At 65.9% G+C, this 188,935-nt stretch carries 167 protein-coding genes, 6 tRNA genes, 1 other RNA gene, 4 pseudogenes and 1 riboswitch; of the genes and pseudogenes, 62 read left to right on the forward strand and 116 right to left on the reverse strand.

The genetic code is table 11. The features are described 5' to 3' along the window. Positions 1-175 precede the first annotated feature (175 nt). Together WS68_RS16355 and WS68_RS16360 are read right to left on the reverse strand one after the other, a co-directional pair. On the reverse strand, positions 176-1,510 hold the full coding sequence (locus tag WS68_RS16355; protein WP_059571799.1) for a glutamine synthetase family protein: 1,335 nt from the start codon (positions 1,508-1,510) through the stop codon (positions 176-178). Positions 1,511-1,541: 31 nt separating this feature from the next. Then, the gene (locus WS68_RS16360) at positions 1,542-2,342 is read right to left on the reverse strand and encodes a gamma-glutamyl-gamma-aminobutyrate hydrolase family protein (protein ID WP_059571800.1); all 801 of its coding nucleotides are present in this window, start codon (positions 2,340-2,342) and stop codon (positions 1,542-1,544) included. A 163-nt stretch (positions 2,343-2,505) separates the two neighbouring features. Between WS68_RS16360 and WS68_RS28445 the strand changes: the two genes are divergently transcribed. Next, positions 2,506-2,646, forward strand: coding sequence for a hypothetical protein (locus WS68_RS28445; protein ID WP_197419628.1), 141 nt, complete (start codon positions 2,506-2,508; stop codon positions 2,644-2,646). On the opposite strand, the gene WS68_RS29005 is transcribed toward WS68_RS28445, so the two are convergent. The 9 genes from WS68_RS29005 to WS68_RS16405 form a co-directional block, all read right to left on the reverse strand. Further along, complete coding sequence (locus WS68_RS29005) at positions 2,643-2,846, reverse strand: hypothetical protein (RefSeq protein WP_231753047.1); 204 nt, start codon at positions 2,844-2,846, stop codon at positions 2,643-2,645. The genes WS68_RS28445 and WS68_RS29005 overlap by 4 nt on opposite strands. Positions 2,847-3,153: 307 nt before the next feature. Beyond that, a complete protein-coding gene (gene hutG / locus WS68_RS16370; protein ID WP_059571802.1) occupies positions 3,154-3,957 on the reverse strand; it encodes an N-formylglutamate deformylase in 804 nt (267 codons plus the stop codon). 42 nt (positions 3,958-3,999) lie between these two features. Continuing rightward, positions 4,000-5,382, reverse strand: coding sequence for a formimidoylglutamate deiminase (locus WS68_RS16375; protein ID WP_059571803.1), 1,383 nt, complete (start codon positions 5,380-5,382; stop codon positions 4,000-4,002). A gap of 13 nt (positions 5,383-5,395) precedes the next feature. Further along, complete coding sequence (hutI, locus tag WS68_RS16380) at positions 5,396-6,622, reverse strand: imidazolonepropionase (RefSeq protein WP_059571804.1); 1,227 nt, start codon at positions 6,620-6,622, stop codon at positions 5,396-5,398. 4 nt (positions 6,623-6,626) lie between these two features. Further along, on the reverse strand, positions 6,627-7,274 hold the full coding sequence (locus WS68_RS16385) for a HutD/Ves family protein (protein ID WP_059571805.1): 648 nt from the start codon (positions 7,272-7,274) through the stop codon (positions 6,627-6,629). Further along, positions 7,275-8,963, reverse strand: coding sequence for a urocanate hydratase (gene hutU / locus WS68_RS16390; protein ID WP_059571806.1), 1,689 nt, complete (start codon positions 8,961-8,963; stop codon positions 7,275-7,277). Positions 8,964-9,003: 40 nt separating this feature from the next. Beyond that, positions 9,004-9,699, reverse strand: coding sequence for a histidine utilization repressor (gene hutC, locus WS68_RS16395; protein ID WP_059571807.1), 696 nt, complete (start codon positions 9,697-9,699; stop codon positions 9,004-9,006). Positions 9,700-9,703: 4 nt separating this feature from the next. Further along, positions 9,704-11,227, reverse strand: a complete 1,524-nt coding sequence (gene hutH / locus WS68_RS16400) for a histidine ammonia-lyase (protein ID WP_059571808.1) — start codon at positions 11,225-11,227, stop codon at positions 9,704-9,706. A 465-nt stretch (positions 11,228-11,692) separates the two neighbouring features. Then, positions 11,693-12,595, reverse strand: coding sequence for a 4'-phosphopantetheinyl transferase family protein (locus WS68_RS16405; protein WP_059571809.1), 903 nt, complete (start codon positions 12,593-12,595; stop codon positions 11,693-11,695). A gap of 455 nt (positions 12,596-13,050) precedes the next feature. Between WS68_RS16405 and WS68_RS16410 the strand changes: the two are divergent. Next, positions 13,051-13,903: pseudogene (locus tag WS68_RS16410) on the forward strand (alkane 1-monooxygenase); the annotation flags it as partial. A gap of 106 nt (positions 13,904-14,009) precedes the next feature. Here the strand turns inward: WS68_RS16410 and WS68_RS16415 are convergent. The 16 genes from WS68_RS16415 to hpnI all read right to left on the reverse strand — a co-directional run bounded on the left by WS68_RS16415 (position 14,010) and on the right by hpnI (position 31,753). Continuing rightward, complete coding sequence (locus tag WS68_RS16415) at positions 14,010-14,804, reverse strand: ABC transporter substrate-binding protein (protein ID WP_059571810.1); 795 nt, start codon at positions 14,802-14,804, stop codon at positions 14,010-14,012. A gap of 328 nt (positions 14,805-15,132) precedes the next feature. Beyond that, positions 15,133-16,206 (reverse strand): succinylglutamate desuccinylase, encoded by a 1,074-nt coding sequence (astE, locus tag WS68_RS16420; protein ID WP_059571811.1) that lies wholly within the window; start codon positions 16,204-16,206, stop codon positions 15,133-15,135. Beyond that, complete coding sequence (astB, locus tag WS68_RS16425) at positions 16,190-17,530, reverse strand: N-succinylarginine dihydrolase (protein WP_059571812.1); 1,341 nt, start codon at positions 17,528-17,530, stop codon at positions 16,190-16,192. Before astB ends, astE begins: the two co-directional genes overlap by 17 nt. A gap of 13 nt (positions 17,531-17,543) precedes the next feature. Further along, positions 17,544-19,007, reverse strand: a complete 1,464-nt coding sequence (gene astD, locus WS68_RS16430; protein ID WP_059571813.1) for a succinylglutamate-semialdehyde dehydrogenase — start codon at positions 19,005-19,007, stop codon at positions 17,544-17,546. Positions 19,008-19,010: 3 nt separating this feature from the next. Further along, the gene (gene astA / locus WS68_RS16435; RefSeq protein ID WP_059571814.1) at positions 19,011-20,042 is read right to left on the reverse strand and encodes an arginine N-succinyltransferase; all 1,032 of its coding nucleotides are present in this window, start codon (positions 20,040-20,042) and stop codon (positions 19,011-19,013) included. After that, entirely contained in the window at positions 20,039-21,124 is a 1,086-nt protein-coding gene (gene aruF / locus WS68_RS16440) for an arginine/ornithine succinyltransferase subunit alpha (protein WP_059571815.1), read from the reverse strand. The genes astA and aruF overlap by 4 nt, the downstream gene beginning before the upstream one ends. A gap of 54 nt (positions 21,125-21,178) precedes the next feature. Continuing rightward, positions 21,179-22,417 (reverse strand): aspartate aminotransferase family protein, encoded by a 1,239-nt coding sequence (locus WS68_RS16445; RefSeq protein ID WP_059571816.1) that lies wholly within the window; start codon positions 22,415-22,417, stop codon positions 21,179-21,181. Positions 22,418-22,579: 162 nt separating this feature from the next. Next, positions 22,580-23,641 (reverse strand): GlxA family transcriptional regulator, encoded by a 1,062-nt coding sequence (locus tag WS68_RS16450; protein WP_059571817.1) that lies wholly within the window; start codon positions 23,639-23,641, stop codon positions 22,580-22,582. A 30-nt stretch (positions 23,642-23,671) separates the two neighbouring features. After that, entirely contained in the window at positions 23,672-24,457 is a 786-nt protein-coding gene (locus WS68_RS16455) for an ABC transporter ATP-binding protein (protein ID WP_059571818.1), read from the reverse strand. A gap of 34 nt (positions 24,458-24,491) precedes the next feature. Further along, positions 24,492-25,205 (reverse strand): ABC transporter permease, encoded by a 714-nt coding sequence (locus WS68_RS16460; RefSeq protein WP_059571819.1) that lies wholly within the window; start codon positions 25,203-25,205, stop codon positions 24,492-24,494. Further along, a complete protein-coding gene (locus WS68_RS16465; protein ID WP_059519343.1) occupies positions 25,202-25,891 on the reverse strand; it encodes an ABC transporter permease in 690 nt (229 codons plus the stop codon). The genes WS68_RS16460 and WS68_RS16465 overlap by 4 nt, the downstream gene beginning before the upstream one ends. 317 nt (positions 25,892-26,208) lie before the next feature. Next, complete coding sequence (gene bamE / locus WS68_RS16475) at positions 26,209-26,769, reverse strand: outer membrane protein assembly factor BamE domain-containing protein (protein WP_082710106.1); 561 nt, start codon at positions 26,767-26,769, stop codon at positions 26,209-26,211. A gap of 258 nt (positions 26,770-27,027) precedes the next feature. Further along, positions 27,028-28,074, reverse strand: a complete 1,047-nt coding sequence (locus WS68_RS16480; RefSeq protein WP_059571821.1) for a lysylphosphatidylglycerol synthase domain-containing protein — start codon at positions 28,072-28,074, stop codon at positions 27,028-27,030. Beyond that, on the reverse strand, positions 28,071-28,958 hold the full coding sequence (gene hpnK / locus WS68_RS16485; RefSeq protein ID WP_442857173.1) for a hopanoid biosynthesis-associated protein HpnK: 888 nt from the start codon (positions 28,956-28,958) through the stop codon (positions 28,071-28,073). The genes WS68_RS16480 and hpnK overlap by 4 nt, the downstream gene beginning before the upstream one ends. A 9-nt stretch (positions 28,959-28,967) precedes the next feature. After that, a complete protein-coding gene (gene hpnJ / locus WS68_RS16490; RefSeq protein WP_059571823.1) occupies positions 28,968-30,389 on the reverse strand; it encodes a hopanoid biosynthesis associated radical SAM protein HpnJ in 1,422 nt (473 codons plus the stop codon). 188 nt (positions 30,390-30,577) lie between these two features. After that, positions 30,578-31,753 carry a bacteriohopanetetrol glucosamine biosynthesis glycosyltransferase HpnI gene (gene hpnI, locus WS68_RS16495; RefSeq protein ID WP_059571824.1) on the reverse strand — a complete coding sequence of 392 codons (1,176 nt, stop codon included), beginning with the start codon at positions 31,751-31,753 and terminating at the stop codon, positions 30,578-30,580. 657 nt (positions 31,754-32,410) lie between these two features. Here hpnI and WS68_RS16500 point away from each other — a divergent pair. After that, positions 32,411-33,412, forward strand: coding sequence for an LLM class flavin-dependent oxidoreductase (locus WS68_RS16500; RefSeq protein WP_059571825.1), 1,002 nt, complete (start codon positions 32,411-32,413; stop codon positions 33,410-33,412). A 208-nt stretch (positions 33,413-33,620) separates the two neighbouring features. On the opposite strand, the gene WS68_RS16505 is transcribed toward WS68_RS16500, so the two are convergent. Further along, positions 33,621-34,838, reverse strand: a complete 1,218-nt coding sequence (locus tag WS68_RS16505) for an alpha/beta fold hydrolase (RefSeq protein ID WP_059571826.1) — start codon at positions 34,836-34,838, stop codon at positions 33,621-33,623. Positions 34,839-35,047: 209 nt separating this feature from the next. Between WS68_RS16505 and pdxY the strand changes: the two genes are divergently transcribed. The 4 genes from pdxY (at position 35,048) to WS68_RS16525 (ending at position 41,495) form a co-directional block, all read left to right on the forward strand. Continuing rightward, positions 35,048-35,911, forward strand: a complete 864-nt coding sequence (gene pdxY / locus WS68_RS16510) for a pyridoxal kinase PdxY (protein WP_059571827.1) — start codon at positions 35,048-35,050, stop codon at positions 35,909-35,911. Between the two features lie 277 nt (positions 35,912-36,188). After that, positions 36,189-38,285, forward strand: coding sequence for a phosphocholine-specific phospholipase C (locus WS68_RS16515; protein WP_059571828.1), 2,097 nt, complete (start codon positions 36,189-36,191; stop codon positions 38,283-38,285). Positions 38,286-39,105: 820 nt separating this feature from the next. Beyond that, positions 39,106-40,263, forward strand: a complete 1,158-nt coding sequence (locus tag WS68_RS16520; protein ID WP_059571937.1) for a branched-chain amino acid ABC transporter substrate-binding protein — start codon at positions 39,106-39,108, stop codon at positions 40,261-40,263. A gap of 59 nt (positions 40,264-40,322) precedes the next feature. Continuing rightward, entirely contained in the window at positions 40,323-41,495 is a 1,173-nt protein-coding gene (locus WS68_RS16525; RefSeq protein WP_059571829.1) for an NAD(P)/FAD-dependent oxidoreductase, read from the forward strand. 115 nt (positions 41,496-41,610) lie between these two features. Here WS68_RS16525 and WS68_RS16530 read toward each other — a convergent pair whose 3' ends face one another. The 3 genes from WS68_RS16530 to WS68_RS16545 form a co-directional block, all read right to left on the reverse strand. After that, entirely contained in the window at positions 41,611-42,072 is a 462-nt protein-coding gene (locus tag WS68_RS16530) for a DUF2214 family protein (RefSeq protein WP_082710097.1), read from the reverse strand. Between the two features lie 50 nt (positions 42,073-42,122). Next, the gene (locus WS68_RS16535; protein ID WP_059571830.1) at positions 42,123-43,232 is read right to left on the reverse strand and encodes a hypothetical protein; all 1,110 of its coding nucleotides are present in this window, start codon (positions 43,230-43,232) and stop codon (positions 42,123-42,125) included. Between the two features lie 404 nt (positions 43,233-43,636). Continuing rightward, positions 43,637-44,701 (reverse strand): glycosyltransferase family 4 protein, encoded by a 1,065-nt coding sequence (locus tag WS68_RS16545; RefSeq protein WP_059571832.1) that lies wholly within the window; start codon positions 44,699-44,701, stop codon positions 43,637-43,639. Positions 44,702-45,165: 464 nt separating this feature from the next. Between WS68_RS16545 and WS68_RS16550 the strand changes: the two genes are divergently transcribed. Further along, the gene (locus tag WS68_RS16550; protein WP_059571833.1) at positions 45,166-47,007 is read left to right on the forward strand and encodes an ABC transporter ATP-binding protein; all 1,842 of its coding nucleotides are present in this window, start codon (positions 45,166-45,168) and stop codon (positions 47,005-47,007) included. 120 nt (positions 47,008-47,127) lie between these two features. Here the strand turns inward: WS68_RS16550 and otsA are convergent, their stop codons facing one another. After that, the gene (gene otsA / locus WS68_RS16555; protein ID WP_059571834.1) at positions 47,128-48,528 is read right to left on the reverse strand and encodes an alpha,alpha-trehalose-phosphate synthase (UDP-forming); all 1,401 of its coding nucleotides are present in this window, start codon (positions 48,526-48,528) and stop codon (positions 47,128-47,130) included. Further along, positions 48,525-49,334 carry a trehalose-phosphatase gene (gene otsB, locus WS68_RS16560; RefSeq protein ID WP_082710099.1) on the reverse strand — a complete coding sequence of 270 codons (810 nt, stop codon included), beginning with the start codon at positions 49,332-49,334 and terminating at the stop codon, positions 48,525-48,527. Before otsB ends, otsA begins: the two co-directional genes overlap by 4 nt. 410 nt (positions 49,335-49,744) lie before the next feature. Between otsB and WS68_RS16570 the strand changes: the two genes are divergently transcribed. Genes WS68_RS16570 through WS68_RS16580 form a run of 3 tightly spaced genes read left to right on the forward strand, consistent with a single transcriptional unit; the run spans position 49,745 to position 51,779 of the window. After that, positions 49,745-50,410 carry an SCO family protein gene (locus WS68_RS16570; protein WP_059571940.1) on the forward strand — a complete coding sequence of 222 codons (666 nt, stop codon included), beginning with the start codon at positions 49,745-49,747 and terminating at the stop codon, positions 50,408-50,410. Between the two features lie 26 nt (positions 50,411-50,436). Then, positions 50,437-50,883 (forward strand): copper chaperone PCu(A)C, encoded by a 447-nt coding sequence (locus WS68_RS16575; RefSeq protein ID WP_059571836.1) that lies wholly within the window; start codon positions 50,437-50,439, stop codon positions 50,881-50,883. 17 nt (positions 50,884-50,900) lie between these two features. Then, on the forward strand, positions 50,901-51,779 hold the full coding sequence (locus WS68_RS16580) for a cytochrome c oxidase assembly protein (RefSeq protein ID WP_059571837.1): 879 nt from the start codon (positions 50,901-50,903) through the stop codon (positions 51,777-51,779). Positions 51,780-51,973: 194 nt separating this feature from the next. Here WS68_RS16580 and WS68_RS16585 read toward each other — a convergent pair whose 3' ends face one another. Beyond that, the gene (locus tag WS68_RS16585) at positions 51,974-52,480 is read right to left on the reverse strand and encodes a GNAT family N-acetyltransferase (protein WP_059571838.1); all 507 of its coding nucleotides are present in this window, start codon (positions 52,478-52,480) and stop codon (positions 51,974-51,976) included. Between the two features lie 130 nt (positions 52,481-52,610). Between WS68_RS16585 and WS68_RS16590 the strand changes: the two genes are divergently transcribed. Next, positions 52,611-53,120, forward strand: a complete 510-nt coding sequence (locus tag WS68_RS16590) for a GAF domain-containing protein (RefSeq protein ID WP_059571839.1) — start codon at positions 52,611-52,613, stop codon at positions 53,118-53,120. Between the two features lie 122 nt (positions 53,121-53,242). Here the strand turns inward: WS68_RS16590 and WS68_RS16595 are convergent, their stop codons facing one another. The 7 genes from WS68_RS16595 to uvrC form a co-directional block, all read right to left on the reverse strand. Then, the gene (locus tag WS68_RS16595) at positions 53,243-54,151 is read right to left on the reverse strand and encodes a CPBP family intramembrane glutamic endopeptidase (RefSeq protein ID WP_231753042.1); all 909 of its coding nucleotides are present in this window, start codon (positions 54,149-54,151) and stop codon (positions 53,243-53,245) included. Positions 54,152-54,450: 299 nt separating this feature from the next. Then, positions 54,451-54,849 carry a VOC family protein gene (locus tag WS68_RS16605; RefSeq protein ID WP_059571842.1) on the reverse strand — a complete coding sequence of 133 codons (399 nt, stop codon included), beginning with the start codon at positions 54,847-54,849 and terminating at the stop codon, positions 54,451-54,453. Positions 54,850-55,475: 626 nt separating this feature from the next. Beyond that, positions 55,476-55,549: transfer RNA gene (locus WS68_RS16610), tRNA-Cys, on the reverse strand. Between the two features lie 115 nt (positions 55,550-55,664). Continuing rightward, positions 55,665-55,740 (reverse strand) — tRNA-Gly (locus tag WS68_RS16615). Between the two features lie 60 nt (positions 55,741-55,800). After that, positions 55,801-55,876: transfer RNA gene (locus WS68_RS16620), tRNA-Gly, on the reverse strand. A gap of 132 nt (positions 55,877-56,008) precedes the next feature. After that, on the reverse strand, positions 56,009-56,602 hold the full coding sequence (gene pgsA / locus WS68_RS16625; protein WP_059571843.1) for a CDP-diacylglycerol--glycerol-3-phosphate 3-phosphatidyltransferase: 594 nt from the start codon (positions 56,600-56,602) through the stop codon (positions 56,009-56,011). A 306-nt stretch (positions 56,603-56,908) separates the two neighbouring features. After that, the gene (uvrC, locus tag WS68_RS16635) at positions 56,909-59,122 is read right to left on the reverse strand and encodes an excinuclease ABC subunit UvrC (protein ID WP_059571845.1); all 2,214 of its coding nucleotides are present in this window, start codon (positions 59,120-59,122) and stop codon (positions 56,909-56,911) included. 201 nt (positions 59,123-59,323) lie between these two features. Between uvrC and earP the strand changes: the two genes are divergently transcribed. The 3 genes from earP (at position 59,324) to WS68_RS16650 (ending at position 62,979) form a co-directional block, all read left to right on the forward strand. Continuing rightward, positions 59,324-60,556, forward strand: a complete 1,233-nt coding sequence (gene earP / locus WS68_RS16640) for an elongation factor P maturation arginine rhamnosyltransferase EarP (RefSeq protein WP_059571846.1) — start codon at positions 59,324-59,326, stop codon at positions 60,554-60,556. 198 nt (positions 60,557-60,754) lie between these two features. Beyond that, positions 60,755-61,312, forward strand: coding sequence for an elongation factor P (efp, locus tag WS68_RS16645; RefSeq protein ID WP_059571847.1), 558 nt, complete (start codon positions 60,755-60,757; stop codon positions 61,310-61,312). A gap of 269 nt (positions 61,313-61,581) precedes the next feature. Further along, a complete protein-coding gene (locus tag WS68_RS16650; protein ID WP_059571941.1) occupies positions 61,582-62,979 on the forward strand; it encodes a sigma-54-dependent transcriptional regulator in 1,398 nt (465 codons plus the stop codon). 215 nt (positions 62,980-63,194) lie between these two features. Here WS68_RS16650 and nagZ read toward each other — a convergent pair whose 3' ends face one another. The 22 genes from nagZ to WS68_RS16760 form a co-directional block, all read right to left on the reverse strand. Beyond that, positions 63,195-64,223, reverse strand: coding sequence for a beta-N-acetylhexosaminidase (gene nagZ, locus WS68_RS16655; protein WP_059571848.1), 1,029 nt, complete (start codon positions 64,221-64,223; stop codon positions 63,195-63,197). Positions 64,224-64,247: 24 nt separating this feature from the next. Continuing rightward, positions 64,248-64,679 carry a holo-ACP synthase gene (gene acpS / locus WS68_RS16660; protein WP_059571849.1) on the reverse strand — a complete coding sequence of 144 codons (432 nt, stop codon included), beginning with the start codon at positions 64,677-64,679 and terminating at the stop codon, positions 64,248-64,250. Positions 64,680-64,933: 254 nt separating this feature from the next. Continuing rightward, positions 64,934-65,707: a pyridoxine 5'-phosphate synthase gene (gene pdxJ / locus WS68_RS16665; protein ID WP_059571850.1), complete on the reverse strand. Its 774-nt coding sequence runs from the start codon at positions 65,705-65,707 to the stop codon at positions 64,934-64,936. Continuing rightward, entirely contained in the window at positions 65,704-66,585 is an 882-nt protein-coding gene (recO, locus tag WS68_RS16670; RefSeq protein WP_059571851.1) for a DNA repair protein RecO, read from the reverse strand. The genes pdxJ and recO overlap by 4 nt, the downstream gene beginning before the upstream one ends. After that, complete coding sequence (era, locus tag WS68_RS16675) at positions 66,572-67,471, reverse strand: GTPase Era (protein ID WP_059571852.1); 900 nt, start codon at positions 67,469-67,471, stop codon at positions 66,572-66,574. Before era ends, recO begins: the two co-directional genes overlap by 14 nt. Before the next feature lie 65 nt (positions 67,472-67,536). Next, positions 67,537-68,958, reverse strand: coding sequence for a ribonuclease III (rnc, locus tag WS68_RS16680; protein WP_059571853.1), 1,422 nt, complete (start codon positions 68,956-68,958; stop codon positions 67,537-67,539). Between the two features lie 452 nt (positions 68,959-69,410). Further along, complete coding sequence (lepB, locus tag WS68_RS16685) at positions 69,411-70,304, reverse strand: signal peptidase I (protein ID WP_059571854.1); 894 nt, start codon at positions 70,302-70,304, stop codon at positions 69,411-69,413. A gap of 15 nt (positions 70,305-70,319) precedes the next feature. After that, a complete protein-coding gene (gene lepA / locus WS68_RS16690) occupies positions 70,320-72,113 on the reverse strand; it encodes a translation elongation factor 4 (protein WP_059571855.1) in 1,794 nt (597 codons plus the stop codon). A 269-nt stretch (positions 72,114-72,382) separates the two neighbouring features. Continuing rightward, positions 72,383-72,676, reverse strand: a complete 294-nt coding sequence (locus WS68_RS16695; protein WP_059571856.1) for a glutaredoxin family protein — start codon at positions 72,674-72,676, stop codon at positions 72,383-72,385. After that, complete coding sequence (locus WS68_RS16700; RefSeq protein WP_059571857.1) at positions 72,673-74,178, reverse strand: DegQ family serine endoprotease; 1,506 nt, start codon at positions 74,176-74,178, stop codon at positions 72,673-72,675. Before WS68_RS16700 ends, WS68_RS16695 begins: the two co-directional genes overlap by 4 nt. Positions 74,179-74,194: 16 nt before the next feature. Then, complete coding sequence (locus tag WS68_RS16705; RefSeq protein WP_059571858.1) at positions 74,195-75,256, reverse strand: MucB/RseB C-terminal domain-containing protein; 1,062 nt, start codon at positions 75,254-75,256, stop codon at positions 74,195-74,197. A gap of 5 nt (positions 75,257-75,261) precedes the next feature. Further along, the gene (locus tag WS68_RS16710; protein ID WP_059571942.1) at positions 75,262-75,864 is read right to left on the reverse strand and encodes a sigma-E factor negative regulatory protein; all 603 of its coding nucleotides are present in this window, start codon (positions 75,862-75,864) and stop codon (positions 75,262-75,264) included. A 78-nt stretch (positions 75,865-75,942) separates the two neighbouring features. Next, a complete protein-coding gene (gene rpoE, locus WS68_RS16715) occupies positions 75,943-76,542 on the reverse strand; it encodes an RNA polymerase sigma factor RpoE (RefSeq protein WP_059519185.1) in 600 nt (199 codons plus the stop codon). Between the two features lie 103 nt (positions 76,543-76,645). Continuing rightward, entirely contained in the window at positions 76,646-77,104 is a 459-nt protein-coding gene (locus WS68_RS16720; protein WP_059571859.1) for a hypothetical protein, read from the reverse strand. Between the two features lie 11 nt (positions 77,105-77,115). Beyond that, on the reverse strand, positions 77,116-78,354 hold the full coding sequence (fabF, locus tag WS68_RS16725; RefSeq protein WP_059571860.1) for a beta-ketoacyl-ACP synthase II: 1,239 nt from the start codon (positions 78,352-78,354) through the stop codon (positions 77,116-77,118). Between the two features lie 188 nt (positions 78,355-78,542). Beyond that, a complete protein-coding gene (gene acpP, locus WS68_RS16730; protein ID WP_012735022.1) occupies positions 78,543-78,782 on the reverse strand; it encodes an acyl carrier protein in 240 nt (79 codons plus the stop codon). Between the two features lie 144 nt (positions 78,783-78,926). Beyond that, positions 78,927-79,676: a 3-oxoacyl-ACP reductase FabG gene (fabG, locus tag WS68_RS16735; protein WP_059571861.1), complete on the reverse strand. Its 750-nt coding sequence runs from the start codon at positions 79,674-79,676 to the stop codon at positions 78,927-78,929. A 54-nt stretch (positions 79,677-79,730) separates the two neighbouring features. Then, positions 79,731-80,663, reverse strand: coding sequence for an ACP S-malonyltransferase (gene fabD / locus WS68_RS16740; RefSeq protein ID WP_059571862.1), 933 nt, complete (start codon positions 80,661-80,663; stop codon positions 79,731-79,733). Positions 80,664-80,729: 66 nt separating this feature from the next. Next, entirely contained in the window at positions 80,730-81,719 is a 990-nt protein-coding gene (locus WS68_RS16745) for a beta-ketoacyl-ACP synthase III (RefSeq protein WP_059571863.1), read from the reverse strand. Continuing rightward, positions 81,719-82,825 carry a phosphate acyltransferase PlsX gene (gene plsX / locus WS68_RS16750; protein WP_059571864.1) on the reverse strand — a complete coding sequence of 369 codons (1,107 nt, stop codon included), beginning with the start codon at positions 82,823-82,825 and terminating at the stop codon, positions 81,719-81,721. The genes WS68_RS16745 and plsX overlap by 1 nt, the downstream gene beginning before the upstream one ends. A 139-nt stretch (positions 82,826-82,964) precedes the next feature. Further along, complete coding sequence (gene rpmF / locus WS68_RS16755; protein WP_006401275.1) at positions 82,965-83,144, reverse strand: 50S ribosomal protein L32; 180 nt, start codon at positions 83,142-83,144, stop codon at positions 82,965-82,967. A 93-nt stretch (positions 83,145-83,237) separates the two neighbouring features. After that, positions 83,238-83,873, reverse strand: coding sequence for a DUF177 domain-containing protein (locus WS68_RS16760; protein ID WP_059571865.1), 636 nt, complete (start codon positions 83,871-83,873; stop codon positions 83,238-83,240). Positions 83,874-84,192: 319 nt separating this feature from the next. Here WS68_RS16760 and WS68_RS16765 point away from each other — a divergent pair, with 319 nt between their 5' ends. Next, a complete protein-coding gene (locus tag WS68_RS16765; protein WP_059571866.1) occupies positions 84,193-84,873 on the forward strand; it encodes a Maf-like protein in 681 nt (226 codons plus the stop codon). Beyond that, positions 84,870-85,592, forward strand: a complete 723-nt coding sequence (locus tag WS68_RS16770; RefSeq protein WP_059571867.1) for an SAM-dependent methyltransferase — start codon at positions 84,870-84,872, stop codon at positions 85,590-85,592. Before WS68_RS16765 ends, WS68_RS16770 begins: the two co-directional genes overlap by 4 nt. Positions 85,593-85,646: 54 nt before the next feature. On the opposite strand, the gene WS68_RS16775 is transcribed toward WS68_RS16770, so the two are convergent. Genes WS68_RS16775 through WS68_RS16790 form a run of 4 tightly spaced genes read right to left on the reverse strand, consistent with a single transcriptional unit; the run spans position 85,647 to position 88,722 of the window. Further along, positions 85,647-86,648 carry a S49 family peptidase gene (locus WS68_RS16775; protein WP_059571868.1) on the reverse strand — a complete coding sequence of 334 codons (1,002 nt, stop codon included), beginning with the start codon at positions 86,646-86,648 and terminating at the stop codon, positions 85,647-85,649. A 16-nt stretch (positions 86,649-86,664) separates the two neighbouring features. Beyond that, on the reverse strand, positions 86,665-87,063 hold the full coding sequence (locus WS68_RS16780; RefSeq protein WP_059571869.1) for a Rieske (2Fe-2S) protein: 399 nt from the start codon (positions 87,061-87,063) through the stop codon (positions 86,665-86,667). Further along, on the reverse strand, positions 87,060-87,719 hold the full coding sequence (locus WS68_RS16785) for an HAD-IA family hydrolase (RefSeq protein ID WP_059571870.1): 660 nt from the start codon (positions 87,717-87,719) through the stop codon (positions 87,060-87,062). The genes WS68_RS16780 and WS68_RS16785 overlap by 4 nt, the downstream gene beginning before the upstream one ends. After that, a complete protein-coding gene (locus tag WS68_RS16790; RefSeq protein ID WP_059571871.1) occupies positions 87,700-88,722 on the reverse strand; it encodes an RluA family pseudouridine synthase in 1,023 nt (340 codons plus the stop codon). The genes WS68_RS16785 and WS68_RS16790 overlap by 20 nt, the downstream gene beginning before the upstream one ends. A gap of 721 nt (positions 88,723-89,443) precedes the next feature. Here WS68_RS16790 and WS68_RS16795 point away from each other — a divergent pair. The 6 genes and pseudogenes from WS68_RS16795 (at position 89,444) to WS68_RS16820 (ending at position 96,882) form a co-directional block, all read left to right on the forward strand. Continuing rightward, positions 89,444-92,785: an Rne/Rng family ribonuclease gene (locus WS68_RS16795; RefSeq protein ID WP_059571872.1), complete on the forward strand. Its 3,342-nt coding sequence runs from the start codon at positions 89,444-89,446 to the stop codon at positions 92,783-92,785. Between the two features lie 306 nt (positions 92,786-93,091). Beyond that, a complete protein-coding gene (gene moaA, locus WS68_RS16800; RefSeq protein WP_059571873.1) occupies positions 93,092-94,204 on the forward strand; it encodes a GTP 3',8-cyclase MoaA in 1,113 nt (370 codons plus the stop codon). Positions 94,205-94,285: 81 nt separating this feature from the next. After that, positions 94,286-94,459, forward strand: a pseudogene (locus tag WS68_RS16805) (NTP transferase domain-containing protein); the annotation flags it as partial. Between the two features lie 321 nt (positions 94,460-94,780). Further along, positions 94,781-95,158, forward strand: a pseudogene (locus WS68_RS16810) (NTP transferase domain-containing protein); the annotation flags it as partial. A 114-nt stretch (positions 95,159-95,272) separates the two neighbouring features. Further along, the gene (gene moeA, locus WS68_RS16815) at positions 95,273-96,571 is read left to right on the forward strand and encodes a molybdopterin molybdotransferase MoeA (protein ID WP_059571874.1); all 1,299 of its coding nucleotides are present in this window, start codon (positions 95,273-95,275) and stop codon (positions 96,569-96,571) included. Between the two features lie 35 nt (positions 96,572-96,606). After that, positions 96,607-96,882 (forward strand): hypothetical protein, encoded by a 276-nt coding sequence (locus tag WS68_RS16820; protein WP_059519152.1) that lies wholly within the window; start codon positions 96,607-96,609, stop codon positions 96,880-96,882. Between the two features lie 322 nt (positions 96,883-97,204). Here the strand turns inward: WS68_RS16820 and rmuC are convergent, their stop codons facing one another. From rmuC to pncB, 3 genes are all read right to left on the reverse strand, one after another. Continuing rightward, entirely contained in the window at positions 97,205-98,689 is a 1,485-nt protein-coding gene (gene rmuC, locus WS68_RS16830) for a DNA recombination protein RmuC (RefSeq protein ID WP_059571876.1), read from the reverse strand. Next, entirely contained in the window at positions 98,686-100,113 is a 1,428-nt protein-coding gene (locus WS68_RS16835) for a sodium:proton antiporter (RefSeq protein WP_059571877.1), read from the reverse strand. Before WS68_RS16835 ends, rmuC begins: the two co-directional genes overlap by 4 nt. A 542-nt stretch (positions 100,114-100,655) precedes the next feature. After that, positions 100,656-101,855, reverse strand: a complete 1,200-nt coding sequence (gene pncB, locus WS68_RS16845) for a nicotinate phosphoribosyltransferase (protein WP_059571879.1) — start codon at positions 101,853-101,855, stop codon at positions 100,656-100,658. Positions 101,856-102,108: 253 nt separating this feature from the next. Between pncB and fdxA the strand changes: the two genes are divergently transcribed. The 7 genes from fdxA to WS68_RS16875 all read left to right on the forward strand — a co-directional run bounded on the left by fdxA (position 102,109) and on the right by WS68_RS16875 (position 105,762). After that, positions 102,109-102,432 carry a ferredoxin FdxA gene (gene fdxA / locus WS68_RS16850; RefSeq protein ID WP_059519138.1) on the forward strand — a complete coding sequence of 108 codons (324 nt, stop codon included), beginning with the start codon at positions 102,109-102,111 and terminating at the stop codon, positions 102,430-102,432. 112 nt (positions 102,433-102,544) lie between these two features. Continuing rightward, a tRNA-Asn gene (locus WS68_RS16855) sits at positions 102,545-102,620 on the forward strand. Positions 102,621-102,715: 95 nt separating this feature from the next. Continuing rightward, a tRNA-Asn gene (locus WS68_RS16860) sits at positions 102,716-102,791 on the forward strand. Between the two features lie 130 nt (positions 102,792-102,921). Next, positions 102,922-103,404 (forward strand): CreA family protein, encoded by a 483-nt coding sequence (locus WS68_RS16865; protein WP_059571880.1) that lies wholly within the window; start codon positions 102,922-102,924, stop codon positions 103,402-103,404. A gap of 55 nt (positions 103,405-103,459) precedes the next feature. Next, positions 103,460-104,260 carry an AraC family ligand binding domain-containing protein gene (locus tag WS68_RS16870; RefSeq protein WP_231753043.1) on the forward strand — a complete coding sequence of 267 codons (801 nt, stop codon included), beginning with the start codon at positions 103,460-103,462 and terminating at the stop codon, positions 104,258-104,260. Then, a complete protein-coding gene (locus WS68_RS29010; RefSeq protein ID WP_231753044.1) occupies positions 104,221-104,715 on the forward strand; it encodes a helix-turn-helix transcriptional regulator in 495 nt (164 codons plus the stop codon). The genes WS68_RS16870 and WS68_RS29010 overlap by 40 nt, the downstream gene beginning before the upstream one ends. Positions 104,716-104,970: 255 nt before the next feature. Continuing rightward, entirely contained in the window at positions 104,971-105,762 is a 792-nt protein-coding gene (locus WS68_RS16875) for a DUF4088 domain-containing protein (protein ID WP_059571881.1), read from the forward strand. 259 nt (positions 105,763-106,021) lie between these two features. On the opposite strand, the gene WS68_RS16880 is transcribed toward WS68_RS16875, so the two are convergent. Continuing rightward, a complete protein-coding gene (locus tag WS68_RS16880) occupies positions 106,022-106,552 on the reverse strand; it encodes a hypothetical protein (protein ID WP_059571943.1) in 531 nt (176 codons plus the stop codon). A 300-nt stretch (positions 106,553-106,852) separates the two neighbouring features. Between WS68_RS16880 and WS68_RS16885 the strand changes: the two genes are divergently transcribed. The 3 genes from WS68_RS16885 to fumC all read left to right on the forward strand — a co-directional run bounded on the left by WS68_RS16885 (position 106,853) and on the right by fumC (position 110,523). After that, positions 106,853-107,074, forward strand: coding sequence for an RNA-binding S4 domain-containing protein (locus tag WS68_RS16885; protein ID WP_059519328.1), 222 nt, complete (start codon positions 106,853-106,855; stop codon positions 107,072-107,074). A gap of 127 nt (positions 107,075-107,201) precedes the next feature. Beyond that, entirely contained in the window at positions 107,202-108,587 is a 1,386-nt protein-coding gene (locus tag WS68_RS16890) for an MATE family efflux transporter (protein WP_059571882.1), read from the forward strand. A 544-nt stretch (positions 108,588-109,131) separates the two neighbouring features. Continuing rightward, positions 109,132-110,523, forward strand: a complete 1,392-nt coding sequence (gene fumC / locus WS68_RS16895) for a class II fumarate hydratase (RefSeq protein WP_059571883.1) — start codon at positions 109,132-109,134, stop codon at positions 110,521-110,523. A 386-nt stretch (positions 110,524-110,909) separates the two neighbouring features. On the opposite strand, the gene WS68_RS16900 is transcribed toward fumC, so the two are convergent. Beyond that, positions 110,910-111,416, reverse strand: a complete 507-nt coding sequence (locus WS68_RS16900) for an acyl-CoA thioesterase (protein WP_059571944.1) — start codon at positions 111,414-111,416, stop codon at positions 110,910-110,912. Between the two features lie 519 nt (positions 111,417-111,935). On the opposite strand from WS68_RS16900, the gene WS68_RS16905 reads away from it, so the two are divergent. Further along, the gene (locus WS68_RS16905) at positions 111,936-112,646 is read left to right on the forward strand and encodes an ArsR/SmtB family transcription factor (RefSeq protein ID WP_059571884.1); all 711 of its coding nucleotides are present in this window, start codon (positions 111,936-111,938) and stop codon (positions 112,644-112,646) included. Positions 112,647-112,805: 159 nt separating this feature from the next. Beyond that, positions 112,806-115,094: a DUF6600 domain-containing protein gene (locus WS68_RS16910; protein WP_442857172.1), complete on the forward strand. Its 2,289-nt coding sequence runs from the start codon at positions 112,806-112,808 to the stop codon at positions 115,092-115,094. A 298-nt stretch (positions 115,095-115,392) separates the two neighbouring features. Here the strand turns inward: WS68_RS16910 and WS68_RS16915 are convergent, their stop codons facing one another. After that, positions 115,393-116,364: a thymidylate synthase gene (locus WS68_RS16915; RefSeq protein WP_059571945.1), complete on the reverse strand. Its 972-nt coding sequence runs from the start codon at positions 116,362-116,364 to the stop codon at positions 115,393-115,395. A gap of 147 nt (positions 116,365-116,511) precedes the next feature. Here WS68_RS16915 and WS68_RS16920 point away from each other — a divergent pair, with 147 nt between their 5' ends. Next, a complete protein-coding gene (locus WS68_RS16920) occupies positions 116,512-117,015 on the forward strand; it encodes a dihydrofolate reductase (RefSeq protein ID WP_059571885.1) in 504 nt (167 codons plus the stop codon). 183 nt (positions 117,016-117,198) lie between these two features. Here WS68_RS16920 and pmbA read toward each other — a convergent pair whose 3' ends face one another. Beyond that, complete coding sequence (gene pmbA, locus WS68_RS16925) at positions 117,199-118,572, reverse strand: metalloprotease PmbA (protein WP_059571946.1); 1,374 nt, start codon at positions 118,570-118,572, stop codon at positions 117,199-117,201. A gap of 126 nt (positions 118,573-118,698) precedes the next feature. On the opposite strand from pmbA, the gene yjgA reads away from it, so the two are divergent. Both yjgA and mog read left to right on the forward strand, forming a co-directional pair. After that, a complete protein-coding gene (gene yjgA / locus WS68_RS16930) occupies positions 118,699-119,301 on the forward strand; it encodes a ribosome biogenesis factor YjgA (protein ID WP_059571886.1) in 603 nt (200 codons plus the stop codon). Continuing rightward, positions 119,285-119,914 carry a molybdopterin adenylyltransferase gene (gene mog, locus WS68_RS16935; protein ID WP_059571887.1) on the forward strand — a complete coding sequence of 210 codons (630 nt, stop codon included), beginning with the start codon at positions 119,285-119,287 and terminating at the stop codon, positions 119,912-119,914. Before yjgA ends, mog begins: the two co-directional genes overlap by 17 nt. A 76-nt stretch (positions 119,915-119,990) precedes the next feature. Here the strand turns inward: mog and orn are convergent, their stop codons facing one another. Next, on the reverse strand, positions 119,991-120,596 hold the full coding sequence (gene orn, locus WS68_RS16940) for an oligoribonuclease (protein ID WP_059571947.1): 606 nt from the start codon (positions 120,594-120,596) through the stop codon (positions 119,991-119,993). 142 nt (positions 120,597-120,738) lie between these two features. On the opposite strand from orn, the gene WS68_RS16945 reads away from it, so the two are divergent. From WS68_RS16945 to WS68_RS16955, 3 genes are all read left to right on the forward strand, one after another. Next, a complete protein-coding gene (locus tag WS68_RS16945) occupies positions 120,739-121,998 on the forward strand; it encodes a M48 family metallopeptidase (protein WP_059571888.1) in 1,260 nt (419 codons plus the stop codon). Next, the gene (gene rsgA / locus WS68_RS16950) at positions 121,995-122,939 is read left to right on the forward strand and encodes a ribosome small subunit-dependent GTPase A (RefSeq protein WP_059571889.1); all 945 of its coding nucleotides are present in this window, start codon (positions 121,995-121,997) and stop codon (positions 122,937-122,939) included. The genes WS68_RS16945 and rsgA overlap by 4 nt, the downstream gene beginning before the upstream one ends. A gap of 118 nt (positions 122,940-123,057) precedes the next feature. Next, complete coding sequence (locus WS68_RS16955; RefSeq protein WP_059571948.1) at positions 123,058-123,375, forward strand: putative signal transducing protein; 318 nt, start codon at positions 123,058-123,060, stop codon at positions 123,373-123,375. A 245-nt stretch (positions 123,376-123,620) separates the two neighbouring features. Here the strand turns inward: WS68_RS16955 and WS68_RS16960 are convergent, their stop codons facing one another. The 6 genes from WS68_RS16960 to rpsP form a co-directional block, all read right to left on the reverse strand. Continuing rightward, positions 123,621-124,559 (reverse strand): CobD/CbiB family protein, encoded by a 939-nt coding sequence (locus tag WS68_RS16960; protein ID WP_059571890.1) that lies wholly within the window; start codon positions 124,557-124,559, stop codon positions 123,621-123,623. A 123-nt stretch (positions 124,560-124,682) separates the two neighbouring features. After that, positions 124,683-125,363 carry a CoA pyrophosphatase gene (locus tag WS68_RS16965; RefSeq protein WP_059571949.1) on the reverse strand — a complete coding sequence of 227 codons (681 nt, stop codon included), beginning with the start codon at positions 125,361-125,363 and terminating at the stop codon, positions 124,683-124,685. A gap of 86 nt (positions 125,364-125,449) precedes the next feature. Continuing rightward, positions 125,450-125,842 (reverse strand): 50S ribosomal protein L19, encoded by a 393-nt coding sequence (gene rplS / locus WS68_RS16970; RefSeq protein WP_059519105.1) that lies wholly within the window; start codon positions 125,840-125,842, stop codon positions 125,450-125,452. A 136-nt stretch (positions 125,843-125,978) separates the two neighbouring features. After that, positions 125,979-126,770 (reverse strand): tRNA (guanosine(37)-N1)-methyltransferase TrmD, encoded by a 792-nt coding sequence (trmD, locus tag WS68_RS16975; RefSeq protein WP_059571891.1) that lies wholly within the window; start codon positions 126,768-126,770, stop codon positions 125,979-125,981. Next, positions 126,771-127,460 carry a ribosome maturation factor RimM gene (gene rimM, locus WS68_RS16980; RefSeq protein ID WP_059571892.1) on the reverse strand — a complete coding sequence of 230 codons (690 nt, stop codon included), beginning with the start codon at positions 127,458-127,460 and terminating at the stop codon, positions 126,771-126,773. It lies immediately after the preceding gene. Between the two features lie 42 nt (positions 127,461-127,502). After that, positions 127,503-127,757 (reverse strand): 30S ribosomal protein S16, encoded by a 255-nt coding sequence (gene rpsP / locus WS68_RS16985; RefSeq protein ID WP_004189402.1) that lies wholly within the window; start codon positions 127,755-127,757, stop codon positions 127,503-127,505. A 528-nt stretch (positions 127,758-128,285) separates the two neighbouring features. On the opposite strand from rpsP, the gene WS68_RS16995 reads away from it, so the two are divergent. Then, positions 128,286-128,753, forward strand: a complete 468-nt coding sequence (locus tag WS68_RS16995) for an NINE protein (RefSeq protein WP_059571894.1) — start codon at positions 128,286-128,288, stop codon at positions 128,751-128,753. Between the two features lie 55 nt (positions 128,754-128,808). Here WS68_RS16995 and WS68_RS17000 read toward each other — a convergent pair whose 3' ends face one another. Both WS68_RS17000 and WS68_RS17005 read right to left on the reverse strand, forming a co-directional pair. Then, positions 128,809-129,960, reverse strand: a complete 1,152-nt coding sequence (locus WS68_RS17000) for a PA0069 family radical SAM protein (RefSeq protein ID WP_059571895.1) — start codon at positions 129,958-129,960, stop codon at positions 128,809-128,811. 124 nt (positions 129,961-130,084) lie between these two features. Further along, complete coding sequence (locus tag WS68_RS17005; protein WP_059571896.1) at positions 130,085-130,573, reverse strand: Lrp/AsnC ligand binding domain-containing protein; 489 nt, start codon at positions 130,571-130,573, stop codon at positions 130,085-130,087. A gap of 144 nt (positions 130,574-130,717) precedes the next feature. On the opposite strand from WS68_RS17005, the gene WS68_RS17010 reads away from it, so the two are divergent. After that, positions 130,718-132,019: a D-amino acid dehydrogenase gene (locus WS68_RS17010; RefSeq protein ID WP_059571897.1), complete on the forward strand. Its 1,302-nt coding sequence runs from the start codon at positions 130,718-130,720 to the stop codon at positions 132,017-132,019. A gap of 215 nt (positions 132,020-132,234) precedes the next feature. On the opposite strand, the gene WS68_RS17015 is transcribed toward WS68_RS17010, so the two are convergent. The 6 genes from WS68_RS17015 to WS68_RS17040 all read right to left on the reverse strand — a co-directional run bounded on the left by WS68_RS17015 (position 132,235) and on the right by WS68_RS17040 (position 138,633). Next, entirely contained in the window at positions 132,235-134,025 is a 1,791-nt protein-coding gene (locus WS68_RS17015) for an acyl-CoA dehydrogenase (protein ID WP_059571898.1), read from the reverse strand. Between the two features lie 113 nt (positions 134,026-134,138). Further along, positions 134,139-135,074, reverse strand: coding sequence for an electron transfer flavoprotein subunit alpha/FixB family protein (locus WS68_RS17020; RefSeq protein WP_059571899.1), 936 nt, complete (start codon positions 135,072-135,074; stop codon positions 134,139-134,141). A 15-nt stretch (positions 135,075-135,089) separates the two neighbouring features. After that, positions 135,090-135,839: an electron transfer flavoprotein subunit beta/FixA family protein gene (locus WS68_RS17025; protein ID WP_059571900.1), complete on the reverse strand. Its 750-nt coding sequence runs from the start codon at positions 135,837-135,839 to the stop codon at positions 135,090-135,092. 240 nt (positions 135,840-136,079) lie between these two features. Next, a complete protein-coding gene (locus WS68_RS17030; protein WP_082710111.1) occupies positions 136,080-136,877 on the reverse strand; it encodes a MetQ/NlpA family ABC transporter substrate-binding protein in 798 nt (265 codons plus the stop codon). A gap of 78 nt (positions 136,878-136,955) precedes the next feature. Further along, complete coding sequence (locus tag WS68_RS17035; RefSeq protein WP_059571901.1) at positions 136,956-137,609, reverse strand: methionine ABC transporter permease; 654 nt, start codon at positions 137,607-137,609, stop codon at positions 136,956-136,958. Then, complete coding sequence (locus tag WS68_RS17040; protein WP_059571902.1) at positions 137,599-138,633, reverse strand: methionine ABC transporter ATP-binding protein; 1,035 nt, start codon at positions 138,631-138,633, stop codon at positions 137,599-137,601. Before WS68_RS17040 ends, WS68_RS17035 begins: the two co-directional genes overlap by 11 nt. A gap of 323 nt (positions 138,634-138,956) precedes the next feature. On the opposite strand from WS68_RS17040, the gene WS68_RS17045 reads away from it, so the two are divergent. Beyond that, entirely contained in the window at positions 138,957-139,799 is an 843-nt protein-coding gene (locus WS68_RS17045) for an alpha/beta hydrolase (RefSeq protein WP_231753048.1), read from the forward strand. Positions 139,800-139,937: 138 nt separating this feature from the next. Here WS68_RS17045 and WS68_RS17050 read toward each other — a convergent pair whose 3' ends face one another. Continuing rightward, a complete protein-coding gene (locus WS68_RS17050) occupies positions 139,938-140,861 on the reverse strand; it encodes a histone deacetylase family protein (protein WP_059571904.1) in 924 nt (307 codons plus the stop codon). Positions 140,862-141,064: 203 nt separating this feature from the next. On the opposite strand from WS68_RS17050, the gene mltB reads away from it, so the two are divergent. Then, positions 141,065-142,294, forward strand: a complete 1,230-nt coding sequence (gene mltB / locus WS68_RS17055; RefSeq protein WP_059571905.1) for a lytic murein transglycosylase B — start codon at positions 141,065-141,067, stop codon at positions 142,292-142,294. A gap of 118 nt (positions 142,295-142,412) precedes the next feature. Here mltB and cysM read toward each other — a convergent pair whose 3' ends face one another. The 16 genes and pseudogenes from cysM to gyrA all read right to left on the reverse strand — a co-directional run bounded on the left by cysM (position 142,413) and on the right by gyrA (position 160,087). Beyond that, a complete protein-coding gene (cysM, locus tag WS68_RS17060; RefSeq protein ID WP_059571906.1) occupies positions 142,413-143,315 on the reverse strand; it encodes a cysteine synthase CysM in 903 nt (300 codons plus the stop codon). A gap of 157 nt (positions 143,316-143,472) precedes the next feature. Beyond that, entirely contained in the window at positions 143,473-143,811 is a 339-nt protein-coding gene (locus WS68_RS17065) for a ComEA family DNA-binding protein (protein WP_059571907.1), read from the reverse strand. An 85-nt stretch (positions 143,812-143,896) separates the two neighbouring features. Then, positions 143,897-144,889 carry an ADP-glyceromanno-heptose 6-epimerase gene (rfaD, locus tag WS68_RS17070; RefSeq protein ID WP_059571951.1) on the reverse strand — a complete coding sequence of 331 codons (993 nt, stop codon included), beginning with the start codon at positions 144,887-144,889 and terminating at the stop codon, positions 143,897-143,899. Positions 144,890-144,957: 68 nt separating this feature from the next. Continuing rightward, positions 144,958-145,962, reverse strand: coding sequence for a D-glycero-beta-D-manno-heptose-7-phosphate kinase (gene rfaE1, locus WS68_RS17075; protein ID WP_059571908.1), 1,005 nt, complete (start codon positions 145,960-145,962; stop codon positions 144,958-144,960). Then, complete coding sequence (locus tag WS68_RS17080; RefSeq protein WP_059571909.1) at positions 145,931-147,331, reverse strand: UDP-glucose dehydrogenase family protein; 1,401 nt, start codon at positions 147,329-147,331, stop codon at positions 145,931-145,933. The genes rfaE1 and WS68_RS17080 overlap by 32 nt, the downstream gene beginning before the upstream one ends. Before the next feature lie 67 nt (positions 147,332-147,398). Continuing rightward, on the reverse strand, positions 147,399-148,568 hold the full coding sequence (gene lapB, locus WS68_RS17085) for a lipopolysaccharide assembly protein LapB (protein ID WP_059571910.1): 1,170 nt from the start codon (positions 148,566-148,568) through the stop codon (positions 147,399-147,401). Between the two features lie 50 nt (positions 148,569-148,618). Further along, positions 148,619-148,912 (reverse strand): LapA family protein, encoded by a 294-nt coding sequence (locus WS68_RS17090; protein ID WP_059519064.1) that lies wholly within the window; start codon positions 148,910-148,912, stop codon positions 148,619-148,621. 217 nt (positions 148,913-149,129) lie between these two features. Next, positions 149,130-149,453 (reverse strand): integration host factor subunit beta, encoded by a 324-nt coding sequence (locus tag WS68_RS17095; RefSeq protein WP_059571911.1) that lies wholly within the window; start codon positions 149,451-149,453, stop codon positions 149,130-149,132. A gap of 22 nt (positions 149,454-149,475) precedes the next feature. Further along, a complete protein-coding gene (rpsA, locus tag WS68_RS17100) occupies positions 149,476-151,188 on the reverse strand; it encodes a 30S ribosomal protein S1 (RefSeq protein WP_059519059.1) in 1,713 nt (570 codons plus the stop codon). Between the two features lie 134 nt (positions 151,189-151,322). Next, a complete protein-coding gene (cmk, locus tag WS68_RS17105) occupies positions 151,323-152,027 on the reverse strand; it encodes a (d)CMP kinase (protein WP_059571912.1) in 705 nt (234 codons plus the stop codon). A gap of 17 nt (positions 152,028-152,044) precedes the next feature. Next, positions 152,045-153,349 (reverse strand): 3-phosphoshikimate 1-carboxyvinyltransferase, encoded by a 1,305-nt coding sequence (aroA, locus tag WS68_RS29390; protein WP_059571952.1) that lies wholly within the window; start codon positions 153,347-153,349, stop codon positions 152,045-152,047. 132 nt (positions 153,350-153,481) lie between these two features. Then, positions 153,482-154,321: pseudogene (locus WS68_RS29395) on the reverse strand (prephenate dehydrogenase); the annotation flags it as partial. Between the two features lie 64 nt (positions 154,322-154,385). Beyond that, the gene (gene pheA / locus WS68_RS17115) at positions 154,386-155,468 is read right to left on the reverse strand and encodes a prephenate dehydratase (protein ID WP_059571913.1); all 1,083 of its coding nucleotides are present in this window, start codon (positions 155,466-155,468) and stop codon (positions 154,386-154,388) included. 37 nt (positions 155,469-155,505) lie between these two features. Continuing rightward, positions 155,506-156,588: a 3-phosphoserine/phosphohydroxythreonine transaminase gene (gene serC / locus WS68_RS17120; RefSeq protein ID WP_059571914.1), complete on the reverse strand. Its 1,083-nt coding sequence runs from the start codon at positions 156,586-156,588 to the stop codon at positions 155,506-155,508. A 180-nt stretch (positions 156,589-156,768) separates the two neighbouring features. Continuing rightward, positions 156,769-157,365: a DUF2059 domain-containing protein gene (locus tag WS68_RS17125; RefSeq protein ID WP_059571953.1), complete on the reverse strand. Its 597-nt coding sequence runs from the start codon at positions 157,363-157,365 to the stop codon at positions 156,769-156,771. 109 nt (positions 157,366-157,474) lie between these two features. Further along, positions 157,475-160,087 carry a DNA gyrase subunit A gene (gene gyrA, locus WS68_RS17130; protein ID WP_059571915.1) on the reverse strand — a complete coding sequence of 871 codons (2,613 nt, stop codon included), beginning with the start codon at positions 160,085-160,087 and terminating at the stop codon, positions 157,475-157,477. A 496-nt stretch (positions 160,088-160,583) separates the two neighbouring features. Between gyrA and ompA the strand changes: the two genes are divergently transcribed. The 4 genes from ompA (at position 160,584) to ssrA (ending at position 163,260) form a co-directional block, all read left to right on the forward strand. Continuing rightward, positions 160,584-161,255: an outer membrane protein OmpA gene (ompA, locus tag WS68_RS17135; RefSeq protein WP_059571916.1), complete on the forward strand. Its 672-nt coding sequence runs from the start codon at positions 160,584-160,586 to the stop codon at positions 161,253-161,255. A gap of 158 nt (positions 161,256-161,413) precedes the next feature. Further along, the gene (ubiG, locus tag WS68_RS17140; protein ID WP_059571954.1) at positions 161,414-162,112 is read left to right on the forward strand and encodes a bifunctional 2-polyprenyl-6-hydroxyphenol methylase/3-demethylubiquinol 3-O-methyltransferase UbiG; all 699 of its coding nucleotides are present in this window, start codon (positions 161,414-161,416) and stop codon (positions 162,110-162,112) included. A gap of 45 nt (positions 162,113-162,157) precedes the next feature. Next, positions 162,158-162,883 carry a phosphoglycolate phosphatase gene (gene gph, locus WS68_RS17145; protein ID WP_059571917.1) on the forward strand — a complete coding sequence of 242 codons (726 nt, stop codon included), beginning with the start codon at positions 162,158-162,160 and terminating at the stop codon, positions 162,881-162,883. Positions 162,884-162,890: 7 nt separating this feature from the next. After that, positions 162,891-163,260, forward strand: a transfer-messenger RNA (tmRNA) gene (ssrA, locus tag WS68_RS17150). Between the two features lie 335 nt (positions 163,261-163,595). On the opposite strand, the gene WS68_RS17155 is transcribed toward ssrA, so the two are convergent. Beyond that, on the reverse strand, positions 163,596-163,859 hold the full coding sequence (locus tag WS68_RS17155) for a hypothetical protein (RefSeq protein WP_059571918.1): 264 nt from the start codon (positions 163,857-163,859) through the stop codon (positions 163,596-163,598). A gap of 182 nt (positions 163,860-164,041) precedes the next feature. Then, on the reverse strand, positions 164,042-165,685 hold the full coding sequence (locus WS68_RS17160) for an FAD-dependent monooxygenase (RefSeq protein WP_059571919.1): 1,644 nt from the start codon (positions 165,683-165,685) through the stop codon (positions 164,042-164,044). Positions 165,686-165,823: 138 nt separating this feature from the next. On the opposite strand from WS68_RS17160, the gene WS68_RS17165 reads away from it, so the two are divergent. Continuing rightward, positions 165,824-167,743 (forward strand): tetratricopeptide repeat protein, encoded by a 1,920-nt coding sequence (locus tag WS68_RS17165; RefSeq protein ID WP_197419631.1) that lies wholly within the window; start codon positions 165,824-165,826, stop codon positions 167,741-167,743. A gap of 265 nt (positions 167,744-168,008) precedes the next feature. On the opposite strand, the gene WS68_RS17175 is transcribed toward WS68_RS17165, so the two are convergent. The 3 genes from WS68_RS17175 to WS68_RS17180 form a co-directional block, all read right to left on the reverse strand. Beyond that, positions 168,009-169,307, reverse strand: a complete 1,299-nt coding sequence (locus WS68_RS17175; protein WP_059571921.1) for an MFS transporter — start codon at positions 169,305-169,307, stop codon at positions 168,009-168,011. A gap of 261 nt (positions 169,308-169,568) precedes the next feature. Continuing rightward, positions 169,569-169,703: a hypothetical protein gene (locus WS68_RS29290; RefSeq protein WP_269434552.1), complete on the reverse strand. Its 135-nt coding sequence runs from the start codon at positions 169,701-169,703 to the stop codon at positions 169,569-169,571. A 73-nt stretch (positions 169,704-169,776) separates the two neighbouring features. Beyond that, positions 169,777-171,285 (reverse strand): gamma-glutamyl-gamma-aminobutyrate hydrolase family protein, encoded by a 1,509-nt coding sequence (locus tag WS68_RS17180; protein WP_059571922.1) that lies wholly within the window; start codon positions 171,283-171,285, stop codon positions 169,777-169,779. Between the two features lie 293 nt (positions 171,286-171,578). Here WS68_RS17180 and WS68_RS17185 point away from each other — a divergent pair, with 293 nt between their 5' ends. From WS68_RS17185 to WS68_RS17215, 7 genes are all read left to right on the forward strand, one after another. Then, the gene (locus tag WS68_RS17185) at positions 171,579-172,955 is read left to right on the forward strand and encodes an amidase (protein WP_059571923.1); all 1,377 of its coding nucleotides are present in this window, start codon (positions 171,579-171,581) and stop codon (positions 172,953-172,955) included. A 198-nt stretch (positions 172,956-173,153) separates the two neighbouring features. Continuing rightward, positions 173,154-173,663 carry a disulfide bond formation protein B gene (locus WS68_RS17190; protein WP_059571924.1) on the forward strand — a complete coding sequence of 170 codons (510 nt, stop codon included), beginning with the start codon at positions 173,154-173,156 and terminating at the stop codon, positions 173,661-173,663. Positions 173,664-174,313: 650 nt separating this feature from the next. Then, positions 174,314-175,390, forward strand: a complete 1,077-nt coding sequence (gene xdhC, locus WS68_RS17195; RefSeq protein ID WP_059571925.1) for a xanthine dehydrogenase accessory protein XdhC — start codon at positions 174,314-174,316, stop codon at positions 175,388-175,390. A gap of 49 nt (positions 175,391-175,439) precedes the next feature. Next, positions 175,440-176,465, forward strand: a complete 1,026-nt coding sequence (locus tag WS68_RS17200) for an adenosine deaminase (protein ID WP_059571926.1) — start codon at positions 175,440-175,442, stop codon at positions 176,463-176,465. Between the two features lie 140 nt (positions 176,466-176,605). Continuing rightward, on the forward strand, positions 176,606-177,982 hold the full coding sequence (locus WS68_RS17205; RefSeq protein ID WP_059571955.1) for an NCS2 family permease: 1,377 nt from the start codon (positions 176,606-176,608) through the stop codon (positions 177,980-177,982). Between the two features lie 26 nt (positions 177,983-178,008). Further along, the gene (guaD, locus tag WS68_RS17210) at positions 178,009-179,322 is read left to right on the forward strand and encodes a guanine deaminase (RefSeq protein ID WP_059571927.1); all 1,314 of its coding nucleotides are present in this window, start codon (positions 178,009-178,011) and stop codon (positions 179,320-179,322) included. 117 nt (positions 179,323-179,439) lie between these two features. Next, positions 179,440-179,604, forward strand: a riboswitch (yybP-ykoY riboswitch). A gap of 54 nt (positions 179,605-179,658) precedes the next feature. Beyond that, a complete protein-coding gene (locus WS68_RS17215) occupies positions 179,659-180,231 on the forward strand; it encodes a TMEM165/GDT1 family protein (RefSeq protein WP_059571928.1) in 573 nt (190 codons plus the stop codon). A gap of 214 nt (positions 180,232-180,445) precedes the next feature. On the opposite strand, the gene WS68_RS17220 is transcribed toward WS68_RS17215, so the two are convergent. Then, positions 180,446-181,147, reverse strand: coding sequence for a DUF4136 domain-containing protein (locus tag WS68_RS17220; RefSeq protein ID WP_059571929.1), 702 nt, complete (start codon positions 181,145-181,147; stop codon positions 180,446-180,448). A 232-nt stretch (positions 181,148-181,379) separates the two neighbouring features. Between WS68_RS17220 and pepN the strand changes: the two genes are divergently transcribed. From pepN to WS68_RS17240, 3 genes are all read left to right on the forward strand, one after another. Further along, on the forward strand, positions 181,380-184,082 hold the full coding sequence (pepN, locus tag WS68_RS17225) for an aminopeptidase N (RefSeq protein ID WP_059571930.1): 2,703 nt from the start codon (positions 181,380-181,382) through the stop codon (positions 184,080-184,082). A 584-nt stretch (positions 184,083-184,666) separates the two neighbouring features. After that, the gene (locus WS68_RS17235; RefSeq protein WP_059571932.1) at positions 184,667-185,680 is read left to right on the forward strand and encodes a class 1 fructose-bisphosphatase; all 1,014 of its coding nucleotides are present in this window, start codon (positions 184,667-184,669) and stop codon (positions 185,678-185,680) included. A 183-nt stretch (positions 185,681-185,863) separates the two neighbouring features. Further along, positions 185,864-185,939: transfer RNA gene (locus tag WS68_RS17240), tRNA-Thr, on the forward strand. A 99-nt stretch (positions 185,940-186,038) separates the two neighbouring features. Here the strand turns inward: WS68_RS17240 and WS68_RS17245 are convergent. Genes WS68_RS17245 through WS68_RS29295 form a run of 4 tightly spaced genes read right to left on the reverse strand, consistent with a single transcriptional unit; the run spans position 186,039 to position 187,819 of the window. Next, positions 186,039-186,791 carry a hypothetical protein gene (locus tag WS68_RS17245; protein ID WP_231753045.1) on the reverse strand — a complete coding sequence of 251 codons (753 nt, stop codon included), beginning with the start codon at positions 186,789-186,791 and terminating at the stop codon, positions 186,039-186,041. After that, positions 186,724-187,422: a tyrosine-type recombinase/integrase gene (locus tag WS68_RS17250; protein ID WP_231753046.1), complete on the reverse strand. Its 699-nt coding sequence runs from the start codon at positions 187,420-187,422 to the stop codon at positions 186,724-186,726. The genes WS68_RS17245 and WS68_RS17250 overlap by 68 nt, the downstream gene beginning before the upstream one ends. After that, positions 187,419-187,697, reverse strand: a complete 279-nt coding sequence (locus WS68_RS17255) for a DUF2523 domain-containing protein (RefSeq protein ID WP_059571934.1) — start codon at positions 187,695-187,697, stop codon at positions 187,419-187,421. Before WS68_RS17255 ends, WS68_RS17250 begins: the two co-directional genes overlap by 4 nt. Further along, the gene (locus WS68_RS29295) at positions 187,694-187,819 is read right to left on the reverse strand and encodes a hypothetical protein (protein ID WP_257785991.1); all 126 of its coding nucleotides are present in this window, start codon (positions 187,817-187,819) and stop codon (positions 187,694-187,696) included. The genes WS68_RS17255 and WS68_RS29295 overlap by 4 nt, the downstream gene beginning before the upstream one ends. A 73-nt stretch (positions 187,820-187,892) precedes the next feature. Here WS68_RS29295 and WS68_RS17265 point away from each other — a divergent pair, with 73 nt between their 5' ends. Next, a complete protein-coding gene (locus tag WS68_RS17265) occupies positions 187,893-188,219 on the forward strand; it encodes a hypothetical protein (RefSeq protein ID WP_059571936.1) in 327 nt (108 codons plus the stop codon). A gap of 478 nt (positions 188,220-188,697) precedes the next feature. Next, the coding region (locus tag WS68_RS17270; protein WP_156429362.1) for a transposase at positions 188,698-188,935 on the forward strand (238 nt) is incomplete at its 3' end.

Consider the following 188,935-nt stretch of genomic DNA (forward strand, 5'->3'; position numbering starts at 1 on the left):
CGGTTGAGCGCGCCCATGTCCGAGAACGGGTGCAGGTGGTGTGCGGCGTCCAGCGCGCGGTATTCGGCGCTCGTGCGCGGCTGCGCGGCGCTCGCGTGCAGCACTTGGAGATCGTCGATGTCGTCACTTCGATAGGTCATTTTGCCCTCCTTGGTATGGCGTGCAAGCCGCACGCTCAAACGTGCAGCAACAGGTGCTTGCGCTCCCATGAGCTGATCACGCGGAAAAATGCTTCGTATTCCGTTTCCTTCAACGCGAGATACGCCTTCACGAACTTCTCGCCGAGCATCTCGGCGAGCGGCGTACAGGCGGCCATCAGCGTAAGCCCCTCCTCGAGATTGCGCGGCAGCTGGTATGGCAGGCTGTAGCCGTCGCTCGCGAGCGGCTCGGTCGGCTCAAGCGCTTGGGTGACGCCGAGATAGCCAGCCGCGAGCGTGCCCGCGATCGCTAGATACGGATTGCAGTCGACGCCCGGAATCCGGTTCTCGATTCGTCTTGCGGAAGGCGCCGCGTGCGGAATCCGGAAACCGACGGTGCGGTTGTCGTAGCCCCACTGCACGTTGATCGGCGCGGCCATGAAACGCGACAGCCGCCGGTACGAATTGATGTACGGCGCGAAGATCGGCATCAGCGCGGGCGTGTACTTCTGCAGGCCGGCCAGATAACCGCGGAACATCGGCGTCATGTCGCCGTTCGCATCGATGAAGAGGTTGCGGCCCGTTTCGACGTCGATGATGCTCTGATGAATATGCATCGCCGAGCCCGGCTCGCCTTCCATCGGCTTGGCCATGAACGTCGCATACATGTTGTGGCGCAGCGCCGCCTCGCGCACCGTGCGCTTGAACAGGAACACCTGGTCGGCGAGCGACAGCGCATCGCCGTGCAGGAAGTTGATCTCCATCTGCGCGGCGCCGACTTCGTGAATCAGCGTATCGATATCGAGGCCTTGCAGCTCGCAGTATTCGTAGATGTCCTCGAAAAGCGGATCGAACTCGTTGACCGCCTCGATCGAATAGGATTGCCGCCCCGTCTCCGCACGCCCGGTGCGGCCAATGGGCGGCCGCAACGGCAAGTCCGGATCCTTGTTCATGTCGACCAGATAGAACTCAAGCTCCGGCGCAACCACGGGCTTCCACCCTTTCTCCCGATACAAATCGAGCACGCGCCGCAATACGTAGCGCGGAGAGATCTGTACCGGCGAGCCGTCGAAATGCACGCAATCGTGAATCACCTGCGCGGTCGGATCGACCGCCCACGGAATCAGGCAGATCGTCGATGCGTCGGGCACGCATACCATGTCGGGATCGGTCACGCCGGTCAGCGTGCCGTCCTCCGGATAGTCGCCGGTGACGGTCTGCACCATCACGGCCTGCGGCAAGCGCATCGATTCGCCGGTTTCGAATTTGTTGCGCGGAATGATCTTGCCGCGCGCGATCCCCGCCATGTCGGGAATGATCGCTTCCACTTCGGTGATTCGGTGTTGCCTCAAAAAATCGTCGATGTCTTGCATATCAGCCTCTCTTCGATAAGCTTCGACGGCGTTACGCGCCCATTGCACGCCCGGCGCGCTCGGCCGTCCTGCGCATTCGGGCGTGGCATGCCGCGCCGAACGCCGCAAAAATTTCCCTCGACAGCGCATGGTGCTCGAACCGCCACTCCGGATGCCACTGCACGCCCAACGCGAACGCGCGCGCATCGCGCACGCCGATCGCCTCGATCAGCCCATCGGGCGCGCGGGCTTCGACGGTCAAGCCATCGCCGAGCCGCTCGATTCCTTGCGCATGCAACGAGTTGACTTCGACGCTGTCGGCGCCGCGCATCAATCGTTGCAGCAATCCGCCCGGCGCAAGCTGCACGGCATGCGCGGGACCGTACTGAACGTCGAGCGCCGCGTCCGCGTCCTCGCGGTGATCGGCATGCCCATCGATTCCATGCACCTGCTGATGCAGCGTTCCGCCGAACGCGACGTTCAACTCCTGCATGCCGCGGCAGATCGCGAGCACCGGCACGCCTGCGTCGATCGCCGCGCGCACGAGCGGCAGCGCCGTCGCGTCGCGCGCCGCATCATGCAGCGTGCCGGGCGCGCTCGCGGGCCCGCCATAACGCGCGGGCTCGACATTCGAATAGCTGCCGGTCAACAACAAGCCGTCGACGAGCGCGAGCAGATCGTCGATGCGCTGCCGCTCGCCGAGCGCGGGCAGTACGATCGCGAGCGCGCGCGCACCGTCGACGAGCGCGGTCAGATACTTCTCTCCCACGACATGCGCGGGATGCACCCCCACCATCTTGCGGTCCGCGCAAATGCCCACCACCGGCCGTGCACGGCCAATCGATTCGTTCATTGCATTTCCTCCGATTCGGGTTGGCGGCGAAATAGGTGTGCGTGCGACGCGCGCAACCGGGGCGGTGCGCGTCGCACGCGGTGGAAAACGCAAACGGTGCCGCAAGCCGGCGGATGCATGCGCCGGCTTGTTCGATGCTGGCAGCCGGGACTACGCAGCATTGATGCCACTGGCTCGCCGGCGGCCGCGCGGCATTCACGCGTCGCGCGAGGCAAAACGCACGCAGTTGCGCCGCATGCGCGACGGCACATCGCCCGCGCCGAACGGCAACGACGAATCGATGACCGGCAACAAGAGGCGCTAAGGCAACAACGACGCAATACCGTCGTCGTGAACAGCCATGTAGGCGCGCGCGGCAACCGCGTTATGACGGCGCACCGAGCGCCGGGACAAGGGGGCGAGACTAGGCAGGCTTGGGCTGGCGAGATGCTTGCCGCAGCCGTTGTCGGCGGAATCGACGGCATGCGGCCAACCCGCGCGCCAACTTCGACCCCGTCCGGCCAAGGAGCGTTGGACTCTCACGATCACACTCGACTGACTGTTTAAAGTATTGAACGTGGCAAAACGATGCGCAAAACGATGCACGCCGCCGCCCGGCTTGCCGGCACATCGCCGCGAACGTCGCAGTAGAGGGTTTTCGCAGTGCGGCAGCGTGAAAATACTGCCGAAGTTGATATGACGGCTGGCTGACAATCAGCTTATCGTATCTAAAGGCGCCGTCAATTCTGTTTAATCCGATTTAACATAGGGTTTACCCTTATAAACGGCTTATCGCCGGTATCCGATCACGGCCCCGCGATGCCGCGGCCGCTCAGCGATGTTCGAGCGCGGCCGTCACCAGCGCGCGCAGCAGCGGCGCGATGCGCTGCGCCTTCGCGTCGTCGTAAGCATAGGGCCGCGTCTCTTCCATGTAAGTCGCCTGCACGAGTTCAAGCTGCACGGCCTGCACACCGCTCTCAGGCGAGCCGTACTGGCGTGTGATGTAGCCGCCCTTGAAACGGCCATTCGCAACCGCCGTGTAGCCGCCGTGCCGTTCGACCAGCCCGGCGAGCGTATCCGCGAGCCCCGGCGCCGCGCTCGCACCGCCCGCCGTGCCGAAGTTGAAGTCCGGCAAGCGGCCGTCGAAAAAGCGTGGCACGCGCCCGCGGATCGAATGCGCCTCCCACAGCAGCGCGCGGCCATGTTCGCGTTTGATTCGCTGCAACTCGCCGGCGAGCGCCTCGTGATATGGCACCCAGTACTGCTCGCGACGCCGCGCGATCTCGGCGGCATCCGGCTCGGCGCCATCCCGATAGAGGGGCGCCTTGTCGAACGTGTCAATGGGCACGAGGCCCGTCGTGTCCTGGCCCGGATAGAGATTCGCGTCGTCGGGCGGACGATTCAGATCGACGACATAGCGCGCGTGCGACGGCACGAGCACCGATGCGCCGAGCGTCTTCGCAAAGCCATACAGGCGTTCGAGATGCCAGTCGCAATCGTCGACGTATTGGGCGACGGGCGTCATCGTCACGGCGATGTCGCGCGGGATATGGGTGCCGGCGTGCGGGATCGACACCAGCAGCGGCAACGTGCCGCGATGCAGCGTGAAGATCGGCGGATGCGATGCAATGCTCATGATGGTTGGTCTCGTGATTCGTTCCAGTGCGCAGCCACCTGCTCAGCGCAGCAATTGCGCGAGCGCCGCGCGATAACCGGCGTAGGCGACCGCTTCGTCGCGATGCCGGCGCTCGCGCACGAGCGCGTGGCCGCCGACATAGACATCGCGCACCGGCGTCTGGCCATGCTCGGCGAACACCACGCCCGACAGCCACGCATCGCTGCCGCGCTCGATCAGCGCCGGATGCTCGGGATCGAGCACGATCCAATCGGCGCGGCAACCGGCCGCGAGCGCACCGAGCGGCCGCCCGCTCGCGCGCGCGCCGCCCGCGAGCGAGGCCGCATACAAACGGTCCGCCACGTGAGTATGCGCCGAATCCGCGAGCACGTTGCGCTCGCGCCGCACGAGACGCTGCCCGTATTCGAGAAGCCGCAGCTCGGCGCGCCAGTCGACCGTGACATGGCTGTCCGAGCCGATGCCGATCGCGCCTCGCGCGGCGAGATAGTCAGCGCCTGGAAACACGCCGTCGCCGAGATTGGCCTCGGTCGTCGGGCAAAGCCCGGCAACCGCGCCGCTCGCGGCGAGCGCTACCGTCTCCGATGCGTCGACGTGCGTCGCATGGACGAGACACCAGCGTGCGTTCACATCGAAGCGCTCAAGCAGCCATTGCACCGGCCGCGCGCCGTATGCGCCAAGGCAATCGTCGACCTCGGCCGTCTGCTCGGCGATATGGATGTGGACCGGCGCATCGGGCGCGATCCCGTCGAGCAACGCGCGCAGCCCGCGCTCGGACACCGCGCGCAGCGAATGCGGCGCGATCCCGTAACGCAGTGCGCCGTGCTCCGGCTGCTCGGCGCGCAATGCGCCGACGAGTTCGAGCAGCGCCTCGGGCGTGTTGATGAAACGGCGCTGATCGTCGCGCGGCGCACGTTCGCCGAAACCGCTGTACTGATACGCGACGGGCAGCATGGTGATGCCGATGCCGGCCTCGCGCGCCGCGCCGATCACGCGGGACGCCAGCTCGGCTGGCCGCGGATAGCACGAGCCGTCGGGCGCGTGATGAACGTAATGAAATTCGCACACCGACGTATAGCCGCTCTTCAACATCTCGACATACAGCCAGCGCGCAATGGCCGCGAGCATGTCAGGCGTGATTTTCAGGGCGAAACGGTACATCAGGTCGCGCCAGCTCCAGAACGTGTCGGACGCATTCGCACGATATTCGGCAAGGCCGGCCATCGCGCGCTGGAACGCGTGCGAATGCAGGTTCGGCATCCCCGGCAACACGGGCCCCGCCGCGCGCTCGACGAGCGCCGGCGCATCCACGTCCGCTCGCACGTCAAGCAGCGCGCCCGCCGCGTCCCAGCGCAGCAGCACGTTACGCCGCCAGCCGCCGGGCAGATATGCATGCTCGGCAAACAGCATTGAATCGGTCATCGTCATGCCTGCTGTGTCTTTATCGAATGCAGGGCGCTTCGAACACTGTCGAGCCGCCCTTCACGACCCGCGCGCATAGCGGCCGGCCGAACCAATAGGCAAGCTCCGCGAGCGTGCCGACCGACCACACCGCAAAATCGGCCTGCCGCCCCGGTGCAAGCGCGCCGTGCCGGCCGCTCGCGCCGAGCGCCGCGGCCGCATGGCGCGTGACGCCGAGCAGCACTTCCGGCACCGTCAGCTTGAAAAGCGTGCAGCCCATGTTCATTGTCAGCAGCAGCGAAGTCAGCGGCGACGTGCCCGGATTGTGATCGGTCGCCAGCGCGATCGGCACGCGATAGCGGCGCAGCAAATCGATCGGCGGCAATTGAGTCTCGCGAATGAAGTAATACGCGCCCGGCAGCAGCACGGCGACGGTGCCGGCCTCGCGCATCGCGGCCACGCCGGCTTCGTCCAGATATTCGAGATGATCGGCGGACAACGCGCGATGGCGTGCGGCAAGCACCGCGCCGCCGCCGTTCGACAATTGCTCCGCATGCATCTTGACGGGCAGCCCGCGATGCGCGGCTGCATCGAACACGCGCTCGCTCTGCGCGAGCGTGAAGCCGATCCGCTCGCAGAATACGTCGACCGCATCGACGAGCCCTTCGTCGGCAAGCGCGGGCAACATCCGTTCGCATACCTCATCGATATACGCATCCGCGCGGCCCGCGTATTCGGGCGGCAGCGCGTGCGCGCCGAGAAACGTCGTGTGGACGCTCACCGGAAAACGTTCGCCGAGCCGCCGCGCGACGCGCAGCGTCCGGCGCTCGGCGTCGAGTGCGAGCCCGTAGCCCGATTTGATCTCGATGGCCGTCACCCCCTGCGCGAGCATCGGCTGCAGGCGCCCGGCCGCCTGCTCGAACAGTTCGGCCTCGGTCGCCTCGCGCGTCGCGCGCACCGTCGACACGATTCCGCCGCCCTGCCGCGCGATCTCCTCATAGCTCACGCCGGCAAGGCGCTGCGCGAATTCGTCCGCGCGCTGGCCGCCGTAGACGAGATGCGTATGGCAATCGACGAGGCCCGGCGTCACCCATGCGCCGCGCAAGTCCTCGCGCGGCCAGCCAGTGTAGTCGCGCGGCAAGCGCTCGAGCGGCCCGAGCCACGCGATCGCGCCGTCGTCGTCCACCGCGATCGCGGCACCGGCAAGCGTGTCGTCGGGATCGCCGTGCGCGCACAGATTCAAGTTATGCCAAACAGTCCGTTTCATCCGCTCATGCCTCGTCATCCAGAAGCGTCACGCCGGCCGCGAGCAGCACGCCGTCGCCGCCTATCGCGCAGCGCAGCTCGCCGCCCGGCGGATCGTCGATGCGCAGCGTATCGAAAGGGCTCAGCACGGCAGGGGCCGCCTCGCCAACAGCGATGCTCGGCGCGCCCAGCACGCAGAACAGCAGCACCACGTCCGCGCGCAACGCATACGACGCACCGCTGCGCCAGACCTCGACGCTGCCGCGCGCGGCGTCACGGCGCGTCATCAGATTGAAATCGCGCGTCGGGCCGCCGTGCAGTTCGGCCGCAATCGCGAGTTCGCCCGCGAAATCGGCGCGCTCGAGCGGCGAGCGCAGCACATGCCGCACACCGCCGGCGCCCACGAGCGTCATGCCCGCGCCGCTCAGCAGCACGAGCGTGCGATCGACGCCGTCGAAACGCGAGAACGGCCCCGGCCGGCCGACATCGGCAACGCTCACGCGCCAGACAAATGCATCGGGCACTCCGTTCGCCGGGCGCACCTGCGAAGCAGTGCGCCGCGTCAAGCCCGCCGCGATCTCGCGCGTCACGCCGCCGCCGTTCCTCCACGCAGACGCGACAAGCGTATCCGCGCCAATCAGCGCCGTTTTCATCGTTGCCGACGGCATGGCCATTCAGCGCCCGAGCATCGGCAGCTTGAGCCTGGCTTCCTTCGCGGTGCGCTGCGCCAGCTCGTAGCCGGCATCCGCGTGACGCATCACGCCCGTTGCCGGATCGTTGAACAGCACACGCTCGATGCGGCGGGCCGCCGCGTCGGTGCCGTCGCAGACGATCACGACGCCCGCATGCTGAGAGAATCCCATCCCGACGCCGCCGCCATGATGCAGCGACACCCACGTCGCGCCGCCCGCGGTGTTCAGCAGCGCATTCAGCAGCGGCCAGTCGCTGACGGCATCCGAGCCGTCCTTCATCGCTTCGGTTTCCCGGTTCGGGCTCGCAACCGAGCCGGTATCAAGATGATCGCGGCCGATCACGACAGGCGCCTTCAGCTCGCCCGACTTCACCATCTCGTTGAACGCGAGGCCGATCCGGTAACGATCCTTTACCCCGATCCAGCATATCCGCGCGGGCAGCCCCTGGAACGCGATCCGCTCGCGCGCCATGTCGAGCCAGTTGTGCAGGTGCGCATCGTCGGGGATCAACTCCTTGACCTTCGCATCGGTCTTGTAGATATCCTCGGGATCGCCCGACAGCGCGACCCAACGGAAAGGCCCCTTGCCCTCGCAAAAGAGCGGCCGGATATACGCAGGCACGAAGCCGGGGAAATCGAACGCGTTCTCGACGCCCATCTCCAGGGCCATTTGACGGATGTTGTTGCCATAATCGAGCGTCGCCGCGCCGCGCTGCTGCAACGTCAGCATCGCGCGCACCTGCGCCGCCATCGAATGCTTGGCCGGCGTGACGATGCTCTTCGGATCGACCTTCTGCGCATCGCGCCATTGCTCGACACTCCAGCCTTGCGGCAAATAGCCGTTGACCGGATCGTGCGCGCTCGTCTGGTCCGTCACGCAATCGGGCGTGATGCCGCGCGCGACGCATTCGGCAAACACATCGGCCGCGTTGCCCACGAGTCCCACCGACACCGGCTTGCCCGCGCGCTTGGCCTCGTCGACAAGCGCGAGCGCCTCGTCGAGCGTCTTCGCCTTCTTGTCGACATAGCGGGTCTTCAAACGGAAATCGATCCGCGATTCGTCGCATTCGACCGCGATCATCGAGAAGCCCGCCATCGTCGCCGCGAGCGGCTGCGCGCCGCCCATCCCGCCGAGACCGCCCGTCAAAATCCAGCGGCCGGACGGATCGCCGTTGAAATGCTGGTTCGCGACCGCGAAGAACGTCTCATACGTGCCTTGCACGATCCCCTGGCTGCCGATGTAGATCCAGCTTCCCGCCGTCATCTGGCCATACATCATCAGGCCCTTGCGGTCGAGTTCGTTGAAGTGGTCCCAGTTCGCCCAGTGCGGCACGAGATTCGAGTTGGCGATCAGCACGCGCGGCGCGTCCGCGTGCGTGCGGAACACGCCGACCGGCTTGCCCGACTGCACGAGCAGCGTCTCGTCGTCGCCCAAATCCTTCAGCGACGCGAGAATCTGATCGAAGCAATCCCAGTTGCGCGCGGCGCGGCCGATACCGCCGTACACCACGAGCGCATGCGGATGCTCGGCGACTTGCGCGTCGAGATTGTTCTGAATCATCCGGTACGCGGCTTCGGTCAGCCAGCTCTTGCAGGTTTTCTCGGCACCGCGCGGTGCGCGGATGACGCGGGTCGGATCGAGACGCGGATCGATGTGTTTCGGATGGTTCATGACGACGGCTCCGACAGAGGAAACGGGTAATCGTTAGGATTTAGAAATGACCGGTGAAGCGATAGCGGCTGCCCGGATGCCACAGATTCACGATCGACGCGACGACGCCTTGCGACCAAGTGCGCCGGTGCAGCACGAGACAGGGCTCGGCCTCGCCCATCGCAAGCAGATCGCGCATCGCACACTCGGGCGCCGCGGCCTCGATCCGGTATTCGACGCGCTGCAGCGGCGCGACGCGCATCAGGTATTGATTCGGCGTGATCGTCGAGAAATCCTGCGCGACGTAATCGGCGGCGACCACGGGATTGACCCAGCGCTCCTCGAACTGCACCGGCTCGTCGTTCTCGTAATGCAGCATCGTCGAGCGGAAGATCGTCGCGTGCAACAGCACCTGCATCTCCTCGGCGAGCGCGTCGTCGGCTCTCATCGTGACGAGATCGAGCACGCGCGCATGATGCCGGTGACCGCGCGCGGCGATCTCATCGGAGATGCTGCGGATCGCCACGAGCGTCGATTCATACTTGGGCCGCGCAACGAACGTGCCCGCGCCTTGCACGCGCGTGAGCACCTGCTCGGCCGTCAGTTCGCGCAGCGCGCGGTTGACCGTCATCCGGGCAACCTTGAATTCGCGCGCAAGCTCATTCTCGGACGGCACTTGATCGCCTTCCGCCCATTGACCGGCGTGAATGCGCTCGAGGATGAAGTCCTTGATCTCCTGATACGCGGGCGTGCTCATCGCGTCACTGCTCCGATTCGAACGACAGCGGCGCGAGCGCCGCGAACACGCGCTCGCGCACGCGCCGCGCGATCACCGCGATGTCCGGCGCGAAGTAATGATCGAGGTCGTAGTGCGCGACGTCGGCGCGCACCGCCTTCATCGCTTGCAGCAGCGCCGGGCTCGTTTGGTGCGGCGCGCGCAGATCGACGCCCTGCGCGGCCGCGAGCAGCTCGATCGCGAGGATGTGCGCGGTGTTGTCCGCGATGTCCGCGAGCCGGCGCGCGGCGAACGTCGCCATCGACACGTGGTCCTCCTGGTTCGCCGATGTCGGCAGCGAATCGACCGAGGCCGGGTGCGCAAGCGTCTTGTTTTCCGACGCGAGCGCGGCGGCCGTCACGTGCGCGATCATGAAGCCCGAGTTCACGCCGCCGTCCTTCACGAGGAACGGCGGCAGGCCCGACAGCGTCGCGTCGATCAGGAGCGCGATCCGGCGCTCGGCGAGCGCGCCGATCTCGGCCGCGGCGAGCGCGAGATTATCGGCCGCGAACGCAACGGGCTCCGCGTGGAAATTGCCGCCGGACAACACCTCGCCGGTGTCGGGAAAGATCAGCGGATTGTCCGACACCGCGTTGGCCTCGATGAGCAGCACGTTCGCCGCGTGGCGCATCTGGTCGAGGCATGCGCCCATCACCTGCGGCTGGCAGCGCAGGCTGTACGGGTCCTGCACCTTGCCGCAGTCGCGGTGCGACACGTTGATCGCCGAGCCTTCGAGCAGCGTCCGGTAAGCGGCCGCCGCATCGATCTGGCCGCGATGGCCGCGCAGCTCGTGGATGCGCGCATCGAACGGCTTCACCGAGCCGGCCGCCGCATCAACCGACAGCGCGCCCGATACGAGCGCGGTGCGGTACAGATCCTCGATCACGAACAGATTGTCGAGTGCGAGCGCGGTGGACGCCTGTGTGCCGTTCAGCAGCGCCAGCCCTTCTTTCGCGTCGAGCGCGAGCGGCGCAAGGCCCGCGACGCGCAGGCCCTCCATCGCGCTGGCACGCTCGCCGCGGATGAACACCTCGCCGATACCGAGCAGCACGGCCGACATATGCGCGAGCGGCGCCAGATCGCCCGATGCGCCGACCGAGCCCTTGACCGGAATCAGCGGCAGCACGTCGGCATTGAACAGCGTGACGAGCGCGTCCATCACGACGCGCCGGATGCCCGAGTGACCGCGCCCGAGGCTCGAAAGCTTCAGCGCGATCAGCAGACGCACGACCGGCAGCGCCATCGGTTCGCCCACGCCGACCGCATGCGACAGCACCAGGTTCCGTTGCAGCAGCTCGAGCTGATCGTGCGGAATATGCGTGCTCGCGAGCCGGCCGAAACCCGTGTTGATGCCGTAGGCCGGCTCGCCCTTCGCGGCGATCGCGGCGACGGCTTGCGCGCCCGCGTCGATGGCCGCGTAGCTCGCGGGATCGAGCGCGATGCGCACGTTCTCGCGTGCGATCCGGCGTAGTTGCGCAAGGCTCAGGCGGCCTGGGGTCAGTGTGATCATCGGCGAGTCCTGTCTATACAAGTTTTCGATGCGTCGAGTTTAGTGACCCAAGCTTGTATAGACAACTCGTTTTTCAAAAATACGGCCTGGGGTTTGCCCTAGGCTTGGTCTATACGTGGTCCCTGCCGATATCCGGCTCGCGCTTGCCGGGCGCGCATCGGAGCGCCGCGGCGCGGGATGCCGGACACAAGCCGAGCGCGGGAAACCAGCCGGGCCCGGATCCAGCGCATCCGCGCGGGACATTTCAGGCAATCTGCCTGCGCAGGCGAATTCTCGGCCGCCGGAATGCACGCTGCGCCGGCTGAGCGGCGGCATAACATGCGTTATCCGTCGATTGATTGGTATCGCTCAATAGCGCTCGTGCGATTCGCGCCGGCTACAGAAAAGCAGACGCCATGAAGGAAACGGCCGGCAGCACATGCCGCCGGAGCGTGCCGCCATGCGTGAAAACAGACACTGGATGCACTACGCACGCTGCCAGGCGACGCAGGCCGCGTAGCCGGCCGGTGCGTCGAGCCAGATCGCATCGAACGCGGCCACGCCGCAGGCGGCTGACGCCGGATCGACGATGCGCACGATCGGCGTGACCGGAAAATGCAGTGCCGGCCCGGCAGCGGCCAACGCTGCGCCACCCTGCTCGCGCGCGGCTGCCATCGACGTGCGGTGCGCGGGACCGCGCGAAACGGCGCAGCCGGGATCGCACGCCGGCAACGCCGAGGCAGCCGGCTGCCCTTCGCCGCCGAGCACTGAGAACGCGGTGAGCCCCGCGCCGATTCCCGTGCCGAGCGCTTTCAGCAGCGCCTCCTTCGCCGCCCACACCCGATAGAACGCCGCTTCGCGCTCGGCTTCGGGCAACGCGGCAAGCGCCGCCTCGTCGGCGGGGGCGAACACCGCGCGGCTGAGCGACCACCAATCGATGCCCTCGCGCTGTGCCTCGATATCGACGCCGACGCGCGCCGCGCGGCTCCAACCGATCAGCGCATGCCCGCCGGAATGCGACACGTTGAAATCCAGCGTGGGCGCGAGCCGCGCATGCTCGGGCGCAAGCGTTGGCCGGCCGTGTGCGTCGGCGACGAAACGCAGCGCCGCGGCCGGAATCTCCAAGGCGGCGCCGAGCAGCATGCGCAGCACCGCGCGGGTCGCAGCGTAGCGCAGCGCGTCTTCCGTTCGCACAAAGCGGTGCGCACGCTCCTGCTCGTCGTCGCTCAAACATTCGAACGCGCGCGTTTCGCCTGCCGCGCCGAAATTGAAATCGAGCCGCACGAGCCGTACACCAGCGGTGCGCACCGCATCGGGCGCCGTCAATTCGACGGCGCGATAAGCGGCATCGTGAGCGGACGGCAAAAATGCATCAGAAGGTTGGCTCATGGAGGCAAGGAAAGCGCGTGTCAGACGAAAGCGTTCGATAGTAACGGATGCCGGTCATGCCCGCCGCGCAACAGACGCGAATACGCACGGAATCAATCTCTCGGTTCTCCTTCAATAACCCCGAACCATGCGATGACCATACTCCGGCGCGCTCACCAGCCGCTCATCTCGACAGCCCGCAATGGTTGAATCAGGCTGCTGCACAAGACGCGGCGCGGCCCGCCTGTCGTTGCGGCGTTTGGAGGTTCATGCCTAATCCGAAGATTTGGCCGAACGATGATAGAACACATGTAACTGAGCGCAGCGAACATGAACTGGCGGCACGGACGGCAAACGCCGGTGCACGCAACCAGCCAGCCGGCCCAAAAAACGGCGCACCCACACCGACAGGGAAGAGCAATGGCAACTCAGCAACCGGCACGCTCGCCGTGAACCGATACAAAACGCTATTGGTGATCGTCAGCACGCAATCGCTCAGCTGGTACGACTACATCGGCTGCGCCATGTCGCTCGGCACCGCGACCGGCATCTCGATCAACACCGCGCACGAACTCGGCCATAAAAACAACCGGTTCGAGCGCTGGCTCGCAAAAATCACGCTCGCCCCCGTCGCATATGGCCATTTCTTCGTCGAGCACAATCGCGGCCATCATGTGCGCGTCGCCACGCTGGACGATCCGGCCAGCGCCCGCTACGGCGAATCGTTCTGGGCGTTCCTGCCGAGAACCGTAACGGGCAGCGTCAGATCCGCGTGGCGGCTCGAAAAGGCGCGGCTGGCACGCACCGGCCACTCGTGCTGGTCGTGGCGCAACGAAGTGCTGCATGCGTGGGCGACGACTGCCGCGTGATGGGGCGCCGCGATCGCGTTGTACGGCGCGAAAGTGCTGCCGCTGCTGCTGATCCAGGCGGTATATGGCAGCGTCGCTGCTCGAAGTCGTCAACTACACCGAGCACTACGGGCTCGGCCGCAATCAGTTGCCGAGCGGGCGCTACGAGCGCTGCACGAGCGCGCACTCGTGGAACAGCAGCCACGTCGTGACGAACCTGTTCCTGTATCGACTCCAGCGCCACGCCGATCATCATGCCAACCCGGCGCGCGCTTATCAGGCCCTGCGGCATTTCGACGATTCGCCGCAATTGCCCGCCGGTTATGCGACGATGATCCCGCTCGCCTATGTGCCGCCGCTGTGGTTCAAGGTGATGAATCCGCGCGTCGTCGGGCACTACCGCGCGAACATCGGGCAATCGAACATCAAGCCGTCGATCCGGCAACGGGTGCTTGCTGAACTGGGCGCGGCACGCGCATGACGCGGCGGCATACGCGGCCTGAGCCACGTCAAAGCAAAACCGGCCGCATAAGCGGCCGGTCGTCGACAAGACAGCGCTTTCGAAATTCGGCACGCCGCCGAATGCGTTACTTGAGCGTCACGGGTACGCTGAAGTACTTCTTCGCAAGGCCATCGATCGTGCCGTCGGCCTTCAGTTCCTTCAGCGCCTGATTGACCGCGGTTTTCAACGACTCATCGCCCTTACGCAGCCCGAAGCCCACGCCCGAGCCGAGAATCTCCGCATCGCTCACATGATCGCCCGCGAACGCGAAGCCCGCGCCCTGCGGCTTCGACAGAAAGCCCTTCGCGCCCGCCTCCGAATCCTGGAACGTTGCGTCCAGACGCCCCGACTTCAGGTCTTCGTAGGCCAGATCCTGCGTCTGATACGGCACGACTTCGACGCCCGCCGGCGCCCAGCGCTTCTTCGCGTAGGCTTCCTGAATCGTTCCTTGCAGCACGCCAATGCGCTTGCCCTTGAGCGAGGCCGTCGTCGGCAGCAGCCCGCTGCCCTTCTTCGCGATCAACTGATTCGGGATCGTGTAGATCGGATCGGTGAAATCGATGGCGCGGCGGCGCTGATCGGTGATCGTCATGTCGGAGTTGATCGCATCGAATTTGCGAGCCTGCAGCGCCGGGATCAGGCCGTCGAACGCGTTTTCGACCCACACGCACTTCACCTTCAGCTTCGCGCATACGGCATTGCCGATATCGATATCGAAACCGGCCAGCTTGCCGTCGGGCGTCTTGTATTCGAACGGCGCATACGATGCCTCGACGCCGAAGCGAATTTCCTTCAGATCGGCCGCGACCGCGCTGCCTGCTGCCAGCATCGCTGCCGTCGCGACCGCGTGCGCGGCCATCTTTCGCCAGTTCAATTTCATCAGTGTTCTCCTCGATACGAACGAACATTGTCAGTCAGCGACCGGAACGCCGCATGATTGCAGCGCAGCCGTTTGCGGACAAACACGCGGCCCGGTCATGATGCGGCGCAACAGCCGCAAGGTCGCGATTGTACCGTCTCGGGCGCCCCGGCTGGTCGGGCGCGCGCGCCAGGGCGGGCGCGGCGGCGATTACGTCGCGGCATGCGGAATGCGCAATTAGGCGTCGCAATCGCGCAAGCGGCGCGCTGCGCAAGCCGGCGGGCGGCATGCACGCGGGGGAGCGGAAACCGGCTCTGGAGCTCGGACGGGCGCGGCGCGCGCCTGCCGCTCAGACGAGCGCAGCGTATATGTCGGCCGTCGTCTCGACGACCAGCAGCCCCGCTCGCAAGCCAGGCTTGACCGACGGATTTGGAAACACGATGCGCTCCTCGTCGCGCGTCACCGTATAGCGGTAATCGCCGTCGCGCGCGAGCAGCGTGCCTCGCGCGAACGGCGTGAAGTTCGGCACGTCCTTGTCGACGAACAGTTCGAGCGCGTCGCTTTGCTTGGTGATCTGATCGACGACCGTGAATACGCGCGGCAACGGCGCATGCGCGCGCGGCGCGGCGCCCGGCACGCCGCCGCGATCGGACACGAGATGGCGCACCGCCTGATCGGCGTGCGCGAACCGCGCGAGATCGTTCTCGCCGAACGGCATCACCTTGCCCAGCTCCAGCGTGCATGCGAGCGCGCCGCACTGCTGCGCGGTGAAATGCGAAAACGTATTTCCTTTCGCCGTATGCAGCAGCACCGCCGCGATCCGCGCGAAGCCGAGCCATTCGAACATCGTCCGCGCCGGCGGCATGCCGGTATGCGGCAGCAGGGCGAACTGCTCGAACATCGATGCGCGAATCGCGGTATGCATGTCGATGTGCCAGCGCTCACCGCCCGTGGGTGCCGCCGCGAAAAAGCGCGCCGCGGCCGCCTCGAGCTGCTCGGCGCGAAGCGCCTCGCGGCTCGGCGCCAGCTGCTGAACCTGCTGGTAGCGGCCGCCGAACAAGCGATTCAGATCGTCGTCCAGATAACGCCGCCCCGCACGCATCGCGGCCGGATTGCCGAGCGCGACGAGCAGCCTGCACGCCAGCGGCAGCGTGCCACGCGCGATGTCGCGAACGAGCCGCGACGCCAACTCGATCGGCGCCGTTTCGTCGCCGTGCACGCCAGCCGATACGAGCACGCTACGCATGCGCGGCGCGGCGTCGGCCGGCTCGAGCAGCAACAGCCCGTCGCCGAGCCAACGCCAGTGCACCACGCGTTGCGCGCATTCGCCGGTGGCCGAAGATGCAGCGCCGCCCGCCAGCGTCAACGCGAGAAAATCGTCGAGCCAGCCCGCGCCGCCGCCGCGTTCAGCGCTGAAAATCATAGAGCGAGCCCAGGCCGAGGATCTGCGTCAGCTCATCGAGCGCCGTGCGCGATTCGTCGAGCAGCGCCGGATCGGCGAGATCCGCGGGCGACAACCGGTCGCGATAATGTCTGTCGATCCATCCATCGAGCGACGTGAACAGCGCATCGTCGATCCAGACATTCGACTTCACCGCGTCGCGTTCCGCATCGGTGAGCACGACGCGCAGCCGCAAGCACGCCGGGCCGCCGCCGTTCTTCATGCTTTCGCGCAGATCGAACACCAGCACGTCGCGAATCGGCCCATTGCCGGCGACAAGTTCGTCCAGGTAGGCGGACACATTCGGATTCTCTCTGCATTCCTGCGGAACGATCAGCAGCTGCGCGCCGTCCGCGCGCGTGAGCAACTGGCTGTTGAACAGATACGAGCCCACCGCGTCCGCGACGCTCACCGCGTGCTGCGGCACCTCGATGATCTTGAGCTGCGCGCCCAACGCGCCGAGCGCGGCGCTCAGCGTGTCGTAGGTCACCTGCTTGTCGACGAACGCGCGCTCGTGGCAAAACAGCGTATCGCGGTTGCCCACCGCGATCACGTCGTTGTGGAACACGCCGGCGTCGATCACGTCCGGGTCCTGCTGCGCATAGACGGTCGCCTCCTCGCGCAGGCCGTGGCGCTGCGCGACCGCGCGGCTCGCCTCGAACGTCTGGCGCGCGGGAAAGCGTTTCGGCTCGGGCCCGCGCCGGTATTCGGCGCGGCCATACACGAAGAACTCGATGCCGCGTGCGCCGTATTCGGCGCAAAAGCGCGTGTGGTTCGCCGCGCCTTCGTCGCCGAGCGCGGGCGTGCCGGGCAGCGCGTCGTGCACCGCGAAGCGCGCGTCGTCCGAGAAGATCGCGGCAAGCGTGCGGCGCGTCGCCTCGTGCTCGATCGCCCGGTGCAGCTTGCTGCACAGATTGGCCGGCGTGAAATGGACGCGGCCGTCGGCCGTATCCGCCGACGGGCTCACCGTCGCCGCGTTCGCGGTCCACATCGCGGACGCGGAACTTGCCGCGGCGAGCAGCTCGGGCGCCTGCTTCGCGGCTTTCGCGATCACGTCGGCATCCTTGCCGGAGAAACCGAGTTCGCGCAACAGGCGCAGCGACGGCCGCTCCTGTGGCGGCAGCACGCCTTGCGCAAAGCCCAGGTCCGCGAGCCGCTTCATCTTGCGCAGCCCCTGCTTGGCGGCCGCCTTCGGGTTCGCGTCGCTCTTTTCGTTGGACAGCGATGCGACATTGCCGAACGACAGCCCCGCATAGTTATGGGTCGGGCCGACGAGCCCGTCGAAATTGGCTTCTTTTGCGTTCATCGTCGCATCCTGCTCAGAAATGAAGGCCCGGCGACAGGCTCGCGGGCATTTGCAATTGCGCGCTCTCGACCGATGCCATCGGGTACGCACAGTAATCGGCCGCGTAATAGGCGCTCGGCCGGTGGTTGCCGGAGCGGCCCGTGCCGCCGAACGGCGCGGCCGACGACGCGCCGTTGGTCGGCCGGTTCCAGTTCACGATGCCGGCGCGGATCGAGCGGCAAAACGTGTCCCACATGCGTTCGTCGTCCGCAAGCAGCCCCGCCGACAAGCCGAATGCGGTGTCGTTCGCGCGCGCGATCGCGTCGTCGAAATCCGCGTAGCGGATGATTTGCGCGAGCGGGCCGAAATGCTCTTCGTCGGGCAGCGCGTGCACGTCGGTCACATCCAGAATCGACGCGTTCACGAAGCCGAGTTCGCCGTCGCGCTGTTTCATCTCGATGACCGGCTTCGCGCCGAGCGCGACGAGCCGCGCCTGCGCCTGGACGAGCCGCGCGGCCGCGCGCGCGGAGATCACCGCGCCCATGAACGGCTGCGGATCGGCATCGTAGACGTCCGCGCGGATCTTCGCCGTCACGTCGGCAAAACGCGCGATGAAACGATCGCCGAATGCGCCGCGCGGCACGAGGATGCGGCGCGCGCACGTGCAGCGCTGCCCCGCCGACAGGAACGCCGACTGGATCGCATGATGCACCGCCGCGTCGATATCGGCGGCCTCGGCGACAACGAGCGGATTGTTGCCGCCCATCTCGAGCGCGAGCACGATCTCCGGTCTGCCGCCGAACTGCTTGTGCAGCAGCGTGCCGGTGTCGGAGCTGCCGGTGAAGAACAGGCCGTCGATCTGACGATGGTTCGCCAGCGCGATGCCCGTTTCCTTTTCGCCCTGCACGAGATTCAGCACGCCCGCGGGCAGCCCCGCGTCGCGCCAGACCTCGACAGTCGCGCGCGCGACGCCCGGCGCAAGCTCGGACGGTTTGAACACGACCGTGTTGCCCGCGATCAACGCGGGCACGATATGCCCGTTGGGCAAATGGCCGGGAAAATTGTACGGTCCGAACACCGCGACGACGCCGTGCGGACGATGCCGCAATACCGCGACGCCGTCGGCCAGCGGCGCGCGCTTCTCGCCGGTACGTTCGTGATACGCGGTGATCGAGATGTCAACCTTCGCCGCCATCGCGGCGACTTCGGTGCGCGCTTCCCACAGCGGCTTGCCGGTCTCGCGGCCGATCGCAGCCGCGATCGCCTCCTTGCGCTCGTTGAGCAATGCGGCAAAGCGCTTGACGATCGCGCAGCGCGCGTCGAATTCGAGCGCCGACCACGCGGCGAACGCGCGGCGCGCGCTCGCCACCGCAAGTTCGACGTCGTGCGCCGACGCGCTCGCGCCTTCCCACACGCGCTCGGTCGTGCCGGGATTGCGCGACGAAAAGACGTGGCCCGTGCCTGCCACCCAGGCGCCGTCGATGAAGAGTTCGGTCATGGTCTATCCCTGTTTCTGTTTGAGCGGCAGCACGCGCACGTGATCGCCGGCCTTGACGCGCAGCGCGGCGGCATCGTCCGCCGACAGCGTGAACGCGCCGTCCTCGACGAGCCCCGGCGCGACGCCGACGCGAAAATCCGCAAGCGACGTGTTCGACACGAGCGAGCGCGGCGCATCGCCGCTCGCGGCGGCGTTGCCGATCGCAACCGGCACGACGGCGCTCTCGCGCACCGTGCGCAGATCCGACACGTGGCATTCGAGCACGGGGCCGGCATCGAAAATATCGACGTGGTTCTGATAGCGCAGCCCTTCCGCCTCGAGCATCTTGCGCGCGGGCAGCGTATCGCGATGCGTGAGCCCGATCACGTCCTGCGCGTCCTGCGGCAGCAGGTCGACGTAGACCGGAAAGCGCGGCATCAGCTCGGCGAGAAACGATTTGCGGCCGTGCGAACTCAGGTAATCCGCGGCGTTGAAATCGATCTGATAGAAGTGCGAGCCGACCGCGCGCCAGAACGGCGACGTGCCGTCGTCGTCGAAATGGCCGCGCAGCTCCGCGCAGATGCGCTCCGGGAACCGTTCGCGGAACTGCGCGATGAACATGAAACGCGAGCGCGACAACAAGCCGCCGACGCCGCCCGTCCGGTAGCGCGGGCTCAAAAACAGCGAGCACACTTCCGCATAGCCCGTCAGGTCGTGCGAGATGTTCAACAGCGACATCCGCGTCCACACGCCGAGATCCTGGCTCGCATGCACCACCGTGCTCACGCGGTAGTTGTAGAACGGCTGCGTCAGGCCCACCTCGGTCTCGATGCCGCACACGCCGGCGATATCGCCCGTGTGCGTGTCCTCCATCACGAAGAAGTAGCCGGCATCGGCCGGGCTTGCTTGGCCGTCGAGCGTGCGGCGGGTGCGCTCGATACGCGCGGCGAGCGCGTCGCGGTCCGGCTTGAACGTGGTGAGGCCCGGCCCGGTTTCCCGCGCGAGCGCGACGAGCGCGTCGACGTCGCCCGTCTGTACGACTCGAACGACGATCATGCTGCATCTCCCTGTGAGTTGGCCGGCAGGCTGCCGCGCGCATCGCGGCCGCCTTCGGCGTCGCGCTGGTGCAGCGGTACGCAGCGCACCGTATCGCCATCGGCGACGTTGAGCGCCGCGCGCGCGTCGGCGGCAAGCGGCGCGTCGGCGCCGCTTGCGGGCAGATCCGCGAGTACGCAGCGAAACGCGTCGCCACGGCCGCTCGACAGCAGGCACGCGATCTCGCCGTGCTCCCGCGCGGATTCGCGCACCATGCGCGCGACGTTGCGCGTCACGCACGCGGTACGGTCGACTTGCGCGGTCAGCACCGGGCCGGCATCGAAAATATCGACGTAACGATCCGGCTCGAAGCCTTCTTCCAGATGAATGTCGTAGGCCAGCAGCGCATGCTCGTTCGGCTCGCCCAGCACGCGCTGCGCGGCCTCGGGCAACAGCGGCACGTAAAGCGGATAGGTCGGCATCACCTCGGCGATGAACGTGCGGCTTCTGCCGCCCGACTCGATCTCGATCGCCGCGAAATCGCGGCCGAAAAACTTGCGGCCGACCGCTTCCCAGAACGGCGAGACGCCCGAGCCGTCGGTGACGCCGAGCAGCAGCGAGAATACTTCCGGCGTGAAGCGGTTGCGGTTCGCGGCGATATACATCATCCTCGCGCGCGACAGCAAATGCGCGGCCGCATCGCCGCGCAGCGAAGGATCGACGTAGAAGCCCGCCAGGCGGCTCTTGCCGGTCAGTTCATGCGACATCGTGAGCGCATGGATCTTGCGATTCACATGCAGCTCGCGCGACGCATGGATCAGTGCATCGTTGCGAAACGCGTAGAACGGCTCCGAGTAGCCGGCCGCGGCGACGATGCTCGACGTGCCGAGCAGCTTGCCCGTCGCGCCGTCCTCGAGCACGAACAAATAGAACTCCTCGCCGGGAAAATCGACTTCCGCGCGAAACGAATCCTCGGAAAGCGCGACGCGCGCCTCGAGCGCCGCGCGGTCGTGCGGCAACGAATGCAGCACCGGTTGCGCGGTGCGCGCCATCTGCGCGAGCGCGTCGAGATCGGCGAGTCTGCCTGGGCGTACAAAGAGCATCGTCGTTCCTGTCTGCTGGTCTGTCTGCTGCGATAGGCCGGGATACGGGCCGCTTCAGCGGGCGGCGGCGCCGGTTTGCGCTGCGGCGAGCACCTGCTCGACTGCCTTTTCGAAGCGCGCCAGGCCCTCGTCGAGCACGTCGAGTTCGATCACGAGCGACGGCGCGAAGCGCAGCACATCCGGCCCCGCGATCAGCATGATGACGCCGTGCTCGGCCGCGGCCGACACGAAATCCTTCGCACGGCCGCCGAACGCGGCGACAAGCTCCGCGCCGATCAGCAAGCCCTTGCCGCGAATATCGTTGAAGAGATTGAAGCGCGCGTTGATCTTCGCGAGCGTGGCCGTCAGCCGCTCGCTGCGCTCGCGCACGCCCGCGAGCAGCGCCGGATCGCTGACGAGCTCGACGACTTTCTCGGCAATTGCCGACGCCAGCGGATTGCCGCCGTATGTCGTGCCGTGCACGCCGACCTTGAAATGCGCGGCAAGCTCGGCCGTCGTCAGCATCGCGCCGATCGGAAAGCCGTTGCCGAGCGCCTTCGCGGTCGTCAGGATATCGGGCGTGACGCCCGTGTCCATGTAAGCGTAGAAGTGGCCCGTGCGGCCCACGCCCGTCTGCACTTCGTCAAAGATCAGCAGGGCGTCGTGGGCATCGCACGCTTCGCGCAGCGCCTTCAGGAACGCCGGATCGGCGGGAATCACGCCGCCTTCGCCCTGGATCGGCTCGACGATCACCGCGCAGGTTTGCGGACCGATCGCGGCCTTGGCCGCGGCGATATCGTTGAACGGCAGATGCTTGATGCCGGCGGGCACCGGGCCGAAGCCGTCCGAATACTTCGGCTGGCCGCCGACGCTGACCGTGAAGAACGTGCGGCCGTGAAACGACTGGGCGAACGATACGATCTCGTATTTGTCCGCGCCGTGCCGCTCGAACGCGACGCGGCGCGCGAGCTTCAGCGCGGCCTCGTTCGCCTCCGCGCCGGAATTCGCGAAGAACGCGCGGTCGGCGAAAGTCAGCGCTTCCAGACGCTTGGCCAGACGCAGCACCGGCTCGTTCGTATAGCCGTTGCCGATGTGCCAGAGCTTGCGGCTCTGCTCGTCGAGCACCTTCAGCAGTTCCGGATGGCCGTGGCCGAGCGCCGTAACGGCGATGCCGCCCGCGAAATCGACGTAATCGCGCCCGGCCGTATCCCACACGCGCGAGCCTTCGCCGCGATCCGGCACGAACGGCGCGGGGGAGAACACCGGCACCATGACTTCATCGAAAGTCTGGCGGGACACGGTCGGGGTTTTCATGGGCGCTCCTTCCAATTTGTCAGAGATAACAGGTTCAAGTTTAGGAAATCGTTCGCGCGGCGTCTTGCGTGATTGCGACGGGAAATTTTGCAGAGAATGGGCGTGGCTGAAGAGCGTCGGCAATGGCCTGCCGCGCGAGCGGCCAATCAGTCACTCAGCCATTCACGGCACGCCCGAGCCGCCGCTTTTACCCCTGCCCGCCCTTTCGACCAGCGCGCCCGGCTGCGGGGCTTCGAGCCCGCCTCCTTCGATCCAGGCCCGCCGGTCCTCCCGGGGCGTCACGCCGAACCGCTCGCGGTACGCATTCGAAAAATGCGCGGCCGACGCAAACCCGCAAGCAAGGCTCACCTGCACCACCGACTTGCTGGTGCGCTGCAACTGCGTGCGCGCCTTGAGCAACCGCAGATTCAGGTAATACCGCGACGGCATCGCGCCCAGATACTGCTTGAACAGCCGCTCGAGCTGCCGCCTCGACACCCCGACGAGCCCGGCGATCTCGTCGGTTGTCAGCGGGTCCTCGATATTCGCCTCCATCAGCAGCAGCGCATCGTTCAACCGCGGATGCCGCTCGCCCGGCGCGGTCACGAACGGAATCCGCTGCCGCTCGTCGCCGCTTCTGAGCGTACCCGTGCCAAGCGCGTCGGCGATCCGCTCGGCGAGTTCGCGGCCGTGATCGCGGCCAATCATCGCCAGCATGAAATCGACGCTCGCCTGCCCGCCCGCGCAGGTTGCGCGATCGCGGTCGATCTCGAAAATCTGCTGCGTGACGATCGAGCGCTCGAACTGCTCGGCGAACTGCTGATACGTCTCCCAATTCACGCTGACCCGGTAGCCGGACAACTGCCCGGCCATCGCGAGCCACCACACGCCATGATGGATGCCCGTCACGAGCGGCGTGCGCTGCCCGACCCGCGCGAGGCTCGCGAGAAACAGCCGGTAATCGGCAAACTGCTGAAACCGCTCGCTGACGACGATCAGCCAATCGCAAACGATCGCATCGTTGAACGCGGCATGCGCGTGCCATTGCGCGCCGCCCGCGAGCGGCACCGGCCGCCCGTCCCACGAACAGACCTGCCAGCGGTACAAAAGGCGTCCGTCGATCTCGTTGGCGAGATTCAGCGCATCGACGATCGGCCCGACGCCCGACATCGACACCGGCGGCAACGCGACGATCGCCACCTGTATCGTGCGAGCCGGACTCGCCGGCCGGTTCACGGACACCACCGCCTGCTGCGTCGCATATCGGCCGGCCCGTTACTTGAGGCTGCCGGACAGGAACTGCTTCAAACGCCCGCTTTGCGGACGCGCGAGCACGTCGGCGGGGTTGCCCTCCTCCTCGGTGCGCCCCTGATGCAAGAACATCACGTGATTCGACACGTTGCGCGCGAAGCCCATCTCGTGCGTGACCACGATCATCGTGCGCCCTTCGTCCGCGAGCTTTTGCATCACCTTCAGCACTTCGCCCACCAACTCCGGGTCCAGCGCCGAGGTCGGCTCGTCGAACAGCATCACGTCCGGATGCATCGCCAACGCGCGCGCGATCGCCACGCGCTGCTGTTGGCCGCCCGACAGATGCGACGGATACTGCTTCTCCACCCGCGGCGCGAGCCCAACCTTCTCCAGATATTCGCGCGCGCGCTCCTGCGCTTCTTTCTTCGGAATCCCGAGCACATGCACCGGCGCTTCCATCACGTTTTCCAGCACGTTCATGTGCGCCCACAGATTGAAGTGCTGGAACACCATCGCGAGCTTCGTGCGGATTCGCTGAAGCTGCTTGTGATCGGCGACTTCGAGATTGCCCGCGCGATCGGTCTTGGTGCGCACTTGCTCGCCGTCGACGACGATCTGCCCCGCGTTCGGCCGCTCGAGAAAATTAATGCAGCGCAAAAACGTGCTCTTGCCCGAGCCGCTCGCGCCGATGATGCTGATCACATCCCCCGCCTTCGCATTCAGCGACACGCCCTTGAGCACTTCGTTGTCGCCGTAGCGCTTGTGGATGTCCCGCGCCTCGAGCTTGCAGGCGGCGGCGTTCGTGTTCATGGTCTCTGCCAACTGGCTCTCCCCGGAAATGAAATCAATGGCGGCCGGCCGCGAGATACGCGAGCCAGTGGCGCTCGGCCCGACGAAAGGCCGCGACGAGTGCGAAAGATACCGCAAGATAGATCAGCGCGGCGATTCCGAACGACTGAAACGCCATGTACGTCGCCGAATTCGCGTCACGCGCGACTTTGAGGACGTCGGGCACGGTTGCCGTGAACGCGACGGTCGTCGCGTGCAGCATCAGGATCACCTCGTTGCTGTACAGCGGCAGCGCACGGCGCAGTGACGAAGGCAGAATCACCCGGCGGTACATCGTGAACGCGCCCATCCCGTATGCGCGCGCCGCCTCGACCTCGCCGTGCGGAATCGCGCGGATCGCGCCCGCGAAAATTTCGGTCGTGTATGCGCAAGTGTTGAGCGCGAACGCCAGGATCGTGCAATTGAAGCCGCTGCGGAAAAACGCGTCGAGCATCGCGTGCTCGCGCACGAACGCGAGGCTGTACATCCCCGTATAGATGAGCAGCAGCTGCACGTACAGCGGCGTGCCGCGAAACACATACGTGTAAAACGACACGGGCGCCGACACCCAGCGGTTCTTCGACACGCGCGCCACCGCGAGCGGCACCGAGCATACGAAGCCGAGCGCGAGCGACGCGACGAGAAGCCAGAGTGTGACCGCAAGCCCCGACATGCGCTGACCGTCCCAATAGAAGAACGCGCGCCCGAATTCCTGGAGGATCTCGATCATAGTTCAGCGTGCCTCACACCGATGGAATAGCGCTTCTCGAGCTGCCGGAGCACGAGGTTCGAGAACGTCGTGATCGCAAGATAGATCAGCGCCGCGACGACGATGAAAAAGAACATGTTGAACGTGCTCTTGCCCGCATCCTGGGCGGCTTTCACGATATCGGCCAGGCCGATGATCGACACGAGCGCCGTCGCCTTCACGAGCACCTGCCAGTTGTTGCCGATGCCGGGCAGCGCGAAGCGCATCATCTGCGGAAACAGGATGCGCGCGAACACGCGCATCCCGCTCATCCCATACGCGCTGCCGGCCTCGAGCTGCCCGCGCGGCACCGATAGAAACGCGCCGCGAAACGTCTCGGTGAAATAAGCGCCGTAGATGAAGCCGAGCACGAGCACGCCTGCCGCGAACGGATCGATGTCGATCTGCCGCCAGTTCATCAGGTCGGTCAGTTCGTTCAGCCAGATCTGAAGACTGTAGAACAACAGCAGCATCAGCACGAGATCGGGCACCGAGCGGATCAGCGTCGTATAGCCAGTCGCGACGGCGCGCAGCGCCCGATTGCGCGAAAGCTTCGCGACCGCGCCGATCAGGCCGAGCGCGATCGCGGCAGCAAGCGAGAGCACCGACAGCTCGACCGTCTGCACGGTGCCGGCCCAGATGACCGGGCCAAAGCCGTATAGAAACACGCTTGAGTCTCCGTGATCGTTTTGGAAGAGGCGCACGAGCGGCTGCGCCGGTTTGACGCGGATAGTCGCAAGCGAAAAAAATCCGCTCAAATGCGCCGGGCGTGCGATGCTGCGTCGCAATATACGCTTGGCGCGGACTCGCGGCGCCCGTGCGGCGCGGGTCCGGCGGAATCCGCACGCGCGGCAAACGCGTTCGGGCGCGCGCCGCATGCCGCAATTTCGCAAGTTTCGGGTCGCTTTTTCGATAGAGCCGGAATGCGCGGCGGCCCTGCGGCGCGCAGCGGCAGGCCGCCCGCACCGGCCCAAGCGCGCGGCGCTCAGCGCCCTTTCAGGATATCGGAGCGCGACGTCGTATAGACGAGCCCGTCAGGGCCGAAATGGACGTTGAAGAATGCGTCCTGGTTGACGCCGTCTTCGAGCCAGCGCCAGCTCCAGACCGTCTCGGGCTTGAGCGGATAGCGCGCGATCTCGGTCGGCTTGCCGAGCAGGCGCCGCACCTCGTCCTCGGTCATGCCGGGCCGGATCTTCGCGAAATTCGCCGCCGTCAGCACCTGCGTCGCGGCGATAAAGCGGCCGTTCGCGTCGATGTCGACCATATAGGTTTCGTTGCCCATCGGGCCGCGCGGATATTCGAGCCGCTTCGAGCCGTCGGTGTAGACGCGCTCGGTCTCTGGCTTGCCCATCTGGCTGCGAATCTCGGCCTCGGTCGTCACGCCCGGCGTGAGGCCCTTCAAAAATAGGGGCGCGGGCTTGACCGCGTTGAAAAAATCCTTGAGTCGCTGCACGTTCTGCTCGCTCTGGCGCTCGTCGCAACCGGCAAGCGCAAGCGCCGCGCCAAGCATCACGACAGGGAAAATGCGGAATCGGAACATCGTCATCGGGGAAACGGCGCGGCCTGCGCACGGCATGGAACACGCGCAAAAGCATACCGTACCGCGGCCATCGCGCGCGAAAATCCGGGGCACGCCAAAGCATGCAAAATCGAGAGGAATCGGACGGGCCAATGGCAAGCCGTCACAGGCCGGCATGGCGCGCTTGCGATTCGAATTCAAGCGTTGCGCGCGAACTCGAATTTTGGGCTCGGGCGCCGCGCCTTTGGCGCTTTGATTGTGCGTTGTGTCGTGAGCCCCGAGCCGTCAGAGCATAGTCCCGGCCCGCTGCTCGCGCCGCGCGGCCGCCGCCGCAGTGCGCGCCGCGCGGCGCGCATGGCTGCGAATCCGGCGGCGCGTGCGCGCCAATTCGACAAGCTGCCACGACCCGAGCGCGAGCGCGCCGAACACGAGTTCGCGCACGCGCTTGACCAGCGCAAGCGACAGCGCCGTCTCGCGATCGACGCCAAACATCTGCGCGAGCAGCACGACCGTCGCTTCCTGAACGCCCAGCCCGCCCGGAACCATGAACGCCGCATGGCGAACCGCCTGCGTCATTGCCTCGATCGCGACCGCGCCGCCGAGCGACACCGGATGACCGAGCAGCGCGAGCGCCCAATAAATTTCGAGCGCGCCCACCACATAGCCGGCGAGTTGCCAGAAGAACGCACGAAACAGCAGGCCCGCGCGCGACATCAGCGCATCGATGTCGACGTCGAGACGCTTGCCGTCGACACCTTGCAGCAGGCGGTGCGAATCGCCGAGCAGCCGGCCCGCGAAACGCTCGATCGCATGAAAAACGCCGCCGCGGCGCATCAACACGAACGCCAGCACCGGCACCGGCAGCGACAGCACGAGCGCGACGCCGATCGTATGCGCGCCGACGCCGCGCTGCGTGCCGGCGAGCAGCATCACAAGACCAAGCGCGGCAAACGCGTACTGAACGGCAACCGTCACGAGCACCTCGACGATCACCGAAGCCGTCACCCGGCTCGCATCGGGCACGCGCCAGCGCGCCAGCCGGATGCCGACGATCTCGCCACCGACGCCGACAACCGGCAGCAACCGGTTCACCGCCTCGCGCACGGTCGCGATCCACCAGAGGAACGGCAGCGGCGCGCGCTTGTCGAGCAGCAGTCGCCACGCATGCGCATCGAGCAGCAGCGGCAAGCCGTGGAACGGCACCAGCCACAGCAGCGCAAAGCCCGCGCGGCCGATCACGTGCACGACGTCCGCCGCGCCGTCGTGCAGCAGCAGCGCGATCAGGATCGCGATCCCGAGCGGCCAGCCCAGCCATTTGAGCCAACGGGTCATGATGCCCGCGCCCCGGTTCCAGCGAGGCGGCGGCCGCCGCCCGCGCGCGCGCCGCGCGCCAGCCCGAACACGTCGGCAAAGCCGCCGCGCGCGACGCCCGCCGCCCGCAACGCGGCCGACACGCGCGGCGACAGCAGCGCGGCAAGCTCGTCGGCCGGCCGGTATTCGCGCATCGACGGCGTGATCGGGCCGTCGCCCGCTTCCGCCGGATGGCAATAGATCTCGCCGACGCCGGGCGGCAGCTTCGCGAGCGCGTCGAGCAGCACGGCCTCGTCCATCCCGCCCGTCTGCGCGATGCCGACCACGTAATCGTTGTGCGCGATCCCCGCGCGAACAAGCCGGGCGCGCACGAGCGCGATCCACGGCTTGAGCCAGAACGGCATCGACGGCTCGTAAGGCAACCGCATGGCGGCCAGCCCGAATTCGCGGCCGATATCGATGATCATCGACAGCACGCTCGGGTGCAGATGGAAATGCTTGTGCGTGTTCACATGATCGAGCGTCAGCCCGGTGGCCGCGAATGCCTCGAACTGCGCGCGAATCTCGCGGCGCAACTGCGCGCGCACGTGCGGCAGGAAGAAGAACCGGCAGCCGTCCCTCGCCATCGCGTCACCGAACCGGCCGTCAGGGCCGACAAGCGCCGGGATCTCATCCACGGGCAGCGTCGCGGGGCCGTCGGCAAGCACGATATGCAGGCCGACCGCGAGCGAAGGCAGCCGCTTCGCGCGCTCGACCGCATCGCGCGCGGCGGCAGCGCCCACCATCAAGCTCGCGGCCGCCAGCACGCCATCGCGATGCGCGCGCTCGACGGCCGCGTTGACCCGCTCATGCAGGCCGAAATCGTCCGCCGTGAAAATCAACGCGCGCGGCACCGCTTCCTGCACGCTCACGAATCACGCCTCGTGCGCGCGCAGAAAGCGGAAAAACTCCACGCCTTCACGCAGCCGGCGCTTCATCATGTCCCAGCTGGTCAGCATCTCGCGAACGATTTCCCAGATCTTCGACGGCCGGAAATAGAACGCGCGATAGAAATGTTCGAGTTCGTGGTAAATCTCTTCCTTCGGCAGGTGCGGATAGCCGATCGCGGCAAGTTGCACGCCTTCCTTGCTGACAAGATTGATCGTCTTGTTCTCTTCCATCCAGCCGTTCTCGACCGCCTGAGCATACAGGCGCGTGCCCGGATACGGCGCGGCGAGCGACACCTGGATCGTGTGCGGATTGATTTCCTTCGCGTATTCGATCGTCTTCTTGATCGTCTCCTTCGTCTCGCCCGGCAGGCCGAGGATGAAGGTGCCGTGGATCTTGATGCCGAGCTTCTTGCAGTCCTCGTTGAAGCGGCGCGCGATATCGGTGCGCAGGCCCTTCTTGATGTTCAGGAGAATCTGGTCGTCGCCGGACTCGTAGCCGACGAGCAGCAGGCGCAGGCCGTTCTCCTTCATGATCTTCAGCGTCGAATACGGCACGTTCGCCTTCGCGTTGCACGACCACGTGACGCCGAGCTTGCCGAGCCCGCGGGCGATTTCCTCGACGCGCGGCTTGAAGTCGGTGAACGTGTCGTCGTCGAACATGATCTCCTTGACTTCCGGCATGTTGTCGCGAATCCACTTCACCTCGGCCAGCACGCTTTCGACCGAGCGCACGCGATAGCGATGGCCGCCAACCGTCTGCGGCCACAGGCAGAACGTGCACTTCGAGCGGCAGCCGCGGCCCGTGTAGATCGACACATACGGATAGTTCAGATAGCCGATGAAGTAATTCTCGATCTTCAGGTCGCGCTTGTAGACGGGCGCGACGAACGGCAGTTCGTCCATGTTCTCGATCATCGGACGCGGGCCGTTGTGCTCGATCGAGCCGTCCTTCGCGCGGTAGCTCATGCCGAGAATCTCGGCAAACGGCAGGCCCGCCGCGATATCGCGGCACGTATAGTCGAATTCCTCGCGGCAGACGAAATCGATCGCGTCAGTCGCCGTCAGCGAGTTGTGCGGATCGACCGCGACCTTCGCGCCGACCATGCCGACCAGGATCGACGGCTTCATCTTCTTCAAGTCTTCCGCGAACAGCGCATCGGTCGGAAACGACGGCGTGCTCGTATGGATGATCACGAGATCGTAGTCGCTCGCGATTTTCAGCGTCGCGTCGACCGACAGGCCGTCCGCGGGCGCGTCGAGCACGCGGCTGCCCGGCACGAGCGCGGCCGGCTGCGCGAGCCAGGTCGGATACCAGAAGGAGCGGATCTCGCGCTTTGCCTGATAGCGGGAACCCGCGCCGCCGTCAAAGCCGTCATACGACGGGGCCTGCAAGAACAGCGTTTTCATGAATGCTCCGGTAGCCTGCTGCATAGATATCAATTCGTCTGAGTGCAATGTTCGAAAATCGCGGGCCGCCTGCCGCCGCCCGCGCATCCTTGGATATTCGCTTGCGCCGCGCGCTTGCGTTCGGCCGTCGCGTCGTGCGTTTGCGCTTCGTCTGCTTTGTGTTTCGCGTATTCGCTCACGCCGCGCGCCTAGCGCCCATCTCCCGCCTCGACGACAGTCGCGCGCGCGCCGCCGCCGACGACCTTCATCCGCTCGCCGCGCCACACCACCTGCGTGCCGAACACGGCGGCGAGCCACTCGAGCGCCAGCAGCGCATCGCGCACCGGCACCAGCGGCAAATCGCGCCAGAATGCGCGCACACCGGCGCTGCCGCGCGCGTGCAGCGCAAGCCGCGCGAACGTGCCGAGCGCCACCGCCGCGGCCGCCGCGATGCCCGCGGCCGAACCGTTGAGCCGCACCGCGAGCCACGCGCCCGTGGCAAGCCACGGCGCGGTAAACGTGATGAACAGGAATGCGAAGCCGGCCGGATTCAGCGAGCGGATCGTGCGCAGCCAGCGCGTTTCGCGCAGCCACAGCGGCACGACCTTCGCCTCGGTCACGTCGGTTGCGACGTTCACCTCGGATAGCACCGTGCGCAGGCCAAACCGGCGCGGCAGCTCGGCAAGCCAGTAATCGTCCGCCAATTCGTCCTTCAGCGCATGAAAACCGCCGATCTTATCGAGCGTCGCGCGCGTGAGCGCGAGCGTCGCGCCGAATCCGAACCGGCTCGATCCGCCGAAATGCGTGATCCGCACCGACGGCGCGAACCACGCATCGACGAATTGCGCGCCGATCCGCGTCCAGAAGCCGCCGACGCTGCGCGCATGATACAGGCAAGTAACCACGCCGACCGACGGGTCCGCGAGCGGCGCGCTCACGCGCGTCAGGTAATCGGGCTCGACCGCGATGTCGCTATCTGCGATCACGATGCGCTCGTAGCGCGCGCGCTCGGCGAGATTGACGAGATTGCTGACCTTCAGGTTCTTGCCGTACACACGTGCGTCGATCACCAGCTCGATGTCGGTTTCCGGATAGGCGGCGATCAGGCGGCGCACCACAGCCACGGCAGGATCGGCCGCCGACGCGACGCCGAACAGCAATTGATAGCGCGGATGACGCTGTTCGCAGAAGGTCGTGAGATTTTCGTACAGATGCGGCTCGAACCCGCACAACGGCTTGAGCACGCTGACAGGCTCGAAGCCGTCGCGCGCGGCCGTGCGCGGCACGCGCGGTGCGGGCGCGAACGCGGCGAACGCCGCGTAAGCGCAGGCCGCGCAAATCAGCGCGAGCAGCACCCATTCGACGAAAGAAACCGGCTCCGTCATGCCGCGCGCCTCCGAACAGGCGCACGCGGGGCAAAACGGAGCGGCGATGCTTCAGCAGGGACGATTTCAGGCACGATCCCAACTCCTCTTCTTGCACTTTCAACGGCACGCAACGCACCGGAACAGGCCGTGCGGCCAATATCCCGAGGCTCCCGTGCGGCTTTGCGACGAAGCGCAGGGGGAATGGAACGGAATCCGTGAGCGCGATGGATACAGGCGGCGAATTTTAGCAGTGCCGAGCCCGCCGCGCTCGCGACTTGCGTGGAAAGACTGTTGCTCTGCGCGAAAAATCGGTGCAGATAAGCGCTATTTCCACGCAATAGCCGTGCGTTCGCGTAAGCATTTTGCAGGACACTGGCGCTGCAAACGTAAGCATATTGCGTGTTTTTTAAGATAGCGCGAAATATTCGCATCGAATCGCCCGAAATTTCATGGCATTCCGTTCGATTACAGTGCATTGCAAGAACAATCTCCGGCGTCCGGTTGCGGCACATCGTCGCGCCGGTCCACCCCTTATCGTGGCAGGGGTATGTTCCCGCCGTCAGCGAAACGCGAATCGCTTTGGCACAATCTGTTGCGCTTGTTGCGCGCATGCCTCATCCGCGGCGCTCATCGGCCCGAGCCCCATCCATTCACGCCATCCGCCCCGTTTTCGCCATGATTCCGTTTTCCGTACTCGATCTCGCGCCGATCCCCGCCGGCGCCGACGCTGCGCAGGCGTTGCGCCACAGTGCCGATCTCGCCCGGCATGCCGAACGCTGGGGCTATCGCCGCTACTGGCTGGCCGAACACCACAACATGCCCGGCATCGCGAGCGCGGCGACCGCGGTCGTGATCGGCCATGTCGCGGGCGCGACGCAGACGATCCGCGTCGGCTCGGGCGGCGTGATGCTGCCCAACCATGCGCCGCTCGTGATCGCCGAGCAATTCGGCACGCTGGCCTCGCTCTATCCGGGGCGCATCGATCTCGGCCTCGGGCGCGCACCCGGCACCGACCAGACCACCGCCCGCGCGCTCAGGCGCGACCTGCTCGCGAGCGCCGACGCGTTCCCGGACGACGTCGTCGAGTTGCAACGCTACTTCGCCGCGCCGGTGGCCGGCCAGCAGGTGCGCGCGGTGCCCGGCGCGGGCCTCGACGTGCCGATCTGGCTGCTCGGTTCGAGCCTCTTCAGCGCCCAGCTCGCCGCGATGCTCGGGCTGCCATTCGCCTTCGCGTCGCACTTCGCACCGGATTACCTGATGCGCGCGCTCGACGTCTATCGCACGCAGTTCCGGCCGTCCGCGGCACTCGACCAACCCTATGCGATGGTCGGCGTCAACGTGTTCGCCGCCGATACCGACGATCAGGCGCGGCGCCTGTTCACGTCGGTGCAACAGCAATTCCTGAATTTGCGGCGCGGTACGCCGCAGCAGTTGCCGCCGCCCGTCGAATCGATCGACGCGCTCGGCGCGACCGAGCTGGAACGCGCGAGCATCGAGCGCGCGCTGTCATTTGCGGCGGTCGGCTCGCCCGTCACGGTGCGCGAACGGCTCGGCCAGTTGATTGCGCAAACGGGCGCGGACGAGTTGATCGTCGCCGCGCAGATCTACGATCACGGCGCGCGGCTGCGCTCGTATGAACTCACCGCGCAGGTGCGCGACGCGTTGAGCGCGGCCTGATGATCCGGCCGGCGCCGGGCAGTTGCCCGCCGCGCGCCGCCCGGCAACCCGATGGGCGAACGGACCAACACGAACGGGCGGCGGCGAGCGTTGCATCGAGCACCTTACCGCCGCTGTCCGGCGCGCTGGCGCTCTGCTGCGCCCCTTCCGTCGCCCCGCGTTCTTCCGGCAGCGCCCTGGCGCCGATGCGCGCCGCGCGAACCCCTGCCTACTCTGCGGCCCCGCGCGCGGCATGCGCCGGACCCAACGGCTTGACGTGCGCGAGCCCATCGAGCAGCGCCTCATGAAACGCAGCCGGGTCCTGAATCTGCGGCGCATGGCCGAGCAGCGGAAACTCGCGCAGCACCGCGCCCGGAATCGCTGCCTGCGCGCGCTTGGCGAGCGCCGGATAGCGGCCGAGCTTCGCGTACACGTCGGGCGGCGCGGCGTCCTTGCCGATCGCGGTCGTGTCCTTGTCGCCGATCAACAGCAGCGTCGGCGCCTTGATCGCACCGAACTCGTAAACCACCGGCTGCGTGAAGATCATGTCGTAGACACGCGCCGAATTCCACGCAACCGCATCCCGCCCCGGTCCGCGATACATACCGGCGAGCATCTGCACCCAGCGCTCGTAAGCCGGCGACCACTCGCCCGCGTAGTACGTATGCTGCTCGTAGCGGCGGATCTCGTCGGCCGTCGTCTTCAGTTCGCGCGCGTACCAGTAATCGACCGATAGCGGCGGCACGCCCAGCGCTTTCCAATCCTCCAGGCCGATCGGATTGACGAGCACGAGCTGCTGCGTGTCTTTCGGGTACATCAACGCATAGCGCACCGCGAGCATGCCGCCGGTGGAGTGGCCGACGATCGTCGCCGCCTTCACGCCGATCGATTCGAGCAGCGCGTGTGTGTTGTGGGCAAGCTGCTGAAAGCTGTACTGATAGCGCTCGGGCTTGGTCGACTTGCAAAAGCCGATCTGATCGGGCGCGACGACCCGGTAACCGGCCTTCGTCAACACGCCGACGGTCTGCTCCCAGGTGCCCGCGCAGAAATTCTTCCCATGCAGCAACACGACGGTACGGCCGTTCGGATGCTCCGGATACACGTCGAGATAGGCCATTTGCAGCGTTTCCCGCTGCGACGTGAACGCGTAATGCCGCACGGGATACGCATACGCGAAACCTTCGAGCTGCTCGCCGTACACCGGCGTGTCGGCTGCCGCCCGGCCCGCGGCCTCGGCGGGCGGCAAGCCCGCCGGCCGGCCGCCGGCTGACGCCGCCGCGGACGGCGAAGCCGCCGTCCGCGGCCCGGACGCCGGCACCGCGGCCTCACTCGCCGAAGACGCGCCGTGCGCCGGTGCCGCGGCGGCCACCTGCAACGCCGCTGCTGCGGCGGCACAAGACCACGCGGCGAGCCACGCGAACCACCCTATTTTGCGAACCAGAGCCATCATCGAAGCCGAACGAAGCCAATAAAGGAGGTCGAAGGAAACCGGATCGCGGCGAGCCCGGCATGCGCGTCCGGCCGCGAACCGCGAGCCATTGTACGTTCACCGGGCCCGCGCGGACGAAACACGGCGCACCGGATGTTTCCGCGAATCGGGGAAAGTCATGTATCTTGCGACATAGTCCGACGAGCCTGCCGCATGCCCCACCCATCATGAAAAACGTCCTCAGCATCCAGTCGCACGTCATTTATGGCCATGCGGGCAATAGCGCCGCAGTGTTTCCGATGCAGCGGCTCGGCGTCAACGTTTGGCCGCTCAACACCGTGCAGCTTTCGAATCACATGCAGTACGGCCACTGGGCAGGCAGCGCGATCGATGCGGCGAAGATGGAGCAACTCGTCGACGGCATCGCCGCGATCGGCGCGCTCAAGCGCTGCGACGCGGTGCTGTCTGGCTTTCTCGGCTCGCCCGCGCAAGCGCGAGCGGCTATCGACATCGTGCGTACCGTGAAGGCAACCAACCCGAATGCGTGGTATTTCTGCGACCCGGCGATGGGCCAGACAGGCGGCATCCGGCCCGAGCCCGGCGTGGAGGAGTTGATCGTCGCCGAGTTGCCCGAGCTTGCGGACGGCATGGCGCCCAATCACAGCGAGTTGCAAAAGCTTGCCGGACGGCGCATCGAGACGGTGCCCGAAGCAATCGAAGCATGCCGCGCAATCATCCGCCGCGGGCCGAAGCTGATCCTGGTCAAGCACTTGCATGACCGCAACAGTCCTGCCGACCGTTTCAATATGCTCGTCGTCACCGAAACCGAAGCGTGGATCGGCCAGCGGCCGCTGTACGCGTTTCCGCGGCATCCGGTCGGCGTCGGCGATCTGACGAGCGCCGTGTTCGTCGCGCGCCGCCTGCGCGGCGACAGCGTGCGCGCCGCATTCGAACATACGCTTGCCGCCGTGCACGCGGTCGTCAAGGCGACCTACGACGCGCGCCGCTACGAGCTTGAACTCGTCGCCGCACAAGACGAGATCGCGCGGCCAAGCGAGTGGTTCGGCGCGTGGCTCACCGGCGCGGACTGACGCGCCGCCCGCCTGGCGGCGCGTCAGCGAGCGGCCGACGGCGAACGGCCAATGCCCGCCGTCGCGCGGCAGCGAGCCGCCGCCTTATCCGCGCATGCGCTCGTCGAGCAATGGAGCGGCAGCACCTCCCGACGACGCCTTCATATCGGTGTCACCGTTTTCTCACACCATTCGTCACGCTGTCCAGGACGGCGCGCCACCCGACGCAGGGCATGCGCGGCCGACCACCATCACGCAGACCATCGAAGCTGCCCATCCCCATCCAGGAAGCCACGACATGACCACCCAGAATCGCCGCGATTTTCTGCGGCTCGCCGCCGGTACGGCCGGCGCGGCCGCGCTGCAGCTTTTTCCGCCCGTGATCCGCGAGGCGCTCGCGATCCCCGCCAATCATCGCACCGGCACGATCCGCGACATCGAGCACGTCGTCATCCTGATGCAGGAGAACCGCTCGTTCGACCATTACTTCGGCAAGCTGCGCGGCGTGCGAGGCTTCGGCGATCCGCGTGCGCTGATGCTGCAAAATGGCAAATCGGTATTCCATCAGCCGGTGCCCAATCAATTGCTTGCGCTCGCGGAACTGCTGCCGTTCCATCCGGATGCGCAGAATCTCGGCATGCAGTTCATCCAGGATCTGCCGCACGGCTGGCAGGACACGCACGGCGCGCTGAACAAGGGCCGTTGCGACCAGTGGGTCCTGAACAAAGGGACGACCACGATGGCCTACCTCGAGCGCAACGACATCCCGTTCCACTATCAACTCGCCGACGCCTTCACGATCTGCGACGCGTATCACTGCTCGATTCCCAGCTCGACCGACCCGAACCGCTACTACATGTGGACGGGCTACGTCGGCAACGATGGCACGGGCGGCGGCCCGGTGCTCGGCAACGAGGAAGCCGGCTACGGCTGGAGCACGTATCCGGAGGCGCTCGAACAAGCGGGCGTATCGTGGAAGATCTATCAGGACGTCGGCAACGGCCTGAACGCAGCCGGTGCGTGGGGTTGGACGAACAACCCGTACATCGGCAACTATGGCGACAATTCGCTGCTTTACTTCAAGCAATACCAGAACGCGCAGCCGGGCAGCCCCCTGTACGAGAAGGCGCGCACCGGCACCAACATCAGTGCGGGCGGCACGCTGTTCGACGTGCTCAAGGCCGACGTGGCCAACGGCACACTGCCGCAGGTGTCGTGGATCTGCGCGCCGGAAGCTTATTCCGAGCATCCGAACTGGCCCGCGAACTATGGCGCGTGGTACATCGAGCAGGTGCTCAAGGCGCTGACGTCGAATCCGGAACTGTGGAGCAAGACCGCGCTGTTCATCACCTACGACGAAAACGACGGCTTCTTTGATCACGTCGCGCCGCCGTTCGCGCCGCAATCGCGCGAAAACGGCCTGTCGAGCGTCGCGACCACCAACGAGATCTATCCGGGCGACGCCACCCACATGGCCGGCGCATACGGCCTCGGGCCGCGCGTGCCGATGCTCGTCGTGTCGCCGTGGACGAAGGGCGGCTGGGTCTGCTCGCAAACGTTCGATCACACGTCGCTGCTGCAATTCCTCGAACAGCGCTTCGGCGTGACGGCCGGCAATGTGTCGCCGTGGCGGCGCGCAGTGTGCGGCGATCTGACATCGGCGTTCAACTTCGCATCGCCCGACGCGAGCTGGCCGACGCTGCCCGACACGAGCGGCTATGCGCCGCCCGATCACAACCGCCATTCGAGCTACGTGCCGGTGCCGCCCGTCGCGCAATCGCTGCCGAAACAGGAAGCGGGCCTGCGCGCCGCGCGCGCGCTGCCCTACGAACTGTTCGTATTCGGCCGCACCCATACCTCGGCCGGCAAGTTCAAGCTGACCTTCGCGAATCGCGGCCGCGCCGGTGCGGCGTTCCAGGTAACGGCCGGTAATCGCCTCGACGGCCCGTGGGCGTACACGGTCGAAGCGGGCAAACGGCTGTCGGACGAATGGAGCACGGCGCGCACGCTGAGCGTCTACGATCTGTCGGTGTACGGCCCGAACGGCTTCCTGTGCCAGTTCCGCGGCTCGACCGCGGCCGTGCTCGGCCTCACCGCGAACCCGGAAGTGATCTACGGCTACGACGTCGCGAACGGCAATATCACGCTGCGCCTGACGAACCGCGGACGCAAGACGGTATACCTGACGGTGACCAATGCCTACGGCGGCCGCGCGCGCGTGCACGAACTCAGGCCGGGCCAGCAGATCGACGATTATTGGGATCTGCGCGGCAGCCATCACTGGTACGACCTGTCGATCACCGACGGCGTCCCGAACGGCTTCCTGCGCCGCTTCGCGGGCCACGTCGAGACGGGCCGGCCGAGCACCAGCGATCCGCTGATCGCGACGGCGTAAGCGCCTGCGCACGCGGCGCTTCGGCGGCGCGTTGACAGCGCTTTGACGACGGCTTGCGCGGATCGCGCCGGGCGCGGGTGCGGGTGCGAGTGCGAGTGCGAGTGCGATCCCGCGCCCGGCGCGTCCGTGCGATCCGCGCGCTCGATTTCTCGTCCTTGATCGCGCTGGCTGATCGTCACGCTCGCGGGAGCGCAGCGCCGGCCCTTCCACCGCCATCTGCCTGGCCCAGTCCGGTCAATCGCGGCGACGCACACTGCCGTATGCGTCGCCGCATTGCGTTTCGGGAGCGCAACCCGCACGTACCGTCGGCGCGGAACTGCTCGGCCGGGTTTTGCCGCATCGCTCTGCCGGCATCCTGCCGTTGCTCGCGGCCTTTGCTTGCTATCGTTGCTCGCGGCCTTTGCGCGCTATCGTTGCTCGCGGCCTTTGCCCGCTGTTGATGCACGCGCCATTGCCCGCTGCCGTCGCACGGTGTCGTCGCGGCCGATCGCCAAGGTCCGCCATTCGATTCCGCTGCCACCCCCAGCGCATCGTCCCTCGCGTTGCAGCCCACGTCGCGCCGTCGCACGTCGATCGCGGTTGCGTCACCCTGCGATCCTCCCTTCCCGGCCGCCACCTCGCTCGCCGCACGCCGCCTCCCGTCCACAGCCCAGCCTGTGCGCAAATCCGCATCCGGCGCGTTCCAAACCGACAAGACTCGCTCAATTTGACTCCCTATAAAGAGATCGCGAGCGCCGCTCTCGCCAACGGCAAGCGGCCCGCAAGCATCGCGCCTGCGTACACGCCGCGCCTCGTTCATGATCGCCATCAAGGAAGCCACATGAAACTCCGCTCGTCACCACCTTGGGCCGCCTGGCGCGTCGCGCTCGTCTGCGGCGTGCTCGGCGCATCCGCCGCCACGCGCGCCGCCGACGAAACGCCAGTGCGAATCGGCTTCGCCGCGCCGCTTACAGGCGTCAATGCCGGCTACGGCAAGGACCTGCAAAACGGCGTGCAGCTCGCACTCGACGATGCCCGCGCGCAACAGATCAAGATCGCGGGCAAGCCCGCGCGCTTCGAACTCGTCGTCGAGGACGATCAGGCCGATCCGCGCATCGGCGTGCAGGCCGCGCAAAGCCTCGTCGACAAACAAGTGTCGACGGTGATCGGTCACTTCAATTCCGGCACGACGATCCCGGCGTCGGTCATCTACGACAAGGCGGGCATCCCCGTCATCGATCCGGCCGCGACCAATCCCGTCATCGCGTCGCGCAGGCTCGCGAACGTATTCATGGTAATCGCGACCGACGGCCAGAACGCGGGCAACGCGGGCCGCTACGCGGTCGAGGTCACGAAGGCCAAGCGCATCGCGATCGTCGACGACCGCACGGCGTTCGGCCAGGGCGAAGCCGACGAATTCGAGCGCGCGGTGAAAGCCGCGGGCGGCTCGATCGTCGCGCGCGAATACACGAACAATCAGGCGGTCGATTTCCGTGCGCAGATCACGAGCCTGAAGAGCAAGAACGTCGACCTGCTGTTCTTCGGCGGCCTCGATTCGCTCGCCGCGAACTTCATCAAGCAGATGCGCCAGTTGGGGCTGAGCGCGCAGTTCGTTGGCGGCGGCGGCGTGCGCGACGCTGAATTCATCAAGATCGCCGGCCCCGCGGCGGATGGCGCGATGGCGTGGGAATACGGCCGGCCGCTCGATCAGCTGCCGCAAGGCAAGGATTTCGAACGCCGCTACAAGCAGCGCTTCGGTGTCGACGTGCTGTCATACGCGCAGTTCGGCTACGACGCGGCGTGGGCCGCGATCAAGGCGATGCAGGCCGCGGGCTCGACCGAGCCCGCGCGCTGGCGGCCCGTGCTCGCCAAGATCGACTTCGACGGCATCACGGGCCGCATCGCGTTCGGCGGCGACGGCTCGCTGAAAAGCGGCATGTCGACGCTGTACCGCGTGAAAAACGGCGTTTGGCGAACTATCGTCACGAAGGGCGGCTGACAGGCGCGCCACGCTCCCGTCGCAGTGCGCCGTTCGTGTTTTCTTTTAATGGAGATCCGATGCATTCAAAAGTTGTCATCGTCGGCGGCGGCGTGATCGGCAGCGCAGCCGCCTACCATCTGCGCGTGATGGACCCCAGCGTTGCCGTCACCGTCATCGAACGTGACCCGACCTACGCGCGCGCGTCGTCCGCGTTGTCAGCGGCGTCGATCCGGCAGCAGTTCTCGACGCCGCTGTCAGTGCAAATGTCGCTATTCGGCATCGAGTTCCTGCGCTCGATCGGCGAACGGCTCGAGGTGGACGGCGAGCGGCCGTCGATCGGCCTGCACGAAGGCGGCTACCTGTTCGTCGCGACGCCCGACGGCGATGCGACGCTGCGCGCCAACCATGCGCTGCAGACCTCGCTCGGCGCGCAAATCCGCTACCTGCCGCGCGACGCGCTGGCCGCCGCGTTCCCGTGGCTTCATACCAGCGATCTCGCGTCGGGCTGCCTCGGCGAACGCGGCGAAGGCTGGTTCGACGGCTACGGGCTCGTGCAGGCACTGCGCAAGAAGGCGCAGGCGCTTGGCGCGCAATATGTGCGCGCGGAAGTGGCGCACGCGCACCTCGACGGGCGGCGCGTGCGGCAATTGGTTACCAGCGACGGCCGCGCCTACGATTGCGACGTGATGGTCAACGCGGCCGGGCCGTGGGCGCGCGCGCTCGCCGCGCTCGTCGGCATCGAGCTGCCGGTACATGCACGCCGCCGCAGCATCTTCAACGTCACGTCGCCGGCGAAGCTGCCGCGCTGCCCGCTCGTCGTCGATCCGAGCGGCGTCTACTTCCGGCCCGAGGGCGCGTCGTTCCTCTGCGGCGCGGCGCCGCCCGCCGAACGCGATCTCGACGATCTGCCGCTAGACGACGTCGATCACGCGCTGTTCGACGAGCTGATCTGGCCGACCCTCGCGCATCGCGTGCCGCAGTTCGAGGCGCTCAGGGTCGTGCGAAGCTGGTCTGGCTACTACGAATACAACGTGCTCGATCAAAACGCGATCATCGGCCCGCATCCGGACCTCGACAATTGCCTCTTCGCGAACGGCTTCTCCGGACATGGGTTGCAGCAAGGGCCGGCGGCGGGACGCGGCGTCGCGGAATGGATTCTGCACGGGCGGTATGCATCGCTCGACCTGTCGCCGTTCGGCTTCGAGCGCGTGCTCGCGGGGCGGCCGATCGTCGAGCGCAACGTCGTCTGACGCGCCGGGGCGGCGGTGCGCTGGAGCGCGGGACGCTGCTGCGCCGGTGCGGCGGAATGCGCCCCCGCCCGCAACGAAGTGCAAATCGAAGCGCAAACCGGGATGGCGCGCGGCGTCAGAATCCAACGCCGCGCGCCATCCTGACTGCGGCAAACACCATCACGATCATCAGCACCGCCTGCACGTGGCCGATCTGCGCATAGGCGCGCGCGCGGCCCAGACCGGGCATCAGCCCGCGCCGCAACGTCAAACGCCAACGGATCAGCCCCATCATCGGAATGAGTTCGAGCACGAGAATCAGCGCGAGCGCGCCCATCTTCAGATGAAAGAGCGGCGCGTGCAGGTAGTAATCGCCGCCCTTCTCGAAGCCGCCGAACGCGCGGACGGCGCCGGTCGTGATCAGCACGAGCACGCAAATGCCCCAAATCGCATCCGCGCTGAACACGCCAGGCAGATCGGCCCGCTGCGCGGACGCCACGACACGCCGTAACGCGCGGTTGCGCGCGGCGATCGACATCAGCGCAAAACCGAACGCAATCAGATGCACGGCAGCCAGCAACCATCGAACGGTCAGCATCGGTCCTCCTTATGCCGGAAGCGGACAGCGCGCGAGCGGCGGCGAGCGCGTCACGCGATCTGCTTGAGCGACGCGTCGAGCGCGCGCGCCGCGATACGATCGCCTTCGGTCGTGAGCGGCGTGCGCAGCACGAACTGGCGATTGTGGCCGACCGCGGCCGGCGAATCCCAAACGAGTTCGATCTTCGGCCGCGCGAATCCGCGTCTGGCCGGCCGTGCGGCCGAGGCCGGCGCCGGCTCCGGCGAAACGGGCCGCGACGCGCCGGCCGGAGGCGGCGCTTCGTTTGGCGCGGGCGTATCGCTCGGCGCGGCTGGCCCGATCGGCGCAGCGCCGGAAACCGAAGTCTCAACCAAAACCCGCGCATCGCTCGAAGCCTGCGTCCCGGCCAGTCCCGATGCGCCGTCCGACGCCGCGCGCTGCTGCGACTCCGGCGCATCGCCAGGCGCCGCGCGCTCGATCGCAACCGATTCCGCCGTCGCAACCGGCATCGCCCCCGCAGCGTGCGACGAAACCCTTTCGGCACCGCCCCGCCGCTCGTCGGCGCCGGCCGCGGCCGCATCCGGCCCGGCGACGCCCGCCGGCCAGCGAACCGACAGTTCACGCGCGTCGTACTGGCCGACCTTGCGGCTTTCCATCCAGACGACGACGGTGCGCGTCACCCCATCGAGCGCGATCGCATAGCGGCCGATCGCAAACCGGCGTGCGGCGACATTCGTGCGCCACAGCGCACGCGGCCGGCACATCCAGATGACGGCCGCGTAGAGCGCCGGCGCGGCGAGCAGCCAGCCGTTGCTGACCGCCAACGCATGCAGCGCGCGCCGCCAGCCGGCCGCCCACGCGAACACGCCCACCGACCATGCGGCGAACACGAAGCCGAGCAGCGCGAACAGGCGCAGCGCCTGGCGCAGCCACTGCGGCAGCGGATGGAACGGACGCTCGGCGCGCGCTTGCGCGCCGGGAAGAACGAGCAGCAGGAAGATCAGGACGACGTTGATGCACGCCCACGGCGACGACGCCATCGCCGACAGCGATGCGCGATATCCCATCAGCGACATCGAGAAGAGCCAACGGGCGAGAAACACGAGACCGATGGCTCGCAACGCGAAAATAACCCCCGAGCCGGGAGCCGGTGTCGCGCGCGTGGTTTTCGTTCTCGCCAAAACTTTCTCCTCATGACAGCCCTGCCGGGGCGGGATTTTACGGCACGGCCATTATAGGGACATTGCTTGGCAGGCTGACGCCGGCAGGCGGCAAATCGCCGGTTTGCGGCTGTTCCCGCCGTGGCGGCGCGGCGTGGATACAACAGATCGGCGGCAACGAGCGCCAATGCCGGCAGCCCGGCAACGCGGCGGGCAGCGGCGCGCAATCGGCACCGCTCGCCTGCGCACGCGGCCCTCGCCGCGCCGCATCGGGACGCGCCGCCGCATCTTGGATGCCGGTCAACGCGCCGAATGGCGGAAAAACCGCCCGCCGAAATGCACGATGCCCCGCCGGGCCAAGCCCGGCGGGACATCCATCAATGTACGGCGCCGCGGCGCATGCAAGCGCCGCGATGAGGTGCGCGTCAGCCCGCGTTGACTTCGCGCAGCACTGTACGGCGTTTCTGGCGCAACAGTTCTTCGTAACCCTTCACATAGTTACGCGCCATCACCTTCGACGTGAAGCGCGCGTCGAACGCTGCGCGCACGCGCTCGCGCGGCAGCGTTGACAAGCGCTTGACCGCGGCGACCGCCGACAGCTCGTCCTCGACGACAAAGCCGGATACGCCGTTTTCGATCACCTCGGGCACCGAGCCGCGCTTGAACGCGATCACGGGCGTGCCGCACGCCATCGCCTCGATCATCACCAGGCCGAACGGCTCCGGCCAATCGATCGGGAACAGCAGCGCATGCGCATTGCCGAGGAATTCGGCCTTCTCGGCTTCGCTGATCTCACCGATATACTCGACGTGCGGCAGCGAGAACAGCGGCTTGATCTTCTCTTCATAGTACGCACGGTCCGCCTTGTCGAGCTTCGCCGCGATCTTGATCGGCATGCCCGCCTGCTCGGCGATCCGGATCGCCGTATCGACGCGTTTTTCCGGCGAGATGCGGCCGAGGAACGCGAGGTAGCTCGGCTTCACGCCGGGCAGCGGCTTCAACAGGTTCTCGGGCAGGCCGTGGTGGACGGTCGACAGCCAGTTCGCCTGTTGCAGCGGCATGCGCTGGTTGTCGGAGATCGACACCACCGGCACGTTGTTGAACGTATTGAAGATCGGCTGCAACTCCGGCAGGTCCAGGCGGCCGTGCAGCGTCGTCAGATGCGGCACCGGCTGGCGCGAGAACAGCGAGAACGGGTAATAGTCGATATGGAAGTGCAGCACGTCGAATTCGTCCGCGCGGCGGCGCACTTCCTCGAGCAGCAGCATGTGCGGCGCCATCACGTCGCGAATCGTCGGATCGAGGCGCAGCGCCTGCGGCCACACCGCCTCGAGCTTCGCGGAGGTCTGCGAATCGCCGCTCGCGAACAGCGTGACGTCATGCCCCATCTCGACGAGCGCTTCGGTCAGATAGGACACCACCCGTTCAGTACCGCCGTACAGTTTCGGGGGAACCGCTTCGTGCAACGGAGCGATTTGAGCGATTCGCATGCGTACCTCCTAAAAAAAATCGGCAAGAAACAAAGCAAAGCTGCCGCGGATCGATTACACCGCGCGTATAACGGTTCAGCGGTCAATCGGTTGACAGGTTGCCGTAAAACAGTGCCGGATAAGGGCAAACCCGGATGGGATTATCGGCGATCATGCGCAGGCCAACGCACGGCATTTCAAACTCTTTACGTTGTTACAAAGATGCAACACTTTGTCGATCTTCAAATCAACAGACCACTTTAGAGTAATTGTGTCCGGTTCCGCCGCCAAACCCGAGATTTTATCCTAAAACGCGTTGCATCCCCACGCGTGCCACCGGCCAGGCGCAACGCACCAGCCGGCTTGTTTACAATGCTGACTTTCGCCCGCTCGTTCATGCCCGCTTTTTGGACGAATTCTGAACCATTTGCGGCGCAGCGGCCAACACGCGACACTCAACCCTCGTTTCTCCACACGCATTGATTTTGGAAGCTCTCACTCCCGCTCAACGCAATGCCCACAACGCGAAGCTCGCGAGCTACGCGCAGCGGCCGCTCGCGTTCCTGCTGCGCTATATCCGGATGCATCCGGTCGCGCATATCGTCGTGCTCGCGAGCGTGCTCACGGCGGTCGGCTGCGCGCTCGGCTCGCAGTATGCGATCAAACACCTGATCGACGTGCTCGCGGCCGGGCGCAATCATCCGGGCCCGCTATGGAGCGCGTTCGCGCTCCTCGTCGGCCTGATCGCCGCGGATAACCTGATGTGGCGCGTCGGCGGCTGGGTCGCCGCGCACACGTTCGTCGCGGTCACGGGCGATCTGCGCCGCGATCTGTTCCAATATCTGAGCGGCCACTCGCAGACCTACTACGCGGAGAAGCAGCCCGGCACGCTCGCGAGCCGGATCACCGCAACGTCGAACGCGATCTATACGGCCGAGAACACGATGGCGTGGAACGTGCTGCCGCCGTGCATCGCCGTGCTTGGCGCGATCCTGATGATCATCGTCGTCAATCCGCAGATGGCGCTCGGCCTGCTGTCATGCTCGGCCGTGCTCGCCATCGTGCTGTTCAAGCTCGCCAAGCGCGGCTCGGTTCGCCATCACCGGTTCGCGTCGAAGGCGGCGGCCGTCGACGGCGAACTCGTCGACGTGATCGGCAACATGGGGCTCGTGCGCGCGTTCGGCATGACGCTGCGCGAGCAAAAGCGCTTTGCCGCCACCGTCAAGGCCGAAATGGATGCGCGCCAGCAAAGCCTGCTCTATCTCGAGAAGCTGCGGCTCCTGCATGCGGTGATCACCGCGATGCTGTCGGCGGGCCTGCTCGGCTGGGCGCTGTGGCTGTGGAACCAGGGGCGCGCGACGTCCGGCGATATCGTGCTCGTCAGCTCGCTCGGCTTTACGATCCTGCACGGCACGCGCGATCTCGCCGTCGCGCTCGTCGACGTCACGCAGCATGTCGCACGCCTGGCCGAAGCCGTGCAGACCCTGCTCGAGCCGCACGGCATGCCCGACCGTTCCGATGCGGTCGCGCTCGCGCCGAAGGGCGGGCGCGTCGATTTCGAGCGCGTGACGTTCGCGTACCCGCACCGCCGGCCGATTCTCGACCACTTCGACCTGCATATCGAGGCCGGCCAGCGCGTCGGCCTGATCGGCAAATCGGGCGCGGGCAAATCCACCGTGCTCGCGCTGCTGCAACGCTTTTACGACGTGCAGAAAGGAACGATCAAGATCGACGGCCAGGATCTCGCGTTGATCACGCAGGACAGCCTGCGTCAGTCGATCGCGCTCGTGCCGCAGGATATCTCGCTGTTTCACCGCTCGATTTACGACAACATCGCATACGGCCGTCCCGACGCGACGCACGAGGAAGTGCTGGCCGCCGCGCGCGACGCGCGCTGCACCGAGTTCATCGAGGCGCTGCCGGAAGGCTTCGAGACGATCGTCGGCGATCGCGGCGTGAAACTCTCCGGCGGCCAGCGGCAACGGATCGCGATCGCGCGCGCGATCTTGAAGGACGCGCCGATCCTGTTGCTCGACGAGGCGACGTCGGCGCTCGACAGCGCGTCCGAAGAGGCGATCCAGGCGGCGCTCGACCGGCTGATGACGGGCCGCACGGTCATCGCGATCGCGCACCGGTTGTCGACGCTGCGCAATTTCGACCGGATCATCGTGATGAGTTCGGGCAAGGTGATCGACGACGGCAGCCCCGACGTGCTGCGCAACCGCCCGGGCCTCTATCGCGATCTGCTCGCCAAGCAGCATGGGCGGCATGCGCCCATCACCGAGAGCGGCAACGCGCCTTCGGCGGACGGCGAACGCGTCGCGTAAAAGCCGCGCGCCGCGCTAAGTTTCACGCATCGCGCGGCTGCCGTGCCGCACGGGGCTGCAACGCCCGCACCGCACCTGCCGGGCCGCCGGCACGGCTGCGTCAGCGCCATGCGGGCGCCGTCAGGCAACGCCGCCCGCGCCCGTGCGCGACAGATCGCGCAGAAAATTGTCCCGCCAGACCGACACGTTGTTCTCGCGCAGCCGCGCGAGCATATCCGCATGGCGCGCGCGCCGCTCGGCGAGCGGCATCGACAGCGCGCGCGCGAGCGCATCGGCCATCCCAGCGATATCGATCGGATTGACGACGAGCGCGCCGTCGAGTTCGCACGCCGCGCCGGCAAAACGCGACAGCACGAGCACGCCCGGATCGTCCGGATTCTGCGCGGACACATACTCCTTCGCGACGAGGTTCATCCCGTCGCGCAACGGCGTCACGTAGCCGACACGCGCAAGCCGGTATAGCGCGGCGAGCACCGGCCGCTCGTACTGCCGGTGGATGTACAGAATCGGCGCCCAGTCGAGTTCCGCGAAGCGGCCGTTGATCCGCCCGGACTCGCCCTCCAGCTGCCGGCGCATGTCTTGATACGCGCGCAAATCGGCGCGCGTCGACGGCGCGATCTGCAGAAACGACACCCGATTGCGAAACGACGCCTCATGCTCAAGCAGCTTCTCGAACGCGCGAAAGCGTTCGACGAGCCCTTTCGAATAGTCGAGCCGGTCGACGCTCATCACGAGCTGGCGGCCGCGCAGCGACGCGGCGAGCGAACGCACCGCGCGGCCGTTCTCGCCCGCCTTCGCAAGCGCGGCGATCTCGTCCGGGTAGACGCCGATCGGATAGGCGTTCGCGCGCAGCGTGCGCCCGAACGCGCGCACGACCGCCGGGCCCGTCGCGGAGCGCTCGACCTCGCCGCCCGCCTCGGATTCGACGTAGTCGCAAAACGCCCGCAGGTCGGTCCGGGTCTGAAAGCCGAGCAGATCGAACGAGCACAGCGCCTCGACCAGCTCACGGTGCGGCGGCACGTTGACGAGCACCTGCGCGGCCGGAAACGGAATATGCAGAAAAAACCCGATCCGGTTCGCGACGCCCGCCGCGCGCAGCGCCTGCGCGAACGGAATCAGGTGATAGTCGTGGACCCAGATCACGTCGTCGCCGCGCAGCAGCGGAACGAGTTGCCGCGCGAGCCACACGTTCACGCGCGCGTAGCCGTCGAATTCGTGGCGGTCGTACTGGATCAGATCGGTGCGGTAATGGAACGCGGGCCAGAGCGTCGCGTTCGAGAATCCCCGGTAGTACTGATCGTAATCGCGCCGTGCGAGGCCGATCGTCGCGAACGTCACGGGCCCGTGCTCGTCGATGCGGATCTGCGGCGCGCCCGACGCGACAACCTCGCCGCTCCAGCCGAACCACATACCGCCCGTTTCCTTCAGCGCGTCGTAGACGCCGATCGCAAGCCCCCCCGCCGCGGGCTCCCCTTCCGAGATCGGCGCGACGCGATTCGACACGATGATCAGGCGACTCATGCCGGCGCGCGCTCCGCGTCGATCCAGCGCTTGAGCTGCGCGCGCAGCGCGGCGACCGAGTCGATCCGCGCGCGCGCCATCGTATCGCCGGCGCCGACCTTGATCGACAGCCCGCCGCACGCGTTGACGACCGCGAAGCCCTGTTCGTCGGTCAGATCGTCGCCCGCGAACACCGGCATGCGGCCGGCGAACGGCGGCTCGTTCAAGAACGCCGCCACCGCGCGCCCTTTGTCGACACCCTTGGGTTTGATCTCGAACACCATCTTGCCCGGCTGCAGCACGTAAGCGTCCGGATAGTCGTCGACGAACCGTTCGAGCGCCGCGCGCGCGACGCCTTCGCGCTCCGGCGCGTTCCGGAAATGCAGCGCGAGCGCCGCGCCCTTGATTTCGAGCAGCATCCCCGGATGGCGATCGACCAGCGCCGCGAGTTCGCGCTCGATGCGCAGCAGGCGCGGATCGTCGAAGCCGATGCGCTGAGTATCGCCGTTCGCGTCGCGCCGCTCCGCGCCGTGCAGTCCGGCGACGGGCAGATCGGGCAGGTTCAGGAACGCGTCGATACTGTCGATTCCGCGTCCCGATACGATCGCGACCGCGCCGTGCGACAGGCGCCGCAGCGTGTCGACAAGCGCGGGCAGATCGGGCGGCACGTGGATCGAGTCGGGCGTGGGCGCAAGCTCGACGAGCGTGCCGTCGAAATCGAAGAAGAACGCGGTGCGGGTAAGAGAAACGGAAGCCGGAACGGATTGCATCGATTCGCTGATCAGAATGGCCGCCGGCGGGCGCGCCCGCCGTGCGAATGTGCGCATCTTACCGCGCCTGACCTGCGCGATGAAAAAAGCGCGTCGGCAACCGCCGGCCGCCGATGCTCCGGCACACGCGCGGCGCTGCGACATTTTGCCCCGCTTCGGCGCGCGGCCCGCATTTCGAAAAGACGATCCCGATCAAATTGCGCTACAGTCGCAACCGCCGAGCGCGCTCGGTGCGGGCTTCGCCGGCCGGCCTACCGCGGCAGGCGGCGCTACATTCGCCGCGATTGTTTTCGAGATGGCGGCCCGATACGGCAAAAGCCATGGATAAGCGCCGCCGCCGCGCGCTCGTGACAGCGCACGGCGCGCCGCAGCGGCCGTGCAACCGGCCGCGCCGCCGCCGGCCGGCGTCTGAGGAGCTGCCCGCACGCCGCCGTCGCACACGAGATCGATTCGAACCGGATTTACCGATGCCGTTTCCGCCGCCGTTTGCCTTTTTCACGCCGCGCTGTCGCGTCGCGACGCCCGCCACGACATGCCGCCCGCGTATCGCGGGCATTGCCGGCGCATGCGTGGCGGCGCTCGCGCTCGCCGCCTGTTCGCCGCGCGGCGAGCCATGGCGCCTGACGAACGTCACCGGCCACCTGCCCGATCTGACGTTCTCGCTGACGGGCGAGGACGGCAAGCCTATCGACGCAGCCGCATTCCGCGGCCGCGCCGCCCTCGTCTACTTCGGCTACACGCATTGCCCGGATGTCTGCCCGGCCACGATGGCGCGGCTGATGCAGGTGCTCGCGCTGCTCGGCCCCGGCGCGCGCGGCGTGCGCATCCTGTTCGTGTCGGTCGATCCGGCGCGCGACACGCCCGCCGCGATGCGCGACTATGTCGGCGCGTTCGACGCCGAGCACGCCTATGGCCTCACCGGCAGCGAGCGGCAGATCGAGCAGCTCGCCAAGCGTTATCGTGTCGCGTACCAAATGGAAAAGCGCGACCCGCGCGGCGGCTACGAAGTCACGCACAGCTCCGCCGTCTATGTATTCGATGCGCAAGGCCGCGCGCGCCTGCTCGCGACCGATCAGGATTCCCCCGACGCGATCGCCGCCGATCTGCGCCGGATCATCGACCCTCGTTCCTGAACCGGAACTCACTCACCGCCCCGCCCATGAACTCGAAACTGAAATCCGTCGTCACACTCGCCGCGCTCTCGCTCAGTTTGCACGCAGCAGCAGCCGGCCCCGCGCCGATCACCGCGCAGAACGCGTGGATGCGCTGGCTGCCGAACAAGCTGCCGGCAGCGGGTTACGTGACGCTCGTCAACACCAGCGACAAGCCGGTCGATCTGGTCAACGTCGACAGCCCCGACTACGGGATGGTGATGCTGCACCGGACCGTGTCGAACGGCTCGACGCAAAAGATGGAAATGGTCGACAAGCTGACGATTCCCGCGCACGGCAAGGTCGATATCGCACCGGGCGGCTATCACCTGATGCTCGAGGAGCCCAAGCACGCGATCAAGCCGGGCGATACCGTGCACCTGCGCCTCGAATTCTCGGACGGCGAGAAACTCGACGCACCGTTCGCCGTGAAGGCGCCCGCCACGGCTCAATAATCCCCGGGCGGCGCGCGATGAACCTGCTGTACTGGCTGGAACCGTGGGAGCCTTCGCCGACGGTCGTGATCGCCATGCTTACCGCCGCCGTGCTGTTCGCGCGCGGCGCGCGCAAGGCCCGCGTATCGATATCGCGGCGCGTGTCGTTCTGGTTCGGGCTCGCCGCGCTCTACGTCGCGCTGCACACGCGGCTCGACTACTTCTTCGAGCATGAGTTCTTCATGCATCGTGCGCAGCATTTGGTGCTGCATCATCTCGGGCCGTTCTTCATCGCGCTGTCGTATCCGGGCGCGGCAATCCGCGCCGGCATTCCGTTCGCGTGGCGCCGCCGCTTCGTGCGCCCCGCGCTTGCGCAGCCGTTCGTGCGCGCGACGCTCGACGTCGTGTTCCATCCGGTCGTCGCGGTCGTGCTGTTCGTCGGGCTGATCTATTTCTGGCTGCTGTCGCCGATCCACTTCGTCGCGATGCTCGACTGGCGGCTTTATCGCGTGATGAACTGGAGCATGGTGATCGACGGGCTGCTGTTCTGGTGGCTCGTCGTCGATCCCCGCCCCGCGCCGCCCGCGCGGCTCGCGCCCGGCAAGCGGATCTTGATCGTGGTCGCCGCGATTCCGCCGCAGATCGCGCTCGGCGCGCTGATTTTTTTCACGCCGCACGAGCTGTATCCAATCTATTCGATCTGCGGACGTGCATTCACCTGGTTGAGCCCGCTGCGCGATCAGCAGATCGGCGGGCTGCTGCTGTGGATTCCCGGCTCGATGATGAGCGTGATCGGCGCGCTGATCGCGCTGCGTCACTGGCTGCGTCTATCCGCGCGCGGCCGGTTGCGTAACGAACGGCTCGCCCGCGCCGACATGCCGCCGCGGCGCTCGCGCACCGCCCGCCCGGCGCCGTGACGCGGCAAGCCAAGCGCGGCCGCATCGGAACGAACGGCACGTTACGCGCTGCGCAGCCGGCAGACCTTACGGGCGATCGGCAAGCAGCAAACGAGGCACAAGCAGCCCGCCGGCGCGGCCGGCCGCCGAAGAAGCTTCGGCAAGGATAAGGCCGCCAGTCGCTCCAGCGCGCGCGGCCCGTGTGCCGCCGCTCGTCATGCAGGCAATCGCATCCACACGTGCGCGATGCCGTCCTCGTCGTGCACGTCCGAACTCAGCGCGAAACCGAACGCGCGATAGAACGCCTGCAAACGCGCCTGTGCATGCAGGCTGACCGGCCGATTCGGCCATTGCTCGCGAATGCGCTCGAGCACGGTCCCGAGCATCGCGTTGCCAACGCCCATGCCGCGAAACGGCTGCGTCGTCAGCACGCGGCCGATCAGCACGTCCGGCTCAGGCGCATCGGACAGCCACACCCGCACATAGCATGCGAGACGGCCGGCATCATCGTATCCGGCGAGATGCCATGCTTTCTGGTCCACGCCGTCGACGTCGCCGTACACGCAATGCTGCTCGACGATGAACACCGCGTTGCGCGCGGCGAGAATCGCGTAGATCTCATGCGGCGTGAGCGCGTCGAACGGCTTCCAGCGCCATTCGAGCGGCGCACACGGCTGGGGGGCGGCGGTCGACGAGGAACCGGCGGACGGAGATAAGGGCATGATCTGACTTCCGAATGTCCGAATGAATCGATGCGTGGATTCGGATTATGCCCCGGCTCGACGCCGGATTTCCCGTAAACTAGATAAATCGCCGCTTTGTCCGGCCCGTTCACGCTGATCCCGATTGACCATGTTCCAACTTTCCGAAGCGCTTCCCACGTCGAAACCCGCGCTCTACGCCGCACTCGCCGCCCAAGCGCGCGCGCTGATCGAAGCGGAAACCGATATCGTTGCCAACGCGGCAAATTTCTCCTCGCTCGTCTACCACTCGCTCGACGGGCTCAACTGGGCCGGTTTCTATTTTTACGATGGCCGCGAGCTGGTCGTCGGGCCATTTCAGGGCAAACCGGCATGCGTGCGCATTGCGCTCGGCAAAGGCGTGTGCGGCACCGCCGCGCAGGCCCGCCGCACGCAAGTCGTGCGCGACGTACATGCGTTTGCCGGCCATATCGCCTGCGATTCGGCGTCCCAGTCGGAAATCGTCGTGCCGCTCGTCGCACGCGACGGCACGCTGATCGGGGTATGGGATGTCGATAGCCCGCATGTTGCGCGCTTCGATGACGACGATGCGAACGGCATGGAAGCGCTGTGCAAGGTGTTCGTCGAAGTCGCGTGGGGGCGGCACGCCGAGCGCCGCTGAACGGGCACGCCGACGAGCGCGCCGATGCATGCTTCGCGCGCGGTAGACATGGGCCGAACATGGCGTGAGCGCGGTGCGTAACCGCCCGAGCGCAGCGGGTACGACGCAACCGCGCCCGCTGCTCAACGCCTATCCGGCGCGAGCCCCCGCCTGTCTGCGAACGGCGAACGCACATCGCGGCGCCCCCACCACGCGCGCATCGCAACGACCATCACCGCGAGCACCACGAACACGAACATGCTGCCTTCGGGGCCTGCGGCCCCGCCGCTCAACCACGCGTTGCCGAGCGGATGCGCGGCAAACAGCACGCCCTCGACGAGCCGGCCGCTGTCCGCCGCGCCGTAAAAATACGATTCGCCCCAATCCCACGCCGCATGGAAGCCAATCGCCCACCATAGCGAGCCCGTATACCAGAGCGACAAACAAAAGACGACGCCGAACAACGCCGCCGACACGAGCCCGACCGCCGTTTCGGCCGAACTCAGCGCATGCATCGCGCCAAACAACGCGGACAACAATACGGCGCCCCACCAGAATCCGATCCAGCGCGTCAGCGTGTACTGCAAATAACCGCGCAACAGCGTTTCCTCGAAGAGGCCGGTCATCATGAACGACGCACCCCAGACCACCGCATAGATCCAAGCACGGCCGCCATGCAACGACGGCGCATCGAGCCTCAGATAACCTGCATACGACAGCGCGAGAACAAGACACGAAATCGCTACAAAGCCCCAGCCTACGCCGAACAACAGGCGGCGCCCACAAGCGCTGCCCCGCAGGCCGAACGAGAACGGGGAGCGCCGCTCGCATTTCGCGAGCACGGCCGTCGCAATGGCAACGGCCGCCAATTGCATGCACTCCATCCCGAAACCGGCGGCAACAGACAACGAGCCATCGTCGTGCGGCATCGGCATCAGCCGGCGCGCGACGAACGCCATCGCGCCGATGCACAGCGCAAAGATCGCCACGAACAGCAACACGCCCCACCCGGCGCGAATGCCATGCGGGCCAAAAACGATCCGACGGAGCATGCGACGCATCGCACACGGCGGCGGTACGGACTGCCGTGATTCGTTGACGGATTGGTCCATGTGGGATTTTCCGGGCGATGAGATGATGGGCATGCATGGACACGCGCGCGCGATCGATGCCGCATCGTTCGAACCGCCAATACGGCCCCAAGACGCGCTCGCGCATTCTGCCACGCCGTCGGCATGTGTCAGAACGGAAAGTCGCTCGCTGCGCCACGCGCATCGGAGCATACGAGGAAGCGACAGATTCGAGAAAATTAATTCTTCGCGCTGACGGCGCGAACCGATGCGCACCTACATCAGTCCTGCTCGCCAAGCATTTGCACCAGTTGGATCAGGTTACCGCACGTATCGTCGAAGACGGCGATGCGCACCGGGCCTGCATCCATCGGCGCCTGCGTGAACTTGACGCCCAGACGCTCCAGTCGTTTGAACTCGGCGTCAATATCATCGACCTGGAACGAAGTCGCCGGGATTCCGTCCTCGAACAGCGCACGCTTGTATGGCGCCACGGCGCGGTGAACGCTTGGCTCGAGCAGCAGTTCCGTTCCGTCGCGCTGCGCTTTCGACACCACGGTCAGCCAGCGATACGCGCCGGCCGGGACATCGCGCTTCAGCTCGAACCCGAGCTTGCCGGTATAGAAAGCCAACGCGTTGGCCTGATCATCGACGAAGATGCTCGTCACGTAGATGCGCATAGTGTTTCTTTCCGGGAGGCGGTGATTGATCAAAAACGCTCTGCGGGCGAAGTGGATCGGAACTGACGCGCCGGTCATTCATACGGCGGGCGAACGCGTCGTTCATGAAACCATCTATGCCCCGGAGGCCCCCTTGGGAGGCAGCCCTGCCATGTCGAGGCGTAGGTGCAATCCTACACCCGGAAAGAATTGGGTCGATCGGCCTTGCATTGCCGGAGGCCCAGCATCGGCAACCCGGCGGGGCACTCCGCAGGATCTTGCAGACCGCTCGCCCCGACGGTGAAACGTACCGCAATTTGGAATGACGCTGCCGAGAGCGTTGGTAACAACGATCGCGAACGACTGATTTGCCGAACCGTCGCCGGCGTAACGCGCTGCCCAAACGATCATCGCAGCGCCGGGATAAAAGTGACTTTAGGAAAAGCTTCGAGCGTCGGATGACGTGTTCCCACCTCCCGAAGGATCGTGCGAGGTGCGTTGAGGTCAACTCACTGCACAGGCGGTTACACGTGTTTCTCGAGTGGTTAGACGCGATTTCGCAGCATCCTGAGCGCTTTTCGTATGAGGACGAGAGTGCAGCGGAAAAAGAAAAGCCCTGATTTCTCAGGGCTTTTTCTCTTCTTACTTGGAGGCGCGAGCCGGAGTCGAACCGGCCTAAACGGCTTTGCAGGCCGCTGCATAACCGCTTTGCTATCGCGCCGTAAGCGGACTGTCGAATCGTCACGGCGCCAGCGGCGCTTGAACGATCCGCAGATTGGATTCAAAAGCTCAGCGAGCCTATCAAACAAAAAGGGAAGCCCGGCTTCCCCTTGTTCTGGAGCGGGAGACGAGTCTCGAACTCGCGACCTCAACCTTGGCAAGGTTGCGCTCTACCAACTGAGCTACTCCCGCATCATCCTGCATTTGCAGACTTTGCCAAACCACATACCAGCAAAATGCCGCACTGAAACCTGGAGCGGGAGACGAGTCTCGAACTCGCGACCTCAACCTTGGCAAGGTTGCGCTCTACCAACTGAGCTACTCCCGCATTTTGCTTCTCTCCGCCGCGCCGTTCAGAGCACCTCGCAGTGGAGAAACGAGATTATGCGGAAACTAGATTTGTGTGTCAAGCGTTTTTCGCGCCCTTTTTCTTTGGCCGCTGCGTCCGGCTTCGAAGCGCTCATGCCGCCCCGCCGCGCTCGCGTATCTGTGGCCACGCGAGCTTCATGTAATACAGCATCGACCAGATCGTCAGCACCGCCGCGAGATAGATGAGCCACAAGCCCAATGTGCGCGTGTCGAGCACGATGCCGCCGCCGAGCGTCAACTGGCCGTAGTACAGCAGCATCGGAATCGCGGTCATCTGGCAAGCGGTCTTGAACTTGCCGAGCGAATTCACGGCCACGCTCTTGGATGCGCCGATCTGCGCCATCCACTCCCGCAGCGCCGAAATCGCGATCTCGCGGCCGATGATCACGAGCGCGATCGCCGCGTCGATCCGCGAAAGCTGCACGAGCATCAGCAACGCCGCCGTCACCATCAGCTTGTCGGCAACGGGGTCCAGAAACGCGCCGAACGCCGACGTCTGGTTCCATTTGCGCGCGAAGAAGCCGTCGAACCAATCGGTCAGCGCGGCGAGAATGAAAATCACCGCCGCCGCTAGATTGCGGTGCTCAGCGCTCAGCATCACGTCCGGCAAATAAAACACACCGACGACGAGCGGAATCAGCACGATTCGCACCCACGTCAGAAAGATCGGGAAATTAAACGGCATGGCATGCGATACGGTTGGAGGATGTGCAATTGTGCCGCGCCGGGCGCGCTGCCACAAGCAACGCGCCCGGCCTGGCATCCGGCTTGCCGCCCGGCGCGCGGGACGAGCGTGAGCGGCGGCCATCGCGGCAACGCGCATGCCGACCGGGGAAAATCGCGGCGGCCCGCAGTGGCGGGCCGAATCGGCGCGAATCGCCGCCGCCAAGCGGCTCGACGCGCGCCTGATCGGTGCAAGCGCGAACGAACCGTCGGCTCCGGCACGCCGGCGCCCTCAACGCCCCGGCACGCAATCGTTCAAATCGTTCAATCAATGCAGTTGCCGATAGATCTGCTCGGCGAGCGCGCGCGAAATGCCATCGACGCTCGCCAATTCGTCGACACTCGCCGCAACAACACCGCGCAATCCGCCGAAGCGCGCAAGCAATCGCTGCCTGCGCTTCGCGCCGATGCCCTCGAGTTCCTCGAGCCTTGAGGTCTGACGCGCCTTCGCACGCTTGGCGCGCATGCCGGTGATCGCAAAGCGGTGCGCCTCGTCGCGGATCTGCGCCACGAGCATCAGCGCCGCGCTATCCTTGCCGAGTTCGAGCGGCGCGCGGCCATCGGCGAACACGAGCGTTTCGAGACCGACCTTGCGCCCCTCGCCCTTCGCAACGCCAACCAGCATCGAGCAGTCGAGCCCAAGCTCGGAGAACACCTGGCGCGCGATCTCCACCTGGCCGCGCCCCCCGTCGATCAGCACGATGTTCGGCAGCCGCGCGACCGACGCGGCAGCCTGCGCCGCATCCGCGTCGATGCCGACCGCCGCGTCGCTCACGGTCTCGGCCTCCACTTCCTCGACCATCTTCTCGTAGCGACGCGTGAGCACCTGACGCATTGCCGCGTAGTCGTCGCCGGGCGTGATCCCGGCGATGTTGTAGCGCCGATATTCGGACGACTGCATTTTGTGATGGTGATAGACGACGCACGAAGCCTGCGTCGCCTCGCCCATCGTATGGCTGATATCGAAGCACTCGATGCGCAGATGCGCGAGATCGTCGCTCTCGAAGCCGAGCACGTCGGCGAGCGCACGGGTGCGCGCTTGCTGCGAGCCCTGTTCGGACAGCAGCCGCGCGAGCGCGAGCCGCGCGTTCTGCTCGGCCATCGTGAGCCATGCGCGCCGTTGGCCCTGCGGCTGCCGGACCAACGATACCTTGTGCCCGGCCTGCTCGGTCAGCAGATCGAACAATTCGCGATTCGCCGGCGCATGGCTCACGACGAGCACCGGCGGCACGCGATTGCCCAAGTAGTGCTGCGCGATGAACGCTTCGAGCACTTCGGTTTCGAGCGGCGCGGCTTCGGCTTCGGCGCTATCCGCGGCCTCTTCGGCTTCGGCGGCCTCGGCCGCGCCAGCGGCGCCCGCCGCCTCGGCCTGCACCGATTCAGCGTCGCGCGCGCGGCCGTCCTGCAGCCCGCGCTGCGCCGCCTGGTCGGTCGCCGCGCTGACCCGGGCGGCAGCCGCTTCGGCATCCTGCGGATCAGCGCCACCCGCGCCCGTATCCGCCGGCACGCCGCCGACGTCGCGCGCCGCGCTCCCTGCCGGCGCGCCATCCCGCTGCGCGTGCTCCGCGCCGGCCGCCACCTCCGAGAGCGACAGCGCGCTGTCGACATGCGCCGGAAAATACGCCTTGTCGCCGAGATGCCGGCCGCCGCGCACCATCGCGAGATTCACGCACACGCGGCCCCCCTGCGCGACGACGGCGAGAATATCAACGTCGCTGTCGCTGCCAACCTCGATCGCCTGCTGATGGAGCACCTTCGCAAGCGAACTCATCTGGTTGCGCACGGCGGCCGCCTGCTCGAACTTCAGCTCGGCCGCGAACGCATGCATCTTCTGCTCGAGTTCGCCCATCACCTCGCTCTGGCGGCCGAGCAGGAAGCGTGACGCGTTGCCGACGTCGCGCGCATAGTCGTCCTCGCCGATCGCGCCGACGCACGGCGCCGAGCATCGCCCGATTTGATGCAGCAGACAAGGGCGCGTGCGGTTGTTGAACACTGAGTCCTCGCAGGTACGAAGCTGAAACACGCGCTGCAGGATCTGAATGCTCTCGCGCACCGCCCATGCGCTCGGAAACGGTCCGAAATACTGGTTTTTCTTGTCGACCGAGCCGCGGTAATACGCCATTCGCGGAAAACGGTGGCCGGTCAGCTTCAGGTACGGGTACGACTTGTCGTCGCGAAACAGGATGTTGTAGCGCGGCGCGAGCGCCTTGATCAGGTTGTTCTCGAGCAGCAGCGCCTCGGCCTCCGAGCGCGTGACGGTGGTCTCGATGCGCGCGATGCGCGTCACCATCATCGCGATACGCGGCGACAACTGAGTCTTCGTGAAGTAGCTCGACACGCGCTTTTTCAGGTCGCGCGCCTTGCCGACGTAGAGCACCGCGCCTTGCGCGTCGTAATATCGATAAACGCCCGGCAGGTGCGGCAATTGGGCAAGGATCTGCTTGGGTTCGAAAGAGGAATCGGGTGCGTCGGGGGTTGTCATGCGCAATCGGCGCGAGCGGCGCGCGCGAACGAGGTCATTTAAAATTGCCAGTTTAGAGCATTCGCCGCGCGGATTTCGCGGCCCGCGCGCGGTAAAGCGCCGGATTCATCCGGCCGCCCCGCGCACGGCCCGTCCGGATCGCCGCACGCCGTTCGTTCGCCCGCTGCCTGCCTTCGCTTCTGCATTTTCATTGCCCCAAAAATGAAGTCGTCCGCCCCGCTCACGCCCCCCGCCGCCAGCACCGTCCGCTCCGCGCCCCACACGCCAGAGCCGATCGCCGCCGATATTTTCTGCGCGGTCGTCGACAACTTCGGCGACATCGGCGTGTGCTGGCGCCTCGCGCGCCAATTGGCCGCCGAGCATCGCTGGCAGGTACGGCTTTTCATCGACGATCTGTCGACGTTCGCGCGGCTCGAGCCCGCCGCGCGCATTGACGCCACGCGGCAGATGCTAGACGGCGTCGCCGTCGAGCATTGGCGCGAGCCTGCGCATGCGGGCGACACGCTCGAGATCGCCGACGTCGTGATCGAAGCGTTCGCCTGCGAGCTGCCCGGCGCGTATGTCGCCGCCATGGCGCGCCGCGCCCGGGCACCCGTGTGGATCAATCTCGAATACCTGAGTGCCGAGGACTGGGTGCGCGATTTTCATCTGAGGCCGTCGCCGCACCCCCGCTACCCGCTGACCAAGACGTTCTTCTTCCCGGGCCTCGGCCCCGGCACGGGCGGCGTGCTCAAGGAGCGCGACCTCGACGCGCGGCGGCGCGCGTTCGACGCCGTGGGCGGCGCAAACACCGCGCACGCCGCACGCGACGCTTGGTGGCGCGACGTCGCGGGCCGCCCCGCGCCCGCGAACGGCACGACAGCCGTCTCACTGTTCGCCTACGAGAATCCGGCCGTCGACGCACTGCTCGAACAATGGCGCGACGGCGCCGAGCCGGTCGTACTGCTCGTGCCCGAAGGCCGGATCTCGGCGCGCGTCGCACGCTTTTTCGGAGCCTCCGGATTCGGCGCAGGCGCGCGCGCGGCGCGCGGCAACCTGAGCGCGCACGGGCTCGCCTTCGTCGCTCAGCCCGATTACGACAAGCTACTGTGGGCATCCGACATCAATTTCGTGCGCGGCGAGGATTCGTTCGTGCGCGCTCAATGGGCGCGCCGGCCGTTCGTCTGGCAGATCTACCCGCAAACCGACGACGCCCATCTGCCCAAGCTCGACGCCGCGCTCGCCCACTATACGGCGGGACTCGCGCCGGCCGCGCGAGCGGCGGCCGAACGCTTCTGGCATGCATGGAACGGCGCGGGCGCGCCCGATTGGGCCGATTTTCAGCGCCATCACGCCGCGCTGCGCGCGCGCGCGGCCGTTTGGGCCGACGAACTCGCCGCTATCGGCGATCTTGCCGGAAATCTGGCGAATTTCACAAAAACTCAGTTAAAATAAACGGTTATCCAACGGCTCACTACGACTACGCAAGTCCGTCCGAAGCCGCGCATGCAACACATGCAGCTCACGTGACAGATATCGCGAACGTGTCGCCCGCACGCTCCATACACGTGCGGCCAGGTCATTCGGACTGTTTGCGCCGTTAGCCGTTGAGCGACGCTCAAGCAATTTCTCCCATTCAGGATAGTTTTAGTCATGAAAACCGCACAGGAACTCCGCGTAGGCAACGTCGTGATGGTCGGCAACGACGCATGGGTCGTCTCGAAAACGGAATACAACAAGTCGGGCCGCAACGCCGCCGTCGTCAAGATGAAGCTGAAGAATCTGCTGACGGGCGCCGGCCAGGAATCGGTCTACAAGGCCGACGACAAGTTCGAAGTCGTGGTGCTCGACCGCAAGGAAGTGACGTATTCGTACTTCGCCGACCCGATGTACGTGTTCATGGACGCCGACTACAACCAATACGAAGTCGAAGCCGAGATGATGGGCGACGCGCTCAACTATCTCGAAGACGGGATGGCATGCGAAGTGGTGTTTTACAACGAAAAAGCGATCTCGGTCGAACTGCCGACGGTCCTCGTGCGCGAGATCACGTACACGGAGCCAGCGGTGAAAGGCGATACGTCGTCGGGCAAGGTGCTGAAGAACGCGAAGATCGCGACCGGTTTCGAACTGCAAGTGCCGCTTTTCTGCAATATCGGCGACAAGATCGAAATCGATACGCGCACGAACGAATACCGCAGCCGCGCCTAAAGCGAACGGTTTCGCGCCCCGCCGCACGAAGCGCCCTTTGGGGCGCTTTTTGTTTATATGACGCAGCTTGTTGCATAAAGGCGCCACATCATAAACAATGCATTGAGAACGCTCTTGCGGTATTCGATGCGTCTCACCGGTAACTATTTTGTAATCGATGGCGAATACCGTCCACCGAGCGTGCGACGGGCATAAAATGCGTTCCTTATCCCGAAATGGGGCTGTATGACGGCTCGCCGACCCGGCCGGTTCTTGAACTCGCGCACACCATGCCACACGCCCTGATTGTCGAAGACGATCCCAATAGCTTGTCTGGTCTGACCGCACTGCTCGCCGCGGACGGTTTTTCCGTCGACACCGCAACCTCGCTCGCCGAAGCGCGGGGAGCGCTCGCACGTTCAATCCCCGACGTCGTGCTCGTCGATCTGAACCTGCCCGACGGCAGCGGCTTCGATCTGCTGCAAAATCTGCCGCAACAGCAGCCAAACGGCTCGCTGCCGGTGATCGTGCTGACCGGCAACGCCACGGTCGAAAGTGCGATTGAAGGACTGCGGCACGGGGTATGGGATTATCTGCTGAAGCCCGTCAACATCCCGCGGCTGCGCAGCCTGCTCGCGCGCATCCCACGCCCTTACGAACTGATCGAGGAAGTGCAGTCGCTGCGTACCGCGCTTCGTCAACTTGGCCGGTTCGGCGCGCTCGTCGGGCGCAGCGACGCGATCCAGCACGTCTACGACATGATCGAGCACAGCGCGCGGACCGAAACCGCGGTACTGCTGTGGGGCGAGCCGGGCACCGGCAAGGAAACGGCCGCGCGCACGCTGCACCAGTTGAGCCGTCGCCGCAAAGGCCCGTTCGTTGCATTCGACTGCCGCGCCGCCGCGCAATCGCCGCGCAACATCGAAACCAATGGCCTCGCGATCGAAAGCATGTTGCTCGGCCGCGAGCGCACCGGCTATGCGGGCGTCGAGCGCCGCGATCCGGGCCTCTTCGAGCAAGCAAGCGGCGGCACGCTGTTCCTCGACGAAATCACCGCGCTGCCGTTGTCGTTGCAGGATGCGCTGCTGCGCACGCTCGATTCGCAAAATTTCATGCGCGTCGGCGGCACGACTGAAATCGCAAGCGACTTCCGGCTGATCGCGACGACACGCCGTCCGGCCCGCGAGGCGGTCGCGAACGGCACATTGCGCGAGGACCTGTGGCTGCGTCTCGACGCCGCGTCGATCAGCCTGCCGCCGCTTCGCGAGCGTGACGACGACGTGATCCGGATCGCCGACGCGTTCGTCGACGAGTTGAACCACGATGCGCGCGCGGCGGGCCTGAGCATCACCGACAAGCGCCTGGCGCCCGGCTTTATCCGCGAATGCCTCGCATACGAGTGGCCCGGCAACGTGCGCGAACTGCGCGAGCGCGTGCGGCTCGCATACGATGCGTCGGGCGACTTCATCGAAACGCTGCGCAAGGCTGATGCGTATCTACAGCCGGGCGCGACGTTGAACGGCAGCAGCGTTCAGGTGCGCGTCGGCACGCCGCTCGCGGACGTCGAGGACCTGCTGATCCGCGCGACGCTCGACGCGGTCGGCGGCACCCGCCATCGCGCGGCAACGCTGCTCGGCATCAGCCCGAAAACGCTCTACAACAAGCTGCAACGGATGAAACTGGGTTGAGCGCGGCCGCCGCTGCCGGGGCGGCCGCGCGCCGCCCTTGCCGCCCTTGCCGCCCTTGCCGCCCGCGGCTGCCGCTGCCCCGCTTGACCAATCCGCCTGCCCCCCGCTCGGCGGGGCCGCTCACCCGCCCTTCGTTCAGGCCATCGTCAATCCGCATGGCTCGCACCGTTCGCAGGGTGTCGATGCCGAACCGGGCGAACGCGGGCCGTCCGCATTCAGGCGAACGCCTCACGCAGCAGCACCTGCGCGCGCAGATACTCCGGACGGCGTATCAGTTTGTCCCAGCTCGGCGCCCTGCCCCGAGGCCGCATCCGCTTGATCCGCTGTCGCGACTCCCGCGACGGCGCCGCGCGCAGCTCGTTCAACACCCGCTCCGCCGCCTCCGGCTGATTGCAGATCAGCACCATATCGCACCCCGCCGCAAGCGCGGCCTGCGCCGCCTGCGTGAGCGTGCCGCCCTCGCGCGCCGCCTCCATCGACAGATCGTCACTGAACACCGCGCCCGTAAAGCGCAACCGGCCGCGCAGCACGTCCTGCAACCAGATGCGCGAAAAACCCGCGGGTTTGCTGTCGACCTGCGTATAGATCACGTGCGCCGGAATCACCGCGGCCAGCGACAGCCCAAGCCAATCGTAAGGCGCGGCGTCGTTGGCGAGAATCTCGTCGAGCGGACGATCGTCGGTCGGCAGCGCGACATGCGAATCGGCCTCGGCAAAGCCGTGACCGGGAAAATGCTTACCGCAGTTCGCCATCCCGGCGAGCGCGAGCCCATGATTGACGCTCTTCGCGAGCAACGCGACGACGCGCGGATCGCGATGGAACGCGCGATCGCCGATCACCTGCGAGCGGCCATAGTCCAGATCGAGCACCGGCGTGAAGCTCATGTCGATCCCGCACGCGCGCAGTTCGGACGCCAGCACGTAGCCGAGCGCCGTCGCCACCTTCGTCGCGACGAGCACGTCCCGGTCCCACAGTTCGCCCAGGCGACGCATCGCCGGCAGCACGGTAAAGCCGTCGGTGCGAAAGCGTTGTACGCGCCCGCCTTCGTGGTCGACGGCGATCAGGATGTCGTCGCGCACCGCGCGGATCGAATCGGTCAGCGCGACGAGTTGCTTGCGGCTCTCGAAATGCCGCGCGAACAGAATCACGCCCCCCGTCAGCGGATGTGCGAGACGGCGCACGTCGGCGCGCGTGAGCGTCTTGCCGGCGACGTCGAGCATCACCGGGCCGAGAGTCGGTTTCATTGAATTGCGTTCCTCCGGGGAAAATCAGAAAGCGGCATCGGCGCGCGGCGCGGCGGTGCCATCGGGCGCCTCGGCGATCACGAACGACACCGCGTAGTCACGCTCATCGCTCACGCTCACGCGCGCGGTGATGCCGCGCTGCGCGAGCCACGTGGCCAGTTCGCCCGACGCGACGATATACGGCTCGCCGCTCGGCCGGTTGAGCGTCTGCAACGCGCGCCACGTCATCGGCCAGTGCATGCCGAGGCCGATCGCCTTGGAGAATGCTTCCTTCGCGGAAAAGCGCGTCGCGAGAAACGCAATGCCGCGCGCTTCCGAACGCGCGCGCCGTGCGTGAAACACGCGCAGCTCGTCAGGGCCGAGCACCTTGTCCGCGAAGCGTCCGCTCGTGCGCTCGAGCACCGCGGCGATGCGGCTCACCTGAACGATATCGGTGCCGATGCCGTAGATCGCCATGTCAATGCCCGCCGGGCCATCCCGCACGATGCGCACGCGGGAAATCTTGACGGGGAAAAGAGGCCGATGGCCCCGCCGCGAGCCGCAGGCATTCCCTTCCGCACTTATTCGGGACGCAATCGCGCAGGCAAACACCACGAAGCAGGCAATGCCTTCGGCGAACGCCCCGCAGCGAGCGCTCGCGGGAAGTGCCCCGAAGGCCCCCTTCTCGACGGCAGGCGCCGCGAACGGAACCAGCACGCTCGCACATCATTTCAGCGGCCGCCGTGCAGCGCGGCGACGCGCGCGGCGACTATGATCGCCTTCATCTCGCGCACCGCGTTGTTCCAGCCGGCGAAAACCGCATGCGCGACGATCGCGTGGCCGATATTCAGTTCGCTGATGCCGGGCAGCGCGGCAATCGCCTGCACGTTTTCATAGTGCAGCCCATGGCCCGCGTTCACCTTCAATCCGAGCGCAAGCCCGCAATCGACGCCCGATGCGACCCGCTCGAACTCGCGCCGCTGCTCGGCTGCATCGTGCGCATCCGCATAGCGGCCGGTGTGCAGTTCAATCACGGGCGCGCCCGCCTCGTGCGCGGCACGGATCTGCTCGTCGTGCGGATCGATAAAAAGCGACACGCGCACGCCAACGTCAGCGAGTTGCTTGCATGCCGCGCGCACCGCGTCGAAATGGCCGGCGACGTCGAGCCCGCCTTCGGTCGTCAATTCCGAGCGTTTTTCCGGCACGAGGCAGGCGTCGTGCGGCAGGATCTCGCACGCGATGTCGAGCATTTCGGACGTCACCGCGCATTCGAGATTCATCCGCGTCTTCAAAAGCGGACGCAGCGTGCGCACGTCCGCATCGACGATATGGCGGCGATCCTCGCGCAGATGCAGCGTGATCGCATCCGCCCCCGCCTCCTCGGCTTCGAGCGCGGCGCGCACGGGGTCCGGATAACGTGTGCCGCGCGCGTTGCGCAAAGTCGCGACGTGGTCGATATTGACGCCCAGGTCAATGGCGGTCGGCGAGGTCAGGAAAAAGCTCATAGATTTTGCAGGTCAATTAGGATCTGACGCGTGGCGAGCGGCGTGCCGCCCAAATAAGTGTTGAGCAAAAAGCGCATCAGCGTCTTGCTTTGCGCGACGGTCTGCGCCCGATGGTAATCGTCCTGTTCCATATCGAGCAACGTCTGGCCGGAAATCACCGGCCAGTGCGACGGCGCATCGCCGAGCGCGTCGCGCACGCCGCGCTCGGGATCGAACACATAGAGCCGCCCCGGCTCGACCGCGCGCCGCGCGACGGTGCGCGCGAGCGACATCGCATAGCCCGTCTCGCGCAACAGCACGCGCTCGAACGAGCGCAGCACCTGCACCGGCGGCTCGGCGTGCGCGAGCCGTGTCAGCGTCACGAGATAATGCTTGAAGAGCGCCGGATAAGGATCCTCGCGCGCGCAAAACTTGACGAGCAGCTCGTTGGCATAGAACCCGCACAGCAACGCGTCGCCCGCGAGCGGTAGCATGCCGCCCACCCATTCGGCGCCCGTCAGCGTGCGCAACTCGGCCTTGCCGGACCATGACAGCGCAAGCGGCTGAAACGTCTGCAACACGCCGCGCAGCGCCGAGTGCGGACGCTTCGCCCCCTTCGCGACGAGCGCGAGACGCCCGTGATCGCGCGTCAGCACGTCGATCACCAGGCTGGTTTCACGGTACGGGTAGCTGTGCAGCACGAACGCCGGCTGCTCGGCGACCCGGAATTCGGACGTGCGCGCAGCGGCGCGGCGCGGCTTGCGCGGCGGTTTGCCCGCATCGGGCACGGCCGGCGGCGGACTCACTGCCGCGGCATCCGACGTGGCGGATGCGGGACGCCGCGCGAAGCCGGCCTCGTCGGTCATCGCGTCATCGGAGACGCCGTCATTCGTACCCATAGGCACGCAACCCCGCCTCGTTGTCGGCCCAGCCGCTTCTCACCTTGACGAACGTTTCAAGGTAGACCGGGCCGTCAAACAACTTCTCCATGTCGAGCCGCGCCTCGGTGCTGATCTGCTTGAGCTTCTCGCCCTTTCTGCCGATCACCATCGCCTTGTGCGCATCGCGCTCGACGAGGATCGTCGCGAACACGCGCGTCAGCCGCCCTTCCTCCTCGAACTTGTCGATGACGACGGTGCTCGTATAAGGCAACTCGTCGCCCGTCCAGCGGAACACTTTCTCACGCAGAATTTCAGCCGCCAGGAACCGCGAGCTGCGATCGGTCAGGTCGTCCTCGCCGTAAATCGGCTCGCCTTCCGGCAAGTACGGCTTGAGCGTATCCATCAGACGCCGGATGTCGTCCGGATGCTTCGCGGACAGCGGCACGACCTCGGCGAACTCGCGCAAACCGCCCATCTTCTGGAAAAACGGAAACAACGTGCCCTTGTCGGACACGCGGTCGAGTTTGTTCGCGATCAGCAGCGTCGGTGTGCCGGGTGGAATCAGATCGAGTACTTTCTGGTCGTCGGGGCCAAAACGGCCGGCCTCGATCACGAACAGAATCGCGTCGACCGACGTCAGCGTGGACGTCACCGCCCGATTCAGCGAGCGGTTGAGCGCCGTGCTATGCCGCGTCTGGAAGCCGGGCGTGTCGACGAATACAAACTGCGCATCGTCGAGCGTGCGGATGCCGGTGATCCGGTGGCGGGTCGTCTGCGCTTTGCGCGACGTGATGCTGATTTTCTGGCCGACGAGCGCATTCATCAGCGTCGACTTGCCGACGTTCGGACGACCGACGATCGCGATCATGCCGCAACGAAAACCGGAGGAAGCGGGAGCGTTCATATCAGGAGCTGCTGAGTTCGGAGCGGCCGCGCTCGCACGCGGCCGCGATATCGATGGGAACGGCGTCAATGATCGGCATCGGCAACGCGCACCGGTGCGGCCGGATCGTCAATCGCCTGAGGCGCGTGCGCCGGATCGCGAACACGCGCTGGCCGGTCTGCCGGACGTGCGGCTGCGTCGTTCTTTTCCGCGGCTCGCTCGGATGCCTTATCGGTGGCTTTATCGAATGCCTTGTCAGCCCCTTTATCAGCCGGCAACACCTTTTCAGCCACTTTTGCCGCGCGCGGCTCAGCCTTGTCCTGACCATGCTCGACGTGGGCCGCGCGAATCACCGCGAGAGGCGACCGATACGCGGCGCCGTCCGCACCACCACCGGGCATATCGGCCGGCGCCGCCGCACTACCGGCATGCGAGCCGGATTGCATCTCGGCCGCTTTCGCGTCGGCCACACCTTTCGCGTCGGCCAACAGCTTCGATTCATCCCGCTTCGGCTCGCCGGATCGGGCATCCGCAGCCTTGGGGTCAGCCAGTTTCGTATCGGCCGCCTTCGCATCAGCCAGTTTCGCTTCGACGGCGGGCCTCGCTTCGGCCACGTTCGATTCGAGGGCTTTGGTTTCGGCCGCGGGTTTCGTCTCCGCGGCCTTCCTCCCTTCCGCCCCTTTCGCGTCATCGGCCAAGACGCGCCGCTCCTTGCGCTCTGGCGAGCGCAAATCGAGCGCCTCCTGCACGCCTTTCACGCCCGGCACGATCTCCGGTTCCACGTGCTTGGCGCCGCGCGCGCTCTTCGAACGCTTCGGTTTCGCGGCCAGCATCGGCGCAAGCGCCATGACTTCGTCGAGCGCTTTCTTCGCGGCGGCCTGCTCGGCCGCCCGGCGGCTCGCGCCGGAGCCGGACACCTTGACGTCGAGCTTGGGCACCGCGCATTCGACTTCGAACTGCTGATTGTGCGCCGCACCATGCGTTGCGACGACGGTGTAAGCCGGCAGCGCGATCTTGTGTCCTTGCAGATATTCCTGCAACAGCGTCTTTGCGTCCTTGCCAAGCGTGCGCGGGTCGATGTGATCGAGAATCGGCACGTACAGACGCTTGATCACCCCTTGGGCGGCTTCGAAGCCGCCATCGAGAAATACGGCCCCGATGATGGCTTCGAATGCGTCCGCGAGGATCGACGGCCGGCGAAATCCGCCGCTACGCAACTCGCCTTCGCCGAGCCGCAGGCTGTCGGAAATATTGAGGGCCTGAGCGATCTCATATAGCGACTGCTGTTTGACGAGGTTCGCGCGCACGCGCGACAAGTCTCCCTCGTCGAGCTTGCCGAAGCGCTGAAACAAAAGGGCGGCCACCGCGCAATTCAGAACGGAATCGCCGAGAAACTCGAGCCGTTCGTTATGCGTGGCGCTATGACTGCGATGGGTCAAAGCCTGGCGCAGTAATTCCGCATTGCGAAATTCGTAGCGCAGCCGGCTTTCCAACTGGGATGGAGGCATGGACAGGAGTATAACGCGGGCGCCGCGCCGCCCGGAAAGCGGCGCTCGACGCGAAAAAGCGCGATTTGGCGGCGTTGCCGCCGGTTCTCAGGATCGGTTTATGTGTCGAACGTGCATATGGATGGCGGAATCGCTCACTTAAACGGAACGTACCGCGCCGGCGGCGAACCCGGCAAGGAAAAAGGAGCGCCATCTGCCGGACCAAACGTTCTCGAAATATTCGCTACGGAACAAGCAACGACCTGCGCCACCGCGTGAACGATTCCCCCGCTGCGCTGCCCGTGCATGTTTGAATCGCGACTGCCACGAGAATGGCCGCGCGCCGCATTCGCCGGTGGCGGGCGGCCATTCTCGTGGCAACGCCATACGCGTTCCATACGTGAATAGGCCCTCGATGATAGACGCCGCGCCGCACGGCCCTCGCGCGCAGCGCGGCGCAAAATCCGGCGCGCTCAGTTGAACGAACCGATGCGCTTCAGGTTGCTGAAGTTCATCCAAATGAAGAACGCACGGCCAACGATGTTCTTGTCCGGCACGAAACCCCAGTAACGGCTGTCGGCGCTGTTGTCGCGGTTGTCGCCCATCATGAAGTAATGCCCGGGCGGCACCTTGCAGATCACGCCGCGGTTGTCATACGTGCAATTGTCTCGATACGGATAGTCGTCCGCGCCCATCACGAACGGCGGCACCGCCGGATTGTTCAGGATCGCGTTCTTGCGCGTGCCGATCGTTTCCTCGAACTGTTTCGCGTAATTCATCCGCTCGTCGTCGAAGTAGTCAGGCAGCGGCGTCTCCGGCACCGGCTGACCATTGATCGTCAATTGCTTGTCCTGGTAGGCAACCGTATCGCCTGGCAGCCCGATCACGCGCTTGATGTAATCGACCGACTCGTCCTTCGGATAACGGAACACGACGACGTCGCCGCGCTCGAGCGGCCGCCCTTCGGTGATCTTCTTGTTCGTGATCGGCAGGCGCAAGCCGTAGTCGAACTTGTTGACGAGGATGAAATCGCCGACGAGCAGCGTCGGCACCATCGAGCCCGACGGAATCTTGAACGGCTCGACGATGAACGAACGCACGACGAACACGACGAGAATCACCGGAAAGAAACTCGCCGTGTACTCGAGCCACCACGGCTGGCGCAGTTTCTCGTCGCGCAGCTTCGCGCGCGTTTGCTGCGCGTTCTCGTCAGCGAAGCGCTCGCCGATGCGCGCCTGCTGGCGGTCGAACTCCTCGACCGCCACCTGCGCCGCCTGCCTGCGCCGCGGCAAAAACACCAGTTTGTCCAGCACCCACGCGACGCCCGTGACGACCACGAGCACAAAAAGAATCAACGCAAAATTCATAAAGGATCAGCCCTGTTATTTGTCTTCGACTCGCAAGATCGCCAGGAACGCCTCCTGCGGGATCTCGACCGAACCCACCTGCTTCATCCGCTTTTTGCCTTCTTTTTGCTTTTCGAGCAGCTTCTTCTTGCGCGTGATATCGCCGCCGTAGCACTTTGCAAGCACGTTTTTACGCAACGCCTTGATGTTTTCACGCGCGATGATATGCGCGCCGATCGCCGCCTGAATCGCGACGTCGTACATCTGGCGCGGAATGATCTCGCGCATCTTCGCCGCCACCTCGCGGCCGCGGTACTGCGATTGCGACCGGTGCACGATGATCGAGAGGGCATCGACCTTGTCGCCGTTGATCAGCATGTCGACCTTCACGACGTCGGAAGTTCGATATTCCTTGAACTCGTAGTCCATCGACGCATAGCCGCGCGACACCGACTTCAGCCGGTCGAAGAAATCGAGCACGATCTCGGCCATCGGAATTTCATACGTGAGCTGCACCTGGCGGCCGTGATACTGCATGTTGATCTGCGAGCCACGCTTTTGCTCGCACAGCGTGATCACCGAGCCAACATAATCCTGCGGCATATACAGATTGACCGTCACGATCGGCTCGCGAATCTCGGCGATGCGCGCGGGCTCCGGCATCTTTGCCGGATTTTCGACCATGATCGTCGTGCCGTCGCTCTGCACGACCTCGTAGACCACGGTAGGCGCGGTCGTGATGAGATCCATGTCGAATTCGCGCTCGAGCCGCTCCTGCACGATCTCCATGTGCAGCAAGCCGAGGAAGCCGCAGCGAAAACCGAAGCCGAGCGCCTGCGACACCTCCGGCTCGTATTGCAGCGACGCATCGTTGAGCTTGAGCTTCTCGAGCGACTCGCGCAACGCGTCGTATTGGTTCGCCTCGACGGGATACAGCCCCGCGAACACCTGCGGCTTCACTTCCTTGAAACCCGGCAGCGGTTCGGGCGCCGCCTTGTTCGCGAGCGTGACGGTATCGCCGACCTTCGCGGCCGTCAGCTCCTTGATGCCGGAGATGATGAAGCCCACCTGCCCGGCCGACAGCGATTCGAGATCGCGCGACTTCGGCGTGAATACGCCGACGTGCTCGACCGGATACTGCGCGCCCGTCGCCATCAGCTTGATCTTGTCCTTGGGACGCAGCGTGCCGTTGACGATCCGCACGAGCATCACGACGCCGACATAGTTGTCGAACCAAGAATCGATGATGAGCGCCTGCAGCGGGCCGTCCGGATCGCCCTTGGGCGGCGGCACCTTCGCGATCAGCGCCTCGAGCACGTCCTCGACACCTAGGCCCGTCTTCGCGCTGCAATGCGTCGCGTCGGACGCGTCGATGCCGATCACGTCCTCGATTTCGGCAATCGCGTTCTCCGGGTTCGCGGCCGGCAAATCGATCTTGTTGAGCACCGGCACCACCTCGACGCCCAGCTCGATCGCGGTATAGCAGTTTGCGACCGTCTGCGCCTCGACGCCCTGGCTCGCGTCGACGACAAGGAGCGCGCCCTCGCACGCGGACAGCGAGCGGCTCACTTCGTATGAAAAGTCGACGTGCCCAGGCGTGTCGATCAGGTTCAGGTTGTAGACCTTCCCGTCGCGGGCGCGATAGGTGAGCGCAGCCGTCTGCGCCTTGATCGTGATGCCGCGCTCGCGCTCGAGATCCATCGAGTCGAGCACCTGCGCTTCCATTTCGCGATCGGACAACCCGCCGCAAAGCTGGATGATGCGATCCGCGAGCGTCGACTTGCCGTGGTCGATGTGCGCGATGATCGAGAAATTGCGAATATGATCCATTCAGTGCCGATCAAGCGAAAAAGGCGCGCTCGACGACCGCGGAGCGCGCCTTGTAAGTCGGTGAAAAAACGGCCTATTTTAGCCGAAAAGCCTTGCTCGGGGCGGCATTTTGGGTGAGCCGCCAGCGGCATGCCCTGGCCGCATGACGGCTGCGGGGAGTCACGCTCCGCGAAGCGGGGCGGTAGCAGCACCGCGTGGCAGCGCAACGTGCGTCAACCGCGCCTGAATCGCATATCAACCACGCGCCGCCGGCGAACGCTCGTGCTGCCTCAAGCCCGCCCCGCTCCCCGAGTGCATCGCGCAAGCGCCGCCTGCGCCTGCGCGGCGTCGAACCGGTGGCGGCATATCTGCACACCGTCGAGCAGCAGCACCGGCACGTCTTCGTCATAGCGTGCGACGAGCGCCGGATCGGCATCGATGTCGACGTAATCGACGCTCGCGTCGATCATATTCCCCCGCTCGGCAATGAAGCCCGCGAGGGCGTCGCGCATGTCGTCGCACAAATGGCACCATCCGCGGCCGTACAGCGTGAAACGCACGGCAGCACGCGTCGCCGGCTTCATTTCTGACGCGGACGAATCGGGATGAACTGCGTGTTGTCGCCGCGCCGCACGAGCAGCGCAATCGTGCGCTGCGCATCGAGCTTCGACGTCACATCGATGAATTGCTTCGCACTCGTGATGTCGATATCGCCGACGCGCAACACGATGTCGCCGCGCTGCAGGCCCGCGCGCGTGGCCGGGCCGTCGGCCGCGTCGATCTGCACGCCGTTCCTCAGCTTCAACGCTTTCAACTGCTCGGGCGACAGATCGCTGACCGTCAATCCGAGCGCATTGCTGCGCGGCTTTGCCTGCGGGCTCTGGCGGCCGCCCATCTTCGCGACCTTGTCGCCCGGCGTCTCGGCGATCGTGATCGGCAGATCACGCGACTGCCCCTTGCGCCAGACCGTCACCGTCGCCTTCGCGCCGGGCTTCGTGTCGCCCACCATTCGCGGCAGATCGGATGCGGTATCGACCGGACGGCCGTTGAACTTCAGGATGATGTCGCCCGGTTGCAGGCCGGCCTTGTCGGCCGGGCCGCCCGGCTCGACGCTGCTGACGAGCGCGCCTTCCGCCTTCGGCAAACCGATCGAATCGGCGACATCCTTCGTCACCTCCCCGATCGCGATCGCGATCCGGCCGCGCGTCACCTTGCCCGTCGCCTTCAGCTGCTCGGCAACGCGCATCGCCTCATCGATCGGAATCGCGAACGAAATGCCCATGAAGCCGCCCGTTCGGCTGTAGATCTGCGAGTTGATGCCGATCACCTCGCCGCTCATATTGATGAGCGGGCCGCCCGAGTTGCCGGGATTCACGGCGACGTCGGTCTGGATGAACGGCAGATAATCGCCGGTGTTACGCCCCTTCGCGCTGACGATGCCCGCCGTGACCGTGTTGTCGAGGCCGAACGGCGAGCCGATCGCGACCACCCATTCGCCGACGCGAACCCGATTCGAATCGCCGATCGCAACAGTCGGCAGATTCGTTGCATTGATTTTTACGATCGCGACATCGGTTCGCTCATCGACGCCAATCAGTTTCGCCTTGAATTCGCGCTTGTCGGTAAGCGTCACGTAGATCGTGTCCGCATCGTCGACAACGTGCGCGTTCGTCATCACATAGCCGTCTGACGACAGCACAAAGCCCGAACCGACGCCGCGATTCTGTTCGGTATCCGGCGGCGCATCGGGCTGCGACGGCGCATTTTTCGGTCCGCCCGGCTGCGGCAGCGGAATTCCGAAGAAGCGGCGGAAGAATTCCGACATATCACCGTTGTCGAATCCGGGCGGCAGCCCGCCGCGCGTATCGGTCGGCACGTTCGCCGTGGTCCGGATGTTGACGACCGCCGGACCGACTTTCTCGACGAGGTCGGCGAAATCGGGCAGGCCCGCGCGGGTCGCGGGCGCGGCGCCCGCCACAGGCGCTGCCGTGACATTCGGAGCAGCGGCCGCGAGCGGCGCGGCGAACGGCACGGCAGCGGCCACCGCCGCCGCGACGAGCGAAGTGCGCAGCGAAAAATTCTTCATGTCGAAAGCCGAACGGTTATTTGTAAGCCTTGTATTCTATGGCAGACGCGAACTGCTGCAACGTTGCCAACGGCACTTCGCCGAGCACGGTGATCCAGAAATCGCCGCGGCGCTTGACGAGCACATGCGTCGCGCCGGTGCTGCCCGCCCCTTCCTTGCGGCTATTCTTTTCGGTGGGTTCGATGAAAACCGACACAGTCGACAGACCGTCAGTGAAAACGGCCTGATCGACGGGAATCGGCGGATCGCCCGCATCACGCGCGGCCATCGGGCGGCGCACCTCGCGAATCTTGCGGAAACCGGCGACGCTCGGCGCGATCTGCCAGCCCTGCGCCTCGATGTCGATCGACGACACCGGGGGCCGCACGAGCGTCCAACCGCCGAGATTGCGCATCCCCGAGGCGATCGCGCCTCTGTCTTTTTCGCTCGCCGCCGCGCCGCTCAGTTGCAATTGCGAGAACGCGACCTGTTCGAGAACATGAGCGTCGGCGTCTAGCGTCTGCGAGCGCAGCAACAGGCCCGTCTTCGCGTCGATCCACAGCTTGTACGCGAACCGGTACGAATCTTTCGGCACCAGTTCGACGACCTGCGCATCGAGGCCCGCGACGCGGTCGCGCCCGAGCGGCTTCGAATCGTAGACGGACAGCACCTGCTCGCCGCTCGCGCCCAGCAGCGCCGGGAACGAATCCTTGTTCTGCCGGCGCTCGACCACGCAGAGCTTGCGCTCCGGCACGAACGTGTAGAGATCGTCATTATGGCGCAGCAGCTTGCGCGGCTTGCCGTCGAGGCTTTCGATCCGTTCGTACTCGCCGTCGCCCTTCGTTGCAATATGAACGATCCTCGACGACTGCACGTACGCACCGCGTTGATAGACGAACGTTCCTGCGTAACTCTGTTGCTGCGCCGCTTGCTGAATGCGGTCGAGCAACTCGGCGGCCGAGCGGCGGGCGGCGACGGAATCGTCGGATTGCTGCGCGAGCGCGGTAGACTCGGTCGACAAAAGCGCGGCTGCACACAGCAAAAACGCAGCCAGCCGCCTCCAACCGAGGATGGACTGATTCAACTGCAACGTCCGCATCGGAATTATCGGCTCTGCGTAGTGGCAACGGCTGTGCGAATGACCGGCATCGCACCAGTGACGACGGGCTGCTGCGCAAATTGCTGGTGCGCTTCGAGATATTGGTCGAGGCTTGCGTCACGGATGATGTTCACGTCCTGCAGCGCCGGCTGATCGGCCGACACGCGCTGCAACACCGCTTGCGGTGCTGCGCCGGCCGATGCCAGCTGAGCGCCGCCCGGCGCGCCGACGCGCTGCATCTGCGGCACGACGATCCAGGTGAGCGTCGCGGCCGCGGCCGCGATCGCAAACGCCGGCGCCACTCGGCGGCGCCAGCCGAACAGCCCGCGAGCTACGCCGCGAGCGGGCGCGAGCAGATGCGGCTGCGTCGCGAGGCTCGCCGACAAGCGTGCCATGAACGCGCTGCTCTCAGCGGGCTTGAGCGTGAGTTCGTCGGAACGCAGCGCGTCGCCGATCACGTGATAATGCGCCCACGCGCTGCGTCCGGCGTCGTCCAGCCCCGCCAGAATCTGCGTCAGCGACAGCCCGTCAAGCGCCTCGCCGTCGACCAAAGCGGACACGCGCTCGCGTTGCGAGCTGGCCTGCGACTGCGTAGAGACCGACCCCATGATGCTCCCCATCTTCCATATACCCCGTCGTGACACACGACTTCGAACTAGACCCCAAGCCGCCCCGATTCGCCGTGCTTACCAGCGCTTGCCTTCCGGCGTATCGAGCAGCGGCCGCAATTTTGCCGCGATCGCCTCGCGGGCCCGAAAGATTCGCGACCGGACAGTGCCGATCGGGCACCCCATCATCTCCGCGATCTCTTCATAACTCAAACCTTCGATCTCGCGCAGCGTAATGGCCGTTCTCAACTCTTCCGGCAACATCGCCATCGCAGCATTCACCGTCTGGGCGATCTGCTTGCTCATCAGCATCGACTCAGGCGTGTTGATATCCCTTAGTTGGTCCGCGTCCGAGAAAGTTTCAGCCTCTTCCGCGTCCGCCTCGGTGGAAGTCGGCGCGCGGCGACCTTGAGTCGCAAGGTAGTTCTTCGCTGTATTGACGGCAATCCGGTACAACCACGTGTAGAACGCCGACTCGCCGCGGAACTGCGGCAGCGCACGATAAGCCTTGATAAACGCGTCCTGTGCCACGTCTTCGACCTCCGCCGGATCCCGCACGAGGCGCGAGATCAGCCGGATGATCTTGCGGTGGTATTTGGAGACCAGGAGTTCGAACGCCGCCTTGTCGCCATTCTGTACGCGTTCGACCAGAACCTGATCGATTTCTTTTTCACTCACCTGACAAATCCGTAAACGAGGGATGCAAAGCGGAGCGCTATTGTAGCGTTCCCGCTCATGCGCAATCGCAGCCTGAAAAGCTCCGCGGTGGTCGCGCCACGGCTCAGCCGCGCGCAGCACGCCGGCCCAGCACGCAAAGCGCGCGGAATACCGGTGCGGCGAGCGCATCCGCGGGAATCACGAGCCGCGCCGCGCGCCGGCCGCGGCCTTGCACCGTCAGCACGACGAGCAGATCGCTCCATTGCGTGAAGCCGGCAACCCGGCCTTGCGCGAGCAGCCGCCCGTTGCGATCGAACGCCGCCAGCAAGCCCGCGCCGGCATCGATCCGCAATGCGGCCGGCTGGCGCCTCCCGCATAGGGCCCGTGCACGCAACGCAACCAGCACCGCAAGCACGACCGAGAGCATCGCCGCAGCGCGTGAACCGATCAGCGGTGCCACGCTCGCATGAACTGCCGCCGCGGCGGTCAGCACGAAAATTGCCATTGCCGCGCAAAGCCCAGCCGACGCGCGCAGCACAACGTGCTGCGCGCGCGGCGAAGCGGGATCGAACAGCTCCGTCAAGCGCCCCCGCGTCAGATACGCTTGAAGACCAGCGTGCCGTTAGTCCCGCCGAAGCCGAACGAGTTCTTCAGCGCGACGTCGATCTTCATCTCCCGCGCTTCGTTCGCGCAGTAGTCGAGATCGCACTCGGGGTCCTGGTTGAAGATATTGATCGTCGGCGGCGACACCTGGTTGTGAACGGCGAGCACCGTAAACACCGATTCCAGCCCGCCGGAGCCGCCGAGCAGGTGGCCCGTCATCGACTTCGTCGAATTGACGACGATCTTCTTCGCATGATCGCCGAACGCACGCTTGATACCGATGGTTTCCGCGAGATCGCCGAGCGGCGTCGACGTACCATGCGCGTTCAGGTAGCTCACCTGATCGACGTTGATGCCCGCATTGCGCATCGCGGCCAGCATGCAGCGGCGCGCGCCGTCGCCGTCCTCGAGCGGCGCCGTCATGTGATATGCGTCGCTGCTCATTCCGTAGCCGCTGATTTCCGCGTAGATCCGCGCGCCGCGCGCCTTCGCGTGCTCGTACTCCTCGAGCACCATCACGCCGGCGCCCTCGCCGAGCACGAAGCCGTCGCGATCCCGATCCCACGGACGGCTCGCCGTCGCCGGATCGTCGTTGCGCTGAGACAGCGCGCGCGCGGCCGCGAAGCCGCCGATGCCGAGCGGCGACACGGTCGCCTCCGCACCGCCGGCGAGCATCACGTCGGCATCGCCGTACTCGATGAGGCGCGCGGCCTCGCCAATGCAATGCAAACCGGTCGTGCAGGCGGTGACGATCGCGAGGTTCGGCCCCTTGATGCCGAACTTCATCGACAGATGGCCGGAAATCATGTTGATGATCGACGCCGGCACGAAGAACGGCGAGATCCGGCGCGGACCGCGGTTCAGGAGTTCGGTCTGCGTGACTTCGATCAGCGGCAGCCCGCCGATGCCCGAGCCGACGATGACGCCCACGCGCTCCGCGTTCTCGTCGCTTACCTCGAAGCCGCTGTCGCCCATTGCCTGCATGCCGGCGGCGATTCCGTAATGGATGAACGTATCCATGTGACGCGCTTCCTTCGCCGAGATGTACTCATCGACGTTAAAGCCCTTCACCTCGCCTGCGAAGCGCGTCGAGAAGTTCGTCGCATCGAACTTCGTGATATTGACGATGCCGGACTTGCCGGCGACGAGATTGGCCCAGCCGTCGGCAACATTGTTGCCAACGGGAGAAATCAACCCGAGGCCAGTAACGACAACACGACGACGGCTCACGGTAACCTCTTTTCCATTAGATGACAAAAACAAAAGCCACAGTGGCCACAGGAACCACCCCTGCGAACCCTGTGGCTGTTATTCGGCCGGCGGCACCACCGACGCGATTCGCGCATTGCAATGCGTAGCGAGCGTGCAGCGTGTGCGAATAATCGGCAGACGGTGCGTACCCTACCCGGTACGAACCGTTACGCCTTGACGTTTGCGCGAGCGTAGTCGATCGCTTGCTGAACGGTCGTGATCTTCTCGGCTTCTTCGTCCGGAATTTCCATGCCGAACTCATCTTCGAGCGCCATCACGAGTTCGACCGTGTCGAGCGAGTCCGCGCCGAGATCGTTCACGAACGATGCTTCGTTCTTGATTTCGCCTTCGGCGACGCCAAGCTGCTCGGCGACGATCTTCTTGACGCGTTGTTCGATGTTGTCCATTACCCCTCCGAGGGAAAGTTCAAATTTACAAGTGCGCGCATTTTAACAGGTTTGATGCCCGCCAAAACGCATGCTGGCCTTGCGGTCAAACAAGCGCCGGATGCACTTTGACGCATGCACGGCGCGGATGGTAAACGAATTCGGTTACGACATGAACATGCCGCCGTTCACATGCAGCGTCGTACCCGTGATGTAGCCCGCCTGCGGCGACGCGAGGAACGCGACCGCGTGCGCGATGTCCTCCGGGCTGCCTAGGCGGCCGAGCGGAATCTGCGTCTTCAACGCGGCCTGCTGTTCTGGCGGCAACACCTTCGTCATGTCGGTGTCGATGAAACCCGGCGCGACGCAGTTCACGGTAATCCCGCGGCTGCCGATTTCGCGCGCGAGCGCGCGAGTCATCCCCGCGACGCCGGCCTTCGCCGCCGCATAATTGATCTGCCCGGGATTGCCCGCCGAGCCGACCACCGACGTGATATTGACGATTCGTCCGCCGCGCGCCTTCATCATCGGACGCAGCACCGCGCGCGACAAACGGAACACCGCCTTCAGGTTGGTGTCGATCACGGCGTCCCAATCCTCGTCCTTCATGCGCATCGCGAGTTGATCCTGCGTAATGCCGGCATTGTTGACGAGTATGTTCAGCGCGCCGAATTCGGCAAGCGTCGCGTCGATCAGCCCGTCGACCACCGCCGGGTCATTGACGTCCAGCACGGCGCCCCGGCCCGTGAACCCGGCCTCGCCGAACGCGGCGGAAATACCCGCGGCGCCCGCCTCGGTGGTCGCGGTGCCGATCACCGTCGCGCCGCGGCGTGCAAGCTCAAGCGCGATCGCGCGGCCGATCCCGCGCGACGCGCCGGTAACGATCGCGACTTGTTTGTCGAGAATCTTGTCCATGCAGAAATTCCGTGTTTCAGGTGAATTCAGCAAACTTGCGAGCGTGACCAGCGATCAAGCGACGACAAGCTTGAGCGCTTCGTCGAGCGACGCCGGATCAAACACCGACGCGCCGACGAGATTGCCGTCGATGCGCTTCGTCAAGCCAGCGAGCACCTTGCCCGGGCCGCATTCGATCACATGGCTCACGCCCGCGCCCGCGATGTGCCGCATGCACTCGACCCAGCGAACCGGGCCCGCGGCCTGGCGCACCAGCGCATCCTTGATCGCCACGGGATCCGACACCACGGCGACATCGATATTGTTGACGACGGGAATCTGCGGCGCCTTCACATCGACATCCGCGAGGTAATCGCGCAACTGGTCCGACGCAGGCTTGAGCAGTGAAGAATGGAACGGCGCCGATACGGCAAGCGGCAGCGCGCGCTTTGCGCCCTTTGCCTTCGCGATCTCGCACGCCTTTTCGATGGCGGCCGCCTCGCCCGCGATCACCACCTGCGCGGGCGCATTGAAGTTCACCGCCTCGACGACGCCCGCCGCCGACGCTTCGCCGCACACCGCGCGCACCGCGTCATCGTCGAGCCCGAGAATCGCGGCCATCGCGCCGGCGCCAACCGGCACGGCCGTCTGCATGGCCTGAGCGCGAAAGCGCACGAGCGGCAGCGCGTCGCGAAACGAAATCGCGCCCGCGGCGACGAGCGCCGTATATTCGCCCAGGCTGTGCCCCGCGACGATCGACGGCGCCGGGCCGCCCGCCTGCCGCCATGCACGGTAGCACGCATACGCGGCCGTCAGCATCACGGGCTGCGTATTGGCCGTCAGGTTGAGTTCGTCAGCCGGGCCCTCGGCAATCAGCTTGCCGATATCCTGCGAGAGCGCGTCGGACGCTTCGTCGAGCGTCTCGCGCACGACGGCGACATCGGCAAATGCATTGAGCATGCCGACCGATTGCGAGCCCTGCCCCGGAAAAACGAATGCAAATTTCATAACGCCCCTAATTGAATCGATTCGAGCGGCACGAGAAACGCGCCGGATGGGAGCAGACGGAGCCGGTCAATAACGGAAGACCGACGCGCCCCACGTAAAGCCACCGCCGACGCCTTCGATCAGCACGTGTTGGCCGCGCTGAATGCGGCCGTCGCGAATCGCGACGTCGAGCGCGAGCGGAATCGACGCAGCCGACGTATTGCCATGGTCGCCGACGGTCACGATCATCCGCTCCTGCGGCAGGCCGAGCTTACGGCAGGTACTCGTCATGATACGGATATTGGCCTGATGCGGAATCAGCCAATCGATCTGCTCGGCCGCAAGCCCCGCCTTCGACAGCGCTTCGAGCGCCACCTTCTCGAGCACGTTCACCGCGAGCTTGAACACGGCTTGGCCGTCCATGTGCAGGAACGCGCTGCCCTCAATGACGCCGCCATTCACGTTGCCCGGCGTGCAAAGAATACTGGAGTAGCTGCCGTCCGCATGCAGCGCGCTGCCCAGCATGCCCGGCTCGTCGGACGCGGACATCACGACGGCGCCCGCGCCGTCGCCGAACAGCACGCAGGTCGTGCGGTCCTTGAAATCGAGAATGCGCGAGAACGTTTCCGCGCCGACGACGAGCGCCGTGCGGTGCTGGCCCGAGCGGATGAAATTATCGGCCGTTGCGATCGCGTATGCGAAGCCCGAGCATACGGCCTGAATGTCGAACGCTGCGCCGTTGTTCTTGATGCCGAGCTTGTGCTGCAGCAGACACGCGGTGCTCGGGAAAACGAAATCGGGGGTCGACGTCGCGACGACAATGAGGTCGATCGACTGCGGATCGATATCGGCCGCCTCGATCGCGCGGCGCGCGGCGACGAGCGCAAGATCGCTCGTCGTCACGTTGGAATCGGCGAAATGCCGCGCGTGAATGCCCGTGCGCGCGACAATCCACTCATCGCTCGTTTCAATGCCGTCTTTCGCGAGCCGATCGGCGAGATCCTGGTTCGTGACCCGGTTGGGCGGCAGGTAGCTGCCCGTGCCGAGCACGCGGGAATAGAGTGTCGATTGGGCCATCATGTCTTCGAGGAAAGCGCGGCGGAAGGCTCGGCTGACTGGCCAGCGGACGGGCCCGCCGGCCCGGCCCCGTTCGCTTCGCGTTCACTTTCGCCCAATGGCTCGGCATTCTCCGCCATTGCTCGCGAAAGGCGCTCCAGCACGCCATTTTTGACGGCATCATACCCGCGTTTGATCGCCCACTCAAACGCGTGCGCATCAGCGGAACCGTGACTCTTGATGACGAGACTGCGCAATCCGAGCAGCGCGGCTCCATTGTACTGTCGATGATCGACGCGCCGCTTGAAGCGCATCAGTACCGGCAGCGCGAGAATCGCCATCAGCTTGGTCAGCCACGAGCGGCTGAACTCTTCCTTGATGAAATCGGCAAGCATCTGCGCCAGGCCCTCAGAGGTCTTCAACGCGACGTTGCCGACAAAACCGTCGCAAACGATCACGTCGACCGTGCCCTTGAAGATGTCATTGCCTTCGACGTTGCCGCGGAAATTCAACGTGCTCGCACGCAGCAGTTCGCCCGCGCGCTTGATCGTTTCGTTCCCCTTGATGACTTCCTCGCCGATGTTGAGTAGACCGATCGTCGGCCGGTCCTTGCCTTCGAGCGCCGCGACGAGCGCGTGCCCCATTTCGGCGAATTGCAGCAGATGCTGCGGCTCGCAATCGACGTTCGCGCCGAGATCGAGCATCATCGTGTAGCCCGTGGGATTGGGCAGCGCAAACGCGATCGCGGGCCGCTCGATGCCTGGCAGCGTCTTCAGCACGTAGCGGGACACGGCCATCAGCGCGCCCGTGTTGCCCGCGGACACGCAAGCCTGCGCGGCGCCATCCTTCACGTGATTGAGCGCAACGCGCATAGAAGAATCCTTCTTCTTGCGCAACGCCACTTCGACGGGATCGTCCATCGCGACCACCTCGGTAGCTGGCACGACGGACAGCGCCGGCTCGTTGCGCGCCTTATGTTTCTTCAGTTGCGCCCGGATCGCGCTTTCAACTCCGACGAGCAGCAATTGCGCGTCGGGATGCGAACGGACGAATTTGATTGCAGCGGGAACGGTCACGGACGGGCCGTGGTCGCCTCCCATGCAATCGATTGTGAGCTTTACAGTCATGGAATGCGACGAATTTCAGGCACAAAAAAGCGGCAGTTGAATGCCGCCTTTTTGTTGAGCCAGGAAAGTGTCAAGCGAACCGGGTGTCGCGCGAAAGGCCCGAATCATCATCAGGCGCGCGCCACGGAGACGGAAACGCTTAGTCGTTCTTCGTCTTGACGACTTTCTTGCCGCGATAGTAGCCGTTCGGGCTGATGTGGTGACGCAGATGCACTTCACCCGTGCTCGGCTCGACGGCAAGCGGCGCAGCCGTCAGGAAATCGTGCGAACGGTGCATGCCGCGCTTGGACGGCGACTTCTTGTTTTGCTGAACTGCCATGACTAACTCCTAAAAATTTTCCGGATTCTAACACAGCCCGATCCGGCGCTTCACTACCCCGGCCCTGCGGCCTCACGCCTTCCCGCGCCCCAACTAATGCGTATTGCCGCCATCCTTTTTCAGCGCCCCGAGCGCCGCAAAAGGGTTCGGCCGGCCACTTTCACCCGCCGCGGTTTCGTCGGGCGCATCGTCGCCTGCATCGGCCGCGGGACCGCTCGCGCCCGATGCGAGGCTTTCGTGTACCGCCGGACAGACTTCGTGCTTCGGCACGATCGGCAGTGAAAGCAGCAACTCCTCTTCGATCAAGTCGACAAGATCGAACTGGCGCGAGCCGACGATCACATCCACTTCATCGTCATCAAGCGGAAACTCGTCCGCCTCTTCTTCCGTCTCGACGATCCGGTACACGACGTCGATATCGAATGCCTGCCGGTACGGCGTCAGGCAGCGCTGACACTCGAGCCACGCGGCGCCGTGCAGCGCGAGCCGCAAATAAGGCTGCGGTCCTTCGCTGCCGTCGTCCTGCAGTTCGGGCTGCGTCGAACCTTCCGCCTGCCAGGTGAATGCGGCGTCGCGCTCTGGCGCGTCCGCCGGCACTTCGTTTAACATGCGCGGCAACTGCGAGAGCTGCACCGCACCCGCGGCCTGCCGAGCGCTACGCGCGAATTCAAACAGATCGATCGCATGCGGATCGAGCGAAACCGCAGGCTTGCCTGAAGATGGATTCATGAGCGCTCCCCTGCCGTATCTATCCGTATCATCGGTATCGGCCCGTTAGCGGACCGCAGCCAGTAAGCTGAGCGGCCGGCGCGACGGCTTGGCTTTCTCCCGGCAACCGCGCCGTGTCCGCCGCCGGATTTCCGCACGGCGCCCGGAACAGCACGACCGGATATTCTCACGAGACCGCTGCCAATGAAAAGCGCAAGAGCATACCCGTTTTACCTTTTCGAGTCAAATACTTAAGACCTCGCCACACATACTGTCGCATCTCGCCCACGGCGGCGCCCTACGCCACCCGATCCCTAGAATCGATACCCAAGTCACCATCATGCCGGATAACGCTTGCCGCCCGCCGCGGCTGATTCTCGCCTCCAGCTCCCGCTACCGGCGAGCGCTCCTTGAACGCCTGCGCGTGCCGTTCGACGTCGTCACGCCCGACGTCGACGAAACGCCGCGCCCGCACGAGACGCCATCCGCGACCGCCTTGCGGCTCGCCGCCGACAAGGCGCGCGCCGCCGCTGAACGCATCGCCGCCGACAGCCGCCTCGGCCCTGCCGACCAAACCGGCTTCGACGGCGTGCTCGTCATCGGCTCCGACCAGGTCGCGACCTTCGACGGACTGCAAATCGGCAAACCCGGCTCGCATGCACACGCGCTCGCGCAACTGCAGGCGATGCGCGGCCGCGAAGTCGAATTCCATAGCGCGCTCTGCCTGTACGACAGCCGCTGCGGCACGCTGCAAACCGACGACATCGTGACGCGCGTGCGCTTCCGGGCGCTATCCGACATGGAACTCGACGCCTATTTGCACGCCGAGACGCCTTACGACGTGGCAGGCAGCGCGAAATCGGAAGGTCTCGGCATCGCGCTGCTCGACGCGATCGACTCCGACGACCCGACCGCGCTTGTCGGCCTGCCGCTCATCGCGCTCACGCGAATGCTGCGCACGGCCGGCTACCCGCTTTTCGGCACGCAGGCTCAGGCCACAACGGGAGACGCCACGCAATGACGGCCGGCACGCTTTACCTGATTCCGAACACGCTCGGCGAGAGCGACGCCGCACTGCTCGCGGCCGTGCTGCCCGCCGCGGTGCAAACACGGGCGGCATCGCTTCGCTACTACATCGGCGAAAACGCGAAAACGACCCGCGCTTTCCTGAAGAAAATCGGCACCGAACAGCCGATCCAGGAAATCGAGATTCGCGAGTTGAACGTGAAGACGCCCGCCGGCGCGATCGACGGATTGCTTGCGCCGATCATCGCCGGAGCCGATGCAGGACTCGTGTCGGAAGCCGGCTGCCCAGCGGTCGCGGACCCCGGCGCGCTGCTCGTGCGGCGCGCGCACGAGCGCGGCGTGAAAGTCGTACCGATGGTCGGACCAAGCTCGATTCTGCTCGCGCTGATGGCATCCGGGCTGAACGGGCAAAGTTTCGCGTTTCACGGCTATCTGCCAGTCGATGCCGCCGCGCGCACGAAGCGGCTGCGCGAACTCGAACAGCAGTCGCGCAAGGCAAACCAGACGCAGATTTTCATCGAAACGCCATATCGCAATCAGCCGATGCTCGATGCGCTCGTCGAAACTTGCGCGCCGTCGACGCTCGTGTGCGTCGCGGCCGATCTGACGCTGCCGACCGAAACGATCGTGAGCCGCCCGGCCGGCGGATGGAAAAAGGCGCCTGTGCCGGATCTGCACAAGCGCCCTGCGATTTTTCTGCTGCTGGCGAATTGAGCGGCCGAGCCGGAGGGCGCGGCGCGCCGGCAGACGCCGGCACGCCGCCATGCCTCAGCGCAGCTTCAACTCGCTGCCGATGGCCGCCGCCTTCATCGCCGCCGAGCCGAGCGCCGCGCCGAACCGACGCGCGACGCGATCGCTCAGGCTTTCCTTGACCGTATAGTCGACGAGATCGGGCGCCTTCAGCAGATCGCGCGCGACGCTGTCGGTCGTGCCAAAGCCGTCGGCAAGGCCGAGCTCGATGCTCTTCGCGCCCGTCCAGAAAAGCCCAGAGAAGAGATCGGGCGTCTCGTGCAGACGCGCGCCGCGGCCGTCCTTCACCGCCTTGATGAACTGCGCATGGATTTCGTCGAGCATCTGCTGCGCATGTGCGTTCATCTTCGGCGTTTCGGGCGAGAACGGATCGAAGAAGCCCTTGTTCTCTCCCGACGTATGCATCCGCCGCTCGACGCCGAGCTTGTCCATCAGCCCGGTAAAGCCGAAGCCCTCCATCAGCACGCCGATCGAGCCGACGACGCTCGCTTTGTCGACGAAGATCTTGTCGGCCGCCGACGCGATGTAATATCCGCCGGACGCGCAAATATCCGTGACGACGACATAAAGGGGCTTATCGGGATACTTCTTGCGCAGCCGGCGGATCTCGTCATAGACGATGCCCGCCTGCACCGGGCTGCCGCCCGGGCTGTTGATGCGCAGCACGACGCCCGCAGTGCCGCTGTCCTCGAACGCCTGATCGAGCGCCGTGTTGATGTCCTCCGCATTCGCATTCGTGCCGGCCGCGATTTCGCCATCGATCGTCACGAGCGCAGTATGGCGGCCGCTCGCGAGCTTCGCGCCCTCGCCGGCGAATTTGACGAGCCCGACGACGAACGCGACGAGCAGGAACAAGAACAGGAACCGGAAGAAAATCTTCCAACGGCGTGCGGCGCGCTGCTCGTGGATGGCCGCGAGCGCAATGCGCTCGAGCGCCGCGCGCTCCCAGCCCGGCTCCCGGGCAGCGGCATTCGACGCGGACGGCGTGGGTGAATCGGGTGGAGTAATGTGATCGGCCATGTATCGTTATCTGAAATCAGGAAGAAGCCGGACGCAGGTCGCCGTCGGGCTGCCAGAACACCGCGCGGCCGTCGGGCGTATCCCGCTCGTCGACTTTGACGGAGCGCAGCCGCGCGCCGCGGCACGGGCCACCGACGCACTGCCCCGTGTCCGGTGCATAAATCGCGCCATGCGTCGCGCACATCAAGTATAAGCCGGACGACTCGAAGAACTGCCCTTCGACCCAGTCGAGCTCCATCGGAACGTGCGCACAGCGGTTTAGATAACCATACGCGTGGCCGCCGTAGCGAACGAAGAACACGACGGCGGGCTCGCCGCGCAACGTGGCGTCGATCCGCACGCCGCGGCCGCCGTCGACGAGCGCGTCGGACGCGCATACGCGCAGCGCAAGCGCGCCGTCAGCGTCATCGCTCATGCGTGCTCCCGCAACCAGCCCGCGAGTGCGCCGACGTCAGGCGCGATGAAGCGCGGCGACAACGCTGCAAGCGCGTCGGCCGAATGCGCGCCGTATGCGACGCCGACTCCCGCCGCCCCCGCGCTCGCAGCCATTTGCAGATCGTGCGTCGTGTCGCCGATCATCAGTGTACGCGCCAAATCCTGCCCTAATTCACGCGTCAGTTCGTGCAGCATCGCCGGATGCGGCTTCGAGAACGTCTCGTCCGCGCAGCGCGTGCCGTCGAACAGGCTCATGAGCTTGGCGTCGGCGAGCGCGCGGTTCAGACCGACGCGCCCCTTGCCCGTGGCCACCGCCAACAAATAGCCGGCTTCGCGCAACTCGTCGAGTAACTCCCGCACGCCCGCGAACAGTTCGGTGCGCTGGTCCTGCAGCAAATAGTGAAAGCGGTAGCGCTCCGCGAGACGCGGATAGTCCGCGGGATCGAGGCTCGGCGCGGTCACGGCGAGCGCGTCGCGCAAGCCGAGCCCGATCACGTAGCGGGAGGACTCGTCGGACGGCGCAGGCAAGCCGAGATCGCGGCAGGCCGCCTGGATACAGCGCGCAATGTGCGCGGTCGAATCCATCAGCGTGCCGTCCCAGTCGAAGACGATCAGGTCAAATTGCTGTCGAGCCATGCATGTCGCGCGTATCGCGCAGGTCAGTGAGTTGGCCGAGAAAGCGTCGGCAATCGGCGGGCAGTGGCGCGTCGAACTGCAGCGGCTCGCCCGTCAGCGGATGCGTGAGGCACAACCGGTGCGCATGCAGGAACATCCGCTTGAGCGAGGGCACCGCGCTCGCACGCGCCAGCGCCTTGTTCAGCGCGAAATCGCCATACTTCGCATCGCCGACGATCGGCAAGCCCAGATGAGCGAGATGCACACGAATCTGATGGGTCCGGCCCGTTTTGAGTTCCGCCTCCAGCAATACGTAGCCTGGCCAGCGCTCGACAAGATTGAACACCGTGTGCGACGGCAGCCCGTCATCCTGGACGCGCACACGCCGCTCGCCGTCCGGCGTCGAATATTTGAACAGCGGCGCCTTCACCGCGCGGCGGCGCCCCCAGTCGGGCACCCATTGGCCGTGCGCGCACGCGAAATAGCGCTTGTCCATCCGGTTGTCGCGAATCTGCTCGTGCAGCCCGACGAGCGCCGAGCGTTTTTTCGCAAGCATCAGAATGCCCGACGTTTCGCGATCGAGCCGGTGCGCGAGTTCGAGAAACTTCGCGTGCGGCCGCGCGCGGCGCATCTGCTCGATCACGCCGAACGCGACGCCGCTGCCGCCGTGCACGGCGACGCCCGCCGGTTTGTTCAGCGCGATGATCGCATCGTCCTCGAACAGAATGTCGAATTCGGCGGCGGGCACCTCCGCCGCGCGCGCGGGATCGGCCGCCGCGACGCGCACGGGCGGCACGCGCACGACGTCGCCGTAAGCGAGCCGGTACTGCGCGTCGACCCGGCCCTTATTCACGCGCACTTCGCCGCTGCGCAAGATCCGGTAGATATGACTCTTCGGCACGCCCTTGCATACGCGCAGCAGAAAATTGTCGATCCGCTGACCGGCCGTGTTTTCGTCGATTTCGACAAGCGAAACCTGGCCGCTTGCTACCGGATTTTGGGAAATTTTGCCTAGCTCATTCATACTGAATATAATTTTGCACAGCTTTCCGCAGCGAAACGACCTGATCGGCTGTTTCGGGCGGGCTGCACGAGGCGCAAGCGCAAACTGCTATTTTACTTGCGCCCGGGGCGCGCTGCTCGCCCTCATGAGTGAAACAAGCAGCAAGTTGCACGCACGGCACCCCGCTCAGGCAGGGATCGCGCCCACAGGCGGATTCGGTCCGAGCCGTGCCGCGGTAACGGAATGTTGGACAAAAAGAATTTGATTGGAAGCTGCGGCGCGGCGCATCTCAGGCACGGCACGGCTTCCTGTTGCGAATAGAACGGCGTGCGCCCGATGTGGTCCCGCAAGAAGCGCGGGACTTGGCGACGTCAAACCAAGGAAGAACACCCCAGACGGGAAAGTCGGGCTGGATTCGATACTCCCCGCTGCGGCCGAACCGCCGCACCTGCCGCCCTCCAGCGCCGCGCGCACCTTGCGCCGCGCCCGCGGCAGTGCCCGGTCGGAGCTCGGCGCGCCGTCAAGGCGTGCGGAGTGTCGACGCCGTGTGCTTTGAAGCCGTGTTCGCAGGTGCCCATTGGCCGAAGCCCGTCGTTCGGGCTCGCGCCTATCCAGGCCATTTTCCCGCCCTCATTCCCGCTCCAGCGTGCTTGTGACAACACAATAATGCGCGGCTTGCCGTCGCCTGCGTCGCTTGGCTCAAGGCCCTGGACGTCGGCGGTCGAGCCGCTGGAGTCGTTCAATGAAACGCATGCTGTTCAACGCAACGCAGCAGGAAGAACTGCGCGTCGCCATCGTCGATGGGCAAAAGCTCATCGACATCGACATCGAAACCGCCGGACGCGAACAGCGTAAAGGCAATATCTACAAAGGCGTCGTCACCCGCATCGAGCCGTCGCTCGAAGCGTGCTTCGTCAACTACGGCGAAGACCGCCACGGCTTCCTGCCGTTCAAGGAAGTCGCCCGTCAGTACTTCAAGGACGGCGTCGACATGCGCTCGGCGCGCATCCAGGACGCGCTGCGCGAGGGCCAGGAGCTGATCGTCCAGGTCGAGAAGGAGGAGCGCGGCAACAAGGGCGCGGCGCTCACCACGTTCATCTCGCTCGCCGGCCGCTATCTCGTGCTGATGCCGAACAACCCGCGCGGCGGCGGCGTATCGCGCCGGATCGAGGGCGACGAGCGCCAGGAACTGCGCGAAACGATGGCGCAGCTCGAAATCCCCGACGGCATGAGCATGATCGCCCGCACCGCGGGAATCGGCCGCAGCGCCGAGGAACTGCAATGGGATTTGAACTACCTGCTGCAGCTCTGGCGCGCGATCGAGGCCGCGTCGCAAAGCGGCCGCGCCGGCGAGCCGATGCTGATCTATCTTGAATCGAGCCTCGTGATCCGCGCGATCCGGGACTATTTCCAGCCGGATATCGGCGAGATCCTGATCGACACGACCGACATCTACGATCAAGCCCGCGCGTTCATGGACATCGTGATGCCCGACAATGTCGGCAAAGTGAAGCGCTATCACGATGACGTCCCCCTCTTCTCCCGCTTCCAGATCGAGCACCAGATCGAGACCGCGTACTCGCGCACGGTACCGCTGCCGTCGGGCGGCGCGATCGTGATCGACCACACCGAGGCGCTCGTCGCGATCGACGTGAACTCGGCGCGCGCGACCAAAGGCGCGGACATCGAGGAAACCGCAACCCGCACGAACCTCGAGGCGGCCGACGAAGTCGCGCGCCAGCTACGGCTGCGCGACCTGGGCGGCCTGATCGTGATCGATTTCATCGACATGGAATCGGCCAAGAGCCAGCGCGAGGTCGAGCAGCGCCTGAAGGACGCGCTGAAGCACGACCGCGCGCGCGTGCAGATGGGCAAGATCTCGCGTTTCGGCCTGATGGAGCTTTCGCGGCAGCGGCTGCGCCCGGCGCTGTCCGAGGGCAGTCATGTCACCTGCCCGCGCTGTAACGGCACGGGCCATATCCGCGATACCGAATCGTCCGCGCTGCAAGTGCTGCGGATCATTCAGGAAGAAGCGATGAAGGAAAACACCGCGGCGATCCACTGCCAGGTGCCCGTCGAGGTGACCGCGTTCCTGCTCAACGAAAAGCGTCAGGAAATCAACAAGATCGAGTCGCGCTTCAAGGTCGGCGTCGTGTTGATTCCGAACAAGCATCTCGATACGCCGCACTACAAGCTCGAGCGCCTGCGCCACGATGATGCGCGCCTGGACGATCCGCGCGCGTCGTGGAAGATGGCCGAGGAAGCGGCCCGCGAACTCGAGGCGGAAACCGGCTACAGCAAGCGCGCCGAAGAAGTGAAACCGCGCCAGGAAGCCGCCGTCAAGGGCATTACGCCGGAGCGGCCGGCGCCCAGCCCGGCGCCGCAGCGTCAGCAGCAGCCCGTGCAGCAACCCGCGCCCGTGGCCACCGCGCCGGCGGGCGGCGGCTTCGTCAAATGGCTGAAGAGCCTGTTCGGCGTCCAGCCGCAACCGGCCGCAGCCCCCGCTGCCGCACCGGCCGCCCAGGAACCGGCGGCGCGTCCGGCGCGCGAGCGTGGCGAACGCGGCGAGAAGGCGGAGCGCGGCGGCGAGCGTAACCGCAACCGCCGCGGCAACGGCAACGGCGCGCAACAGACGAGCGGCCGCGAGCAGACTTCCGCGGGCGCGCGTGGCCAGTCGCCACGCGCCGAGCGCGAGGGTAAGGACAACCGCGAGCCGCGGGAAAACCGTGAGGGTCGTGAAAATCGCGATGCACGCGAGCGCGACACGCGCGAAGGCCGTGAAGCACGCGAAAGCCGTGAGAGCCGCGGCAGCCGTGACCAGCGCGAAGGCCGCGAGCCGCGCGAAACTCGCGAGCCGCGTGAACAACGCGAGCCGCGCGAGCGAGTCGAAGCGCTCGACGGCGAGCCGGCTGCGCGCGGCGAGCGTCGCGAACGGGGCGAACGCCGTAAGCCAGTCCAGCACGTCGCCACGCTCGAAACAGTCAATCGCGGCGAAAGCACGCATGCGGAGCCGGCCGAAAAAGCCGAGCCGTTGCCCGGCGCGGACATCGGCATCGACGCCGATACGCTCGCGCGTGACGGCGACGAGCGCCGCCGCCGCCGCCGCGGCCGCCGTGGCGGCCGCCGCGAGCGCGACGACGAAACCGCAATCGGCGCGGCACAACCGGCCCAAGCCGACGAACACGTGACGGCCCAAGCACCGGCCCCGGTCGCGCAAACGCCGCAGCAGGCGGCGCCGGATACCGGCCGCGAAGCGCATCACGTTACGCAAGCGGAAGTCGTGGCGAGTGTCACGGCAGTAGCAGCGGCAACGGCCACCGTCGCGCACGCCGCTCACGACGTCGGCAATGCGAAGGCAGAACCGCTCGCGGCAACCGCAGACGTGCCTGCCGCTCATGACGTGCAGCCGGCGGCGCTCCCGCCGGCGCGAGCCGTCGAAACCGCAGTCGATGCCACGCCTGCTGCGCCTGTCGCCCCCGTTGTGCCTGCCGCGCCCGTTGCATCTGTCGCGCCCGCGGCGCCGGCCGAGGCTGTCGCAGCGCCTGCTGACGCGGGCGTCACGCCGGCTCCGGCCGGCAGCGCGGCCGCAGAAACCGTATCGGCTCCGAGCGAAAGCGTCCGGACGGAAGACGCCGCACCGGCCGTCGCCGCGCAAGCGCACACGCCTGCCGCGCACGCGGCAGAGGCCGCGATTGAACCGGCGTGCGCCGTGGCCGAGGAGCCGACTTCGGCCGTCGCGGAACTGCCGCCTGCGAGCGTCGCCGCCGCGCCGATCGATGCGAACGTCGCTCACGTCCCGCAGGACGCTCCGGCACCCGCCGCCGTGGTGGCCGACATGCCGGCAGCACCTGCTGCTGCCGCCGCCGCGCAGCCAGTCAATGCGCAAGCCGCGAGCGCGTCGGATCTCGGCTCGGTACTGGCGGCCGCCGGGCTCGTCTGGGTCAACACCGACACGGACAAGCTGCGCGCCGCGCAAGCCGCTGCCGCGCATGTCGCGCAGCCGATCCGTGTGCCGCGCGAGCGCAAGTCGTTGCCGCCGGTCGACACGACGCCGATGCAGCAAATCGAGACGACGCACCGCTGATCCAGCCGCGTCCGCCATCCGGACCGCCTTTCGAGACGGCCCGGATGGCCAGCGAACCCCAGCAAACCCCACGTTCCGAAAAACGTGGGGTTTTGTTTTTTTCATCCCCAGCCACAAGAACGGCCAAGGCTCAAACAGCCGGATGAGCCACGCACGAAGGCAAGCGATGCTGCGCTGCGGCATGCCGACCGTGCGCCGGATGCGCCACCCTTGCTTGCGTCTGTGCTGCGTTTTCGCGGATTCCCCTGTCCGGTTCCGCCCGCCACTTCCGGCTAAAATGGAAGCCCGGCCCTTCCCGCGACGCCCATGCCCCGACGCTTCATTCCCGTGACCCCGATCAGCGCGCCGCCCGCCCCATTCGACGCGCCGCTCGCGCCGACCGGCATGCTGCGCGATGCGCTCGCGCGGCCGCTGCGCGACTTGCGCATCTCCGTCACGGATCGCTGCAATTTCCGGTGCGTGTACTGCATGCCGCGCGCCGTGTTCGGCAGCGACTATCCGTTCCTGCCGCACGACGCGCTGCTCAGGTTCGAGGAGATCGAACGTCTCGCACGGATTTTCGTCGCGCATGGCGTCGAAAAAATCCGCATCACCGGCGGCGAACCGTTGTTGCGCAAGAACATCGAATTCCTGATCGAGCGGCTCGCGCGGCTCGAAACCGTGAGCGCCCGCCCGCTCGATCTGACGCTGACGACCAACGGCTCGCTCCTCACCCGCAAGGCGCAAAGCCTGAAGGATGCGGGGCTCACGCGCGTGAGCGTGAGTCTCGACGCGCTCGACGAATCGCTTTTCAAACGCATGAACGACGCCGACTTCGCAAGCGCCGACGTCCTCGACGGCATCTTCGCCGCGCAAGCCGCCGGACTGGAGCCGGTCAAGGTCAACATGGTCGTCAAGCGCGGCACGAACGACGCGGAAATCGTGCCGATGGCGCGCCGCTTCAAAGGCACGGGCGTCGTGCTGCGTTTCATCGAATATATGGACGTCGGCATGTCGAACGGCTGGAACCTGACCGAAGTGCTGCCGTCCGCCGACGTGGTCGCGCGCATCGCCGAGCACTTCCCGGTCGTGCCGCTCGAACGGCACACGCCGTCCGAAACCGCGCAACGCTGGAGCTATACGGACGGCGGCGGCGAGATCGGCGTGATCTCGAGCGTCACGCGGGCATTCTGCGACGATTGCACGCGTGCGCGCCTGTCGACGGAGGGCAAGCTGTATCTGTGCTTGTTCGCGTCGTCCGGTCACGATCTGCGCAGCCTCATGCGCGGCGGCGCGAGCGACGGTCAACTCGCCGCCGCGGTCTCCCGCATCTGGCGCGCGCGCACCGACCGCTACTCGCAATTGCGCGGCAGTGCGCCGGCGAGCGGCCACGACAACGCTGACGCAAAACGCGTCGAAATGTCCTATATCGGCGGCTAGGCCGGCCGCTCACCGCCAACCATGACCGGCCCGCATCCGTCCACCGCCGTCACCGGCCTGCTGCTCGCGGGCGGCCGGGGCATGAGAATGGGCGGCCTCGACAAAGGGCTGCAGCCGCTGCACGGCGAGCCGCTCGCGCTGCACGTGCTGCGCCGGCTCGCGCCGCAGGTCGATTCGCTCGTCATCAGCGCAAATCGTCATCTCGGCGCCTATGCGGCGCTCGGCGCGCCATTTCATGCGCGCATCGTCGCGGATATGCCCATCGCAAGCGAGCTTGGCGCGCCACCCTGCCGCGCGAACGGGCAGACAACGGATGCGCGGAGGGTCCATCCTTGCGCGGCGCAACCGGATACCGGCAACGCCTTTGCGGAACACGCCACCATCGCCACCGCAGCCGGACATGCGGATGCCGGCGCCGCCGATGCGCGCGCGGCCGGCGCGGCACGCTCGCCCGCCTCGAACCCGCGCCGCGTGACACGCCCGACGCCTGCGAATACGCATCGCGCGGACGCCGGTGCCGCCCGCATCCACGCGACGCCCAGCGACGCTGATCCCCCCGCCGCCGGCAGCAGCGGCGAATTCGCCGGTCCGCTCGCCGGCCTCCTCGCCGGGATGCGGATGGCCAGCACGCCGCGCGTGCTGTGCGTGCCGTGCGATTCGCCGCTGCTGCCCGCCGACCTTGCCGCCCGGCTTACGGCCGCGCTCGACGCACAGCACGCGGACATCGCATTCGCGACGACCCTCGACGCAAGCGGCGGCACCGCGCCTCACCCCGTGTTCGCGCTCATGAACACCGCGCTCGCCGACGATCTGCACGCATGCCTTGCCGCGGGCCAACGCCGGGTGCGCGCGTGGTACGCACGCCACAAGACGATCGAAGTGCCATTTGACGACGAGCGAGCGTTTTACAATGCAAATTCTTTGCGGGACCTGGCCGACCTCGAGCGCGCTTGACGGACAGCGCATCGTTTCCGCCCGCCGCATCCGTCCCGCATGCATCGAAAAAGCGGTGCCCGGCGCCCCGGATACGAACCCAATAATTCGCCGCCTGACGGCGCCACGTCACTCATGACCACGCAGACCATACCGCCCTCCACCGCATCGCCGAAGCTCGCCGCCGCGCTGAGCGTCGACGATGCGCGCGCGCTGGCGCTGCGTTTCGTTTCGCCGGTCATGCAAGCCGAGCCTGTCGCGCTGCGCGATGCGCTGGGCCGCGTACTCGCGGAAGACGTCGTGTCGCCGTTCAACATTCCCGCATACGACAACGCCGCGATGGACGGCTACGCATTCGACGGTGCGGCGCTCGACGCGCCGGCTGCCGGCGGCGTGCTCGCGCTCACGGTCGCCGGCCACGCGCTCGCCGGCCATCCGTTCGATGGCGCGCGTATCGCGCCCGGCGCGTGCGTGCGAATCATGACCGGCGCGCCGATGCCAGACGGCTGTGACACCGTGATTACGCAGGAAAAAGCCGAAACGGCTGGCGACGTGGTGCGCTTTGCCGCATCAGCCGTCGTGCGCGGCGCCAATTGCCGGCGCGCGGGCGAGGATCTGGCGCGCGGCGCCAGCGCGCTCGCCGCGGGCCGCATCGTGCGCGCGACCGATCTCGGCCTGCTCGCATCGCTCGGCCTCACCGAAGTCGTGGTACGCCGCCGGGTGCGCGTGGCGTTCTTTTCAACCGGCGACGAACTCCATCCGCCCGGCGAGCCGCTGCCCGCCGGCGGCCTCTACGACAGCAATCGCGCAACGCTGTTCGGCATGCTGACGCGCATCGGCGCCGATACGCTCGATCTCGGCATCGTCCGCGATGATCCCGGCGCGCTCGAAGACACGCTGCGCCGTGGCGCCGCGCATGCCGACGCGGTGATCACATCGGGCGGCGTGTCGGTCGGCGACGCGGACTTCACCCGCGCGCTGCTCGGCAAGCTCGGCGACGTCACGTTCGCCCACGTCGCGATGCGCCCCGGCCGCCCGCTTGCATGCGGGCGCATCTGGCCGGCCGAGCGCGGCGCACGCTCTGCGCTGTTCTTCGGGCTTCCCGGCAATCCGGTCGCGGTCGTCGCGACGTTTCACGCGATCGTGCGCGATGCGCTGCTCGCGATGATGGGCGCCGAGCCGCACCCCGAACACCGCTATCCGGCTGTCTGCACGGCGCCACTCGCGAAGCGCGCGGGCCGCACCGAATATCTGCGCGGCCACGCGGTGCGCGACGCGAGCGGCGTCTGGCGCGTCGCGCCCGCTGGCTCGCAAAGTTCAGCATCGCTCAAGAGCCTGAGCGACGCAAACTGCTTCATCGTGCTCGCGGCCGATGCCGCCGATGTCGACGCCGGTGCAACGGTCGACATCCTGCCGTTCGACGGCACCCTCTGAATTCGTTCTCAGCATTTCCACGGGGCAACTCGCATATGAAAAAACAAATCTCATCGATCGCGCCGGGGCAGACCGCGAAAGCACTGATCCTCGTCTATCTGACGTTCAGCGTGCCGATCGTGCTGCTCGGCATTCTCGTCGCATTCGTTCGCTATGGCGCGGTCGAATTGAGCACGATCTTCAGCGCGCTGCTGCTGAATGCGATTCTCGGCTTCGTGTTGCTGTGGATCGCGTGTCACGCATACAACTGGGTTGCGTCGCGTTTCGGCGGCATCGAGATCGTGCTGTCGGACGCGCCGGAAGAAGCGTAAGCACCGTGCGCGGGCCAGCCGACATTCGCACGCCGGCACGCGCCGACGCGCCGGCGATACGCCTACCGCTGCGCGAATTCGCGGCACGCCGAAAGCGTGCCGCACGACTGCGTGCCGACCGAAGCCGGTCTCGCGAGGCGCTGTTTGGCGCACGGCCGTCTGCCGAAGCGCTCGCGGCGCGCGAGCGCATACCGCACGCCGCCAAGCCGGCCACCGGCGCTAAACCGGCCCGGCCAGCGAAAAGAAAGCGGGGCGCACGCAGCGCCCCGTTTTTCATTCGGCCACGCCGGGGCGACGTATCTTGCCCCGCGCATCACCCGCATCAGCTCTCGTCCGCTTCCACGCCGTCGCTGCCCAGCAAACCGTTCGAAACATCGCCCGGCAACGCCTCGACCTGCTTGAGCTTGCGGTTCATCACACGCGTGCGCTGCTCGGCCGCCTCGATCGAGCGCGTGACCGACTCGAGCTGTGACTTGGTCCGCGCGAGCACGTCGCCGAACTTGCCGAACTCGGTCTTCACCGCGCCGAGCACCTGCCAGACTTCGCTCGAACGCTTCTCGATCGCCAGCGTGCGGAAGCCCATCTGCAGGCTGTTGAGCAGCGCGGTCAACGTCGTCGGCCCGGCGACGGTCACCCGGTAATCGCGTTGCAGCAGATCGGTGAGCCCGGGGCGGCGCAGAATTTCCGCACAGAGCCCTTCGGTCGGCAGGAACAGCAGCGCGAAATCGGTCGTGTGCGGCGGCGCGACGTATTTCTCCGCAATCGTGCGCGCTTCGGCGCGCACCCGTGCTTCGAGCGCGCGCGCGGCTTCGTCGACGGCCGCCGTATCCGCGCGTTCCTGCGCGTCGATCAGGCGCTCGTAATCCTCGCGCGGAAATTTCGCGTCGATCGGCAGCCATACCGGCTGCGCGTCGCTGCCCGCGCCCGCATCGGAGCGCCCAGGCAGCCGGATCGCGAACTCGACGCGCTCGTTGCTCTTCGGCACCGTCGCGACGTTCTTCGCGTACTGGTCGGGCGTCAGCATCTGCTCGAGCAATGCCTCGAGCTGCACTTCGCCCCAGGTGCCGCGCGTCTTCACGTTCGTCAGCACCTTCTTCAGATCGCCGACGCCCGCGGCAAGCGTTTGCATCTCGCCGAGCCCGCGATGCACCTGTTCGAGCCGGTCGGACACGAGCTTGAACGATTCGCCGAGGCGTTGCTCGAGCGTCGCATGCAGTTTCTCGTCGACCGTGCGGCGCATCTCGTCGAGCTTCGCGGCGTTGTTTGCTTCGATTTCCTTCAAGCGCGTCTCGAGCGTTGCTCGCACCTCGCCGAGACGGCGATCGTTCGCGTCGCTCAGATGCTTCAGTTGCTGATTGAGCGTGTCGCCGAACGCCTTGAGCGCGACGCCTTGCTCTTCGCGCGCGAGCTGAGACTGGCGCGCGAGCGCATCGCGCATCGCGTCGAACTGCTGCGCATTGCCAGCGACGAGCTTCGCGAGCTGCTGTGCGAATCCGTCGATCTGATTGTTCTGCACGGTCGCAACGCTCGTGAGCTGCGCGGCAAGCGTCTGCTGCAATTGCGAAAAACTGCCGGACAGCTCGGTGCGCGAGCCGCGCGCGCTGTCGGCGATCTGCGCGCGCAGTTCGCGCTCGACACGCTCGAACGCGTGCGCATGCTGGTCGTTCGCATCGTCGATCTGCTCGACGAGCCGGGCAAGATCGTCGCCGCGGGCCGCGCCGCGCGACGACGCGAACAGCACGACGAGCGAGACCACGAGCGCCGCCGCCAACACAACGACGACGGCAAGCCACAATGTATCGGTCATAGAAAAAACACCCAGGTCGTCAGCAGGAAGATCGGCACGAGAATCGCGCACGACCAGCCGAGATAGGCGAAGAAGCTCGGCATCCGAATCCCGCGCGATTCCGCGATCGCCTTCACCATGAAGTTCGGCGCGTTGCCGATATAGCTGTTCGCGCCCATGAACACCGCGCCCGCGGAGATCGCCGCGAGCGTCGTCGCGCCCGCCGTCATCAGCGTCTGCGCGTCGCCGCCGGCGAGATTGAAGAACACGAGATAAGTCGGCGCGTTATCGAGAAACGACGACAACAGGCCCGTCGCCCAGAAGTACATCGCGTCGACCGGTTTGCCGTCGGTGCCCGTCACGAGATGGACGATCGGCGCGAACACGCCGTCGGCGCCCGCGCGCAGGATCAGGATCACCGGCGCGATCGTCACGAAGATACCCGCGAACAGCTTCGCAACCTCCTCGATCGGCGCCCAATTGAACGCGTTGCCTTCGCGCGCCGAGCGCGGCGTGGCGGCGAGCGACACGAGCGCGACGGCGGCGAGCGCGACGTCGCGCACCGCGTTTTGCAGCGCGACGTGCGCGCCGAACACGTCGAACGTGACCCCCGGTTTCCAAAGGCCGCTCATCAACACAAGCGCGATCACCGCGCCAAGCAGCACGAAATTCAGCTTGCCTTCGATCGAGATGCCGTGCGAATCCGGCGTCGGATCGAGAAACGGATTGTTTTCCTCGCCGCCCTTGCGGTAGTAGTACGTATCGAGCACGTAGAAAAGCGCGAGCAGGATGCCGCAGATGAACAGCATCGGCAGCGCGAGATGCGCGGTCGTCCAGAAGAAATCGACACCGTTCAGGAAGCCGAGGAAAAGCGGCGGATCGCCGAGCGGCGACAGCGAGCCGCCCGCGTTCGCGACGAGAAAGATAAAGAACACCACCACATGCACGACGTGCTTGCGGTTGTCGTTCGCGCGCAGAAGCGGCCGGATCAGCAGCATCGCGGCGCCCGTCGTCCCCATCACGCTCGCGAGCACGGTGCCGAGCGCGAGAATGCCGGTATTGAGCTTCGGCGTGCCGTGCAAATTACCGCGCACGCAGATGCCGCCCGCGACCGTGTAGAGCGAGCCCAGCAGCACGATGAACGGAATGTATTCGTCGAACAGCGCGTGCACCAGCGTGCCGAGCGCGGCGCCCGCGCCGAATGTCGCGGCGAACGGGATCAGAAACGCAATCGCCCACGCCGCGGCGATCTTGCCGAAATGGTGATGCCAGAACACGGGCGCGATCAGCGGAAACAGCGCGATCGACAACAGGATGCCGGCGAACGGAATCGCCCAGAACGCGGAAAGCGTGGCTGCGTCGAGCGTGGCGGCCGATGCGGGCGCGGCGGTCGCGCCGAGCATGCCTGCCAGCGTCATGCCCGCCCAGGCGGCATGTCGTTTCATGTCAAGTCCTCTTGAAGTGCGAATGGATAACGCAGCCGCCGCGATACATCGTGCGGCGATCGCGAGTCACGCGCCGCGCCCGGCGCTCGCGTAAGCGAGCGACAGCCTAAGCGCGCCGGACCCGATCGGCCGCCCGATACCGCTGGAGCGAGACGACGGCTGCCTCTGAAGTTCGCCGCACACGCGCCGCGGCAAACGAACGCAATGGACGGGCCGCGGCACGCATGCCGCGCACCGCCGCGACGGCGTAGGCAACCGCATCGAGCCGCGACGCTCGATCGACGAGATGGTCGACCGGATCACCGCCGGGGACGGCGCGTGGCGTAGCGGGCCGCACATGCGCAGGCCGCGCGGCACACTGCGCGACGAAGCGTGCACGGATGAGGCAACGGGCAGCCGATGTGCGGTGCGACGCGCCGCATGACGATGACCTTCGATACCCGCCCGATTATAACGGCCGATCCCGCGCGAACAGGCTCGCGCCCGCGCGCGAAACCAACCGGAATGCGTTCGTGCGGCACGCCTTCGTGCGCCGCGTCACGCTAATTTCCCCCGCCTTCGTCACTCGGCGGTGCGATCCCGAACACTTGGCGCAGATAGGCAAGATACGCTTTGTCGTCGCACATGTTCTTGCCCGGCGAGTCGGACAGTTTCGCGACCGGCTGGCCATTGCAGCGCACCATCTTGATGACGATCTGCAGCGGGTTGTAGCCGAGATCGTTCGTCAGGTTCGTGCCGACGCCGAATGCGAGCTTGCAGCGGCCGCGGAACCGTTCGTACAGCTGCATGACTTTCGGAATATCGAGCGCGTCGGAAAACACCAGCACCTTCGTGCGCGGATCGCAGCGGTTCGCCTCGTAATGCCGGATGAGCCGCTCTCCCCAATCGAACGGGTCGCCCGAATCGTGGCGCGCGCCGTCGAAGAGCTTGCAAAAGTACATATCGAAGTCGCGCAGAAACGCGTCCATCCCGTAGACGTCCGACAGCGCGATCCCCAGATCGCCGCGATACTCCTTCGCCCACATCTCGAAGCCGTAGATCTGCGAATCGCGCAGCCGCGGGCCCAGCGCCTGGCACGCCTGTAGATACTCGTGCGCCATCGTGCCGAGCGGCGTGAGCCCGTGCTTCATCGCGTAATAGACGTTGCTCGTGCCGGCGAACTGCGGACCGAGCCCGTTGCGCAACGTGAGCGCGACCTCCTCGTGCCAGACCTTCGAGAAGCGCCGGCGCGTGCCGTAGTCGGCGATCTTGCAGTCGGCAAACTCAGGCTTCGCGCCGAGCCGCTTGATCTTCTCGCGCAGCCGCTCGCGCCCTTCGCGGTAATCCGGCTCGCGCTGCGTGTTGCGAAAGTAGACTTCGTTGACGATCGCGAGCACCGGAATCTCGAACAGGATCGTATGCAGCCAGGGCCCGCGAATCTCGATGTCGATTTCGCCATTGCCCTTCGGCGAGGGCGACACGTCGATGTACTTCTCGTTCAAATGGAAAAGCTCGAGAAAATCGACGAAATCGCTCTTCACGAAACGCAGCCGGCGCAGATAGTCAAGTTCGGGCTGCGTGAAGCGCAATCGGCACAGCGCGCGGATCTCGTCGCGAATCTCGTCGGCATAGGGCACGAGGTCCGCGCCCGGCGTGCGGCATTTGAACCGGTATTCGACAATCGCCGCTGGGAAATGATGCAGGACGACCTGCATCATCGTGAACTTGTACAGATCGGTATCGAGCAGCGAAGTGATGATCATGTGTCGAGGCGGCCAAAATCGGGACAAGATTCGCACGCGGGCGCGCAGCGCGCCCGCCTTCCCGTTCAATGTTACCCGAATGCGCGCCGCAGCCTCTGCGGCGCGCGCCGATCCGCCATAAACTAATCACGAAACGGTATAAGCCGGAACGGACGGTGCGCGATGCGGGTTTGACGCATCAGTTACAATGCCGGTTTTGGCGCGCCGCGCCTTCCCCCGTACATATAGATACCCCGCCGCAGGAGCGTTTTGAATGACCCACGTTGTGACCGAAGCGTGCATCAAGTGCAAATACACGGATTGCGTCGATGTGTGCCCCGTGGACTGTTTCCGTGAAGGTCCGAATTTTCTCGCGATCGATCCGGACGAGTGCATCGACTGCGCGGTGTGCGTCGCCGAATGCCCGACCAATGCGATCTATGCGGAAGAGGACGTGCCCGGCGACCAGCAAAAGTTCACTCAGTTGAACGCCGAACTCGCGAAGCTCTGGCCGTCGATCACGAAAACGAAGCCTGCCCCCGCCGACGCCGACGAGTGGAAAGACGTCCAGGATAAGCTGCACCTGCTCGAACGCTGATCGCACGCGTGCCGATCCGGTACCGGTTTGCGGCGCCGATGTGTAAAAACGATCGTCAAAGTATTGACACAGGTGTAGTTAGCCAATAGAATCTCGTCTCTCTGCTGTTTGTTCCCCGATAGCTCAGTCGGTAGAGCGCCGGACTGTTAATCCGTAGGTCCCTGGTTCGAGCCCAGGTCGGGGAGCCAAGAATTGCAAAGGCCCGTGCAAGCGGGCTTTTTCATGGTCGCCTCGTCTTCCTGCTGTTGCAGGCGTGAGCGTCAAACATGCCGAACCGTTTTATTCCCCGATAGCTCAGTCGGTAGAGCGCCGGACTGTTAATCCGTAGGTCCCTGGTTCGAGCCCAGGTCGGGGAGCCAAACATAGAAGGCCCGTCGTGCGCGACGGGCCTTTTGCTTTTCCGCGCTTTTGTCCCGCCGCACACCTTCGCGCCGGCGGCAGCATGCTAGAGTCGTGCTCTCTTCTCGTCACGTCCCTGGTTCGCCGCCGATGAAAAACCGCTATTTCGCCGTTATCTGCACCTGCGCCGCCCTCTTCTCGCTCAACGCTCCGGCCGCGCGCGGCGAGGAAGTCGCAAGCGTCAACACTAACTTCCGCCTGACCGGCTCCGATCGCGTCGTGGTCGAAGCATACGACGATCCGCTCGTCGCAGGCGTCACGTGCTACGTGTCGCGCGCGCGCACGGGCGGCATCAAGGGCAGCCTCGGCCTTGCCGAAGATCCGACCGAAACGTCGATCGCATGCCGGCAAGTCGGCCCGATCAAGTTCAGCGAGCCGCTCAGGCAGCAAACCGACGTGTTCAGCGAGCGGATGTCGCTGATCTTCAAGACGCTGCACGTCGTGCGTGTCGTCGACAAGAAGCGCAACACGCTTGTCTATCTGACCTACAGCGACCGGATCGCCACCGGCAGCCCGAAAAACAGCGTGACCGCCGTGCCGGTGCCCGCCGACACGCCGATCCCTGCCAGGTAAGCGCGCGATTCGCGAAAGCCTGGCCGTGACGCACGCCGGGCGCCCGCATGAACAAGTGCGCTATTGGCGTACACCGCTGCTGCCGGACGCGGATTTCGTCACGGCCGCTTACCGCGATCACGCGTTCGCGCCGCATTGGCACGATGCCTACACGGTTCCCGTCATCGAGGCGGGCGCCGAGCGTTACCTGTATCGCGGCATGGCCTACGTTGCCGAAACCGGCTCGATTCCGATCGTCAATCCCGGCGAAGTCCATACCGACTCGCGCGCGACAGACGACGGCTGGCGCTACCGCGTCGGTTACGTGCCCGTCGGGTTCCTTCTCGCGCTCGCCGAGGAAATTGCCGGCAAGCCGCAGCCTGCGCCGTGGTTCAAGCTCGACATCATCCGCGATCCGGATCTCGCCGCGCGGCTCGTCGCCGCTTACCGGCTGATGGAAGCAGACAGCGCGGCGGCGCACGCCATGCCGCCGCGCAACACGCTTGCGCTCGGCCCCGGCGATGGCGGCGATGGCGGCGATGGCGGCGATGGCGGTCGTGGCGGTCGTGGCGGCATTGACGGCATTGACGGCAGGCAATTTTGCGCACGTAACGGCGTAAGAAACGGCATAGGAAACGACGCCGGAGACGAAACCGGCGCCGCGCCGGCTTCCCGCATCGCGAAGAGCCGTATGGCCGAGCATGGCCTCCCGCCGCCCTTCGATCCGCTCGCTGCCCATACCGCGATGCTCGACGCATTCTCGACGCTGATCGCGCGCCACGCCGGCAACCGCGGCGCGCCGCGCACCGTCACGGCAGACACGCGCGCGTCGAAGCGATGCGCGCGTGTCTGGCTGCCGACCTATCCGAAACCGTGACGCTCGACGACGTTGCGCAAGCCGCCGGACTCTCGCCATTCCATGCGGCGCGGCTCTTCGCACGCGTAACCGGCATGCCGCCCCACGCATGGCGCACCCAATTGCGCCTGCAGCGCGCGCTCGCCCCGCTGCGCGCCGGCGCGAGCGTTGCCGATGTCGCCGCTGCGTGCGGCTTCTTCGATCAAAGCCATTTCACCCGCCATTTCAAGCGCATGTTCGGCTGCCGCCCGGGCACTGGCAACCTTCGTCATCACGCCAAGCCGCCGGGCGCGCCGGCTGAGCAAGAACGTACAGGCGCGCGTGCGCTGCGCTGTCTATCCTCCCGTGCAGGAGGAGATCGCCCGTTGCCACAATTCGGCCTACCCCAAGCCCATCCAGCTCATCGGCCACGCGCCGGCCGCTCGTGGCGATCGTGCTCGGGCTCGCGGTGTTCTTCTGCTGGCAGGCAATCGTGACGCCGCACGGATGAATGCCCGGCCGCGGCGCACACGCCCATCGAACGGAACCTGGCCGGCCTCAAGTTCCCGCGCACACCGCCGTTAAAAGATGCACACCCGCGCCGGGCGCTGCCCCGCCAACGCAGCCCGCGAGGCGCGACGGCCGCCCCATCGCCCGGCCCGTTTCCGCCAAGCCTGAGCGGCCCGTGCGCCGTGGCCGCACACAAGCACAAGCGCCGTCCAGATCGACGGCATCGAGCATCGAGACCACCTATGGGCCAAATCACCCTGTCGCTGAAAGAAGACACCATCGCGTCGCTGCGCAAGGACTACGATGCGTTCGTGCGCGTGTCGCTCAAGCTCGATCCGCATTTCGCGACGCCATCGTTCGAGGATTTTCTGCGCGCAAAGCTGCTCGACAGCATGGTGCCGCTCACCGAGCATGCCGTACAGCGGCTGCTGCAAGGCGGTCAATACGCGTGGGCAAAGCGCACGCTCGACAAAGAATTTCCGGATGTCGTCGCCATCCTGATCCGGCAAGCGGGCGAATTCGGTTTCGGTTTCGCGTCGCGCTCGGAATGGACCCCCGACGAACTCGCCCAAGCGTGCCGCAACTGGGCGGCGGCGCTCGTCTCCGGCGCGCAGGGCGATGCTGCACTCGTCGATCCGCTCGCCGCGCAGATCAAGGCAGCCGTCACCGACATTCAGATACTCGAGGAGCGGATGCAAACACCCGCGTGGCGGCTTGCCGAATCGCTGCGGCAACGCGTATACGAGGCCAAGCTCGCCTGCGAGATGAGCATCGGCAGCGCGGCGCGCGAAAAGCTCGGCGAATTGCGCGCGCTGCTGCGGCTCGGCATTTCGCACGGTTCGTTCCAGAAGCAGGAGGCGCAGCAGATGATGGAGTATCTGCGGCTTTTGAAACCTGAAATCTTCATGGAAGAACCCCATGACGTCTTTGCGCGGCTCGCCGCGTGGCTGCGCGGCGTATTCACGACCACGCCGGCAACGGCGCGCGGCGCGCAGAACCCGTCGCAGCCGCATGGGTCGCGGCGTCAGTCATAAAGAGAACACGGAAAGCGGCAAGCGCGAACGCAGTCGAACTGACATCGTCCAGGCGGGTTCGAACGCCCGAATGCCGATCATCCTGACGACGATAGCCCGCCCGACGCCTGCGCGGCTGGCATGCGCCACGCAGGAATCGGGCGGGCCATCGGCTGGCGGTCCGGCTCGCCTCGAGCAAATCCGGGCGCACGGCTGCCAATCGGCGTGCGGCGATCAAGCGGCTCCGGGGCAAGCCGCCCGCACCGCACCGGAACGCAGATTACTCGCCCGCGCCGGCCTTCGCGCTGCCGTTGACGGACAGCGAGCCGTTCGCCGCCCCTGCGGCGCCGTGAGCAACACCGCTGGTTGCGCCGCCGAGCGTGGCCGACGTGCCGCCGACGGCATTGCCGGTCGCATTCGCCGCACCATTGACAACACCGCCCGCCGCGCCCGTTGCCGCCTTCACGGTGTCGCCGGTCGCATTCGTCGCGCCTTCGACCGCGCCGCGCGCCGTCGACTTCGCATCGGCGCCGAGTTCCGCCGCCTCGTCGGCCTTTGCCTTCGCGTGGCTCTTCGCATGCGCCGCATGCTTCTTCGCGGAATGCTTCGCGGCATTCGCCGCGGCTTGCGGCGAAGCCGCCGACAGATCGCCGCTCGCGCCGAGCTGCGCGTTCACGCCGGCCTTCTGGCCGAGCACCTCGGCCGACGCGCCTGTCGAGTCCTGCGTGGACACGCCTGCCGTCTGTGCAAAAGCGGACGTCGCCAACGCTGCCGCAGCAGCACCGATCAGCATCATACGAAACTTGGACATTGCCATTCTCCTCAAGATAAGTCGTCGAAGCGACGGACGCGGACGGCCCGTCACAACCGGCTCGCCGCAACATGCGCGGCAAGTGGATGTACAGACCGGACGGTTTCGAGCGCAGTTCGCCGTTCTCGCCAACTGTTACCCACCGTTTCATTTGCTGACGACTTCGATACACTCCTTTACACGCGCGCTCCTGCAACTGCCGCGCGCCGCCGGCATACGGCCGCTCATCCCGCGCTTCGCTTATGATGCGCAGCCGCGCCGCGCCGCGCTGTGCGCATGCGTTCCTTTCGTCTCATTGCCATGCCTAATCTCGATTTCACGTTGACCGGCGAATTCGTCGAACTCCACAATCTGCTCAAACTCACCGGACTCGCGGACAGCGGCGGCTCGGCGAAGATGCTCGTCGCGTCGGGCGCCGTCAAAGTCGACGGCGCCATCGAGCTGCGCAAGACCTGCAAGATCCGCGCGGGCCAGGCGGTGCTCGTCGGCGATACGCGCATTGCCGTGCATGGCGCGCCGTAGCCACGCTTGCCCACGCCGGCCGCATGGCCATCGGCAGCCGTAATCGACAGCGCATGCCGAAACCCGTAAGCTGATCGTTTCCCAAAAATAAGCATTGCGCAGGCAAAGCGCTTGCGCAAACGCGTCCATGCCCTCTTCCGGTTTCACACGAGCGGCCGCCGCGCCGCCTACGCTATCGCGCCATGCCGCGGACACCGCGCGCCTCGCCGCGCCGCTCGCGATCGCCCAGCTTGCGCAGATGGCGATGAGCGTCACCGACACCGTGCTGCTCGGCTCGCTCGGCCCTGACGCGCTCGCCGCCGGCGGCCTGGGCGCGAACTTCTTTTTTGTCGTCGTCACGCTGCTGCAAGGCGTGCTGACGTCGGTCAGCGTGAGCGTCGCGCACGCGCGCGGCGCGAAGGCCGAGCATCGCGTGCCGCATATCTACTGGACGGGCTTCGCGCTGTCGCTCGTGCTCACGGTGCCGGCGTTTGCGTTGCTATCGTTCGCCGAGCCGTTGCTGCGCGTGTTCGGCGAGCCGCCCGCGCTCGCGCACAACGTCGGCGAATATGCAGCCGTGCTGCGCTTCGCCGCGCCCGGCAGCCTGATCGGCATCGGGCTGATGCGCTCGTTCCTGCCGGCGATCGGCGCCGCGCGGCGGTTGCTGTGGGTATCGGTCGCCAGCGTCGGCGTCAACGCGTTCCTCAACTACGGCCTGATCCACGGCGCGTTTGGATTGCCGAGGCTCGGCTTTCTCGGCTCCGCGGCCGCGACGACCATCACGATCTGGCTTAGCGCAATCGCACTCATCACGCTGCTGCACGGACAGCCGACATTCAAGCATTTCGTCGCCGTGTCGCGGCCGCGGCTGCCGCTGATGGGCGAGCTGTTCGGCATCGGCTGGCCGGTCGCGATCACCTACGGCGTCGAATCGACGCTATTTCTTGCCACCGGCCTGAGCGTCGGCGTACTCGGCGAGGCATCGCTCGCCGCGCATCAGATCGCGCTCAACGTCGCATCGGTGGCGTTCATGGTGCCGCTCGCCATCGGGCAGGCGGCGAACGTTCGCGTCGGCTACTGGGCGGGCGCAGGCGCGGCCGTCGCCGCGCGGCACGCGGGCTTCGTCGCGCTCGGGCTCGGCATTGCGTTCATGTCGCTATCGGGGCTCGTGCTCATCGCCGCACCGCATGCGATCGTCGGCCTTTACTTGAAACTCGACGATCCAGCCAACGCGCACACGGTCGCGCTTGCGACATCGCTGCTCGGCATCGCCGCCGTGTTCCAGATCGTCGATGGAATGCAGACGGTCGGCTCGGGCTGTCTGCGCGGCCTGAAAGACACGCGCGTGCCGATGCTCGCCGCAGCGCTCGGCTACTGGGGCATCGGTTTTCCGACCGGCTACTGGTTCGCGTTCCATGCGGGGCTCGGCGCGCGCGGGCTGTGGTGGGGGCTTGCGGCCGGCCTGGCGAGCGTCGCCGTGCTGATGACCTGGCGTTTCCACCGCAAGAGCGTGGCACTGGGCGCGCACGGGTAAGCGTGTCGAGCGCCCGGGAAACCGCCCTTGATGAAGGCCGCCCCGGCGCGCGCGGGTTTGCAAGCGCGCTGATGCCGGGCCGTCTCATGCCGCTTGATCGGCTCGCTGGCCGCTGGCCGCAGCGATGCGTTTGGCCAGGCCGCGCGCATGGCGAATCGCGACGCCGGTTGCGGAATGTCGTGCCGAAGCGGCGCGGCACCGCTTCGAATGCGCCAGCCAATCGTTCCTTCGCAGACAACGCGGCTTGGCGGATTTCCCGCCGTTTCTCCGCCCCGCGCTCCCGATTTCCGGCTCCCTGGCTCTACGGCTCCCCAGCCCCCGGCCGCTCATCTATCCGGCGGCTGCCGCCTCCTTTCCACCGTTCGTTCCGCGCATCGCGCCCGCGCCACCTCTCGCTGGGCGATCCCATCCGCTTCGCATCGCGGCACAAAACCACGCGCGGCGCTATGCTTGCCGATTGAACCCGCCGTCGCGAGAACGGTGCCCGTCCCCGCAAACCTGTGCCGCGTGCGGCGCGGCGTTCCCGTGACCTAAAGGAACCATCATGACCGAAGCAGTACGGATCGAACGCGATACGTTCGGAGAAATCGCAGTGCCGGCCGCCCGTCTATGGGGGGCGCAAACGCAGCGCTCGCTGCAAAACTTCAAGATCTCGACCGAAAAGCAATCGCCCGAGCTAATTCACGCGCTCGCGCTGATCAAGCGCGCGGCGGCCGCCGTCAACCTCGAACTTGGCGTGCTGCCCGGCGACAAGGCGCGCGCGATCATCGCCGCCGCCGACGAGATCATCGCGGGCCAACACCCCGACGAGTTCCCGCTCGCGGTCTGGCAAACGGGCTCGGGCACGCAGACCAACATGAACCTGAACGAAGTGATCGCGAACCGCGCGAGCGAGCTGCTCGGCGCAGAGCGCGGCGAAAATCGCAACGTGCATCCGAACGACGACGTCAATCGCGGCCAATCGTCGAACGACGTGTTCCCGACCGCGATGCACGTCGCCGCGGCGCGCGCGATCGTCGCGCATCTGCTGCCCGCGCTGCGCACGCTGCGCGCGACGCTCGACGCGAAGGCGCACGCGTTCGCCGGCATCGTGAAGATCGGCCGCACGCACTTGCAGGATGCCACGCCGCTCACGCTCGGCCAGGAATTCTCGGGCTATGTCGCGCAGCTCGATCAGGGCATTCGCCATGTCGAATCGGCGCTGCCGCACTTGTACCAACTCGCGCAGGGCGGCACCGCGGTCGGCACCGGATTGAACGCGCATCCGCAGTTCGCCGCGCGCGTCGCGGCCGAGATCGGCCGGCTGACCGGGCTGCCGTTCGAGAGCGCGCCGAACAAATTCGAGGTGATGGCGGCGGCCGACGCGCTCGTGTTCGCGCATGGCGCGCTGAAAACCGTTGCGGCGAGCCTGATGAAGATCGCAAACGATGTGCGCTGGCTCGCGAGCGGGCCGCGCTGCGGGTTCGGCGAACTTTTGATCCCGGAAAACGAGCCGGGCAGCTCGATCATGCCGGGCAAGGTCAATCCGACCCAGTCCGAAGCCGTGACGATGCTGTGCTGCCAGGTATTCGGCAACGACGTCGCGGTAAATTTCGGCGGCGCAAGCGGCAACTTCGAGCTGAACGTGTTCCGGCCGATGATCGCGCACAACGTGCTGCAATCGGTGCGGCTGCTCGCGGATGGCGCGCAGAGCTTCAACGATCATTGCGCGATCGGCATCGAGCCGAACCTCGCGCGCATCGGCACGCTGCTGAACGAATCGCTGATGCTCGTGACGGCGCTCAATCCGCATATCGGCTATGACAAGGCCGCGCAGATCGCGAAGAAGGCGCACAAGGACGGCACGACGCTCAAGGCCGCGGCGCTCGCGCTCGGCTTCGTCACCGAAACGCAGTTCGACGAATGGGTGCGTCCGGAGCAGATGGTCGGCAATTAACGCGCGCGAACGGCTCGAGAAGGCGCGATACGGCGGCACCGGCGGCAGGCCGTGCCACGGGATAGGCCTGAGCGGATCGAACGAGGCGGTAGCCGCCCCAACCACATGGCACCGCTCGAAGCTCGAAGCTCGAAGCCCGAGCCCCACGTCACCCGGCTGCGCATGCCGCCCTGGCCGGGCGACGCGCGCCGCATCGCGTGCTTAGCCGCGCCGCGCGCGTCGGAGTGCGGGGTGCGGAGTGCGGGGTGCGGGGTGCGGGGTGCGGGGTGCGGGGTGCGGGGTGCGGGGTGCGGGGTGCGGGGTGCGGGGTGCGGGGTGCGGAGTGCGCGCGCATGATCGATCCACGCGGGCAACGCCGTCGCGCCGCACCCGCGGGCATCCGCCCGTCACACCACCCCTTTCGCGACTTCCTCTGGCTTGAGTTCGACGATCTTGTCGAGCGCGTCCTTCACGTCCATCGCGTACTGCGCGAGGCGCTTTTGCTCGTCGGTCGCGGGCACGAACGGCGGCACCGGCACCGGGTTGCCGTTCTCGTCGACCGCGACGAACACGACGAGGCAATCGGTGGTCTGGCGCAGCACGCCGCCCTTCGGGTCGCCGGCGTGCACCGATACGTGAATGTGCATGCTGGTGCGCCCCGTCGCCACGACGCGCGCCTTCAATTCCACCAGATTGCCGACGAGAATCGGCCGCTGAAACCGGATGTTGCCGACGCTCACCGTCACGCAATAACGGCTCGACCAGATCGCCGCGCACGCATAGGCAGTTTCGTCGATCCATTTCATCAGCGCGCCGCCATGCACCTTGCCGCCGAAATTGACAGACGTCGGCTCGGCGAGAAAGCGGAAAACGGTTTCGGTACGATCAACGGGCGCGGTGGGGGTGGCTGGCATCTCGGCGGGCTCCAGTATTGCGGCAATGCAAAAAGACGCGTCGATTATACTGCGCCGCGACATAAAGCCGCAGCCGGCGATCCGCTCCGCCACCGGTCTACATGACGCCCACCGGGCAGCGCGCGGCAGCCGGTTGCGCCGCCGCCGCCGGTCATGCCGCCAAAATCGCGCGGCCGAGCCACCTCACCGCACCGGCCGCCTCAATTGCGAATCGTCACGCCACGGTCGATCGTGCCGTACATTTCGATGCTACCGGTTCCGGCGCCCGTATTGGCGCCCCGTTGCGCGCAGCCCGCACAAACGGCTGCGGTTAGCAGGATCAACGCAAGAATCTTGATTGGACGAAGCATGGTCGAGCGTTCGGCGCGCGAGGGCCGCGCGCCGCCTAGTCAGCGGTTTGTTGCATTTTACGCAGGCCCCGCCCGCGCCGCGTATTCGATATTTCATCCGATCCGGAAACATCGGGGCCGCCCACCGTCTACACTCGCAATCGCCCTCCTTCGCCCATCAGGATCGTCCATGCCCGCCTCCGACCGCCACGCCGCCCTCCCCAGCCTGAACCGTATCGGCGCACTGCTCGCCGACCCTGGGCGCACCGCGATGCTATGGGCGCTGATGGACGGCAGCGCACGCCCGGCGGGCGAGTTGACGTTGATCGCCGGGCTCTCGCCTTCCGCGGCGAGCGCGCACCTCGCGCGGCTCACCGACAGCGGCCTGCTGGCGCTCGACGTGCGCGGCCGGCACCGCTACTACCGGATCGCGTCACCCGAGGTCGCCGCCACCATCGAGGCGCTGGCGAACGTCGCGCAGGCGGCGGCGCAGCAGCGTCCGGCGCTGCGCGCCGCGCGCACCGTGCCACTCGACATGCGCTACGCCCGCACCTGCTACGACCACATGGCGGGCGAGCTCGCGGTGCAGGTATTCGACGCATTGAGCACGCGCAGTTGGCTGACTGCCGAGAACGGCATGATCGACGTGACGGCAGCGGGCAGCGCTCAATTTGCGCAATGGGGCATCGACGTCGTCAGCGAGCGCGCGAAGCGCCGCCGCTTCGCATGCACGTGCGCCGACTGGAGCGAGCGGCGCCCTCACCTCGGCGGCGCGCTCGGCGCGGCGCTGCTCGGCTGCTTTCACCGGCACGGCTGGATCGAGCAGGCGGGCAAGCCGCGCGTGCTGCGCGTGACACCGCCCGGCCAGCGCGCATTCGACGCATGGCTCACCTGCCGATGACACGGGCTTTCATCGCCCTGACGAAACGGACTGCGCGGACAACTCTTGTTACATGCGCATCAACTTGCATAACAAAAGACCGGCATTGAAACATGCTCAGCGGATAGAGTGGACTCATACGGCGCGTGCCACGCCGGACATAACAGAGACCGCACGACCATGTCAGCCGCCTGCGCTTTGCCCAATCTGCCACGCATCGCACGCTACACGATTGCCGCGGCGGCCGCGCTCGCCGCGTGGCAACCGGCTTTCGCACAAACCTTCGATGCGCGTGCCGCGGCGGTAGCCGCCGCGCGGCAGCCGGACAGCGATCCGCCCAGCCGCGTCGCGCGGCTCAATTATTTGTCGGGTGCCGTCACGACAGAGCCCGCAGGCGCGAGCGACTGGTCATACGCGGCCGTCAACCGTCCGCTGACAACAGGCGACCAGTTGTGGAACGATGCGGGCGCCCGCTCGGAGTTGCACATCGGCTCGAGCGCGGTGCGCCTGGGGCAGTCGACGAGCCTGTCGATCCTCAATCTCGACGATACGAACGCGCAGCTCAAGGTGCCGCTCGGCACGCTGTCGATACACGTGCGCGACTTGGCGCCCGGCATGTCGTATGAGATCGACACGCCGAATCTCGCGCTTGCCGTCGGCTCGCCCGGCGACTATCGCATCGATGTCGCGCCCGACGGCACGAGCACGGCCGTCACCGTGCGGCGCGGCAGCGTGACCGTCTATGGCGACAATACGCAGATGCCGGTGTCGGCGGGCCAGCACGTCGTCTTCACCGGCATCGCGTTGCAGGTTGCGGACACCGGCGCCGCACCGCCGCCCGACAGTCTCGACGAATGGGCGGCGGGCCGCGATGCAGCCGAGGAACGCTCGGTGTCGGCGCGTTACGTGTCGCGCGACATCCCCGGCTATCAAGATCTGGACGCGAATGGCACGTGGCGCGACACCCCCGACTACGGCGAAGTCTGGGTGCCGAGCGCGGTGCCCGCCGATTGGGCGCCGTACCGGACCGGCCATTGGATCTGGCAGGCGCCGTGGGGCTGGACCTGGGTCGACGATCAGCCATGGGGCTTCGCGCCTTACCACTATGGCCGCTGGGCATATGTCGGCGACTCGTGGGCATGGGTGCCGGGGCCGCTCGTCGTCAGCGCGCCGCCGCCGTGCTACGCGCCGGCGCTCGTTGCCTTCGTCGGCGGCGCGGGCGGCGGGTTCGACTGGAGCGTGAGCCTCGCGATCGGCGGCATCGCCGCGGCGGGCGTCGCGTGGTTCCCGCTCGGCCCGCACGACCCGTGGCGGCCGAGTTGGGGCGGCTGGAGCCCGCACTACTATCAGCGCGTAAATCAAACCGTGATCGTCAACAACGGCACGATCAACACGGTCAACGTCAACAAGACGGTGACCGTGACGAATATCACGAACATCCATAACACATACGTCAACTTCCGCGCGCCGAACGCGGTGACGGCCGTGCCCGCGACGGCGTTCGTTCACGGCCAGCCAGTCGCGCATTTCGCGCAAAAGGTCGATCCGCAGCAATGGCGCAACGCGCGCATCGGCTCCGGCGCGCCCGGCCTCGCGCCCGTGCGGCAGAGCTTGGCGGGCGAATTGCGCAACGCGGCATACCGGCCGCCCGCGGCCGTCGAGCAACGCTCGATCGTCGCGACGCGCAATCCGGCCGTGCCCGCCGCCTATCGCGACCGGCTCGCCGCGCACCTGGTGCGAAGCGGCGCGCTGGTGCCGGGCGCGGGCGTCCCCGTCGTGAAGGCCGCTGCGCCGCCGAACTACGCGATGCGGCAAATGCACGCGATCGGCCATACCGGCGAGCCAAGCCACTGGGCGATGCGCAACGTACAGCTCGTCGGCACGCACACGCCGCTCGCGCAACCGCTGCGCGGCCCGCAACCCGGCATCGGCAATCCGGCGGCAGCCGCGCGCGCCGCCGAGCGTGCGCACGCTGGCGCACCGCCCGCGAACGCGGCACAACCGGGGATGCCGCGGAGCAACGCCGCGCGCGAGGCTTTCGTCCCGCCGAACGCAATGCGGCCGGTGAATCCCGAACCATCGGCCAACAACGGCGTGCCGCAGCCGCCCGCGTTCAGCGATCCTTCCGTGCGCAACCATGACGGCGCGCCGCGCGTGCAGCCGCCATGGTCCGTCCCGCATCCGCCGATCGCGCAGCAGCGCGCAAGCGGCGCGAACGAGCGGCAAGCGCCTGCGTCGCCCGCTCAGCCGCGCCCGGACGGCGTGCCGAATCCGTTGCCGGATTACCGGGCACCGGCGCCAAACGCGCCGCCGCCGATCCGGGCAGCGCGCTCCGCGCCCACACCGCCAATACCGTCACCGGTACGCCCGCAGCCGGCATGGCAAGCACAGCGCGACGATTTCGACGTCCGGCCAGATGCCGCGCGGCGCCCAGCGCGATACGCCGCCGCCGAACGCGCCGCCGCATAACGGCTATCGCCCGCCCGCGTCCCAGTCGCCAATGGAAGCGCCACGCGCGCCGCGGCCAGGAATGGAAGCGCCCCGGATCGAGCCTCGCCCCGCACCGTCACCGCAACCCGCGCCGCACGCGCCTTCTGCACCGTTGCGCCAGGAACCGGCCCATCCGATGCGCGCGGATCAGCCGCACGCGTTCGACACACATCGCGACGCGCACCGGCACACATGACGCACCCAGAAAAAACCCGCGAAAGTCGCGGGTTTTTTGCTCTGCAGACACGAGCCGAAGCCCGCAATGCCAACGCGTCGCTCAAACCGCCATCGGCGCGGTCAATGGCTCATGATGCCGATAGTCGACAAGCGAAAAATCCGACGGTTCGATGCGCTCGAGCCACTCCGGCTCATACTTGCCCGTCTTCGCGAACTCGGGCACCCGCTCGGCGATCTCCAGCCGCGGGCTCGCGAACGGCTCGCGCTGCAACTGCTGGTTCAGCATGTCGAGCTGATTTTCGTAGATGTGCGCATCGCCGATGAAATACGTGAACCAGCGCGGCGCATAGCCCGTCAAGCGGCCGACGAGCGACAAAAGCGCCGCGCCCTCGGCGAGATTGAAGGGCGTGCCGAGCCCGACGTCGTTGCTGCGAATGTACAGACACAGCGAGATCTCCCGCCGCTCGACGTTCGGCAGGAACTGGTACAGCAGATGACACGCGGGCAGCGCGATTTCGTCGAGCACCGCCGGATTCCAGCCGTGGAACAGAATGCGGCGGCTCGACGGATCGCGGATAATCGTATCGAGGCAATCGCGCAACTGATCGATCGCCTTGTGCATCAGCACTTTGCGCGCATCACCGTGCTCGAACTGCGCGACCACGCGATAGCCGCGCGACAACGCGTCGGTGATTTGCGCATCGGCCCGCGCATCGAGCACCTTGTAGCCCGGCCAGCGGCGCCATTGCACGCCGTATACGTCGCCGAGATCGTCGGCGCCGAGCCGATACGGATTCGCGAGCCACTGCGCGTTGTCGTTCGCGTTCGCATCCCACACCTTGCAGCCGAGCGCTCGAAAATCGGCCGCGCTGCGCTTCGCGCGCAAAAAGCCGACCAACTCCCCGATCGCCGCCTTGAACGCGAGCTTCTTCGTCGTCACGGCGGGAAAGCCCTGCTGCAGATCGAAGCGCAGCATCGCGCCGGGAATGCTGATCGTGCGAATGCCGGTGCGATTGGTCTGCCAGGTGCCGGTGTCGAGAATGGTGCGAACGAGGTCGAGATACTGTTTCATGCGAATTCCTTTGGCCGCGGCAAGCGGCCGCGTCGCGCCCATTTTAGCAAGCCAGCCGAATCGCGGCCCGGCCGCGCGAGCGCCGGCATCGCGCTCGGCGCAATCCGGTAGAATCGGGCCTTTGCGTTTTTCCGCCCCCTTCCCGTCATGACGACGCTGACCCTGATCGTCGCGCGCGCCCGCAATGGCGTCATCGGCCGCGACAACCAGCTCCCGTGGAAACTCCCCGAGGATCTCGCGTATTTCAAGCGAACGACGATGGGCGCGCCCGTCATCATGGGCCGCAAGACACACGAATCAATCGGCCGGCCGCTGCCCGGCCGCCGCAATATCGTCGTCACGCGCGACGGCACGCGGCGCTTCGACGGCTGCGACACCGCGACGTCGCTCGACGCGGCGCTCGCGCTCGCCGCGCGCGACGGCGCGGCCGAAGCGTTCCTGATCGGCGGTGCGCAATTGTACGCACAAGGCATCCGGCAAGCTGACAAGCTGCTCGTCACCGAGATCGATCAGGATTTCGACGGAGATGCGTCGTTTCCCGCGCCCGATGCGGCGCAGTGGGAAGAAGTATCGCGCGATACGCATCGCGCGGCGATGCCGAATGATTTCGCCTACGCATTCGTCGCTTACCGGCGCAGACACGCGGGCTGAACAACACCGGCACGCCTTCACTCATCACCCGTTCGGCGGACCGGCGCCCCGCATTCGCCGGCGCATGCGCAACGGGCACGCGTTGCCGATATCGGCAAAATCCGCCGCTTGAGCGCAAACAAAAAGCGCCGCAACAAGCGGCGCTTTTTATCGACTGCGGCGCGGCCATGCTGCCGCTCGCGCTTACTGCCCGGCGATCGTCATCTGCTCGATCAGCACCGAGCCGGTTTCCTTCGTTCCGCGCACGATCGTATCCGCGCCGATCGCGACGATATGGCGGAACATCTCCTGCAACGTGCTCGCGACGGTGATTTCCTCGACCGGATACTGAATCACGCCGTTCTCGACCCAGAAGCCCGCCGCGCCGCGCGAATAATCGCCCGTCACATAATTGACGCCCTGCCCCATCAATTCGGTCAGCAACAGGCCCGTGCCGAGCTTTTTCAGCATCGCGTCGAAATCGTCGCCGGGCTGCGTCTGCGCGCTCCTGAGCGCCAGGTTATGCGAGCCGCCCGCGTTGCCGGTCGTCTGCGTGCCGAGCTTGCGCGCGGAATACGTCGACAGGAAATAGCCCTCGACGACGCCGTCGTTCACGACGCTGCGCGCGCGGGTACGCACGCCTTCCTCGTCGAACGGCGCGCTGCCCATCGCGCGCGGCACGTGCGGGTCCTCGACCACCTGCACGTGCGGCGCGAATACTTGCTTGCCCAGGCTGTCGACCAGAAATGACGTCTTGCGATACAGCGCACCGCCGCTTACCGCCTGCACGAACGCGCCGAGCAGGCCCGCCGCGAGCGGCGCCTCGAACAGCACCGGCACCTTGCGCGTATCGAGACGGCGCGCGCCGATCCGTGCGAGCGCGCGCTCGGCCGCGTAACGGCCGACCGATTCGGGCGACGCGAGATCGTCCGCGCGGCGCTTGGACGTGTACCAGTCGTCGCGCTGCATCAGCCGCCCGCTGCCCGCGATCGGCGCGCACGCGACGTAGTGCCGCGAGTACGGATAGCCGCCGACGAAGCCGCGCGACGTCGCGAGCACGAATTGCGAATGCTGGGCGGACACGCTCGCGCCTTCCGAATTGCGGATTTGCGGGCTGACCGCGAACGCGGCGTCCTCCGCGCGACGCGCGATTTCGACCGCGTCGTCGGCCGACACGTGCCAAGGGTGATACAAATCGAGATCGCGCGGCTCGGTCTCGAGCAACTCGGCCTCGGCGAGCCCGGCCGCATCGTCCTCGGCGGTGAAGCGCGCGATGTTGTATGCCGCCGCGACCGTATCCTTCAGCGCCGCCGGCGAGAAATCCGACGTGCTCGCGTTGCCGCGCTTCTTGCCGATGAAAACCGTCACGCCGACGGTCTTGTCGCGGTTGTGCTCGATCGTCTCGATCGCGCCGCGTCGCACCGATACCGACAGCCCGTCGCCCTCGGAAATCTCGGTCGCGGCGTCGGTCGCGCCGAGCGCCTTCGCGTGCCGGAGGATGTCGGCCGCGATGTTTTTCAGTTCGTCCTGCGTATGCGGAAAATGACGCGCGGGGGCGTCGGCGAGGTTTGCAGCCATCGTCGTGGTATCCGGTGGCGGGCGGATCGCCCGCATGTTTCGAAATGTGCGTATCCCGCGATCATAGCAAGGTCCAGCGCCGCTGACGCGGTTCGGCGAACGCTGCGCCGCGATACAATGCCGCCCATGACACGCAAAACCCGCATCCAACCGATCGAGCCCGCCGCCGATGACACTGGCCACGGCTACGATCGCCCCAGCAAATCACAATTGAAGCGCGACATGCACGCGCTGCAGGAACTGGGCGCCGCCCTCGTCGAGCTGCCGAAGGACGCGCTCAAGCGCATGCCGATGCCGGAGGATCTCGCCGACGCCGTCGCCGAGGCGCGCCGGATCACCGATCACGAAGGCAAACGCCGTCAAGTCCAATATGTCGGCCGCGTGATGCGCTCGCTGTCCGATGACGAGACAGCGGCGCTGCGCGCCGCGCTCGACGCGCAGCGCGGCGTCAACAAGGCCGAGACCGCGCGCCTGCATTGGATCGAGCGCACCCGCGAGCAACTGCTCGCGAACGACGACGCGCTCACCGCGTTCATCCGCGAATATCCGTCGGCCGACGTGCAGGAAGGCCGCACGCTGATTCGCAATGCGCGCAAGGAAGCGCAGCAGGGCAAGCCGCCGCGCTACTTCCGCGAACTGTTCCAATGGATCAAGACGGCGAGCGCCGCGGCAGACGCGCACGATGAAGACTCCCCCGCCGCCGAGGACGATCATGACGACCCAGCGTAATCATCCCGACGAACTCGTGGTCGGCATCGTGTCGATCAGCGACCGCGCATCGAGCGGCGTCTACGAGGACAAAGGCATTCCGGCGTTGACCGACTGGCTCGCGGACGCGCTCGCGTCGCCGTGGCGCGCCGAAACCCGGCTCATTCGCGACGACGCGCAGACGATCTCGGCCACGCTGATCGAGCTGGTCGACATCACACGCTGCGATCTGGTGCTGACCACGGGCGGCACCGGCCCCGCGCGCCGCGACGTGACGCCCGAGGCGACGCTCGCGGTCGCGACGAAGGAAATGCCCGGCTTCGGCGAGCAGATGCGGCAGATCAGCCTGAATTTCGTACCAACCGCGATCCTGTCGCGGCAGGTCGCGGTCATCCGCGAAACGCCGGACCACGCCGCGCTGATCGTGAACCTGCCCGGCCAGCCGAAATCGATCAAGGAAACGCTGGAAGGGCTGCGCGACGACGACGGCAAGATTCAGGTGCCCGGCATCTTCGCCGCGGTGCCGTACTGCATCGATCTGATCGGCGGACCTTACGTCGACACGCATGCGCATGTCTGCGCGGCATTCCGGCCCAAGAGCGCGGTGCGCGCCCCGAAGTCATGCGGCGCGTGACGTTCGTCGAATGACGCACCGCAGCAAGCCGGCAGCGCGCGGCGCGGCGTGCCGCACGCGCCCGCGGACAGGCGCGTTACGCCGCCCCGCCAGCCGCGGCCGGCTGAATCAGAAAATGCTCGCGGTAATACTTGAGCTCGTCGATCGATTCGTGAATGTCGGCAAGCGCCGTATGCATCGCACGCTTCTGGAAGCCCTTGTAGACCGCCGGTTGCCAGCGCCGGCACAGTTCCTTGAGGGTGCTGACGTCGAGGTTGCGGTAATGAAAAAAACGCTCGAGTTCCGGCATCCAGCGCGCCATGAACCGCCGGTCCTGGCAAATCGAATTGCCGCACATCGGCGATTTGCCTGGCGGCACGTATTGGCCGAGAAACGCTTCGATCTGCGCGGCGGCGGCGGCCTCGGTGACGCTCGACGCGCGCACGCGGTCGATCAGGCCCGAGCGGCCGTGGGTGTTCTTGTTCCAATCATCCATTTTCGCGAGCGTTTCGTCGCTTTGATGAATCGCAAGCACCGGCCCTTCCACCGCGATATCGAGCGTCGAATTCGTCACGACCACGGCAATTTCGATGATACGGTCGCTGTCCGGATTCAGGCCCGTCATTTCCATATCGAGCCAGACGAGGTTCAGTTCGTTGCGAACGAGCGCGGGCTGGCCGGCCGCGGCGGAAATATCGGTCATGTCGATCCTGCGAAATTGGCAAATGCGAAAACACACTGCGGAACGCGCCGCGCGCCGCTCCGGCGGCTGGCCGGCAAACCCGCCAACGGGCGGTGTGCACAAGAACATATAATTCTCGCATAGATACCTACTCACGCCCTCGATGTCCGCCTATACCTTCACCCTGCTCTTCGCCGCCGCGCTCGTCGCGATGACGGGCACCAAGCTGTGGCTTGCGTCCCGGCAGATCCGCTTCGTCGCCGCACATCGCAACCGCGTGCCCGCGCAATTCAGCACCACCATCCCGCTCGCCGCGCATCAGCGCGCGGCCGACTACACGATCGAGCGCACCCGCTTCGCGATGATCGAGATCGTCGCGGGCGCCGCGGTGCTCGTCGGGCTGACGTTGCTCGGCGGCGTCGGCGCGCTCGATACGCTGCTCACGCGCTGGCTCGGCCACGGCTACGGCCAGCAGGTCGCGCTCGTCGCCGCCGTGCTCGCGATTTCAGGCGCGATCGACTTGCCGTTCGATTACTACCGCCAGTTCGGCATCGAGGAGCGCTTCGGCTTCAACCGGATGACAAAGCGGCTCTTCTTCACCGATCTCGCAAAGAACACGCTGCTCGGCGCCGCGCTCGGCTTGCCGCTTCTGTTCGTCGTGCTATGGCTGATGAATCAGGCGGGTACGTTCTGGTGGCTTTGGACGTGGGCCGTATGGAGCGGCTTCCAAATGCTCGTGCTGGTGCTCTACCCGACCTTCATCGCGCCGCTGTTCAATAAATTCGAGCCGCTGTCCGACGACGCGCTGCGCACGCGGATCGAAGGCTTGATGAAACGCTGCGGCTTCGCGGCAAAAGGGCTGTTCGTGATGGACGGCAGCCGCCGGTCCGCGCACGGCAACGCGTATTTCACGGGCTTCGGCGCGGCCAAGCGGATCGTGTTCTTCGATACGCTGCTCGCGCGCCTGTCCGGCAACGAGATCGAGGCCGTGCTCGCGCACGAACTCGGCCATTTCAAACGCCGGCACGTGCTCAAGCGCATGGTCTGGTCGTTCGTGCTGAGCCTCGCGCTGCTCGCGCTCCTCGGCTGGCTTGCGCAGCGCGCGTGGTTTTACGCGGGCCTTGGCGTGATGCCGTCGATGTCGGGCAGCAACGCGGGCGTCGCATTGATCCTGTTCTTCCTTGCGATGCCGGTGTTCCTATTCTTCATCACGCCGCTGGGCAGCCTGAGTTCGCGCAAGCACGAATTCGAGGCCGACGCGTTCGCCGCGAGCCAAACCGACCCGCGCGATCTCGTCAACGCACTCGTCAAACTCTACGAGGACAACGCGTCGACGCTCACGCCCGACCCTGTCTACACCGCGTTCTACTATTCGCACCCGCCCGCGTCGCAGCGCATCGACCGGTTGCTCAAGCATTCATGAAGCGCGCGTCGACCAAGCAGGCGGCAAAGGCCGCCGCGCGCGGCGGCGAGCGCGCCGAAGGCCGCGTGATCGCCGCGCACGGCCGCCACTACATCGTCGCGCCGGCCACGGGTGGTCCGCTGTTGCAGTGCTTTCCGCGCGGCAAGAAAAGCGAGATCGCGGTCGGCGACAACGTGCGCTATGAGCAGACGTCGGCCGATCAAGGCGTGATCGTCGCAATCGACGAGCGCCGCAATCTGCTGTACCGCTCCGATCAGTTCAAATCGAAGCTTTTCGCCGCGAATCTCGATCAGTTGCTGATCGTGCTCGCGACCGAGCCGCATTTCAGCGAGGATCTGCTCGGCCGCGCGCTGATCGCCGCGGAGGCGAACGAACTCAAGCCGATCGTCGTGCTGAACAAGATCGACGTCGACGCCGCGTTGCCGGCCGCGCGCACGCGGCTCGCGCCATACCGCGCGCTCGGCTACGATGTGCTCGAACTGTCGGTCAAGGGCGCGCCCGACAACGCGCGCGCGCAGCTCGCGCCGCGCCTGGCCGGCCATGCGACGATCCTGCTCGGCCAATCCGGGATGGGCAAATCGACCCTCGTCAATTTGCTCGTGCCCAATGCCGAAGCGGCAACGCGGGAGATTTCGGCGGCGCTCAACAGCGGCCGCCATACGACGACATTCACCCGCCTCTATCCGCTGCCGGAGGGTGGCTCGCTGATCGACTCGCCGGGATTTCAGGAATTCGGCCTTTATCATCTGACGGAAGGGCGCCTCGAACGCGCATTTCCCGAGTTCCGGCCGCTGTTGCCGCACTGCCGTTTCTATAATTGCCACCATCTGCACGAGCCGGGATGCGCGATTCTCGACGCGCTCGCCGACGGCCGGATCGCGCCGGCCCGTCATGCGCTGTATGCGCAGCTCGTGCATGAGGCGAGTCAAGTCGTCCGTTGATTGAAAGCCGGGAGCGCGGGCCAGCGCGGCCACGCGCCAAACCCGTTCGACGCCTCCGTTGACGAGCCGCTGGCTTCGCTGCTTTTCGAGTTTCGGCCGCACGCAGGAGGACTCCGCCATGCGCTTCAAGGCCCCCGATCTCGCCACTGCTCAGCACTGGGCCAATGTACTCGATGCCGCCGGCGTCGGCTGCGAGTTGCACAATTGCTACGCGAGCGGCGCACTCGGCGGCCTGCCGCTCGATGCGTGCCTGCCCGAGCTATGGCTCGACGATGAGCGCGACGAGGCGCTGGCGCGGCGGCTGATCGCGGCGGCCTCGCTCGAACCGGCGCCCGGCGCGCTGCCGTGGCGCTGCGCGCACTGCGGCGAGATGCTCGATCCGCAATTCACCGCCTGCTGGCACTGCGGCACGGGCCGCGATCCGCGCGACGGCTGACATGCGATAGATGCGATATCGTCCAGAAAACGCCGCCGCCGTCATTGCCATCGCCATTGCCGCGAGATGGGGCCGTAATCGGCGAAGATGCCCCAAGCGGCAAAAATGCCGCGCACCAAGCCGGCTCATGAAAAACACCCCAAAAATCGGATGGATGTCCAATTTTTGGGGTGCAATTCAAGCAAAGCGCGAAGCCGTTTTTTCCGCTTATCCGGCCAACCAGCCAGGTTTGCCTTCTCCCGCCGTCACGATACCCAAACGGCGATCGTCAGCATCAATAGCAACAGCATCCACAAAATCACCGCGCGCCAAACCAGACCGACGGCCGATTGCAGCGTGCGCGGCGTGCAGTCGTCGCCGACCGTCAGCGGATCGGTATCGCCCGATGCAAGCGCGTCGACGCTCGACGGTTCGGCGAGCGGCCCGGCGAGCCGCGCGCCGAGCGCACCGCTGCCGGCCGCCAGCAACACGCCGTCGTTCGAATCGGGCCACTGCCGCGTATGATTGCGCCAAGCGTAGATCGCATCCTCGAAGTTGCCGACGATCGCAAAACCGAGCGCGGTCAGACGCGCCGGCACCCAATCGATCACGAAGAACGCGCGCTGCGCGAACGTCGAGAATGCCGCCGTACGCTCATCCGCCGGCGCGTGCCAGCTACGCGACAGATATTCCGCGATCCGGTACAGCACCGCGCCTGCGGGACCGACCGGCAGCACGAACCAAAAAAACACGCCGAATACGTGCCGATGCGAGGCGACCACGGCATGAATCAACGTGTGACGGACAATTTCGCCGACCGGCATATCGACCGTATCGATACCCGTCCATTCGCGCAAAATGTCGCGCGCGCGCGGCACATCGTCGTTATTGAGCGCGAGATGGATATCGGTGAAGTAATGGCTGAATTGACGGAAGCCGAGCGTGAAATACACGACGGCGACGTTCCACATGAACGCGAGCACGAAGCTCACTTTGTACAGCAGGAAATAGATCAGGGCGACGGCAAACACCCACGGCAGCACGACGACGAGCCACGCGAGCACTCCATGCCGCTCCTTGCCGGCGTCAAAGCCGTGCGCGGCGGTTTCCGCATGAGACTGAAACAGCGCAAAGGCCGGATTGTTCGGCGACAGCGCGCGGATCTGTTCGATGATGAGCGCAAGAAGAACCGAGAAGAAAGTCATGCGAAAGGCCGTGTTTACGGATAATTGATTTTTCGCATAACGATAGCACAGCGCGCGTGGTCAATGGCTCGTCGCATGCATCCGCCGCGGCGGCGGCGCGCGAAATAGGCGCGCGACCGAGCACTAGGCTGCGAGAAAACGATACAGATTGCGGAGCATCCCAGCCGTGACGCCCCAGATAAAATACCGGCCGCCGCCCGCATCGCGCGGATAAGGCATCGCAAAAAACCGGCGCTCGCCACCCTGCCAATGAAATGTGCGCTCCTCGTGATGCGCCGGATTCATCAGAAAGTCGAGCGGCACTTCGAAGATCTCGGCCACTTCAAACGGGTCCGCCTGAACCGTAAACGGCGGATGCACGAGCGCGACGACGGGCGACACGCAAAAGCCGGTATTCGTCACATAGTCGGGCAGCACACCCAGCACCTCGACGTGCTCGGACGCAAGCGCGATCTCCTCGCGCGCCTCGCGCAGCGCAGTGGCAATCGCATCGCGGTCGCCCGGCTCGCGGCGCCCGCCCGGAAAGCTGATCTGGCCCGCATGGTCGTTCAAATGATCGGTGCGCTGCGTCAGCAACATCGTGAGGCTGCGGTTGCGCACGATAATCGGCACCAGCACGGACGCGCTGCGCAATTCGATGTCGACCGAATGCGCCTCGTGCAGCTCCTGCCGCCACTCGGGCGGCCGCGCGAACCGCTCGCGCAGGCTCGCCGGCGTCAAGCGCTCGGCCGGCACGGGGGGCAAATCCGCGCCAGTCGCGACAATCGGCAACGCTTCGGGGTCAATGATGGGGCGACGGATCAAGGGCAAGCTCTTATTCGATGAATATGGCCACATTGTCGCGCCGAAATAAAAAAAGCACCCTGACGGGTGCTTTTTCCTTACAGCTCTTACTCTTGCGCAGCAGCAGCGGTGCGATCCTTCGACACCAGCTTCTCCTTGATTCGAGCCGATTTGCCCGAACGCTCGCGCAGGTAGTACAGCTTCGCACGGCGCACGTCGCCGCGGCGCTTGACGACGATGCTGGCCAACAGCGGCGAGTAGGTCTGGAACGTGCGCTCGACGCCTTCGCCCGACGAAATCTTGCGGACGATGAACGACGAATTCAGACCACGGTTGCGCTTCGCGATCACGACGCCTTCGTAAGCCTGAACGCGCTTGCGGTTACCTTCCACCACGTTCACGTTCACGATCACCGTGTCGCCCGGGGCGAATTCGGGGATCGTCTTGCCTGCGAGCGCGCGCTCGATCTCTTCCTGCTCAAGTTTTGCAATCAGATTCATGACTGACTCCTATAGCCATCTTGTCGGCGTTCGCACCTGCCGGTCTCCCGGCTCGGCCCCGATAGAGGATGGATTTACATCAGGCGCCGCCCACGCATGGACGGCGCCGCCTTTTCGCGAACGGCACGAGCGGCGCTCAAGACGCCTTCGCTTCCTTCGCGAGACTCGCGAGCCATGCCTCGTCGGCGCGGCTCAACAGCTTGTCGCGACGCGCCCGCTCGATCAGATCGGGACGTTTCGCGAACGTATTCTTCAGCGCTTGCTGCCGGCGCCAACGCTCGATTTCGGCATGATGGCCGCCTAGCAGCACGTCCGGCACCCGAGCACCCTCGTACTCCTCCGGGCGCGTGTAATGCGGACAATCGAGCAACCCATCGGCAAAACTGTCCTGCACCGCCGATTGCGCGTCGTTCAACACGCCCGGCAGCTGGCGCACAACGGCATCCATCAGCGCCATCGCCGGCAGTTCGCCACCCGACAGCACGAAATCGCCGAGGCTCAGTTCCTCGTCGACGCAGCGGTCAATGAGCCGCTGGTCGATCGCTTCATAGCGGCCACACAGCAGCACGACGCCCTGCTCGTTCGCCATGCGCATCACTCGCGGGTGCGTGAGCGGCGCGCCTTGCGGCGACATCATCACGACACGCGGCGCCGCGATCCCCTGCGCCGACAACGCTGCCTTCGCCGCGCTGATCGCCGCCTCCAGCGGCTTCGCAAGCATGACCATGCCTGGGCCGCCGCCGTATGGGCGATCGTCGACGGTACGGTAATTATCGGTCGTGAAATCGCGCGGATTCCATGTGCGCAAACCGAACCGCCCCTGCTTCGCCGCGCGGCTCGTGATGCCCCAGTCGGTCAACGCGCGAAACATCTCGGGAAACAGCGTCACGACATCGAACTGGATCGCGCTTTGCGTGGCTTCGTCCATTCAGTAATCGGCTTCCCAGTCGACGACAATGCGCCCCGCCGCTTGCTCTACCGCCTTGACATATACGCCGACGAACGGAATCAGCCGCTCACCGGTTTTCGGCTGGCCATCGTTGCCGGTTGCCGGATATTCGACGCGCATGATCGAATGCGCACCGTTGTCGATCATGTCGGCGACCTTGCCAAGCGTGATACCCGCCTCGTTGACCACATCAAGGCCGATCAGATCGACCCAGTAAAACTCACCGTCGGACAACGCCGGAAAATCGCCGCGGCGCACGAACACGCGAAAGCCACGCAGCGCGAGCGCGGCGTCGCGATCGGCCAAACCCGCAGGATGCGCGACGATCGCGTCCCCATGCGGCTTCGCCTGGACGATGCGCGCGGATTTGCGCTCCCCGCCTTTCTGCAACCACCAGTGGCCGGCCTTCAACAGCGCGTCGCCGCCGCGCCCTGCGCCGGCATGGGCCGCGATTTTGATCCAGCCCTTGAGACCGTATGCATCGACCACCGCGCCGACTTCGACCGCATCATCCGGCCAAGATTGCGCCGACTCGATGCGAACTGCCTCTGAATCCGCCGGGCCGCCGCCCGCTCCGTCCGACGGAGCGCGCTCGGCCGGCTTGCGGACAAATACGCCAAACGGCGCCGGCTGTCCGCGCTTCGCACCGCCGGAATCGTGACCGGACATCAGACCACCTCGCAGCCAGCACTTCCGGCAGACCGAGCCATATTAGGCAGCCGGCTGCGCCTTCTGCGCTTGCTTCACGAGACGCTCGACGGTCGGCGACAGCTGTGCGCCCACGCCTTGCCAGTACGTCAGACGGTCTTGAGCGATACGCAGCGCTTCGCCCTTCGTCGCGACCGGGTTGTAGAAACCGACGCGCTCAATGAAACGGCCGTCACGACGGTTGCGCGAATCGGTAGCGACGATGTTGTAGAACGGGCGCTTCTTCGAGCCGCCGCGAGCCAGACGGATGATGACCATATGAATTCCTTCGGGAAACCGGGTTCGAAAACGAAAACTACTGAAACGTGAGATTATAGCCCGAAATTGATGGCGCAACAAACACTTACCAGCCCAAAAACGTTGACGCCATACGCTGGGCCCTTGCCGTTTTCTTATTGCCGATGGCTCGCGCGCTTTTTGTGGCGGCGCGCCTGGCAAAAAATGTCTCGTTCTCGCCACAGCTTTCGTGACCGCCGCCGGTTTCGCGCGCCGCGATCAGCCGTTTTCGGCACCGTTTGCGTGGGCGGCTGTGAACTGGATGCCATGGCCGCGCCGAATATTGGATGCCGTCGAACGATGGCGGTGGCGGCAAGTCGCCCGCGAACGGCAACGATACGACCACTCGCTGCCGATACATGACCAATGGCGGACATCCCGCCACGAGCGCGACACATTGACGCAATCATCACATGACCACGAAGCGCCCCTGAGCGTAGAATGCCAGCCGGCCGCGACGCTCCGGCAACCCGGAGGCGTTCGCATGGTAAGACCCCCAACCGGCAAGTCATGTCAAGCAGCCCGTCCACGCCGCCCCGCTTCCGATCAAAGACCCTCACCGCCCTGCTCGCTTTCCTGTTCGGCTCGCTCGGCGCGCACCGCTTCTATCTGTACGGCTGGAAAGATCTCGCGGGCTGGGCGCACGTACTCGCAACGATCATCGGTATCCCAGGCTTTCTGCTGCTCGCAGCGACGCAGCGTACTGCAACGCTCGGCTGGGGCCTCGCGTTACCCGGCGCGATCTCGCTGCTCGCGGCGTTTCTTGCTGCACTCGTCTACGGACTGCGCGCGGACGACAAATGGGATTCCCAATTCAACGCCGGCACCGGCCGGCATAGCCGATCGGGCTGGGGCGTCGTGTTCATTGTGATTTTCTCGCTGCTGATCGGCGCATTCCTGCTCATGACGGGGCTCGCGCTCGCTTTCCAGACGTATTTCGAGGCCCAGGTCGAAGCCGCGAAACAGATTTCGCAATAACGGGCGTGCACGCGCGATCAACGCGCCAAGGTTCGAGGGCAGCGGAAATCGACGCTCAAAACAGGTCCAATTGCGGACTCTCGCCAGCCGGCGCCGCAATGCGCCGCTGCCTTGCGATGACGGATGGACGTGGCGGCGCACGAAACTGCGTGAAATCGAGAATGCCGCGCGTCCGCTCGTTGAGGCCGTAACGCTTGACCGCCATCCGAAAGCGCTGTTTGAGCACATCCGCCCACATCCCGTCTCCTTTCATCCGCGTGCTGAAATTGGCGTCATAGTCCTTCCCGCCACGCATGTCCCGCACGCGAGCCATCACCCGCTCAGCGCGATCAGGGAAATGGGCAGCCAGCCATTCAGCAAAAAGCGGCGCCACTTCCCATGGCAAGCGCAGCACGATATAGCTGGCGTGCGTTGCGCCTGCGTCCGCGCACGCTTCAAGCACGCGCTCAAGATCGGGCTCCGTAACGAACGGAATCATCGGCGCAACGCTCACGCCGACCGGCACGCCCGCGTCGCGCAGCGCCCGGATCGTCCGGAGCCGGCGGGAGGGCGTTGCCGCACGCGGTTCGAGTGCACGCGCAAGCTCGGCATCGAGCGTCGTGATCGTGACCGCCGCCATCACCTGCCCGCGCGCCGCCATCGGCGCAAGCAGGTCCAGATCACGCTCGATCAACGACGACTTCGTGATCGCCGCAAACGGCTGACCATGATCGTGCATCACCTGGATCACCTGCCGCGTGATCCGCAGATCGCGCTCGACCGGCTGATACGCGTCGGTGCTGACGCCAAGCGCAATCGGCTCCGGCACGTAGCGCGGCTTCGCGAGTTCGCGTTCGAGCAATTCAGCCGCGTTTACCTTCGCATAGATTCGGCTTTCGAAATCGAGCCCAGGCGATAGCCCGAGGTAGCTGTGCGTCGGCCTCGCGAAACAATAAATGCAGCCATGTTCACAGCCGCGATACGGGTTCAGCGACACATTGAACGGAATGTCCGGCGACACGTTGCGCGTGAGAATGGTTCTCGCGCGCTCCTCGAATACCTGCGTGCGCAACACCGGCGGCTCGCCCCCCTCGCCGCGCGGCCAACCGTCGTCGACCGTCTCGCGCTCGAGCGTCTCGTAACGCCCTTGCAGATTGCCAACCGCACCGCGCCCTTTGCGCAGCACGGGCGGCGCCACCGGATATTCGACGTCGGATCGATCGCTCATCACACCCCTTGGAAGCAGCCGCGACCCCCATCGAACACGGCCGCCGATACTGTATATTTATACAGCATCCGATCCGCCGCGCCAAGCGTTTCGTATCCGCCGCCCTACCCGTGCAATCGAGCCCTCATTCTCCGACCGAGATCGTCAGCGTCTCCTTGATCTCCTCCATCACGACATAACTCTTCGACTGCACCGCGCCCGGCAATTGCAGCAGGATGTCGCCAAGCAGCTTCCGGTAATCGGCCATCTCGCCGATCCGTGCCTTGATCAAGTAGTCGAAATCGCCGGACACGAGATGGCATTCGAGCACCTCGTCGATCTTCATCACCTCCCGGCGGAACTGCTCGAACATGTTGCCGTTCTTGTGGTCGAGCGTGATCTCGACGAACACCAACAGCGCCGCGCCGAGCTGCGCCGGATCGACATGCGCGTGATAGCCGGTGATCACGCCATCGCGCTCCATGCGCCGCACTCGCTCGATACAAGGTGTGACCGTCAGGCCGACCTGCTCGGCGAGATCCTTCATCGCCATCCGGCCATCCGCTTGCAGAAGCTTCAGAATGCGCCGGTCGAGCTTGTCGAGCGCGCGTACTGGCTGACGTTGAGTTCTCATCGTTTTTTACTGAAAATCAGAAAAATACAATAACAAAACCTACATACTCAAAAATATCATAGCGCAAAAAACTAGGTCGGATGAAGACTACAGGACGCATCGGTCGCCGCGTGCATCATCCGCCGTTTTCGAACTGGAGCAGCTATGCGTGTGGTTATTTTGGGCAGCGGCGTGGTCGGCGTGGCGAGCGCTTATTATTTGGCGCGCGCGGGGCATGAAGTCACCGTGATCGATCGCGAGGCCGGCCCCGCGCTCGAGACGAGCTTTGCGAACGCCGGCCAGATCTCGCCAGGCTACGCGGCGCCATGGGCGGCGCCGGGTGTGCCGCTGAAGGCGCTCAAATGGATGTTCGAAAAGCACGCGCCGCTTGCGATCCGCCTCGACGGCACGCGCTTCCAGCTGCAATGGATGTGGCAGATGTTGCGCAATTGCAGCGCCGAGCGCTACACCCTGAATAAGGGCCGCATGGTCCGTCTCGCCGAATACAGCCGCGACTGCCTGCAGGCGCTGCGCGCCGACACCGGCATCCAGTACGAAGGCCGCACGGGCGGCACGCTTCAGGTATTTCGCACGCAGCAGCAGCTCGATGGCGCCGCGAAGGACATCGCCGTGCTGCGCGACGCGAACGTGCCGTTCGAGTTGCTGTCGGCAAGCGAGTTGCAAAAGGCCGAGCCGGCGCTTGCCGCCGTCTCGCACAAGCTGACGGGCGGCCTGCGGCTGCCGGGCGACGAAACGGGCGACTGCCAGCTTTTCACGACGCGCCTGGCCGCGCTCGCCGAACAACTCGGCGTGACATTCCGCTTCAATACGCGCATCGACGCGCTCGCGATCGCGGGCGGCAAGATCGCTGGCGTGCAATGCGGCAGCGAGCATAGCGGCACCGAGATCGTGCGCGCGGACGCATACGTGGTCGCGCTCGGTGCGTATTCGACGAACTTCATCGCGAATCTCGTGAAGATTCCGGTCTACCCGCTCAAGGGCTATTCGATCACCGCACCGATCGTCGATGCGGCGAAAGCGCCCGTGTCCACCGTGCTCGACGAAACCTACAAGATCGCGATCACTCGTTTCGACGAGCGCATCCGCGTCGGCGGGATGGCGGAAATCGTCGGCTTCGACAAGGGACTGCGCGAAGCGCGCCGCGAGACGCTCGAAATGTGCGTGAACGATCTGTTCCCTGGCGGCGGCGATACGTCGAACGCGACGTTCTGGACCGGGTTGCGGCCCATGACGCCGGACGGCACGCCGATCGTCGGCCGCACGCCCGTATCGAATCTGTTCCTCAACACTGGCCATGGCACGCTCGGCTGGACGATGTCGTGCGGCTCGGGCCAACTGCTCGCGGATCTGATCTCGGGCAAGCAGCCGGCGATCCGCGCGGACGATCTGTCGGTGCACCGGTATTTGCGCGAGACGGACGGCGAGCATCGCCCCGCGTACGCATAACGCATTGGCCCGCGCACGCTGCGCGATTCGTTCGCGTCGATTCAATCAAGCGAAAGCGCAAAAAACAACCGGTTCGAGAAAAACACCCCAAGGGCTGGATCTATGTCCGCCATTGGGGTGCGGCTCAAAAGGCACCGTTCAAAGGGCGCCGCTTGTTGTTGGCCGGTCAACTCATCATCGCCGCGGCACGCCGGCCACCCGGTTCGCGCGGCGCATCAGAATTGATCTTCCGCCAGCGCGAGCACGCCTTGCCCGCCCTTCGCGCTGGTGATCGCCGCCTCGTAAGCATTCGCCTGCACGAGAATATGCTCCGCGTAGAACTGCGCGATAGCGATCTTCGCGTCGTAGAACTTCGGATCGTCGTCGCGCTTCGCTTGCGCGACGAGCAACGCGCGCGCGAACTGCCAGCCACACAGCACGATGCCCGCGAGCTTCAGATACGGCACGCTGCCCGCGAACACCGCGTTCGGATCGGCCTTGCCGTTCGCCACGACAAAATCGACGGCCGCCGACAACGCCCGCGCCCCGTTCACAAGCTGCGTCTTCATCACCGCGAACGCCGGGCTGTCATGGCCGCCGAACGCGTCGACTGTCTGCAGAATCTCCGCGACGATCGCCTTGGCGACGGCGCCGCCATCGCGCGCCGTCTTGCGGCCGACGAGATCGTTCGCCTGAATTGCCGTCGTGCCTTCGTAGATCGCGAGAATACGCGCGTCGCGGTAATACTGCGCGGCGCCCGTCTCCTCGATGAAGCCCATCCCGCCATGCACCTGGATGCCGAGACTCGCGACGTCGTTGACCATCTCGGTGCTCCAGCCCTTCACGACCGGCACCAGATATTCGTAGATCGCCTGATGCTTCGCTCGCACGGCTTCGTCAGCGGCACGGTGCGCGATGTCGCTATGCGCGGCGGCGACATAGGCGAGCGCGCGCGCGCCTTCCGTAAGCGCGCGCATCGTCGCGAGCATTCTGCGCACGTCCGGATGATGAATGATCGTCACCGACTGCTTGGCTGTTCCGTCGACCGGCCGGCTCTGCACGCGCTCCTTCGCAAACTCGGCCGCCTTCTGGTACGCGCGGTCCGCGACGCCGATGCCCTGCATGCCGACGCCGAAGCGCGCCGCATTCATCATGATGAACATATATTCGAGGCCGCGATTCTCCTCGCCCACCAGATAGCCGACCGCGCCGCCGTGATCGCCGTATTGCAGCACCGCCGTCGGGCTGGCCTTGATGCCGAGCTTGTGCTCGATCGACACGCAATGCACGTCGTTGCGCGCGCCGAGGCTGCCGTCGTCGTTGACGAGGAACTTCGGCACGATGAACAGCGAGATGCCCTTCACGCCCTCGGGCGCATTCGGCGTGCGCGCCAGCACGAGATGGACGATGTTCTCCGCCATGTCGTGCTCGCCCCATGTAATGAAGATCTTCGTGCCGAACACCTTATATGAGCCGTCGCCTTGCGGCTCGGCGCGCGAGCGCACCAGCGCGAGATCGGAACCCGCCTGCGGCTCCGTCAGGTTCATCGTGCCGGTCCATTCGCCGGAGATCAGCTTCGGCACGTAGCGGGATTTCTGCGCATCGGTGCCCGCCGTGAGCAGCGCTTCGATCGCGCCGTCCGTCAACAATGGACACAGCGCAAACGAAAGGTTCGATGCATTCAGCATTTCGATGCACGGCGTCGCGATCAGCTTCGGCAGCCCCTGGCCGTCGTATTCGGTCGGATGCTGCAGCCCCTGCCAACCGCCTTCGACGAATTGCCGAAACGCCTCCTTGAAGCCCGGCGTCGCGGTGACGGCGCCATCCTTCCAGCTGCTCGGGTTCTTGTCGCCGTCGACGTTGAGCGGCGCGAGCACTTCGCCGCAGAACTTCGCGGCTTCGTCAAGCACGGCAGCTGCCGTATCGAAACCGGCGTCCTCATAGCCGGGCAGCTTCGCGACCTCGTCGATGCCGGCCAGCTCCTTCATCACGAACAGCATGTCCTTGACGGGGGCGGTATAGCTCATTTGCTCCTCTCCTTCTCGCTTATGGTGTGAAAAGGGGCGCACACCGCGCCCCTTCGTTCATGTCCGACCCGCCGATGCAACGCGCGCCGTCATCGCGCGCACCACCGCATGCATCAGCCCAGTTCGTTGACCAGTTCCGGCACGAGCGCAAACAGATCGCCAACGAGGCCGTAATCGGCAACGCTGAAGATCGGCGCTTCCGGATCCTTGTTGATCGCGACGATCACCTTCGAATCCTTCATCCCGGCCAAGTGCTGGATCGCGCCCGAAATGCCCACCGCGATATAAAGCTGCGGCGCGACGATCTTGCCCGTCTGCCCCACCTGGTAGTCGTTCGGCACATAACCCGCGTCGACCGCCGCGCGCGACGCGCCCAGCGCCGCCTGCAGCTTGTCCGCGAGCGGCTCCAGCACCTTCGTGTAGTTCTCGCCGCTGCCCAGCCCCCGACCGCCCGACACGATGATGCTCGCGCTCGTGAGTTCCGGACGATCCAGCTTCGTCACTTCGCGGCTCACGAATTGCGACACGCCCGCATCCGCCGCCGCTTCGATCTTCTCGACCGGCGCGCTGCCGCCCTCGGCTGCGGCCGGATCGAAGCCCGTTGCGCGCACCGTGACCACCTTGACCGGATCGCTCGACTGCACCGTCGCGATCGCGTTGCCCGCGTAGATCGGGCGCTCGAACGTGTCCGCGCTGTTGACCTCCGTGATGTCGGAGATCTGCGCGACGTCCAGCTTCGCCGCGATCCGCGGCGCGATGTTCTTGCCGTATGCCGTCGCCGGCAGCAGGATATGCGAGTAACCCTTCGCGACGTTCAGCGCCGTCGCCTCGACATTCTCCGCGAGACCGTCCGCCAGTTGCGGCGCATCCGCGAGCAGCACCTTCGCGACGCCCGCGATCTTCGCCGCCGCGTCCGCCGCGCCCTGCGCGTTATGGCCCGCAACCAGCACGTGAATATCGCCGCCGATCTTCTGCGCGGCCGCCACCGTGTTCAGCGTCGCCGCCTTGATCGCTGCGTTGTCGTGTTCGGCAATTACCAGAATCGTCATGTTTATGCGCTCCCCTTACAGCACTTTCGCTTCGGTCTTCAGCTTCTCGACCAGCGTCTTCACGTCCGGCACCTTCACGCCCGCCGCGCGTTTGGGCGGCTCGGCCACCTTCAGCGTCTTCAGGCGCGACGCGACATCCACGCCGAGGTCTTCCGGCTTCACGGTTTCCAGCGGCTTTTTCTTCGCCTTCATGATGTTCGGCAACGTCACGTAGCGCGGCTCGTTCAGGCGCAGGTCCGTCGTCACGACGGCAGGCAGCGTCAGCGACAGCGTCTCCGCGCCGCCGTCGACTTCGCGCGCAACGCTCACCTTCCCATCCGCCACCGTCACCTTCGACGCGAACGTCGCCTGTGGCAGATTCGCGAGCGCGGCGAGCATCTGGCCGGTCTGGTTCGAATCGTCGTCGATCGCCTGCTTGCCGAGAATCACGAGCTGCGGCTGCTCCTTGTCGACCAGCGCTTTCAGGATCTTCGCGACCGCGAGCGGCTCGACGCCGTCGTTCGACTCGACGAGGATCGCGCGATCCGCGCCGATCGCAAGCGCGGTGCGCAGCGTCTCCTGCGCCTGCGCGACGCCCACCGACACCGCGACCACCTCTGTCGCCACGCCAGCTTCCTTCAGCCGCACCGCCTCCTCGACCGCGATTTCATCGAACGGGTTCATCGACATTTTCACGTTCGCGATGTCGACGCCCGTACCGTCCGATTTCACCCGGACCTTCACGTTGTAATCGACCACTCTTTTCACTGGCACCAGGATTTTCATGCACACGCTCCAAAGTTACGAATACGACCAGCGGCCATTTTATAGCGCGACTCGCCCGCGCGGCGGCTAAGCCGGCCATTCAATTTGCGACGGCCAACGCTCGGCGCCAGCCGATGTTAACGCCACATCGTGATACGCCGCCAATAACGAACGATCGTTCTATTTTAAAAGAGAAAAAACCCGGACGCCAAGCCCGGGGGTTCGATCGCCGCCTCTAATCCGCGGCAAGCGCCGCCACGCTTACCACGCGGCGATCACCGCGCCGCCATATTGCCGCTCGATAAAGCGCTTCACGTCGGGTGACCGGTACGCGGCAACGAGTTTCGCGACCCACGGTTTGTCCTGGTCGCCCGCGCGCACCGCCAGAACGTTCGTGTATGGTCCGCCCGGCCCCTCGATCGCGATCGCATCCTGTTTCGGCTTGAGTCCGGCCTCCATCGCATAATTCGTGTTGATCGCGGCGGCGTCGACGTCGACGAGCGAGCGCGGAATCTGCGCGGCGTCCAGCTCGACGATCTTCAATTGCTTCGGGTTGCCGATGATGTCGAAACGGGTCGCTTTCAGGCCCGCGCCGGCGCGCAGCTTCAACAGCCCCTGCTTTTGCAGCAACAACAGTGCGCGCCCGCCATTGGTCGGATCATTCGGAATCGCGATGCGCGCGCCGGGAGGCAATTCGGCAAGCGTCTTCACCCGCTTCGAATAGATGCCCATCGGAAAGGTGACCGTCCGCGCGACGTTGACGATCCGGTAGCCGCGATCCTTCACCTGCTGCTCGAGATACGGCGCGTGCTGATAGCTGTTCGCGTCGATGTCGCCCGCCGCGAGCGCGGCATTTGGCTGCACGTAGTCGGAGAATTCGACGATCCGGATGTCGAGCCCGCTGTTCGCCGCAACCCGCTTCACCTGCTCCATCACCTGCGCGTGCGGGCCGCCCGTCACGCCCACCTTGATCGCCGTCTGCGCCTGCCCGTGCGCAAGCGTCGCGCAGACAGCCGCCCCTAGCGCAGCCGCAAGCCTCAGCATCATTCTCCGCCGCATCTTCCGATCTCCCGAAACCGAGCCAAGCCAAGCCGTGCCGCATCGCGATGCGGCACGCAAGCGCCCGCTCATCGATGATTATTTATGACTCAACCGCCGCACGATCCAATCGCCGAACGACTGCACGATCTGCACGAACACGATCAGGATCGCGACGACCACCCACATCACTTCCGGCAAGTAGCGCTGATAGCCGTAGCGGATGCCGAGATCGCCAAGGCCGCCGCCGCCGATCGCGCCCGCCATCGCCGAATAACCGACGAGCGACACGAACGTGATCGTGAGCCCGGCGACGATGCCCGGCAGCGATTCCGGCAACAGCACCTTGAACACGATCTGGCTCGTCGTCGCGCCCATCGCCTGCGCGGCTTCGATCAGGCCGCGATCGACCTCGCGCAGCGCGGTCTCGACGAGCCGCGCGATGAAAGGCGCGGCCGCGAGCGTGAGCGGCACGACCGCCGCCGCGGTGCCGATCGACGAGCCGACGACGAGACGCGTAAACGGAATCACCGCGACGAGCAGGATGATGAACGGCGTCGAGCGCACCGCGTTGATGACGCCGCCGAGCACGCGATTCACCGCGAGATTGCGCAGCACGCCCTGACGGTCGGTCAGATAAACGAGCACGCCGAGCGGCAACCCGACGAGCGCGCCGAGCGCCCCGGAGATGCCGACCATGATCAGCGTCTCCCAGAACGACTGCACGAACATATCGAACATTTCACTCAACATGCGAAAGCTCCTCGACGACCACGCCCTGCTCGCGCAGATACGCGAGCGCCTGCCCCATCTTGCCCGGCTCGCCCGTCGCGAGCACCGCGAGCGAGCCGAACGCGCGGCCCTGGATCTCGTCGATCTGGCCATGCAGGATGTTGAAGTCCAATTCGTAGCGGCGAATCGTCTCGGACAGGATCGGCTGATCGACGCCCGAGCCGGTGAACGCAAGCCGCAGCAGATGGCCCGCGCCCGCCTTCAATCGCTCGGCGACACGCGCCTTCATCGCCGGCGGCAATTCCTGCGCGATTACGTCGCCGATCAGCGCGCGCGTGACTTCGTGATGCGGGCGCATGAACACGTCGATCACGTTGCCCTCCTCGACGACGCGCCCCGCGTCAAGCACCGCGACGCGGTCGCAAACCTCCTTGATCACTTCCATCTGGTGCGTGATGAGCACCACCGTCAAGCCAAGCTCGCGGTTGATGCGCCGCAACAGATCGAGGATCGCGCGCGTCGTCTCGGGGTCGAGCGCCGATGTCGCTTCGTCGGACAGCAATACCTTCGGCTTGCTCGCGAGCGCGCGCGCAATGCCGACGCGCTGCTTCTGGCCGCCGCTGATCTGCGACGGATAGCGGTCCTTCTGCGCGGCGAGCCCGACGAGTTCGAGCAGCGGCAGCACCGTCGCCTCGATCTGCGCGCGCTTCGCACCCGCAAGCTCGAGCGGCAGCGCGACGTTGCCGAACACGGTGCGCGACGACAGCAGGTTGAAGTGCTGAAAGATCATCCCGATGTCGCGCCGCGCCGCGCGCAGCTCGCTCGCGGACAAGCTCGTCAGATCGCGCCCGTCGACGCTCACGCTGCCTTCCGAGGGCCGCGTGAGCAGGTTGATCGTGCGCACGAGCGTGCTCTTGCCCGCGCCGCTACGGCCGATGATCCCAAACACCTCGCCGCGCGGGATCGTCAGATTGACGTTGTGCAACGCCTCGATCCAGCCGCGCGGCCCCTCGAAACGTTGCGAAAGATTACGAATTTCAATCATGTAAACAAAACGGCGGGCGGCGCTGCCTCTCATGTCGGGCCTCGCCAGTCGACCGCCGCATACGGGAAACGACCCGCGAGTTTACCGCATTCGCAACATATCTCTTAATAATCGATTCCAACCTTTTCATAACGAATCGCAATTAGAGGGCCGCGCCCGAGCGGACCGTCGCAAACGGCGTCTATGATCGGCGCACCGCCCTGCTCTGCTCTGCTCGGCGACGAACGACATATTCCGGAGACATGCCTATGGACGCCACCGCCTCGACCGAAGCCGGCCGCCGCACCGCAACCGCCGGCGGCGCGGCATTACAGCAGCCGCGCGTGCGCACGGCCGACGGGCTCGAACTCGCGGTGCACCGCTGGCCTGTTGCGGCATCGTTCGGCGCGCCACGCGCGAGCGTGGCGCTCGTCCACGGGCTCGCCGAGCACGCGGGCCGCTATCAGGCGCTCGCCGAACAGCTGAATGCGGCGGGCATCGAACTCGTCAGCGCCGATTTGCGCGGGCATGGACGCTCGCCCGGCGAGCGCGCCTGGATCGAACGCTTCGACGCGTTTCTCGAAGATGCCGACGCGATCGTCGCCGGCGCCGCGCGCAACGACGGCACGCCGCTTTTCCTCATGGGGCACAGCATGGGCGGCGCGATTGCGGCACTCTATGCGATCAAATGCGCGCCCGCCCGCCGGCGCACGCTTGCCGGGCTGATCCTGTCAAGCCCCGCGCTCGCGCCGGGCCGCGACGTGCCGCGCTGGATGCTGGCGGCGAGCCGCCTCGTCAGCCGCATCTGGCCGCGTTTTCCGGCGCTCAAGATCGATGCCGCGCTGCTGTCGCGCGATCCGGCGGTGGTGGCTGCCAATCGCGCGGACCCGCTCGTGCATCACGGCCCGGTACCGGCGCGCACCGGCGCCGAGATTCTCGCCGCGATGCAGGAAATCGAGCGCGGCCGGGCGGCGCTTCGCCTGCCGGTGCTCGTCTACCACGGCACGACCGACAAGCTGACCGAACCGGATGGTAGCCGCGATTTCGGCGCGCATGTCGGCTCGCCCGACCGAACGCTGACGATTTATGAAGGCAGTTATCACGAGACGATCAACGATCTGGATCGCGAGCGCGTGATCGGCGCGCTGATCGACTGGATTCTGTCACGCGCGCCCAAGCGCGGCTGACGGGCATGCCGTGCGCCGCATCCGAAGCGGGTTCGAGGCAGGTTCGAAGCAACGAAACCGGATGCATGCGCGCGAATGCACGGCCTTCCCGGCAAATGCCGCGGCATTCGACAATCCGCACGCGCCGGCGCACGGCGCTCAAACGCCGGCCAGCACGCGCAGATGCGCGACCACGCTGCGCCCAAGCGCGGAAAGGTTATAGCCGCCTTCGAGACAGCTCACGATGCGGCCTTGCGCGTGCCGCCGCGCGACATCGCAAATCCGCGTGGTCAGCCATTCATAGTCGGCCTCGACGAGCGCCATCCCGCCGATGTCGTCCTCGCGATGCGCATCGAAGCCCGCCGACACGAACAACATCTGCGGCCGGAACGCTTCGAGCCGCGGCAGCCACATCATCTCGACCGCCTCACGCACCGCCATTCCGTTCGTGCGCGCGGCCATCGGCAGATTGACCATGTTCGGCGCCTGATGATCGACGCCCGAGAACGGGTACAGCGGCGATTGGAAGAAACTGCACATCAGCACGCGCTCGTCGTTCGCGAACGCGGCTTCGGTGCCATTGCCGTGATGAACGTCGAAATCGACGATCGCCACCCGGTCGAGCCCGTGGATATCGAGTGCGTGCCGCGCGGCGATTGCGATATTGTTGAAGAAGCAAAAGCCCATCGCGCGCGCGGGCTCTGCGTGATGGCCGGGCGGGCGCACGCTGCAAAACGCGTTGTCGTAGCGCCCTTCGAGCACCGCATCCGTCGCGTCGACGGCGGCGCCCGCCGCGCGCAGCGCCGCGCGCCACGTGTGGGGATTGGCAAGCGTGTCGGAGTCGACCGTCACGTACCCTTCGCCCGGAATCAGATTGCGGATGTAATCGATGTGCGCCCGCGTATGCACGCGCGCAAGCGCGGTCTCGCTCGCGAAAGGCGCTGTTTCATGCGCAAGCAGTTCGTCGATACGGCTCGCGATCAACTGATCCTGAATCGCCGATAGCCGCGCCGGCGACTCGGGATGCCACTGCCCCATCTCATGCAGCATGCAGTCGGGGTGGGTATAAAAGGCCGTTGTCATAAGCTGATTCCGCCGGGCGGCCGGATGCGCGGCGGGTCTCCCTCAGTGATGATCGATGTGTGCGATGTCGCGTGTCGTGCGCGGCTTCATACTTGATTCGCGCTTAACTTACCACAACCGCATCATGCCGCGCGCCGCCGAGACGCAGCGGATGCGTCGGTTATACTGCGCCGAATCCGTTCGCCAGCCTGCTTCGCTTCGACATGAATTTCAATCAGTCAGTATCCTCCGCCTCGTTCGCCTTGCGCCTTCGCACACCGTTGGCCGCACTGTCGCTCGCCGCTTTGCTGTCGGCCGGCATCGCGGCCGCGCAAACCGCGCCGGCCGTGGCCACCGTCTCGCAAGCGCAGCCGCAACCGGCTGCGTCGGCCGCTCAGACGTTCGAAGAAGAAATCGTCCCGCAGCGTTACGCGAGCAACCCGAAGATCGACGCATTTATCGCCGACATGGCCGCGCGCCACGACTTCGATGCAAACGCGCTGCGCGCGCTCTTCTCGCGCGTCAGCTATTCGGCAACCGCCGCGAAGCTCGTGCTGCCCGCGCCGACGCCGTCCGTCAAGAACTGGCGTGTCTATCAAGCGCGCTTTCTCGATCCGGTTCGCATCAACGCGGGCGTGAAGTTCTGGCGTGCGAACCGCGCGACGCTGCAACGCGCGTCGGCGGAATTCGGCGTGCCGCCCGAGGTGATCGTCGGCATCATCGGCGTCGAGACGATCTACGGGCGCTACATGGGCAACTTCCGCACGCTCGACGCGCTGACGACGCTCGCGTTCGACTACCCCAACACGCCGAACCGCGAAGACCGCCAGGCGACGTTCCGAAAAAACCTCGAAGACTTCCTCGTGTGGACGCGCGACAGCCAGCTCGACCCGACGTCCGTGCTCGGCTCGTATACGGGCGCGATCGGCATTCCTCAATTTCTGCCGAGCAGCATCCGCGAATACGCGGTCGATTACGATGGCAACGGCCATATCGACCTGCGCGCCAGTTCGGCCGACGCAATCGGCAGCGTCGCGAATTATCTGAAGCAGCACGGCTGGGAAACCGGCCGGCCGGTGATCTGGAACATCGCGCCCGATCAGGGCAGCCGTGGTGTTGCGCAGGCGGCCGCGGACGGCAAGCCCGAGCCGCACTGGACACTGTCGCAATTCCTGCGCGCGGGGCTCGCGCTCGACGAGCCGGCCATCGACGCCGCATCAGAGGGCAGCACGCCCGTGCTGGTGGTCGATCTGCCGACGCCCGGCCGCCCGACCGAATACAAGCTCGGACTGCAAAATTTCTACGTGCTGACCCGCTACAACCGCAGCTTCTTTTATGCACTCGCGGTATACCAGCTCGGCGAGCGCGTGAAAGCGCAGATGGCGGCGAACGGCGCATTGTCGTCGCCAACCGGCGACGACGCGCCCGCAGAAACCTCATCGCCATCGGAGTAAGTCGAGCCGCGCGGCAGCGCAATCGCCGCCGCGCGCCGATACGAAAAAGCGCCGCAAGCGGCGCTTTTTTTCATGCATCCGGCGGCACGCCTCGCGTGCGGCCCGTCGCCCACGCGTGTCATGCGGGAAACACCCCGGTCGACAGGTAACGGTCACCGCGGTCGCAGACAATGAACACGATCGTCGCGTTCTCGACCTGCCGCGCGACGCGCAGCGCCACTTCGCATGCGCCGCCCGACGAAATGCCGGCAAAAATGCCCTCGACGGACGCGAGCTTGCGCGCCATCGCCTCCGATGCGGCCTGACTCACGCCTTCGACGCGATCGACACGGCTCTTGTCGAAGATCTTGGGCATATACGCGTCCGGCCATTTGCGAATGCCCGGAATGCGCGAGCCCTCCTCAGGCTGCGCACCGACGATTTCGATCGCCGGATTGCTTTCCTTCAGATACTTCGACGTCCCCATGATCGTGCCCGTCGTTCCCATCGCGGACACGAAATGCGTGATGCGGCCTTCGGTTTCACGCCAGATCTCCGGGCCGGTGCCTTCGTAATGTGCAAGCGGATTGTCGGGGTTCGCGAACTGATCGAGAATCACGCCGCGGCCTTCGCGCTGCATTTGATCGGCGAGATCGCGCGCGAACTCCATGCCGCCCTTCACCGGCGTCAGGATGATTTCCGCGCCGTATGCAGCCATACTTTGGCGGCGCTCGACCGACAGATCCTCCGGCATGATGAGCACCATCTTGTAGCCGCGAATTGCCGCGGCCATCGCGAGCGCGATGCCGGTATTGCCGCTCGTCGCCTCGATCAGCGTGTCGCCCGGTTTGATCGTGCCGCGCTCCTCGGCCTTGCGAATCATCGACAGCGCCGGACGGTCCTTCACCGAGCCCGCCGGATTGTTACCTTCGAGCTTCGCGAGCACCACGTTGTTGCGCGCACGAATTTCGTCGTCCGGCAACCGGACCAATTGAACCAGCGGCGTATTGCCGATGGTGTCTTCGATAGTTTTGTAAGCCATGAACGTCGCGTATATCCGATGCCGAACAATTGATCGATTGTAAACCAGCGGACAAACGCACGCGCGCCATGCAAAAAACCCGCGGCAAGCCGCGGGAATCCGCCGCCCGCAGCGGCGGCTGAAGGAGACATCACACCCGAATAGTCAGCAGACCGGATTATTTCTTGGCCGCCCCCGCTCTTTGCGGCGCGGCCGCTGTCGCCGCCGTGGCGGCCGCGGCGGGCGGGCGCGCGTCCGCCGCGCCGATCGCCAGCCCTTCGGCGGCAAGACGCTCGAGCGTCTTGCCGCCCATTCCCTTCACCCGCCGCGCGAGGTCGGCGGCATCCTTGAACGGACCGTGCGCGCTGCGCTCGTCGATGATCGCCTTCGCTTTGGCCGGGCCGATTCCCTTGATACCGCGCAGCGCGTCGTCGGTTGCGACATTGACGTCGACGGCGGCCCATCCGTGCGCGGCCGCGGCAACGAGCGCGAGCGTCGCGAAAATTTTCTTCAGCATCTGGATCTCCGTAGGGTTCGCATCAAAAACGAACGGCCGGCGGCCGCCGACCGTGAGACCCAGTCTAAAGAAGACAGCGTGACGCTTATAGCTGGCCGAACAGCCAACGCACGTAGCGATCGACGCCTTGCTGCACCGTCAAAAACGGCGCGTCGTAGCCGGCCTCGCGCAGCTTGGTCTGATCGGCCTGCGTGAAGCATTGATACTTGCCGCGCAGTGCGTCGGGAAACAGCACGTATTCGACGAGCCCTTGCTCCACCTGCTCGGCAAGCGTCAGCGCGGGCTTGCCGTCCAGCGCGCGCAGCGTGTTGACGACCGTTGTCGCGATGTCGTTGAACGGCTGCGCGCGGCCGGTGCCGAGATTGAAGATGCCCGACTTCTCGGGATGATCGAAGAAGAACAGGTTCACCTTCGCGACGTCCTCGACCGACACGAAATCGCGCGTCTGCTCGCCCGGCCCGTAGCCGTTGTACTCGCCGAACAGCTTGACCTTGCCCTCGGCACGGAACTGGTTGAAGTTGTGGAACGCGACCGACGCCATGCGCCCCTTGTGCGATTCGCGCGGCCCGTACACGTTGAAGTAGCGAAAGCCCGCGATCTGGCTCTTCGCGCCCGGCAGCACGCGGCGGACCACCTGGTCGAACAGGAATTTCGAATAACCGTAGACGTTCAGCGGCGCCTCGACGTCGCGCGTCTCGACGAAGCGGCTGGAGCCGCCGTAGATCGCGGCCGACGACGCATACAGGAACTGCACGCCCTGGGCAACGCACGCATCGAGCACCGCGCGGCTGTAACGGAAGTTGTTGTCCATCATGTAGCGGCCGTCGGTCTCAATCGTGTCCGAGCACGCGCCTTCGTGGAACACCGCGCGGACCTTGCCGAAATCTCCACGCGCAAAGCGCTCGACGAACTCGGTCTTGTCGAGATAATCGTCGATCTCGCAATCGATGAGATTCTTGAACTTGTCCGCGCGTGTCAGATTGTCGACCGCGATGATGCGCGTCTCGCCGCGCTCGTTCAGCGCCTTCACGAGGTTCGCGCCGATGAAGCCGGCCGCGCCGGTAACGATGAGAGTCATGATCGTCCTGCCGATGAGAGTGTTGCGCACCGCGCGCGGCGCCGCGGCGCGCGCCGGTGCTGTTCGATTCAGTGAAACAGTTCGTCGTACTCGACCGTCGCGGTGCCGAGCTTGCCGACGACGATGCCCGCAGCCCGGTTCGCGAGCGCCACCGCGTCGACGAGCGGCAGCCCCGCGCCCAGCATCGTCGCGACGGTCGCGATCACCGTGTCGCCCGCGCCCGACACGTCGTATACCTCGCGCGCGAGCGCCGGCACGTGCAACTCGCCGTCGGCGGCAAACAGCGTCATTCCCTCTTCCGAGCGCGTGAGCAGCAGCGCGTCGATCGCGAGCGCATCGCGCAGCGCCGCGACGCGCTCACGCAGATCGTCTTCCGATTTCCATTGCCCGACGACCTCGCGCAACTCCGCGCGGTTCGGCGTGATCAGCGACGCGCCGCGATAGCGGTCCCAATCGGCGCCCTTCGGATCGACGAGCACCTGCTTGCCCGCCGCGCGCGCGGTCGCGATCATCGTCGTCACGTGCGTGAGGCCGCCTTTCGCGTAATCCGACATCAGCACGACGTCATACGACGGCAGCAGCGCGTCGAAGCGCGCCAGTCCGGCCAGCAGCACCTCGTGCGTCGGCGCGGCCTCGAAATCGACGCGCAGCAACTGCTGCTGCTGCGCGAGCACGCGCAGCTTGATCGTCGTCGGCAGCGCCGGATCCCGTTCGAGATACGGCGTCACGCCGCTCTCGCCCAGCAACTCGACGATCCGCTCGCCCGGCTCGTCGCGGCCGACCACGCACAAAAGGCCAGCCTGGCCGCCCAGCGTCACCGCGTTGCGCGCGACGTTCGCCGCGCCGCCCAGACGCTCCTCCTGCCGCTGCACATGCACGACCGGCACCGGCGCTTCGGGCGAGATCCGGTTGACGTTGCCGAACCAGTAGCGGTCGAGCATCACATCGCCGACGACGAGCACGCGCGATTGGGCAAGCTGCGCGCGCGGCACGACGAGCCCCGCCGGCGCGGCGAACGCCGAGGCGTCCTGCGCCGCGCGCTTATCTGCGGGCTGACGAATACGGCTCGACATGGGGGCGTCCAATTCCGTGGTAATCGATGCCGAGTTCGGCCATCGCATCGGGTTCGTATAGATTGCGGCCGTCGAAGATCACCGGCGTCTTCAGCATCGACTTCAGATGCGAGAAATCCGGGCTCTTGAATTCCTTCCATTCGGTGACGACGACGAGCGCGTCCGCGCCTGCGAGCGCATCGTCGGCGGCATCGGCGAACGCGAGCCGCGCGAGCACGTCGGGCGCGCCGTGCAGATCGAGCGCGAACACGCGCCGCGCCTCGTCAAGCGCAACGGGATCGTACGCGCGCACCACCGCGCCGCGCTCGAGCAGCGCGGCGATCAGCCGCCGGCTCGGCGCTTCGCGCATGTCGTCGGTGTTCGGCTTGAACGCAAGCCCCCAAACGGCGAACGTGCGCCCGCTCAGATCCGCGCCGTAGCGCGCTTCGATCTTGCCGAGCAGCACGTTCTTCTGCGCGTGGTTCACCGCCTCGACCGCCTCGAGAATCTTCAGTGGATGACCATGCTCACTCGCGGTGCGAATCAACGCCTGCACGTCCTTCGGAAAACACGAGCCGCCGTAGCCGACGCCCGCATACAAAAAGTGATAGCCGATTCGCGGATCGGAGCCGATCCCGCGGCGCACCGCCTCGATATCCGCGCCCACGCGATCCGCGAGATTCGACATCTCGTTCATGAACGAGATGCGCGTGGCGAGCATCGCGTTCGCCGCGTATTTCGCGAACTCGGCCGAGCGCACATCCATGTAGATGGTCCGCTCGTGGTTGCGGTTGAAAGGCGCATAGAGCTTTTTCATCTTCTCGCGCGCGATCTCGCCGGCGGCGTCGTCATCGACGCCGATGATGATCCGATCCGGCCGCATGAAATCGTCAACGGCCGCGCCCTCTTTCAGAAACTCTGGATTCGACACGACCGAGAACGCATGCGCGCCGCTGTCCGCGAGGCCGCGCGCGGCGAGCGCCTCGGCGATCACGCTGCGCACGCGCTGCGCCGTGCCGACGGGCACGGTCGATTTGTCGACGATCACCTTGTAGCCCGCCATGTGGCGGCCGATGTTGCGCGCCGCTTCGAGCACGTATTGCAGATCGGCCGAGCCGTCCTCGTCCGGCGGCGTTCCGACCGCGATGAACTGGATCTCGCCGTGCGCGACGCTCGCCTCGATATCGGTCGAGAACGTGATGCGTCCGGCCGCGCGGGTGCGCGCGATGATTTCCTGCAAACCGGGTTCGTGAATCGGGATGCCGCCGCTGTTCAGGATCTCGATCTTGCGTGGATCGACATCCAGACAGAACACGTCGTGCCCGATCTCGGCAAGACACGCGCCGGTGACGAGGCCCACATAGCCCGTGCCGATGATGGTGATCTTCATATGTATTCCGATGATTCATTCCGGCGGCCGACGGCCGCCCGGAGCAGGCGCGCGGCGCCCGCCCCCATTATGCGACGGCGGGTTCGACGCGCCGCGGCGCGTAGGTTTCCCAGCCGCTGCATCCCGGGCACTGCCAATAGAACAGGCGCGCGCGGAAACCGCAATTCTGGCACGTATACCGTGGCAGGTTTTTAGTGCGCTGCTTGACAAGCGTGCGCATCATCTCGAGTTCCGCGCGGCGCGGCTCGTCGGCCGATGCGATCTGCGCGTCGAGCAGATGCAGCATGCCCGACAGGTTCGGCGCCTTCTGCATCTGCGTGCGCGCGAGCGCGTGCGCGGCAGCCGTGCCGCGCATCTGCGACACGTATTGGTATGCGACGTCGAGCAGGTCGTTCGACGGATAGCGCTCGGCATAGTCCGTCAGCAGCGCGGCGCCGTCGGCCGCGCGGTCGAGCGCGATATACGATTTCATCAGCTTGTCGGCAACGAGCGGCAGATACGCGGCGTTCTGCGCCTCGATCCTGCGCCAGTGCTCGATCGCCGCGGCGTGGTCGCCGGCCGCGGCCGCCGCGTCACCCGACAGAATCGTCGCGCGCGCGTTCTGCGGGTTCACCGCGAGCGCATCGCGCAGATGCCCGGCCGCGCGCTCGGCCTGCTTTTGCTGCAACGCATCCTGCGCCAGTTCGCAATGAAAATGCGAGATCTCGGTCGACAAGCGCTGCGCGCCCATCGATTCGATTCGCGTCGCGGTATCGATCGATTTGTTCCAGTCCTTCTCGATCTCGTAGATCGTCAGCAGCGCGCGCTGCGCGCCGAGTGCATAGTCGCCGTCGGCAAGCTTGTGGAATGTGTCTTCCGCACGGTCGAGCAAGCCCGCTTTCAGAAAGTCCTGCCCGAGTTCATAAAGGGCATGATCGCGCTCGGTCACGGGCAAATCGGTCCGGCCGAGCAGATTCTGATGCACGCGAATCGCACGGTCCGTCTCGCCGCGCCGGCGAAACAGGTTGCCGAGCGCAAAGTGCAGCTCGACCGTCTCCGGGTCGAGCTTCGCCACTTCGATAAAAGCGTCGATGGCCTTATCCGGCTGTTCGTTCAACAGGAAATTCAGGCCGCGAAAATACGAGCGCGGCAGATTCGCGCTCTCGGACAACAGCTTGTTGAGGTCGTAGCGCGACGCTATCCAGCCGAGCGCGAATGCGACGGGGATGGCGAGCAGCCACCAGAAATCCAGATCCATGCGACGTATGGCAAAAGGCCGTGCCGCGACACGCGCGGCAACGGCGAGCGTTAAATGACAGGCGGCATCGGCGGTTGATCGACGATGGCCGGATTCTCGCGCGCGGCGCGCAAATCACGCTTCAAGCGGCCGTTCTCGAGCCGCATCCGGAACACCGACGGCAGCGCGGACAGCAGACCCGCAATCAGCCCGACGCCGAAGAACGCCAGCCCGATCAGGATCAGCGGAGCCTGCCAGTTGTAGCCTGCGATGAAATTCAGCGTCGCGCTATGCGTATTGGCCAAAGCAAGCACGAGCAACAACACGAACACCACCACACGGACCAACCAGACGATGACCTTCATGAGACTCCCTCTCTTTGATTGAGATTATTCGGCGGCGCGTGCGACTCCCCTTCGCCGCGCCGAAGCGCCCCGTATTGTAAAGGATGCCGTTTCACGCATCTTGAGAAACGGCTCGGCCCGCGCCGCCACACGGGCGCGGGCCGAACGCGCAAACAAAAAGCGCCCGCGAGGGGCGCTTTCTTTCAGCCTGGTTGGATGGCTCGGCATCGGCCGCCTATCACCGGCCGTCGTCCGGTTCATCGTTTTTCAACGGTTCGCCGGCACGGCCATCGACGCGCTCACGCAACTCCTTGCCGGGCTTGAAGTGCGGCACATGCTTCTCAGGCACCTGCACCTTCTCCCCCGACTTCGGATTGCGCCCGACACGCGCCGGGCGGCGATTCAAACCGAAGCTGCCGAAGCCGCGAATTTCGATCCGATGCCCTTTCGACAGCACGTCGGACATCGCATCGAGCATCGTTTTCACCGCGAAATCCGCATCTTTCAGCACAAGCTGCGGAAATCGCGATGCCAACTGGGCGACCAACTCGGATTTGGTCATACTTCAGCAGACCTCGTGAGGCTTACTGGTTCTGGCCGTCAAGCTTCGCCTTCAACAGCGCGCCGAGATTGGTCGTGCCGGTCGCAGCGGAGCTCGAATCTGCTTGCAAGCCGCGCATCGCTTCCTGCTGCTCGGCCGAATCCTTCGCCTTGATCGACAGGTTGATGCCGCGCGACTTGCGATCGATGTTGATCACCATCGCGTTGACCTTGTCGCCTTCCTTCAGCACGTTGCGCGCGTCTTCGACACGATCCTGCGAGATTTCCGACGCACGCAGGTAGCCTTCTACGTCGCCCGTCAGCGTGATGACCGCGCCCTTCGCGTCGACCGACTTCACCACGCCGTCGACGATCGAGCCCTTGTCGTTCATCGCAACGTAGTTGCTGAACGGGTCGCCTTCGAGCTGCTTGATGCCGAGCGAAATGCGCTCCTTCTCGACGTCGATGCCGAGCACGATCGCTTCGACTTCGTCGCCCTTCTTGTACTTGCGAACGGCTTCTTCGCCAGCCTCGCTCCACGACAGGTCCGACAGGTGAACCAGGCCATCGATGCCGCCCGGCAGACCGATGAACACGCCGAAGTCGGTGATCGACTTGATTGCGCCCGTGATCTTGTCGCCCTTCTTGAAGTTGCGGCTGAAGTCATCCCACGGATTCGGCTTGCACTGCTTCATGCCGAGGCTGATACGACGACGGTCTTCGTCGATCTCGAGGACCATGACTTCGACTTCGTCGCCCAGCTGGACAACCTTCGACGGCGCGACGTTCTTGTTGGTCCAGTCCATTTCCGACACGTGGACGAGGCCTTCGATGCCCGATTCCACTTCGACGAATGCGCCGTAGTCGGTGATGTTCGTGACCTTGCCGAACAGACGCGTGCCCGACGGGTAACGGCGCGAGATGCCTTCCCACGGATCGTCGCCCAGTTGCTTGATGCCAAGCGACACGCGGTTCTTCTCTTGGTCGAACTTGAGGATCTTCGCGGTGACTTCCTGGCCGACCGACAGGACTTCGCTCGGGTGACGCACACGGCGCCATGCGATGTCGGTGATGTGCAGCAGGCCGTCGATGCCGCCGAGGTCGACGAACGCGCCGTAGTCGGTGATGTTCTTGACCACGCCGTTGACGATCGCGCCTTCCTTCAGCGTCTCGAGCAGCTTCGCGCGCTCTTCGCCTTGCGTTGCTTCGATCACGGCACGGCGCGACAGCACGACGTTGTTACGCTTGCGGTCGAGCTTGATCACGCGGAACTCGAGCGTCTTGCCTTCATACGGCGTCGTGTCCTTGACCGGACGCGTGTCGACCAGCGAACCCGGCAGGAACGCGCGGATGCCGTTGACCATCACGGTCATGCCGCCCTTCACCTTGCCGGTAATCGTGCCGGTGACGAGTTCGTTGTTGTCGAGTGCCTTTTCCAGCGACAGCCACGATGCAAGGCGCTTCGCCTTGTCGCGCGACAGGATCGTGTCGCCATAGCCGTTTTCGAGCGCGTCGATCGCGACGGACACGAAATCGCCCGCCTGCACCTCAACCTCGCCCTGATCGTTCAGGAATTCCTCGATCGGAATGTAAGCCTCGGACTTCAGGCCTGCATTGACGACCACGAAGTTGTGGTCGACGCGCACGACTTCGGCGGAGATCACTTCGCCGGCGCGCATGTCTTGGCGGGTCAGCGACTCTTCGAACAGAGCCGCAAAGGATTCGGTATTCGGGTTGGAGGTTTGCAGGTCGGACATAAAAATCGGTTTGTGCGTGGTCTCGCATTCTCGCCGCGCCCACTCCAGGCTGCTGCCTTGGCTGACGGCCGGCCCGCGAATCCACACGGGGTTAAGGGTTTAACATACGCTGCGCGCAACGCGCGAAGCACCTACTACGCTTTCGCCCCCTTTTCAGGCGGCTGCCCCAGCTCCTTGTACCACCGCAGCACCTGATCGACCGATTGCTCGATCGTCAGCGCCGAGGTGTCGAGGGGCTTGGCGTCCGCTGCAGGCTTGAGCGGCGCGGCTACGCGATTGCTGTCGCGTGCGTCACGCTCGCGCAAATCCCGGAGCAAGTCATTTATATTAGCAGAAAAACCTTTTTGCATCAATTGCTTATGCCGGCGCGCCGCGCGCGCCTCGACGCTCGCCGTCAGGAACACCTTCAGCACGGCGTCCGGGAAGATCACCGTTCCCATGTCACGGCCGTCCGCGACGAGCCCCGGCGTCTTGCGAAACGCCCGCTGGCGCGCGACCAGCGCGGCGCGTACCGGCGCGTGCACGGCGATCGCCGATGCCCGGTTGCCTACCGCCTCCGCGCGGATCTCGTCGGACACGTCGACCCCGTCGAGCTGCGCGCAGCCTTCGCGGAACGTAATGTGCAGCCCATCGACCAGTTTCGCCAATGCCTGCACGTCGTCAGGCTCGACCTGGTAGCGAATGCTCGCGAGCGCGGCGAGCCGGTACAGCGCGCCGCTGTCAAGCAAGTGAAAGCCCAGATGCGCGGCGACGAGCGCCGCCACCGTGCCCTTGCCGGACGCGGTCGGGCCGTCGATCGTGATAACCGGGGTCTGAGAAAAAGGTCGAATCGATTTCATCGGAACAAATGCGGGCGTCAGGCTTTCGCGAGCGCCGTGAAGCGGTCGAAATAATCGGGGAACGTCTTGCCGACGCACTTCGGATCGTTGATGCGCACGGGCACGCCGCCGAGGCTCACGAGCGAGAAGCACATCGCCATCCGGTGATCGTCGTAGGTGTCGATCGACGCGTTCGGCGTCAGTTTCGCGGGCGGCGTCACGACAAGATAATCGGCGCCCTCGCCGACCGTCGCGCCGACCTTGCGCAGCTCGGCCGCCATCGCGGCGATCCGGTCGGTTTCCTTCACGCGCCAGCTGCCGATATTGCGCAGCGTGCTCGTGCCGTCGGCGAACAGCGCGGCCACCGCGATCGTCATCGCGGCGTCCGGAATCAGGTTGAAATCCATGTCGATCGGCTCGAGCTTGCCGTGATCGTGGCCGATTCCGCGCACTTCGATCCAGTCGTCGCCCATCGTCACGTTCGCGCCCATTTGCATCAGCGCGCTCGCGAAGCCGACATCGCCCTGGATGCTCGCGCGGCCGACGCCCTCGACGCGCAGCGGCCCGCCGCCCAGCGCGCCCGCCGCAAGAAAGTACGACGCCGACGACGCATCGCCTTCGACCATGATCGCGCCCGGCGACCGGTAGCGCCCGCCCGCCGGCACCGTGAAGCGCCGCCAGCCGTCGCGCTCGACGTGCACGCCGAAGCGCGCCATCAGCTTGATCGTGATGTCGATGTACGGCTTCGAGATCAGTTCGCCGTCGATTTCGACGACGCTCGCGCCGTCTTTCGCCTTCACGAGCGGCAGCGTCATCAGCAGCGCGGTGAGGAATTGGCTCGACACGTCGCCGCGCACGCGGATCGGCGCGTCGACGGCGATCGCCGCGGGCTGGATGCGCAGCGGTGGGAAGCCGTCGTTGCCCTCGTAGTCGATCCGCGCGCCGATCTGACGCAGCCCGTCGACGAGATCGCCGATCGGGCGCTCGTGCATCCGTGGCACGCCGTGAATCCGATAGTCGCCGCCGTTGACCGCGAGCGCCGCCGTCAGCGGCCGTACCGCGGTGCCGGCGTTGCCGAGGAAAAGGTCGGCCAACTTCGCGGTGAACGCGCCGCGCGTGCCCGTCACGACGCAGGTATCGCCGTCGCGCGCGAGCTTCACGCCGAGCTTGCCGAGCGCGTCGAGCATCACGCGGGTATCGTCGGAATCGAGCAGGTTGGTCACGGTCGTGTCGCCTTCCGCGAGCGCCGCGAGCAACAGCACCCGATTCGAGATGCTCTTCGAGCCGGGCAGGCGCACCGTGCCTTGCGCGCAGGAGAACGGGCCGAGATCGAGATGTTCCATATGAGATCCTGTTCCTGGAGAGGCCAAGCGGGCCGGATGCGCGGCGGATGCGGCGTCGGCCGGCCGGGTGGCAAGCGCGCCGCGCTCGCGCCAAGACGCGCGCGCGGCACGCGAGCGCGCGAACACGGCTTCGAGCGCCGCGCCGTCGCGCCCGTCGATCGCCGCGCGCAGCCGCGCGAGCACACGCGCATAGGCATCGAGTTCGTCGAGCAGCGCGTCGCGATTCGCGAGACAAACGTCGCGCCACATTTCCGGGCTCGATGCGGCGATCCGCGTGAAATCGCGGAATCCGCCCGCCGCATACGAAAATTTCAATTCCGCGTCGGACTCGCCGAGAATCTGCTCGACGAGCGCGAACGACAGCACGTGCGGCAGGTGGCTCACCGCCGCGAACACGCGATCGTGCTGCGCGGCGCTCATCGCGCGCACGTCGGCGCCCGCCGCGCGCCACATCGACTCGATCCGCGCCAGCGCCGCCGGCGCATTCTCCGGCAACGCGCACAGCACGACGTTGCGGCCAACGTACAGATCGGCGAGCGCCGCGCCGACGCCGCTCGATTCGCGCCCGGCGATCGGATGCCCGGGCACGAACTGGCCGACCCGCGCGCCGAGCGCCGCGCGGGCCGCCGCGACGACATCCGATTTCGTGCTGCCCGCGTCGGTTACGACCGTCGACGCATCGAGAAACGGTGCGATCCGCGCGAGCAACGGCTGCGTCTGCGCGACGGGCGCGGCGAGCAGCACGACGTCCGCGCCCGCGAGCGCGGCGCGCAGTTGCGCGTCGTCGTCGAGCATGGCCGCGCGGTCGATCACGCGCAACGCGAGCGCGCGCTCGATCGATGCCGCGCCGCGGCCGACGCCTATCACCTCGCGCGCGCCGCCCACGGCCCGTTCGCGCAACGCAAGCGCGAGCGAGCCGCCGATCAGCCCGACGCCGAAAATCACCAGTTTGTCGAAAGAGAAGCCTGACACGACCCGAGCCAAAGTAATGCGCGCGCGGGCCGGGCCCGAACGTGCCGAAATCAAGACGCGCGCGTCACTGCGCGCGCGGATACGAACCGAGAATCTTCAGGAACGCCGCTTTCTTGCCGAGTTCGGCCAGCGCGGCCTTCACCGCATCGTCGTCGCGATGCCCTTCGATATCGATATAGAAGTAATACGCCCACGTGCCGACCCGCGCCGGCCGCGACTCGAACCGCGTCATCGACACGCCGTGCCGCGCAAGCGGCTCGAGCAGCTTGAAAACCGCGCCCGGCTCGTTCTTGACCGACACGATCAGCGACGTCTGATCATGCCCGCCCGGCCCGGCCGGCTCCTTGCCGATCACGACGAAACGCGTGCGGTTGTGCGGATCGTCCTGAATCATCGCGTAGGCAATCTGCAAGCCGTAGTGCGTCGCCGCGCGGTCGCCCGCGATCGCGGCAATCGACGCATCGTCGGCGGCGACGCGTGCCGCCTCGGCATTGCTCGCCACCGCCTGCCGCTCCAGATGCGGCGCGTTCGCCGCAAGCCAGTGCTGGCACTGCGCGAGCGCCTGCGCATGCGCGCACACGCGCTTGACGCCGTCGAGCTTGCCCGTCTGCGTGAGCAGGTTGTGATGAATCGGCAGCGACAGCTCGCCGCCGATCAGCAACTGCGTATGCAGCAGCAGATCGAGCGTGCGCGACACCGCGCCCTCCGACGAGTTCTCGACCGGCACCACGCCGAACGCCGCGGCGCCCGCCTCGACCGAGCGGAACGCCTCGTCGATCGACGGGCACGGCAGCCCTTCGACCGACTGGCCGAAATACTCGAACATCGCCTGTTCGCTATAAGTGCCGACCGGCCCCAGGAACGCGACGTGAATGATCTGCTCGAGCGAGCGGCTCGCGGCCATGATCTCGCGCCAGATCGCGCTGATATGCTCGCTCGCGAGCGGCCCCGCGCTCATGTCCTGCAGCCGCGCGATCACCTGCTGCTCGCGCTCCGGCCTGAACACCGGCGCATTGAAATGCTTCTTGACCTCCCCGACCTCGAGCGCGATCGCCGCGCGCTGGTTCAGCAGCGCGATGAGCTGCGCGTCAATCGCATCGATACGCTCGCGCAGCGGCTTGAGCCGGGAATTGAGTTCGTCGTCCATGAGAAAACCAAACAAGGGTGCTGATGAGCGGTGCGCGTCACGCGTGCTGCCGCTCGAAATCCTTCATGTATTCGACGAGCGCCTTGACGCCGTCGATCGGCACCGCGTTGTAGATCGACGCCCGCATGCCGCCGACGGACTTGTGGCCCTTGAGCTGCAGCAGCCCGCGCGCTTTCGCGCCGGCGAGGAAGTCTTCGTTGCGCGATTCGTCAGCCAGAAAGAACGGCACGTTCATCCGCGAGCGCGCCGGCTTCTCGACCTTGTTCAGATAGAAGCCGCTCGCATCGATCGTGTCGTACAACAGCCTCGATTTCTCGAGATTACGCTGCTCGATCGCGGCGAGGCCGCCCTGCGCCTTCAGCCATTTGAACACGAGGCCCGCGATGTAGATCGCATAGGTGGGCGGCGTGTTGTACAGCGAATTGTTCAACGCGACCGTCTTCCATTCGAATGCCGACGGGCAGATCGACAACGCGCGTTCGAGCAGATCCTCGCGCACGATCACGAGCGTCACGCCTGCCATGCCGATGTTCTTCTGCGCGCCGCCGAAGATCGCGCCGTACTTCGTGATCTCGAGCGGACGCGACAGGATGTGCGACGACACGTCCGCGACGAGCGGCACGTCGCCAAGATCGGGGATGTCGAACGTTTCGACACCGTCGATCGTCTCGTTCGTGCACAGATGCACATACGCCGGATCGTCCGACAGCCGCCATTCGGAGAACGCCGGCACGCGCGTATAACCGCTATCGGTCTTGCCGGAGGCGGCCAGATGCGGCGTGCAGTATTTCTTCGCCTCGTTGAACGACTTCTGCGACCACGAGCCCGTCACGACGAAATCCGCCGTCGCGCGCGCGCCGAGCAGATTCATCGGCACGATCGCGTTCTCGGCGATGCCGCCGCCCTGCAAGAAAAGAATCCGGTAATTCGCGGGCACGCCGAGCAATTCGCGCAGATCGGCAAGCGCCGCCTCATGGATCGACATGAACTCCTTGCCGCGATGGCTCATCTCCATCACGCTCATGCCGCTGCCATTCCAGTCGAGCATTTCATCGGCCGCTTGGCGCAACACTTCCTCGGGCAGCGCCGCTGGACCGGCGGAGAAATTAAAGACGCGCATCGTGAAAAACCTCGGGAGGAACGCGGCTCGCACAAGCGGACCGGAAACCGGCCAAAAGCCGCGCCGCAAAAGGAATGGCCGTTTGCGCGCTCGCGCAAACGGCCATTATCGCACTGTCACACCGAACCCGCCAAACGCCGGGCGACACGCGTCCGGTTCGGCCGGCGGGCCGAAAACGGCTTACTTGCCCGGCTTGACTGCTGCAACTTCCTTGTCAGCCTGGTCGCGGGTCGCCTTGATCGCCTGCGGCATGTACTTCTGCATCAGGCCATTCACGACATCGCGGCCCACCTGGTCCTGCACCTGGATGAACTTGCGGCCCGTCGGGCTCTTGTAGAACGTCGTCAGATCCTTGATTTCCGACGTGCTGTAGTACTTCGCATACGCGTCGTACTGAGCCTGCATCGCATCGGTCGTGAACTGCTGCGTGCCGAACACCTTGCCGGCGTTGTCAACGAGCTTCGGTACCGCGTTCTTCTGCAGCGTCGGGACCGCGGCTTGCTTCTGCTTGTCATTCAGCGTCTTGTTTTCCGACAGCGCGTCCGACAGGATCGCCGGCACGAGTTGCTTCGATTGCATTTCGGCGCTGTTCGCAATTGCCGACACGAGCTTCGGTGCGTCGATCGCATCGAGCAGATCCTTGATAGCCGCCTTCTTGTCAGCGTCGATCGGAGCAGCGGCCGCCGGCGTCGAAGCTTGGTTCGACAGCGACTGCGCCATCGCGAACGCCGGAACCATCGCTGCCAGCAGGACCAGTTGCTTGAATCGTTTTTGCATCATGACTCCCTTCATGGAAATATGCACAGTTTATACGCCGTCCCTGCCGCGTCACACGCTCTTTTCGCGTGCGCACCGCCCAGGCGGCAACTCGAAGCTACAACCTGACTCAGGCGTCGCCCCCCTCCGCCGCTTCGTCGTCGGTATCGGTATCAGCGTCGGCGTCCGCCTCGGCGATCTGCTGCAGACCTGAAAGCTTGGTGCCTTCATCGAGACTGATGAGTGTAACACCTTGCGTTGCGCGGCCCATCTCGCGGATTTCCGATACGCGCGTGCGAATCAGCACGCCCGCCGTGGTGATCAGCATGATCTGGTCCTCGGCGTCGACGAGCGTCGCAGCCACGACGCGGCCGTTGCGCTCGGACGTCTGGATCGCGATCATTCCCTTCGTGCCGCGGCCGTGACGCGTGTACTCGGTAATCGGCGTGCGTTTGCCGAAACCGTTCTCGGTGGCCGTCAACACCGACTGCGCCTCGTCCTCCGCGACGAGCATCGCGATCACCTGCTGCCCTTCGTCGAGCTGCATGCCGCGCACGCCGCGCGCCTCGCGGCCCATCGGACGCACGTCGTTCTCGTCGAAACGCACTGCCTTGCCCGCGTCGGAGAACAGCATCACGTCGTGCGCGCCGTCGGTGATCGCCGCGCCGATCAGATAATCGCCATCGTCGAGGCCGACCGCGATGATGCCCTTCCTCAACGGCCGGCTGAACGCCTCGAGCGGCGTCTTCTTGACGGTGCCGAGCGCGGTCGTCATGAACACGTACTTGTCGGCCGAGAACTCCTTGACGGGCAGCACGACATTGATCTTCTCGCCGTCCTGCAGCGGGAACATGTTGACGATCGGCCGGCCGCGCGAATTGCGCGAGCCCTGCGGCACCTCGTACACCTTGACCCAGTACACGCGGCCGCGGTTCGAGAAGCACAGTATGTAATCGTGCGTGTTCGCGATGAACAGCGTCTCGATCCAGTCGTCTTCCTTCATCTGCGTGGCTTGCTTGCCGCGCCCGCCGCGTTTTTGCGCGCGATACTCGGACAGCGGCTGCGACTTCACGTAGCCCGCGTGCGACATCGTGACGACCATGTCCTGCGGCGTGATCAGGTCTTCGGTGTTCAGCTCGGTCGCGTTCAGCTCGATCTTCGAGCGGCGCGCATCGCCGAACTCGGCCTTCACCGCGCTCAACTCCTCGCCGATCATCGTCGTGATTCGCTCCGGCCGCGCGAGGATGTCGAGCAGATCGGCGATCTGCGCCATCACGTCGCGATATTCGCCGATGATCTTGTCCTGCTCGAGGCCCGTGAGCCGTTGCAGGCGCATCTGCAAAATTTCCTGGGCCTGCGTATCGGACAGCTTGTACAAACCGTCGCCCTGCATGCCGAACGCCGGGGACAGGCCGTCGGGGCGGTACGCCGCGCGGCCGCCCGCCGCCGAATTCTCGGCTTCGGCACGGGTGAGCATCTCGCGCACGAGCGCCGAATCCCACGCGCGCGCCATCAGCTCCTGCTTGGCGATCGGCGGCGTCGGCGCGGCCTTGATGATCGCGATGAACTCGTCGATGTTCGCGAGCGCGACAGCCAGGCCCTCGAGCACATGGCCGCGCTCGCGCGCCTTGCGCAGTTCGTAGACGGTGCGCCGCGTCAGCACTTCGCGCCGGTGCGACAGGAAGTGCTGCAGGATCTCCTTCAGATTCAGCAGTTTCGGCTGATTGTCGACGAGCGCGACCATGTTCATGCCGAACGTGTCCTGCAACTGCGTCGACTTGTACAGGTTGTTCAGCACGACCTCGGGCACTTCGCCGCGCTTCAACTCGATCACGACGCGCATCCCGCTCTTGTCCGATTCGTCGCGGATATCCGAGATGCCTTCAAGCTTCTTCTCGTTGACGAGCTCGGCGATGCGCTCGAGCAGCGAACGCTTGTTGACCTGATACGGCAGCTCGTCGACGATGATCGCCATGCGCTGGCCGCGGTCGATCTCCTCGAAGTGCGTCGCCGCGCGCATCACGACGCGTCCGCGCCCGGTGCGATAACCGTCGCGCACGCCGGCGACGCCATAGATGATGCCGGCCGTCGGGAAATCCGGCGCGGGAACGATCTCGATCAGCTCGTCGATGCTCGCCTGCGGGTTGTTCAGCAGGTATTGGCACGCATCGACGACTTCGTTCAGGTTGTGCGGCGGAATGTTCGTCGCCATCCCGACCGCGATCCCGGACGAGCCGTTGATCAGCAGGTTCGGAATCCGCGACGGCAGAATGAGCGGCTGCGTCTCGCTGCCGTCGTAGTTCGGGCCGAAATCGACCGTTTCCTTGTCGATGTCGGCGAGCAACTCGTGGCCGATCTTCGCCATGCGGATTTCGGTGTAGCGCATCGCGGCCGCGTTGTCGCCGTCGACCGAGCCGAAGTTGCCCTGGCCGTCGACGAGCATGTAGCGCAGCGAGAAATCCTGAGCCATCCGCACGATCGTGTCGTAGACCGCGGTGTCGCCGTGCGGATGGTATTTACCGATTACGTCGCCGACGATACGCGCGGACTTCTTGTACGGCCGGTTCCAGTCATTATTCAACTCGTGCATCGCAAACAACACACGCCGATGCACCGGCTTCAAGCCGTCGCGGACATCCGGCAGGGCGCGTCCGACAATCACGCTCATCGCGTAATTCAGATACGACGTGCGCATTTCCTCCTCAAGGGAGGTGGGCAGGGTCTCTTTGGCGAATTGATCCATGTATCCGTATCGTTTCGGGGCGAAGACGGGACCGCCTATCGCATAAACGCCGCTCGCGCGACGTAACGTTGGATTCTAACATGCGGCCCCACCTGCTCCCTGCTATATAAGAAAGACAGAAATTCGCTCGCTCGCGACGGGTGTTTTTTAGCGCCTGCACAAAAAAACACAAATCGTGCGCCAACAGACCGGCAACATCGATGCCCACCGTTTCGCGTCAATGCACTTGACAATTTCTTAAACATACGGCAGCTGGTGTTGCACATGCGCCACATTCGACTAAGCGATGTTAGGGTGGGGAGGATTTTTTTTCGCGGCAAGGGAACCATATGGCAAAATGCCAACGCACTGAAAGTTAGACGCTGCTCGAAGTCTAGACAGAGCGGTGCCGCGTTTTTTGTACCGCACCAATGTTATACTTCGAGCAATGTATGACTTGTCATCGTCTACAGGCTCGCAGTAAACCTGCGGTAATCTCAATTTCGAGAGGAGAAATATGAATAAACTTTCAAAGCTCGCGTTCATTGCAGCTACCGCAGTGATGGCTGCATCGGCGTCGGCGCAGTCGGTGCCGGCTTCGCGACAAGCCGTGAACGACAACTGGGTGAATGGCACGGGCGAATGGGTGTGGATGAACGGCACGAATGAGCTTTGCTGGCGCGATGCTTTCTGGACGCCGGCAACCGCCAACGCGAAGTGCGATGGCGCGCTGGTCACCCAAGCCCCGGCACCGGCACCGGTCGCACCGGCTCCGATCATCTCGAGCCAGAAGATCACGTATTCGGCTGACGCGCTGTTCGATTTCGACAAGGCGACGCTCAAGCCGCTCGGCAAGCAGAAGCTGGACGAACTGGCTGCGAAGATCCAACAAATGAACGTCGAAGTGGTCGTGGCCACGGGCTACACCGACCGCATCGGCTCGGACAAGTACAACGACCGTCTGTCGCTGCGCCGCGCACAGGCTGTCAAGTCGTACCTCGTCAGCAAGGGTGTCGACTCGAGCAAGGTCTATACGGAAGGCAAGGGCAAGCGCAACCCGGTCACGGGCAACACCTGCCGCCAGAAGAACCGCAAGCAGCTCATCGCCTGCCTCGCACCGGACCGCCGTGTGGAAGTCGAAGTGGTCGGTACGCAGGAAGTGCAGAAGACGACCGTTCCGGCACAATAAGCCCACGGTTGCGACTGCTTCAAAGCCCCGCCTCGGCGGGGCTTTTTTATTCGGCGCCCCCGCTTCGCGCAGGCGCGCCAGTGGCGGCCCTCCCCGCCCCCTTATATACTCAGGGCTTGATGGGCACGGCTGCCCGCCTCCGTACTCTGCTTGCCGATATGACGAACGCCGATCCGCACGAACTCCAGAAATTCAGCGATCTCGCCCATAAATGGTGGGATCCGAACGCCGAATTCAAGCCGCTGCACGACCTCAATCCGGTACGCCTCGCGTGGATCGAAGCACATGCGCCTCTTGCCGGCAAGCGCGTGGTCGATATCGGCTGCGGCGGCGGCATCCTATCGGAATCGATGGCGACAAAAGGCGCGCACGTGCTCGGCATCGACCTGTCGACCGAAGCGCTCGGCGTAGCCGATCTGCATAGCCTCGAGAGCGGCGTGACGCTCGACTATGAAGCGATTTCGGCCGAAGCGCTCGCCGCGCGCGAGCCCGGCACCTATGACGTCGTCACCTGCATGGAGATGCTCGAACACGTGCCGTCGCCCGCGAACGTCGTGGCTGCATGCGCGACGCTCGTGAAACCCGGCGGCTGGGTGTTCTTTTCGACGCTGAACCGCAATCTGAAGGCGTATCTGCTCGCGGTGATCGGCGCCGAATACATTGCGCAAATGCTGCCGAAGGGCACCCACGATTACGCGCGGTTCATCCGCCCGTCGGAGCTTGCGGGCTTCGTGCGCGCGACCGGTCTGCACCTCGTCGAACTCAAGGGCATCACCTATCATCCGCTAGCCAAGCGCTTCTCGCTGTCGAACGACACGGACGTCAACTATCTCGTCGCGTGCCGCCGCGGCGCATAAGCGCTGCCTGCCACGCGCATTCCATTCCGCATCCGGTTCCTACCCATGCCCGCATCGCCCCTCTCCTTCGCCACCTCGCTTGACGACGCGCCGACGCTCGATGCCTGCGAGGCTGTCCTGTTCGATCTCGATGGCACGCTGGCCGACACCGCACCCGATCTCGCCGCCGCCGTCAACAAGATGCAGCGCGCGCGCGGCGCCGCGCAAACGCCGCTCGATGCATTGCGCCCGCTTGCGTCGGCGGGCGCGCGCGGACTGATCGGCGGGGCGTTCGGCATCACGCCTTCCGACGCGGAATTCGACGCGCTGCGTGAAGAGTTTCTCGCGAATTACGCGGCCGATCTGTGCGTACACACCACGCTCTTTCCCGGCATCGGCGCGCTGCTCGACGATCTGGATGCGCGCGGCGTGCGCTGGGGCATCGTCACGAACAAAGCCGCGCGTTTGACCGATCCGCTCGTCGCGCAACTCGGCCTTGCCAAGCGCGCCGCGTGCATCGTCAGCGGCGACACCGCGTCGCACCCGAAACCGCACCCCGCGCCACTGCTGTACGCGGCGCAGCGGCTCGCGCTCAAGCCCGTGTACATCGCATACGTGGGCGACGACCTGCGCGATATCCAGGCGGGCAGCGCGGCCGGCATGCCGACCGTCGCCGCCGCGTACGGCTATTGCGGCAACGATATCGCGCCCGCCGATTGGCGCGCGCAACATCTCGTCGAAACGACGGCTGAACTGCATCAGCTTTTGAGCAGGTTACGCTATAATGGTTGATCCGCTTGGGGCCGACCTGGTTTCGACAGGGGTTGCGAAGCGGCTAGGGCATGTCGAGGACCCGTCACCTCGTTAATCAATGGGAAAAACGTAACTGCAAACGACGATACGTTCGCACTGGCAGCCTAAGGGCCGCCGTCCTCTGCCTAGTTCACTGACGGGCTAGTGTCGCAAGACCGGTAGCAATACCGCCAGAGGTCATATACGTCAGTTAAGCCCGTGCGGCGTCGCGACGCCCGGGTCGAAAATCTAGCGAATCGCCGTTGCGCAGCGTGTTCGTCCGCGTCGCTGCGGTTAAATCAAAAGACAGAACTAAACATGTAGAACTGGTCGTGGACCGCTTCTGGACGCGGGTTCGATTCCCGCCGGCTCCACCATTTGCCGAAGGCCGGAGAATACTCCGGCCTTTTTCATTTTCACCGTCGCTCGACAAGCTCAGTTCATCGGCGGCTTTCGTTTATTCAAGCGTGCTCGTATGCAGTCCAACTCGGCGGCTACCGGCAACGCTAAACAGGCCGACGGCCGCGTCACCCTGCTCCGGACGCCGGGCCATAATATGGCGCCGCCCCAAGCCAAGCCGCACGGTCGATCGCCCTGAATCACATTCTTGAGCAACCGGCCATCGGCGCGCCCCGGCTCACGAACGACAGCGCAAGCGCGGCATGAGCGCGCTCCGCTCCGTTTAACCGATCGGGCAAAGCCGCATGCGCGGTCAATCCATTGGGCACTTCAGGTTGCATCCGTTCGGATCGCCCAAGTCGCCCTTCTTGCGCAACTCCGACTTCTTGCCGGTTTGATACTTCTTCGTCGCCGCCGATGCGGCGAATTGCATCTGCGGATGCTCATTCAAGCGAAACTGATCGTTGAGGATGCCGCCCGGCACGCCGGGAGAATTCTGCGCGAACGCGACGCTCGCGCCGGCGACGAGCGCGCCCGCCGCAATGGACGCGATGACGAGATGGGACAGGAGTTTCATTGAGATCTCATGCCGGAGCAATGCCCCGGTTCATACGGTACGAGTGGAAGCGGCAAGCGTAGCGCAAATGCTCGTGGATTGCAGCGCCGTGCACGCGCCACTGCGTTACCGGCTATCACCGCGCAGTGACGGCCGGCGGTGTTCGCGCCGGCGGTAGCCGCAAATGCACCACGCGCCGCCGGTCATGTTCGCAACCGCATCCCCGAAAACCATGTTTCGCAGTGCCGCAACAGCGCGTTCGCGTCGGATGCCGGCCGGCCGCGAGCGGCGACATAGCCGTCCGGCCGCAGCAGATAAAACGCCGGGCGTGTGCGTCCATATCCGTCAGCCAGCGATGGCGTGACGTCGCCTTCAGCGTCCGTCACGCGCCAGCAACGCACCGCACCGGGCATCGCGCGCCCGAGTTCAACCGCAAGCGCGTGGCCATGCGCATCGGCCGGCGCCGCCATATCGTCACCCGGCGCGCACTGCTCGAGCACAAGCAACGTGAAATGCGCGGGGTCGTGCAGATCGAACAGTCTTGCGACACCCGGCGCCTGCCCGAGCGGCCCGTCGAGCACGTGCACGATCGCGTCCGGCGCGCGCTCGCCGGCACGCGGGCCGCCGTCGAGCGCGCGCTCGAGCGTCAGGGGGCTCTTTCGGTACTGGAGCGCAAGCTCGCTCAGCGTGCGGCGGGCGGCATCGCGCAGTGGGCCGAACGACGACAGGATCGGTACGACATGCTCGCGCAGCAGCTTGAGCGGCCCGCGATCCGCTTCGACGACGTGCGTGACGAAACCCGTTTGCCGCAGCACGTCGCGCTCGATCGGATGACGCTCGGCGTGGTAGGTGTCGAGCAGGCGGTCCGGCGCGTTGCCAATCAGCACTCGTGCGAGCTTCCAGCCAAGATTGAACGCCTCCTGGATGCCCGTGTTCATTCCCTGCGCGCCCGCCGGGCTGTGCACATGCGCCGCGTCGCCCACGAAAAACACGCGCCCGTGGCGCAGCTGCGCGACCATCCGGCTATGCAGATGAAAATACGACGACCACCCAAGCCCGCCGAGTTCGAGCCCAGGCGTCACGCGCGCGCGCACGATGTCGCGGCACAGCTCGAGAGACGGCCCGCCCTCGTCGTTCAACGCACCGTTGCGCGGCGGCCGATCGGCGACGAGCCGGTAGCGGCCGCCGCCCATCGGAAACAATCCAGCGATCCCGTCGCCGGTCGTAAACAGATGAATTTCGTCGTCCGGCCAGCCGGTTGCGATGTCGAGATCGGCGAGCATGAAGGTCTGCTCGAACGCATGGCCGACGAACTCGATATCGAGCAGCCGGCGCAGGGTGCTGTGCGCGCCGTCCGCCGCGATGACATACGACGGCTGCATTTGCTCTTGCCGGCCGTCGCCGTGCCGTAGCGTTACTTCGAGCGTGCCGCGCGGATCGGCGCAGCGCACGAGCGCCACGTTGCGCTCCACTTCGACGCCAAGGCTCGCGAGATGCTCGGTCAGCAGCCGCTCGGTGATGCTTTGATCGAGCAACAGCAGATACGGATAACGCGTTTGCAACGGATCGAAATCGAGCTGCGCGATCTGCTGCCGGCCCGAATACAGCGTCGCCACGCGGGCGCGATGCCCGAGCGCGACGAACGGCTCGACGACGCGCTGCTGCTCGAAAAGCTCGAGCGTTCTCGCCTGGATACCGATTGCACGGGAATGACGCGCGGGCTGCGCAGCCTTGTCGACAATGCGCACCGGCACGCGCGCACGCGCCAGACAGATTGCGGCGGCAAGCCCGGTCGGCCCGGCGCCGACAATCAGGACAGGAGCAATAGCGAGCGGAACGACTGCCATAAAGACCTCGTCGATACGCGGCATCCGTCAGTCTACGCCCGCTGACCGGCCGCATCTACTGTGCGGCGATATGACGGCGAATCCGCGGAGGCGGATCGATGTATGGGAAAATACGTGGTTTATTGCCCGCCTCGCGTCATGGAATCCGCTTTCGACCGCGCTTTTGCTGCCCACCGCGCCGGCCGGCTCGGCGACGCCGAACACGGCTATCGCACCGCGCTCGCGTCCAACCCCGACGATGCCGACGCGCTGCATCTGTTCGGCGTGCTGCGGCATCAGCAAGGCCGGCACGGCGAGGCGGCCGATCTCGTCGGCCGCGCGGTCGCGCTGCGGCCGCACGACGCCGCATTGCAACTCAATCTCGGCAACGCGTTCAAGGCGCTCGGCCGGCTCGACGACGCGATCGAGCGCTTTCGCAACGCGCTCACGCTCGCGCCGGATTTCCCGCTCGCGCACTACAACCTCGGTAACGCCTATGCGGCGCAACAACGGCACGACGACGCCGTCGCCGCCTTCGAGCGCGCGCTCGAACTCACGCCCGACGATGCGTCGATCCACAACAACCTCGGCAACGCGCTCAACGCGCTCGGCCGGCACGGCGACGCGCTCGCGGCGTTTCGCCGCGCGCTCGCGCTGCGCCCCGGTCACGCGGGCGCCCACAACAATCTCGGCATGGCGCTCGCCGCGCTCGGCGAGTCCGACGCCGCGATCGCGCACTTTCGGGCCGCGCTCGACGCCGAGCCGCGCTTCGTCGCCGCGCATTTCAATCTCGGCAACACGCTCGATGCGATCGGCCGGCACGCGGATGCGCTGCCCGCATTCGAAGCCGCACTCGCGCTGCAGCCTCAGTTTGTGCTCGCCCGCTTCGGGCTCGCCAACGCGCTCGCCGCGCTCGGCCGCCATCATGACGCGCTGCCGCACTACGAGCGCGTGGTCGGGCTCGATCCGTCGTTCGTGCTCGGCTGGCTCAATCTCGGCACCGCGCACCACGCGCTCGGCGCATACGAGATGGCGCTGCGCGCATTCGATCAGGCGCTGCGGCTCGATCCCGCGCACGCGCTTGCGCAAATGCATCGCGCGGTCACGCTGCTCACGCTGCGCGACTTCGCGCGCGGCCTGCCCGCTTACGAAGCGCGCCACGCGCTGCCGGGCGCGGCGCCCCTCGGGCCGCTGCCGCGCTGGCAAGGCGAGCCGATTCCGGAGCGCACGCTGCTCGTGTGCGCCGAGCAAGGCTTTGGCGATACGCTGCAGTTCGTTCGGCTCGTGCCGCTCGCGCGCGAGCGTTGCGCGCGCCTGATCCTGCAAGTGCAGCCGGAGTTGCTGCCGCTGATCGAGCCGATGGCGACGCGCTGGCGCGTGAACGTGATCGCGAGCGGCATCGGCAGCGTTGCGGCCAAGCAGGCGAGCAGCGCCGATCTGGTCTGCCCGCTGCTGAGCCTGCCATTCGCGCTCGGCCTCGAATATGACGCGATTCCGTCGAACACGCCGTACCTCGACATACCCGAGGCCGCGCGCCGCCGCTTTCGCGGCTCGCTCGGCGGGCACGCGAAACGCAAGTTCGGCATCGCGTGGTCGGGCAGCCTGCAGACGCAGGAAAATCGCGCGCTGCCGCTCGCGGCGCTCGCGCCGCTGTTCGCACTCGCCGACATCGACTGGATCGTGCTGCAACCGGCGCTGCCCGATGCCGATCGCGCGTGGCTCGACGCGGCGCCTGCCGCGCGCGTCCACCGGCTCGACGGCCTGACCGACTTCGCGGCAACCGCCGCGCTGATCGACAAGCTCGACGGCGTCGTGTCGATCGACACGGCGGTTGCGCATCTCGCGGGTGCGCTCGGCAAGCCACTTTGGCTGATGCTGCCGTTCGCGGCAGACTGGCGGTGGGGCACGGCAGACGACTGCCCGTGGTATCCGGGCGCGCGGCTCGTGCGGCAACCGGCGCCGGGGCGCTGGCAGGAGGTCGTCGCCGCGATCGCCGGCGAAATCGGCCAACCCGCGGCCGTGCCCGGCAACGTGCCGTCGCTCGCCGTGGCGCGGCGCGGGCGGCAATCGGCCGGATAATGTTCACGGCCGGCGTGCCGCCTTTATTTGCGCGTGCGTCGGCGCAGGCATCGACGCCGGCCAAGCCTCCCGAGATTGCCGCGCGCGCCGCCGCACACCGTGTCATCGCGCACGGTCCCTTCGGCCCGGCGGCGTTCGCCGTCACATACGACGCCGGTTGCACGGTTCATGACCGCGCCGCTCAAAAAAACGGGGCGCTCGCGCGCCCCGCCCTTCGTTGCAGCAATTGACGGCGGCCCTATCGATGCTCCGGCCGCCCGTTCGGTCATCCCGTCGTCTTGTATTGATTGCGTGCATGCGGCGAGCGGTACAGCACCAGCGTCGCGATCAGCCCGCAGATCGCCGCGAGGCCGAGCCACAGGCCCGGCGCGGCCTTGTTGCCGGTATCGTGGATCAGCAGCGTCGAGATTGCCGGCGTGAAGCCGCCGATCGTCGTCGCGAGACTGTACGCGAGCGAGAAGCCCGCCGTGCGCACGTCGGCCGGCATCACTTCGGTCAGCGCGACGACCATCGCGCCGTTGTACGACGCGTAAAGGAACGACAGCCAAAGCTCAACTGCCAGCAGCCGCGCGAACGACGGCGCCCCGACGAGCCACTGCATCGCCGGATACGCGGTGAGAATCGTCAGCGCGGTGAACGTGATCAGCACCGGCCGGCGGCCGATCCGGTCGGACAGCGCGCCGGACAACGGCAGCCAGATCAGATTGGAGATGCCGATGCACACGGTGACGACGAGCGCGTCGATCGCCGACAGATGCAGCACTTCCTTGCCGAACGTCGGCGTATAGGCGGTGATCATGTAGAACGACACCGTCGTCATGATCACCATCCCCATGCCGGCGAGCACGGTCCCCCAATTCGCGACCATCGACTTCATGATTTCGCCCATGCTCGGCCGGTGGCGCTTCGCGAGAAACTCGTCGGTCTCCTTCAGCGAGCGGCGGATCAGGAACAGGAACGGCACGATCAGGCAACCGACAAAAAACGGAATGCGCCAGCCCCACGCGGTCATCTGCTCGGCAGGCAACGCGCGGTTCAGCATCACGCCGATCAGCGCGGCGAACACGACGGCCACCTGCTGGCTGCCCGACTGCCACGACGTATAGAAGCCTTTGTGGCCCTTCGTCGCGATCTCCGACAGATACACCGATACGCCGCCCAGTTCGACGCCCGCCGAGAAGCCTTGCAGCAACCGCCCGAGCAGCACGAGCACCGGCGCGAGCATGCCAATCGACGCGTAGCCCGGCGTCATCGCGACAGTCAACGTGCCGAGCGCCATCAGGCCGAGTGTCAAAATCAGGCCCTTGCGGCGGCCGTGGTGGTCGATGTACGCACCGAGCACGATCGCGCCCACCGGGCGCATCAGAAAGCCCGCGCCAAATACCGATAGCGACAGCATCAGCGATGCGAATGCATCGCCGTTCGGAAAATAGGTTTTGGCGATCGCGGAGGCGTAATAGCCATAAACCATGAAATCGTACATTTCCAGGAAGTTGCCGCTGACGACGCGGAACACGGTCCTGGCCTTGGATTCCTGCTGGGGGGCGGGGGACGCGGAAGTCATGTCTCTCTCGATAAGGCGGCGCCGCCCACCCGACGAGCGGCAAACGGCGCGATTACATTGTGTTTCTTGCCCGGCACTTGCCGGGTACGGTGCAGGCGCGAAAACGCGCTGCACCGTACCCGTCATCTTACTGCGAACCGTTGACGGATGTGCCAAAACGACGCATATCGACGCACGAAATACGCTAGAAAAGCGATGAAAACGACAGAAGCGTGCAGATTGATACGGGTTTTCCCGGAGCTTGTTGCATGCCGGACGCTTTCACGCAGCGGCAGGCAAACGCGAAACAACAAATTGCCGACGAATATCTTTCGCGTTTACAACAAACGGCAGGTTCACGCTCAAAACGAAAACGGCGGATCGCATCACGATGCGATCCGCCGCCTGCGCACTCATCCGAGCACGCCATACTCATCGCGAACCCGCGAGATGCGGGCCCGTTCGTCTGCCGAATACCGATTCCGCTCGATTACAGCCGCGTATCGCGCGCAGCCCGCAAGAACGTATCGAGAAGCGGCGTGCAATCGAGCAGTTCCGGGCCGCCTGCGCGGTGGAATTCCGGATGCCATTGGACCCCGACCACGAACGGTGCGCGGCGATACCGGATGCCTTCGATGATGCCGTCCTCCGCGGACACAGCCTCGATGTTCAGATCGCGGCCGAGATCGCGGATCGCCTGGTGATGGATCGAATTGACGATCGCGTCCTGCCGGCCGGGGAACATGTTGACGAGCGTCGAGCCTTTCGGAAAACGGATCGCGTGCCGATGCTGGTCGTAGCGCTCGCTGACATGCGCGCCCGCCGTCGGCACGTCGCTCGCGATGTCCTGATAGAGCGTGCCGCCGAACGCGACGTTGATGAGCTGGCAGCCGCGGCACACGCCGAGCACCGGCTTGCCCGACTCGACGAACTCGTGCAACAGCTCCAGCTCGTACATGTCGCGGACGCGATCGCCCGGCCATTCGGGGCGCGCGTCGGCGGCCGCGTAGGTTTGCGGCGACACATCCGCGCCGCCTTGCAGCAAGAGGCCGTCGAGATGCTTCGCGTAATCGCGCAGCCGGATGTTGCTCGGATGCAGCATGCCTTGATGGCCGACGGTGGGAATCATGAACACCAGCACGTCGCGCGACATCACCCAGTGCGCGATCGACTCCTCCAGATATTGCAGCGTCTTGCCGCGCAACCCGGGTGCGCCCGGCTCCGGATGAAAGATCCGCGCCGACACGCCAATGCGCAGCGTGCGCTGCGTGATCCGCTGGCCAGCCCGGTCGAACAACCGGCGCGCACGCGCGGCGACGATCCGGCCGAATACCGACCAAGGTGTGTCGCTTTGCTTCAGATAGGCGGGAGGCGCAGGCGATGCAGCGTTGGCCGGTGGCGGGCGCGATGTCTCGAAATCGGGCTGCGCGCCGAAGCCGGGAGGCGGCGAGCCGGGCTTCGCGCCCGACGCGGGCGCAGCCGGACCGGATGCGGCGGCGCTCGATCCCGGCGCAGCGGACGCCGCGCCGCCGGATGAAGCCGCGCCGGATGCGCTGGCCGCTGCCGGGTCGGCCGCTGCCGGGCGACCTGCCGGCGCGGCGGCTTGCGCGGCATCGGCTGCCGGCGGAGAGGCCGTTGGCGAACCCGCCGTTGACGCGTGGGATGCCGGCGAACGCTGCACCGCGCCATCTGCCGAGCCGGCGGGCCCGGCAGCCTCGGCGGCCGCCGGCCGTTGCGCGTCGGTGGCCGAGCCCGGCGCGCCCGGCTCGGCGCCGCCGCTCGCCGGCGCGCTGCCGGGTGCGCCGATGTCCTGCGCCGCGGCGATCTGCGCGGCGAAGGCGCCGACATGAACGCTCGCGCCCGGATGCGGCTGGCTGCTGGACGAATCGGGGGAATCGGCAGATCGTGGAGCCGTCGGCCCGGACGTGCCGGCGGAAGAGGACGATACGTTGGAAGAAACGCCGGGCTGGCCGGCCGGTGCGGGCGTGTTTTCGCTCATGACGTGGGGCTGGTGCGTCGGTCACGCGGAGAATCAACGAGCGTTCATTATCCGTCAACGAGCCGTCGACGCGCGGCAAACCGGCCGACTTTCGTCTGCGCTGTTGCAAGTTCGCGTCGAAATCGAGCCGGCCCGCGCGACGTTCTACAATGCGCGAGTCCGCGCCGCATTCCCGGACGTCCGGCCGCGCCGAACACATCTTGCCGCGCGCCGTCCACGGTGGGGCCGCCGTCTTGTCGGTACGCTGTCCGTACCTTGTCCGTATCTCGTCCACGCTTCGAGCCGATACCGCCATGACCACTTTCGCTCCCTTTGCGCCGCTTGCCCGCCTCGGCGCGGAGCTCGCCCGCGGCGCGACGACGAGCCGCGCGCTTGTCGAAACCGCGCTCGAGCGGATCGCCGATCCGGCCGGGCAAGGCGCGATCGCGTTCGTCGAAGTCGACGCGCAGCGCGCACGCGCGGCCGCCGACGCGCACGACCGGTTGCGCGCGGCTGGCGTCGAGCTGTCGCCGCTTGCCGGCATTCCGGTGTCGGTGAAGGATTTGTTCGACGTCGCCGGGCAGGTGACGCGTGCGGGCTCGCGCGTGCTCGACGGCGCGCCACCCGCGGCGGCCGATGCAATCGCCGTCGCGCGGCTCAAGCAGGCAGGCGCCGTGATCGTCGGGCGCACCAACATGAGCGAGTTCGCGTTCACGGGCGTCGGCCTCAATCCGCACTACGGCACGCCGCGCTCGCCGTACCGGCGCGGCGTGCCGGGCGACGAGCGGATCGCGGGCGGCTCGTCGTCGGGCGCGGCGGCGTCGGTGGCCGACGGGATGGCGGCCGTCGCGCTCGGCACCGATACGGGCGGCTCGCTGCGGATTCCCGCCGCGCTCTGCGGGCTGACAGGCTTCAAGCCGACCGCGAGCCGGATCCCGAAGCAAGGCGGCGTGCCGCTGTCGACGACGCTCGACTCGTTCGGGCCGATCGGCGTATCGGTCGCGTGCTGCGCGCTCGTCGACCGGATTCTCGCCGGCCTGCCGCCGCGAGTGCCCGCCGCGCGCGCGCTCGAAGGCGTGCGGCTCGGCGTGCTGACGAACTACGTGACGGACGGCGTCGAAGCGCACGTCGCGGCGTCGCTCGATGCGGCGCTCAAGCATCTCGAAGCGGCGGGCGCGATCGTCGAGGACACGCGCTTCGCGCCGCTCGACCGGCTGCCCGACATCAACCGCTTCGGCTTCGCGTCGATCGAAGCATACGCGTGGCACCGCCGGCTGCTCGCGCGGCAGCGCGACGCCTACGATCCGCGCGTGCTCGCGCGCATCCTGAAGGGCGAGCCTGCGAGCGCCGCCGATTACCTGGACCTGGTGGCCGAGCGCGCGGCGCTGATCGACGACGCGGCCCGCACGGTGTGGCGGCATTTCGACGCACTCGTCGCGCCAACCGTCGCGATCGAGCCGCCGCGCATCAACGCGCTCGAACACGACGACGACGCATTCGCCCGCGTGAACGCACTCGTGTTGCGCAACACCAGCGCGTTCAATTTTCTCGACGCGTGCGCGCTGTCGCTGCCATGCCATCCGCGCGACACCGCGCCCGTCGGCTTGATGCTTGCCGCCGCGCCGCACCGCGATGACGCGCTGCTCGCGATCGGCCAGGCGGTCGAAGCGGTGCTTGCGACGATCCGGTGACAACCGCCATGCGCGCCGCTGCGCTGCACTGCCGCGCGCCGTGCAGCGCCAGGCACGGCGGCGCAGTGCGGCGGCCGTCCGGACCAATCGTCCGCTCGCCCGGCCCCACGCCGGATTCCAAGCACGGCGCGCGGCCACGGTGCTGAGCTAAAATCCATTCCTTCATTTTCCCGACCGCTCAAAGGCTCCCCTTCCCCGATGAACGATCTAGCGCTCCCGCTACGCCGCGAACGAAAGCGGCTCGTCCTGCTTGGCTTGGTCTGCATCGCGCTGCTCGCCGGTGCGCTGTACCTGCAATATGTGAAGCACGAGGATCCCTGCCCGCTTTGCATCGTCCAACGCTATTTCTTCGTGCTGATCGCGGTGTTCGCGTTTCTCGGCGCGGCAATGAAAAGCGGCGCCGGCGTGGCGGCGCTCGAACTGCTGATCGTGGTGTCGGCCGCCGCGGGCGTCGGCACGGCGGCGCGCCATCTATACGTGCAATTGAATCCGGGCTTCAGTTGCGGCTTCGATGCGTTGCAGCCGATCGTCGACGGCCTGCCGCCCGCGCACTGGCTGCCCGGCGTGTTCAAGGTCGCCGGACTATGCGAGACCGTCTACCCGCCGATTTTCGGCATCCTGCTGCCGGGCTGGGCGCTGATCGGCTTTGCGCTGATCCTCGTGCTCGTTGCCGCCAGCCTGCTGCGCCATCGCGGACGGCTGCGCTGACACGGCGCGGCGCGGCGGAGGATCGGCCGAGCCGCTGCCGTGCCGCCCGCGCGAACGCGCGGGCGGCAACGCGTCATGGGCCCGGACGCCCGCTATCGGGCTTGCGTCGCCGCGCCTGGCGCTTCGTCGGCTTCGGCCTCGCTGCGCCCGCCGGCTTGCCGCCGTCGACGCGCGGATGCTTCGTCGATGCACCGCGGCGCTCGGTTGCGTGATGGATCCGCCGGCCTGCTCGCCGATACGTGCCGCCCGGCGTGCCGCGCCAAGATACCGCCCCGACGTGCCGCCACAGCGCCCGAGCGCCGGCCCACCGCCGCGCCCGCGCCCCGCTTCGCACGCCACCCGGAAACCTCGGCCCGGCGCACGGATCGTAACTGGATCATGATCGCCGCCGAATAGCCCGCATCATCGCTGCGCGATACCACCGCCTTTTTGCGGTGCTATCTTGGTTCTCCGGATGGCGATCCACGTGCGCGCCGTGGGCCGGTTCCCGCTGCCGCGTAACGCGCGCCTGATCTGCATGCCATATCCCGTGGATTCGCCATGACAACGCTACCCATCCCGACCGAACGCCGCTCCGTGCGCCCGCTGCCGCGCCTTCACGCAAGCGCCCCTCGCCCGGCCATCACGCCCTGATTCTGGAGAAACGCCGGATGGAACCCTGGCTCGCCGATTTACAACACCTGCTCGCGCACGGCGACGCAGCCGTCCTCGTGACGGTCGCGCGCGTGGACGGCTCCGCGCCGCGCGACGCCGGCGCCAAGATGCTCGTCACGCGCGACGCCGCACGCCATACGATCGGCGGCGGACATCTCGAATGGAAAGCAATCGAGCTTGCCCGGCAATTGCTGAAGGAAGGCGCGCGCACGCCGCACGCGCGCCGCCTCGAGCGGCTCGCGCTGGGCCCGAGTCTCGGCCAGTGCTGCGGCGGCGCGGTCGTGCTCGCGTTCGAGCGGCTCGACATCGCCGATCTCGGCTGGGTCACATCGCTCGCGAAACGCACCGCGGCGAGCACAGCCACCGTGCGCAGCGTGTCATTCGGCCCCGAGCCGGATGCCGTGATGCTGAGCGAGCCGGCGCCGGGCGCGGCACACGCCGACTGCCTGCTGTGGGATACCGGCAGCGCGCCGCTGCTGACCGAGACGATCGCCCCGCATGAGTTCCCGGTCGTGCTGTTCGGCGCGGGGCACGTCGGCGCGGCGCTCGTGCGCGTGCTCGCGACGCTGCGCTGCAGTGTGCGCTGGGTAGACGAGCGGGACGCGCCGTTCCCGCCGCCCGATTCACTCGCGGGCATCGGCAACCTGACCCTCGACGCGAACGATGCGCCCGATTCGGCCATCGACGACGCGCCCGCCGGTGCGTACTTCGTCGTGATGACGCACAATCACGCCCGCGATTTGGAACTCGCGCATCGGATCTTGCTGCGCCGCGACTACGCATACTTCGGCATGATCGGCTCGAAGACGAAGCGCATGCAGTTCGAGCACCGGCTCGCCGCGCGCGGAATCGATCCGGCGCAGATCGCGCGGATGCAATGCCCGATCGGCGTGCCCGGCATCGTCGACAAGGCGCCGGAGGCGATCGCGGTCGCGGTCGCCGCGCAACTGCTGCAAACCGTGGCCGCGCGCCGCGCCGGCCCGCGGCCGGCATCGGCCGCGCCTTTCACTGCGCTCGACGCGGGCGAAAGCCCCGCGCCGCGCTCAAGCCCGACCGACGCCGGCATTGACTGAACCGCGCCGAGCGCCGCCCCTGACGAACCCTCACCCCAACGATACCGTGATGACCACCCTACTCAAGAACAAAATCGCCCGCGCGCCGAAAGCGGAGCTGCACATCCACATCGAGGGCTCGCTCGAGCCGGAACTGATCTTCAAGCTCGCGCAGCGCAACCGAGTGAAGCTCGCCTACGAGTCGATCGACGCGCTGCGCGCCGCGTATGCGTTCACCGATCTGCAATCGTTCCTCGACATCTACTACGCAGGCGCGAGCGTGCTGCTGACCGAGCAGGATTTCCACGACATGACGGCCGCCTACGTCGAGCGCGCGCTCGCCGATCATGTCGCGCATACGGAAATTTTCTTCGACCCGCAGACGCACACCGCCCGCGGCGTGCCGATCGAGACCGTGGTGGCCGGCATCGAGCGCGCGCTCGCCGACGCCGAGCAACACGGCCTGTCCAGCAAGCTGATTCTCTGCTTCCTGCGCCATCTGCCGGAAGAGGACGCACTCGCGACGTTCGACGCCGCGCTGCCGCTGTTCGAGCGCTACGCGCACCGGCTGATCGGCGTCGGCCTCGATTCGTCCGAGCGCGGCAATCCGCCGTCGAAATTCGCGCGCGTGTTCGCGAAAGCGCGCGAGCGCGGGCTGAAGCTCGTCGCGCACGCAGGCGAGGAAGGCCCACCCGAATATGTGACCGACGCGCTCGATCTGCTGAAGGTCGACCGCGTCGATCACGGCGTGCGCAGCAGCGAGGATGCGGCACTCGTCGCGCGGCTCGCGAGCGAGAAGATCGCGCTCACCGTCTGCCCGCTGTCGAACCTGAAGCTGCGCGTGTTCAACGACCTGACCCAGCACACGCTGAAGGATCTGCTCGGCCGCGGCGTCGCGGTGACGATCAACTCCGACGATCCCGCGTATTTCGGCGGCTATGTGAACGACAACTACTTCGCGAGCGTCGACGCGCTGCAGCTCGGCGACGCCGACGTCTACACGATCATCCGCAACAGCTTCGACGCGTCGTTCGTCACCGCCGACGAACGCGCGGCGCTGATCGCCAAGCTCGACGCGCACTGGCATGCAGCCTGACGGCTGAGCCACGCGCGCGCGTCGCCTGCAACGACCGCGCTGCCGGCGACGACGCACGACGCGGGCGCGGCGGCCGCGCGCGAAACACCCCGCACCCGGACGCGGCATCCGCGTCACCACTCATGAAGGAGAACGTGCCGATGGACACCTACCGAGGCGCCGCCGCGCCCGCGAAACGCTCGGCGCTAGAACGCCGCTTCGGCATCCGCGAATCCGGCTCGCGGCTGCGCACGGAGATCGTCGCGGGCATCACGACGTTCCTGACCGCGATGTACATCATCGTCGTCAATCCCGGCATCCTGTCGCAGGCTGGCGTGCCGTTCGCGGCGGCGCTCACCGCGACGGTGCTCGTCAGCTTTGCCGGCAGTTGCGCGATGGGGCTCTACGCACGCAATCCGGTGCTCGTCGCGCCGGGAATGGGAATGAACGCGCTCTTCACGTTCGTCATGGTCCATGCGGGCAAGATGCCGTGGCAGACCGCGCTCGGCTGCGTGTTCTGGGCCGGCGTGCTGTTTGCCGTGTTGGCCGCGTTCAATGCGCGCCAGCTCGTCGTCGACGCGATTGCGCCGAACCTGCGGCATGCAATATCGTGCGGCATCGGGCTTTTCATCAGCCTGATCGGGCTGGTGAACGCGAAATTCATCGTCGGCGATCCGGTGACGATCGTGCATGCGGCGTCGCTCAACCCGGTCACCGTCACGTTCCTCGCCGGCCTCGCGATCACGACCGTGCTCGTCGTGCGTCGCGTGACGGGCGCGCTGATGCTCGGCATCGTCGCGACGACGCTGCTCGCGATCCCGATCGGCCGCCTGTGGGGCGACGGCAGCGCATATTGGCCCGCCGCGCACGCGACGAAAACGCTCGTCAACTGGAACGGCCTCGTCGCCGCGCCGGATTTCTCTGCGGTCGGCCAGCTCGATCTGCTCGGCGCGCTCAGGTTCGCGTACTGGCCGTTCATCTTCGTGATGCTGTTCACCGCGTTCTTCGACGCGCTATCCACCTTCATGGCGATCTCCGAAGCGGGCAACCTGCGCGATCGCGACGGCAATCCGCGCAACATCCGCCAATCGATGATCGTCGACGCGTTCTCGGCCGTGGTATCCGCGCCACTCGGCACAAGCCCCGCGAACGCGTATATCGAATCGGCGGCGGGCATCTCGGCGGGCGGACGCACGGGCCTCGTCGCGGTGGTCGCGGGCGTCTGCTTCGTGCCGTTCCTGTTCCTGTCGCCGCTGTTGTCGCTGGTGCCCGCGATCGCGACGGCGCCCGCGCTCGTGCTGGTCGGCGTGTTCATGATGGAGTCGATCACGAAGATCGAATGGCACCGCCTCGACGAGGCGATTCCCGCATTCGTCGCGATGATCCTGATCCCGCTCACGTATTCGATCACCGAAGGCATCGCCTACGGCTTTCTGTCGTTCGTCGTGCTCAAGCTGTTCACCGGCCGCCGCCGCGACGTGAAGCCGGCGATGTGGATCGTCGCCGCGCTGTCCGTGCTGCTCGTCGCGCAACTCTGATTTCAATCGCTACTGGATTTCCAACGATGACCCAAACCGCTTTCCGCGCCCGCCTGCTGACCTTCGACGGCGAGCCCGCGCTGCTCGACAACGCGGCGCGCTTCGAAGAGGACGGCCTGCTGATCGTCGGCGACGACGGGCGCGTCGTCGCGGCCGGCCCGTATGCGGCGCTCGCGCCGCGCGTCGCGCCCGGCGCGGCGCTCGTCACGCTGCGCGACAAGCTGATCGTGCCGGGCTTCATCGACGCGCATGTCCACTATCCGCAAACCGAGATGATCGCGTCGCCCGCGCCGGGCCTGCTGCCCTGGCTCGATCGCTACACGTTTCCGACCGAGCGGCGCTTCGCCGATCCCGCGCATGCGCGCGAAGTCGCCGAATTCTTCCTCGATACGCTGCTCGCCTGCGGCACGACCACCGCGCTCGTCTACTGCACGGTGCACCGGCAATCGGCCGACGCGTTTTTCGAGGCGAGCGACGCGCGCAATCTGCGAATGATCGCGGGCAAGGTGCTGATGGATCGCCACTGCCCCGACTTCCTGCGCGATACCGCGCAATCCGGCCATGACGACAGCGCCGCGCTGATCCGCCGCTGGCACGGCCACGGGCGGCAGATGTACGCGCTGACGCCGCGCTTTGCGCCGACCTCGACGCACGAGCAGCTCGACGCGTGCGGCGCGCTCGCGCGGCAGCATCCGGACGTGTTCGTCCAGAGCCACGTCGCGGAGAATCTCGACGAAGTGCGCTGGGCGGCCGAGCTGTTCCCCGAGCGCCGCAGCTATCTCGACATCTACGATCACTACGGGCTGCTGCGCCGGCGCGCGGTGTACGGCCACTGCATCCACCTCGACGACGCCGATCGCCGCCGCTTTGCCGAAACCGGCGCGCTCGCCGCGCATTGCCCGACCTCGAACCTGTTTCTCGGCAGCGGGCTGTTCGATTTCGGGCGCGCGAGCGCGCAGCGCATGGCGTTCGCGCTCGCGACGGACGTTGGCGGGGGCACGTCGTTCTCGATGCTGCAGACGATGAACGAAGCGCACAAGATCGCGCGGATGACGGGCCATCATCTGAGCGCGACGCAGATGTTCTGGCTTGCGACGGCGGGCGCGGCGCACGCGCTCGATCTCGCGGATACGGTCGGCACGCTTGCGCCGCGCAGCGAGGCCGATTTCGTCGTGCTCGATCCGGCCGCGACGCCGCTCGTCGCGCGCCGCGCCGCGCGCGCGGAATCGCTCGAAGAGCTGCTGTTCGCGCTCGCGCTGCTCGGCGACGACCGTGCGGTTTATCGGACATATGCGGCAGGGCGCTGCGTGCACCGGCGCGACGCAGCGGACGTGGACTGAGCGCCGGGCGCAACGCGCAACCGGTGCGACGCGGGCGGCAAACTCGATGACCGTGGCGCAAACAACACTGATAAACCGAAACGCGCCGCGCTATTTTTTCGCTTGGCGCACCACATGCTAGAATGCGCCGTTCATTGGGGAGTAGCCGCTTCGCTCGATGCCGCGCCACCCGGCGCGCTCGTGACGAAGGCGTCCGTCAACAGACTTGGCCTCGCGGCCATGGCGGACGCAGCCCGCAAGGCCTGGCGAGACCGATGGTTCATCGCGCGCCGCAATCGGGCCCGGCGCGCGGCGGATCGTCGCTCGCATTCAACCAGGCCCTGGGATATTCGTGCCGTGACCCAAGCTTTCCTGATCTCGACGGGCGCCGTCGCCCTCGCCGAAATCGGCGACAAAACCCAGCTGCTTTCCCTCGTTCTCGCCGCACGCTATCGCAAGCCGATGCCGATCATCCTGGGCGTGCTCGCCGCGACGCTGATCAACCACGGCCTGGCCGGCGCGCTCGGCGAATGGCTCGGCGAATATCTGACGCCGTCCGTGATGCGCTGGGCGCTCGCGGTCTCGTTCATCGCAATGGGCCTGTGGATTCTCGTTCCCGACAAGCTCGACGCCGACGGAGCCAACGCGGCGCGCTCGCGGCTCGGCGTGTTCGGCGCGACGTTCGTCGCGTTCTTCCTCGCGGAAATGGGTGACAAGACGCAGATCGCGACCGTCGCGCTCGCCGCGCGCTTCCAGGATTACATCGGCGTGGTTGCCGGCACGACCTTCGGGATGATGCTCGCGAACGTGCCAGCGATCCTGCTCGGCGAGCGCTTCGCGCATCGGCTGCCGACCCGTGTCGTGCACGGCATCGCCGCAGTGCTGTTCATCGTGCTCGGCGCGCTCGCGTTTATTCGCGGCGGCGCGTGACGGCGCGCGGCGCTGCTGCGGGCATACGTGGCGATCGATCGAGCCGCGGGCGGACGATCGACCGACAAGCAATTGCGTGCCGCTGCCGCAGCGGATCGCGCAACCGCGCGGCGCAACGGGCGGGAGATGACGAAACACGCCGGCGCGGCGCGCTGCCGATTCGCCGGCCTCGGTTTGCCGGCCTCGGTTCGCCGTTCGCCGCCAGCGTACTTACTTACCGTACTGCCGCAGCCGCCCCGGACGCAGGAGCGGGAGCCGGCACGGCCCGCTCGTTCGACGGCATCGCAGCCGGGCCGCGCGCGTCGATGGGCAGCCGCACCGTGCGCACCGTCCCGTTGCCGAGCGGAAAATCGGCGAGCGCCGCGCGGGCCAGATATGGCATCGCCTGCAGTAGCGACGCCCCGTCGCCCGCATTGCGCGCGGAGACGTTATAGACCTCCTTGCCCGTCGCCCGCTCGGAGATCCGGATGTCGAGCGTGCGCTCGAAGATCTGGTAGGTCTGGGTCACATAGCCCGCCGGAAACGGCCCCCACGGGCCATACGGCCCCCAAGGCCCGCCGCGCCAATACGGGCCGGGGCCGAACCACGGGTCGTAATAGACCGGCTGCGGCACGCTCACCCAGTTGCTTTTGATCCCATACGAAAGCCCGACAAGGTAGCGCGCATCCTTCGCCGGCACCCGGTTGAACGCATAGGCCGACAGTTCGTTGCCGACGAGTTGCTCGTAAGTGGCCTGCTCCAGGCTATTCTGCTGCTCGGCGGTCCGGCTGAACGCGTAGGTGCGCGACGCATCGTTGCCGCTCCAGCTCGAGAACGCGGTGACCTGTGTCGTCACATAAGACGTGCAGCCGGACAGCAGCACGAGCGTCGCGCCCGCGAGCCCGATGACGCCGCGAGCGGTTGAGTAGCGTTTCATGTTCGTCCTCTTGATCGATGGTCTCGCGCCGGCGGCAGCGCAGCCCGGCAATGATGGAAATGATCGGATCATAGCCGCCGCGCGGGCGTCGCGCCGATAATACGCAGACCGTCCGCGCGCGCGAAAAGTTCGGCCGCCCCGCGTGGGCGAAGGCTTTGTACAATGAGCGTTTCATTGCCGCCGCGCCCGTGCGCGCAGGCGCCCGCCCTTCTCTTACCACCCCACGATCGCCATGTCCGAAACCGCCGCTCCTTCCGCCGTGATCCGCCGTAGCGACTATACGCGCCCCGCGTTCCTGATCGACACCGTCGCGCTCGAATTCGACCTCGCGCCCGCCCGCACGCGCGTGCGCAACACGATGCGCGTGCGCCGCAATCCGGACGCCGCCCGCGCACCGCACCTCGAACTGATGGGCGAGGCGCTCGAATTCGCCGGCGCATGGATCGACGGCGCGCCGCACGCCGCCGCGCGCGCGCACGAGCATGGCCTGACGGTGGAAAACGTGCCCGACGCGTTCGAGCTGACCATCGACAGCGTGTGCGCGCCCGAATCGAACACGACGCTGTCCGGCCTTTATGTGTCGAGCGGCAATTTCTTCACGCAGTGCGAAGCGGAAGGCTTCCGGCGGATCACCTACTTCGTCGACCGCCCCGACGTGATGGCGACATATACGGTTACGCTGCGCGCGGACAAAACCGGGTATCCGGTGCTGCTGTCGAACGGCAATCTCGTCGATTCGGGCGACCTGCCCGACGGCCGCCACTACGCGAAATGGGAAGACCCGTTCAGAAAACCGAGCTATCTGTTCGCGCTCGTCGCGGGCAAGCTGGTCGCGCTCGAGGAGAAAATCACGACCGGCTCCGGCAAGGAAAAGCTGCTGCAGGTTTGGGTCGAGCCGCAAGATCTCGACAAGACCCGCCATGCGATGGATTCGCTGATCCATTCGATCCGCTGGGACGAAAAGCGCTTTGGCCTCGAACTCGATCTCGACCGCTTCATGATCGTCGCCGTCGGCGACTTCAACATGGGCGCAATGGAGAACAAGGGGCTCAACATCTTCAACACGAAGTACGTGCTCGCGAATCCGCAAACGGCAACGGACGTCGATTTCGCGAACATCGAATCGGTGGTCGGCCACGAGTATTTCCATAACTGGACAGGCAACCGCGTGACCTGCCGCGACTGGTTCCAGTTGAGTCTGAAGGAAGGGCTGACCGTATTCCGCGACCAGGAATTCTCCGCCGACATGGCCGCGGGCGACGACCTCGACGCCGCCGCGCGCGCGGTCAAACGCATCGAGGACGTGCGCGTGCTGCGCCAGCTCCAGTTCGCCGAGGACGCGGGCCCGATGGCGCACCCGGTGCGGCCCGAGAGCTATGTCGAGATCAACAACTTCTACACGATGACCGTCTACGAAAAAGGCGCGGAAGTCGTGCGGATGTACCAGACGCTGTTCGGCCGCGACGGATTCCGCAAGGGAATGGACCTGTACTTCAAGCGCCACGACGGCCAAGCCGTCACCTGCGACGACTTCCGCCACGCGATGGCCGACGCGAACGGCCGCGATCTCGCGCAATTCGAGCGCTGGTACAGCCAGGCCGGCACACCGCGCGTGGCGGTCAGCGCCGAATACGACGCCGCCGCGAAACGCTATTCGGTGACGCTCACGCAAGGCTACGGCGATGCCGCGCCCGCCGCGCGCGACACGCAGAAGGGGCCGCTGCTGATTCCGTTCGCGATCGGCCTGATCGATGCCGACGGCCGCGACCTGCCGCTGCGCGTCGAAGGCGAAGCGGCCGCGTCCGGCACGACGCGCGTGCTCGAGCTGACCGAAACCGAGCAGACATTTACGTTCGTCGATGTCGCCGCCGCGCCACTGCCGTCGCTGCTGCGCAACTTCTCGGCGCCGGTGATCGTCGAGTACGACTATCGCGACGACGAACTCGCGTTCCTGCTCGCCCACGACAGCGATCCTTTCAACCGCTGGGAAGCGGGCCAGCGGCTCGCGACGCGCACGCTGCTGGCGCTCGCCGCGCGCGCGGCCACCCAGCAGCCGCTCGCGCTCGACGGCACGTTCGTCGCCGCATTCAAGCGCGTGCTGAACGACGACGCGCTGTCGCCCGCCTTTCGCGAGCTGGCGCTGACGCTGCCGTCCGAGGCGTATCTCGCCGACCAGATGAACGAAGCCGATCCGGCCGCCGTTCACCGCGCGCGCCAGTTCGTGCGCCACGAGCTGGCGGCCGCGCTGCGCGCCGACTGGCTCGCCGCCTACGAACGCCACGCGACGCCAGGCGATTACGCGCCGACGCCCGACGCCGCCGGCCGCCGCGCATTGAAGAATCTCGCGCTCGCGTATCTCGCCGAACTTGACGATCCGGCCGATGCAATCCGGCTCGCGCACGCGCAATACGACGCCGCGAACAACATGACGGACCGCGCGGCCGCGCTCGCCGCGCTGCTATCCGCCGCCGCGGGTTCGGCATCGGCCGCGCAGCCGGCCGAGCGCGCGCTCGACGATTTCTATCACCGCTTCGAGCACGAGGCGCTCGTGATCGACAAGTGGTTCTCGATGCAGGCAACGCGTCGCGGCACGCCCGAGCATCCAACGCTCGATACCGTGCGCCAGCTGCTCGAACATCCCGCGTTCAACCTGAAGAATCCGAACCGCGCGCGCGCGTTGATCTTCGGCTTCTGCTCGGCGAATCCCGCGCAGTTTCACGCGCCCGACGGCTCCGGCTATGCATTCTGGGCCGATCAGGTGCTCGCGCTCGATGCGCTGAATCCGCAAGTTGCCGCGCGGCTCGCGCGCGCGCTCGAGCTGTGGCGCCGCTACATACCCGCGCTGCGCGAGCCGATGCGCAACGCGCTCGAGCGCGTTGCCGCCGTCGCGCAGTCGCGCGACGTGCGTGAGGTTGTCGAAAAAGCGCTCGCGTAGCGCAGGCTTGCCGCAGCCGGGCCCGGCTGCGGCAAACGCTTCGGGCAGCTTGACTCGGAACCCATCCGGGCCCGTCAGCGCAACAACGACCCAAAGCGAAACATGCCGGAGCGCAGCACCGTGCAATCCCGCAGCGCGGCGCGGGCCGGCGGGCACGCCACGCAGACCGCCCTCTCGCACGCTCCGGCGCGTTGCCCGCCAACGGCGCGCGTTCGCCAGCGCGGCGCGAAGTCCGATATCGCGCCCAATGCCGATGACGCCCCACGGCGCCCCGACGCACCCGGCCAACGGCACACCGCGCCGGGCCAGCCCGTGAGCGACCAATGCGCACAGGCCGCCGGCCGGCGCGCACAGCGCCGTTCCTGGCGCGGCGATCCGCCCAAGCCCAAGATCCAGGATCTGGCCCTGCGCGCCGGAATCACCGGGCGGCCCTCCGAACCACTGCGGCAAACAGCGCGCGTTACGCCACATTCGGCGCGCTGCGCGCGGAAAAACCGCCGGCCGGCGCAGCGCGGCGAGTAAAATCGAGCCAATTATTCCTATCCCAGCATCTTCTGCATTTTTCAGCCTCTCGGAGTTCCTCCATGTCCATTACCCGACGCACCACGCTGTCCAAGTTCCTGATCGAGCAGCAGCGTGAAACCCATGATCTCCCCGCCGATCTGCGCCTGTTGATCGAAGTGGTCGCGCGCGCGTGCAAGGCAATCAGCTACAACGTGAGCAAGGGCGCACTGGGCGACGCGCTCGGCACGGCCGGCAGCGAGAACGTCCAGGGCGAGGTTCAGAAGAAACTCGACATCCTGTCGAACGAAATCCTGCTCGATGCGAATGAATGGGGCGGCAATCTCGCCGCGATGGCATCCGAGGAGATGGAGACGTTCTTCCCGATCCCGGCGAACTACCCGCGCGGCGAATACCTGCTCGTGTTCGATCCGCTCGACGGCTCGTCGAATATCGACGTCAACGTATCGATCGGCACGATCTTCTCGGTGCTGCGCTGCCCGGACGGCCAGCAAGCGACCGAGCAGTCGTTCCTGCAACCCGGCACGCAACAAGTCGCGGCCGGCTACGCGGTGTACGGCCCGCAAACCGTATTCGTGCTGACAACAGGCAATGGCGTGAACTGCTTCACGCTCGATCGCGAAGTCGGCTCGTGGGTGCTGACGCAAAGCAACCTGCAAATTCCGGCCGATACGCGCGAATATGCGATCAACGCGTCGAACGCGCGCCACTGGTACGACCCGGTGAAGCGCTATATCGACGAACTGAACGCGGGCGCGGATGGCCCGCGCGGCGAGAATTTCAACATGCGCTGGATCGCGTCGATGGTCGCCGACGTGCACCGGATCCTGAACCGCGGCGGCGTCTTCATGTACCCGGCCGATAAGCGCACGCCCGATCGCCCGGGCAAGCTGCGGCTGATGTACGAAGCGAATCCGATGTCGTTCATCGTCGAGCAGGCAGGCGGCGCGGCCACCACGGGCACCGAGCGCATCCTCGACGTTCGGCCGACGGGGCTGCATCAACGCGTGCCGGTAATCCTCGGCTCGAAGAACGAGGTCGAGCGCATCGCGCGATATCATCAGGAAGCGAAGTAAGGCTGCGCAAGGGCAGCGCGACGCGGGTCATTGGAAAACGCCACGCTGCCCGCGCGTGCGAAATCTGGGGAAGCCGGGCGGCGAAGATTCGGTGAAAACGCTGTTTCGCCCAGCCAACGAAAAAATTTTCGCCCGCCCTCTTGTCAGCTTCGCGTAGGCACCCTATAATCTCATCTCTCTGTTGCCGGTGTAGCTCAGTTGGTAGAGCAGCGCATTCGTAATGCGAAGGTCGTAGGTTCGACTCCTATCTCCGGCACCAAATAATTCAAGGGCTTAGCCGCAAGGCTAGGCCCTTTTTACTTTCAGCCTGTCAACGAAGTGTCAACGCGCGAACAAGCGCAACCCCAACCCTCCCCGTCTACTTCGGCTCGCTCTTCTCGAACTCCTTCGAGTACGCGTAAATTTTCGCAAACAACGCGTCGTCGCCGAAGGCCCGTACAGCCATAGCAAAGCTTACGATGGCCCGATACACATAGTTCCAGACGTCAGCAGCGTGATCACCCCAAAACGGCATCCCACGCATTCCCGCCATATGAAATCGAGCCGGCTGACCTCCGTACATTTCCATCAAGTGTGGCGACGCCCCATGCACAAAACCGGAATTCGTCTTGTGGATAGCCTGCATCGCCGCCACGCCCCCACTTGGATTCGGCCCCGCAACGGGATTACTCGAAAGGTAGGCGTGAATCCGCGATCGACGGATGCTTGGCCGCTTGATCCGCGTCTCATGCGGCCTGTCAGCGTCCTCGAAGTCCTCCAGAAAAAACTCTTGAAGAAACTGGCGATGCAAGTCTGTCTCCTCAACAATCAGACCCAACGCCAGAAAGCTAACGTCCTCGCAAGCCTCATCGACCATGCGACAGACCGCCGCCTGCTCCTGGATGTAGCCCTGTTCAAGCAAAAGCAACGCGGCCCGAAGACCGCTCACAACCCTCGCCATCTTCTGGACAATCGCCTGTCGCGCGCCCTGCTCGGCGTAGCGAAAACCGTATGCAGTTCGCGCAAAAGTGATCATCACCGGCGGATCAATGCGGCGCGACAGGTCATGTACGGTTGTTTCCATGTTGCCCAGCGCTTCCGCATAAAGGTCTCTTCGCTTCATGTCGTTCATCCCCACACTTCACCCCGAAAGCCGTCTGCCCGCCCTCTAGCTTAGATACCGGATTCAGCATCCTCGCCTCCTGAAGATGCTCAGGTGACAGATGCGCGTAACGCATCGTCATAGTTAAGTTAGCGTGCCCCAATATACGCTGCAACGTAAGAATGTTGCCGCCATTCATCATGAAATGACTCGCGAACGTATGGCGCAATACATGCGTCAACTGCCCGGCCGGAAGCTCCAACCCTGCACGATCGACCGCCTCTCGAAACGCTGAGAACGCCGTCGAAAAGATCCGGACGCCTCGCCCATGTGCATCAGCATGGGCCAATATACGCTGCTGCAATCTGTCGTCGATCGGAACCGTACGAGTACGCCGACTTTTCGTCCTAGAGAACTGTATCTGGCCGTTCCGAACCTGACTGCGCGTCAACGTCTCAGCCTCAGACCAGCGCGCGCCTGTAGACAAGCACACGACAGCAATCAACTCAGCCCCTGGGTTTCTGGACGCCTGCAACTCGCGAAGCAACACGCCAATCGACTCGGCATCGAGAAACGATAGCTCCCGCTCATGCACTTTGAACTGTCGCAGCTTTCCCAACGGATTGCCGCTACCCGGCGTACCCGTAATAAGCGTGATCATTTAACGAAGAACTTTTTGAAGCTCGACACACCAGCCATCGCCACGCGCGCACTCAACGCCCCGCCGATATAGCCGATCCCCTGAAAGATGCCGCCCATCGCCAGCACATTAGCCACATCCGAACCAAGCCCACCGACCGACGATGTAAGCCACTGCATCGCCTGATTGAGCGCAAGATCAATCCCGGCCACCGTTACCACTCCGACACCAAGCGCCAACAGCGCCTGCACAATGATCGGCTGAACAAGGCTCAACAGAAATGTCGCCCAGGTCATCGCGCAGCTCCAGACTCGATCCACTCAAGCCGTTCCTGCGGAAACTCGCGCTCGCCATACCACGCCCCGACCATGCAACCGACCAGCAGCACGAGCACCATCAACGCGAAAAACACCTTCATAGCGACACCCCCGTACACGTCGGAGTACTTCCAAACGTGTCTAAAGGCATTAGATACCGTCGCCACATCATTCGTGAAACACATCGCGGATGGCGAACAACGCAACAAGCGTCCGTTCACTAAGAGCGACCTAGCACACCTATTCGATCCCGCAATCAACTTCAGCATCCAGCTCGGCGCCCCGGAGACGATCAATGCGATGGGCGAGGACGGCCTACGCGAAATCACGAAGCAGCTCGTGGCCGCGAGAAGATGGCATATCGAGGTAATGCTCGAGCGTCTTCGGCAAATTGCATTCGTAGACCCACTTATCGACGAGCAACGTGCCAACGACGCAGAGTTTGTCAAAGAGTTCGAAGAAGAATTGACAACAAAGAAGCGAACCAAGACGAGGGAATGATCATGACCAGCAACCCGGACCCTGAACTACTTGAACTGCTAAACGGCATCACGCCCGACAATCAACACCCGGAAGCAGACTTCGGATGCCCGGTCGGCCGAGAGATTTGGCCCCCATATGACGAATCACCAGTACCAAATTCCGACTAGCTCATGTGCGAACCAATCAAATGGCCCGCTGCGGAAGCTCCCGACAACGTCTAGCGCCACCGATACAACCTGCCCTTGTTGACATTTGAGGGACACACATCCCGCCGAGCATCCATGGCTCAAAACAAGGATCATCGGCCAATCAACCCCTGTCCCTCATCTGTCAACAACGAGCCTAGCGGCTGATTCTCCACGGCGACCGCTGCTTCGCGAACGTCAACAAAGCGTCAACCCGATAGTCACTCGATGGCACACAAAGGCATCCGCCCCCTGATAAACTGAATCGGCCCGGGTTTTTCGGAGACCTCAACCTTTGAGAGAATGGGGTCATGGAAACCTTAAAACCTGAAAGCAATGTAAAAAAGAAGGCCCAACCGAAATACTCGGCGGAGATGCGCGCACGCGCCGTGCGGATGGTGTTGGACCACCTGCGGGAGTACGAATCGGAATGGGCGGCCATCAGCTCGATCGCGGCGAAAGTCGGCTGCACGCCGGAGACGCTACGCAAATGGGTTCGGCAGGAGCAGAAGGATCGGGGCCAGCGCGCCGGCGCCACGACAGCCGAAA

Source organism: Burkholderia sp. TSV86, from assembly GCF_001522865.1.
In the GTDB taxonomy this organism is placed as follows: Bacteria; Pseudomonadota; Gammaproteobacteria; order Burkholderiales; family Burkholderiaceae; genus Burkholderia.

Bases quoted from the DNA above. Each gene is read 5' to 3' on its own strand.
- WS68_RS16355 (WP_059571799.1), bottom strand. From the start codon at position 1,510: ATGCAAGACATCGACGATTTTTTGAGGCAACACCGAATCACCGAAGTG.
- WS68_RS16360 (WP_059571800.1), bottom strand. From the start codon at position 2,342: ATGAACGAATCGATTGGCCGTGCACGGCCGGTGGTGGGCATTTGCGCG.
- WS68_RS28445 (WP_197419628.1), top strand. From the start codon at position 2,506: ATGCCACTGGCTCGCCGGCGGCCGCGCGGCATTCACGCGTCGCGCGAG.
- hutG (WP_059571802.1), bottom strand. From the start codon at position 3,957: ATGAGCATTGCATCGCATCCGCCGATCTTCACGCTGCATCGCGGCACG.
- WS68_RS16375 (WP_059571803.1), bottom strand. From the start codon at position 5,382: ATGACGATGACCGATTCAATGCTGTTTGCCGAGCATGCATATCTGCCC.
- hutI (WP_059571804.1), bottom strand. From the start codon at position 6,622: ATGAAACGGACTGTTTGGCATAACTTGAATCTGTGCGCGCACGGCGAT.
- WS68_RS16385 (WP_059571805.1), bottom strand. From the start codon at position 7,274: ATGGCCATGCCGTCGGCAACGATGAAAACGGCGCTGATTGGCGCGGAT.
- hutU (WP_059571806.1), bottom strand. From the start codon at position 8,963: ATGAACCATCCGAAACACATCGATCCGCGTCTCGATCCGACCCGCGTC.
- hutC (WP_059571807.1), bottom strand. From the start codon at position 9,699: ATGAGCACGCCCGCGTATCAGGAGATCAAGGACTTCATCCTCGAGCGC.
- hutH (WP_059571808.1), bottom strand. From the start codon at position 11,227: ATGATCACACTGACCCCAGGCCGCCTGAGCCTTGCGCAACTACGCCGG.
- WS68_RS16405 (WP_059571809.1), bottom strand. From the start codon at position 12,595: ATGAGCCAACCTTCTGATGCATTTTTGCCGTCCGCTCACGATGCCGCT.
- WS68_RS16415 (WP_059571810.1), bottom strand. From the start codon at position 14,804: ATGAAATTGAACTGGCGAAAGATGGCCGCGCACGCGGTCGCGACGGCA.
- astE (WP_059571811.1), bottom strand. From the start codon at position 16,206: ATGATTTTCAGCGCTGAACGCGGCGGCGGCGCGGGCTGGCTCGACGAT.
- astB (WP_059571812.1), bottom strand. From the start codon at position 17,530: ATGAACGCAAAAGAAGCCAATTTCGACGGGCTCGTCGGCCCGACCCAT.
- astD (WP_059571813.1), bottom strand. From the start codon at position 19,007: ATGACCGAACTCTTCATCGACGGCGCCTGGGTGGCAGGCACGGGCCAC.
- astA (WP_059571814.1), bottom strand. From the start codon at position 20,042: ATGATCGTCGTTCGAGTCGTACAGACGGGCGACGTCGACGCGCTCGTC.
- aruF (WP_059571815.1), bottom strand. From the start codon at position 21,124: ATGCTCTTTGTACGCCCAGGCAGACTCGCCGATCTCGACGCGCTCGCG.
- WS68_RS16445 (WP_059571816.1), bottom strand. From the start codon at position 22,417: ATGAAAACCCCGACCGTGTCCCGCCAGACTTTCGATGAAGTCATGGTG.
- WS68_RS16455 (WP_059571818.1), bottom strand. From the start codon at position 24,457: ATGAACACGAACGCCGCCGCCTGCAAGCTCGAGGCGCGGGACATCCAC.
- WS68_RS16460 (WP_059571819.1), bottom strand. From the start codon at position 25,205: ATGATCGAGATCCTCCAGGAATTCGGGCGCGCGTTCTTCTATTGGGAC.
- bamE (WP_082710106.1), bottom strand. From the start codon at position 26,769: ATGACGATGTTCCGATTCCGCATTTTCCCTGTCGTGATGCTTGGCGCG.
- WS68_RS16480 (WP_059571821.1), bottom strand. From the start codon at position 28,074: ATGACCCGTTGGCTCAAATGGCTGGGCTGGCCGCTCGGGATCGCGATC.
- hpnJ (WP_059571823.1), bottom strand. From the start codon at position 30,389: ATGAAAACGCTGTTCTTGCAGGCCCCGTCGTATGACGGCTTTGACGGC.
- hpnI (WP_059571824.1), bottom strand. From the start codon at position 31,753: ATGACGGAGCCGGTTTCTTTCGTCGAATGGGTGCTGCTCGCGCTGATT.
- WS68_RS16500 (WP_059571825.1), top strand. From the start codon at position 32,411: ATGATTCCGTTTTCCGTACTCGATCTCGCGCCGATCCCCGCCGGCGCC.
- WS68_RS16505 (WP_059571826.1), bottom strand. From the start codon at position 34,838: ATGGCTCTGGTTCGCAAAATAGGGTGGTTCGCGTGGCTCGCCGCGTGG.
- pdxY (WP_059571827.1), top strand. From the start codon at position 35,048: ATGAAAAACGTCCTCAGCATCCAGTCGCACGTCATTTATGGCCATGCG.
- WS68_RS16515 (WP_059571828.1), top strand. From the start codon at position 36,189: ATGACCACCCAGAATCGCCGCGATTTTCTGCGGCTCGCCGCCGGTACG.
- WS68_RS16520 (WP_059571937.1), top strand. From the start codon at position 39,106: ATGAAACTCCGCTCGTCACCACCTTGGGCCGCCTGGCGCGTCGCGCTC.
- WS68_RS16525 (WP_059571829.1), top strand. From the start codon at position 40,323: ATGCATTCAAAAGTTGTCATCGTCGGCGGCGGCGTGATCGGCAGCGCA.
- WS68_RS16530 (WP_082710097.1), bottom strand. From the start codon at position 42,072: ATGCTGACCGTTCGATGGTTGCTGGCTGCCGTGCATCTGATTGCGTTC.
- WS68_RS16545 (WP_059571832.1), bottom strand. From the start codon at position 44,701: ATGCGAATCGCTCAAATCGCTCCGTTGCACGAAGCGGTTCCCCCGAAA.
- otsA (WP_059571834.1), bottom strand. From the start codon at position 48,528: ATGAGTCGCCTGATCATCGTGTCGAATCGCGTCGCGCCGATCTCGGAA.
- otsB (WP_082710099.1), bottom strand. From the start codon at position 49,334: ATGCGCACATTCGCACGGCGGGCGCGCCCGCCGGCGGCCATTCTGATC.
- WS68_RS16570 (WP_059571940.1), top strand. From the start codon at position 49,745: ATGCCGTTTCCGCCGCCGTTTGCCTTTTTCACGCCGCGCTGTCGCGTC.
- WS68_RS16575 (WP_059571836.1), top strand. From the start codon at position 50,437: ATGAACTCGAAACTGAAATCCGTCGTCACACTCGCCGCGCTCTCGCTC.
- WS68_RS16580 (WP_059571837.1), top strand. From the start codon at position 50,901: ATGAACCTGCTGTACTGGCTGGAACCGTGGGAGCCTTCGCCGACGGTC.
- WS68_RS16585 (WP_059571838.1), bottom strand. From the start codon at position 52,480: ATGCCCTTATCTCCGTCCGCCGGTTCCTCGTCGACCGCCGCCCCCCAG.
- WS68_RS16590 (WP_059571839.1), top strand. From the start codon at position 52,611: ATGTTCCAACTTTCCGAAGCGCTTCCCACGTCGAAACCCGCGCTCTAC.
- WS68_RS16595 (WP_231753042.1), bottom strand. From the start codon at position 54,151: ATGCTCCGTCGGATCGTTTTTGGCCCGCATGGCATTCGCGCCGGGTGG.
- WS68_RS16605 (WP_059571842.1), bottom strand. From the start codon at position 54,849: ATGCGCATCTACGTGACGAGCATCTTCGTCGATGATCAGGCCAACGCG.
- pgsA (WP_059571843.1), bottom strand. From the start codon at position 56,602: ATGCCGTTTAATTTCCCGATCTTTCTGACGTGGGTGCGAATCGTGCTG.
- uvrC (WP_059571845.1), bottom strand. From the start codon at position 59,122: ATGACAACCCCCGACGCACCCGATTCCTCTTTCGAACCCAAGCAGATC.
- earP (WP_059571846.1), top strand. From the start codon at position 59,324: ATGAAGTCGTCCGCCCCGCTCACGCCCCCCGCCGCCAGCACCGTCCGC.
- efp (WP_059571847.1), top strand. From the start codon at position 60,755: ATGAAAACCGCACAGGAACTCCGCGTAGGCAACGTCGTGATGGTCGGC.
- WS68_RS16650 (WP_059571941.1), top strand. From the start codon at position 61,582: ATGCCACACGCCCTGATTGTCGAAGACGATCCCAATAGCTTGTCTGGT.
- nagZ (WP_059571848.1), bottom strand. From the start codon at position 64,223: ATGAAACCGACTCTCGGCCCGGTGATGCTCGACGTCGCCGGCAAGACG.
- acpS (WP_059571849.1), bottom strand. From the start codon at position 64,679: ATGGCGATCTACGGCATCGGCACCGATATCGTTCAGGTGAGCCGCATC.
- pdxJ (WP_059571850.1), bottom strand. From the start codon at position 65,707: ATGAGCTTTTTCCTGACCTCGCCGACCGCCATTGACCTGGGCGTCAAT.
- recO (WP_059571851.1), bottom strand. From the start codon at position 66,585: ATGGGTACGAATGACGGCGTCTCCGATGACGCGATGACCGACGAGGCC.
- era (WP_059571852.1), bottom strand. From the start codon at position 67,471: ATGAACGCTCCCGCTTCCTCCGGTTTTCGTTGCGGCATGATCGCGATC.
- rnc (WP_059571853.1), bottom strand. From the start codon at position 68,958: ATGCCTCCATCCCAGTTGGAAAGCCGGCTGCGCTACGAATTTCGCAAT.
- lepB (WP_059571854.1), bottom strand. From the start codon at position 70,304: ATGAATTTTGCGTTGATTCTTTTTGTGCTCGTGGTCGTCACGGGCGTC.
- lepA (WP_059571855.1), bottom strand. From the start codon at position 72,113: ATGGATCATATTCGCAATTTCTCGATCATCGCGCACATCGACCACGGC.
- WS68_RS16695 (WP_059571856.1), bottom strand. From the start codon at position 72,676: ATGAAGCCGGCGACGCGTGCTGCCGTGCGTTTCACGCTGTACGGCCGC.
- WS68_RS16700 (WP_059571857.1), bottom strand. From the start codon at position 74,178: ATGAAGAATTTTTCGCTGCGCACTTCGCTCGTCGCGGCGGCGGTGGCC.
- WS68_RS16705 (WP_059571858.1), bottom strand. From the start codon at position 75,256: ATGCGGACGTTGCAGTTGAATCAGTCCATCCTCGGTTGGAGGCGGCTG.
- WS68_RS16710 (WP_059571942.1), bottom strand. From the start codon at position 75,864: ATGGGGTCGGTCTCTACGCAGTCGCAGGCCAGCTCGCAACGCGAGCGC.
- acpP (WP_012735022.1), bottom strand. From the start codon at position 78,782: ATGGACAACATCGAACAACGCGTCAAGAAGATCGTCGCCGAGCAGCTT.
- fabG (WP_059571861.1), bottom strand. From the start codon at position 79,676: ATGGACAAGATTCTCGACAAACAAGTCGCGATCGTTACCGGCGCGTCG.
- fabD (WP_059571862.1), bottom strand. From the start codon at position 80,663: ATGAAATTTGCATTCGTTTTTCCGGGGCAGGGCTCGCAATCGGTCGGC.
- WS68_RS16745 (WP_059571863.1), bottom strand. From the start codon at position 81,719: ATGGCCCAATCGACACTCTATTCCCGCGTGCTCGGCACGGGCAGCTAC.
- plsX (WP_059571864.1), bottom strand. From the start codon at position 82,825: ATGACTGTAAAGCTCACAATCGATTGCATGGGAGGCGACCACGGCCCG.
- rpmF (WP_006401275.1), bottom strand. From the start codon at position 83,144: ATGGCAGTTCAGCAAAACAAGAAGTCGCCGTCCAAGCGCGGCATGCAC.
- WS68_RS16760 (WP_059571865.1), bottom strand. From the start codon at position 83,873: ATGAATCCATCTTCAGGCAAGCCTGCGGTTTCGCTCGATCCGCATGCG.
- WS68_RS16765 (WP_059571866.1), top strand. From the start codon at position 84,193: ATGCCGGATAACGCTTGCCGCCCGCCGCGGCTGATTCTCGCCTCCAGC.
- WS68_RS16770 (WP_059571867.1), top strand. From the start codon at position 84,870: ATGACGGCCGGCACGCTTTACCTGATTCCGAACACGCTCGGCGAGAGC.
- WS68_RS16775 (WP_059571868.1), bottom strand. From the start codon at position 86,648: ATGGCCGATCACATTACTCCACCCGATTCACCCACGCCGTCCGCGTCG.
- WS68_RS16780 (WP_059571869.1), bottom strand. From the start codon at position 87,063: ATGAGCGATGACGCTGACGGCGCGCTTGCGCTGCGCGTATGCGCGTCC.
- WS68_RS16785 (WP_059571870.1), bottom strand. From the start codon at position 87,719: ATGGCTCGACAGCAATTTGACCTGATCGTCTTCGACTGGGACGGCACG.
- WS68_RS16790 (WP_059571871.1), bottom strand. From the start codon at position 88,722: ATGAATGAGCTAGGCAAAATTTCCCAAAATCCGGTAGCAAGCGGCCAG.
- WS68_RS16795 (WP_059571872.1), top strand. From the start codon at position 89,444: ATGAAACGCATGCTGTTCAACGCAACGCAGCAGGAAGAACTGCGCGTC.
- moaA (WP_059571873.1), top strand. From the start codon at position 93,092: ATGCCCCGACGCTTCATTCCCGTGACCCCGATCAGCGCGCCGCCCGCC.
- moeA (WP_059571874.1), top strand. From the start codon at position 95,273: ATGACCACGCAGACCATACCGCCCTCCACCGCATCGCCGAAGCTCGCC.
- WS68_RS16820 (WP_059519152.1), top strand. From the start codon at position 96,607: ATGAAAAAACAAATCTCATCGATCGCGCCGGGGCAGACCGCGAAAGCA.
- rmuC (WP_059571876.1), bottom strand. From the start codon at position 98,689: ATGACCGATACATTGTGGCTTGCCGTCGTCGTTGTGTTGGCGGCGGCG.
- WS68_RS16835 (WP_059571877.1), bottom strand. From the start codon at position 100,113: ATGAAACGACATGCCGCCTGGGCGGGCATGACGCTGGCAGGCATGCTC.
- pncB (WP_059571879.1), bottom strand. From the start codon at position 101,855: ATGATCATCACTTCGCTGCTCGATACCGATCTGTACAAGTTCACGATG.
- fdxA (WP_059519138.1), top strand. From the start codon at position 102,109: ATGACCCACGTTGTGACCGAAGCGTGCATCAAGTGCAAATACACGGAT.
- WS68_RS16865 (WP_059571880.1), top strand. From the start codon at position 102,922: ATGAAAAACCGCTATTTCGCCGTTATCTGCACCTGCGCCGCCCTCTTC.
- WS68_RS29010 (WP_231753044.1), top strand. From the start codon at position 104,221: ATGCGCGCGTGTCTGGCTGCCGACCTATCCGAAACCGTGACGCTCGAC.
- WS68_RS16875 (WP_059571881.1), top strand. From the start codon at position 104,971: ATGGGCCAAATCACCCTGTCGCTGAAAGAAGACACCATCGCGTCGCTG.
- WS68_RS16880 (WP_059571943.1), bottom strand. From the start codon at position 106,552: ATGTCCAAGTTTCGTATGATGCTGATCGGTGCTGCTGCGGCAGCGTTG.
- WS68_RS16885 (WP_059519328.1), top strand. From the start codon at position 106,853: ATGCCTAATCTCGATTTCACGTTGACCGGCGAATTCGTCGAACTCCAC.
- WS68_RS16890 (WP_059571882.1), top strand. From the start codon at position 107,202: ATGCCCTCTTCCGGTTTCACACGAGCGGCCGCCGCGCCGCCTACGCTA.
- fumC (WP_059571883.1), top strand. From the start codon at position 109,132: ATGACCGAAGCAGTACGGATCGAACGCGATACGTTCGGAGAAATCGCA.
- WS68_RS16900 (WP_059571944.1), bottom strand. From the start codon at position 111,416: ATGCCAGCCACCCCCACCGCGCCCGTTGATCGTACCGAAACCGTTTTC.
- WS68_RS16905 (WP_059571884.1), top strand. From the start codon at position 111,936: ATGCCCGCCTCCGACCGCCACGCCGCCCTCCCCAGCCTGAACCGTATC.
- WS68_RS16910 (WP_442857172.1), top strand. From the start codon at position 112,806: ATGTCAGCCGCCTGCGCTTTGCCCAATCTGCCACGCATCGCACGCTAC.
- WS68_RS16915 (WP_059571945.1), bottom strand. From the start codon at position 116,364: ATGAAACAGTATCTCGACCTCGTTCGCACCATTCTCGACACCGGCACC.
- WS68_RS16920 (WP_059571885.1), top strand. From the start codon at position 116,512: ATGACGACGCTGACCCTGATCGTCGCGCGCGCCCGCAATGGCGTCATC.
- pmbA (WP_059571946.1), bottom strand. From the start codon at position 118,572: ATGGCTGCAAACCTCGCCGACGCCCCCGCGCGTCATTTTCCGCATACG.
- yjgA (WP_059571886.1), top strand. From the start codon at position 118,699: ATGACACGCAAAACCCGCATCCAACCGATCGAGCCCGCCGCCGATGAC.
- mog (WP_059571887.1), top strand. From the start codon at position 119,285: ATGACGACCCAGCGTAATCATCCCGACGAACTCGTGGTCGGCATCGTG.
- orn (WP_059571947.1), bottom strand. From the start codon at position 120,596: ATGACCGATATTTCCGCCGCGGCCGGCCAGCCCGCGCTCGTTCGCAAC.
- WS68_RS16945 (WP_059571888.1), top strand. From the start codon at position 120,739: ATGTCCGCCTATACCTTCACCCTGCTCTTCGCCGCCGCGCTCGTCGCG.
- rsgA (WP_059571889.1), top strand. From the start codon at position 121,995: ATGAAGCGCGCGTCGACCAAGCAGGCGGCAAAGGCCGCCGCGCGCGGC.
- WS68_RS16955 (WP_059571948.1), top strand. From the start codon at position 123,058: ATGCGCTTCAAGGCCCCCGATCTCGCCACTGCTCAGCACTGGGCCAAT.
- WS68_RS16960 (WP_059571890.1), bottom strand. From the start codon at position 124,559: ATGACTTTCTTCTCGGTTCTTCTTGCGCTCATCATCGAACAGATCCGC.
- rplS (WP_059519105.1), bottom strand. From the start codon at position 125,842: ATGAATCTGATTGCAAAACTTGAGCAGGAAGAGATCGAGCGCGCGCTC.
- trmD (WP_059571891.1), bottom strand. From the start codon at position 126,770: ATGGACGAAGCCACGCAAAGCGCGATCCAGTTCGATGTCGTGACGCTG.
- rimM (WP_059571892.1), bottom strand. From the start codon at position 127,460: ATGTCCGGTCACGATTCCGGCGGTGCGAAGCGCGGACAGCCGGCGCCG.
- rpsP (WP_004189402.1), bottom strand. From the start codon at position 127,757: ATGGTCATCATCCGTCTGGCTCGCGGCGGCTCGAAGAAGCGCCCGTTC.
- WS68_RS16995 (WP_059571894.1), top strand. From the start codon at position 128,286: ATGTCAAGCAGCCCGTCCACGCCGCCCCGCTTCCGATCAAAGACCCTC.
- WS68_RS17000 (WP_059571895.1), bottom strand. From the start codon at position 129,960: ATGAGCGATCGATCCGACGTCGAATATCCGGTGGCGCCGCCCGTGCTG.
- WS68_RS17005 (WP_059571896.1), bottom strand. From the start codon at position 130,573: ATGAGAACTCAACGTCAGCCAGTACGCGCGCTCGACAAGCTCGACCGG.
- WS68_RS17010 (WP_059571897.1), top strand. From the start codon at position 130,718: ATGCGTGTGGTTATTTTGGGCAGCGGCGTGGTCGGCGTGGCGAGCGCT.
- WS68_RS17015 (WP_059571898.1), bottom strand. From the start codon at position 134,025: ATGAGCTATACCGCCCCCGTCAAGGACATGCTGTTCGTGATGAAGGAG.
- WS68_RS17020 (WP_059571899.1), bottom strand. From the start codon at position 135,074: ATGACGATTCTGGTAATTGCCGAACACGACAACGCAGCGATCAAGGCG.
- WS68_RS17025 (WP_059571900.1), bottom strand. From the start codon at position 135,839: ATGAAAATCCTGGTGCCAGTGAAAAGAGTGGTCGATTACAACGTGAAG.
- WS68_RS17030 (WP_082710111.1), bottom strand. From the start codon at position 136,877: ATGCGGCGGAGAATGATGCTGAGGCTTGCGGCTGCGCTAGGGGCGGCT.
- WS68_RS17035 (WP_059571901.1), bottom strand. From the start codon at position 137,609: ATGTTGAGTGAAATGTTCGATATGTTCGTGCAGTCGTTCTGGGAGACG.
- WS68_RS17040 (WP_059571902.1), bottom strand. From the start codon at position 138,633: ATGATTGAAATTCGTAATCTTTCGCAACGTTTCGAGGGGCCGCGCGGC.
- WS68_RS17050 (WP_059571904.1), bottom strand. From the start codon at position 140,861: ATGACAACGGCCTTTTATACCCACCCCGACTGCATGCTGCATGAGATG.
- mltB (WP_059571905.1), top strand. From the start codon at position 141,065: ATGAATTTCAATCAGTCAGTATCCTCCGCCTCGTTCGCCTTGCGCCTT.
- cysM (WP_059571906.1), bottom strand. From the start codon at position 143,315: ATGGCTTACAAAACTATCGAAGACACCATCGGCAATACGCCGCTGGTT.
- WS68_RS17065 (WP_059571907.1), bottom strand. From the start codon at position 143,811: ATGCTGAAGAAAATTTTCGCGACGCTCGCGCTCGTTGCCGCGGCCGCG.
- rfaD (WP_059571951.1), bottom strand. From the start codon at position 144,889: ATGACTCTCATCGTTACCGGCGCGGCCGGCTTCATCGGCGCGAACCTC.
- rfaE1 (WP_059571908.1), bottom strand. From the start codon at position 145,962: ATGTCGAGCCGTATTCGTCAGCCCGCAGATAAGCGCGCGGCGCAGGAC.
- WS68_RS17080 (WP_059571909.1), bottom strand. From the start codon at position 147,331: ATGAAGATCACCATCATCGGCACGGGCTATGTGGGCCTCGTCACCGGC.
- lapB (WP_059571910.1), bottom strand. From the start codon at position 148,568: ATGGATCTGGATTTCTGGTGGCTGCTCGCCATCCCCGTCGCATTCGCG.
- WS68_RS17090 (WP_059519064.1), bottom strand. From the start codon at position 148,912: ATGAAGGTCATCGTCTGGTTGGTCCGTGTGGTGGTGTTCGTGTTGTTG.
- WS68_RS17095 (WP_059571911.1), bottom strand. From the start codon at position 149,453: ATGACCAAATCCGAGTTGGTCGCCCAGTTGGCATCGCGATTTCCGCAG.
- rpsA (WP_059519059.1), bottom strand. From the start codon at position 151,188: ATGTCCGACCTGCAAACCTCCAACCCGAATACCGAATCCTTTGCGGCT.
- cmk (WP_059571912.1), bottom strand. From the start codon at position 152,027: ATGAAATCGATTCGACCTTTTTCTCAGACCCCGGTTATCACGATCGAC.
- aroA (WP_059571952.1), bottom strand. From the start codon at position 153,349: ATGGAACATCTCGATCTCGGCCCGTTCTCCTGCGCGCAAGGCACGGTG.
- pheA (WP_059571913.1), bottom strand. From the start codon at position 155,468: ATGGACGACGAACTCAATTCCCGGCTCAAGCCGCTGCGCGAGCGTATC.
- serC (WP_059571914.1), bottom strand. From the start codon at position 156,588: ATGCGCGTCTTTAATTTCTCCGCCGGTCCAGCGGCGCTGCCCGAGGAA.
- WS68_RS17125 (WP_059571953.1), bottom strand. From the start codon at position 157,365: ATGCAAAAACGATTCAAGCAACTGGTCCTGCTGGCAGCGATGGTTCCG.
- gyrA (WP_059571915.1), bottom strand. From the start codon at position 160,087: ATGGATCAATTCGCCAAAGAGACCCTGCCCACCTCCCTTGAGGAGGAA.
- ompA (WP_059571916.1), top strand. From the start codon at position 160,584: ATGAATAAACTTTCAAAGCTCGCGTTCATTGCAGCTACCGCAGTGATG.
- ubiG (WP_059571954.1), top strand. From the start codon at position 161,414: ATGACGAACGCCGATCCGCACGAACTCCAGAAATTCAGCGATCTCGCC.
- gph (WP_059571917.1), top strand. From the start codon at position 162,158: ATGCCCGCATCGCCCCTCTCCTTCGCCACCTCGCTTGACGACGCGCCG.
- WS68_RS17155 (WP_059571918.1), bottom strand. From the start codon at position 163,859: ATGAAACTCCTGTCCCATCTCGTCATCGCGTCCATTGCGGCGGGCGCG.
- WS68_RS17160 (WP_059571919.1), bottom strand. From the start codon at position 165,685: ATGGCAGTCGTTCCGCTCGCTATTGCTCCTGTCCTGATTGTCGGCGCC.
- WS68_RS17165 (WP_197419631.1), top strand. From the start codon at position 165,824: ATGGAATCCGCTTTCGACCGCGCTTTTGCTGCCCACCGCGCCGGCCGG.
- WS68_RS17175 (WP_059571921.1), bottom strand. From the start codon at position 169,307: ATGACTTCCGCGTCCCCCGCCCCCCAGCAGGAATCCAAGGCCAGGACC.
- WS68_RS29290 (WP_269434552.1), bottom strand. From the start codon at position 169,703: ATGAGTGCGCAGGCGGCGGATCGCATCGTGATGCGATCCGCCGTTTTC.
- WS68_RS17180 (WP_059571922.1), bottom strand. From the start codon at position 171,285: ATGAGCGAAAACACGCCCGCACCGGCCGGCCAGCCCGGCGTTTCTTCC.
- WS68_RS17185 (WP_059571923.1), top strand. From the start codon at position 171,579: ATGACCACTTTCGCTCCCTTTGCGCCGCTTGCCCGCCTCGGCGCGGAG.
- WS68_RS17190 (WP_059571924.1), top strand. From the start codon at position 173,154: ATGAACGATCTAGCGCTCCCGCTACGCCGCGAACGAAAGCGGCTCGTC.
- xdhC (WP_059571925.1), top strand. From the start codon at position 174,314: ATGGAACCCTGGCTCGCCGATTTACAACACCTGCTCGCGCACGGCGAC.
- WS68_RS17200 (WP_059571926.1), top strand. From the start codon at position 175,440: ATGACCACCCTACTCAAGAACAAAATCGCCCGCGCGCCGAAAGCGGAG.
- WS68_RS17205 (WP_059571955.1), top strand. From the start codon at position 176,606: ATGGACACCTACCGAGGCGCCGCCGCGCCCGCGAAACGCTCGGCGCTA.
- guaD (WP_059571927.1), top strand. From the start codon at position 178,009: ATGACCCAAACCGCTTTCCGCGCCCGCCTGCTGACCTTCGACGGCGAG.
- WS68_RS17220 (WP_059571929.1), bottom strand. From the start codon at position 181,147: ATGAAACGCTACTCAACCGCTCGCGGCGTCATCGGGCTCGCGGGCGCG.
- pepN (WP_059571930.1), top strand. From the start codon at position 181,380: ATGTCCGAAACCGCCGCTCCTTCCGCCGTGATCCGCCGTAGCGACTAT.
- WS68_RS17235 (WP_059571932.1), top strand. From the start codon at position 184,667: ATGTCCATTACCCGACGCACCACGCTGTCCAAGTTCCTGATCGAGCAG.
- WS68_RS17245 (WP_231753045.1), bottom strand. From the start codon at position 186,791: ATGAACGACATGAAGCGAAGAGACCTTTATGCGGAAGCGCTGGGCAAC.
- WS68_RS17250 (WP_231753046.1), bottom strand. From the start codon at position 187,422: ATGATCACGCTTATTACGGGTACGCCGGGTAGCGGCAATCCGTTGGGA.
- WS68_RS17255 (WP_059571934.1), bottom strand. From the start codon at position 187,697: ATGACCTGGGCGACATTTCTGTTGAGCCTTGTTCAGCCGATCATTGTG.
- WS68_RS29295 (WP_257785991.1), bottom strand. From the start codon at position 187,819: ATGAAGGTGTTTTTCGCGTTGATGGTGCTCGTGCTGCTGGTCGGTTGC.